Below are 230,686 nucleotides of genomic sequence, written 5' to 3'. Positions count from 1 at the left end.
GCAGCGGCAGAGCCTGCAGACGATCGGGCCGGTGTGGGACGGCAACGAGGTGTGGCTGATCACCGCGGTGGGCGCCATGTTCGCCGCGTTCCCCGCCTGGTACGCGGGCATGTTCAGCGGCTTCTACCTGCCGGTGCTGCTGGTCCTGGTCGGCCTGATCGTGCGCGGCGTCGGCCTGGAGTGGCGCGGCAAGGTCGAGAACCCGGCCTGGTGCGACCTCGGCATCGTGGTCGGCAGCGCGCTGCCCGCGTTCGTGTGGGGCACGGTCTTCGCCGACCTCCTGTACGGGAGCGCGGTGGCGGCGATGCTGGGCGGCGCGTTCTCGCTGACGGTGTGCCTGCTGCACGGCGCGATCTTCCTGGCGCTCAAGACGGACGGCCCGGTGCGCAAGCGGGCCAGGTCGGCGGCGGTCACGCTGAGCGCGGTGACGCTGCCGATCGGCGTGGTGGCGCTGTCGGGCATGGGCACGATCCCGGCGCTCGCGGCGGTGGCCGCGCTGGCCGCCGCGCCGGCGCTGGTGTGGCGGCGCCGCGAGGGCTGGGCGTTCGTGGCCATGGCGGCCACGATCGTGCTGGTGTCGGTCGCGGTCTTCGCCCAGCTGCGCCACGCCCCGCTGCCGGGGCTGACGCTGGCGGAGGCGGCCTCCGGCCCGTACACGCTGACGATGCTCAGCTGGATCGGCCTGATCGCGCTGCCGTTCGTGCTCGGTTACCAGGGCTGGACGTACTGGGTGTTCAGGAAGCGGGTCCGGCCGGCTCTTTGAGAAACTCGCCAAGCCCCGGGTGACCGCGGTCACGATTCTGGGAAAATCCACCGTGAGCCGCACACCGCGTGGAGGTGCTTCTTGGCCATCGAGGTGGTCGCATCCGACGGAAGAAGACTCGCAGTCGAAGACAGCGGAAATCCTGACGGCTACCCGATCGTTCTCCTGCACGGCACCCCGGGCAGCAGGTTCGGCCCCTCACCCAGGGCTGGGGTGCTGTATCGGCTCGGTATCCGGTTGATCAGCTTCGACCGGCCCGGCTACGGGCACTCGGAGCGCAGGCCGGACCGTACGGTGTCCGATGTGGCCTCGGACGTCGAGGCGATCGCGGCGGCGCTGGGCCTGGGCAGGTTCGGGGTGGTCGGCCGCTCAGGCGGCGCACCGCACGCGCTGGCCTGCGCGGCGCTGCTTCCCCACCGGATCACCAGGGCGGCCGCCCTGGTCGGCCTGGCGCCGCCAGGCGCCGAGGGGCTCCACTGGTTCGACGGGATGCACGAGTCCAACATCGTGGAGTACGGCGTGGCCCGGACCGGACGCATCGCGGTGGCCGCCCGGCTGACCGTGGCAGCCGAGCAGATCCGGGCGGACCCGTTCAGCAAGGTTCTCGGGCTCCGCGAGCAGGTGCCCGAATCGGACCGCAAGGTGGTGGCCGACGACGGAATCCGGCGCATGCTCGTACGCAACTTCGCCGAAGGGCTCCGCGAGTCGGCGGATGGCTGGGTGGACGACGTGGTCGCGCTCACCAGCGCGTGGGGATTCGATCCGGCCGACATAACCGTCCCGACACTGCTCTGGCATGGCGAGGACGACGTGTTCTCTCCCGCCGGCCACACCAGCTGGCTCGGCAGCCGGATCCCCGGGGCGCTGGTGCGGATACAGCCCGACGCCGCCCACTTCGGTGCCCTCGACGTGCTGCCCGAGGTGCTGCTGTGGCTCAGGTCGGCTGAGGCTCCAGATCCCGGTTGAGCCTCTCCCACTCGTGTGCGGCGACCACACTGGGATGGCTGCCCCCGAGCGTGACGGCGAGCCTGTCGAGTGCCTTGGCGTGCAGGAGCTCAGCGTCCGCCCGCTGACCCACCTCCCGCAGGGTGATAGCCAGATTGGCCTGGCAGATCAGGCTGTCCGGGTGCTCCGGCCGCAGGCACCGGCGCAGCCCGTCGAGCGCGCGCACCTCCAGAGTCCGGGCCTGTTCCAGGTCTCCCAGGTCGGCGGCGCAATTGGCGAGGTTCACGGTGCACGCCAGCGTGAAGGGGTGGTTCTCGCCAAGCCGATGGCGGAAACTCTCCAGCACCCGCTCGCCTTCCCGGTGGGCCGGCTCCACATCCCCCACGGCACGCCGGAGGACCATCAGGTTGTTGGCCGCCACGAGCGTGTAGGGATGGTCGACGCCGAGCAACTCCGTGTAGTCCTCCACGACCTTGGCCGTCATGTCGCGGGCGCTTTCCTTGTGACCCATGACCGACATGCAGGTGGCGACCTCCAGCGCGGCCGCCTTGGTCTCCGGCGCGGAGGGGTACAGCCGCTGGTAGCGCTGGTAGGTGTCCTGCACGAGACCGAGCGCCTCCTGGTACTGCCCGGCCTTGCGCAGTGAAACCGCCAGGCTTTTGCCCGCGCGCAGCGTGTGCAGGTAGTTCTCGCCGAGCACCTCCCGGTAGAGGGGGAGCGCTCCCTTGAGCAGTTCGATCGAAGCCTGGTACTCACCCGCCTCGCGCATGTCCCGCGCCAGGTTCTGGGTGGTGTTCAAGGTGTCGGGATGGGATGGCCCCATCACGGAACTGGCCTGCATTCTGCGGCGCGTCTCCTGGTCCAGTTCCATGGCGCTGTAGGGGTCGCCTACCAGGCGGTAAGAGACCGCCAAATTGTTGGCCGAGGTGAGCGTGCGCGGATAATCCTCGCCATAGGCGTCCTTCCACCGCTCGTACGTCTCCCTGTCCATCGCCAAGGCCTCGTCGAACCGCCCCAGCGCGCGGAGGTCGGCGGCGAGCGAACCCGACGTCAACATCGTGTAGTAGTGGCTGTCCCCGTACAGGGAGCGCTGCGCGTCGCGCACCTCCTCGTCCAGCTCGCGGGCCTCCTCGAAGCGGCCAAGCGAGCGCAGCGCGTTCGCGATCTGAAACTGCAGGTGCAGCCGCTGCCCGTCCCCAGCGCCGAACTCCGCCTCCCACGTACGCGCCAGCTCCTGTCCGCGGGCGAGGGCGTTCTCGAAGTCGCCGCGCTTGTACAGATAGCGCACGTACTCGGTGAGCAGGAGGCGCACCTGCTCCTCGGTACAGGTGATGGCGCCGGACGGGCCCAGGTGCGGCCAGAGCAGCTCGTACTGCGGCCAGTTCTCGGGATCGTCCACCTCACCCTGCCGGGGGCGGGCGGCGGCCAGGATCCGGTGCACCTCGTGCTCCGCCGTGAGCGCTTCCTCCTCCCTCATCCGGGAACGGATGACCTTCTGCACCAGGCGGTGCACCTGGATCGTGTTGTTGCCCTGGTCCACCTGGGCCAGCGCGTAACGGCCGATGTCCCTGATGATGCGGCCCAGTACGAGTTTGTCGCGCAGCGTCTCGTCGAACGGTCTGAGGACCTCCAGCATCCGATCGCTGTACACCAGCGACTGGGAGATCGACTCGGGCGCGAAGAAGGCGCAGAGCTGGAGCAGGCGTCCGGCGGCCGGTGACCGCACGTTGAGCTGGTTGAAAGAGATCTCCCACGTCGCGGCCACCGAGTGGGGATAGTCATCGGGTTGGTTGAGATCGAGCGTATTGAGCGTCTGCGTCTCCAGTTCGGTGAGGTACATGCCCGCCGACATGGAGGTCTCCTCCAGCCACGCGGCCGCCTGCTCGATCGCCAGCGGCAGGTAACCCAGAGCGTCCGCGATCTGCAGAGCCTCATCGGCTGCCAGTCTCGGGACCCGGCGCAGCAGGTGCTCGACGCCCTCCTCGCGACTGAACACGTCGATCTCCAGCGGGACGGCCACACTGGACCACGCCTGGCTGCGCGAGGTGATCAGGACGTGACCGGGGCCGCCCGGCAGGAACGGCCGCAGCGCCTCGGCGTCCTCGGCGTTGTCGAAGGTGAGCAGCCAGCGAGCGTGCGGCTGCCCGCGCCGTAGCGCCTCCAGCGCCGCCTTGGCTCCATCGGCGATGCTGTCGCCGAACCGGATGCCGAGGCGCACGGCCAGCGCCGCGAGCGATCGGTTGATCTCACCGACATCGTTGCTGGGGACCCACCACACCAGCCCGTAGTCGGCCTTGAACCGGTGGGCGTACTCGAGAGCGATCTGGGTCTTGCCGACGCCGCCCAGGCCGAAGAGGGCCTGCGGCCGCGACCCCAGGTCATCGCCGCCCACGAGCCGGTCGCGCAGCGACTCCAAGATCCTGTTTCGCCCGGTGAAGGAGGCGTTCCTGGTCGGCACGCTCCAGACGTCCGGTGAGTGGAGGGGGAACCGGAATGACGGTGACACGGCCGGTATGTCGTAACCCGACACGTCGTCCGGCCTGCCCACGACCCGCAACAGCGTCTCGGCCGCCTGTTCCGCCCCGAGTGAGGCCAGGTCGACCGCCGGTCGTTCGGTGAAGGGCACGGCTCCGCGGTACTCGCTGACCATGAGCGGGATGACCTGGCGGGAACCGAAAGCGTCGGCACCGAGCGGATGCGGCACCTGGGTAGAGCGGGCGACACGCGCGTACGCCCCGGACAGCAGCACGAGAACGCAGCCCTCCCCTTCGGGAGCGCTCTTGCCGGCGATCCGCGGCACCACCCGGAAGCCCGCGTGGGTGAGCACCGCAACGGCCCAGTCCGCCCACATGCGGTCCTCCGGCACGTAGCTGAGCAGCAGGTCGGCCTGCTGCACCGGCTGCTTCCTCGTGTACGCCTCCAGGAACCTGGTGCGCGTGGCCTCGTCCATGCCCGGGAAGGAGGTGACCCGGCCCTCGGTGATGAACTCCGTGAGCCGTTCGTACGCCGCCAACAGCGAGGTGGGCGACCCCGGCAGATCACCGAAGACCGCCAGCGTCTCCTCGAAGGCGTAGAACCTCTTGTACGGGATCTCCACCCGTCCCCAGTACTGCTGCGCCTCCTCCGGGGACATGCCTCCCGGGAACTTCTCGAACTTGCTGCGGGCCAGCGCCCGGCCCGCGTCGAGCTTCTCCTTCTCGCCGTCGTCGATCCTGGCCGGCACGGGGAGGATGCGGATCTTGCGAGCGGCGTAGCGTTCGTGGATGTAGCGCGCGACCTTCGCGGCACCCTCGATGCTCTGGTCCGCCATGGTGAAACAGTCGACGAGGATGTCGGGCATCTGCATCGTGCAGATGTCGGCGATGTCGCTGAGGCCGGTCCGGCTGTCGATGAGCGCGTAGTCGTACTGGGCCTTCATGTCGGCGCGTAGCGCGTCCAGGAAGGAGCCACCGCCGATCCGCCCGTAGAAGTTGTCCCAGTCGAAAGTGGTCACCAGGGAGGAGTAGTCGCGGTTCTGCTGACCCGCGGAGAGGAAGTAGAGCATCCCGGCGGCGGGGAAGTCCCACTCGACCGGAACGGCGTGCGGCGAGACCTTCGCGTAGTCGCGATACCAGTCGGCGCCTTCGTGCTCGCGGGTGGCCTCCCAGGAGTAGTTGCTGACGATGTCGATGACTCCCTGGCTCGACTCGATGAGCCGGCTGTCGAGGAAGGGGTGGAAGTACTTGTGCAGTCCGGGCGATTCCAGATCCCAGTCGATCGCCAGCACGCGCAGACCGTTGCTCGCCAGCAGCCACGCCGTGTTCGCCAGCGCCATGGTCCTCCCCGCCCCGCCTTTGTAGGAGTAGAACGTCACGACCTGGCCCTCGTGCTCGCTCTCCGTCATTGATCCTCCAAAAGCCGAGGCCGGCGCCCCTTCTGGCCGCTCGGGGGGAACGTTCTGACCGATCTGAAGAAGTGGCTGGCCGCCCGGGCGACGATCTCCGGGAAGGCGTCGCGGAACGCCTCGACCGACACCACGTCCCGCGACTCTGGGCTGTCGTACTTCCTCGGCAGGGCCTCGTGCAAGCGGTTCTCAAGGTCACCCTTGACCTGTTTGGTCTGCGGGTCGGACCGGTTCCACGGCACGACGACGCTGATCCACGGCCGGTCGCTCGCATCAAGGCGGAGCAACTCGTCCCGGGCGCCGGGACGCGTGACCTGCCAGGGGTCCAGCAGCATCAGCTCCGGTCCTTCCGGCTCCCCGGAGCCGAGCATCTGTGCCATGTACTGCTCGAAGCCGACGACCTCCGCCTGGTATCCATGCTCCTCGGCGAGCTCGCAGGCGAGGTCGGCGAGCGGCCTGGCATCGTCCTGGTCGCGGAACGGGCTCCACTGCGCGGGCACGCGGCCGTAGTAGAACGCGTTGCGCCCCTCGGGCAGTGCATCGGCGATCGCCGCGATCACCGTCACCTTGAGCGGGCGGCGAACCCCGTAGTCGCCGAAGACGCTGGTGAGCTGGTCGTAGGGAAGCGGCTCGCAGGGGGCAACGTTGGTGGTCTCGGCGACGGTCACGATCCTTCTGGCGATCTGGTACGTCGCGTCCCGGAGATGGCTCCACAGGCGTGGCAATTCGGTCAGCCCGTGGAATCCGTCGCGCAGGTAGCGCTCGCCGGCGTTCTGTAACGAGTACTGGATCGGCCTGGCCACGACGGGCAACTGCTCGACGGGCACCGGATGCCACACCAAAGGGACGATCGCCTGCGGTTCGCGGCCCTCGGCGTCACGTTGCGCGTGCACGCGGTGCAGGAAAGCGGCCCACTCTTTCCCGCACTCCTCGCTGGTGAAATAGCGGGGAGAATATACCGGAACGAACACCTTACAGGTCGCCAGGGCGTCCGCCAGTCGGTCAGGCCATCGGTCGCCCGAATCCATCCCCTGATCCATGAATCCGGCTTCCGATTCAGAGCAATCCGTCATGTTGAGGATGTTTCTGCAGAGGTTGCCAAAGAGCCTGGTAAGAGGCTTGTTCGGGTTGGCTCTGGGGTTGAAGCGCTGCTGCGGCAACCGTGCGTAGCTGAGGAAGAAGTAAGGCCGAGGCCTCCCGCCACCTGACATCTGCCTCCCTCCGCTGTGGTATTTCCTACACCTTTCTCCGCATCGCATACCAGCGAGTGGCGAAATCGACCGCACCAGGCATGGAGATCAGCCGGCATTCGGCCTGGCCCACCCGGCCAATGGCAACATTTCCGGATCTTTCATATTCCGCCCCGAGCTGAGCCATATCACTGGCGTCCAGTTCGACGTCCTCGTACTCCCACCACTGTGCCCCCTGGCCGAAATCGACCACGCAGCGGTAACGCCGCCGGGGCGGGCTCGCACAGTATCGGTACTCCCCCAGATGGAAGGCGGTGCACCGGTCATAGCCGACGCCCAGCAGCAGGATGTCGGCGTCTGCCTCGTACAGCTTGGCCAGCGGCGAGGACTCCCCCAGGTGGCAGCGCGGATCATGCCCTTCCATGAGCTCCGCGGCACGCGCGCCGACTGCGGCGAACGATGTCTGCGGGTGGGCGCTGCGCACGGCCTCCGGCAGTACGCGCACGGTCTCGGCCAGCCGCCCCATGCCCTGTGATGGCGTGGTGGCCCGGTCGAATGCGGACATCCCCGCTTTATGAGCGGCGATCTCGGCCGTGGTCATACCCTCGACTGCCCGGCGGAAGAGCGCGGAGGTGTCGGAGTTCCCGGCCGTGTGGGTCGGGACCACGAGGGTCCCCTCCGCCCCCAGCAACGACCGCAACGCGGATACCACGGCGCCGGCTTCAAAACCGAGCCCGAGTCCTCGCAGGGACGCGTGGACCACCAGCACCCGTCCCGCCCGTACTCCCAGCTCGCGCAGCTCGCCCTCCAGGACGCTCGTTCCACGCCAGGCTCGGCGATCGTCCAGGGCAAGGCTCCGCACGGGCGGCCGGCGAAGGAGGACGTTCATCCGGCGCCGCCCGGCTCGGCGATCATCCGCGTCACAGCCTCGCGCATGCGGGCGACGAACAGGTCGCCGAGCGGTGTCAGCGATCCGGACCCAGCGAGCGTCTCGACGGCGCTTGCGGTGTGGCGTCCCCAGCGCAGGAAGCGCTCTCCGCGCGGCTCGTGGACGCGCCAGAAGTCGGTGACCGCCAGATGAGCGTAGGTGCCTTGGAGCAGTCCCTCCAGCGGGCGCGGGTCGTCGCGCCAGGGAGCCGGGAAGCGCCGGGGGTCGTTCTCGTCGTACAGGTCGAACAGATCGAGCAACGCGCCCAGCTTGACATGCTGGAACTCGTGCATCAGGAGTAGCGCCAGCGTGGCCGGATCGCGCGGCAGAGCTGCGGCCACCGCGCCGAACGCCTGCCGGGCCGCCGAGCTGGCCTCGCGGCCGGGAGGCGGCGGTGCCAGGACCGTCAGCGTATTCAGCCCGGCACGGATGCCTTCGGCGTAACTGGGGTGCTCCCGCTCGACCAGCCGCCAGGCGGCGTCGAACGCCGCCTGCCAGGCGTCCGCCTGCTCGTCTGACAGCGGCGGTGCGACCGGCCACTGGTGGCAGTCGCGGTAAGGGTCGGAGTCCTCCAGCAGGATCTCGTAGCCGGTCCCCGAGGTGAGCGTGCGGACGGACCGGCTGGCGGTCTCGCGCCCGTCGAGCAGGATGCCGTCCGGCCCGGCGGTCAGCAGGGCGGTCTCACCCCGCACCGGTCCCAAGGTGGCTACGGTCGGCAGGTGGACGAGGCCGTCGTGCGCCTGCACCAGCAGCTCGGCCTCGGCTCCGGCGCGGACGACGGCGGCCGCGGCGATGTTGGCCAGGTAACGGGCCGGACTCGTCCCCTTCACGCACTGTACGGCCCAGGCACGGACGTAGGGGTGGGTGAGCACGCGGCGCGTCTCGTCGGGCGCGCGGGACTCCATGTCCACAAGAACGTCCCAGGCGGCGCGGGCGTCCTCCCGGGTGCGCAGCGTGGTCATCAGGGCTTGCTGAAGGCTGCGCTGCGACGCCGCCAGCCAACGTATGTCCTGCTCGCCGCCCAGTCCGCGGGCCAGAGCGTCGAGCGTGTGAGCCGGCAGGACGTGCCGCTGTATCTTGATTTCCCCCCGGACGTTCGTGATGAGCTTGTAGAGATCTGGACAGAAGACGCTGGGCTCGTCGAACCCGGCGCCGGACCGGTAGCGGTGCGGGTAGAGGCCGCCTCCGCAACTGCTCACCACTGGGCACTCCCGGCAGATCCGGCTGAGCCCCGCGAGACCCGTCCGCCGCGCCACCACTCCCGGATGCGCGGCGACCGCGTCGAGGTCGTGACTGAAGACGTTCATACCGGTGCCTGCTGCGCCCTCATAGGCGACCTTGAGCGAGTCGACCTGCTCGTAGGTGCCGTCGGTCTCGATCACGACCAGGGCGCTGGGCTCCAGCCCTATCGCCTCCGTCAGGCTGGATCTCCCATGGGTGGTGCGGATGATCGAGTTGAAGAGGCGGACGTCAACCGGCCTGCCGCCCTCCTCCCACAGACGGAAGACCGACAGTAGCCAGTCGGCGTAGGGCGCGGGCCGGCCGGCCGGGCGCGGCGGCGGATCGTCCCAGGTGGCGTGCGGAAGCAGGAAGTCCACGTGCGGCGGCTCGAAGCGCAGGAGCGCCCGGTAGACGTTGGCGGGGTCGTTGGCCAGGTCGATGGTGCACAAGATGCCGCCGTAGATGCCGGGCCTGCTCTGGAGCAGCCGTAGGGCTCTGCTGACCTGGTCATAAGAGCCGCGCCCGTCTGCGTAGCGGCGATGGAGGTCGTTGGCCCGCCGATCCCCGTCGAGCGAGACGCCGACGCGGACGCCATGCTCGGCGAACAGATCGCAGAACCCCTCGTCGAGCAGGAGTCCGTTGGTGTGGATCCGGATGTCGACCTCGGGTACGAACGACAGGGCGTCGCGCAGGATGCTCAGGAGCCTGCCCAAGAGGGGGCGTCCGGCGAGTAGCGGCTCCCCGCCATGGAGCACGATGCGGACGTCGTCCAGGCGGTGGAAGCGCGCGTGTTCGGCGATCCGGCCCGCCGTTCGAGCAACGATCTCCTCGGACATGGCTCGCGGACGAGAATTCCAAGATTGATCCGCTTTGGTGTATACGTAGCAATGATCGCAAGCAAGATCACAGCGACTGTGCACCTTGATGATGAATTGCGAGAGAGGGGCGCCTCTGCCGCTCATGACCTGACTCGTCCTGCCCGCTCAGATGGACGAACTGAATGCCGCGACAGGCACCCGCCGGACTTCCTCCACCTTGGGCACGACACGGCTGAGAGCCAGAGCCAGCTCCTCCTCGCCGACCGCCTCCATCTCGGCGAGCCGCAAATCCGCGAATAGCGCAACGTCCGAAATGAGCCCCGTGGGCAGCTGTGCGGCCATCATGGAATCCTGGTTCTTGTTGAGGTGATATGAATGTTTGGAACGTCGATTCGACCTGAGGGGAAACGAGTCAAAGACCGGTACCCAGCGTCTCATAGCTTGGAAGTGCAGGCATGGCTTTTCAGTGACTCCTAATTCACGGATTGTAATAGGAGGTTCACCAGCGGTTGGCGACATAGGTCTATCGCCAGGGGCAAGCAATCGTTACCGTGGGTCAGCGTCTTCCCAGGTCGGGGACATGGCTTAGTGATCCATCGCCTCGATGCTGTGAGATGCGGCCCACAGCATGTGCTCCTTGGAGATCGTCTCCTCGGTCTCGTCCACGAAATGCGCCCAGTCCCGCTCCAGCACCGGCCATCGATCCTCGATGGCGATCACGCCGAGTTCCAGGGCTGTCACCGCGTACGACTGCGCCAGCCAGCGGTACTGCCGGGTTTGCGTCCACGCGATCCCCGCCACGGCCAGCGCCCCCACGATCCCCGGCACGTCCAGTTCGATCACCCGGGCGGCGCCGAGCACCGCCGCGACCAGCCCGACCGCCTCGATCGACGCCAGTGCCACGGACCAGCCCACCGCCCACCGCTCGTTCCGCTGCGCCTTCACCCAGTACCAGCGCCGCTGATCCTTGATGCGCCCGTGCCGGTAGCACTCTTGCCGCTCCTTGAGGGTGAGCGCGCGGATCCTGCGCATGTCCTCTGTGACGGCCTCCCCCTCCTCAGCGGGCGACCGCGTGGGGATGCCCCGGAAACGGGTGGCGATGTGCATCATCCTGCTCAGCAGGAGCGCGTCCGGATCGTCTGGCCCGTCCGCCATGCCGAACGGCTGTCCCCTCACGATGTACCGCCAGACGAGTGACTTGGCGGATTCAGCCGCCGCCCTGGCCTCGTGCCAGTGTCTCTCGGGCCGGGCCGTCAGCAGGTAGACCTCGGTCACGAGGGCGACCGCGAGCGCCGAGCCGGTGATCAGGGCCGCGATGTTGAGCAGCCCGTTCTCGATGCTGAAGGTACCGAAGACGGCCGCTATGGCGAGGGAGACCAGGCGCACCAGCGTGGAAGCGAGAAACCTTCGCTGACCGGCGATCGCGCTCCGGTCCGCCAGGTGGAACAGCTCAGGGAAGTGAGCGAGGTCCATGCACCCGAGCCGATCCTGCCCGGCCTTCGGCGTCAAGGCTCGCGCAGGGCACCCTCGGGCCAGACTATTCGCACTTCTATGCTCAGGCGCCGGGCGTCGCGGACCACGTCGGCGGTCCCGCCCGTGCCCCTCGCCGGCCGGCCGTCCCAGACCGCCACCAGCACGTCGGCGTCTCGCAGCAGCAGCGCGTTGGCCGACGCGTACGCCTCCGGAGAGGGCCGGTCGAACGGCGCCCGGAGCACTCTGGAGGCGAGGCCCAACCGGAGGTCGTACCCGCACCGCACGACCTCCGGCAGCCCTGGGCCGTACTGTCGGGCCGGCACGACGGCCTCCAGCCGCCCGCCGAGTTCGAGGACGACGTCAGCGAAGATTTGGTCGCTCCCCGGTGCTAGGCACGACACGCCGACCATGTCGCCGCCGAAAGGCCGGAGGATCTCCCGTATCGCCGACCGCACCAGGGCCGCCGTTTCAATGCTCAGATCCCGGTGTCCGCTGATCGCGATGCGCACTCGCCCTCCCCTGGCGCGGGCCGTCCCAGATGTTGTCCCTCAAGCGTGGGGCTGGCACACTTCGAGTTCGGTCGCGCCGGGGGCAAGGTCAGTAGCCGGAGCCGGCGTCGTTGCCGGGGGCGGGCGACTGGCTGACGCGGTGGTCGCTCAGGTGCAAGTCGCCGTCGAGCGGGATCTGCAGGGCCTCCAGCACCTCGAGGTCGGCGAGCACGGTCCACCTGGGGCCGACGAGGTGCGGCTTGTACTCGGGCGCCTGGTCCATCCAGGCGTCCTTGCCGTCCTCCGTGGCGAAGGTGCTCACGAAGAACTCGCCGTCGTCCGTCTTGCAGTAGCCGGTGCGGATGTCGGAGGCGTCGACCTGGATGCGCGGGGCGCAGCCCACCTTGTCGGCGAGCTGCTCCACGGTGAGCGCCGGCAGTTGCTCCTGCTTCTGGCCCGCGGCGACGTAGTCGCCGTCGCCGCCGGGGGTGCATGCGACGAGGAGCCCGGCCAGCAGCCCGAACGCGGCCAGACGTGGAAAAGTCGTCATGTGCCGAGATACGCAGGATCCGTGAGGACGGTTCACCCGTTCAGCGTAGGATGACGCAGCCGCGGGCGGCCAGGTCGCGCAGGGCGGGCGGTTCGTCGTCGAGCTTGTTCCAGCGCAGGTCGAGCTTCTCCAGGGCGGGCGGCAGCGCCGGAAGGCGGCGCAGCCGGTTGTTGCGCAGGTCGAGATGGGTGAGCCGGGTGAGCGGCGACAGGTCGGGCAGCTCGCGCAGGACGTTGTCGCGCAGGTCGAGCACGCGCAGCTCGCCCAGCCCGGCGATCGACGGGGGCAGGGCGCCCAGCCGGTTGCCCCTCAGGTGGAGCTCGCGGAGGCGGCGCAGGCCGCCGATGCCCGCCGGGAGCGACTCCAGCCGGTTGCCGTAGAGCCTGAGCTCGACCAGGGAGGCCATCCGGCCGAGGCTCTCGGGCAGGGCGCGCAGCCGGTTGTCGGTGAGGCCGAGGTAGGCGAGCCGGTCCAGGCGGCCGATGGCGGCGGGCACCTCGGTGAGCAGGTTGTCGCTCGCGTACAGGTAGTCGGTGAGCGGCAGGTCGCCGAGCTCCGCGGGGAGGGACGTGAGCCGGTTGTGGCCCACGTCGAGCAGGCGCAGCGACGTGAGGCCGGCGACGGCGGGCGGCAGCTCGGTGAGCGCGTTCTCGGCGACGTTGAGCGTCTCCAGCCGGGTCAGCCGCCACAGCGCCGCGGGCAGCCCGGAGACCCGGTTTCCGCCGACGGACAGGTGGCGCAGCCGGTCGCCTAGGCGGTCCGGCAGCCGCTCGACGACGTTCCCGTACAGGGAGAGGGTCTCCAGGGCGGGCGGGAGGGGTGGGACCTCGGTGAGCCGGTTGCCGTCGGCGTGGAGAGCGCGCAGGGCCTTCAGACGCGACAGGTCGGGCAGCGCGCGCAGCCTGTTGCCGTCGAGGCGCAGTTCCTCCAGCTCGGTCAGCTCCCCGGCCCACGCGGGCAGCTCGGTGAGCTCGTTCCAGGCCAGGTCGACCAGCCGGACGCGGGCCGCCCCTGCCGCGTCGCCCGGGAACCGAGTCAGCCCGGCGCCGGGCACCCGCAGCTCGACCGCCTGTTCTACCGCCTGTCCGGCCCCGTGTCCGGCCGCCTGTTCTACCGCCTGTCCGGCCCCGTGTCCGGCCGCCTGTTCTACCGCGCGTCCGGCCCCGTGACCGGCCGCCTGTCCGGCCGCCTGTCTGGTCGCCTGTCCGGCCGCGTGTCCGGCCGCCTGTTCTGCCGCTGTGGTCTGGGGGCCAGGGGCGGCGCCGGTCCGGTCCGTTCGCATGCCGCAGATCCTGCCATGGGCGGACGATCAGCCGCGCAGGTCGAACAGCTCCGACGGGGAGATCGGCATGCGGTCGATGTCGACGCCCTCCGCGTCCTCGATCGCCGAGGCGATGACCGCCGACACCGGGATCACCCCCGCCTCCCCCGCTCCCTTGATGCCCAGCGGGTTGAGCGGCGACGGGGTCTCCAGGTGGGCCGTCTCGACGTGCGGGATCTCGGTCGCGTACGGCATGAGGAAGTCCATGAAGGAGGCGTTGACGAGCTGCCCGTGCGAGTCGTACACCATCCGCTCGTAGAGCGCGCCGCCGATGCCCTGCGCCACCCCGCCGTGGATCTGGCCCTCGACGATCATCGGGTTGATCAGCTTGCCGCAGTCGTGCACGACCGCGTACCTGAGGACCTTGATCTCGGCCGTGAGCGGGTCGGTCTCGACGACGGCCGCGTGCATGCCGGCGGCGAAGGTGGAGCGGATCGGCGAGTAGTAGTCGCGGCCCTCCAGCCCCGGCTCGTCCCCTTCGGCGACCGGCGGCCGGTCGGGCGAGGCCCCGCCCGACGACTGGCCGGAGAACTGGGTGGCCCTGGCCGCCTCGTCGTCGAACGCGTACCGCAGCGGGTTGGCCAGCACCGCGACCGTGGACAGCGGGACGGCCGCCTTCGGGTCGCCGACCACGTGCACGATGCCTTCGGTGATCTCCAGGTCGGCCGGGTTCGCCTCCAGCGCGTCGGCGGCGATGCGCAGCGCCTTCTCGCGCACCTTGCGGCAGGCGAGCGCGATCGCGTTGCCGCTCATGACCGCGGCCCGGGAGGCGAACGTGCCGACCGCGTACCCGAACCTGCGGGTGTCGCCGGTGACCACGGACACCCGCTCGATCGGCACGCCCAGCTCGGTGGCGGCGATCTGGGCGAACACGGTCTGGTGTCCCTGCCCCTGGGAGGTGAGCCCGGTGGAGACGTGCACCCGCCCGTCCGAGGTGATCTGCACGTGCCCGCCCTCGTACGGGCCGACGCCGGTGCCCTCGACGTAGCAGCCGATGCCGATGCCACGGTTCGGGGCGCGCTCGAAGTCGTCCCAGCCGATCAGCTCCTTCACCAGGCGGAGCATCTCGGGGTAGTCGCCGCTGTCGTAGATGAGCGGCCGGCCGTCCTGGAAGGTCATGCGCTGGTCGTAGGGGAACTCGTCGGGCTGGATGAAGTTGGCGGCGCGCACCTCGGTGCGGTCCCTGCCCAGATGGCGGGCGATCTTGTCCATCGTCCGCTCCATGCAGAACACGCCCTGCGGGCGGCCCGCGCCCCGATACGGGGTGACCTGCACGGTGTTGGTGTAGACGGAGGAGAATTCGACCCGGTAGGCGCCGAGTTTGTACGGCCCGAGCAGCTGGGTGGAGGTGATGATCGGCACGATGATCCCGTACGGGGTGTAGGCGCCGTGGTCGTGCAGGATGCGCACGTCCATGCCGAGCACCCGGCCGTCGTCGTCGAAGCCGACCCGCACGTGCTGCACCTGGCCGCGCTCGTGCGCGGAGGAGATGAAGTGCTCGCGCCGGTCCTCGGTCCACTTGATCTCGCGGCCGAGCAGCATGGCGGCCCACGGCACCAGGATCTCCTCCGGCCACGGGTGCACGATCTTCACCCCGAACCCGCCGCCCACATCGGGCGCGATGACCTCGACGCTGGTCAGCGGCAGGCCGAGCGCGGCCGCGATGGCCATGCGGACGCTGGTGGAGGTCTGGGTGCTGGAGTAGACGCGCAGGTCGGCGCCGTCCCAGCGGGCGTACACGCCGCGGCCTTCGAGCGGGGTGCTGGCGCTGCGCTCGATGTCGAGCCGGAACGACAGGGTGTGCGGGGCGGCGTCGATCGCCTCCCCGGCGCTCAGCCCGGACGCGGAGGGCACCTCCTGCACCAGGTGGGCGCCGATGTTGCCGGGCACGTCCTCGTGCACGAGGTGGCCGCTCTGCACGGCGTCCTCCAGGCCGACGACCGGCTTGAGCGGCTCGTAGTCGACCTCGATGAGCCCGCAGGCGTCCTCGGCGAGGTAGCGGTCGGTGGCCACGACCATGACGACGGGCTCGCCGACGTGCCGCACGGTCTCCTTGGCCAGCGGGTAGGCGGTGCGGCCGTGGGTGAGCGCCGGGTGCGGGATGAGCAGCGGCAGCGGCCGGCCGACCCGCTCGGGCAGGTCCTCCCAGGTGTAGATGGCGATCAGGCCGTCGACGTCGAGCGCGGCGGTGACGTCGACGTCGCGGATGCGGGCGTGCGCGTGCGGGGAGCGCACGAACGCGGCGGCCAGCGCGCCGGAGCCCAGGTCGTCGAGGAACCGGCCCTGCCCGGTGAGCAGCCGGGGGTCCTCGCGGCGCTGCACCGGCTCTCCGAACAGCCTGGTGGTCATGACTCCTCCGCCTTCAGCTCGGCGGCGCGGTGGACGGCCTTGACGATGTTCTGGTATCCGGTGCAGCGGCACAGGTTTCCCGAGATGCCCTCCAGCACCTCCTCGTCGGTGGGCGCGGGGTTCTCCTCCAGCAGCGCCGTCACCGTGCAGAGGAAGCCGGGCGTGCAGAAGCCGCACTGCAGGGCGTGGCTCTCGCCGAACGCCCGCTGCACCGGCGACATCCCGTCCGGCCCGGCCAGCCCCTCCACGGTGGTGATCTCGTGCCCGTCGGCGGTGACGGCCAGCATCAGGCAGGAGCGCACCGGCCGGCCGTCGAGCAGCACCGTGCAGCAGCCGCACACGCCGTGCTCGCAGCCGACGTGGGTGCCGGTCAGGCCGAGGTCGTGGCGCAGGCAGTCGGACAGCAGCCGCCTGCCCGGCACCCGCACGCGGCGGGCGGTGCCGTTCACGCCGAGGGTGATCTCGTGACTCGAATCCGTCCCGGTGCTCATCCAGCCGCCTCCCTGGCCGCGTCCTTGACCGCCTGCTCGGCCAGCACCCCGATCAGGTGGAGCCGGTACGCCGCGGAGGCGTGCACGTCGCCGTCCGGCTCGGCGCGTTCCCGTACGGCCCCGGCGACCCGCGACCAGGGGACGGTCGCGGCGGGCCGGCGTTCGCAGGCCTCGGTCACGTCGACCACGACCGGGACGGGGCCGACGCCGACGCAGCCGACCCGGGCGGCGCTGATGTGCAGGTCCTCGTCGAGCGTCACCACCGCGCACACCCCGGCGAGCGCGTAGTCGCCGTGCCGCCTGGCGATCTCGCGGAAGGCGGTGCCGGTGCGCGGCGGCAGCGCGGGGAAGAACGCGGAGACGGCCAGCTCGCCCGGCTCGGCCGCCGACTCCATGGGGCCGGTGAAGAACGCGCCCGCGGGCACGTCCCTGGTCACCACCCCGTCCGGCAGGCCGGACGCGCCGGGCGCGCGGCGTGCCAGGCGCACCGAGCCGTCGAGTACGGCGAGCACGGCGGGCAGTTCGGCGGCCGGGTCGGCGTGCACGAGGCTGCCCACCACGGTGCCCCGGTTGCGGATCACCGGGTGGGCCACCAGCCGGAGCGCCTGGACCATGAGCGGGTGCGGGGCGGCCCGCTCCACCTCGGCGTGCCGGGCCAGCGCGCCCACGGTGACCCCGCCGGGGGCCGCGTCGATCGAGCTCAGCGCGCCGAGCCGGTTGATGTCGACCAGGTGGTCCGGCGCGGCGATCCGCATGTTGAGCATCGGGATGAGGCTCTGGCCGCCGGCGAGCACCTTGCCGCGCGGCCCCGCCCCGGCCAGGATCTCCAGCGCCTCGCCGAGGTCGCGGGGGGCGTGGTACTCGAACGGCGGCGGCTTCACCCTGCCTCGATCCTGACGGGTTCGGGGGTGCGGCGGGCGATGACCCGGAGCAGGTGCCAGCCGCCCACCACCACGATGGTGCCGAGCGCGATGCCCTCAAGCCTGAAGTCGCTGCTGATCAACTGCTTCACCGGTCCGATGGCCAGGATGATGCCCGCGCCGATCGGGACCATGTTCACCGGATCGGCGAAATCCACCCTGTTCTCGATCCAGATCTTGGCGCCGAGCAGGCCGATCATCCCGTACAGGATGACCGTGATGCCGCCCAGCACGCCGGACGGCGTGGCCGAGACCAGCGCGCCGAACTTGGGCATCAGGCCGAACAGGATCGCGATGACGCCGGCGATGTAGTAGGCGGCGGTCGAGTAGACCTTGGTGGCGGCCATGACGCCGATGTTCTCGGCGTAGGTGGTGGTCGGCGAGCCGCCGACCGAGCTGGCGACCACGGTGGCGACGCCGTCGGCGGCGATCGCCCGGCCCATGTACGGGTCGAGGTCCGTCTTGGTCATCTCGCCGACGGCCTTGACGTGGCCGATGTTCTCCGCGACGAGCGCGATGACGGCGGGCAGGACCAGCAGCACGGCCGAGGTGTGGAAGCTGGGCCAGGTGACGGGCGGCAGACCGAACCAGTCGGCCTCGGCCACCCCGCTGAGGTCGACCCGGAAGTGCGCGGCGACCTGCACGGCGCCGTCGTCGTAGGCGGGCACCATGCCGAAGACCCGGTCGGCGGCCCAGGAGAGCACGTAGCCGGCGACGAGGCCGACGAGGATGGCGACGCGGCCGACGAAGCCCTTGAACGCCACCACGACGACGAACGTGATCAGCATCGTGAGCAGGGCCATCCACTGGTCCTGCGGCCAGTAGACGTCCGCGACCACGAACGCGAGCCCGAACCCGATGAGCATGACCACCGCGCCGGTGACCGGCGGCGGGAAGATCTTGTTGATGACCTGGACGCCGAGGAAGTGGACCGCGAGGCCGATCAGCGCCAGCACGAACCCGGCCACCAGGATCGCGCCCACCACGACGGAGCTGGCCTCGGGCGAGTCGCCGCCGAACAGCGCCCTGATCGCGAGCACGCCGCCCACGAAGGAGGCGCTCGTGCCCAGGTAGCTGGGCACCTTCCCCTTGACGATCAGCAGGAACAGGATCGTGGCGACCCCGGACATCATGATCGCCATGTTCGGGCTGAGCCCCATCACCAGGGGGAAGACGAACGTGGCGCCGAACATCGCCACGACGTGCTGGGCGCCGAACCCCACCATGCGGGGCCAGCTCAGCCGTTCGTCCGGCCTCACGACCTCGCCTGGTGCCAGATGCTTGCCGTCGCCGTGCTTGGTCCACCCGAATGCCATGTGAACCCCTTTTCACCGGGCCGCTGCTTGCGGGCACATTAGGCCAGCAGGCGCGCTGGTACACGGGCATGATCTGCCAAATCTGCCCGGTTGACCAGTGGTCCCGTTGCGCACTTCTGCCCGGCGGGGCCGGTGATCGTCAGTGGACGTGGATGGTGAAGCCCTCACCGGTGACGACCTGGCCGGAGCGGATCTTGGCCGTCTTGCGCAGCTCCACCTCGCCGTCCACCTCCACCATGCCTTCGGCGACGAGCATCTTGGCCAGGCCGCCCGTCTCGGTGACCCCGCAGTACTTCAGCAGGTCGCAGAGCGGGATGTAGTCGGAGCGCAGTTCGAAGTCCACGCCTGCCAACCCTAGATGCCGCGCATCCTCAGCACGTGCAGGGCCAGGGTCAGGTTGAGCCGCAGGTGCGGGTCGTCGGTGAAGTTGCCCAGCAGCCGCTCCAGTTTCCCGATGCGGTAGCGGAGCGTGTTGTAGTGGAAGTGCAGCCGGCGGGCGGTCTCGGCCACGTTGAGGTTGGTCTCCAGCAGGACCTGCAGGGTGCGGCGCAGGTCGGCGTTCTCGGCGTCGTCGTCGGAGGCCAGCGGGCCGAGCGTCTCCCGGACGAACGCGTGCAACTCGTCGGTGTCGTTGACCAGCGACAGCAGCCGGTAGACACCGAGCTGGTCGAAGTGCGCGACGGCGCCGGGCCCGTGCAGCTGGCGGCCCACCCGGGCCGCCTTCAGCGCCTGCGAGTACGCCTCCGGTAACGTCTCGGGGCCGCGGCTGGGGCGGGAGGTGCCGGTGGAAAAGGTCACGGGCGGCGTGTCGGCGAAGGCCGAGGCGGCGTCCTTGGCGATGCGGGAGGCGTCCACCGAGGCGTCCACCACGGCCACCACCTCGTGGGAGAAGCCGGCCACCGCGCCGCGCGGGTCGTGCCGGCGCATCGCGGCCGTCCAGCAGGTCACCAGCCGGTCCTGGGCGGTGCGCTCGTCGCCGTCGGGGTCGAGCTCGGCCACCAGCACGGTCACCGGCCGCTCCAGGTCCCAGCCGAACGCCCGCGCCCTGACCACCACCCGCTCGGCGGAGCCGGCCCGGCCGGTGAGCACGTCGCGCAGGAAGTCGGCGCGGTACTTGCTCTCGACCGCGTTCACCGCCTCCTGCCGGGTGACGGCGAGCGCGGCCACGGTGGCGGCACGTTCCAGGATGCCGACGTCGCTGTCGCGGATGTCGCCGGACGGGCTGTAGGCGACGATCCGGCCGTGGTGGTGCCCGCCCGCGATCACCGGCACCGACACCGCGGTGCGGGCGCCGGGCGACGCGGCCGCGCCGGGCGGCCAGTCGCGGGTGATGGACTCGCGCAGCGCCGCCTCGTGCGGGCCCGCCGACGCCAGCACCCGGCCGCGGCCGTCGACGGCGGCCACCGACACGTCCAGCAGCGCCGCCACCTCCGTGGTGACCTCGTCCAGCCCGCCGCCGGCCAGCACCACCTGCACCAGCGCCCGGTGCGCCTCCTCTGCGCGGACGAGCACGGCCGCCTGCCGGTTGAGGATGTCGGTGAGCACCTGGTTGAGGATGTCGTCGAAACCGACGTCGTTCGGCAGCAGGATGAGCGGGAAGCCGAGCCGGTCCGCCTGCTCGGCCATCGCCGACGGCAGCTCGTCGACGTACCGTCCGAGCTTGATGGCCAGCGCCGCCAGCCCGCGCTCGTCCAGGTCGGCGACCAGGCGGCCGAGCGACTGCGGCGTGTTGCGCAGCGGGTAGCCGGTGGTGAGCAGCAGCTCGTGCGGCTTCACCCAGGCCAGGATGTCGGGCACCTCCATGACGTTGAGGCGTTGCACGATACGGCCCAGACCGCTCTCCCCCGCGATCAGCCGGGCCTCCGCGAGGGTCGACACGCCCAGCAACTCTCCGACGGACACGCCGTGGATGATCGTTCCCGTGCTGGCGAGACGAACTGGGGGCTCCATGTACAGATTGTGGCCCCACATACCGTCTGTCAGGAAGAGCCAGTCTTCCCGCTGACTGTTGGCAAATTTCTCCGTACGGGCGGTTGCCGGGCCCGTTCTACGGTCAGGTCCAGGGTCGGTAGGGAGGTCCGGTGACGGTCGGTACTCACGTGAGGCGGGTACGCGCGCACGTCACGGGCGCCGCGAGCACCGCGGTGCGCCCGGTCCTGGAGGCTTCGAGGCGGCCCGCCCGGGTGCTCGCCGCGTTCCCCGCCGGGATCTACCTGGAGGTCAGGACCGAGCTGGAGCCCGCGGTGATCGCCGTGGTGACGGGACCTGCCACCCGGCTGCCGAACTCGATGCTGCTCGCCGGAGCGCTGCCGCGCGTGACCATGGGTGACGAGGCCTTCGTAGGGGACGGCTCGGTGGACGTCGGCGGGCTGAGTCTGCGCGCCCGCCGCTGGTGGGACCCGTCTCCGCGGCTGGGCGAGGTCGATCCGGCGACGCTGCCGCCGCCGTCGGCGCTGGCCGGGCGGGGCACGCCGGGCCTGGACGGCAACGACGCGGTCGAGCTGCTCGCGGCCAGTTGCGCCTCCGGGTGGCTGCTGGGCGCGGTGACGGCGGCCGAGCGGCTGGTCGGCCTCGGTCCCGGGCTGACGCCGAGCGGCGACGACGTGCTGGCGGGGCTGCTGGTGACGCTGCGCCACCTGGGGGCGGCGACCGGCACCGCGCGGGCGGTCGACCTGGCCGGGTGGCTGGGGGCGACCGTCACGTTCGACGCGCGCACCCGTACCACGCCGATCTCCGCGACGCTGCTGCACTGCGCTGCGCGCGGCGAGGCGTGCCCGGAGGTGCTCGCGGTGCTGCGCGGCCTGACCGGGCGGCAGCCGCTGGGGCCGGCGCTGCGCCGGCTGTGCGGGCTGGGCCACACCTCGGGCGCCGACCTGGCGCAGGGCATCGCGATCGGGCTGGAGACCGTACGCGCGCTGGGGGGACGGGGATGAACGACACGGTCTTCGTACGCGAGGGCGTCTACCACGACTCGGTGGCGCTGATGCGGGTGAGCAGGGCGCTGTCCGAGCTGCCTGGCACGGCGGTGGCGATCGTCGCCATGGCCACGGAGCTCAACCTGGAGCTGGCCCGCGACCTGGGCTTCGAGCTGCCTCCGGCCGGTCCGGGCGACCTGCTGGTCGCGCTGCGCGGGCCGGACACCGCGGCGGCGGCGCACGAGCTGGACCGCCACCTGGCGGAGCTCTCCTCGGCGGGGCCGGCGCGGGAGGCCGAGCAGCCGCCGCTGACCACCCGCTCGGCGGCGCGCGGCGGCGGCGCGGACCTGGCGCTGGTGTCGGTGCCGGGCGAGCACGCCTTCGCCGAGGCGATGGACGCGATCGAGGCCGGGCTGCCCGTCATGGTCTTCAGCGACGGGGTGCCGGTCGCGTCGGAGCGGCTGCTGAAGGAGCGCGCGGACGAGCGCGGCGTGCTCGTCATGGGACCCGACTGCGGCACGGCCGTGGTCGGCGGGGTGGGGCTGGGGTTCGCCAACGTGCTGCGTCCCGGGCCCGTCGGGCTGGTGGCCGCGTCGGGGACCGGCGCCCAGCAGGTGAGCTGCCTGCTGGACCTCGCGGGCGTGGGGGTCAGCCACGTGCTCGGCGTCGGCGGCAGGGACCTGTCGGCGGCGGTCGGCGGGCTCTCGACGGTGCGCGCGCTGCGCATGCTGGACGAGGACCCGGCCACGGAGCTGATCGTGCTGGTCTCCAAGCCGCCGGACCCGGAGGTGGCGGGGACCGTGCGGGAGGTCGTGGAGTCGCTGCGCACGCCGGTCGTGGAGGCGCTGCTCGGCTCCGGCACCGACCTCACCGCCGCCGCCGAGGCCGCGCTGCGCGCCCTCGGCCGCCCGGTGCCCGCCTGGCCCTGCTGGGACGGCTCCGCCCGGAGAGCCGTGACGGTGGCAGGCGAAGATCCCGGGCCGCTGATCGGGATCTACTCCGGTGGGACGCTGTGCGCCGAGGCGGCGCTGATCGCCGGGGCCGGGGAGTTCACCGACTACGGGGACGACGTCTACACCCGGGGCCGGGCGCACCCGATGATCGACCCCACGCTGCGGCTGGAGGCCCTGGGCAAGGTGCCGCCGGGCGGCGTGGTGCTCATGGACGTGGTGCTCGGCCACGCCGCCGACCCCGATCCCGCCGCCCGGCTCGCCCCCGCGATCGCCGCCCTGCCCGCCGCCGTGGTGGTCGCGCTGATCGGCACCGAGGCCGACCCGCAGGACCTGCTCCGGCAGGCCGCGGCGTTCCGCGACGCCGGGGCCGTCGTGTTCACCTCCAACGCGCAAGCCGCCCGGCACGCCAGGGACTCGCTATGACACTGCTCGACGGCCCGCCCCATGTCATCACGGCCGGCGCCGGCCTGCTCGCGGACGCGCTGCGCGAGCAGGCCGCCGCCGTCACCGGCGTCTCCTGGCGCCCGCCCCTGGCGGGCACCGCGGACGCCCTGGCCAGGGTGCTCGCCGACCCGCGCAGGCAGGCGGCCAACGACCTGGCGGTGCGCCGCCTGGTCTCGGCCCGCCCGGAGCTGGCCGGCGTACGGCGGGCGTCGGAGGTGCTGCGGACGGCGGAGCGCACGTTCCTGCACGCGGGCCCGCCGATCACCTGGGAGCGGGCGTCGGGCCCGATGCGCGGCGCGCTGATCGGCGCGATGCTGTTCGAGGGGTACGCGGACGACGAGCGGGAGGCGGCGGCCAGGCTCGCCGCCGGGGAGGTGCGGCTGGAGCCGTGCCATCAGCACGCGGCCGTGGGCCCGATGGCGGGCGTCGTCAGCCCGTCCATGTGGCTGTTCGAGGTGCGCGACACCGAGCACGGCGGCACCGCGTACTGCTCGCTCAACGAGGGCCTGGGCAAGGTGCTGCGCTACGGCGCGTACGGGCCCGAGGTGCTCGACCGGCTGCGCTGGATGGACGGCGTGCTCGGGCCCGCGCTGTCGGCGGCGATCGGGCTGACGGGGCCGCTGGACCTGCGGTCGCTCATCGCGCAGGCGCTGCAGATGGGCGACGAGCTGCACAACCGCAACCGGGCGGCGACCTCGCTGCTGCTGCGCGAGCTGGCCCCGGCGATCTCGGACGCGGCTCCGGGCCACGCGTCGGAGGTGCTGCGCTTCATCGCCGGCAACGACCACTTCTTCCTCAACGCGGGGATGGCCGCGGCCAAGGTGAGCACCGACGCGGCCCGGGACGTGCCGGGTTCGACCCTGGTCGTGGCCATGGCGCGGAACGGCACAGACTTCGGCGTGCAGGTGTCGGGGCTCGGCGGCCGGTGGTTCACCGGGCCGGCCGGGGTGCCGGACGGGCTGTACCTGGGCGCGTACGGGCCCGGCGACGCCAACCCGGACATCGGCGACTCCACCATCACCGAGACGTCCGGGCTGGGCGGGTTCGCGATGGCGGCGGCCCCGGCCATCGTCCGGTTCGTGGGCGGCGAGGTCGCGGACGCGGTGGCCGCCACGCGCTCGATGTACGAGATCACGCTGGCGGAGCATCCCGCCTACCAGATCCCGGGGCTCGGCTTCCGCGGCACGCCCACCGGCATCGACGTCACGCTCGTCGCCAGGACCGGTCTGCTGCCCGTGGTGAACACCGGAATCGCGGGCAGGATCGCGGGCACCGGGCAGGTCGGCGCGGGGCTCGTCAGCCCTCCCGCGGAGGCGTTCACGGCGGCTCTGCGGGCGCTGTCGGACGCGGTGGCTGATCCATTCGAGGTATAGCGAAACCGCACGTCAACCCCCGAAAAGCGACACTATGGTTTCGCCCCGGTTCACGTGCCTATATGGTGACGAATCCCATGATGTGAAACCACGGCGTGACTTGTGTGACCTTTGAGGCTGGAGATGGGGGCGGGACATGGCAGCCGACCGCGTGCTCAGCGGCCCCGGCGCTGAAGGCGGCACTCCACAGAGCCAGGGCAAGCTCGTCGGCAGGCGTTACCGGTTGATGTCGCCCGTCGGCCGGGGCGGCATGGGCATGGTGTGGCACGCCCACGACGTGCTGCTCGACAGGGATGTGGCGGTCAAGGAGCTCATCCTGCCGTTCGGCCTGGACCACGCGGGCAAGCAGGCGGCGCACCGGCGGGTGCTGCGCGAGGCCAGGTCGGCCGCGCGGCTGCAGCACCCGGGCATCGTCACCGTGCACGACGTGGTGGAGGAGGACGGCCGCCCGTGGATCGTCATGGAGCTGGTCCGCGCCTGGTCGCTGGAGCAGGCGGTGCGGCAGAGCGGCCCGCTGCCGGTGATCCAGGCCGCCGAGATCGCCATCCGGGTGCTCGACGCGCTCCGGCACGCGCACGCCTCCGGCATCCTGCACCGCGACGTCAAGCCGGGCAACGTGCTGCTCACCGCCGACCGGGTGGTGCTGACCGACTTCGGCATCGCCGCCGTCGAGGGCGACGTCACGATCACCCAGACCGGGCTGCTCATGGGCTCGCCCGCGTACATCCCGCCGGAGCGCCTGTCGGGGCAGCCGATCTCGGCGGCGGCCGACCTGTGGTCGTTCGGGGCGACGCTGTACGCGGCTGTCGAGGGCCGTCCCCCGTACGAGGGTCCTGACGCGGTCGCGGTGCTGGGCGCGGTGCTCACGCAGGAGCCGTCCAGGCCGCAGCGCGCCGGCGCGCTGCTGCCGGTGATCGAGGGGCTGCTGCAGAAGAACCCGGCCGCGCGGCTCACCGCCGACCAGGTCGCCGACCGGCTGGAGCGGGTGCTGCTCGCGCACGGCTCGGTACGGCCGCGCACCCCGGAGACGCCCGCGCCGCTGCCCACGCTGGGCGACTCGACGCCCGCGGGGCTGCTGCCGCCGCTGGAGCCGCCGTCGGGGCCGCTGCCCTCCCGGATCGTGGAGACGCCCTCGGGCCCGGTGCGCGTCCCGTACGACCCGGAGAACAACCCTTCCGACGGGTACGGCATTTCCTACGACACGACGTCCGGTCACCGGACCGACCAGGTGCGGCAGCCGGGGTTCGACGCTTTCTCCTCGGGCCCGCACTCCCTTCCGGGGCTCGGCGGCTCGGCGGCCCCGAGGTCGCTGTCGGACCCGGCCCCGGGCGGCTACCCGTCACCGGGCAGCACGTCCGGGCCGTACCCGCTGCCCGGACACGACACGTCCGGCCCGTACCCGTTGCCGGGACAGGAGACGTCGGGCCCCTACTCGACGCCGGGAGGCGCGTCCGGACCGTACGCGACGCCGGGCGGGGCGTCCGGCGCCTACCCGGAGCCGGACGGCCTGTCCTTCCCCGGCGGGGGCCGCACGCGGGGGCCGGGTGACTCCGGTGAGCAACCGGCGCCGCCCATCCTGCCGCTGACCAGCGACAGCCGCAGCGTGAGCGCCTCCGGCCGGTGGCCGCTGGCCACTGACGACGACCTGCGCGACCAGTCGCACAGGCTGTCCAAGGACGTCGGCCGCAGCCGCCTGGCCCAGCTGCCCGGCGGTCCCCATCGGACCTCCGCCGGCCGGCCCACCACCAGCCGGCGCAGCCCGGACGAGAACGGCAACGCCTGGGTGCGCGACGGGCGGCCGACGCCGCTGCTGATCGTCGCCGCCGTGGCGGCCGTGGTCGCCGTGGTGGCCGCGCTGATGATCTACGCGTCGAGCGGTTCCGTCGAGCCCGTGACGACCCCGCTCTCGGTCGCCAGCAGCGCCCCGGCGCGGGCCGAGGCCTCCCCGGTGCCCGACGGGTACGTCGAGGAGACCCCGCCGGGGTTCAGCGTGGGCGTGCCCGAGGGCTGGAAGCTGAGCACCTCGGGCGGCCAGACCACGATCACCGGGCCGAAGGACTCGGGCATCGAGGTGATCGTCGCCCAGGTGGCGCCCCAGGCCGACGGCGGCCTGTCGGAGCTGACCCGCGAGGAGGCGGACGGCGGCAGGGACGGCTACATCCAGGTGCAGCTGCAGGAGACCGACTACCGCGGCTGGAAGGCGACCGACTGGGAGTACACCTACGCCGCCGAGAACGAGGTGCCCATGCACGCGCTCACCCGGTTCGTCACCGTCGACGACAAGACGGCCTTCACGATCACCTTCGACATGCCGGAGCTCGTCTGGGACGACCAGTCCGGGGCCCGCAAGGTCTTCTTCGACACCTTCCGCCAGTCCACCTGACCCGGCGTCCTTCCTGGTGGAAGGCCCGGAAGTCAGATCGTGATGTTGTACGGTCTGCACATGAGGCTGGGGAGCATCTTCTTCTATCCCATCAAATCCACCTCTGGGCACGAGGTGGCCGAGGCCGAGGTGCAGCCGTGGGGGCTGGCCGGCGACCGGCGCTACCTCGTCGTGGACGAGCGCGGCGAGCCGATCACCGCCCGCGAGCATCCGATCATGCTGGCCTGCGTGGCCCTGGCCGACGGCGCCGCGATCAAACTCACCGGCCCGCACGCCGACCCGCTGCGCGTCGTCCCCACCTCGCGCAGGTTCACGGCGAACGTCTGGGGGACGCCGGTGGAGGTGACCGACTGCGGGGACGACGCGGCCGCGTGGATGGCCGCGCTGATCGGGCGGCCCGCCAGGCTGGCCTGGCTGGACGACCCCACCCGGCGCCCGGTCGATCCCGCGTACGGCCTGCCCGGCGACCGGGTGAGCCTGGCCGACGGCTACCCGCTGCTGCTCACCACGACGGCCTCGCTGGCCCGGCTCGGCGACTGGGTCGCGGAGACGGCGGCCGAGCTGGGCGAGGAGATCCCGCAGCCGCTGGACATGCGCAGGTTCCGGCCCAGCGTGGTGGTGGAGGGCGCGGACGAGGCGTTCGCCGAGGACGGGTGGCGGCGGCTGCGGATCGGCGAGGTGGAGTTCCGGGCCGCCAAGGGATGCGACCGCTGCGTGCTGACGACCGTCGACCCGGACACCTACGCCAAGGGCAAGGAGCCGATCCGCACCCTGAACCGTCACCGCAGGTGGGACGGCAAGGTGTGGTTCGGCGTCAACCTGATCCCCGACGGCACGGGCGTGATCAGGCGAGGTGACCCCGTCACAGTGCTGTAGTCCCAAAAACAACGTTTTGGGGTGATCTCTGGGGCTATGCGAGACTTCACGGGTGACCAGCACCCCCACGACCGCTGACGCCTCGCCCTCCGCCCATCTCCGGGCCGTCCAGCGCCGCACTCTGATCGTGCTCTCGGCCGCGCAGATCGTGGGCGGCGTCGGAGTCGCCGTCGGCCTGGCGCTCAGCTCGGTGGTGGTCGACCAGCTCTCCGGGTCGACGATGATCAGCGGCTTCGCGGGGACCGCGACGGTGCTGGGGGCGGCCCTGCTCGCTCTGCCGACGGCCAAGGCGTCGAGCAAGGGCGGCAGGCGGTCCGGCCTGGCGCTGGCGTACCTGGCGGCGCTGCTCGGCTGCGCCATCTCGGTCGTCGCCATCAACCTCGGCAACTGGCAGTTGCTGCTGGCCGGGCTGGTGCTGGTCGGCGGCGGCAGCGCGGGCAACCTGGCGGCCCGCTACTCGGCCACCGACCTGTCGCCCAGGAACCACGCCGCCCGGCACCTGTCGCTGGTGGTGTGGGCGGCGACGGTCGGCTCGGTGGCGGGCCCCAACCTGGCCGAGCCCGCCGACCGGATCGGCATGGAGGCCGGGCTGGTGGGGAAGGCCGGGCCGTTCGCGTTCGCCGCGCTGGCGTTCGCGCTGGCGCTGCTGATCGTCTTCGCCGGACTGCGCCCCGACCCGCTCAAGCTGGCCAGGGAGCACGACGGCAGGAAGCCCTCGACGGAGGCGGGCAACCGGACGGTCCGCACCGCGTGGCGGATCCTGCGCACCACGCCGATGGCCCGCCAGGCCCTGGTGATGATCGCCGTCAGCCACACCGCGATGGTGTCGATCATGTCGATGACCCCGGTCAAGCTGCACCACGACGGCGCCGAGCTGGACGTGATCGGCATCGTGATCAGCCTGCACATCGCCGGCATGTACGTGATGTCGCCGGTGGTCGGCTGGCTGGCGGACAAGGCGGGCCGGGTGCCGGTGCTGCTGCTCGGCATGGGCCTGCTGCTGGTCTCCGCCGTGCTGGCGGCCACGGCGGGCCACCAGGTGTGGCAGGTGACGGTGGCGCTGTTCGTGCTCGGCCTGGGCTGGTCGTGCGGGCTGGTGGCCGGCTCCGCGCTGGTCAGCGAGTCGGTCTCGATCGACGGCCGCACGGCCGTCCAAGGGCTGTCGGACCTGCTCATGAACGTGTGCGGGGCGACCGGCACGGTGCTGGCCGGCGTGATCGTGGGCGGTCTGTCGTACGGGGTGCTCGGTTCGGGCGTGGGCGTGATGGTGGCGCTGGCCGGGGTGTGGCTGGCGCTGGCGGCCCGCCGGTCGGGCGCTATTTGGCGTCCGCGTAGCAGCTGACCGCGACCGCCTCCATCGGGAAGCGCACCGGAGTGGCCCCGAACAGCAGCCGGGTCGCCTCGGCCGCCGCGGCGCCCACCGCATTCGCCACCTGCTCGGCCAGGTCGAGCGGGCAGTGCACGATGACCTCGTCGTGCTGGAAGAACACCAGCCTGGCCGGGCCGGGCAGCAGGCCGCGCAGCACCCCCATGAGCGACAGCGCCCATTCGGCGGCCGTGGCCTGGACCACGAAGTTGCGGGTGAACCTGCCCCGGTCGCGCGCCGCCCGGCCGCCCTCGGGGCCGGAGACGAGCTCGCGCCACGACGCGGACGGCGGCGGGCTGGTGCGCCCGAGCCAGGACCGCACGAGCCGGCCCTCCTCCCCGGCCTTGGCGGCGTCCTCGACGAACTGGTAGGCCTTCGGGAAGCGCCGGCGCATGACGGGCAGCAGCCGGGCGGCGTCGCCGCTGGTGCCGCCGTACATCGCCGACAGCATCGCGATCTTGGCGTGGTCGCGCTGGCCGCCGAACGAGCCGGCCAGCGCCGAGTAGAGGTCGATCTCCCCCGCCGCGGCGGCCAGCCCGGCGTCGCCCGCCATCGCGGCGAGCACCCGCGGCTCCAGCTGGGCAGCGTCGGCGACGACGAGGGCCCACCCGTCGTCGGCCACCACCACCCTGCGCAGCACCTTGGGGATCTGCAGGGCGCCGCCGCCGCTGGTCGCCCAGCGGCCGGAGACCACGCCGCCGACCACGTATTCGGGCCGGAAGCGGCCGCCGCGCACCCACTGGTCGGCCCACGCCCAGCCGTGGAAGCTGTGGAGCCTGGCCAGCTCCTTGTAGGCGAGCAGCGGCTCGACCGCCGGATGGCCGACCTGCTTGAGCTCCCAGGACCGGGTGGACTTGATCGCCACCCCGGCCCCCTTGAACGCCTTGACCAGCTGCTGCACCGAGTCGGGGTTGACCGGATGGCCGAACGCCGCCGACACCCGGTCGGCCAGCGCCTGCAGCTTGGCCGGCCGCATGCCGTGGACCGGCCGGGGCCCGAGCATCTCGGCGAGCAGCGCGTCGTGCACGTTTCTGCGCCAGGGCATGCCGTCGTGGCTCATCTCGGCGGCGATGAGCGCGCCGGCGGACTCGGCGGCGGCCAGCAACCGGAACCGGCCGGGATCGGGCAGCGCCGCGATCCGGGCGAGCTGGTCGGCGAGCACCTCGGCCACCGCCTCCGGGGGCAGCGGCTCGGGCGCGAAGAGCGTGCCGGGATCTTCCGGCGCGTCGTCGGGGACGGGCCGGCCGTGCAGCCTGGCGTGCGCGGCCCTGGCCGAGCGCGGCTCCCCGTGACGCCCTTCGTACGCGAGCAGCAGGGCCTCGGTGAGTGCGAGGTCGTGGCAGCGGGAGACCCGCACCCCGGCGGCGAGCAGCGGCGGGTAGGCCTCGCGGGTGTCGGCCCACACCCACCGTGGCCGCGACGCCTCCAGCTCGCTCACCGCGCCGGGCCCGGCGGGGCGGGGCGGCCCGCCCGCGGGAAGGAGCCGCTCTCCGGCCAGCACCACGTACACGACTCCAGGGTGCCAGGCGGCTACGACAAAGAGATGCGCACCTCGTCCTCGACGGGGGGTTCGAGCTCCTGCCGCAGGCATCCGGTGGCGGCGTGGCACCGGATGGTGAGCGCGTCGGGGGTGACCGACAGGCGCAGGAACTGCTTGAAGAACGGCGGGGTGTCCCAGTCGGACAGCTCGGACAGGAAGTGCTGGAACACCCGGTCCACCGGCAGCCGGAACGGCCACGGCCAGGACCCGAGCAGCCGCGCCGCCCACCGCATCCGCCGGGTGATCGTCACGGCGCCGCCGGCCGGCCGCACCGGCGTGTTCTTGATCTGCTCGGCCATGATGCAGGCGGCCTCGTCAGGGGTGAGGCAGAGCCACTTCATCCGCAGCCGCTTGGCGTAGAGCTGGCTGTAGAAGGACAGCGAGTCGCCGCGCAGCGGGTAGCAGCGGTAGTCGTCCTCGTGCACGCCGCCCACGTCGACGCGCCGGATGGTGTGGGTGGCGTGCATGAACGCGCCGCCGCCGCCGGACACGACGTACTGGATGACCCGGTCGCCGACCTGGACCGGGTAGCGCTGGTAGTTGTGCACGTCGCCGCCGATGGCCGCCACGTAGCGGTGGCGCGGGTCGCGCACGATGTCGTCGATGGTGCCGCCGCCCTCCAGCGCGGAGGGCTTGTAGGCGTTGCCGGTGTAGATCGGCTTGCCGGTGACCAGGAGCTTCGGCCGGGGGTCGAGCGACACGCGGCGCAGCCACGCGGTCTGGCCTTTGTCGATGGTGCCCTTGATGCCGGTGTCGACGCCCACGATGAGCAGGCTCGGGGTGTCGATCACCCAGTACGGGCCGGGCTGCGTCGCCTGCTGGGCCGGGCGGCCACGCAGCGCGCGGGCCTCGGCCAGGGCCGGTTCGTCGATCGTCTCGGGCTTGCGCCACAGCAGCCCGCGCAGCCCCCGGTCGGGCCTGGGCTTGAGCGAGGCGTCGCAGAAGACCCGCATGAACCCGCCGAGCCCGTCGTACCAGTCGTGGTTGCCGGGGATCGCGTAGATCGGCGCGTCGTAGTCCTGGTAAGGGCGGAAGAACTTGTCGCGGTAGTCGTTGCCCGACCCGGCCGGGTAGATGATGTCGCTGGCCAGGATCGCGAACGCGGTGCCCTCCCCCGCCTTCAGCATGCCGGGCACCACCGCGTACTGGGACGCGTCGCCCTCACCGGTGTCGCCGACGAGCAGGAAGTCGAAGCTCTCGCCGACCTCGGGCGCGATCCGGAAATCGGGGTCCGTGCCGCGCCCGCGCAGGGCGGCGACCCACTGCTCGCGCACCTCGCCGGACGGGTCGCCGAACAGGCCGGCGAGGATCTCGTTGCGGGACTTCCACAGAGTGACCGGGTTCAGCCAGGTGAAGCCCTCGTCCTTCGGCCGCAGCCGGTCGAACGTGCCGATCTCCTGGCACACCCATCCGGCGCCCTCCTCGGACACCCGCGAGGATGCCCGCTTCCCCCGTTCAGCCGTTGATTCGCCCATGACCCCATCTTTGCCCGTAGATCACGTCGCGCGCATCCGAACAGAGCGTGCCGTTGCCGACACAGCTGGTTCACGATGGTGTAACCTCAGTCGCCCCAAGCAAGCGGTTGTCGTCGCCAAGGGGAGGGCTAGCCATGGCCCGGAACGGTTCCGATGACGCGCTCAGGCGGAACACCACGCAGGTGGATGCCGTCGAGGGCCTGCTCGCGTACGCCGCCACGAGGAGCGCGCGCGAGGCGCTGCGCCAGGTGAGCCGTGCCGTGGCGATGAGCCGCGATCTGGCGGCCGAGCACCCCGAGCACACCTCCCTGCTGGTGCGCGCCCTGATCATGGAGGCGTCCCTGCAGCTGAGACGTAAGTGCCCGGCCGAGGCGCTGCCCCCGGCCGAGGAGTCGGTGGCGCTGGCCAGGAGGGCGGGCGGGGCCCCGCTGGCGCGCTCCCTGCACGCGCTGGCCGCCGCCTACAGGGCGCTCCGCCGCTTCGGCGAGGCCGCCGAGGCGGCGGAGGAGGCGTCCAGGGTCGTCGAGCTCGACTAGACGAGCGCTCCCGGGTTCAGCACCCCCCGCGGGTCCACCCGGTCCTTGACCGCGCGCAGGATCGCCACGCCGAGCGGGCCGATCTCGGCGGCGTAGGCGGCGCGATGGTCGCGGCCGACCCCGTGGTGGTGCGAGATGGTGCCGCCCGCCTCGACGATGGCCGTGTTCGCCGCCTCCTTGGCCCGCTCCCACTGCGCCACCGGGTCGTCCTCCTGCGCGGTGACGACGGTGAAGTAGAGCGACGCGCCGGTCTCGTACACGTGGGAGATGTGGCACATGACCAGCGGCGAGCCGAGCGCGCCGAGCAGCGCGAGCCGGACCGCGTCGTACAGGCGCGGCAGGTCGGCCCAGAAGCCGGCCGTCTCCAGCGTCTCCACGGTGGCGCCCGCGGCGAGCAGCGAGTCGCGCAGGTACGGCGCGGAGAAGCGGCCGTGCGCCCATCCTTGACCGGGCTCCTCGCCGAGAGGGACGCCGCCGTGGCTTGACAGCACCGCGGCGGCGGCCTCGCGGCGGGCGGCCACCGAGGCGCCCTCGTAGCCGGCGATCACCAGGCAGCCGGCCTCGCCGCCGCCGATCCGGTCGGGGCGGGCCAGGCCGATCATGGTCTCGGTCTCGTCGGAGAGCCGCAGGACCGTGGGCAGCGGGCCGTCCTGGGCGAGCGCCCGCAGCGCGGCCGTGCCGGCGGCGAAGCCGGGCAGGCGCCAGCCCTCGTACACCTTCTCGGCCGGGGCGCGGCGCACCCGCAGCCGGAGAGAGGTGATGACGCCGAAGGCGCCCTCGGACCCGAGCAGGAGCTGGCGCAGGTCGGGCCCGGCCGCCGACTTGGGCGCCCGGCCCAGGTCCAGGTCGCCCTCGGGGGTGGCGACGGTCAGCCCGGTCACCATGTCGTCGAAGCGGCCGTATCCCGCCGAGGCCTGGCCGCTGGAGCGGGCCGCGGCGAAGCCGCCCAGCGTGGCGTACTCGAAGGACTGGGGGAAGTGGCCCAGCGTGAGGCCGTGCGCGGCCAGCAGGCGCTCGGCCTCGGGGGCGGGCACGCCGGGCTCGAACACCGCGGTCATCGACTCGGCGTCGACCTCGACCAGCCGGTCCATCCGGCCCAGGTCGAGCGAGATCACCCCGGCGAAGCCGTCGCGGGCTGCGGTGAGCCCGCCGACGACGGAGGTGCCGCCGCCGAACGGCACGACCGCGATCCGCTCGGCCGCGCACAGCCGCAGCACTCGCGCCACCTCGTCGTGGCCGCCGGGCAGCACGACGGCGTCCGGCGCGCCGGCGCCATCCCCGGCGCGCATCCGCAGCAGGTCGGGGGTGGACTTGCCACGGGCGTGCCGGACCCGCGCCTCGTGCGTGGTCAGCACGTGCCCGTCGCCGACCAGGCCGGCGAGCGCGTCGAGCAGCCGGGGCTCCAGCGCGGCGGGCGGCATCCGTACGGACTCCAGTCCGGCGGCGGGGACCGCCGGCGCGCGCACGCCCAGCAGATCGTGGAGCAGCCGGCGGACCTGTTCTGGAAGCTCGCGGGCCTTGGCCGGGTCGCCCCAGCCGGACCAGAGCATCGGTTCCGATCGCACGGTTACACTGTGACATATGACGGCTATTCGTCACAATGACGGCGTGCTGGACGCGGCCCGCGACTGCGTGCTGGCCTACGGGGTGCGCCGCACCACGCTCACGGACGTGGCGCGGCGGGCCGGGGTCTCGCGGATGACGATCTACCGGCACTGGCCGGACATGCGGGCGCTGGTCGCCGACCTGATGACGCGCGAGTGGGTACGGGTGATCAGCGGGCTCGACCTGGCCGATCCGGTGGGCGCGGTGGTGGCCGGGGTGCGCGGGCTGCGCGGGCACCCGCTCTGGCGCAAGATCGTGGAGGCGGATCCCGAGCTGCTCCTCCCCTACCTGCTCGACCGGCGGGGGGCCAGCCAGGAGGCGGTGCTCGCGGTGCTGGAGCCCGCCCTCGGCGACCCGCGCAGGGCCAGGGCGGTGCTGCTGGTCGCCCAGTCGTTCCTGCTGTCGGCGCCCACCATGCTCGATCCGCTCACCCTCGACGACCTCGACGCCGAGCTCGCCGCCCTGCTGGAGTCCTACCTCGCGCGCCCGGCGGGACGGTGAGCGGGGTCGTGCCGGGCAGCTCGCTGAACGCCGCCCGGAGGGCGCGCGAGCTGGCCCGCACCGCCGAGGAGCGGGTGGACGTGCTGGTGGTCGGGCTGGGCGCGACCGGGGCGGGCGCGGCGCTGGACGCGGCCTCGCGAGGGCTGGGCGTCGCCGCGATCGACGCCCAGGACCTCGCCTTCGGCACCTCCAGGTGGAGTTCCAAGCTGATCCACGGCGGCCTGCGCTATCTGGCCAAGGGGCAGGTGGGGGTCGCGTACGAGAGCGCGGTGGAGCGCGGCGTCCTGCTCACCCGCACCGCCCCGCACCTGGTCAGGGCGCACCCGTACGTGCTGCCGCTGACGCCGGGGGTCACCGGGGCGCGGGCCGCGACGGTGATGACCGGTTACCTGCTCGGGGACGGGCTGCGGCGCGCGGCGGGCACCCCGCGGCGGCTGCTGCCGGGCCCGTCGGCGCTGCCGGCGGGCCGGGTCCGCGAGCTGGCCCCGGTGCTGCGCGCGGGCGGGCTGCGCGGCGGGCTGCTGTCGTGGGACGGGCGGGTGCTCGACGACGCCCGGCTCGTGGTCGCCGTGGCCAGGACGGCGGCCGCGCACGGGGCCCGGATCCTGACCCGCTGCCGCGCGCTGGAGCTGCGCCCGGACGGCGCCCGGGTGCGTGACGAGCTGACCGGCGAGGAGTTCGAGATCAGGGCGCGGGCGGTGGTCAACGCGACCGGCGTGTGGGCCGGCGGGCTGGACCCGAGGGTGCGGCTGCGGCCCTCGCGCGGCACCCACCTGGTGCTCGCGGCGGGCGCGCTGCCGGGGCTGCGGGCCGGGCTCCACGTGCCGATCCCGGGTGAGAGCAACCGTTTCGCGCTCGTCCTGCCGCAAGCGGACGGGCGGGTGTACGTGGGGCTCACGGACGTCGCGGTGGACGGGCCGGTGCCCGACGTCCCCGAGGCGCCCGAGGAGGACGTCAGGACGCTCCTGGACGTGCTGAACGGCGTCCTGGAGATCGAAGTGCCGAGGAAGGCCGTGGCGGGCGCGTACGCGGGCCTCAGACCGCTCCTGGCGGGCGGCGGGCACACGAGCGGGCACGGGGACGGGCGCGGGGACGGGCGCGGGGACCCGGGGGCGGGCGGGCGCACGGCGGATCTGTCGCGGCGGCACGCGGTGCTGTCCTCGGGCGGGTTCGTCACGGTCGTCGGCGGCAAGCTGACCACCTACCGGCGGATGGCCCAGGACGCCGTGGACCGGGCGGTCGCGGTCCGCGGGCTGCGCGCGGGCCCGAGCCGGACGGCCGCCATCCCGCTGGTGGGAGCGGGCCGGCCGGCCGCGGGGACGCCGCGCAGGCTCGCCGAGCGCTACGGCGCGGAGGCGGCGGCGGTCCGGCCGCTGGTGGAGTCCTGTCCCGAGCCGGTCGGTCTCGGCCTGACCCGGGGCGACCTGCTCTGGTCCGTGCGGCACGAGGGCGCGCTCGACGCCGGCGACCTGCTCGACCGGCGCACCCGGATCGGCCTGGTGGCGGCGGACCGCGAACGGGCTCTGGAGGCCGCGGAGGGCATGTTCGGCTGATCCTCCCCAACCCGTTAGGTTAGTCTTACCTAACCGTTGGAAGGGGGAAGGTGTGGCGAAGGGCTGCGAACACGCGAGGGGATGTCACACGGGTGGCGTCCCCACTCTCGCGAGCGCCACGGCGGGCGCGCGGCTCTGGCTCCTGGTCGAGTACGCGGGCCCGTGGCCGTCACACCTGGAAAGCTTCGAACTTCCTGAGAACATCGCCGAACTGGTGGCGCGGGCGCTCGCCCGGGGCATCAGGCCGCAGCTCATCCGCCGACCGGGCCGCCGCACCCGGACGCGGGATCAGGGCATCCGCGTGCTAGTCGGGTACGGGATCGGCGACCGGCCGTGGCTCGCCGGCGGCGTCATCGCAGGTCCTGACGATCTTGACCTGGACGCGCTGGTGGCCGGAGTGGTCCCCGAGTCCTGCATACTTGAAGACGAGCCGGTATTTCTGGTGTGCACGCATGCCAAGCGCAACGCGTGCTGCGCCCGCATCGGACTGCCCCTCGCCCGTGCTCTGGCGGAAAAACTGCCAGAAAGGGTGTGGGAAACGTCACACGTTGGCGGCGATCGGTACGCCGCCAACCTCGTGTGCTTGCCACACGGAATTTTCTACGGCAGCATGTCTCAGGCTGCTGCGATCGCAGCGGCTAACGCGTACCGGTCGGGCGAGATCATTCTCGACCGTTTCCGGGGACGCGCGGGTATCCCTGAGCCATTGCAAGCCGTCGAGCACTTCGCCCGAACCCATACGGGAGAGTGCTCCGTCGGCGCGGTGACCGTGGAATCCTCCAAGTCGGACGGCGACGTCACCGAAGCCATCGTGCGCTGCGGCGACGTCCGGTTCAAGGTTGTGGTCCAGCCCTCGGCGCGGCAAGCGCCGTGTGGCTCGGTTTGCGCCGACAAGGCCGCCACCTACCGGCTGGTTTCGCTGGACAGGCTTTCGCCTGTGCGGTACGCCACGCCTGCCTACGCCTGACAAAGGGAACATCACGGTCCTCCATTGCGTTGGAACAGTGACGCCCAAAGCGTCCGATGCGGCTCAATTACCGAAATACCTCTCACGAAGGTGGTTTTCTCATGTCTCAGGTACGTCGGCAGCTCGCCCGCCCGCGCCCCAGCTGGGGTTGGCAGGATGATGCCGCGTGCCGGGGTGAGGACCTCGTGCTCTTCTTCGGCCCCGACGGGGAGCGGCAGCCCGAGCGTGACGTACGTGAGCGGAAGGCCAAGGCGATCTGCGCCCAGTGCCCCGTCCGCACGGAGTGCCTTGACTACGCACTGTCCCGTCCGGAGAAGTACGGCACGTGGGGTGGCCTCAACGAGGACGAGCGCGCCTCCGAGCGTCGCCGTCGCATGCGCCGCGCCGCCAGCGCCGGCATCTCCGCCGCCTGACACACCCGGCAGCGTCTCCGAAGATCGTGTGATCACGCAGTTGTCCCGATGACCGGGGCCCGGTACGCCGGGCTCCGGAGAACCCGGTCGGGACAACTGCCTGATCAGGCGGACCTCGCCCCGCACGAAAGAACCGCGCATGAAAGAAGCCGCCGTCCGATCCGGACGGCGGCTTTCGCGTGCCCGCCGGTCGGCGGGCTAGGGCTGGTCACACCAGCAGGTCGTCGAACTCTCCGTCTTTGGCGCCCAGGACGAACGCGGTGATCTCGGCTCGCGTGTAGACGAGCGCGGGACCGTCGGGAAACCGCGAGTTGCGCATGGCCACCTCCCCTGTGGGCAGGGTCGCCACCTCGACGCAGTTGCCGTTGGGATTGCTCCGCGCGCTCTTGCGCCAGTCGGCGGAGAGTCGACCGGCGGGCGTTCCGTTGCGGAACTCGTGCATGGGTGTTGCTCCTCGGCCCTTACGGATGCACGTGCATCCGTGCTTACGAGCCGAGAATAGAGGGACGAACCGGAGGCCATATACCGGATGGCCAAAAATCCCTATGTGATGGGTCACAGGGACTCAGCTGTTCAGCAGCCGCTCCAGGAACGCCCGGGTCTGGCGGGGCTGCTCCGCCTGCACGCTCAGCCGGTCCATGACCTTCACGTAGTGCTCGGAATCGGCGACCTTGTCCAGGTAGAGCGCGCTCGTCAGCTGCTCCATGTAGACCACGTCGGGCAGCTCACGCTCGGGGAAGCGCAGGATGCTGAACGGGCCGCCGGCGGCGGCGTGCCCGCCCCGGTCGAACGGCATGATCTGCAACGTGACATTGTGGTGGGCGATGAGCTCCAGCAGGTGCTCGATCTGCTCGCGCATGACCTCGGGCCCGCCGAGCACCCGGCGCACCGCCGCCTCGTCGATCACCGCCCAGAGCGTGAGCGGGCTCTCCCCGGTCAGCCGCCGCTGGCGGGCCGTCCGCAACTGGACCCTGCGCTCCAGCTCGCCGGCCGGGGCGTTCTCGTGGGCCAGCTCGATCACCGCCCTGGCGTAGGCGGGCGTCTGCAGCAGGCCGGGCACGAACTGGTTCTCGTAGGTCCGGATGACCGAGGCGGCGCCCTCCAGCCCGATGTAGATCTCGAACCAGCTCGGCAGCAGATCGCTGTACTTGTGCCACCAGCCGGGCTCGTTGGCCTTCCTGGCCAGTTCCAGCAGCGGCGCCCGGTCGCCGGGGTCCGTGACGCCGTAGAGGGTGAGCAGGTCGGCCACGTCGCGCTCCTTGAAGCTGACCTGGCCCAGCTCCAGCCTGCTGATCTTGGCATGGGACGCGCGGATGGAGTAGCCGGCGTCCTCCCGGGAGATCCCCTTGCCGGTGCGGAGTCTGCGGAGCTGCGTGCCCAGCAGGATCCGCAGGACGGTCGGGCTACCCGGAGAATGTCGCAGAATGTCGCTTTCCATCCGCTTCGCCCGCTCCGCGCTCACGCTCACCGCTCCCTATCGCATCTGCACGTGCAGATGCGATTTGCATCCGTAAATCACGAAAGAGTCTTGCATCGCCGACGTCACGCCGTAAAGATGGTCTTGGACACCAGAACGCGCTTCGGGGGCCAGCATGACGACTTTCGACCCGGGACCGCAAACCGCCAGCGGTCTCAGGCCACCAGGATGGCTGACGGCCGTCCTGATCGAAGGTCGGCCCGCCGAGCGCGATCGCCTCTTCGGCTTCCACGAGCTCAGCACGTTCGAGCCCGGGTGCGTCTCGGTGGCAAGACGGTTCGTCGACCAGACGCTCGGCTCGTGGGGGGCCGAGCGGGCCGTGTTCGACGCCCAGCTCATCACCTCCGAGCTGGTCACCAACGCCATGCGCCACGGCGGCGGCGCGATCGACCTGCGGCTGCTGATGGACAGGACCGAACTGGCCTGCGTTGTGAGCGATCACAGCACGGCGCCGCCGGTCACCGGCGGCGCCGACGTTTTCGCCGAGTACGGTCGCGGGCTGCGCCTGGTGGGCGCCCTCTGCCGCGCCTGGGGCTGGCTCACGCCCGGCGGCGCGCGCAAGCTCGTGTGGGCGGTGCTGCCGCTCTAACCCGGCGCCGGGTTCCGGGCCAGCACCTCCAGCACGTCGGCGTCGGAGAGCTGGCCGAAATGCTCGTACCACTGCCCGACCGCGCGGAAGTCGGCCGGCACGCAGAGCACCACCACCTCGTCGGCCTCCTCCCGCATGGCGCTGACCGTGTCCCTGGCGCCCACCGGCACGGCGAGCGTCACCCTGCCGGGCCCGGCCGCGGCCACCGCCCGTAGCGCGGCCCGCGCGGTCACCCCGGTGGCCAGCCCGTCGTCGGCCACCACCACCTCGCGGCCCGCCAGGCGGGGCAGCGGCCGGTCACCCCGGTACACCGCCACCCGGCGGGCCAGCTCCCGCCGCTCGGCGGCCACCTCGCCGGCCAGGTCCTCCGGCGTCAGCCCCAGCCGGTGCAGCAACGGCAGGTCGAACACCGGCTCGCCGCCCTCGGCGATCGCCCCCACGCCGAACTCCGGCGACGGCGGGTAGCCGATCTTGCGGGTGACGAGCACGTCCAGCACTCCGCCGAGCCGGCGCACGATCGGCTCCGCCACCTCCACCCCGCCACGCGGCAGCGCGAGCACCACCGGGCCGGGGATGCCCGCCAGCCGCTCGGCCAGCCGCTCCCCCGCCTGCGCACGGTCGACGAACACGCACTCCATACGCGAACCCGTACCCACGCCGCCGACGGGCAGGCCCGCCGGGGAGAGGCCCGTGCGGGCCCGCTCCCCGGGGGGCGTCACGGCCGGTTGCGGCCCGAGCGGCGCATCTCCTTGTGGATCGACTTCCACTTGCTCTGCAGGTCCTTGCGCAGCCTGGCGTCCGTCCGGGAGGCCATCCACGCCGCCTCCCGCTGGAGCTTGCGCCAGCTCTCCAGCCGCCGCTCCGGCAGCTCGCCGCTCTCCAGCGCCGCCAGCACCGCGCACCCGGGCTCGGTCTCGTGGCCGCAGTCGTGGAAGCGGCACTCCGCCGCCAGCGCCTCCAGGTCGGAGAAGACCCGCTCCACGCCCTCGTTCATGTCGTACAGGCCGACCCGCCTGATGCCAGGCGTGTCGATGACGAGCCCGCCCCCGGGCAGCGGGATGAGCTCCCGGTGGACGGTGGTGTGCCGGCCGCGCCCGTCGGCGGCGCGCACCCGCTGGGTCTCCATCACCTCGCCGCCCGCGAGCGCGTTGACGAGGGTGGACTTGCCGGCCCCCGAGGGGCCGAGCACGACGGCGGTACGGGACCCGTCCAGATAGTCGCGGACGAGCTCGACCCCCTCGCCGCGGATGGAGGAGACCGCGTGCACGTCGACGCCGGGCGCGGCCTGCCGCACGTCGTCGAGCAGATCGCCCAGACCGGGCCCGAACAGGTCGGACTTGGTGACGAGCACCACCGGAGTGCCGCCGGACTCCCAGGCGAGCGCCGTCAGGCGCTCGATGCGGCCCAGGTCGGCCAGGTCGGTGGCGTGCATGGACGGTTCGGCGACGAACACGATGTCGACGTTGGCCGCGAGCACCTGGCCCTGGCCGTCGCCGGACAGCCCGCCGCGGGAGTCGCGGCTGACGCCGCCGCGGACGAACGCGGTCGTCCTGGGCAGGAGCTCGGCGAGCTCGTAGTCGCCCGCGGGCAGCGGCTTGAGCGCGGCCCAGTCGCCCACGCAGGGCAGCGCGACGGGGTCGGCGGCGGACGCCCTGCGGACGCGGGCGCCGTAGCGGGCGTGATGCCGGCCGGCGCTCGTGACGACCTCGGCCGTGCCGCGGTCGACGCGGGAGACGCGGCCGGGCACGGTGTCGCCGGGCAGCTCGGCGGCGCGGGAATCGGTCCAGCCGAGCAGAGAAAGATCGTAAGACAACGGAATTGCACCCTTGAGGTTGAGAAGGAACCCGGGTGGTCTCAGGCGAGCACCCGGAGGGGGACTGACGGCAGGCAGAACAGGACGACCCGCATAGTCCTCACCTCCTCGATCCGTTGCCGGTGACTCTACGCACCGGCCGCGCGGGACCGCAACGGGTTTTCGGCCACCCCGCGGTTGAACCGTCGGGGCGCCGTGGTCCGTACCACCTGCCGACGGACTCGAGAAAGGGGAATGATGCGACTGAGCACGTATCCCCCACCCTCGGCCGAGGGAGCAGCCCCCATGGGCAAGCCGCGGTTACGGCAGTGGTTGAGGCGCGTACGGCCGGACCCGGAGATGGTCGTGTCGGCTCTCTACCGGCAGTACCACCGGCCGTTGCTGGCCTTCGTCGTGCGGCTGACCGCGGGTGACCGGCAGTGGGCCGAGGACGTCGTACAGGAGACCATGATCCGCGCCTGGCGCAGCGCCGAGCAGCTCGATCCCGACGCGGCCTCGCTGATGCCCTGGCTGGCGACCGTCGCCCGACGTATCGTGATCGATGACCGGCGGCGAAGGGACGCCCGCCCCCAGGAGCAGGGCGACGGCCCGCTGGAGCACATGCCCGTGCCGGATGAGATGGAGCAGCTGCTGCACCAGGTGGTCGTGTCCGAAGCGCTCAAGGCCCTGTCGCCCGCGCATCGCGAGATCCTCAACGAGACGATCCTGCGCGATCGTTCCGTCAACGACGCCGCGCGGGCGCTCGGCATCCCCGTGGGCACCGTCAAGTCCCGGGTCTACTACGCGGTGCGCGCGCTGCGCGTGGCACTGGAGGAGAGGGGGGTGACGGCGTGACCTCGCGAGTGGAGCACACCGACGTGGGCGCCTACGCCCTGGGCCTGCTGGACGACGACGACCGGATGGCGTTCGAGACGCACCTCCTCGGCTGCCGTGCCTGCGCCGCCGAGCTGTCCGACCTGGCGGGGGTGGCCCAGGCGCTGCACGGGCTGGGGCCGGTGACCGACGACCCCCCTGAGGAGGAGCCGGCCGAGGTGATCGACCTGCTGCACCGCAAGCAGGCCGCCGACCGGCGCTCGCGCAGGGGGACGTTCCTCGTCGGGATCGCGGCGGGCATCTCGCTGGTGGCGGGCGGGCTGGTGCTCGGCGCCCAGATCGGCGCGCAGAACACCCCGCCGGCCGCCCACACCCAGCTCGGTCCCGCCGAGCAGTTCTACGCGATGGGCACGCCGGTGCCGGGCACCGGCAGGGACGGCGTGACGGGCGGGCTGGTGCTGGAGTCCAAGGGCTGGGGCACCCACGCGGCGCTCAAGCTGTCGGGGGTGAAGGGGCCGCTGGAGTGCGAGCTGGTGGCCGTCGGCAAGAGCGGCGACCGCCGGGTCATGATGGGCTGGTCGGTGCCGCCGGCCGGTTACGGCACCGAGGCCAACCCGGAGCCGCTCTACATGCACGGCGCGGCCGCGCTGACCGTCGACAAGATCGACCGGTTCGAGGTCATCACCGCGACCGGCCGCAACCTGCTCACCGTCGACGTCTGACGCTTCCGCCACGAGCCCTCTCACCTGCGGTGGGAGGGCTTTTCCGAGGGTACGGGAGAATTTTTCGCGAATCGTTGAACCCGGGGCGATCCGGGGGCCGTACTGCTTGCCAGAACAGGGATTCCCTCCAAGGAAGTGACCGGCATGTCAGGGGACATGCCGGTCACCCCGAGTTCGCACCGGCCCGCCGGGACGTTCGGGAACCGTCCGGACGGGTCCGCCGGCCAGTGGCGGTCCTCCCCCTCACCGCCATCCGGCCGTCGCCCCGGGGCCGTCCGGCCCGCCCCGGCCGCGACGACGCCCCGCCGCACCACGGGAGCCCGTGCGGCGGGGCGTCCCCTGCCGGGTCCGAGGCGTTCCGGCCGGCCGTAAAGCGTGCTCTTTCAGAACACCGGGGCGGGAACTCCGGGACCGGCCGGGTTACAGGCCGGGGGCCGGGAACTGGGCGGTGAGCTCGCTGACCTCGCGGTGGACGCGGGTGATGACGTCCTCGGCGTCGCCCTTGGCCAGGGCGGTGACGACCTCGTCCATCCACGCGCCGATCTGCCGCATCTCCGCCTCCTTCATCCCGCGCGAGGTGACGGAGGGCGTGCCGATGCGGATGCCCGACGGGTCGAACGGCTTGCGGGTGTCGAACGGCACCGCGTTGTAGTTGGTCTCCAGGCCCGCCCGGTCGAGCGCCTGGGCGGCCGGCTTGCCGCCGATGCCCTTGGGGGTGAGGTCGAGCAGGATCAGGTGGTTGTCGGTGCCGCCGGAGACCAGGTCGAAGCCGCGCGAGGCGAGCTCTTCGGCCAGGGCCTTGGCGTTGGCGACGACCTGGTGGGCGTAGGCCTTGAAGTCGTCGGTCGCGGCCTCGCGCAGCGCGACGGCGATGGCGGCGGTGGTGTGGTTGTGCGGGCCGCCCTGCAGGCCGGGGAAGACGGCCTTGTTGAGCGCGGTGGCGTGCTCGTCGGTCGTCGCCATGAGCATGGCGCCGCGCGGGCCGCGCAGCGTCTTGTGGGTCGTGGTGGAGATGACGTCGGCGTGGCCGACGGGCGACGGGTGGGCGCCGCCGGCGACGAGGCCCGCGATGTGCGCGATGTCGGCGGCCAGGACGGCGCCGACCTCACGGGCGATGGCGGCGAAGCCCTCGAAGTCGATGGTGCGCGGGATGGCGGTGCCGCCGCAGAAGATCAGCTTGGGCCGGTGTTCGAGGGCGAGTTCGCGCACCTGGTCGAGGTCGATGCGGCCGGTGTCCTGACGGACGCCGTAGCGGACCGGGTTGAACCACTTGCCGGTGGCGGAGACGGACCAGCCGTGGGTGAGGTGGCCGCCGAACGGCAGGCCCATGCCCATCACGGTGTCGCCCGGCTGCAGGAACGCCATGTAGATGGCGAGGTTGGCGGGGGAACCCGAGTAGGGCTGGACGTTGGCGTGGTTGACGCCGAACAGCGCCTTGGCCCGCTCGACGGCGACGGTCTCGACCTGGTCGATGACCTGCTGGCCCTCGTAGTAGCGCTTGCCGACGTAGCCCTCGGAGTACTTGTTGGTGAGGACGGTGCCGGTGGCTTCGAGCACGGCCTTGGAGACGTAGTTCTCCGAGGCGATGAGCTTGACCGTGTCGGCCTGGCGCCGCTCCTCCGCCTTGATCAGCTCGGCGATCTCAGGGTCGACGCTAGCGAGAGAACCCATGACTCTCCTGTCATATTGACGTGTCTTGCGAAGACCCAGGCGCCCGGCCTCCGCTCCTTCCCGCTCCCCGGTGGTCGTTCCCACCTGATGCGCCAGTCGCGACGTCATTGACGATATCGGATGCCGGGGAGCTCACTCCGCCGTGATCTGGGCCTTCTCCGCGGTCATCGGGGGCCCGATCTCATTTCGCGCGGCCGTCGCCGGGCCAGAGCCGGTCGACCTCGGCGTTGAGTATCGCCCCGATGAGCACGGCCAGGGCCGTGATGTAGAGCCACAGCAGCAGGGCTATGGGCGCCGCGAGCGACCCGTACACGGACACGGGCGAGAACCAGGCGGCGAGCACCGCGCGCAGCACCGCGGCGCACACGATCCACAGGAACAGCGCCAGGATGGCCCCGGGCAGCTCGCGGAACCAGCGGGTGCGCACGGGCACGCTGACGTGGTAGAGCACGCACAGGAACAGCACGGAACCGACGACCACCACGGGCCAGTAGAGCAGGTCGACGGCGGCGGCGTAGTCGGCGGGCAGCGCCCCTTTGAGCAGCGTCGGGCCGATGACCAGGATGGGCATCACGACGATGCCGACGACCAGGCCGATCACGTACAGGCCGAAGGACATCAGCCGGGTGCGGATGATGCCGCGCTCCTCCCCCAGCCCGTAGGAGACGGAGATCAGGTCGACGTAGACGTACAGCGCACGCGAACCGGACCAGAGCGACAGCAGGAAGCCCAGCGAGATGATCGACACCTTGCTGGCGTCGTCCCTGAGCACGTCGGCGAGCAGCGGGCGGACCACGGTGTCGATCGTGTCGGCGGTGAACAGCACGCCGGCCTGCTGGATGACCCACGCCTCTATGTCGACCACGGCCTGCTTGCCGATCCAGCCGCCGAGCTTGGCCAGCACGCCGATCAGGCCGAGCACGAACGGCGGCAGCGACAGCAGGGCGAAGAACGCCGCCTCGCCCGCCAGGCCGGTGACGCGGTAGTTGATCCCGGCGTTCGTGGTGGCGCGCACGGTCGCCCACGACCTCGTGTCGCGCACCCAGCTCAGCCTGGCCCGGGCGGCCGAGGCGGCGGGCCTCTTGGACCCGCTTGGCGCTTCCGTGGACGTCATGGCACCCAACGCTCTGTCGCAGTGACTCTCCGGCTCAGCTTACGTCCCGGGTTGTCCTGCCCTAGTCGTTGTCCTCGATGCGCGCTCCCAGCGGCAGCAGCGAGACGGGGATCATCTTGATGTTGGCGATGCCCATCGGGATGCCGATGATCGAGATGAACAGCGGGATCGACGTGAGCACGTGCCCGATGGCCAGCCAGACGCCGGCCACGACGCACCAGATGATGTTGCCGATGAGCGAGAAGACACCGGCCTCGGGGTCGCGCACCACGGTCCGGCCGAACGGCCACAGGGCGTAGGCCGCGATGCGGAACGAGGCGATGCCGAACGGGATCGTGATGATCAGGATGCAGCAGATGATCCCGGCGACGGCGTATCCGATGGCGAGCCAGATCCCGGCGAAGACGAGCCAGATGACGTTCAGGAGCGTGCGCATGCTTCCAGCATGTCACCGGGCGCCCGTCAGCGTGATCCCGGCGGGCGTCCCCGCCCCGGCGGGCCCGCGTACGCCTGCGCGATCGGCATCCACGCGGCCGCAGGCTCGCCGGTGACCTCCAGGGCGGTGTCGGAGAGGTGGGCGCGCTGGGTGACGGCGAGGCAGAAGTCGAGCATCGGCCCGCGCACCACGCCCGCGGCGCCTTCCGGGCCCGCCGTCCACAGCTCTCCGCCGGGCGTCGTCAGCTCCACCCGCACCGGCTCGGCCGGCACGGGCAGGTTGCGTACGGCGAACGAGTAGGGCAGGGCCATGACCCCGATGCGGGCCACGTGGCGCAGCCTGTCGGTGGGCTCGCGGGTGCGGCCGAGGGCGTCGGCGACGTCCTGGCCGTGCGCCCACGTCTCCATCAGCCGGGCGGTGGCGAACGACGCCGCCGACATGTCGACCCCGTACCAGGGCAGCCGGTGCTTGGGCGGCAGCGGGGCGAGCGCCTCGACGAGCCGGGCGCGCGAGGAGGCGAACCACGCGCGCAGCTCGCCGGCGGGCATCTCGCGCGACCGCCCGGCCAGGTCGTCGGGGGTGGTCGTGGCCGAGGCGGCGAGCAGGTCGCGGAAGGCGTCCGGATCGGTGATCGCGGTGCGGGCGGCGTCGTCGAACCAGGCCAGATGGCTCACCTGGTCGCGCACCGCCCATCCGTCGGCGGGCGTGGGCAGCTCCCAGTCGCCGGGACGCAGCGGCTCCAGGAGCGTTTCGAGTGAGGCGGTTTCGGCGCGGAGGTCGTCGAGCAGCTCGGCCATGAGATCCACGACGCCAGCCTAGCCCGGGGCGATAATGCTGTCGTGATCTGCGACAGCTGCAAGGACAGACGCCACGACGACTGCCGGGGCGGCTCGTGGTGCGACTGCCAGCATCTGCCCGCCGAAGAGGCCCAGGAGTCGGAGCTCGACTGGCCGCGTCAGGGATGATCGAGTCCAGACTCTGGACCCGGTATTGGACATCTCGGACGGCCAGAGTATCTTCATAAGCATGCCAGCGGACCCCATGCTTGTCGGCCGACGCCACGTCGACCTTCTGCGTGTCCGCAGTGCCATCTGTTGCGACGCCCGGTAACCACTCGTTTCCCACCGCTGAGCGCGTCGCACTCCTTCTTCCCCTGCACTCGATGACGAGGCAGGAGGACATCCGCGTGCGCGCGCCCATGATCTCTAAGGACGCGCAATGAGCACCCCTGCCAGCCGGCATCACAAGCGCCCGCGCGGCGAAGGTCAGTGGGCTCTCGGTTACCGGGAGCCGCTGAACAAGAACGAAGAGCTGAAGAAGAACGACGACGGGCTGAACGTCCGCCAGCGGATCATCGACGTCTACTCCAAGCGGGGCTTCGACTCGATCGACCCCGCCGACCTGCGCGGGCGCATGCGCTGGTACGGCATCTACACCCAGCGCAGGCCCGGGATCGACGGCGGCAAGACCGCGATCCTGGAGCCGGAGGAGCTCGACGACCGCTACTTCATGATGCGCATCCGCATCGACGGCGGCCAGCTCGACCTGCGCCAGCTCCGGGTGATCGCCGACCTCTCCAACGAGTACGGGCGCGGCACCGCCGACGTGACCGACCGGCAGAACATCCAGCTCCACTGGATCGAGATCGAGTCGGTGCCGGACATCTGGCAGCGGCTGGAGGCCGTGGGCCTGTCGACCACGGAGGCCTGTGGCGACACCCCGCGCACGATCCTGGGCTGCCCGCTGGCCGGGATCGAGGAGGACGAGGTGCTCGACGCCACCGAGCAGATCCGCGAGATCCACGAGCGCTACATCGGCGACCCCGCCTACTCCAACCTGCCGCGCAAGTTCAAGACCGCGCTGAGCGGCTGCCCCTCCCACTGCACGGTGCACGAGATCAACGACGTGGCGTTCGTCGGCGTGGTCAACGAGCGGGGCGAGAAGGGCTACGACCTGTGGGTCGGCGGCGGCCTGTCGACCAACCCGATGCTGGGCAAGCGCCTGGGCGTGTTCGTGGCGCCGGAGCAGGCGGGCGACGTGTTCGGCGGCGTCATCGGCATCTTCCGCGACTACGGCTACCGGCGGCTGCGCCACCGGGCCCGGCTGAAGTTCCTGATGAACGACTGGGGGCCGGAGAAGTTCCGCGAGGTGCTGGAGACCGAGTACCTCAAGGAGCCGCTGCCCGACGGGCCCGCGCCCGAGCAGCCGCGCGCCAACCGCCGCGACCACGTGGGCGTCTTCCGCCAGAAGGACGGCCGGTTCTACGTCGGGTTCGCGCCCAGGGTCGGCCGGCTCAGCGGCGACCAGCTCCACCTGATCGCCGACATCGCCGAGCGTCACGGCTCCGGCCGGGTGCGCACCACGGTCGAGCAGAAGATGGTCATCCTCGACGTCGCCCCCGAGCGGGTCGACTCGCTGGTGGCCGAGCTGGAGGCCAACGACCTGCGGGTGAAGCCGTCCACGTTCCGCCGCCAGACGATGGCCTGCACCGGCATCGAGTTCTGCAAGCTGGCCATCGTCGACACCAAGAACACCGCCGACAACCTGATCGACGAGCTGGAGCGGCGCCTGCCGGAGTTCACCGAGCCGCTCACCATCAACGTCAACGGCTGCCCCAACTCCTGCGCCCGCATCCAGACGGCCGACATCGGGCTCAAGGGCCAGCTCGTCCTGGACGAGAACGGCAAGCAGGTCGAGGGCTTCCAGATCCACCTGGGCGGCTCGCTGGGCGTCAACTCCGGCTTCGGCCGCAAGGTGCGCGGGCTCAAGACCACCGCGGCGGCGCTGCCCGACTACGTGGAGCGGGTCGCGCGCCACTTCGACGAGCAGAAGAAGGAAGGCGAGACCTTCGCCGACTGGGTGCAGCGCGCCGACGAGGCCGATCTCAAATGAGCGGCCGCGCGGTCCCGTTCCACTGCCCGTACTGCGGCGACGAGGATCTGGAGCCCTACCAGGATGACGGGGGCTGGTACTGCCGCTCCTGCGCTCGTGCGTTCAAGCTGAAGTTTCTCGGAATCGGGGTCAACATATGACGCTCGCCGACATCGAAATCGATCTGCGGCAGCAGCGCGGCGTCCTCGACCTGCAGGACATCGTCGAGTCCGCCGCGGTCTTCCTGGAGGACGCCTCCGCCCGCGAGGTCATCCGCTGGGCGGCGGCCACGTTCGGGGACCGGCTGTGCCTGACCTCGTCCATGAGCGACGCGCTGCTGATCGACCTGGTGAGCCGGGTGAAGCCGGGGGTGGACGTGCTGTTCGTCGACACCGGCTACCACTTCGCCGAGACGGTCGGCACCCGCGACGCCGTGGCGCAGGTCTACGACGTCAACGTGATCGACGTGAAGCCGTCGCGCACGGTCGAGGAGCAGGATCGCGACCTCGGCCCGCGGCTGTTCGGCCGCAACCCCGACCTGTGCTGCTTCCTGCGCAAGGTGGAGCCGCTCAACCGGGCGCTGGAGCCGTACCTCGCGTGGATCAGCGGCATCCGCCGCGACGAGTCCCCCTCGCGCACCGGCACGAAGGTCGTGGAGTGGGACGCCAAGCGGCAGATGGTGAAGATCAACCCGATCGCCTCCTGGACCCAGGAGGACGTCGACAACTACATCTCCGACAACGGGGTGCTGATCAACCCGTTGCACTACGACGACTACCCCTCCATCGGGTGCGCGCCGTGCACCCGGCAGGTCCTGGAGGGAGAGGATCCGCGCAGCGGCCGCTGGGCGGGGCTGGGGAAGGTCGAATGCGGCATTCACCTGTGACCCCCGGCCGGCCGGTTCCGTTGGCAGACGGGGCCGGCCCGAACGTCCCACTGGTGGCGGTCGCGCACGGTTCACGAGATCCCCGTGCCGCCGCCACCGTGGAGGCGCTGCTCGACGAGGTGCGGCGGCTGCGCCCCTGGCTTCCGGTGCGCTCCGCCTACCTCGACCACGCCACGCCCACCCTCGGGCAGGCGCTGCACGGCCTGACCGACGCGGTGGTGCTGCCGCTGCTGCTGACCGAGGCGTACCACAGCCGGGTCGACCTGCCCGCGGCGCTGCGTGAGGCGCGCGCCCGCGAGCCTCGGCTGCGCGTCCGCTACGGCACGACCCTGGGTCCGCACCCGCTGCTGACGGCCGCCCTTGAGCGGCGCCTGGAGGAGGCGGGCGTGCCCGCCGGCGACCCGGACACCGCGGTCGTCCTGGTGTCGGCGGGCTCCAGCGACGCGCGCGCCAACGAGGTGATCGCCCGGCTCGCCCGCGCCTGGCGCCGCCCCGCCGCCGCGCCCTCCTTCGCGGCCCGCTCCTTCGCCGCCCGCCCCGGCACCACCCCCTGCGCGGCTGGATCCCCCGAGACGGGATGGGAGCCCGCGCAGTCCCGCGCCACAAGCTCGGGTGCCACGCGATCCCGCACCGCGGGCTCAGGTGCCGCGCAGTCCCGCGCCGCGGGCTCGGGTGCCGCGCGATCCCACGCCGCGGGCTTGGAAGCCGCGCAGTCCCGCGCTGCGGGTTCGGGTGCGGCGTGGTCGGAGGTTGTGCCGTCCCACGCCGGGCGGTTCGACGGCGGCTCTGTATGGGCCGCCACGGGGGCGGGGTGCGGGTGGTGGGCCGTGGAGGCCGCCTACGCCTCGGCGGCGGCGCCGACACCCGCTAAGGCCGTCGCCAGGCTCAAGGAGGCGGGTGCGCCTCGGGTGGCGGTCGCGCCCTATCTGCTGGCGCCGGGCTACTTCGCCGACAAGGTGCGCCGCACCACCCTGGAGGCGGGCGCCGACGTGGTCGCCGACGTGCTCGGGCCCGCGCCGGAGCTGGCCCGGGTGCTGCTGGAACGGTACGAGTCCGCGCTGCGGTCCCCGGCAGGCGACCTCAGGACGGCCTGACCGTACGAGACGCCGATGTGCGAAGCCGTGCCCACGGACGCCGATCGCTCAGGCGCGCCACCGCATACCGTGCGGAACGCGCCCAGGCCCGCCGGTCCCGGCGCGATACCGCAGGTCCGTGGAAACGCGCTCGGGTACGGTCAGGACCGCCTGACCGTACGGGACCCCGATGTGCGGAGCCGTGCCCACGGACGCCGATCACTCAGGCGCGCCACCGCATGCCGTACGGAACGCGCCCGGGCGCGACACCGCAGGGCCATGGGAACGCGCCCGGGCGCGGTCAGGACCGCCTGACCGTACGAGACCCCGATGTGCGGAGCCGTGCCCACGGACGCCGATCACTCAGGCGCGCCACCACATGCCCTACGGAACGCGCCCGGGGCGCCGGTGCCGGGGTGGGGTCAGTAGCCGCGGCCGAGAGAGCGGTCGCCGTGGTCGTCGCCGTGGAGCTGGCGCCAGTGCTCGCGCCAGGCCGACCAGCCGCGCTTGATGGGCTTGGCCCGGGAGTCGCCGAGCACCTTCACGTCGCCCATGATCGCGTAGGCGTGGACCCGCACCATCGGCACGTTCATGCCCCGCGGCGCCTCCTGCACGTCGACCCGTTTGTCGCCCATGATGGCCATGCCGTCGAGGTCGACGTTCACACCGTCGGGGACGATGATCTTCACGTCGCCCATGACGGAGACGGCCATGATCTCCACCACGCCGGTGCGCACCTCGGCCTCGCGCAGGTCGAGCACGACGTCGCCCATCACGGCCACCGCCCCCAGCTCCTGGTCGATGCGCCAGGTGCCGCGCCGTTTGGTGTCGCCCAGGACGCCGACGAACCAGCGTCGTTTCTTGCCCTCGCGCCGCTCCGCGGGCGGCGTGAAGGCCGCGGCGGCGGGCAGGTCCTGCGTGAGCAGGGCGAGCTCGGTCTGGGTGGTGGCGGTGTAGGCGGCCTCGGTGCGGTCGGTGAGCTCGGCAAGGGTGAGCCTGCCTTCGACGGAGGCCTCGCGAAGCAGCTCGACCACGGCCTCGCGCTCGGCGTCGGAGGCGCGTACCTCCCCGGGGTCAGTCATACTCGCAACATATCGCGTTTTGACGGTGTCGCGGTCCTCCCCAAGGAGGAAATGGGGTGAACCACTATCGACACGCACCCCGTACCAGATAGTGACACGGACCCCAGCATGGTCCCGGGGCGCGCCCGGGCCAGGCTAGGGTCCGTTGTCATGCATGAGGAACAGCTCTACCGGGCCGCGCTGGACGGCGACGAGAAGACCGTCGGCGAGCTGCTCGCCGAGGGCGCCGGCCCCGACCGGCCGTACGAGGGCGACGAGGGCGGCCTGCCGCTGTGCGCGGCCGCCGCCCGCGACCGGGTGGAGGTCGCCGGGATGCTGCTGGCCGCCGGCGCCGGCGTGGACACCAGGGAGAGCGGCGGCTGGACCGCCCTGATGTGGGCCGCCACCAACGGCGCGGCGGGCACCGCGCGGGTGCTGATCGAGGCGGGCGCCGACGTCGACGCCGCCAACGAGACGGGTGACACGCCGCTCACGCTCGCCGCCCGCCGCGGCGCGCTCGGCGTGGTCCGTGAGCTGCTCGACGCCGGCGCGGACGCCGCCAAGTACGACGGCGACGGCGACACGCCGCTGGAGATCGCCGCCGACTGGGTGGGCGTGCACCTGGAGAGCGCGCTGCTCGACCAGGTCGAGCAGGAGGGCTGGACGTACGCGGTGCACCGCCAGTGGGCGGGCGACGGCACCGGGCTGGTCACGGTCACCGCCACCTCTCCCGACGGGTCGGAGACCGAGCAGGTGGCGGCGCAGCGCGGCCATGCCGCCATCGCGACCCTGCTGGAGGCGGCGGCGGGCGAGTGGGCGCCGGTCGAGCGGCTGCTGGCGCGCGCGCTCGCGCACCGCGACCTGGACGAGGACGCCGAGACGTGGTGGGCGGCGGCCGACGCGCTGGCCGCGCGGGGCGACGAGGAGACGTACGAGGCGCTGGCGCGGCTGTGCGTGAGCGAGGACGCCAGGGAGCGCGAGTTCGGCGTGGACGCGATCGCCCAGTTCGGCGTGACCGGCGACGACAAGCCCTACCTGGAGCGGACGCTGCCGCTGCTGCGGCGGATGACGGTCACCGAGTCCGGCCCGCAGGTGCTGCGTTCGGTGCTGGCGGCGCTCGGCCACCAGGGCGACCCGCGGGCGCTGCCGCTCGTGCTCGGCCTCATCACCCGCCCCGGTCACCAGCGCACCATGACCGACGCCATCGCCCTGGCCGACGTGCTGACGCCGGACCACGCCGAAGGGGTGGCGCTGCTGGTCGAGATGACCGGCGACGACGACGGCGAGGTGCGCGACTGGGCCACGGCGGGCCTGGCCGGGCTGGAGGCGGACACGCCCGGGATCCGCGACGCGCTGGCGGCCCGGCTGGACGACGAGGTGCTGCGCACGGTGGCGGAGGCGGCGCGCGGCCTGGCCAGGCGCGGCGACCCGCGCGCGGCCCGCGGCGCCGAGCGGGTCCTGGCCGAGTCCGACGACCCCGAGCTGCACGAGCTGGTCGGCGACGTCCGGAACGCCTGAGCGATCCCCGGGGCCGTCAGGGTCCTGACAGGGCCGGGGCCGTGCGCAGCACGTCGCGGGCCAGGCCCACGTCGCCGTCCAGCCGCGCGGGGAAGCGCTCAGGGTCGCCCCGGCCGCCCAGCAGGAAGCAGAACTCGACCACGCCCGCGGTGATCCGCGCGTCCGGGGGACCGGACGCGGGGGCGTCCTCGACGCCCAGCGCCACGTGCCACTCGCCGCCGCCCGCTCCGGTGAGCGTCACCAGCACGCTGCGCCCTGACCCGTCGAGCCCGGACAGCAGCATCGTCCACGGCAGCAGCCGGGCGCACAGGTCGGCCGTCGGGTGGACGTGCTCGGGGACGGGCTCCGGCAGCCGGACGCCGGCCACCCTGGCCGCGTCGTCGGTGTGGATCCAGGTTTCGAGCATCCTGGCGAGCACGTGGTCGCGGACCGGGACCGTCAGGCCGTCGACCGAGGCGGTGGTGCCGGGCGGGACCGTGGCCAGGTGGCGGCAGAGGGCGTCGGCCTGCGCCCGCCAGTCGCGGCGGGTCTGCTCGGGGCTGCGCGCCCGCTCGTACGCCTGCACGTCGGCGGTGCGGCCGAGCGCGTCGGCGGCGGCGAGTTCGGGCCCCAGGACGGGGGCGCCGACGCCGGCCGCGACCAGGCCGTCCTTGGCGGCCAGGTGGGCGACGAGCTCCTGCAGCGTCCAGCCCTCGACGATGACGCGCGACCAGTCGTCGTCCACGGCGGCGGCCAGCAGGGCGTCCATGGCGGCGACCCGGCCCGCGTAGGGCTCCGCCCACGGCGCCGTGGGAGCCGCCGGGCGGCGCCGCGCCCGGGCCCCGGCCAGCAGCTGCGGCCGCAGCGAGCCCTTCGGCTCCGCCGGCTCTTCGAGCAGCGCGTCCAGATACAGACGCTCGAGCGGCTCCATCACACCTCTTCCTCCGCCAGCGCCTCCGCCAGGCGGCGCAGCGCCAGCCGGATACGCGACTTGGCCGTGCCCTCGGGCACGCCCAGCTCCTCCCCCACCTGCCGGTAGGTCCTGCCCCCGAAGTAGGCCAGCTCGACGGCCTGGCGTAACGCGTCCGGCAGGGCCATGACGGCCTGCCGCACCCGATCGGCCTCGTCGCCGGCGAGCACCGTGTCCTCCAGCCTCTCGGGCTCCCGCTGGAAGAGCCTGGGACCGATCACGGACACGCGCCTGCGCTCCTCCGCGCGCACGTGGTCGACGGCGCGGCGGTGCGCGATCGTGGCGAGCCAGGCGCGCAGGGTGCCGCGCTCCGGGTCGTACGCCAGCGGACGCTCCCAGAAGACCAGGAAGACCTCCTGGGTGATGTCCTCGGCGATCACCCGGTCCCTCGTCACGCGCAGGGACAGGCCGAAGATCAGCGAGGCGAGCCGATCGTAGATCTCTCCGAGTGCGGCCTCGTCGCCGCCGACCACCCGCTGGTGCAGCAGGCGGTCGTCGTACGGTGCCTCCACTGGCACCACACTCCCGATGATCCGGACTAGACGGCGGGTGCGCCGCGACCCAGCATTTCATCATTCGCCGCGAAACGGCAGACGGATGTCGGCCACGGCCGCTTTCCCGCCCCGCGATAGGGTCGGAAGGTCGTCCATCAACAAGAGGGAGCACTCGCATGGCCACGACCCGCACCGCCACGACGCAGTGGAAGGGCGCGCTGCTCGACGGTTCCGGCACTGTTTCGCTCGACACCTCAGGGGTCGGGAGCTTCGAGGTGTCCTGGCCGTCCAGGGCCGAGGCCGCCAACGGCAAGACCTCGCCCGAGGAGCTCATCGCCGCGGCCCACTCCGCCTGCTTCTCCATGGCGCTCTCGCACGGGCTGGCCGGCGCGGGCACGCCGCCGGAGTCGGTGCAGACCAGCGCCGACGTCACCTTCCAGCCGGGTGAGGGCATCACCGGCATCGTGCTCACGGTCAAGGCCCACGTGCCGGGCGTCACCGCCGAGCAGTTCCAGCAGGCGGCCGAGACCGCCAAGGTCAACTGCCCGGTCAGCAAGGCCCTGACCGGCACCACGATCACGCTGAACGCCGAACTGCTGTAGCAAGACCCGATCGCATGCGACAATAAGGTCACATGCGCGACGTCTGGCCGGGCGAACCCTATCCACTCGGCGCTACCTGGGATGGCGTGGGCACCGGTTTCGCGGTGTTCTCCGAGGTGGCCGAGCGGGTCGAGCTGTGCCTGTTCCACGATGACGGCTCCGAGGAGCGCGTCGATCTGTCCGAGGTGGATGGGTTCGTCTGGCATGGTTACCTGCCCGGCATCATGCCGGGCCAGCGTTACGGTTACCGCGTGCACGGCCCCTACCAGCCCGCGCACGGCCACCGGTGCAACCCCGCCAAGCTGCTGCTCGACCCATACGCGAAGGCGGTCGACGGTGAGCTGCAGTGGAACGAGGCGGTCTTCTCCTACCACTTCACCGACCCGGCGAAGGTCAACCGGGTCGACAGCGCTCCCTTCATGCCGAAGAACGTGGTGATCAATCCGTTCTTCGAGTGGGGCAACGACCGACCGCCGCGCGTCCCGTACCACCAGACCGTGATCTACGAGACGCACGTGCGGGGGCTCACCATGCGCCATCCGGACGTGCCGGAGGAACTGCGCGGCACGTACGCGGGGGTGGGGCATCCGGCGGTCGTCGACCACCTGCTGTCGCTGGGGGTGACGGCGGTCGAGCTCATGCCGGTCCACCACTTCATGCCGGAGCACTTCCTGGTGGCGCGCGGGCTGACGAACTACTGGGGCTACAACACGATGGCCTACCTCGCCCCGCACGGCGACTACTCCAGCTCCGGCACGCGCGGCGAGCAGGTGCAGGAGTTCAAGGCCATGGTGCGGGCGCTGCACGAGGCGGGCATCGAGGTGATCCTCGACGTGGTCTACAACCACACCGCCGAGGGCGACCACATGGGGCCGACGCTCGGGTTCAGGGGCATCGACAACGCCGCCTACTACCGGCTGCACGACGCCGACCGCCGCTATTACCTGGACTACACGGGCTGCGGCAACTCGCTGAACGTGCGGTCCCCGCACGCGCTGCAGCTGATCATGGACTCGCTGCGCTACTGGGTGCTGGAGATGCACGTCGACGGGTTCCGGTTCGACCTGGCGTCGGCGCTGGCGCGCGAGCTGCACGACGTCGACCGGCTGAGCGCGTTCTTCGACCTGATCCAGCAGGATCCGGTGATCTCGCAGGTCAAGCTGATCGCCGAGCCGTGGGACGTCGGGCCCGGCGGCTACCAGGTGGGCAACTTCCCGCCGCTGTGGACGGAGTGGAACGGCAAGTACCGCGACACGGTCCGCGACTTCTGGCGGGGCACGCACTCGGCGCTGCCGGACTTCGCCTCGCGGCTGACGGGCTCGGCCGACCTCTACGAGACGTCGGGGCGGCGGCCGGTGGCCTCGATCAACTTCGTGACGTGCCACGACGGGTTCACGCTCACCGATCTCGTCTCGTACAACCGCAAGCACAACGAGGCCAACGGCGAGGACAACCGCGACGGCACCGACGACAACCGGTCGTGGAACTGCGGCGCCGAGGGGCCGGTGGAGGATCCGGCGATCGTGCGGCTGCGCCACCGGCAGCGGCGCAACTTCCTGGCCACGCTGTTCCTGTCGCAGGGCGTGCCGATGCTGTCCCACGGCGACGAGCTCGGCCGCACGCAGCGGGGCAACAACAACGCCTACTGCCAGGACAACGAGATCGCCTGGGTCGACTGGTCGGCGCTGCGCACGGAGGCGCAGCTGCTGGAGTTCGTGCGCAAGCTGGCGAAGCTGCGCAGCAGACACCCGGTGTTCCAGCGGCGGCGGTTCTTCCACGGCCGCCACCCTGAGAACGGCGAGCGTGACCTGGTGTGGCTGACGCCCGGGGGCGCCGAGATGACGGCGGCCGACTGGCACGTCGGCTACGCCAAGTCGCTGATGGTCTATCTGAACGGTGACGCGATCACCGAGCCGGGGCCCCGCGGCGAGCGGATCTCCGACGACTCGTTCCTGCTGCTGATCAACGCCCATCACGAGGACATGGCGTTCACGCTGCCCGGCGAGACGTTCGGCGCGGGCTGGCTGCTGGAGCTCGACACCGCCGACGACAGCTCGGAGGGGCTGTTCGGCGACGAGCGGTGGCGGGCGGGCGACGTGGTGGCGGTGACGTCGCGTTCGATGCAGGTGCTGCGCAGGCCGCGAGAGTGACTTGTCGGAGGCGTGTGCCAAGGTAGAGGGGTGCGCCGCATCCATCCCGACATAAAAGACGATCCGGACATCGTGCAGGCCTACGCCTACCCGGAGGGCAGGCCCTGGCTGCGCCTCAACATGGTGGCCAGCGCCGACGGCGCGGCCTGGGACAAGGGGTTGTCCGGAGGGCTGTCCGGCAAGGCCGACAAGCGGGTGTTCGGGGTGCTGCGCGGGCTGGCCGACGTGGTCCTGGTGGGCGCCGCGACCGTGCGGGCCGAGGGCTACGGGCCGGTCAGGCCGCGCGAGTCCTGGCGCGAGCTGCGCGCGGGGCGGCCGGCGGCCGCGCCGCTCGCCGTCGTCAGCCGCGGCCTCGACCTCGACTTCGGCGCGCCGCTGTTCCGCGAGGCGGTGAGCCCGACGCTGGTGATCACCTGCGAGAGCGCGCCCGCCGACCGGCGCGAGGCGGCGGCCGAGGCCGGCGAGGTGATCGTGGCCGGCGGCGAGTCGGTCGACCTGGCCGGCGCGGTGGCCGCGCTGCACGCGCGCGGGCTGACCCGGGTGCTGTGCGAGGGCGGGCCGCGGCTCAACGCCCAGCTCGCCGCCGCCGGGCTGGTCGACGAGCTGTGCCTGTCGGTGAGCCCGCTGCTGCTGGGCGGGGACGCGGCGCGGATCCTCGACGGTGAGCCGTCGCGGGAGCGGCTCCGGCTCGGCCAGGTGCTGGAGGAGGAGGGCGTCCTCTTCTGCCGCTACACGAGGGAGATGTGACCATGAGCGAGCCGACGACGCCCAGGCCGGCGCGGAAGCCCAAGGAGCCGGAGCCGATCCCCGATCTCGACCTGCCGGTCAGGCCGCCGGTGGGGCCGATGCTGGCCAAGCCGGTCAAGGCGATGCCGAAGCAGGACGGCACCCTGTTCTACGAGCCGAAGTGGGACGGGTTCCGGTGCATCGTGTTCCGCGACCGCGACGAGGTCTATCTCGGCAGCCGCAACGAGCGGCCGTTCACCCGCTACTTCCCCGAGCTCGTCGAGGCCGTCAAGGCGGAGCTGCCCGAGCGGTGCGTCGTCGACGGTGAGATCGTGCTGCCGCGCGGCTCGGAGCTCGACTTCGAGGCGCTGCAGCAGCGCATCCACCCCGCGGCCTCGCGGGTCAAGATGCTGTCGGAGCAGACCCCGGCCTCGTTCGTCGCCTTCGACCTGCTGGCCGTCGGCGACGAGGCGCTGATGGACGCGCCGTTCGCCGACCGGCGGGCCCGCCTGGAGGAGCTGTTCCCCCAGAAGGGCCGGTCGGTGCGGCTCACCCCGGTGACCAAGAGCGACGAGCAGGCCGGCGAGTGGTTCGAGATGTTCGAGGGCGCCGGGCTCGACGGCATCATCGTCAAGCCGGGCGACCAGCCCTACACGCCCGACAAGCGGGTGATGTTCAAGGTCAAGCACGAGCGCACCGCCGACGTGGTGATCGCCGGCTACCGCGAGCACAAGACGGGGCCGATCGTGGGCTCCATCCTGCTCGGCCTCTACGGCGACGACGGCAGGCTCCACCACGTGGGGGTGGCGGCCTCGTTCCCGATGGCGCGCCGGGCCGAGCTGGTGGAGGAGCTCAAGCCGTACCTCGCCGAGCTGGGCGAGCATCCGTGGGGCCACTGGGCCGAGCAGGCGCAGGCCAACCTGGGCCGCCCGGCCGCCACGCCCGCCACCGGGGGGCAGCGGGTGCCGGGGGCGATCTCGCGCTGGAACGCCAAGAAGGACCTCTCGTTCATCCCGCTCCGGCCGGAGCTGGTGATCGAGGTCGCCTACGACCAGATGGAGGGCGACCGGTTCCGCCACACCGCGCAGTGGCGGCGCTGGCGGCCCGACCGCACGCCGGAGTCGTGCACGTACGAGCAGCTCGAACGGCCGGTCTCGTACAACCTCGACGACATCCTTGCCCGCTGACCCTGACCATCGTCTATATATCGCTGTATGAGCAGCAGTGAAGAACTGAAGGCGGCCCTCGCCGCCCGCCGTGATCTCGGCCCCGACTTCGAGGAAGCCATCGCGGCGTCGTTCCTCGACAAGGTGGGGCAGGAGGTCGACCGGCGGGTCGACGAACGTCTCCGGGCCGCTCCCGCCAGGCGACGGCCCGGCCCGACCGACGGCCAGCGGCTCGCGCTCGCCATCGTCTCGCTGGCGCTCGGCACGGGGGCCACGATCGCGCTCGCCGCGCTCGGCGCGCTCAACCCCGCGCTCCTGGTGATCTGGCTGGGCATCGTCGCGGTCAACTTCGTCTTCAACCGCCCCGGCGCCTGACCCGGACGGCTCGCCCTGAGGTCGCCCTCGCCCGTTTCCGCTTCCTTCGTCATGTCCGGCGAACGTCCTCATGACGCCCTGGCCCGGTCCATCCAGGCGCATGAGGATGAAGATCGCACCGAGTGACTCCGCTCCGTACAGGGCGGAGAGCAAACCGAAGGGAGCAAGACGATGATGCGCAAGAGGACCGTCACGACCCTGTTCGCGGGCCTCGTGACCGCGGTCGGACTGTGCCTGGCACTCCCCGGGAACGCCGGCGCGGCGTCGCAGGACTGCGAGGCGCCGGCGCAGCTCTCAGGGGTCTCCGCCCCGTTCGTGTGGTGGTGCGAGGGCTATTACATGACCTGGCAGGAGTGCCGCGACACCGGGGTGGCCTACGTCGGCGCCCAGGGCGCGAAGGCGTGGGCGTGCGATGAGGTGGGCCCCGCGAGCTATCCATGGAGACTCCGCATCCTGGACTGAACGCATGCCGGCCCGGCGTCCGGGCTTCCGTCCACGCGTCAACGGATTCGCCAAGGCTGAACCGCTGTGTGACCAGCGATCCCGGCATCCATGGACTGGAGACCAGATCTTCGCGGGGCTAGGCGAGCCAGATGAGTCCCGCGAAGCGGCCGGCGTCCCGGCGGCGGTAGGAGTAGAGTTCGCCGGACTCGATGGTGCAGCGGGCGTCGTGGCGTACGTCGGGCACGCCCGCGTCGCGGAGCTGCGCCTCGATGCCGGCGCGCAGGTCGAGCGCGGGGGTGTCCCAGGAGGTGGTGGAACGGGCGGGCGGCACCTTCGCGGCCACCCGGTCGCGGAGCTCGGCGGGCACCTCGTAGCAGCGCCCGCACGCCCCGGGCCCGACGAACGCCACCATCCGCCCCGGCTCGGCGCCCTTGGCCGCCATGGCCTCGACCAGCGCAGTGGAGATCCCCGCTTCCGTGCCGGGCCGCCCGGAATGCGCGGCACCGGCCATGCGCGCCACCGGATCGGCCACCAGCACCGCCGGGCAGTCGGCGCCCAGGGACGCCAGCGCCAGCCGCGGCTCCGTGGTGAACACCGCGTCGACCGGCGGCGGGTCGTCGCCGAACGGCTCGCTCACGTACGCGACCCCGGCGCCGTGGACCTGCCTCATGAACACGATCGCCCGCACGCCCAGCTCGGCCGCGACGCCGGCGCGGTTGGCGCGCACGGCGGCGGGGTCGTCGCCGGTCAGGCCGCCGAGGTTGCGCGTCGCGTACGGCGGCGCGCTGACGCCGCCATGGCGGTCGGTGACGGCGACGTGCACGCCGGGGGCCAGTTCCATGCCCCGATCCTATGACCGCCCCGGACGGCGGGCTGCGGTGGCGGCGAAAGGGCGTCATGATCGACAAAGGGCCGATAGATTTCCCCCCATGAGCGAGGAGATCAACGAGGGCGCGGCCCGGTCGCGGGCGTCGGTGCTGCGCAGCCGCGCCGAGTCGTACATCGCGCTGGGGCGGCACGACGCGGCGATCGCCGACCTGACCGAGTCGATCGCCCTCGTGCCGGACAACGCGCGCGCCTGGCGGCTGCGCGGCGAGAGCCACCGGCTCATCGAGCGGTACGAGGCCGCGATCTCCGACTTCGACGAGGCGCTGCGGATGGAGCCCGACAGCGCGTACGCGCTGGGCTCGCGCGGCCAGGCGTACGCGGCGCTCGACCGCCACGAGGAGGCCATGGCGGACTTCGAGCACGCGCTGACCCTGTCACCGGACTCGCTGTGGATCCTGGAGGCCAGGGCGGACGCGCTCGCGGACCTGGACCGGCTGGACGAGGCGCTGGCCGAGCATGCCAAGATCATCGAGCTGGACGGCGGCCTGGCGCACTCCTGGGTGTCCAGGGGCGACCTCTACCAGCGGCTGGGCCTCTATACCGAAGCCATCGCCGACTACACCAGCGCGCTGGAGATCGACCCCGACCTCGTGCGCGCCCTGAGCCGGCGCGGGGAGGCGCTGCGCATGATCGACCAGTACGAGGACGCGCTGGCGGACCTGAACCGGGCCGTCGAGCTGGCTCCCGACCACGACCGCGCGCTCGGCAGCCGCGGCGCGGTCCTTAGCGAGCTGGGCGACAACGAGGCCGCGCTGAAGGACCTCGACCGCGCGATCGAGCTGGACGCCGAGTACGTGTGGGCCTACCGGGTGCGCGGCGAGATCTTCCAGGAGGAGGACCGCCACGAGGAGGCGATCGCCGACTTCACCCACGCCCTGCGGCTGGAGTTCGGCGACTGAGGACCCGTGTGCTGTGGCGCCTTCTCAGCGGGACGCGCGCAGGGAAGCGTCCAAGGTGCTCATGAGCTGCGCGACACGGTTCTTGGCGGTCGGCGCGAGGGGATACCGGCACAGAACGGCGATCAGGGTGGGCGTGGCGCGCTGCCGCGCCTGGTCGATCATCATGTCTCCGACCGCGGGATCGCCGCCCGCGTTCAGCTCGGCGACGCGTGCGGCACTCGCGGCGGCGCGCAGGATGTGGCCCACCTGGGTGGCCTTCGCTATCGGGTGCAGGTATGCGGCGGACGCGGCGTCACCGGCGGAGCGCGCGGCGAGACGCGCGGCTTCGGCGCCCGCCTCCCTGGCGGCTCGATGGGCGTCCAGCGAGGTGACGCGCTGCAGCTTGGTCCTTCTCGCGCCGTTGACGAACTCCCATGCGGCGTCGATGGCCGCGCGCGGGCGGAGATCACCCGGCACGGCCTCCTCGAACACCGGGAGGACGTCCTGAGCGCTCTCGGCCACGTAGCGCGCCACGACGCGTAGTTCGTCCATGGTCAGCTCGAAATCGCCCGACACGATCGTCATGAAGCCGATCTTTCCATGGTCCGGGAGCGCCGCGACGCCGTAGTTCTGCCGGGAGCGGGCCGGCTGTTGAGGGCCCCGGGGGTCGCCCGGGGCCCTCGGGTCATAGCGAGAGCAGCGCGCCGACCCGCAGCCGGTCGTCCGACAGCGGTCGCATCGCGATGCGGACCAGGACGAGCGCGTTGTCGTCGCCCGCGATGCGGTTGGCGCTGAGCCCGCCGCACGACTGGCAGTGGTGGATGATCAGCCACTCGCCGTCGTCCCGCACCGTGACGCTGACCGGCGCCATGCGGCCCCGGCACGCCGCCCGGCGGTCACCGGGGACGCGGTGGTCGACATGCCTGCTGGTCAGGCAGTTCGGGCAGTGGTTGCGGTGCGCGGTGCCCGGCGCGGTGACGGGCACGTCGAGGCGGCAGCCGACGCACCGGAACGCGTCGCCCGGCTCGCCGTGCCTGACGTCCTTGCGCCGCTGCGGCCGGCGCTCCGCCGGTTTCCTGCGTGGCATGCGGTCCGCTCCCGTCACAGGTCGCCGAACGTTTCCAGCGGGAACGGCGGCTCGGCGAGCGGGCGGACGGCCATGCGCATGAGGATGAGCTGGTTGTCGTCGCCGCTGATCGGGTTGGACGTCAGCTCTCCGCAGCGGGTGCAGCGATGGATGAGCATCCAGTCGCCGCCGCGCAGCACCGCGATGGAAATCGGCGCCATGCGTGATCCGCACTCGGACGGCCCGCCCTCGGCACGGTCGAGCACGTGCAGCGAGTGCAGGCAGCTCGGGCAGTGGTTGCGGCGGCCGCCTCCGGGGGCGGCTCCGGTCACGGTCAGCCCGCACCGTACGCAGGTGAACGTATCGGTCAGGACCTGACGGGTCTTGTGGGTGGACACCCTGGGGTACTCCTTGCCGGACATGATGGGAAAGGGCAGCAAGGAAGCGCCGTGCGGGCCTCGGGACGGTCAGGGATGACGTGTCATGTACGGGTCCGTATGACGGTACGACGAGGCGCGCGTGGCGCGGTCCCGGGCATAAACCCCCCGCTTTCCAGGGCGTGACCGCCCGTATGACTCGTACATGGACATCGGGAGCGTAACCAGGCCCGGTCCGGGACCGCCACCGATTTTCCCCGCCCCGGCTTCACGTTGGGGGTGGAGAAGGACCGAACAACGTTCTAGGTTCGGTCCATGGGAATCGGGCTGACCACTGACCATCGGGCGCTCGCGGGGTCCGTGCGCGGGCTGGCGGAGCGGGGTGCGGACCATGGTGCGCTGGCCCGGCACGGGGTGCTCGGGCTGCACCTGCCGGAGGAGCGGGGCGGGCAGGGGTACGGGCTGCTGGAGCTGTGCGTGGCACTGGAGGCGCTCGGCGAGCTGCGCGTCCCCGGACCGTACCTGCCGACGGTGCTCGCCGCCGCGGCGGCGGCCCGCTCCCCCGCCGCCAAGGACCTGACCGACGGCCTCGCCAACGGCTCCCTCACCGCCACCGTCGTCCTGCCCGTCACAGGCGGTCCCGCCGCCGCGTCCGGGGCGAGCGACCTCACCGGCGCTCTGCCGTCCAGCGCGGACCGCCCGACCGCCCTGCTCGCGCTCGGGGCGGCGGGGGCCGATCTGTTTTTGGTGCCGGTAGGTGCGGATGGCTGGGCGTTGCTCGATCGCGGGGATGTCGTGGCGGAGCCCGCCGCAGGTGTGGACCTGGACCGTGACCTGTGCACCGTGACCGTCATGGACGTGCCCCGGGAACGCGTGCTCGGCGCGGTGCCGGTACGGGAGCTGGCCGCCGTGCTGCTCGGCGCGGACGCCTGCGGGGTCGCGGCCTGGGCCGTGGCCACGGCATCGGAGTACGCCGAGGTACGTGAGCAGTTCGGCCGGCCCATCGGGCAGTTCCAGGGCGTCAAGCACCGGCTGGCCGCCGCCCTGGTAACCCTGGAGCAGGCCCGCGCCGCCGTATGGGACGCCGCCAGAGCCCTGGACGACCCCGGACAGCACGGAGTCCACGGACAACCTGGGGTCACCTTGCCGCCCGAGGTGCGGCTTGCCGAAGAGGCGACCACCTTGCCGCCGCAGGGACAGCTTGCCGGGGAGGTGGCTGCCTTGGCGCCGGAGGTGCGGCTGGCTGTGGGGGTGGCCGGGGTGCTCGGGGCGGAGGCCGGGGTGCGGTGTGCGGCGGATGCGATCCAGGTGCTCGGCGGCATCGGCTACACGTTCGAGCACGACGCGCACCGCTACTACCGCCGGGCGTTGTCGGATCGGATGGTGGCCGGGGATCCGGGGGTGTGGGCCGATGAGGTGGCGGCGCTGGCTCTCGCGGGGGTGCGGCGGACGATGGAGCCTGATCTGCCCGAGGACGCCGCCCCGGTCAGGGACTCGGTGCGGGCGCACGCCGCGTCGCTGCGGGCCGCCGATCCGTCCGAGCGCCGACGGCGGTTCGCCGAGGAGGGGTGGATCATGCCGCACCTGCCGGAGCCGTGGGGCCGCGGGGCGTCACCGCTCGAACAGGTGATCATCCACGAGGAGTTCCGCGACCTGAGACGCCCGAACCTGGGCATCGGCGCGTGGGCCGTGCCGTCCATCGTCCGGCACGGGACCCGGGAGCAGCGGGAACGCTTCCTGCCCGGGACGTTCGCCGGCGAGATCGTGTGGTGCCAGCTGTTCAGCGAGCCAGGCGCCGGCTCGGACCTGGCGGGGCTGTCGACCAGGGCGGTCCGTGTGGAGGGCGGCTGGACGCTGACCGGGCAGAAGATCTGGACGTCCCTGGCCCAGTACGCCCACTGGGGCATCTGCCTGGCCAGGACCTCCCCCGGCAAGCCCAAGCACGAGGGCATCACGTACTTCCTCGTGGACATGGCCGCGCCCGGCGTCACCGTCAGGCCGCTCAAGGAGATCAACGGCGACGAGTTGTTCAACGAGGTCTTCCTCGACGACGTGTTCGTGCCGGACGAGCAGGTCGTCGGCGAGGTGGACGGCGGCTGGCGGGTGGCCCGCGACACCCTCTCGCACGAACGGGTCGCGCTCGGCGACTCGTGGGGGCCGGGGTCGAGGCACACGGACATGGCCGCGTTCGCCGCCCGGCTGCCGCTACGGGAGGCGCAGCGCGAGCAGGCGGGCCGGCTGTGGGCCGAGGGGCAGGCCATCTCCGCCCTCGGCCTGCGCGTGACCCTCGCCCAGCTCGCCACCGGCACCAGCGGCGGCATGGAGAGCGGGGTCGCCACCAGCAGCAGAGGCGGTAAGGAGAGCAGCGTCGCCACCGGCGCAAGAGGCGGTAAGGAGAGCGGGGTCGCCACCGCGTCCAGCGTCCGTAAGCTGCTCGGCATGCGGCACGCCCAGGCGGTGGCCGAGTTCTGCTGGGCGCTGGCGCCCGCCGACCCCTACTGGAGCCGCATGATCCTCACCACCCGCGCCTTCACGATCGGCGGCGGCACCACCGAAGTGCAGCTCAACATCATCGCCGAGCGCGCGCTGGGGCTCCCGCGCGACCCGTGACCACTCCTCGCCGGGAGCACGGGAGTGGTCAGTCGTCGCGGGCCTTGCTCGGCTGCACGCGCTTCGGCTCGCCGGGCATTTTCGGATAGTTGGGCGGATAGGGCATGTCGCCGCGCTCGTCCTTGTCGTACCGGTCGAGGAGGGTCTCGATCGAGTAGGCCTGGTCGTCGATGGCGGCGTGCACGTCCCCCAGCTCGGCGAACCTCGCGGGGACCGTGCGGATGTCGAAGTCGCGCGGGTCGGCGTCTTCCAGCTCGGACCAGGTGAGCGGGGTCGAGACCGGCGCGTGCGGGCGGGCCCGGACCGAGTAGGCGCTGACCACCGTGCGGTCGCGGGCGTTCTGGTTGAAGTCGATGAACACCCGGTCGCCCCGCTCCTCCTTCCACCAGGCGGTGGTGACCAGCCCGGGGTCGCGCTCCTCGACGGCCCTGGCCAGCGCGATGCCGGCGTGGCGCACCTGCACGAAGTCCCACCTCGGCTCGATGCGCACCGCGATGTGGACGCCGCGGTTGCCCGAGGTCTTGACGAACCCGGGCATGCCGAGCTCCTCCAGCACGTCCCTGGTCAGGAACGCGGCCTTGCGCACCGCGTCGAAGCCCACGCCGGGCTGCGGATCGAGGTCGACGCGCAGCTCGTCGGGGTGTTCGACGTCGGAGGCGCGGACCTGCCAGGGGTGGAAGTCGATGGTGCCCAGGTTGGCGCAGTAGGCGATGGCGGCGACCTCGGTGACCTTCAGCGACTCGGCCGTCCGGCCGCTGGGGAAGGTGACGGTCGCGGTCTCCACCCAGTCGGGGCGCTTGGCGGGCATCCGCTTCTGGTAGATGGCCTCGCTCTGCACCCCGTCGGGGTGGCGCTTGAGGTTGGTGGGCCGGTCTCTCAGCGCCCGGAGCGCGCCCTCGCCCACACTGACGTAGTACTCGACCAGCTCGCGCTTCGTCGCGCCGATCTCCGGAAAGTAGATCTTGCCGGGATTCGTCACCTTGACGGTGCGGTCTCCCACCTCAAGCTCGATGTACGGCGATGCCATGGGAACGAACCTACCCCGCGCCTACGACAAACCACCGGGCGAGAGAAGGGGGCCCGTCCCGGAGCCGCACCGGTGGCGGGACCGGGAGCTCGACGGAACGGGCCCGTCAACGAGACCACTCGCGCCGCCGTTCCGGGCGCTGGCGCGCCACCCGGCCGGCCGTGGCGATCGCCGGCGGCGCCAGCACGGGCGTGGGCTGTGCCGCTCTGGCGATCCGGCGAGTGGTCTCGCCCCTTTGCAGGAGGCGATGACACCCCCTTGCTGACAAAGACGCGAATTCGCCCCAGAAAGGATGCTCCCCCTATGGAGATCTCTTTTTGCCGCATCTCGTACGCTGAACGTATGGACAAGGTGGTCAAGAGCGAGACCGAATGGCGGGTCCAGCTCTCTCCGGAGGAGTTTCATGTGCTGCGGGAGGCGGGCACCGAGCGCCCGTTCACCGGCGAGTACGTCGACACCAAGACCGAGGGCGTCTACGCCTGCCGGGCGTGCGGCGCCGAGCTGTTCAGGTCCGACACCAAGTTCGAGTCCCACTGCGGCTGGCCGAGCTTCTTCCAGCCGTCCGACTCCGACGCGGTGACGCTGATCGAGGACCGCAGCCACGGCATGGTCCGCACCGAGGTGCGGTGCGCGCGCTGCGACTCCCATCTGGGGCACGTCTTCCACGGCGAGGGATACCCGACGCCGACCGACGACCGCTTCTGCATCAACTCGATCTCACTGAGACTCGAACCCGTGGAGTGACAGCTCGTTGACACCGCGTATCGGACAGGGGTGGCGGGTAGACCATCGCCGTGAGCCGGATCCATTTTCGTCACCGGTGGGTGACGATCGAGACGATCGGCCGCGTCGTCACGCAGCGGTGCGAGGTGTGCACGAAGACCCGGGTGCGGGTGCGGTGAGATCAGGGGACGCGCGGGTGCCGCGCGTCCCTAGGCGGTCGCGAAGAAGTCCACCATCAGGGAGTTGACCTCGTCCGGCTGCTCCAGATACCCGTAGTGCCCGCACTTGGCGACCTGCGCGTACCTCGCGCCGGGGATGGCGGTGGCGACCTCTTGGCCGAGGTGCGGTGGCGTGATGAGGTCGTCCTCGAAGCCGACGACCAGGCAGCGGCCGCGGATGGCGCGGTAGTCACCCAGCCGGTCGTCCATGATCTCCAGTTTGCTCTGGGCGCGCATCACCGCCTTGGCCGTCGGGAAGAGCTCGAAGAGGTCCAGCCAGTGCCGGGCCCGGCTCTCGTCGTTGAGCGTGTGCGGCGACAGGCTGAGCACCGCGCGCAGCGCCGCGCCGTAGGCGGCGGGCAGCTCCACCGGACCGAAGTTCAGCTCGGACTCGGCGGCGGCGAGCCTGGCGCGGAAGTGGTCCGGCCGTCCGCGCGTGGCCATCAGCACGGCCTGCTCCACCAGTTCCGGCCGCTGCAGCAGGAGTTCCTGGACGACGTGCGCGCCCATCGACACGCCGACGAGGCGGCAGCGCCCCCCGCACAGGGTCTCGGCCAGCCCGGCGAGGTCGCCGACCAGGTCATCGATCTCGGGCGGCGCCCCGGAGTCCGGCGTCAGGCCGCGGTTGTCGAAGGTGATGACGCGGTAGCCGGCGGCCAGCAGCGCGGGCGCCTGGTGCAGGTGCCAGACGTGCCCGGGGCTGCCGGTGCCCATCACCAGGATCACGGGGTCACCGGTGCCCTGGTCGGTGTAGGTCAGGGTGGTCCCGTTCACTCGCGCCACGGCCATGCCGCTCTCCGTTCTGTTCTGGTGCTCGCTTGAAGGCCGCCCGCAGCAGCGGTGGCGCCAGCAAGGAGGTGGCCACCGCGATCAGGACGACGATCGAGTACGCGGCCGGTGTCAGGATGCCCAGCCGGAGTCCGACGGTGGCGACGATGATCTCGATGAGGCCCCGCGAGTTCAGCCCCGCGCCGATGGCGAACGACTCCCAGGGGGGCATCCCGCTGGTGCGGGCGCCGATGTAGCCGCCGGCCAGCTTGCCCGCCACGGCCAGGGCCAGCAGTCCCGCCGCGGTCAGGGCGACCACCGGCTCGGCCAGTGCCGCGAGGTCCAGGTGCAGCCCGGCGAAGGCCAGGAAGACCGGGGCGAGGACGGCGATGACGGCGGTGCGCAGCCCGGCCAGGTGCCGCGCGCCCGCGCCCTTGGCGGCTCCGGCGACCAGCCCTGCGACGAAGGCGCCGACGACCGGCTCCAGTCCGGCGAGGTGCGCGGCGAGCGCGCCGGTGATGATCACGACGGCTGACATGGTCATGGCGGGCGCCGGATCGGCCACGCTCAGCACGCGCCGGGCGAGCGGCCGCAGCACCAGGGCCGCCAGGAGCATGACCGCCAGCCACAGCAGCGGCATCCCGATCGTTTCCGGCCCCGCGCCGCTGGTGGCCATCGCGCCGACGACCGCGAGCAGTATCCAGGCGACCGAGTCCTGGCAGGCGCCGGAGGCCAGGGTGATCTGGCCGACGCGGTGGCCGAGCAGGCGCAGGTCGCTGAGCGTACGGGAGATGACCGGGATGGCGGTGACCGACAGCGCCACGCCGAGATAGGCGGCGAACGTGACCCGGTCGGCGGCCGGCCCCAGGAGGGCCGCCGGCACCACGAAGCCCGCAGCCGCGCCCAGCACGAGCGGCAGGAGCAGCGCCCAGGCGCTGACCCGGGCCAGCGTGCCCGCCTGCTCGCGCAGCCTGCCCAGGTCGAGCTCGGCGGCGGTGAGTCCGACGAGCAGCAGGAGCCCGAGCTGGGCCACGGCGTCGATGAGCGCGCCCGAGCCGGGCCGCGGCAGCCACTGGGCCCAGCCCGGCGCCAGCTGTCCCAGAACGGCGGGCCCGAGCAGGACCCCGGCCGCCAGCTCGCCCACGATCGCCGGCTGGCCGAGCCGGGAGGCCAGCCGGCCCAGGAGGACGGCCGAGGCCAGGATCACGACGAGCTGCAGGAGGAACAGCGGGACCCCAGTGAGCATGGCCCTCAGCGTAGGAAGCCTCCGTACGGCCCCGGCCGGGGCGGCGAGCGAATGGCGATTTCTCGCCACAACGGCGGCGGACGCTTCTCCGGCCTCCGCCACGGTTCTACGGTCCGAGGCAGCGAGATCCCCTCAGGAGAAGCGAAGGATCCCCGCAGTGAATGCCCGAATTGTGCAGGAGCTGAATCAGCACGTACGCCACGCCGGGTTGTCCGGCGAGGTGGCGGCCGCCCGGCGCGAGTTCGCCGAGCGCGGATTCGCGATGGTGTCGTTCCTGGCGCCCGCGAGTGTCAAGCAGGCCGTGGCCGACGACGTGCTCTCCCTCATCGAGGAATCCGGGGTCCGGCGCGACCTCAGGTTCAAGGAAACCGGCGGCACGCCCCGCCGGATGCGCAACGTGACGCGATCGGAGATCGCCGAGCACAGCGCCCTCATCCCCGCCGTGTACCGGTCGGAGGCCCTCGTCGGCCTGCTCGCCGAGATCGTCGGCGAGCCCGTGCTGGCCTGCCCGTACGAGCCCGAGCAGTATGTGATCACCCGTCTGGAGCACAGCGGTGACACCCACGGCTGGCACTGGGACGACTACAGCTTCGCGCTGGTGTGGCTGGTGCAGTGCCCGCCGCCGGAGCACGGCGGGTTCGTCCAGTGCGTCGCCGGCACCCGCTGGGACAAGAGCGACCCCGCCATCCACCGCGCGCTGCTCGACAACCCCATCTGGTCGTTCGAGGTGGGGGCCGGCGACCTCTACGTGATGCGCACCAACACCACGCTGCACCGCGTCTATCCGATCACCGCGGGCGTGCGGACGATCGTCAACATGGGGTACGCGTCCAAGCCCGACCTGGAGACGGTCATGTCCCACGAGACCATGGACGCGCTGTGGGCGGAGCAGGCGTGAGCACGATGCCGACCGAAATGGAGAACCCGATGCACACGGCTTTCACCCGCGGCCCGGTCGCCGACGTCTTCTCGTCATACCTCGTCGCGGTGTCACTGTCGGCCGCCGGCGAGCTGGGCATCCTCGACGCGCTGAGGCGGGAGGACAGCTACTCGATCGAGACGGCGAACGCAGACGGGCTCGATCCGCGGCTGGTGCGCCAGCTGCTGGTGACGCTCTCCTGGGCGGAGATCGTCGAGGTCGCCGACGACAAAGCGGTCACCGGGCCGCGCTTCGACGACGCCTACCGCGCGCGGGGGTACTTCTACTGGATGGTCCGCGGCTGCGGCGAGCTGTTCTCCGTCCTGCCCGAGGTGAGCAGGACCGCGAACCGCACCGGCGACTTCTACACCAGGGACATGCGGGCGGTGGCGGTCGGCTCCAAGCTGATCGGCGAGACCGAGGTCGAGCCGCACTTCGTCGAGTTGCTCGGCGAGCTGGACTACTCGGCCATCGCCGATCTCGGCTGCGGTTCCGGCCAGCGGCTGATCGACGCGGTCTCCCGCCGGCCCGGCGTGCGCGGGGTGGGCGTCGACATCGCGCCCTCGGCGGTGGAACTGGCGGCGTCCTCGGTGGCGCAGGCCGGTCTCGCCGGCCGGATCGGCGTCGTCACCGGCGACGTGCGCGACCTCGAGCCGCTGCCCGAGTTCGCCGGCGTCGACCTCATCACCTGCGTCTTCCTGGGCCACGACTTCTGGCCCAAGACCACCTGCGTGGCGGGCCTGCGCAAGCTCCGCACGGCCTTCCCCGACGCGCGGCGGCTGCTGCTGTGCGACGTGGTCCGCAGCGAGGAACCGCCCGGGGCGGACACGACGATCTTCACCCTGGGCTTCGAGCTCGTGCACGCCGCGATGGGGGTCTACCTCCCCACCCGCTCGGAGTGGCGTGAGGCGTTCCGCGAGTCCGGCTGGGTGCTGAACGGCGAGCGGGACTTCGCCGCCCCTCCCCGCGGCGTCCTGTTCGACCTGAGCCCGGAGAGCTGACATGAGCAACCCGTTCGACGACGAGAACGGCTCCTTCCTGGTCCTGGTGAACGCCGAGGAGCAGCACTCGCTGTGGCCGTCGGCCTTCCCCGTCCCCAGCGGCTGGAGCGTCGCCTTCGGCCCGGCCTCCCGCGCCGAGAGCCTGGAGTACGTCGAGAGCAACTGGACCGACATCCGGCCCGCCGGCGTGAGGAGCGCACTGGCATGAGCGCCGACACGATCGAATACGTCCTCGACGGCAAAGAGGTGGGCTCGATCACGGCCGTCGGCGAGCGGGTCAGGGCGCTCGGCGAGGATCCCGCCGACCCGGGCTTCTTCGACCGCTGCTGGCACATCCGCGAGGAGCTGCCGGTCGGGCTGCGCCGGTTTCTGGAGGACTTCCGCCGCACGGAGCCGGCCGCGTTGTGCCTGGTGCACGGCTTCCCGATCGACGACGACGCCGTCGGGCCGACGCCCGGCCACTGGTCGGTCCCCTCGCAGTCGGCCGCCGCGGGCGACGCGGAGGTCTATCTCGCCCTGTGCGGGATGGTGCTGGGCGAGCCGTTCGCCTGGTCCACCCTGCAGGGAGGGCGGATGATCCAGAACATCGTGCCGATCCGCGGCGACGAGATGCAGCAGAGCGGTCACGGCAGCCAGTCGTCGCTGGAGTTCCACACCGAGGACGGGTTCCACCCGCTGCGCTGCGACTATCTTCTGCTGTTCGGGCTGCGCAACCACGAGCGCGTGCCCACGGTCGTGGCGTCGGTGCGTGACGTGGAGCTGTCGCCGGAGCAGGCCCGGCTGCTGTCGCGCCCGCGCTTCCACATCATGCCCGACGACGAGCACCTGCGGCAGCTGGAGGCGACCCAGCCGGGCCATCCCGCGCTGGCGCTGATGCGCGAGATGCGCGACAGGCCCGAGGCCGTCCCCGTGCTCGTCGGCGAGCCGGGCAACCCGTACCTGCGGCTCGACCGCCCGTTCATGACCTGCGCGGACGGGGATCCAGAGGCCGAGAGCGCGCTCGACGCGCTGGTGGCCGGGCTGGAGGCCGGGCAGCAGGACGTGGCCGTCGGGCCGGGCAGCCTGCTGATCGTCGACAACTACCTCGCCGTCCACGGGCGCAGGCCGTTCCATCCCCGCTACGACGGCACCGACCGGTGGCTGAAGAAGCTGACGGTCAGCAGGAACCTGCGCAGGTCCATCGGCAACCGGGCGACGACCAGCCCTCGGGTGATCTTCTAAGGGGTGCTGCCATGCGTACCGTGGTCATCTCCGGCGCGTCCAGCGGGATCGGGTTCGCCGCCGCCGAGCACTTCGCGCGCTCCGGTGACACCGTCTTCAACCTCGACGTGCAGCCGCCGATCGCCGCGCCGAGCCCGGGTGTCACCTGGGTCGAGGCCGACGTGACCGACTGGCCGGCGATAGAGGCGGCCGTGGCGGCGGTCTGGACGGACCAGGGCCGGCTGGACGTGGTGATCGCCAACGCGGGCATCAGCGTCAGGCACGGCGTGCTCAACCTCGACGAGGCCACCGCCCGCCGCGTCGTGGACGTCAACCTGCTGGGCGTGCTGGGCCTCTGGCGCTGCGCGGCCGGTTACATGACGAGGCAGGGGCGTGGCGTGCTGCTGGCGACGGCGTCCGTCAACGCCTCACGCGCCTATCCGTACTACGCCGACTACAACGCCACCAAGGCCGGCGTCCTCGCCCTGTGCCGCACCTTCGCGCTGGAGCTCAGCCCGAACATCAGGGTGGCGTGCGTCAGTCCGGGCGCGGTGCTGACGCCCATGCAGGAGGCGGAGTACACCCCGGAGATGCTGGAGGAGGTCAACCGCTCGATCCCGCTCGGCAGGCACGCGCAGCCGGCGGAGATCGGCGCGGCCTTCCACTACCTGGCCTCGCCGGCCGCCGCGTTCCTGACCGGGCAGGAGCTGGTCGTGGACGGCGGCGAGATCGCCGGCGCGACCACGTCCGCCTTCGGCACGGGCGGCACCACGGATGTGCCGGGGCCCGCGGCCTGGCCGCTCTCCTCGACCCTGCGGGCCGGCGACGTTACTTTTTAGCGGGACCCACGTGACAGATCGACACTTCTCCGAGAAAGGACTCCCATGAAGCGCCGCATCACCTTGGTGAGCATCGCGACCGCCTTCCTCACCGCCCTGCTCGTCTCGCCCGCCGTGGCGCAGCCGGATGTCGATCCGTTCAGGAACTTCCACTGGACCGGCGAGCGCGACATCCAGCTGCCCTGGCCAGGCGAGCGCATGATCGGCAAGCTTCCCTGACGTAGCTCAGTGCCCCTCGTCCTCCGCGAGCAGGGCGGCCGCGCGAGCCCACAGCTCGTGGGCGCCCTGGTCGTTGCGGAGCATGGCCTCCGTCGCCGCCAGCGCCTCCAGCGCCCGCGCGTGCCAGATCCTGGCGCCCAGCTCCTCGAAGACCTTCGAGGCGAGCGTCAGGTTGTTGCGGGCCGACGTCGCGTTCCCCGTCCCGAAGTAGAGGTTGCCCAGCGCGAGCGAGGTGCCCCCCACCACGAACTGCTCACCGACCCGCTGGGCGATCTGCCGGGAGGTGAGCAGCGCGCCTTCCGCGGCGTCCGTACGGCCCTGCTGCGCGTAGGTCTCACCCAGGACCCGCAGCACGTAGGACTCGCCCACCACGTCGCGCAGCTCCCGCACCGTCTCCAGCGCCTTCTCCAAGGTCTGGCGGGCGGCGTCGACGCGCTGGGTGAGCAGCAGCACCTCGCCGAACCGGTAGAGCGCCTGGGCCAGGCCCCGCTGGTAGCCGATCTCCTCGAAGGTGCTCACCGCGGCCCTGAGCAGGGGTTCGGCCTCGCCGTACGCGCCCCTTTCCAGGAGCACCTGCGCGGTGCTGGCCATGACGTGCGCCCCGGCGGCGTGGTCGCCGAGCGCGCGCAGCATCTCCCCAGCCCGCGCGTAGCGCTCGAGCGCCAGGTCGAACCGGCCGGCGATGCGATCGAGCAGGGCGAGGTTGCGCAGGGCCAGCGCGTGGCCGTGCTCCTCGCCCTGTTCCTCGAACATGCGCACCGCCTTACGCAGGAGGCTGTCGGCGTCGTCGTAGCGCTGGCGGAACAGTTCCAGGCTGCCCAGGCCGTAGGTCATGGCGGCCTCGCCGCGGACGTCGCCGTCGCGGCGGGCGGCGGCGAGCGCGAGCTCGTGCGCCGAGCGCCAGTCGTCGTAGTAGCCGCGTACCTCGAAGAACGTCGCCGAGGTCATCGTGAGGTCCCAGCAGAGCGCGCTGAAGCCGAGCGCGGCCGCCTGGCCGATCGCCGCCAGCAGGTGCGGGCGCTCGGCCTCGAACCATTCGATCGGGTCGGGCATCATCCGGTCGATCACGGCGAAGGGCAGCCTGCGGCGCTCCGCGGGGCCGTGCAGGACGGCGTAGTCGCCGCCGAGCAGGCGGGCGTGGGCGGCCTCGGCCAGGGCCAGCCAGCAGCCGAGGGCCCGGCGCAGCGCGGCGTTGCGCTCCTGCTCGCTCTCCTCGATCAGGGCGCGCTCGCGCGCGTAGAGGCGCAACAGGTCGTGGAAGCGGTAGCGGGCCTGGCCGCCGGGCCAGGGCTGGCTCAGCTCCAGCAGCTGCGCGTCGACGAGCTGCTCGATCAGGTCCTGGGCCCGCTCCGGATCCATCTCCAGCAGGGCGGCGCCCAGCCACGGGCCGAACTCGGCCACGTCCAGCAGCGCCAGCCGCCTGAACATGATGGCCGCCTGCGGCGACAGGTCGCGGTAGCTGAGGATGAACTTGGTGCGCAGGTCCACCTCGCCCTGGCTGAGCTCGTCGAGCCGGCGGCTCTCGTCGGTGAGCCTGGCGACGAGGTCGGCGCTGGTCCACGACGGCCGCACGGCCAGCCGGGCGGCCGCCACGCGCAGCGCCAGCACCAGCCCGCCGCACAGCTCGCTGAGTTGCCTGGCCCCCTCCGGGTCGGCGTGCACCCGCTGCTCCCCCGCGATGCACGCGAGCACGTCCACGCCCTGGTCGGGCGGCAGCACGTCCAGCCGGAGCGGGGTCGCGCCCTCCAGGGTGATGAGCCCGGCGAGCTGGTCGCGGCTGGTCACGATCACGGCGCAGCCGGGCGCGCCGGGCAGCAGGGGCCTGACCTGGCTGGAGTCGCGCGCGTTGTCGAGCACGAGCAGCAGCCGGCGCCCGGCCAGGACGGTCCGGAACAGGGCGGCCCGTTCCTCCAGCGTGGTCAGGGGATGCTGGCGGGTCACGTTCAGCGCGCGCAGGAGGGTGTCGAGCACGTCGAAGGGTGAGACCGGCGGGCCCGTCTCCGAGTAGCCGTTGAGGTCGACGAAGAGCTGGCCGTCGGGGAAGCGCGGGGCGACGCGATGCGACCAGTGGACGGCCAGTCCGCTCTTGCCGACCCCGCCCATCCCGGTGATGACGGCGATGAACGGCTGGCACGCCTGGGACTTGCGGTCGAGGAGCGCGTCGAGCCGCCCGAGCTCGGCGTCGCGGGCGACGAAGCCGGTCACGTCGGGCGGCAGCTGGGCGGGCACGGCCGGCGCCGCCTCCGGCGCGGCGTGTTCCATGACGAGGCGGCCCTGCCGCCGGCCCGTCTCCCCGCGCAGGATCGCCTCGTTCAGGCCGGCCAGCTCGGCGCCGGGTTCGAGCCCCAGCCGCTCGATGCTGAGCCGGTAGCCCTCCTGGTAGGTGGCCAGCGCCTCGGCGCGGCGCCCGGCCCTGCTCTGGGCCAGCATGAGCAGGCCGCGCAGGCGCTCGCGCAACGGGTACTCGGCGACCAGCGCGGCCAGCTCGCCGACGATCTGGAGATCGTGCGACAGTTCCAGCTCGACCTCGAAGTACTCCTCCAGGATGGCCAGGCGCCACTCGCCGAGCCGCTCGGACTCGGCGCGCACCAGCTCTCCCTCGACGCCGGTCAGCGGGTCGCCCCGCCACACGGCCAGGGCCGAGGAGAGCTGTTCGGAGGCCTTCTCCAGGTCGCCCGCGGTCCGGGCCGTGCGCGCCTGGCGCAGCGCCTCCTCGACCTGTTTGACGTCGAACCTGTCGTCGTCGGCGAGCCGCAGCAGGTAGCCGGAGGAGACGGTGACGATGGGGTCGTGGGCCACTCCCGCGGCGGCGAACTCCCGGCGCAGCCCCGACACGCAGATGGCCACCTGGTTGCGGGCGGTGGCGGGCGGGTTCTGGCCCCAGATCGCGGCGCTGAGCCTGTCGGTCGAGACGACCCGGCCCACGTTGAGCAGGAGGGTCGCCAGCATGATGCGCCGTCGCGGCCCGCCCAGCGGGATCTGCAGGTTGCCCGTGATCACCGTCAGTGGACCGAGGACGCGGAACTCCATGCACACACCCACTGGGTCGTCTCAGCTAGGGCCATGGCGTTCCCGCCGACTCCATACGGGGAGATCGTAAGATATCCACGCATAGGCGATATAACAAGAAATGACAAAAAATGTCCACATCTACTGTGATGACACTTCAGTCAGAGTGACCGATAACGCACCGAAATCGCATGCACATACCTCCCCTCTAGCGTGCGAAGTAGTGATACTTCGACTGGCAACCGGGTTGGTATCGATGTCTCCTAACACCAGCAGAACCCTCCCCTTCAAACCCGCCGACCACTCCGCGGCGCAGCTCGGGCTCCCCCTCCTGGAGCTGGAACTGGCGGAGCAGACCCACGCCGAGTTGCTCGTGCTGTCCGCCGAGCCCGAGCGCATACACCCCGCCCTGCCGCGCCTGTTCGCCCAGCTCGCCCGGCGCCGGGTCGCCGTCCGCATCCTCCACGGGCCCGGCCGGCCCGGCCGCACGTCCCCTCTCGCGCAGGCCTGGCAGGCGGGCGCGACCGTCCGGGCGGTGACCGGCCTGCCCTATCAGGTGCTCGTACGGGATCGCGTGGTCGCCTACGTCGCGCACCCCGGCCCCGCCCACACCGGGCGGCTGGAGAGGATCCCCCATCCTGTGGTCGCGGCCTCCGTGGCGGGTGTCTTCGACACCATCTGCCACATCCTCGACGACCGGCGCAGCGGCGCTCACGAGGACGAGGGGCAGGACGAGGTGCTGCGGGCGCTCGACGACGGGCTCACCGACGACCGCGCCGCCGCCCGGCTGCACCTCAGCAAGCGCACGTTCGCCAGGCGGGTGGCGGGAGTGATGGAGCGCCTCAACGCCACCAGCCGCTTCCAGGCCGGAGCGGAGGCCGTCAGGCGCGGCTGGATCTGACCCAGCGCGCCAGCGGGACCAGCGTCTCCCCGTCGCTGATCGCCCCGTGCTCGTAGGACAGTCCGGGATCGGGGAGCGGGAAGCGCGGTGAGGTGGCGATCGCCATCACCGCGCCGAGCCGCTCCCGCACCGGGCCGGCGAACTCCATCAGGCCCAGCTCGCCGAGCGCGGTCGCGGGCAGCACCATGGCATGGCCGTCGAGGGCCTCGGCGAGACGTTCCGCCACCTCCCGCTCCCTGCCCGGGTGCGGGTAGAGCCAGCGCACCCGGCCGGCCCCGCCGCCCGGCAGCTCGCACAGCTCGGGCGTGTCCACCTCCGCCCAGCGTCGCGCCAGGCCGGGGTCGGAGCCGACGGGCACCAGGCCGTGGTCGGCGTAGGCGAGCACGTGCCACCCCCGGCGAGCCCAGGCGGTCGCGTGCCGCTCCAGCTCGGCCAGCGCCTCTACGGCCCGCTCGTCGTAGCCGTGCCGGTGCAGGTGGTCGTCGAGGTTGACGTAGACCCACAGCAGCAGCGGGCGGGTCCGCCGCGCGCCGATCGCCGCTCCGACGTCCGCCGCCACCCCCGCCACCAGGCGGTACGGGTCGCGGGTCAGCGCCTCCCGCGCCGGCTGCCGCGCGGCGCCGCGGGTGAGCGCGTCCACCCAGGGACCGGACAGCAGGTCGAGCTCGCGGCCCACCACCACCGCCTCGGCGCCCTCCGCCCGCTCGAAGACCGTGGGCAGCGGCCGGACCGGTTCGCGCGGCGCCGCCGCTCCCGCCAGGACGTCCCCCGTGATCGCGTTGACGAGCGGACCGCCGGCCCGCTCTCTATAGGCGGCGCCCACCGTCAGGTGCTCGGTCACCGGCGCGCCGGTGACCGAGGTGAGCCACGCCGTGGCCGAGGTGCTGGGAAAGGTGGAGGCCAGGCAGGAGAGCTCGGCGGACCGCCAGACCCGCCGGGCGACCTGCCAGGAGAGCCCGTCCACGGCCAGGACGAGCACGCCGCGACCGCCCCGGTCCAGTTCCGACAGAACCAGCCCGGGGACGGCACGCAGGTCGAGCCCGGGGCGCGCGAACGTCCCGGCCTCGGTCATGTCAGTAGTTCGGCACGCAGTCGGTGCACGTCGTGCGGAACTTCACGACCTGAACTTCCTGGCGCGCGGCGAGCATCTTCTCGACGAATTCCGGAGTCGTCATGATGGGGGTTTTCACACTGGTCTGGATGCTTTCATGCAACACGGGCGCCTCCTGGAATTGGGCCGGGCCTTTCAGCCCATTTTCTGTGATTCAACGATAAAAATCGTGATTGTTTTGGTCAATCAACTTTCGCCAGGATGGCATCAATCCGCCACCCTCGCCCCACCAGCACTGACGCGGTCACCATGGCGAAAATCACCGCCGCCGCCGCGTAGATCACCCGGAAATCGAGGAACCCCACGACGAGCGCCCCGATCCCCATGGACAACACGAACGGCAGGTCGATGATCGCGTCCATTGCGGTAAGCGCGCGGCCCTGCATACCGCTCGTGGTACGGCGCTGCACGAGCGTCGTCGTGGCCACCATGAAAATCGGGATGGAAAGACCCACCAGAACGCCGCTCGCGCACATCGTCACCTCCGTCGCGGGAATCACCAGGGCCAGGCCCGCCGCGCTGAGCCCGAAGCCCACAGCCGCCGCGCGATGCTCCCCGTACCGCCTGATGAGCACGGCGACGACGAAGCCCCCGGCGACCGAACCCGCGCCCTGGAAAGCGGCGATGACCCCGACGAACGCGGCCGGCCGGCCGAGCCCCTGCTCCACGGCGGCGAACATGGCCGGGTTGACCAGCCCCGCCGCGCACAGCGCCGCGGCCACCGCCAGCACGCCGCCACGCAGCTCCCGGTCGCCCATGATGTGGCGCACCCCCGCCAGCACATCGGCGCGGAACCGGCCGGGCTCCCGCGGCGCCGGAGCGGCCAGGTCGGGCGCCCGCCGCAGCATGAGCAGCACAAGCACCGACACCAGGAACGTCGCCGTGTCCAGGATCGCCACCGCGGACAGCCCCAGCGCCACGTACAGCGCCGCGCCGATCAGCGGGCCGAGCACCCGCAGTCCCTGGCCGAGTGAGCTGAGCAGCCCGTTCGCGTCGCCGAGCAGCCGCTCGGGGACCATGGAGTGGATCAGGCCGCCCCTCGCCGCGTTGAAGACATGGTTGGCGAAGCCGTAGCCGAGCGTGACCGCGAACACGATCCACAGATCGCCCGGATGCCTGACGAGCAGCAGGCAGAGCACCAGCGCCCCGGCCAGCAGGTCGTTGACGATCAGGACCTTCCGCCGCGGGAACCTGTCGACGAGCAGCCCGGTCAGCGGCGCGAAGAACGACGGCACCGCCAGCAGGATGAACACCACCCCGGCCATCGTGTCCGAGCCGGTCAGCTCCTTGACGTAGATGCCCAGCACCACCAGGAGCGCCCGGTCCCCGATCATGTTCACCGTCTGACCGAAGAACAGCAGCAGGAACCGGCGGTCGCGCAGCAACTCGCGCATCAGCCCTCCTTCGCCCAGCCGGCCTCGACGAGCACGGCCAGGAACTCGTGCGCGAACTCCTCCGGCACCGGCAGCTCGGCCGCGCACTCCGCGTAGGCGGCGAGCGCCGCCCGGTCTCTTGCGCCGTCGATGCCGTGGGCGAGGGCCAGCATGAGGGCGTAGGAGCGGGCCCTGGCCCGCGCCGCCTGCCGATCCAGCCACACGCGCCCGGCGGGACTCGCCGCCTCGGCCAGCCCGCGCAGGTTGAACGGCCCATCCCAGGCACGACTGAGCACCGGCCCGGCGAACACCTCGCCGCCTTCACCGACCGGTGAGAGCGCGGCGCCTTCACCGGCCGGGGACAGCACGCCACCCTCACCCGCCGGTGACAGCACGCCACCCTCACCCGCCGGTGACAGCGCGGCGCCCGCTCCGGCCGGTGAGAGCGCGGCCACGTGATTTGCGAGGTCGGCCAGCCAGGCGCGTGCCCGGCCGCCCGCGCGGCCGTGGAGCGCCTCCACCCCGTCCAGGGCGCCCAGCGCGACGGCCGTACGGTGCCGCAGCAGCACCCGTGACCCCTGCCGGCAGCCGAGCAACCGCGCCGCCCCCCAGCCCACCGCGATGTCCTCCAGTTCGGCACGCTCGCCCGCGAGCCCGGCCAGCACCGCCGCGACCGCGCCCGCGACCGTGGCCGTACGGCGCAGCTCCGCCGGGTCGAGCTTGTCGAGCGTGTCGGCGGCGCTGTGGTTGAACCGGTCGGGCCAGTGCCCGAGCGACACCGTCGGGCAGCCGATGGAGGCGTCCACGAGCAGACTGTGGTCGGAGGCCCCGACGAACGGCGTGGCACGCCAGGCCCAGGTGTCGCAGGCCACCGCACCCGAGTAGGAGCGCGCGGCCTGCGGCAGCGCCGCCACGACGTGCTCGGTGAGCGCGTTGACGAAGCCGGGCAGGTGGTCGGGGCTGCGCTCGACGATGAGCGGCCCGCCGCACCGGCGCTGGTCCTGCCCCGCCATGTCCACGTTCACGGCGGCCACCGGCGGGCGGGCGGCGACGTCGTGCAGGTAGGCGGCCATCCCGGTGAACTCGGGACCCCAGACGAACCTGATGCCGCGCCTCCCCCGCCGCCCCGCGAGCATCCCGGCCACGCTCAGCAGCGCGGCGGCCCCCGAGGCGTTGTCGTTGACGCTCGGGCGCGGGTGGCACAGGTGCGCCGAGAGCAGCACCTCCTCCGGCCCCGTCCCGGGCAGCAGCCCGGTGACGACGGGCATGGCCGCCCGCCGGTGCGTCTCGACCTCGACCCGGACCCTGCCCCGCCGCAGCAGCTCGGCCGCCTGCTCAGGGGTCACGCTGAAGGCGGCCAGGCCGCTCCCGGCCGGCAGCTCGACCCTGCCGGGGCCGGGCAGGCGGTCGGTGACCAGGCCGAACGCGCCGGCGCTCGCGGCTCGCGTGATCGCGACGGGCACCGGCGTGCCGGGGTCGTCGTGTACGGCCAGCGAGCCCTCACCGGCGTCCGCCAGAGGCGCCACGGTGACGGTGACGCCGCCGGGCGGGGTCGCCGCCGAACCCGCCGCCAGCGCGAACGGTTGCTCCGGGTAACGCACGACGTCGTCGATCGCGGCCCGCACCGGGGTCCAGGAGAGCGGGGCGCGGAAGCTCCACCAGCGCCTGGCGCCGTCGGCGGGGAACTCCAGGAGCCGCACGTCGCTCAGGCCCGCCCGCTCCGCCCGGCCGGCGACGTACTCGGCGGCCGCGCGGATCCCGTCGGACGCCTGGTATCGGTCGAACGCGGCCAGCTCCGCGACGTCCTCGACCGCCCGCCGTACGTCGCAACGGTCGAACGCATCCTGTACGGCGTCGCCGACGGTCCTCATGCCGCCGCCCGGCGGAGCGCGGCGCGGCGGACGGCCGAGAGCGGCACGCTGACCCGGGTCAGGCCCGGCAGCCGCCGCCCGGCCAGCCACGGCGGCAGCTCGTCCTCGGTCACCACCCAGGGCAGCGCGGGATGCCCCCGTTCCACCCGGCAGCCGAGCCCGCTCAGCATCTCCACCAGCTCCGGCTTGGCCGCCGCGACGGCCTGCCGCAGCGGGGCCAGCACGTCGCCCTGGTCGAGCAGCCGCAGCGCCACCTCCAGCGACAGCGCCGACGTCCCCAGAGGCGGCACCGCCTGGCGGACCGCGCCCGCCACGTCGGGGGAGCACATGGCGAAGCCCGCGCGCAGCCCGCCGCAGCAGTAGCCCTTCGACAGGCTGCGCAGCACGACCAGGCCGGGCACCCGGGTGGTCAGCGGCACCGCGCTGGCCCGCGGGCCGAGGTAGTTGGCGCAGGCCTCGTCGACGACGAGCATCCCGCCCGCGGCGGCGGCGGCCTCGGCCAGCTCCGCCACCTGCTCCAGCGGCAGCACGTCGCCGCGCACGCCGGGCCGTTCCAGCAGGACGGTCGTCGGCCGTTCGCCCGCCACGTCCTGGCCGGGCGTGAACACGCGCAGCTCCGCGCCGCGCTGCGCGGACCAGGCGGGCAGGTCGGGGTGGGCGTGCGCGGTGTGCAGCAGCCTGCCGGGCCCGGCCAGCGCGTGGAGCAGCCCGGTCGTGCCCGCCCCCGTCACCACCTGGCCGGGGTCGAGCGGCACGCCGAAGTGGCGGGCGAGCACCGGGGCGGCGCTCCCCGAGCCGTACGGGTCGTCCAGGGAGTAGGCGCGGGCGGGTTCCCGGGGATCGCCGACGGCGGCCCAGGCGTCGTCGATCGCGTCCCGTACGAAGTCGATCTCGTCGGGCGCCCACCGCAGGTCCACCTCGGCGCCGCGGCCCCGGTGACCGAGCACGGCGGGACGGGGGCGCGGCGCCGCGACGGCGAGGATCTGGACGTAGCGGGTCTCCGGCTGGACGGCGGCGCCGGCGGTGAAGCCGGCGTCGGCCCGTACCAGCTCGAAGCCCGCGGCCCGCACCAGCGACACGACCTCGCTCGGCAGGTAGAGCCTGACGTCGTCGCGCAGCACGGCGACGCGGCCGTCGGCGTGCGCCACGCGCAGCTCGCCGCGGCTCCGGCCGTCCAGCGGGTCGTAGGAACGCAAGAAGTCGAAGGTGTCGCCGGCCGCTTCGAAGCGGTCGCGGGCCCGGTACCGGCTCAGGATGGCCGCGACGTTCGAGTGGTCGAGAACCAGCAGCCCGCCCGGCACCAGGCGCTCACGCACCCGCCGCAGCAGGGCGAGCTGCTCGTCGTCCCGTCCCCAGCCGAAGGCCTGCACGCAGATCGCCGCGTCGGCCTCCGGCAGCTCGACCCGCTCCAGCAGGTCGCCCTCGATCAGGCCGACCCGCACGCCCTCCCGGGCGGCCGCCGACCTGGCCTGCTCCAGAGCCCACGCGCACACGTCGACCCCGGTCACCCGGTAGCCGTGGCGGGCCAGCTCGACGGCGTGCCGGCCGGTGCCGCACCCGAGGTCGAGCAGCCGCCGTCCCGGCGCGTGCTCGCCCAGGACCTGCAGCAGGTAGGCGGTCTCCGCGGCGGTGCGCTCCCGGGTGTACTCGTGCCGGGCGAAGCTCCAGTAGTCGGCGGTGAAGTACTCGGCGTACCAACGGGTCACGCGTACTCCTGGCGCGCGAAGAAGTCGCACACGTCGCAGATGTCGACGGGATTGCGCACGCCCTCCTGAGCCACGTAGACGCCTTCGCAGACCCGGCACTTCTCTTCGACCAGCGGGAACATGTAGCGCTGCATGGTGGAGAACGACTCGAACAGGTAGTAGTCGATGCCGGGCCACAGGCCGTACAGGTGGTCGGCCATGGCGTAGGCCATCGAGCGCTCCTGCGGGCCGGTGGTGAAGCGGCCGGGGGTGCCCTGGCGGTTCAGCTCGGGAGCGACCAGCTCCAGGTAGATCGTCAGCTCCTTCTTCGGGATGCGGTAGAGCGGGAAGACGTAGCGCATCCCGCCGATCTGCCTGACCGGGATGCCGCCCATCCGGAAGCCGCTGGTGAGCCACGTGACCATGCTGGCCACCAGGTCGTCGCCGTTGAACCCGAACGCGACCGTACCGGCGCCGATCCGCTGGGCGTGGTCCTCCAGCATGCGCCGCAGCACCTGGTGGCCCACGACCATGTTCAGGTGGCTCCGGTCGCCGCCGACCACCTCGTTCATCGCCTCCACGAAGGGGCGGCGGAGCTTGAAGACCCGCTCGATGTCGGAGGCGTCGACGATGACCTGGTCGATGCCGAGCCCTTCGGCCGAGGCGCGGGCGGCGGCGAAGGTGGCCGGCTCCTCCCAGTCGGGCAGGCCGGTGATCGTCACCGAGGTCATCGTGAAGGCGGGCAGCCGGTGCCTGGTGCGTTCGAGCAGCTTCAGGAAGGCGACGCTGTCGCGGCCGCCCGACAGGCCGATGACCACGTTGTCGTCCGCCTGGAGCACGCCGTGGCCGAGCACGCTCTGGACGAAGGTCTCCTCGACGTAGCGGACGAAGCTCTCCTCGTCGAACTGCTCCACGCGCCGCTCCAGGCGGCCCATGGTGTCGAACAGGATGGACTTGGTGTAGATCGGGTCGGGCGTGCCGTACACCGTGGTCGCGGGCCGGCGGGTGACGTCGAGGTCGTAGTGGCGCACCTGGCGCAGTTCGATGACGTCGTGCTCGCCGACGATCGTCGTCTCCTCGGGGACGATCTTCCCGTTGCGGGTGGTGATGACCGCGTTGACGGGGATGCCGTGGGCGGTCAGGACCTCCGTGAGCGGCCGGCCGGCGGCGGCCTCCAGAGTTTCGGAACCGCCCACCTTGTTATGGAAGACGACTTGGGCCACGGCTTTCTCCTCGCTGTTCATTGTGCTTAATATCGTTTCTACAGTCGGCGAAAGGGCGATATGAGCGACAGCCTGGAAATTGGCATCTTCACGTCAATCGACGCCCTTGACGGCGCGGAATGGGATGCGATTGTCTCGTCCTGCGGGGCGCCGGTTTTCTATCGGCATCGCTATTTGCGGTCCTACGCCCGTCATCCGCTGGGGGCCGTGAAGTCATTCCGCTATTTGGTGGTGCGCGAGGGCGGGCGTCCGGTCGCGGTGCTTCCCGTCTCGCTGATGGACGGGCTGGACCCCCTCGGCCAGCTGCGTGCCCGCTACCCGGTGACCGGCGCGGAGCGCGGCCTGCTGAGCCACGTCTGGCACTGTTACGACGCCTGGCTGCCCGGCGCGCCGGCGCTGGAGGCCGTGGCCGACGCGATGCGCGGCCTGGCCCTGGAGCTGGAGGCCGACTGGTACGGGTTCGTCAACGTCGCGCACGACTCACCGCTCCGCGCCGGTCTCGTAGAGCTGGGCTTTTCCGCCGAGCACATCGAGGACCGCTTCCGTCTCGACCTGCGCGGACTGCCGCACCCCTTCGTCCACGCCACCCGGAAGGCGCGCGCCAACCTGCGCCGGGGCCGGCGCAGAGCGGAGGAGTCCGGCGTGTGGCAGCGGGTCGGGATCGCGGGCGAGGCGGACCTCATGGAGATCGGGCGGCTGTGCGCCAGGACCGCGGCCCGACACGGCACCGGCGGCTTCTACCCGCCCGAGCTGTTCGCCGGCTTCGTCACCGGGCTGGGCGACCTGGCGCTCGCCATCGAGATCCGCCAGGAGGAGCGGCTCGTCGCCGCGGGGATCGCGCTGCGCGACGGCCGCCGCTTCCACGCCTGGGCGTGCGGGGTGGACTACGACGTGACGGGCGGGTTCAGCCCGTATGCGCTCCTGCACGCCGCGACCGCCGAGCAGGCCGTGCGCGAGGGGTGCGAGGTCCTGGAGGGCGGGCGGGGCAACCCGCGGTTCAAGCTCAGGCACGGGCTGAGCCGCCTGGGGCTCGACGCGTGCCTGGTCAAGGTCTGATGCGGGTGACCGCCGGGCTGCTCCCGGCCGAGGGACCGCTGTTCAGCACCGGCCGCTGGCTGGCCGCCATGGGCGGGCGGGTGCCCGGCTCGCCGTACACCTTCGAGCTGGACGGGGCGATCCTGCACGGGACCGTCGTCGAGCGGCCGCGTCCCGGCGAGGTGTTCGACCTCGGGCACCTGCTGACGGCGGACACCCCGAAGCTGCCGCTGAGCGCGGCCACCAGGGCGGCGCGGGCCCGGCGGGCGGCCTGGCCCGGGTGCACGCCGCACCTGGTGGTCATGCTGCCCGGGTACGAGTGTCACGCGCTCGGCCCGGCCGGGGACGACGCCGCGGCGGTGGAGACCCTGGTGTCCGAGATCGTCGCCTGGGCGCGGGCACGCGGGCTGCGGGCGGTGGCGTTCCTGTACACGCGGGGGCCGGCGCTGGAGCGGGCGCTCGGCGGGCAGGGCTTCACCGGGATGCCGATGTCGTACTCGTGCGAGCTCACCCCGGGCACGCCCTTGCCGGCGCGGCGGGCGAAGGAGGCGCGGCGGGAGACGCGGCGGCTGGCGGAGGCGGGGGTGCGGCTCCGCATGACCGAGATCGGGCGGCCTGTGCCGGGGATGGTCGATCTGAAGTGCGGACATTCCCGGAAATATGGCGGCAGCCCCGATCCGGCGGCCGTGGCCCGCCGCCTGCGGGCGCTCTGCTCGGGCGGCGCGCTGCTGTTCGGCGCGGAGCTCGGCGAACGGCTCGTGGGATACGGGCTCTTCGTCCCCCACCGGGGCACCTGGTACTGCGTGAGCACGGCCATGGCGTACGACGTCCACGAGGCGCGGCACACGTACTTCGCGACCGCCTTCTACGAGCCGGGCCGCCACGCCGCCGAGGCCGGGGTCAGCCGCCTGCACTACGGGCACGGCGCCTGGCGGGCGAAGCTGTCACGGGGATGCCGGGCCGTCGAGCTGCCGATCTGGGTGCTGGCGCTGGACCCGGAGCTCAAGCCGCTGATCGAGTGGAGCGCCAGGACGACCACCCTGTCACCGTGACGGGCTCACTGCCAGCGGCGCAGCGGCGGGAACAGCATCGACGTCTGCAGCACCGCGTGCTCCCATCGGTCCATCGACACCCCGTGGACCGCGAGCTTGGCCGCCGCCCGCCGCAGGTCGAGACGCTCGCCTTCCGGCAGGAACTCGCAGGCCAGGAGCTCGGCCAGCGGATGGCCGGCGGGGAGCAGCGCGGCGAGCTCGGCGCCCGCGCCGTCCCTGGCCGACACGGCCAGCTCGGGGGCCAGCTTGCGCGCCCCGTCGTCGAGCTCGTGCCAGAGCGCGGCCACGACCCGCGAGCGCAACCCGGCGCGCACGTCGTCGAACTCCCTGCTCTCGCGCGGCACACCGGCCTCCAGGAGCGCCACCAGGTCGCGGAGCGGCCCCTGGTCGCCGTGGAGCGCCGTGCCGTGGCCGTCGCCCATGAAGATCCCGGCCTCGTGCCGGGAATCCTCCGGGCTGTCGGAGCTGTGCACCAGGTCCAGCAGCACGTTGACGCCGCGCAGGTCACGCCTGATCGTGCCGGGCTCGGCCGCCGCCGGGTCGCTGGCGCCCTTCAGGGCACGCAGCCGCCGGTGCGGCTCCGGCGCGGACGACCTGTCCTCTACCAGCAGGGCGAGGCTCGGCCCGAGATCGAACACCACGTCGACCTGCCGGTAGAAGTAGGCCTTCCAGACGGAAGTGATCTTGGTTTCCTGGAAGGCGTCCTGCCCGGGCGGCCGGTGCCACAGCACCTCGTAGCGAGTCGGCTCGAACCCGTGCTCCTCCAGCCGTTCCAGGACCGGAGTGACGAGATGCCGCATCAACGCGTCGGGCGGAAACAGGAACAGGATCGTCCTGTCCCACACGATCTCGGCCATCCGTCACTTCCTCAGTTTCTAGCTCTTACGGGATTTCCGGACGCGGGGGCGTTTGATGACAATGTAGATGTGCCGATCCATGGGATCGTCTCACTTTCTCCGGAGCTTGGGACGACGGACGACGAAATGGCGCCGGTCCATGTTTTCCTGCCTCATTTCCTGGTCAGCTTGGGGCGAAGACTGACTCGACGCTGCCGGTCCATTTCTCTCCTTTCCACACGGCGATTTCCTGGGCCCCATGGTCGCTGTTTCCCGCAGCCTTCTCGCGGGCCGCCGCGTTTGTTGGCAGCAAGACGCCATTACGCGCCGCCCGCGGTCGCCACGGCGAGCGGGCCCGGGATCTCGGCCAGGCCGGGCCCGCGCACCGCCTCGATCGCCGCGAGCTCGTCGGCGAGGGTCCAGTGGGGGGTGCCCGCCACCAGGGCGTGCTTGCCGTACAGCAGGACCTCTTCCAGCGACTGCTCCGCTTCCAGCCGCAGCAGCCCGGCAGCGCGCCTGGCGGCCCGCGTCACCTCCGCCTCCGTCCAGCGCGGCTCGGCGAGCAGTTCCGTCGCGCGGCCGACGACCTCGTCCAGATGTTCGGGCGCGGTGGCGAGGAAGACCCGCCAGGTCCCCGCGTCGCGGTAGGGGGCCACCATCGGCCACAGTTCGTAGCAGAGCCCCCGCCGGTTGCGCAGCTCCTCGGTGAGCAGCGCCGAGCTGGCCCCGGCCAGCAGCTCCATCAGCACGGGCCAGCGGTGGCGCAGCGGATCCCGGTACGCGGCCGCCGGGCCGCCCAGCACCACCCCGGTGGTGTCGGCGTTCAGCCGCAGCGCTTCGCGCCCGCCGCCCCAGGCGGGCGGCTCGCCGGGATCGCTCTCCTGCCACGGCGGCAGCGCGGCCAGCGGTCCCTTGTCCAGGACGCGCAGCAGGTCGTCGGGGTCGGCGCCGCCGCACACCACCACGCCGGCCGAGCCGAGGAAGCGCCGGTGATGGTCGCGCAGCGCGTCCAGCTCCAGCCTGCCGACCTCCTCGATCGTCCCGCCGACCGGCCTGCCCAGCGGGTGGCCCGGATAGGCCAGCCCGAAGAAGATGTCGTGGACCACGTCCAGGGGGTCCGCCGCGGCCAGCCGCAGCTCCTCTTGGACGACCTTGCGCTCGGCCTCCAGCACCGGCGCGCTCAGCTCGGGCTCGGCCAGGGCGCGGGCCAGGATGTCCAGCGCCGCGGCCGCCTCCTCGCTCGGCACCCGCGCGTACAGGACCAGATGCTCACGGCTGGTGATCGCGTTCGCCTCGCCGCCGAGATCCTCCAGCAGGTCGATCACCCGCTCCCCGCCGGCCGACGGGACCTGCATCAGGATGTGCTCAAGCAGGTGGGTGCCGCCCTCGACGCCGGGCCGCTCGTGCCGGGAACCGGCGCGCAGCCACACGCTGACCGTGGTCACCGCGGCGCCGGGCCGATGCGCCAGCCAGGCGGGCGCCGCGCCGCGCTCGGCGACGTGGACCGGGCGGCTCACAGCGCGCCCACCGGCTCTGCCCCGGCCAGCAGGTCCTCGTCCACCTCAGTCCCGTGGACCAGGATGAACCGTCCCACCGGCGTGTGCGCCCACATCGCCCCGCCGTACTCACGCAGCGTCAGCACGTCCGCACGCTCGCCGCCCTCGACCGGCAGCGCGAAAAGGATCAGCCCCGCCTCCAGCGCGGCCCGCGGGCTCAGCCGTTCCAGGATCGCCGTTCCCGGCCTGCGCAGCTGCAGCGTCGTGGCCGCCAGGCGGAGCGGCCGGCGCAGCGCCCTCAGCACCCTGGCGCGCCGCCGCGACCGGCTCTGCCTGACCTGTGCCCGGCGCTCGCCCGGCAGGTCCGGCACGTCGAAAGGGCTCTGCCGCAGCAGCCTCGCCAGCTCGGCGTACTCGGGCCAGAGCTCCGCCGCGCCGACCGCCGGCGCGCACCGGGCGAGCGTGGCCTCGTCCGCGCCGCCGAGCAGCAGCGCGGCGTCGATCAGGTCCCTGACCCGGTACGGCTGCTCGAACCGCTCGTACAGCAGTGCCAGGAGGTTCTTGACCACCGGGTCCGCCGGCGCCTCCGTGCGGTGCGGCGCCGCGATCCCGTCGCCGATGTAGGCGAGCGTGCTCAGCTCGATCCCGTAAGGCAGGGCGTACGGATCACCCGGCAGGCGTCGCAGGCTGACGATCACCTGGGTCGCGCCGCCGAGCCTGACGAACGAGGCGGTGTGCATCGACCAGCCCTCGGCGAGCAGCCACCCGGTCAGCGCCCACAGCCGGTCACGGTCGGGTATCCAGAGGTCGAGGTCGTTCATGTACCTGAGCAGGCCGCCCGGATAGCGGTCGGCGAACTCCAGCCCCTTGAGCGAGACGGGCCGGTCGGGCAGGCGCGCCCACTGGTCGCGGTAGAAGGCCATCCGGCCGCGCTGCTGCTCCAGCTCGTGCGCCAGGGCCGGGCTGAGCCGCCGCCCCTCGCTCTCCCAGGCGCTGAGCAGCGTCGCCACCAGAGAGGGCTGCTCGCGCCTGGCGGCGTAGAGCACCTCGCCGGGCGTCTCCAGCTCCTGGCCGCTGATCAGCTCAAGGGTCGCGACCACCTGCTCCGCGCTGACGACGGGCGCGTTCATGCCGGCCTGCGCAGGCACCACACGGCCGTCGAGGAACCGGGCGCGAGCGGCTCGCCGGTGAACCCGGCGTGCGCGCTCTCCACCTCCCAGCCCGTCTCGCCCGCCCACCGCTCGATCTCGGCCATGGTCAGGAAGCACATCCGGATCGGCGGGAAGTAGCGCCGGTCCACCACCCGGCGCTCGTCGAGCGCTTCGAGCAGCCCGATCATCTCCACCTCCAGCCCTTGCTTGTCCAGCATGCGGGTGACCTCCCACACGGCCCGCCGCTCGTCCCAGACCCGCAGCCTGGGCACGCCGTCCCGGGCCTTCTGCCGCTCGGGGCGCGGCTGGACGACCTCGAAGGCGAGCCGCCCGCCCGGCAGGGCGTTGCGGAACGCGCAGGCCAGCGCGTCGCGGACGGCCCCGCGCGGCAGATGGTTGAGGGTGTTCTGGCCGCAGTACTGCAGCGCCACCGGCTCGGGCAGCTCGCAGGCCGCCAGGTCGGCCTGGATCAGCCGGACGCCGTCGCCCAGCCGCTCGCGGGCCGCGCGCAGCATCGCCGCCGAGACGTCCACCCCGACCCGGGGTTTGAGCTCGGCGGCCAGCCGGCCCGCGCCGATGCCGAGATCGGCGACGGACCCGTCCGCACTGCCGGTCAGCCGCTGGTAGTAGGCGATCTCCCGTGGATCGGCGCCGCCCATCGCGGTCCAGGCGAGGTAGAGCTCCGCCCAGTGGTCGAAGTCGTGCATCACGCTCTCCGGTGTCGGGACTTCGATCACATCACCGGGCCCGCAGGCCCGGCGGGCCCGGCCGCGTGACTGGCACAAAGATGCCGTCTAGCCGGTCGTCAGCACGAGCGGCCGGCGGCGGGAGCTGACCAGTGAGCGCCTCGGCCGGGGCATCGGATCGGTCCCGGTCTCGGCCAGCACGAGGCTCATCGCCCGCTCCCCCTCGGTGAAGATCAGACCGCGCTCGCGCAGCTCGCCGAGGTGCCCGGCCTGCTCGGGGGTCAGGCGGTCCACGCGGGTGGGGCGTTCGAGGACGAGCAGCGTGCGCGCCACCGCCTCGTCCAGCGCGTACCGGGACGCCGTCCCCGGGCGGGAGTCGCGCACGAACCACGACCCGGCCTCCTCCTCCAGCCGCAGGACGGGCGGGTCGCCGTCCTCCCAGCCGCGTGACCAGTCGGCCACGGCCGCGGTGAGCGGCCGGATCCACCTGGCCACACCGATCATGTACGGTGCGACGGCCCGGTCGTTGAAGTAGTAGGCCAGCCGGCTCAGCGACTCCTCGGGGAAGGGGTAGGTGAGCCGGTAGTGGTCCACCGGGTGTAGGTCGAGCCCGAAGTCGCCGGCCTGGTTGAAGTAGGGGCTGTAGCGGTCGAACCGTACCGGGAAGACGCCTTCCGGCGGCGGCAGGTGGGCCAGCGACGGCAGGTCGTCGAGATACTTGGCGAAGGTCGACTCCGGCTCGCCGGGGAAGCCGATGAGCAGGTTCCACGCCGGGGCGATGCCGTACCGCACGCAGTTCTTCAGGAGCTGGATGTTCTGGAACGCCGAGGAGCCCTTCTTCATCAGTTTCAGCGTGCCCGTCGACAGCGCCTCGATGCCGGGCTGGATCCGGTCGACGCCCGCCCTGGCCATCTCGCTCATGTCCTGCTGGTCGAGGCCGACCTTGACCTCGTAGAAGATCGACGCGCCGGAGGGCGGCCGCAGCCGGGGCAGGACCTCGGTGAGGTACTCCAGCGGCATGATGTTGTCCGTGCAGGAGTAGACGGTGCACCAGGGCGCGTACTCGAAGAGCCGCTCGAACTGGGCGACGGCCCGGTCCGGCGTCATCGCGCGATAGGCCATGCCCTGCCCGTTGAGCCCGCAGAACGTGCAGTGCGAGCGCTCACCCCACCAGCAGCCGCGCGAGGTCTCGAAGAACAGGATCGGCTCGACCTTGTCCTCGACGGCCGCGGTCAGCTCGTCGAAGGACGAGACGAACGAGGCGTAGTCGGGCTCCAGGCAGTCGTCGATGTCGGTGTCGGCGCCGATGGCCCGCCGGTAGCGATCCTCCTGGCAGTTGCGCCGCGACACGACGCCGGGGATGCGGTGCGGGGTCTCCTCGTCGCCGTCGATCACCGCGCGCAGGAAGCGGGGAAAGCTCCGCAGGGCGGGGCCCGAGAAGGCGTAGTCGAGCTGGCCTGCGTGCTCCACGAGGGCCGCGCCCATCGGCGCCTCGCAGTTGGCGCCGCCCATGACCGTGACGGTGCCGGGAGAGCGCTCCTTGACGACGGCCGCCATGGCCAGGCTGGGCACGGTCTGCATGAACATCGAGCTGAACCCGACCACGTCGGCCTCGGCCAGCCGGTACTTCTCCGCCAGGTGGGCGCAGAACTCGCCCAGCCGCTCGCGGTGCCGCATCAGCCGGGCCCGCAGAGCCGCGTGCGCGGGGCCGGCGAAGTAGCGACTGAAGTACTCCTCGCCGTTGTCGGGCGCGTCCGGAAAGGCGACCTGGCGGAAGAGCCAGTCGCCGATGCCGGCGACGTGGTGCTCCATGCCCTCGGCGACGGCGTCGTACAGCTCGGCGCCGAAGAAGCGCACCACGTCGTGGTTGAGGTAGCAGACCCGTACTCTGGCCTCGTCGCCGAAGTCGCGCTGGACCAGCGAGGAGAGCTGGCTCAGCGCGAACGACGGCCGCCTGCGGTCGGCGAACGGCATGTTGACCAGGGCGATGTCAAGCACGAAGGGTCCTTTCCGCGTCCCGGTGCCACGTGGCGTATTCCCGGAAGCCGTACATGAGCGGGGATTCGGGGTCGCTGGCGATGTCGACCACCCGGCCGAGCACGACCGCGTGGTCGCCGACGGTCAGGACCTGCTCCACCGCGCACTCCGCCCAGCCGTGCAGGTCCTCCTCCAGCCGGGGCAGCCGCCGCGGTCCCGCGGGAGCCCACCGGATGGCGGAGAACCGGTCGGCGGTGAGCGACGAGAACAGCTCGGCGGCCGGCCGCGACCTGGCGGGCAGCAGGTTGACGCCGAATCCGCCGGCGTCGACGGTGGCCGCCAGGGTGCGGCTGTGCACGTTCATGCTGACCAGCAGCGTCGGCGGGGTCAGCGTGACGCTGATCAGCGAGGAGCAGGTGAGCCCGCAGGGTTCGCCGTCCGAGCTCATCGCCGTCACCACCGCCACGCCCGTCGGATAGGCGCTCATGAACGCGCGGCAGGACTCGGCGAGCGGGGTCAACGCAAGCTCGTCAGGTACTCGTGGGCGGCGGGCAGCGCCGCCGCCATCCGCTGGGCCCCGGCGCGCAGGTCGGCGAACTCCGCCCTGGCCCCCGCGGGGTCGAGATGGGCGAGCGCGGGGCGCGGGCCGGGCTTGTAGTGGCCCAGGCCGAGCAGCATCGTGATCCACGAGTAGAGCTCGAACCCGTGGTAGTAGGGGTAGATCGTGCTCTCGTCCGGGAGCCGGGTGGCCGCGACCGGCAGGAACCCGGCCAGCCACTCCGGGATCGGGCGGACCTTCGTCTCCTTCCAGAACGGCGTGTCGGCGCGGGCGGCGGCGCGGTAGTGCAGCACCAGGAACTCCCGCACCCCGTCGATCACCCTGGCGACCCTGTCGTTGTAGCCGTCGATCAGGCGCGGCTCCCACCGCTCGTCGGGGAAGTGCTTGACCAGCTGCTCGATGGCGTGCTGGATGAAGAAGATGCCGGTCGACTCCAGGGGTTCGACGAACCCGCTGGACAGGCCGACCGCGACGCAGTTGCCGACCCAGGAACGCTCGTTGCGGCCGATCCGCATCCGGATGTGGTTGGCCTCCAGGTCGTCGCGGCCGGGTGCGGCGAAGGCGCGCAGCGTGCGCTCGGCCTCCTCCGGGGAGCAGTACTCGTCGGAGTAGACGTAGCCGGTGCCGTTGCGGCCGTAGAGCGGGATGGTCCAGATCCAGCCCGCGTCCATGGCCGTCGCCGTGGTGTACGGGTTGATCAGCTCCTGCTCCTCGCGCGGGACGCGGAGCGCGACGGCACGGTTGTTGGGCAGCACGTCGGTGAAGGAGCGGAAGCGCTCGCCGAGCGTCTGGTTGATCAGCAGGCCGCGGAAGCCGGTGCAGTCGACGAAGAGCTGCCCGGTCACGTCGCCGTGCTCCTTGGTGGAGACGTGGCTGATCCAGCCCCGCTCGTCCCGGCCGACCGCGGTGACGTCGTCGAGCACGTGGCGCACGCCGCCCCGTACGCCGATGCCGGTGAGGTAGGCGGCGAGCTGCGCGGCGTCGAAGTGGTAGGCGTACGGGAACTGGGCCCGCTGCTCGTCCAGGGTGGAGCGGCCCAGCGAGCCGTCCAGCCCGGAGGCGAAGAGGCTTCCGTCGAGGAGCCTCGGCGAGCGCCGGGCCTCGCACAGCCACGGGGTGAGGTAGCAGTGCCGGTCGAACGGCTCGGCCGCGCCGTTCAGTTGCAGGTGCCAGTCGGCGAGGGTGAACCCGTTGCTCACCCGCAGCCGCTCGAACGGGTGGTAGAAGTGGGTGCCGTCGCCGCGCCAGTTCTGGAAGCGGATGGCCAGCTTGTAGGAGGCGGAGCACTGCGGCATCCACTCCCGCTCGTCGAGGCCGAGATAGTCGAAGAAGTGGCGGACGGTGCTGAAGGTCGCCTCGCCCACCCCGATGGTGGGGATTCGGGGCGATTCGACCAGGGTGACGGAGACCCGGTCGCCGAAGGCCCTCTTGAGGTAGGTGGCGGTCATCCAGCCCGCGGTCCCGCCGCCCACGATCACCACGTCGTTGATCATCAGTGCTGTCCTCTCAGGCTGAGCGGCCGCATGTCGGTCCAGATGGCCGAGATGTGCTCCAGACACTCCTCACGGCTGCCGCGGACCCCCTCGTCGGTCCAGCCGGCGGGATTGTCGCGGCCCTCGGGCCAGACGGAGTACTGCTCCTCGTGGTTGACGACGACTTTGAACATCGCTTCATGCCTCCCGGCAGTGTCCGGCCACGATCGACCCGATCAGGGCCATCGCCTCGGCCCTGGCCATGGCGTCGTGGTCGCAGTCGATCTCGTGTACGGCCAGCCGTCCCGCCACGTGCGGCGCCCAGATCCCGGCCGCCGACAGCCCGGCCGGCCAGGTCCGGGTGGCGATGAACAGGTGAGCGTCGCCGTCGTAGCGGCCGGGCCGGTGGGTGTCGAGCAGCTTGGAGTTGCGCAGCACGGTCTCCGTCATCGACGCGACGAGCTCCTCGTCGAGGTCGGCCGCGTAGCCGACGGAGTCCATGAGCAGGGCGCGGGCCTCGGCGGCGTCCTCGATGCCCGGCCGCTCCGCGCCCGAGAAGGCGGGATAGCCGTCGAGCAGGGCCAGCAGCCCGACCTCACCCGGCAGCCGCTCGGCCATGGCGTGCGCCACCAGGCCGCCGAACGACCAGCCGAGCAGGTGGTAGGGCCCTTCCGGCCGCACGCGGCGGATGACCTCCAGGTAGCGCTCGGCCATCTCGGCCACCGAGCCGGGCTGGTCGGGTCCGGTGGCCTGCAGGCCGTAGACCGGCCGGTCCGGTTCGATGTGCGGCAGCAGGCTGCTGTAGCACCAGCTGACGCCGCCGACGGGATGCACGCAGAACAGCGGCGGCAGCGTGCCCGAGGGCCGCAGCGGCAGCAGCACGTCGAACGGGTCGTCGCCGGCGCCGCCGCCGGACAGGCGCTCGGTCAGTTCGGCCACCGTGGGCGCGGCGAACAGGTCGCGGATGCTCAGCGAGGCGCCGAGCGTCGAACGCACCCTGCTGATCAGCCGGGCGGCCAGGATGGAGTGGCCGCCGGCGGCGAAGAAGTTGTCGTCGACCCCCAGTTCCGGCCGCTCCAGGACCTCGGTGAACAGGCCGAGCAGGGTGTGCTCGCGCGGGGTGCGCGGCGGCCGGTGCCCGGTGCGCGGCGGTTCCGGCAGCGCCCGGCGGTCGAGCTTGCCGTTGGCGTTGAGCGGCAGCTCGGGCAGCGGCAGGTAGGCGGCGGGCAGCATGTGGGTCGGCAGGTGGGCCAGGGCGTGGCTGTGCAGCCGCGCCGGGTCCGCGTGCTCGGGGGTCACGTAGGCCACGAGCTGGTCGTCGCGGACGATGACCGCCGCCTGGGCGACGCCGGGCGCCTGCCCGAGCGTGTTCTCGATCTCGGCCAGCTCGATGCGGTGGCCGCGCAGTTTGACCTGGTTGTCGGCCCGGCCGACGAACTCCAGCGCGCCGTCGGCCCGCCGCCTGGCCTGGTCGCCCGTGCGGTACCAGCGCCGCCCGCCGGGGGCGGCCACGAAGCGCTGGGCGGTCAGGCCCGGCCGGCCGAGGTAGCCGCGGCCGACGCCGGGGCCGCCGATGTACAGCTCGCCGCGCACGCCGGGCGGCACCGGCAGCAGGTTGTCGTCGAGCAGCAGCACCTCGGTGTTGGCCAGCGGGTGGCCGATCAGCGGGATGTCGCCGTCGCGCACCCGGTATCCGGTGCTGTCGTTGGTGCACTCGGTCTGGCCGTAGTAGTTGTAGCTGTCGGTGACGGGCGCTTCCCGCATCGACCGCCACAGCCCCGCCGAGACCGCCTCGCCGCCGACCATCAGCGCCTTCGGGTGGTGCCTGCCCGGCGCGAACAGCCCGGCGGCGACCAGTTGCTCCATGAAGACGGGGGTGAGGTCGACGAAGCCGACGCGGTGCACGTCGATGTAGTCGACCAGGTCCTCCGGCGTCCGGCGGGTGACGTCGTCGATGACGTGCAGCTCGTGGCCGTCCATCAGCCACAGCATCGAGTCCCACGAGGTGTCGAAGGTCAGCGGCACCACGAAGCCGATGCGCAGCCGCTCGCCGCGGGCCGCGGTGAACAGCCCGTGCCGGTGCGCGCCGAGCAGGTGCGCCAGGCCGCCGTGTTCCAGCACCACGCCCTTGGGCCGCCCGGTGGAACCGGAGGTGTAGATGACGTAGGCGGCGTGCCCGGGGCGCGGCGGCGTGCCCGGGTCGTGGCCGGGGCCGTCGGGCACCTCCTCCAGCAGCACGGTCCGCTCGTACGGCACCGCGCTCTCCCGTGTGGCCAGCACCAGCAGCGGTCGCGCGTCGTCCAGCGTGTAGGCGATGCGCTCCGCCGGGTGCTCCAGGTCCAGCGGCAGGTAGGCGGCGCCCGCCTTCAGCACGCCCAGCACCGCCGCGATCATCTCGGCGCCGCGGGGCAGGGCCAGCGCGATCAGCTGCTCCGGTCCCGCGCCCCGGGCGCGGAGGTGGTGGGCGATGGCGTTGGCCCGGCGGTTGAGCTCGGCGAAGCTCCACCGGTGGTCACCCGCCACGACCGCGACGGCGTCCGGGGTCCTGGCGGCCTGCCGTGCGAAGCTCTCCGGCACGGTCAGCTCCGGCGGCTCGATCCGGGGACCGCGCGAGCGGGCGAACTCCAGCTCCACCTCGTCGAACGTGAGCACGGGCAGCGCCCCGACGCGGGTGCCCGGGTCCTCGACGGCGGCCTCCAGCAGGCGCAGCAGGCGCTCGGCCATGGACTCGGCCGTCGAGCGGTCGAACAGGTCGACGGCGTACTCCAGGTAGGCGTCCATCCCCTCGGGGCGGCCGCACTCGTCGTAGCGCTCGATGACGTCGAGGGTGAGGTCGTAGTCCGCGGTGCCGTGCCGTACCGGCTCGTGGGCCGAGCGCACGCCGGGGAAGGACATGTCGGCGGCGGCGTTGTTCTGGAAGACCAGCAGCACCTGGAAGAGCGGGAAGCGGGCGAGCGTCCTGGTCGGGTTGACCGCCTCGACGACCCGCTCGAACGGGGTCTCCTGGTGCTCGTAGGCGGCCAGGTTCGCGTGCCGCACCCGGGCGAGCAGCTCGCCGAAGCTCGGGTCGCCCGAGGTGTCGGTGCGCAGCACCAGCGTGTTGATGAAGCAGCCGACCAGGTCGTCGAGACTCTCGTCCGTACGGCCGGCCACCGCGGTGCCGATCGGGATGTCGCTCCCCGCGCCCAGCCGGGTGAGCAGCGCGGCGAGCGCCGCCTGCGTGACCATGAAGAGGCTGACGCCGTGCTCGCGCGCCACCTCGGCCATGCGCCCGTGCACCCCGGCGGGGATGGTGAAGGGCACGGTGTCGCCGCGGTAGCTGGCGATCGCCGGGCGCGGCCGGTCCGTGGGCAGCTCCAGCTGGTCGGGCAGGCCGTCGAGGGTGGTGCGCCAGAAGTCCAGGTGGTCGTCGCCCGGGTCCTGCCAGAGCGCGAAGTCGGCGTAGCGTACCGGCAGCGGCCGCCAGCCGGGAGCCCGGTTCTCCAGCCTGGCGCGGTAGGCCTCGGCCAGGTCGCGCGCGAGCGGCGCCATCGACCAGCCGTCGCAGGCGATGTGGTGCACGACCAGGAGCAGCACGTACTCGTCCGCCGCCGGCTGGAAGAGCCTGGCGCGCAGCGGCGTCTCGCGGGTCAGGTCGAAGCCCTGCGAGGCGACGTCGGTCAGCAGGCCGGGCAGGTCGTCCTCGGTGACCGGCTCGGGGGCCAGGCCGAGGACGGCGGGGGCGAGAATCCGCTGGTACGGCCCGCTGGCGTCCTCGGGGAAGACGGTGCGCAACGGCTCGTGCCTGGCCACCACGTCGGTGAGCGCGGCGGCCAGCGCGGTGGTGGCCAGCGGCCCGCGCAGCCGCAGGCAGGTGAGCGTGTTCTGGGCGTGGTCGCCCGCGTCCTCCAGCCGGTTCAGGAACCACAGGCGGCGCTGGGTGAAGGACAGCGGCAGCCGGTCAGGCCTGGCCATCGGGCGCAGCGCGGGCCTGGCGTCCTCGCGCAGCACCTCCGCCAGCCCCGCCACGGTCGGGTGGTCGAACAGGTCGCGGATGGTCAGCGTCGCGCTCAGCGCGCCGCGGATGCGGCTGATCAGCCGGGTGGCCAGGATGGAGTGGCCGCCGTTGGCGAAGAAGTCGTCGTCGATGCCCAGGTGGGTGGCGTTGAGCGTGTCGTTGAACAGCCGCAGCAGCGTCTCCTCGCGCGGCGTGCGGGGCGGCCGGTGCCGGGTGGCCGGCGGCTCGGGCAGGGCGGCCTTGTCGAGCTTGCCGTTGGGGGTGAGCGGCAGCGCGTCCAGCGGCAGGATCGCCGCGGGCAGCAGGTGGGTGGGCAGCTGGGTGCGGGCGTGCGCCATGACGGCGGCCGGGTTGGCGCGGGCGGGCACGACGTAGGCGATCAGCTGGTCGCCCCGGGAGATCACCGCCGCCGAGGTGACGCCGGGCGCCCGGCCCAGCGCGTGCTCGATCTCGGCCGGTTCGATGCGGTGACCGCGCAGCTTGATCTGGTCGTCGGCGCGGCCGAGGAACTCCAGCGCGCCGCCGGGCAGCCGCCGGGCCAGGTCGCCGGTCCGGTAGAGGCGGGCGCCGCCGTGCCAGGCGACGAAGCGCGCCGCGGTCAGCCCCGGCCTGCCGAGGTAGCCGCGGCCGACGCCGGGGCCGCCGACGTACAGCTCGCCGCGGCTTCCGGGGGGCACCGGCTGGAGGGCGGCGTCCAGCAGGTGCGCCTGGACGCGGGGCAGCGGGTGGCCGATGAGCATGGTGCCCGGCTCGCAGCGCCAGGCGGTCGCGTCGACGGTCACCTCGCTGGGACCGTACGCGTTGATCATCGTGCGGCCGGTGGACCACCACTCCATCAGCCCGGCCGGGCAGCCCTCGCCGCCGACGACGAGCACGCGCAGGTCGGGGAACGGCTCGCGCGGCACGGTGGCCAGGATCGCGGGCGGCACGTGGGCCAGGCTGACCCGCTGCTCCCGCAGGAAGGCGCCGAGCTCCTCGCCGGTGTACGTGGCCGGCGCGACCACCAGGCAGCCGCCGCGCGTGAACGCCGTCGCCAGTTCGGAGACCATCACGTCGAAACCGGGAGAGACGAGCTGCAGCACCCGGTGCGCGGGCCCGCCCGCGGCGTCCAGCCGCTCCCCCAGGTTGGCCGTCAGGTTCGCCAGACCGCGATGCTCCAGCACGACGCCCTTGGGGGTGCCGGTGGAACCCGAGGTGTAGACGACGTAGGCCGCCGTCTCCGGCGTCAGCGGCGTGCCCGGATCGTGGTCGGGCCCGCCGCCCAGTTCCTCCACCAGCAGTCTGCGCTCGTACGGCACGTCCGCCGCGCGGCAGGTGAGCAGGAGCCCGGGCCGGGCGTCGCGCAGCGTCGACGCGACGCGCTCGGCGGGGTGGCTCACGTCGAGCGGCAGGTAGGCGGCGCCGGCCTTGAGCACGCCCAGGATGGCGGCGATCAGCTCGGCCGAGCGCGGCAGGGCGAGCGCGACGACGCTCTCCGGTCCGGCGCCCGCCGCGATCAGGTGGTGGGCGATCCGGTTGGCCTCGCGGTCGAGCTCGGCGTAGGTCCACGTGGCCGTTCCGGCGACGAGCGCCGGGGCGTCCGGCGTACGCGCGACATGGCCGGAGAAGACGTGCGGCAGCGGTTCGGGGTCCGCGTCGCGGCGGGGGCCCTCCGCCCAGCCGCTCTCCTCGGCGCTGAGCAGCGGCAGCCGCGAGACCGGCTCGGCCGGGCCGGCGACGGCCGCGCCGAGCAGCCGCGTCAGCCGGGCCGCCATCGCCTCGGCCGTCGGCCGGTCGAACTGCTCGCACGCGTAGTGCAGCGCGCCGTGCAGCCTGCCGCCGGTCTCGTGCACGGCGAAGGTCAGGTCGAACTGGGCTGTGGGCACCCGGGTGTCCAGCCGCTCCACGTCCAGGCCGGGCAGCGTCCAGACGTCGCGGCGCTCCTCCTTGGAGTAGGTGACCAGCACGTCGAACAGCGGGTTGCGGCCGGGCACGCGCACCGGGTTGAGCCGCTCGACGATGCGCTCGAACGGGGTGTCCTGGTGGGCGAACGCCTCCAGGACGGTCCGCCTGGTGCGCCGCAGCAGCTCGGCGAAGTCCGGGTCGCCCGTGGTGTCGCCGCGCAGCACGAGGGTGTTGACGAAGAAGCCGATCAGCGGCTCGGTGGCGGGGTGGTCGCGGCCGGTGACCGGGGTGCCCACGGCGACGTCGTGCCGGCCGGTCAGCCGCGACAGCAGCGCGTGCACGGCGGCGAGCAGCACCATGTAGACGGTGACGCCGTGCTCGCGGGCGAGCCGGTGCATGCCGTCGGCGGGCAGGTCGAGCGGGACGTGGTCGCCGTGCCCCGCGACCGTGTGCGAGCGCGGCCGGTCGGCGGGCAGGTCGAGTGGTTCCAGGCCGGCCAGCCGGGCCGTCCAGTGCTCCAGGCTTCCCGGCTCGGCCGCGGACCGCTGGTGGACGGCGTGGTCGGCGTACTGGACGTCGAGTCTCGGCAGCTCGCGGCCCTGGTAGAGGGCGGCCAGCTCGTCCCACAGGACGGGCAGCGACCAGCCGTCGCAGGCGATGTGGTGGAAGACCAGCAGCAGCACGTGCGCGCCGTCCGGCTCACGGTGCAGCCTGGCCCGCAGCACGGGTCCGTGCTCCAGGTCGAAGGGCCGCTCCAGGGCGTCGTCGAGCCCGTCGCCCAGCTCGACAGGGGCGGGCGGGTCGATGACCTGGCGGGGCCGGCCGTCGGTCTCGACGTAGCGGGTGCGGAGGATCTCGTGCCTGGCGACGACGCCGCTGAGCGCGCGGGCGAGGGCGGCCCGGTCGAGCGGGCCGCGCAGCCGTACCGAGACCGGCATGTTGTAGGCGGTGCTGCCGGGCGCGAGCTTCCACAGGAACCAGAGCCGTTCCTGCGCGAACGACAGCGGCAGCGCGCTCACGCGCGGTGCCGGCTCGATCGGGGCGGGCGCCGGGCGGGCGGCGGCGACGCGGGCGGCCATGGCGGCCACGGTCGGCGCCTCGAAGACGGTGGTGACCGGGAGGTCGGCGCCGAGCTCCTGCCGCAGCGCGAACCGGAGCCGCGTGGCGAGCATGGAGTGGCCGCCGAGGTCGAAGAAGTCGTCGTGCGCGCCGATCTCGGCGCCGGGAGTGCCGTCGAGGTCGAGCACGCGCCGCCAGATCGCGGCCACGGCCACCTCCAGCTCGGTGCGCGGCGCCTCGTAGGCGGCCCGCCTGCCCTGCGTCCCCGGGCCCGGGTCCGGCAGGCGCGAGCGGTCGACCTTGCCGCTCAGCGTGCGCGGCAGCGCGTCCACCAGGACCACGGACGACAGCCACATCGGCCGCGGCAGCCGCTCGTTGCAGAAGTCGCGCAGCGCGGCGGCGTCCGCTGCGCCGTCCGGCACGGCGTAGCCGACCAGGCGGTGGTCACGTCCGTCCGGCCAGGCCAGCACGTGGCAGTCGGCCACCGCGGGATGCGCGCGCAGGACGGCGCGCACCTCGCCGGGCTCCACCCGGTGTCCGCGGATCTTCACCTGGTCGTCGTCACGGCCGAGGAACTCGATGCCGCCGTCGGGCAGCCGCCGCCCCCTGTCCCCCGTCCGGTACAGGCGTGAGCCGGGCGCCGCGGCGAACGGGTCGGGCACGAAGCTCGCGGCGGTCGCGGCGGGCTGGTTCGCGTAGCCGCGCGCGACGCCGGGGCCGCCGACGTGCAGCTCGCCCACGACGCCGATCGGCACCTGGCGGCCGTGTTCGTCGAGCACGTGGACGGCGGTGTTGGCAGCGGCGAGGCCGACGGGCACGATCCCCGAGACGGTGCGGGCGCCCCGGCGCGCCTCGTGGATGGTGCTGTCGATGGTAGTCTCGGTGGCGCCCCACGCGTTCAGCACCCGCACCCGGGGGCCGAACGTCGCCATGAGGGCGTCGCAGTCGGCCACCGGCAGGGCGTCGCCGCCGGAGACCAGCAGCCGCAGCTCGGGCAGCTCCGGTCCACCGGCCGCCACGTGTCCCGCCAGGCTGTGCAGGACGGCGGGGATGCTGTCGAACGCCTCGATCCGCTCGGCGGCCAGCGCGCCGGCCAGCGCGGCCGGGTCGAGCGCCAGGGCGCGCGGCGCGATCACCAGGCTCCCTCCGAAGGTCAGGCTCCTGGCCACGTCACCGAGGAAGACGTCGAAGGACGGGCTGGCGACCGTCAGCCAGCGGCGGACCGCGAGCTCGCGGGCGGCCCAGTCGGCCCGGAGGTTGGCCAGGCCCCTCCTGGTGCCCATGACGCCCTTGGGCGTGCCGGTCGAACCCGAGGTGTGGATGACGTAGGCCAGCGCGTCGGGGTGCACCCGCCGTCCGGGCCGGTGCGCGGGCCGCCCGGCCGCCCCGGCGACGTCGGCGACGCGCCACGGCCCCGGCGGGACGGCCGCGCCGAAGCCGGGTCCGGTCAGCACGACCGCGGGGGCGACCCCGGCGAACATGGCGGCCAGCCGGTCCGCGGGCTGGTCGGGGTCGACGGGGAAGAAGGCGGCGCCCGCCTTGAGCACGGCCAGCGGGGCGATCACCGAGTCGGGGCCGCGGCCGACACAGACCGCCACCACGTCGTCGATCCCGGCGCCGAGCTCGGCGATCAGGTGGGCGAGCCGGTTGGCCCGCTCCTCCACCTGGCCGTAGGTCAGCCGCTGCTCGCCGCACACCAGGGCCAGGTCGCCGGGCGCGGCGTCGGCGCATGCCTCGAAGCGCGCCTCCAGCCCGGTCTCCGGGTCGAAGGCGAGCCCGGTGGAGTTCCATCCGGCCAGCCGCCGCCGTTCGGCCTCGCTGATCAGGTCGTACGCGGAGACGGGCCGGTCGGGGTCGGCCGCGGCCTGCCGCAGCAGCTCGGCCAGCTGGCCGGCCAGGCGCTCGGCGGTGCCCGGGTCGAACAGCTCCGCGTCGTACTCCAGCGTGCCCGCGAAGGAGTCGTCCAGGCTGAAGGTCAGGTCGAACAGGGCGCCGCCGCCGTCGCACGGGTACGGCTCCACCGCCAGCCCGCCGAGCTCGGGCCGCGCGCCCGCCGCGTCGCTGTCGCCGGTGACCATGACGTCGAACAGCGGGTTGCGCCCGGCCTCGCGCACCGGGTTGAGCCGCTCGACGACGCGCTCGAACGGGATGTGCTGGTGGGCGAAGGCGTTCAGGACGCTTTCCTTGGTCCTGGCCAGCAGCTCGCGGAAGGTGGGGTCGCCGGCCGTGCCGGTCCTGACGACCAGCGTGTTGACGAAGAATCCGATCAGCGGCGCGACGTCCTGCCGATCCCGTCCCGCCGTCGGGGTGCCCACGGCGATGTCGTGCTGACCGGTCACCCGCGACAGCAGTGCCTGGACCGCGGCGAGCAGCACCATGAAGGGGGTCGAGCCGTTCCGCCTGGCCAGCTCGCGCAGCCGCGCGGCGCTGTCGCCGGGCACCCGGACCGGCACGAGCTGCCCCCGGTGGGCGGGTTCCGGGGGGCGCGGCCGGTCCAGCGGCAGGGCCAGTTCCTCCACCCCGGCCAGTTGGCCGCACCAGTGGTCCAGCCCGTCGCCGCCGGACTCGGCACGCTGGCGGTGGGCGTGGTCGGCGTACTGGATGTCCAGCGCGGGCAGGTCCTGGCCGCGGTAGAGCGCGTCCAGCTCCCGCCACAGGATGGGCAGCGACCAGCCGTCGGCGGCGATGTGGTGGATGACCAGGAGCAGCACGTGGTCGTCCGGCGCCAGCCGGAACAGCGTGGCGCGCAGCACCGGACCGTGCTCCAGGTCGAACGGGGCCGCGCACTCGCGGTCGGCCAGCCGGCGCAGCTCGCCCTCCGTCACCGGAACGACCGGCAGCCCTACCGGGGCGGCGGGGTCGACGACCTGGGCGGGCACGCCGCCCTCCGCGACGTAGCGGGTGCGCAGGATCTCGTGCCTGGCCACCACCCCGTCGACCGCCCGGCCCAGCGCCTCGGCGTCGAGCGGGCCGCGCAGCCGTACCGCGGCGGGGGCGTTGTAGGCGGAGCTGTCCGGCGCCATGGACCACAGGAACCACAGCCGTTCCTGCGCGAAGGAGAGGGCCGGCGGCTCCCCGGTGCGCGGCGCGCGCGGCCGCCGCTCGCCTGCCAGCCGCTCCAGCAGGAGCTTGCGCCGCTCCGGCGGCAGCTGCGCGATCCGCGCGGCGAAGGTCTCCGACATGCGTGCGGGTCCTCTCATGACTCGGACGGCAGGAGCCGCGCGAGCTCGTCGTCCGGCAGGGCCAGGACGAGCCGGTCGAGCTCCGCGGCGAGACGTACGGCCAGCGCCGAGATGCGGGGTTCGGCCAGGATCTGCTTGATGCCGAGATCCACGCCGAACGCGGTGCGGATGCGGAAGGCGATCTGGACGGCGTCGAGCGAGTTGCCGCCGAGCTCGAAGAAGTCGTCCTCCACGCCGGGCCGCTCGATCTGCAGCACGTCGCGCCAGATGTCCGCGATCGCCTCCTCGACGGGGTCGCGGGGCGCCACGTAGGGGGTGCGGGCGGCGGGCCGGTCGGCTTCGGGGACCGGGAGCGCGGCGCGGTCGATCTTGCCGTTGGGGTTCAGCGGGAGCCGGTCCATGATCATGACGGTGGTGGGGACCATGTGCTCCGGCAGCCGTTCGGCGAGGTGGCCGAGCAGTTCCTCGGCGCTGACGGCCGCGTTCGGCTGGACGTAGGCGAGAAGCCTGCCCGCGGGCGCGGTCACCACGCAGGTGGCCACCGCCGGGTGCGCGGCCAGGGACGCCTCCACCTCGCCCAGCTCCACCCGGAAGCCCCTGACCTTGACCTGGTGGTCGCGGCGGCCGAGGAACTCCAGCGTGCCGTCGGGCCGCCAGCGGGCCAGGTCGCCGGTGCGGTAGAGCCGGGCCCCCGGCGTGCCGGAGAACGGGTCGGCGACGAAGCGGTCGGCGGTCAGGCCGGGCCGCCGCCAGTAGCCGACGGCCACGCCGGGGCCGCCCAGCCACAGCTCGCCCGGCACGCCGACAGGGGCCGGGGAGAGGGTCGTGCTCACGACCCAGGCCTGGGTGTTGGCGATCGGCGGGCCGATCTGGCCGTTGGTGGCGGGGATGTCCGCCAGCGGCAGGCAGGTGGAGATGCTGGTCACCTCGGTCGGGCCGTAGATGTTGTGCAGCCCGGGGTGACCCGCCTGGCGCAGGCTGGCCAGGTTGACGCGCTCGCCGCCGATGTAGACCTGGCCGACGGTGGAGAACACGGCGGGCTCGGCGCCGACCGCCGAGTTGAACAGCGCGGTGACCAGGGCGAGCGTGGTGACTCCTTCCGCCTTGACCAGCTCGGCCAGGCGAGGCGGCGACAGCACCGTCTCGTTGGGGACGATCACCAGGCGGCCGCCGTTGAGCAGCGCTCCCCACAGCTCGAACAGCAGCGGGTCGAAGGAGGCGTTCGACAGCTGGGCCACCACGCTGTCGGGGCCGAGCCGCACGTAGTCGGTGCCGCACACCAGGCGCACGATGCCGCGGTGCGCCACCGCGACGCCCTTGGGCCGGCCGGTGGAGCCGGAGGTGTAGACGACGGTCGCCACCCGGTCGCCGCCGCCGTGGCCCGTCCCTTCCACCGTGCCGGGCTGCTCGGCGATGTCCTCCAGGGGCATGCCCTGTCCTTCGGAGAGCGGCAGACCGGCCAGCAGGCGGCGGTGCCCGAGCACCACGCCCGCGCCGGTGTCGGCCAGCATGAACGACAGCCGCTCCGGGGGGTACGAAGGGTCGAGCGGAACGTACGACCCGCCGGCCCGCAGGATGCCGACGATCGCCGTGACCAGGTCGGCCGAGCGCTCGGCGCACAGCCCCACCAGGTCGCCGGGCCGCACGCCCGCCTCGCGGAGCCGCCCGGCGACCGCTCCCGCGCGCTCCCACAGCCGCGCGTAGCTCAGTCGTACGTCTCCGTCCACCACGGCCACGCTTCCCGGCCTGAGCCGTACGTGCTCGGCCACCAGCTCTTCCAGCGACCGCTCCAGCGGCGCCGGGCGTCGCGTGGCGTTCCAGCGCTCCACCTGCGCCAGCTCGGCCGGGGCGGCCAGCGACGCGGCGGCGACCGGCGACCGGGGGGCGGCGACGACCTGGTGCAGGGCGGTCAGGTAGGAGTCGCGGATGCGGCGGACCTGCTCGGGCGCGAACTCGCCGGAGTGGAAGTCGAGGCTCATCAGCAGCCCCGTGCCCGAGCGCGGGTTGCGCAGGAAGCCGCAGACGAACGGGTAGTTGGTCGGCTCGACCCGCACCGTGGTGAAGGCGTCCAGCTTGGGGTCGACGAAGGCGACCTCGCCGCCGTCGAGCACGTCCTTCAGCACGTGGAAGTGGTTGTAGACGAAGTGCGTCTCGTACAGCGGGCCGCCGCCCACCAGCTGCTGGATCTGCGACATGGGGAAGCGGCGGTGCGGCAGCAGGGCGTTCTCCTCCTCGAAGACGGCCCTGATGAGCTCCGCCCAGGTGCCGCCGACCCGCGCCCTGATCGGCAGCGAGTTGAGGAACAGGCCGCGCGACTCGGTGCCGTCGGCCTCCTCCAGCCGCCCGTTGAACGCCATGCCGGTGACGACGTCCTCGGTACCCGCCAGGTAGGCGAGCACGCGCAGGTGCACGGCCAGCAGCACGCTCTTCAACGGCACCCCGAGCTGCTCGGCGACCCGCTCCAGCCCCTGGCACAGATCGGCCGGGATCTTGGTCTCGCGCCAGGCGTAGAACTCGCTGCTGCCCTCGGGAAGGGTCCAGTCCTCCACCGTGTACGCCGGGGCGATCTCGTCGGCGGGGCACTCCGCCGGCCAGCGGGGCAGCGTCAGCCGCTCCAGGCCGGCCAGCCGCTCACTCCACCAGGCGCGCTCCTCGCCCGACTCCACCGCCTGCCGTTCCGCCTCGACGTAGTCGCGGTAGGTGGAGGCCGGAGGCGGCTCGGCCGCGGCGGCGGGGTCCTTCAGCAGAGCGAGGTATCGCTCCAGGATCTCGGCGATCGTCGAGTGCAGGCTCCAGCCGTCGAGGATGGCGTGGTGCTCGACCAGCGTCCACTGGAAGGTGTCGTCGCCGCGCCGGTGGACGAAGAAGCGCCACAGCGGAGGCCTGGCCAGGTCGAAGGGGCGCTCGCGCTCCCGGTCGACCAGCTCGCCGATGATCCGCCCCTGCTCCTCGGCGTCCATCCCGCGCAGGTCCGCCACCTCGATCGGCAGCTCGGCGGCGCGGTGGACGAGCTGCAGCATGTCGCTGTAGCCGCTGAGGTGGAACGAGGTCCGCAGGATGTCGTGGCGCCGCACCACCTGCGCGGTCGCCTCGCGGAACGCCTGCTCGTCCCACGGCGCCCGCAGGTGGAAGCTGTCGACGTTCTGGTAGAGCATGCGGTCGTCGGACTCCATGTGGAAGACCATCCCGACCTGCAGCGCGGCCATCGGGTAGGCGTCGACCACGTCCTCGGGCAGCCTGGCCCGGTCCTGCTCCGACACCAGCGCGAACAGCTCCCGCTCCCGCTCCACCGGCGCGGCGGGCGTGATGCCGGTGGCCAGCTGCGCCACGGTCGGCAGCTGGAAGAGCCGCTGCAGCTCGAAGTCGAGCCCGCGCTCGCGGGCCAGCGCCAGCACCTGGACGCTGCGGATGGAGTCGCCGCCCAGGTGGAAGAAGTTGTCGGTGACGCCCACCCGTTCCAGTTCGAGCACCTCGGCCCAGACGGCGGCCAGCACCCGCTCGGTCTCCGTGCGCGGCGCGACGTGGGCCCGGCCCAGCGCGGGCCGCTCCCCGGCGGGGTCGGGCAGCGCGGCCCGGTCGATCTTGCCGTTGCGGCTCTGCGGCAGTTCGTCGAGGATGATCACGACCGAGGGGATGAGGTGCGCGGGCAACCTGGGCTCCAGGAACTCGTGCACCTCCTCGACGCTCAGCTCGCCGCGCGACTCGACGTAGGCGACCAGGCGCCGCTCCGGCGAGCCGTGCGCGACGACGACGCACCGGCCTGCCCGGGGGTGCTCGCAGACGGCGGCCTCGACCTCGCCCGGCTCGATGCGGAAGCCGCGGATCTTGAGCTGGTGGTCGGCGCGGCCGTGGAACTCCAGTGTGCCGTCGGGCCGCCAGCTCGCCAGGTCGCCGCTGCGGTACATGCGCGCCCCCGGCCGGCCCGAGAACGGGTCCGGCAGGAAGCGCTGGGCGGTCAGGTCGGGCCGCTTCCAGTAGCCGCGCGCCACACCGTCGCCGCTGACGTGGATCTCGCCGATCACTCCGGCCGCGACCGGCAGCCCGTCGCGGTCCAGGACGTGGATGCCCAGGTCGGGCAGGGGCACGCCGATCGGGCTCGTCCGCCCGTCCAGCAGGTCACCGGTGAGCGGGGCGTAGGTGCTGTGCACGGTGGTCTCGGTGATGCCGTACATGTTGACCAGCCGCGGGGCGTCCTCGGGGTGGCGCTCCCACCAGCGTCGCACCGAGTCCCGGTCGAGCGCGTCACCCGCGAAGACGACCAGCCGCAGCGCCAGCTCGGCGGCCCGGCGCTCGTCCACGCCGACGAACTGGCGGAAGACGGCCGGGGTGGCGTTCAGCACGGTCACCCGTTCGCGGGCCACGAGGTCGTAGTACGCCTCGGGCTCGCGGCTCTCCCAGTGGCTCACGACGACCAGCCGGCCGCCGGTGGCCAGGCAGTTCCACACCTCCCAGACGGAGACGTCGAAGGAGCTGGAGTGCAGGAGCGTCCAGACGTCATCGGGGCCGAAGCCGTAGGCGGGCCGGGTGCTCTCCAGCAGCCTGACCACGTTGTGGTGGGTGACCATGACGGCCTTGGGCGTGCCGGTGGAGCCGGAGGTGTAGATCAGGTAGGCCAGGTCGCCGGGGTCCGGCCCGCGGCCGTCGTAGTCGGCCTCGGCGGCCGGCGCGTCGGCCAGGACCGTGCGGTGGTCCCCGTCCGGCAGCTCGACGCCGCGCTGCGTGACCACGATCTCCAGCTCGGCGTCGGCCAGCATGAACGCCAGCCGCGCCGCCGGGTAGGCGGGGTCGAGCGGCACGTAGGCCGCGCCGGTGCGCAGGATGGCGAGCATCCCGACGACGAGCTCCGCGCTGCGCCGGCAGGCCAGGCCGACCAGGTCGCCCGGCCCCGAGCCCAGCCGCGCGGCCAGGGCGCCCGACCGCTCCCACAGCTCGGCGTAGGTGAGCCGCAGCGGTCCGTCGGTGATGGCCACGGCATCCGGCCGCGCCCTGACCTGCTCGGCGACCAGACCGGGCAGGGTCGTGCCCGGTTCGATCCGGCGGGCCGGGCCCGACCAGCCTTCGATGAGCCGCTGCTCGGCTTCCGGCAGCGCGCTGATGCGCGAGACGGGCAGGTGGGGCGCGGCCAGCAGACCGGCGAGCAGGGTCTGCCACTGGTCGGCCAGCCGCCGCGCGGTCCCGGCGTCGAAGAGCGCGGTCGCGTACTCCAGCTCGACGCGCAGCTCGCCGTCGCAGTCGACCACGGTGACGGTCAGGTCGAACTTGGCGGTGCCGGTGTCGGCGGGCAGCTGGACCGCCTCGGCGGCGCCCAGCCGCCAGCGGGAGCGCTCCTGCCTGTGCAGGCCGAACTGCACCTGGATCAGTGGCGGGTGTGACAGCTCGCGCTCCGGCTGCAGCGCGTCGACCAGCGCCGCGAACGGCACCTGCTGGTGCGCCTGCGACTGCGCCGACGACTCGCGCACCCGCTCCAGCAGTTCGGCGAAGGTGGGGTCGCCGCTCAGGTCGGCCCGGACGACGAGCGTGTTGACGAAGAAGCCGACGAGCTCCTCCAGCTCGGGAGCCGGCCTCCCGGCGACCGGCGTGCCGATCACCAGGTCGGTGCGCCCGCTCCAGCGTCCGAGCACCAGCGCGAAGGCCGAGAAGAGCACCTCGAACACGGTCGCGCCGGACGCCCTGGCCAGGTCGCGGACCCGTTCGGGGGCGGGAAGACGGAAGTGCTCGGTGGCGCCGCCGTACTCCTGGACCGGCGGGCGGCGGCGGTCGGCGGGCAGTTCGAGCAGCGGCGGCAGGCCCTCCAGGTGCTCACGCCACCAGGCCAGCCCCTCCTCCAGCGGCCTGGCCCGCTCCCACGCCGCGTAGTCGGCGTACTCGACGGGAGGCGCGGCGGGCTCGCCGCCCGCCAGCTCGTCCAGCAGCAGCCCGAGCGACCAGCCGTCGACGGCGATGTGGTGGAAAGAGATCCACAGCAGGTGGTGCTCGGCGGTGCGGCTGATCAGGCCGGCGCGCAGCAGCGGCGCCGCCGCCAGGTCGAAGGGCTCCCTGACCCGCTCGCCGGCGAGCCTCGTGGCGTCCGCCCAGGCGGACGCCTCCTCGTGGCGCCACGGCACGTCGGCCCGCTCGTGGACCCGCGTGCGCGGACGGCCGTCGGCGCCCACGGTGAAGGCGGTGCGCAGCACCGCGTGCCGGTCGGCCAGCCCCTGTACGGCACGGCGCAGCTCTTCCGGGTCGGCGGGACCGTGCAGTTCCAGCAGCACGGGCACGTTGTAGAGGGGGGTGCCGGGCCGCCACTGGTCGAGGAACCAGAGCCGCTCCTGGCCGGACGACAGCGGGTCGTCGCCCGGCCGCCTGCGGGGCACCGCCGGCGAGGCGGCGACCGTGTCGCCGAGGCCTGCCTCGGCGAGCAGCTTGTCGATCAGCAGCTCTTGTGCGCGGTCAGTGTGCATCTGCGATCTCTTCCTCCGCGCCCACGCGGGCGTGCCGTACCTGCAGGACGATGGCGGCTATCCGGTCCAGCCGGTCGGGATCCGCCTCGCGTAACGCGGCGGCCAGACGCCGGACGGTCTTGTGCCGGAACAGGTCGCGGACCGACATCGAGGTGCGCAGGGCGCGCTCGGCCCGAGTGGTGACCTTGACGGCGTGCAGCGAGTGGCCGCCGAGCTCGAAGAAGTCGTCGGTGGCGCCCAGCCGCTCCAGGCCGAGCACCTCGGCCCAGATCTCGGCGAGCAGTTCCTCCACCGGACCCGCGGGGGCGACCGCCTCGGTCTCGGCGCGCCCCTCCTCGGGCACCGGCAGCGAGGACGTCTCGACCTTGCCGTTGGGGCCGAAGGGGATCCGGTCCACCAGGATCACGTGGGCGGGCACCAGATGATCGGGCAGCTCACGTGCCAGGGCCTCGCGCACCGCCCCGGACGTCAGCCCGGCTCCGCCTGCGGGCTGGAGGTAGGCGATCAGCTCCACCGGGGCGTCCTGCGGGTTGCGCGCGACGACGGCGCAGGCCCGCACGCCGGGCAGCGCCGACAGGGCCAGCTCGACCTCGCCGGGCTCGACGCGGAATCCGCGGATCTTCAGCTGCCTGTCGATGCGGCCGAGGTATTCGAGGGTCCCGGCGGGCGTCCAGCGCGCCAGGTCACCGGTGCGGTAGAGCCGTCGCCCCGGCTCGACGGAGAAGGGGTCGGCAACGAAGGCACCGGCGGTGGCGCCGGGCCGCCGCCAATAGCCCCAGGCCACGCCGGGGCCCCCGAGCCACAGCTCGCCCGGCACCCCCTCGGGGGCGAGGTCACCGGTGTCAAGGTCGACCACGTAAGCGGTGGTGCCGGAGATCGGCCGGCCGATGGGGCCCCGGGTGGTGGGCGGCTCGGCGAGCGGCTGGCAGACGGAGAAGGTGGTGACCTCGGTCGGGCCGTAGGCGTCGTACAGGGTGCGCGGACCGCGCCCGCCGCGCAGCACCTCGCCCACCCTGGCCACGTCGAGCGCTTCACCGCCGACGCAGAGGTGGTCGACGGTGGCGAAGGCGCCCGGCTCCTCGGTGGTGACGGCGTTGAACAGGGAGGTGGTCAGGAAGAGCGTGGTGACGTGCTCGGCCCGGAGCAGCTCGGTCAGCGCCGACGGCGCCAGGACCGTCGCGGGCGGGACGACGACCACCCTGCCGCCGTTGGCCAGCGCGCCCCAGACCTCGAAGGTGATGGCGTCGAAGGAGGCGTTGGACACCTGGGCGAGCACGGTCGTGGTGTCCAGCGGGACGTAGTCGGCGCCGTGCACCAGGCGGACGACGCCGCGGTGCGGGACGACGACGCCCTTGGGGCGGCCCGTGGAACCGGAGGTGTAGATGACGTAGGCGGCGTCCTCGGGACGGATCGGCACCTCGGGTCCGGTCGCCGGGCTCAGGTCGCCGTCGATCGCGATCGTCTCGGTTCCCGTACGCGGCAGCGCGGCCAGCAGGTCGCGGTGGCCGACGAGCGTGCCCACGCCGGTGTCCTCCATCATGAAGGACAGCCGGGCCGCCGGGTAGGAAGAGTCGAACGGCACGTAGGCCGCACCGGTGCGCAGGATCGCGAGCATGGCGACGACCAGGTCGGCGCCGCGGTGGCAGGCCAGGCCGACCAGCTCGCCGCGACGCGGCCCGAGCCGTGCGGCCAGCGCTCCGGACCTGGCCCAGAGCTCGGCGTAGGTGAGCTGGACACGTCCCGCCGACACGGCCACCGCGTCACCGCGATCGGCCACCTGCCGGGCGACCAGCTCCGGGATCGTGGCACCGGCGTCCGTGACGCGGTCCCAGCTCGCCTGCTCGTCAGCGGCGCGGGCCCAGCTCGTGAGCCGGCGTCGCTGGCCGGGAGGCAGCACGCCGATCCGCGACACCGGCTCCCCCGGCCCCGCCAGCAGCCCGCGCACCAGCTCCAGCCACTGGTCGGCCAGCCGGTCGGCGGTGGCCGCGTCCAGCAGGTCGGCGGCGTACTCCACCTCCAGCAGCATCTCCCCCGGCGCCTCGTGCAGGGTGAACATGAGGTCGAACTTGGCCGTCCCGGTGTCGGCCTGCCGCAACCGTGCCGCCAGCCCGTCGGCCAGTTCCCAGTCGTGGTGCGAGGGCCGGTAGTGCGCGAAGGCCACCTGCACCACCGGCGCGTGGCTCAGCGCCCGCTCCGGCTGCAGCGCCTCCACCAGCAGGGCGAACGGCAGCTCCTGGTGGCCGAGCGCGGCGGTCGCGCTGTGCCGTACCCTCTCGACGAGCTGCGCGAAGCTCGGGTCGCCGCTCACGTCGGCGCGGACGACCAGGGTGTTGACGAAGAAGCCGACGAGCGGCTCCAGCTCGGGCAGCGGCCTGGCCGCCACCGGGGTGGCGATGGGCAGGTCGCTCCGGCCCGTCCAGCGGCGCAACAGCAGCGCGAAGGCCGACAGCGCCACGTCGAACACGGTCGCCGAGCGCGACCGCGCGAAGTCCGCCAGGGCCGAGGCCAGATCCGGCGGCAGCACCCGGCGTCCGGTGCCGCCGAGGAAGCTCTGCACCGCCGGGCGCGGCCGGTCACCAGGGAGCTCCAGCACCGGCGGCAGCCCCGCCAGGTAGGAACGCCACCACCGCAGGTCGTCGGCGACGGGACGGCCGCGCTGCCAGGCCGCGTAGTCGGCGTAGCCGAACTCGTCCGGCGGCGGCAGCGGCAGCCCGCGGTAGGCCGCGCCCAGGTCGTCGAGCAGGTGACCCAGCGACCAGCCGTCGACGGCCAGGTGGTGGATGCACAGGTACAGCAGGTGCCGGTCCGCCGCGAAGCTGACCAGCCCGCCCCGGATCAGCGGCGGGACGCTCAGGTCGAACGGCTCGGCGACGTGTTCGCGCACCAGCCGCCAGGCGTGCGCCCGGTCGTCGGCCTCCTCCCGCCGCCACGGCACCTCGGCGTCGCGGGTCAGCGGCCTCGGCCGGCCGTCCACGCTCTCGAAGGCGGTGCGCAGCGCCGGATGGCGGTCGGCCACGCGCTGCAGCGCCTCGCCCAGCCGGTCGGGGTCCACCGGCCCGGTCAGCTCCAGCACCAGCGGCACGTTGTAGAGGGCGGTGCCGGGACGCCACTGCTCCAGGAACCACAGGCGCTCCTGCTCCAGCGACGCCACGGCGGGCCCGGACGCGCCGGTCAGCGGGCGGGCCGGGCCGGCCGCGGCGCGTTCGACGACCTTGGCACAGGCGGCCAGCGTCGGGGCGGTGAACAGCTCGTCGAAGTGCACCTCGACGCCGAAGGCCGCGCGGATCCTGCTCAGGGCCATGGCGGCCAGGATGGAGTGGCCACCGACGGCGAAGAAGTCGTCGTCCACGCCGACCCTGGGCACCTCCAGCACCTCGGCCCAGATGGCCGCCAGCGTCCGCTCCGTGGGGGTGCGCGGGGCGACGTAGGGGGTCTCGTCCCAGTCCCGGGGCGCCGCCACCGGTTCGGCGGCGACCACCACATCCGCCAGCGGCGTGTCCGGCTCCTCGGCCAGGAGCAGCAGGAGCGTCTCCAGGCGGTCCAGGTGCCAGCGCATCGCCGGCTCGGTGTAGCGGTCGGCGTCGTAGTCGCACTCCAGCAGCCAGCCGTCCGCGGCGTCGTTCAGCAGGAACACGCAGTCGCAGTCACGCAGCTCCAGTGCCACCCGCTGGGCCTCGGCCCGCCCGATCCCGGCCGCCACCAGCACCCGGGGCTCGTCGTCCCGGTCTCCGCCCAGCCGGGCGCCGTCACGCGAGGCGGAGCTCAACAGGTCGCCCAGCCGGGTGCCGCCGTGCACGGCGGAGCTCAGGGCCACCAGCCCGCCGCCCACCGCGCCCACCGCGCCTGATGTGCCCGCCGCGCCCACCATGACCTCGTCCGAGTCCGGCCCGGCGATCAACGCCATCGCCGCCGCCGCGAGCCAGGCCAGGGGCGTCCCCGGTGCGGCCGGGACGGAGAGGCCGGCCGACAGGTGCCCGCGGACATAGCGGGGCCGTACGGTCGGCGCGACGTCGGCCGGGAGCGTGGTCGCGCGGTTCACGTCGTGCTCCCCGGCAGCACCACGTGGTCGCCGATGACCAGCCGGTCCAGGCCGGCGCGCAGGAAGGTGTCGACCGCCTCGCGCGGCGTGCGCACGATCGGCTGGCCGCGCATGTTGAACGAGGTGTTCAGCAGCACGGGCATCCCGGTGCGCGCACCGAAGGCCTCCAGGAGTCCGTGGAGGAGGGGGTTGGCGTCGGGCCCGACCGCCTGGACCCGGGCGGTGCCGTCGACGTGGGTGACGGCGCCCAGCCGGTCGCGGTGCTCGGGGCGGGTGCGCGTGGTGAACAGCATGTGCGCGTACTGCCGTTCCCGCCCGCGCCCGATCTCGAAGAACGTCGACGCGTCCGCCTCGGTCACCACCGGGGCGAAGGGCCTGAAGTCCTCCCGCTTCTTGATCAGGTTGTTGATGTGGTCGCGCATGCGCGCCTCGCGCGGGTCGGCCAGGATGCTGCGGCAGCCCAGCGCGCGCGGGCCGAACTCCATGCCGCCCTGGAACCAGGCCACCACCTCGCCCCGCTCCAGCGCCTCGGCGACCTCCGCCAGCAGCTCCGCCTCGTCCGTCACCCGCCGGGCCCGCACGTCCTCCCTGGCCGCCAGGTGCTCGGCGATCTCGCCGGACTCGTACGCGGTGCCCCAGTACGGCATCCGCATCGGCTGGATCGGCGTCTCCGGCTTGCGCGTCGCGTGCAGGTAGAGCGCCGAGCCCACCGCCGTCCCGTCGTCGCCCGCGCCCGGCGGCACGAAGACCCGGTCGAACAGGCGGCTGCGCAGGATGAGCCCGTTGGCCGTGCAGTTGAGCGCGACACCGCCCGCGTAGCACAGGTCCCGCAGCCCGGTCTGGCGGCGGAAGTGCCGCAGCACGTGCAGCAGGCAGTTCTCCAGCGCCGCCTGCGCCGCCGCCGCGACGTCCATGTGCCGCCGCTCGATCGGCCCGCCCGGCTCCCTGGCCGGTCCGAACGTCTCTTCCAGTACGGCCAGCACGCCCCGGTGCGTCTCGCGCTGCAGCAGGTCGCCGTCGCGGGCCAGCAGCGGGAGGGCGAACTCGGGGCCGGGGCGCAGGCGCACCAGCTGCCGCATTTCGCGCTCGTAGCGGGTGCGGTCGCCGTACGACGCCAGGCCCATCATCTTGTACTCGTCGAGGGCCATCTCGAAGCCCAGGTACAGGGTGAACACGCCGTAGAGGGTGCCGAGCGAGTGCATGGCCGGGACCGTGTGCAGGACCTCCAGCTTGCCGCCGGTCCCGGCGAGCACGGTCAGGCTGTCGGTCTCGCCCCGGCCGTCGGCCACGAGCACCAGGCAGTCGTCGAACCCGCTCACGTAGTAGGCGCTGGCCGCGTGGGCCAGGTGGTGCGGGACCGGCGTGAAGCGGGAGCGCACCGCCGCGCCGGGGAAGTGCTCGGCGAACCAGCCCACCTGGCGTTCCGGGTCGTACACCTCCGTGAAGCGCCTGGCCAGGTAACCGTCGCCGGACTCCAGCTCGGACCGCTCGTGGGCGAAGCCGTGGCCGATCAGGTCCAGGTCGTCCAGGCCGAGCCCGGCCCTGTCGAGGCAGAACCTGATGGCGTTGACCGGGAAGCGGCCGGTGGACTTGTCGCCGGTGAACCGCTCCTCGGCCGCGGCGGCCACGATCCGGCCGTCCACGACCAGCGCCGCTGCCGAGTCGCGGCCCTGGCTGATGCGGTACTCCCGCTCCGACAGCCCCGGCAGTTCGCGCCGCTTGAACTCCTCGGAGTCGTGCAGGCCACTGATACCCAGGATTCTCATCGCGCCTCCACGAGGGTCTCCGCGTGCGTCTGGAGCGCGGACCTGTCGATCTTCTGGCTGCCCGTCAGGGGAAGGGCGGGCAGGATGGCGACGTGCTGCGGCATCAGCGCGCGCGGGAGCCACTGCTCCAGGTGCTCCCGCAGCTCGGCCCCGCGCAGGCCGTCCGCCTGGGCGTACAGGACCAGCCGCTTGTCGTTGGCGCTGTGCTCCACCACCACCGCCGCCGCCCTGACGACCTGCCGGTGCCGCTCGGCGACGGACTCGATCTCCTCCAGCTCGACGCGCTGGCCGCGCAGCTTCACCTGGTGGTCGACGCGGCCGTGGTAGGCCAGCGTGCCGTCCTGGCGCCACGCGCACAGGTCGCCGGTCCGGTACACCCGGCCCAGGCCGGGATGCTCCTGGAAGACGGCGGCCGTCCGCGCGGGGTCGCCGACGTAGCCGAGCGCGAGCTGCGGGCCGCTCAGCACCAGCTCGCCGATCTGCCCGACGGGGGCCGCGCGGTCCCACTGGTCGAGCACGGCGGCGCGGATGCCGGGCAGCGGCCTGCCGATCGGCACCGGGTCCGCCGGCGGATCGGGCACGTGATGGAGGACCGTGTAGATGGTGGTCTCGGTCGGCCCGTAGCCGTTCCACACGCGGGCTCCGGTGCGCTGCAGCCCGGCGGCCAGGGCGGCGCTGAGCGCCTCGCCGCCCGCGATGACGTCCGCGCCGGCCAGGCTGCCCGGCTCCAGGTACGGCACGGTCATCCGCCAGGTGGTGGGCGTGGCCTGGACCAGGTCCAGGCGTCTGCCGGAGAGCCAGGCCGCCAGTCGTTCCGGGTCCCGCTGCAGGTCCTCGCCGACCAGCAGGAGGCGGCCGCCGGTCGCGAGCGGCAGGAAGATCTCCATGGTCGACATGTCGAACGTCAGCGTGGCCATGCAGGTGACGCGCGGACGGTCGGCGCCGATCAGGTGAGCGATGGCGCCCACGCAGTGCCGCAGCGCGGCGTGCGGGATGGCGACCGCCTTCGGCGTGCCGGTGGAGCCCGACGTGGACAGCGCGTAGGCCACGCCGTCGAGCTCCACCGGAAAGTCCGGCGGTGCGACCGCGGCTTCGGCGCCGGTGTCCAGGCTGAGCTGGACGCAGCCGGGGACGTCGACGCCGGACGGCAGCACCGCGAAGCGCGCTCCGGCCGCCTCAAGCTGGCGGCCCAGCCGGAGCGGCGGGTGCGCCGGGTCGAGCGGCAGGAAGCCGGCGCCCAGCGACCAGGTGGCCAGCAGCGCCGCGATGGTCTCGATCCGGCGCGGCAGGCCGATGCCGACGAGGTCGCCACGGGCGACCCCGGCCCGCGCGAAGCCCGCGGCGACGGCCGCCGTCAGCTCGCCGAGCCGCCGGTACGTGACGACCTCGCCACCCTGCTCGACGGCCACCTCGCCGGGCCGGGAGACCATGTGCTCCCGGATCATCGACGCCACGGTGCGGTCGGTGTCCCAGGCGCGCTCGGTGTGGGCGCCCGCGACGACGCGCTCATCCTCCTCGCCCCACAGCCACGCCCGCCCCGCCGGCTGCTCGGCGTCCGCGGCGAGGACGGCGGCCAGGTGCCCGCGCAGCAGCGGCTCCGCCTCGACGGAGCGGGCGCCGAGGTCGGCCACGAGCGTCCGCCCGCCCGCGCTCACCGGCACCACAGGACCGGCCACACCGGGCACGGCCGCGGCGTGCCCGGCCACCGCGCTCAGGGGCGCCCGCCACGGCAGCCGGACCTCGTGCCCGCAGATCTCGCCGCTCAGCTCATCGGCGCCGGCCCGGCGGGCGAGCACCACCAGCCCGGCCGCCGCGACCACCGCACCGGAAGGGACGTCGAGTTTATCCGCGAGCCGTTCCGCGGCCTCGAATATCTGATTTTCCATGTGGACCACGCCAATTCGCAAGAGTGGGAATTCCACGAAACTCCGCGTGCTGAGCAGGAAGCTATCCCGGGGTCGCGCCCCGCCACGAGCAGGGGGACGGCAAGGTGGCAAGTTCGCGCCAGGTTGGGCCGGGCCGCCTCCGGCCGGTGTTACAGTGACGCCCGATAAGCAGCCGCGATGGGAAGAGAGCCGAAAATGGCGCAACTACTCAAGCGCCCGCAGATGCGCTTCTACATTCTCGGTGACGTGCTTTCCAATCTCGGCGACTACGCGCTTTTCCTGGCAATGGCCATTTGGGTGAAAACGCTCACGGGAAGCACGCCGGCCGCCGGGCTCGTCATGTTCGCCTTCGCCGGCGGCAGCCTGGTGTTACCCCTGTCGGGCCTGCTGGTGGACCGCTTCCGCCGCCGCCCGCTCCTGGCCGCCTCGTACCTGTCCTCGGCGGCCGTCGTCCTCCTGCTCCTGCTGGTCGACGACCGGGACGACGTCTGGCTCGTCTACGTGATCATGTTCCTGTACGGCGCGCTGGGCAGCGTCACCGGACCCGCGCAGAACGCCCTCCTGCCCGCCGTCGTCCCGGAAGACCAGCTCGGCGACGCCAACGGCACGGTGCAGGCGATGCGCGGCCTCCTGCGGGTGTTCGCCCCGATCATCGGCGCCGGGGTGTTCGTCTGGCAGGGCGCCCAGGTCGTCGTGGTGATCGACGCGGTGGTCTTCGTCGTGGCGGCCGTGGCCGTACTCCTCATCCGGGTCTCCGAGCCGCGCCCCACCAGGACCGGCCAGTCGCTGATAGCCGAGACCACGGGCGGGCTGCGCTTCCTGCGCGACGCCGCCAACCTGCGCAGGCTCGTCATCGCCTGCGCGCTCACGATGCTCGTCATCGGCTTCTTCGAGTCCATCGCCATCGCCGTCGTCACCGAGGGGCTGGCGCGCCAGGCCACCTTCCTCGCCGTGCTCGCCGGGGCGCAGGCGGTCGGCACCATCGCCGGCGGCGCGCTCGCGGGCGGGGTGATCCGCCGCGCCGGCGAGCGGGGGCTGGTGGTCGTCGCGCTCGTCATGGTCGGCGCGAGCAGCCTGCTGCTGACCGTGCCGATCGCCCCGGTGGTCATCGCGGGCATGCTGGTGCTGGGCGTGGCGGCGCCGTGGATCGTCATCGGCGCCACCACCTCGCTCCAGCGGCGCACCCCGGAGGACCTGCGCGGACGCGTCTTCGCCGCGTTCGAGTTCGGGGTGACCGTGCCGCAGGTCGCCTCCATCGCCGTGGGCGCCAGCTTGATCGCGGCTCTCGACTACCGGGTGATGCTGGGCGTGGTCTGCGCGGTGGTGCTGCTGGCGGCGCTCGTCCTCGGCACCGGCCGCCCGGACGAACCGCCGGCCGCGGAGTCGCCGGACGCCGAGCAGGACGCGGTCACCCGCTGAGACAGCCGGGAAGGCTCAGGGCAGATCGGCCACCAGCTCGCGGACCGGCTTGCGGGTGCCGGTGTAGAAGGGGATCTCCAGCCGGGTGTGCCGCCGGGCCTCGGCGCCGCGCAGGGTGCGCATCAGGTCGACGATGCGGTGCAGCTCGTCGGCCTCGAACGCCAGCATCCACTCGTAGTCGCTGAGCGCGAAGGAGGAGACGGTGTTGGCCCGCACGTCGGGGTAGTCGCGCGCCATCCGGCCGTGCTCGGCGAGCATCGCCCGGCGCTCGGAGTCCTCCAGGAGGTACCACTCCAGCGAGCGGACGAACGGGTAGACGCACACGTAGGCCCGCGGCTCCTCCTCGGCCAGGAACGCCGGGATGTGCGACTTGTTGAACTCGGCAGGCCGGTGGAGCGCCATCGCCGACCAGACCGGGCGGCTGTGGCGGCCCAGCTCGGTGCGGCGGAAGCGGGAGTAGACCTCCTGCAGGGCCTCCGCCGTCGGGGCGTGCCACCAGAACATGAAGTCGGCGTCGGCGCGGAACCCGCCCACGTCGTAGAGGCCCCGGGTGACGACGTCCTTGCCCGCGGCCTGCTCCAGGAGCTCCTCGACCTCCTCGCCGACCGCGTCGCGGGCGCCGGTGACAGGCGCGCTCGCCTGGAACACCGACCACATGGTGTAGCGGATCACCTGATTGAGATCGCGGGCCTTCGGCCGCGCTGCGTCCTGCGTCATGATGTCGATTCTCCTCGTCGGGACAGGTGGTCCAGGATCCGGGAGGCGGCCGTGCGCGCGGTCGCCAGGCAGGCGGGGATCCCCAGCCCGTCGTAGGCGGCCCCGCACACCGCCAGCGCCGGCTGCCCGGCGACGGCGGCGTGCACGCGCGCCACCCGGTCGATGTGACCCACGTTGTACTGCGGCAGGGCTCCGCCCCACCGGGTGACGCGGGTGTCGAGCGGGAGCCCGCGCGCTCCCATGACCTCGCTCATCTCGGCCATGGCCACCGAGACCAGCTCCGCGTCGTCGCGTTGCAGCAGGTGTTCCTCGCCGATCCGGCCGATCGAGCAGCGCACCAGCACGAGGTCGCGCGAGAGGTGGGGCCACTTGACCGAGCTGAACGTGACCGCCTTGACGGCCCGCCCCTCGACCGGCGGCACCAGGTAGCCGCTGCGCGCGGGACGCTCGGGGAAGGCGCCGGCAGGGTAGGCGAGGGTGACGACGGCCATGCTGGCGTACTCGACGCGCGCCAGCTCGGCGGCCGCCCCCGGCACCTCGGCCTTCAGCATGCGGGCCGCGGCGGGGGCGGGCACGGCGACGATCACCGCGTCGGCCTCGATGGTCTCGGGCCTCGGCACCGGCCCGGCGACGAGCCGCCAGCCGTGCGGGGTGCGGTGCAGTTCGCGTACGGTGACGCCGGTCCTGACGTCGGCCCCGGACGCCTTGGCGACGGCCTCCGGCAGGCTGCCCATGCCGTTGCGGAGCGTGGTGAAGACCGGGCCGGCGTCCTTCGGGGTCTCTGCCACGATGTGGCGGGCGGCGGCGAGCAGGGAGCGCTCGGCCCGGGCCGCGGCGGCGACGCGCGGCATCGTCGCCTCCAGCGAGAGCATGTCGGAGCGGCCCGCGTAGACGCCGCCCAGCAGCGGCTCGACCAGCCGGTCGAGCACCTCGCCGCCCATCCGGGCCCGGATGTAGGCGGCGACGGACACGTCGGTGCGGACCAGGGTCGCGGGCATGATCTGGTCGAGCGGCACCCGCAGCAGGCCGCCCGCCGACAGGATGCCGGACCTGGCCAGCTCGGCCAGGTCGGACGGCACGCCCATGACCTGGCCCTTGGGCAGCGAACGGAGCGCGCCCCTGGTGTAGATGGCCGACGAGGCGGCGCCGGGGGTCATCAGGTCGTCGCCGAGCCCGACCGCCCCGGCGAGGTCCTTGCCCTCCGGCCGCCTGGCGAGCATGGCCTCGGCGCCGGCGTCGAGGCTCACCCCGGCCACCTCCGTGGCGTACAGCTTGCCGCCGATGCGGGGGGCGCCCTCGACCACCGTCACCTTGACCCGCTCGCCCGCGCTCTGCCTGAGGTGCCAGGCGGCGGCCAGGCCGGAGATCCCGCCGCCGATGACGGCCACGTGTGCCCGATTACCTTCCACGCTTTCCGACGCTACCGCCCCGGAGGGCCGGTCAGCTGCTCGGGGGCGTGACCGTAACGTGATCCTTGCCATCAAACCGGCCCAGGCCGGGAGCCGTCTCAGGGGCATGAGGAGAGCACAGATGATCGCCGCGCTGGTGACGGGGTGCGCGGCCCTGCTGGTGACCGGCTGCGCCGGCGGCGGCGGGTCGGCGGCCGACTCCGCGGCCGCCCCGGCCTACGCGACCGGCGAGGCCTCCGTCATGGCCTCGGAGGCTCCGGCCAGGGCCGAAGCCCAGAAGCAGGATTCCGGCGGGCGCAACCCCGCCTCCGGGGTGGAGGTCACCCGGCAGGACCGGCAGGTCATCTACACCGGCCGGATGACGGTGCGGGTCAAGGACGTGACGGCGGCCGCCCAGCAGGCCAAGGACGCCGTCACCGGGGCGGGCGGCCATCTGGCCAAGGAGGAGAGCCGATCGTCCGAGCGGGCGAGCGCGTCGGCGGAGCTGGAGTTCAAGATCCCGCCCGCCCGTTACCCGGACGTGCTGAACCGGCTCGGGCGGGACCTGGGCGAGCGGCTGTCGCTGAACCAGGAGACGGAGGACGTCACGGTCCAGGTGGCCGACGTGGAGAGCAGGGTGAAGTCGGCCGAGCGGGCGCTCGAGTCGCTGCGCACGCTGCTCACCAAGGCGGACACGATCGGCCAGGTGCTGGACGTGGAGCGCGAGATCGCCACCCGCGCGGCCGACCTGGAGTCGCTGCAGGCCCAGCGCAAGAGCCTGGCCGAGCAGACCGCCATGGCCACGCTCACGCTGCGGCTGGTGGGCCCGGCCGCGGCGGTGGCGCTGCCGGCCGACGAGCCCGCGGGGTTCCTCGGCGGCCTGCGCGCGGGCTGGGACTCTCTCGTGGACTTCCTGATGGTGCTGGTCACGGCGCTCGGGGCGGCCCTGCCGTGGCTGGCGGTGATCACCCCGCCGGTCGTGCTCGCGCTGGTGATGGTACGGCGGCGGCGACGTCGCAGGGCACCCGCGCCGGACCCGTCGGCGGCCTGACCCGCTCAGAACTCGTGGACCAGGTCCGTGAGCCGCTTGAGCTGGTCGGGGTCGACGGACGGCAGCACCCCGTGGCCGAGGTTGAACACGTGGCCCTCGGCCGCCGCGCCGCGCCGCAGCACCTCGCGGGCCTTGCGCTCGACGACCTCCCACGGGGCCAGCAGGACGGCCGGGTCGAGGTTGCCCTGCAGCGCCTTGCCCGGCCCGACCCGGCGGGCCGCCTCGTCGAGCGGCACCCTCCAGTCGACGCCGACCACGTCGGCCCCCGCCTCGCCGAGCAGCCCCAGCAGCTCGCCGGTGCCGACGCCGAAGTGGATGCGCGGCACGCCGAGGCCGGCCAGGCCCTCGAAGATGCGGCGGGTGTGGGGCAGCACGAACTCGCGGTAGTCGTCGGCCGCCACCGCGCCCACCCAGGAGTCGAACAGCTGGACGGCGGAGGCGCCGGCCCGGATCTGGATGCGCAGGTGTTCGAGGACGATGCCGGCCAGCCGGTCCATCAGGTCGTGCCACAGCTCGGGCTCGCCGTACATCATGGCCTTGGTGCGGTCGTGGTTCTTGGACGGCCCGCCCTCGATCAGGTAGGAGCCGAGCGTGAACGGGGCGCCGGCGAAGCCGATCAGCGGCGTGCCGCCCAGCTCGCCGGTGAGCGCCTCGATCGCCTCGGTGACGTACGGCACGTCGCCGGGCTCCAGCGGGCGCAGCGCGCCGAGCCCGGCCCGGTCGCGGATCGGGTCGGCGACGACCGGGCCGACGCCCGGCTTGATGTCGAGGTCGATGCCGATGGCCTTGAGCGGCACCACGATGTCGCTGAAGAAGATGGCCGCGTCGACGCCGTAGCGGCGGACCGGCTGCATGGTGATCTCGACGATCAGGTCGGGCGTGGCGCAGGCGGTGAGCATGGGCACGCCCTCGCGCACCTTGAGGTATTCGGGCAGCGAACGCCCGGCCTGGCGCATGTACCAGACAGGGGTGTGCGGGACCTCCTGGCGGCGGCAGGCGCGCAGGAAGGCGGAGTCGTCGAGGTTCACCCTTCAAGGGTGCCATGACGGGGTGGCGGTCCCGCCATCGGCGCGTTGTGCGGAAAATCCCGCCGGTTCACCCCCGATTCATGATCAGATGTGGGGGTGGACGTTTCAACGCCGGCCCGCGGGGTCGAGGTCGCCCCTCGGGACGGCCGGATGCCGGTCTCGGGTGGGCCAATTATCGGCAAAGGCACCGCGCGGCATCGATTCGGCATCCACTTTCGGGACACGCCGAGCGCGTTGCGCGGAAATGTCAGTCGCTCGTGCCACCGTCGGAGCCACGACCCGAAGAAAGGCCCCGGTTCATGACAGCGTTGTGGAGTTCCGCGGAGTGCCGCAGCGAGCACTGCGCGTCCTGTGCCGGCGAGCGGCCGTTCGAGCAGCCGGGCTGCGCCGACGGGCACGAGCCGGGCGAGTGCCCGGAGTGGGCCTGCGTCTCGTGCGGCCACGCGATCCTCCTCGGTTCGGCTCAGACCGCCCGCCCGGTCCGCCTGCTGGCGACGGTGTGACCACGCACGATGAGCACCCCCGTGGTCCCCTTCCGTCCCGCTCCGGCCTACTCTTCGACTATGACCCTCGGTGACGGGCCGTCGGCTCCCGCGGCGTTCCTCCGCGCGGTCGAGAGCCTGCGTCCGGCCGAGGTCAGGCCGGAGATCGAGCTGGAGGAGCTGCCCGCGCCGCAGCGCCTGGCCCCCCACTCGGCGGCCATCGGCGCCTCGGTCTACCGCGACGACGACGAGCTGGCGGTCGGCCGGCTGATCCTGCTCTACGACCCCGACGGCCAGCGCGGCTGGGACGGGCCGTTCCGGCTGGTGGCCTACGTGCGGGCCGACATGGAGCCGGAGATCACCTCCGACCCGATGCTCGGGCCGGTCGCGTGGAGCTGGCTGACCGAAGCGCTCGACGCTCACCACGCCGACTACTCCGCCGCCGGCGGTACCGTGACAAGAGCGGTGTCCGAGGGTTTCGGCAACAAGGCCGACGATCCGGTCACCACCGAGCTCGAGCTGCGGGCGTCCTGGTCCCCCGCGCAGGAGGATCTGTCCGGACATGTCGCCGCCTGGTGCGACCTCATGTGCGTGGCTGCCGGGATCCCGCCGCTTCCCCCTGACGTGGCCGCCATGCCCCGCAGACCCGAAGATCCGGAGAGTGACCGAACGACGTGAGGGCACCAGACAACACAGCACCGGTGTCACGAGGGCGGTGACCTCATGACCGAAGAGAGAACCGTCGTCCCGCTCCTGGAGCCGCGCGACGGCATCCCGCCGATCGTGGCCGACGACGCCGCCTACTCCCGCACCGTCGAGGCGTTCGCCTCCGGCTCCGGGCCGGTGGCCGTCGACGCCGAGCGCGCCTCCGGCTACCGCTACGGCAACCGCGCCTACCTCGTGCAGCTGCGCCGCGAGGGCGCCGGCACCGCGCTGATCGACCCGGTCTCCTGCCCCGACCTGTCGGGGCTCGACGCGGCCGTCGCCGAGACGGAGATCGTGCTGCACGCCGCGTCCCAGGATCTGCCGTGCCTGCTGGAGCTGGGGTTCCGGCCGCGCTACATCTTCGACACCGAGCTGGCGGGCCGGCTGCTCGGCTACGAGCGGGTGGGGCTCGGCACGATGGTGGAGACCGTGCTGGGCCTGCGGCTGGAGAAGGGGCATTCGGCCGCCGACTGGTCGACCAGGCCGCTGCCCGAGGCGTGGCTGCGCTACGCCGCGCTCGACGTGGAGGTGCTGGTGGAGCTCCGTGACGCGCTCCACCGCGAGCTGGCGGAGGCCGGCAAGCTGGAGTGGGCGCGCGAGGAGTTCGAGGCGGTGCTCAACACGCCGCCGCCGATGCCGCGGGCCGACCCGTGGCGGCGTACGTCGGGCATCCACAAGGTGCGCAACGTGCGCGCCCTGGCCATCGTGCGCGAGCTGTGGACCATGCGCGACCGGATCGCCAGCGAGAACGACCTGGCCCCCGGCCGGGTGCTGCCCGACGCCGCGATCGTGACGGCCGCGCTGGAGGTCCCCCGCACCAAGAAGGCGCTCACCGAGATCACCGCCTTCACCGGGCGCAGCGCCCGCCGCCACATGAACGACTGGCTGGCCGCCGTGGCCAGGGCGCGCAACCTGCCCGACAGCCAGCTCCCGCAGCCGAGCACGCCCGGCGACGGACCGCCGCCGGCCAACCGCTGGCCCGACCGCGACCCGGCCGCCGCCAAGCGGCTCGCGGCGGCGCGCGCCGTGGTGGCCGCGCTGGCCGAGGAGCACCGCATGCCCACGGAGAACCTGCTGCAGCCCGACGCGGTGCGCAGGCTCACGTGGGAGCCGCCCGAGGACATCACCGACGAGAGCGTCGCCGCCCGCCTGCGCAAGCTCGGCGCCCGCGAGTGGCAGCTCTCACTCACCGCCCACCCGATCGCGAAGGCGCTGGCCAGGCTGGAGTCCACGAGCGAGGGCTGAGCGGCTCTTGACGCCTCAGGCGGCTCCGCCGTACGGTTCGGGAAAGCGCTTTCCCTGAAAGGATCCCCATGAGCGTGCGCACCATCGGCGTCGTCATGAACGGCGTCACCGGACGGATGGGCTACCGGCAGCATCTGGTCCGCTCCGTTTTGGCGATCAACGAACAGGGCGGTGTGACGCTCTCCGACGGCAGCAGGGTCACCCTCAGGCCGGTGCTCGTCGGCAGGAACGCCGACAAGCTCGCCCGGATCGCGGCCGCCCACGGCATCCCCGACCACACCACCGACCTCGACGCCGCGCTGGCCGACGACGGCAACCTGATCTACTTCGACGCCCAGGTCACCTCGGCCCGCGTCAAGGCCGTGCTCAAGGCTGTGGACGCGGGCAAGCACGTCTACGCCGAGAAGCCCACCGCCGAGTCGGTGCAGGAGGCGGTCGCGCTGGCCCAGGCCGCCGCGGCCAAGGGCGTCAAGAACGGCGTGGTGCAGGACAAGCTGTTCCTGCCGGGCCTGCTGAAGCTCAAGCGGCTGGTGGACGGCGGCTTCTTCGGGCGGATCCTGTCGGTGCGCGGCGAGTTCGGCTACTGGGTGTTCGAGGGCGACTGGCAGGAGGCGCAGCGCCCGTCGTGGAACTACCGGGCCGAGGACGGCGGCGGCATCGTGCTCGACATGTTCCCGCACTGGCACTACGTGATGGAGAACCTGTTCGGCCGGGTCACGTCGGTGTACGCGCACGCCACCACGCACATCCCCGAGCGGGTGGACGAGCGGGGCGAGCGCTACGCGGCCACGGCCGACGACGCCGCCTACGGGATCTTCGAGCTGGAAGGCGGCGTCGTCGCGCAGATCAACTCCTCCTGGACGGTCCGCGTCAACCGGGACGAGCTGGTGGAGTTCCAGGTGGACGGCACGCACGGCAGCGCCGTCGCGGGCCTGCGCGACTGCCGGGCGCAGCATCGCGCCGCCACTCCCAAGCCGGTGTGGAACCCCGACCTGCCGGTGACCGCCCGCTTCCGCGACGACTGGCAGACGGTGCCCGACAACGCCGAGTTCGACAACGGCTTCAAGATCCAGTGGGAGCTGTACGTCCGCCACGTCCTGGAGGACGCGCCGTTCCCGTACGACTTCGCGTCGGGCGCGCGCGGCGTGCAGCTGGCCGAGCTGGGCCTGCGCTCGTCGGCGGAGGGCCGCAGGATCGAGGTGCCGCAGCTGTGAGGATCGACCTGCCCGGCGGCCCGTACACGCTGAGCGAGCCGGTGACCTGGCCGGCCGGCGGCGGCCCCGCCGCCGGCCGCGTGGTGTACGCGGCCGCGCACGTGGTGGCCGACCCGCTCGGCGACAACACCCCCGGCGCGCCCGCCGCCGTCGACTGGGAAGCCACGCTGCGCTTCCGCCGCCATCTGTGGTCGTACGGGCTTCGGGTGGCCGACGCGATGGACACCGCGCAGCGCAACATGGGCCTGGACTGGGCAGCCACCCGTGAGCTGATCAGGCGCAGCGCCGCCGAGGCGGCCACGCTCGGCGACCCGGCGGAGCTGGTCGCGTGCGGCGCCGGGACCGATCACGCGCCCGGCGCGGACGACCTGGACGCCATCGTCGCCGCCTACGCCGAACAGGTGGAGACCGTCCAGGAGACCGGCGCCGGAGTGATCGTCATGGCGTCGCGGCAGCTCGCCCGGGTGGCGGCCGGCCCGAAGGACTACCACCGGGTGTACGGGAAGCTGTTCGGGCTGGCGGACCGGCCGGTGATCCTGCACTGGCTGGGCGAGATGTTCGACCCCCAGCTGCCCGGCTACTGGGGATCGCGCGACGTCGCGGCGGCCACGGAGTCGTTCCTGGAGCTGGTCCACGCGCACGCCGCGATGGTGGACGGCGTGAAGGTGTCGCTGCTGGACGAGGAGCACGAGGTGCGGCTGCGCGCCGCGCTGCCCGCGGGCGTCAGGCTCTACACCGGCGACGACTTCAACTATCCGTCGCTGATCAGGACGGGCTCGCACGCGCTGCTGGGCATCTTCGACGCGATCGCCCCGGCCGCCGCCGCGGCGCTGCGGGCGCTGGACGCCGCCGAGGTCGCGCCCGCCGGGCCGGACAGGGACCGGCTGCTGGCCTCGTACGAGGAGATCCTGGCGCCGACGGTGCCGTTGTCGCGCAAGATCTTCGAGACGCCGACGTTCCACTACAAGACCGGGATCGTGTTCCTGGCGTGGCTGAACGGGCACCAGGACGCGTTCGCGATGGTGAACGGCGCGCAGTCGGCCCGGTCGCTGCCGCATCTGGCGGAGGTGTTCCGGCTGGCCGACCGGGCGGGGCTGCTGGCCGACCAGGAGCTCGCGGTGCGCCGGATGCGGGCGCTGCTGGAGGTGAGCGGGCTGTGAGCCTGTCGCTGAACCAGTGGACGACACGGCGGTGGTCGCTGCCCGAGGCGGTCGACGGCTGCGTCAGGCACGGGCTGGAGGCCGTCGGCCTGTGGCGGGAGAAGGTGGCCGAGACGGGGCTCGCGCGCAGCGCCAAGCTGGTGCGCGAGGCCGGGCTGCGGGTCTCGTCGCTCTGCCGGGGCGGCTTCCTGACGGCGGGCGGGCTGCCCGGCGAGGAGGGCCGGCGGGCGTTCGCGCAGGCGCTGGAGGACAACCGGCGGGCCGTCGACGAGGCCGCCGAGCTGGGCGCGGCCTGCCTGGTGATGGTGGTCGGCGGGCTGCCGGGGGTGCGGCCGGGCGAGCCGCTGCCGGCCGGGTTCTCGCGCGATGTGGCGGGGGCGCGGGAGCGGGTGGCCGAGGCCCTCGCCTCGCTGGCCCCGTACGCGGGAGAGCGCGGGGTGAAGCTGGCCCTGGAGCCGCTGCACCCGGTCTACTGCCCGGACCGGGCCGTGCTCTCCACGCTCGGGCAGGCGCTCGACCTGGCGCTGCCGTACCCGGAGGAGCAGGTCGGCGTGGTGGTCGACACCTTCCACGTGTGGTGGGACCCGGCGCTCCACGAGCAGATCGCCAGGGCGGGCCGGCGGATCGCCTCCTACCAGGTGTGCGACTACCTGCACCCGCTGCCGGCGGACGTGCTGCTGGGCCGGGGCATGATGGGCGACGGGGTGATCGACTTCCCGCCGATCACCCGGGCGGTGGCCGCCGCCGGCTACGCCGGCGACGTCGAGGTGGAGATCTTCAACGCCGACGTCTGGGCGGCGGACCCGGACGAGGTGGTGGCCACGATGAAGGAGCGCTACGCGGGCGTGGTGACCGTGCCGGCGGCGCCGTTCACCGTGACCTGAGCGCCCGACGCGATGCGGTGGGTGGCGTCGGGGACGCCGACGACGGCGGGGATGCCGTACTCCCGCGCCACCACCGCGCCGTGCGACATGGCGCCGCCCATCTCCATGACGAGGCCGCCCGCGGTGAGGAACAGCGGCGTCCAGCCGGGGTCGGTGGACGGGCAGACCAGGATCTCGCCGGGCTCCAGCTGGGCGCCGACCGGGTCGAGCACCACCCGCGCCGTCCCCGTGACGGTGCCCGACGAGGCGGGGGTGCCGGTGATCGCCCCCTCCGGCGCCGCGCCGGCCATCGCCGCCTCGGGCTCGGTGCCGTCCGACAGCATGACCCGCGGCACGTGCCTGCGGCGGCGCTCCCGCTCGTGGACGGCCCGGCGGGCGGCGACGGTCTCCCGCACGTCACCGCCCTTCCCGGCCACCGCCGCCTCCAGCTCGGCGAAGTCCAGGAAGAACACGTCCCGCGCCGAGTCCAGCACGCCCTCGCCCACCAGGTGGCCGCCCACCTCCAGCAGGCTCGCCCGTACGCCCGCGATGGCCTTGACCGCGTAGAACTTGGGCAGCTCGCGGAGCCCGGCGAACTGCCGGGCGCGGCCCAGGGCGAACCGCACGACAGCGGCGCGGAGCCGGCCGCGGCGGCGCGCGGCGGCCACGGCCTCGTCCACCGCCCGCCGGGCGGCCACCTCGCCCCTGGCGAACAGCGCGGCCGGGGCGTGGTCGGCGTCCGCGTCCATGCGCAGGTAGTTGGCCAGCGCGCCGAGGATGTGGCCCGGCTCCTCCGACCAGCGGGGCACGCCGATGTCGATCTCGGCGACGCCGCGGTGCCCGTACAGGCCGAGGAACGCGGTGATCTCGCGCTGGGCGACGGGAGGCAGCGTGCCGGCGCGGTAGCGGCGGACCAGCTCGGCGACCGGCTCGCGCCGGAACACCTCCGGTTCGATGCGCGTGGCGAGCCGCCACAGCTCCAGGTCCATCTCGGTGGTCGGGTTGTTCGGGACGCTGCGCAGCACCTCCTGCATCTCCCCCAGCGGCGTCCCGGACAGCCTGGCGGCCAGCGCGTACAGCCCGTATCCGGTGAGCGCCGTCGGCATGATCGAGACGATCGCGGGGAAGGCGCCGCCGAGCATCCGCTGGGCGTGCCGCAGCCGGTCGGCGGGCGTGGCCGTCTCGGGCAGCCGCAGGTGCCCGTCGAGGTCCTCGCCCAGCTTGCGGGTGTACGCGAGCGCGCGTTCCGGGCGGGTGAGCGCCCGCAGCACCTTGGCGGGGACCCGCAGGCGGCGGCCGAAGTGGGCGGCGGCCCGCAGGAGCGGGCGGCGCGAGGTGTGCGTCACCGGCAGCCGGGGGTCGGCGGCCAGCTCGCGCACCAGCGCCACGGTGCGGGCCTCGCCCACCTGCATGACCCGGGGCAGGATCACCCGTCCCGCGCGGCTGCGCAGCGGGGTGGTGATGTCGATCCAGAGCCGCTCCCCCGCCGAGACCAGGACCGGCGGCCCTTCGCGCGGGTCGGCGGGCGGGCGCCCGAACGCGCCGGCGGCGCCGGAGGCGAGCAGCTTGATCGTCGCCTGCCCCAGCGGCGTGAGGGGGCCCATGACGCCCTGCGCGACGTTGAACGAGAAAAACACCCGCAGGCCGTCCCGGGGCTCGGGCAGTGGGTACAGGGTGGTGATCGGCCTGGCCTGGGTCAGCCACAGCCCGCCGTCGGCGCCGATGGCCCACTCGGTGTCCTGCGGGGCGCCGTAGTGCTCCTCGACCCTGGCGCCCAGCGCGGCCAGCTCCCGCACCTGCTCGTCGGTGAGGCAGAACCCGTCGCGCGGCGGCGTGTCGAGCCGCTCGGTGCCGCCGCCCGGCAGCGCCCGGACGAGCAGCCGCTTGTCGCCCGCGCGGCGCTCGCGGATCTCGCCGGTGCGGGCGTCGGCGACGAACCGGTCGGGGTTGACCGCGCCCGACACGACGGCCTCACCGAGACCGGGGGCGGCGTCGATGACCGCCTCGTGCCGCCTGCCGGTCACCGGGTTGGCGGTGAACATCACGCCGGCCACCCGGGCGTCCACCATCTCCTGCACCACGACGGCCAGGCTGACGCCGGCGTGATCGACGCCGTTGGCCTCGCGGTAGGCGACGGCCCTGTCGGTCCAGAGCGAGGCCCAGCAGCGGCGCACCGCGTCGAGCACCGCCTCGGCGCCCGTCACGTTGAGGTAGGTGTCCTGCTGGCCGGCGAAGCTGGCGTGCGGCAGGTCCTCGGCCGTGGCCGACGACCGCACCGCCACCGCCGCGCCCGCCGGCAGCTTCTCGTACGCGACGGCGACGGCCCGCGCGATGTCCGGCGGGACGGGGGTGGCGAGCAGCCGTTCCCTGGCCTTCTCCGCCAGCCCGTCACCGCCGGCGGCGATCAGCCCGTCCAGGCCCGCCTCGGCGGCGACCCGCCGGTAGGCGTCGGTGGTCACCACCCAGCCCGGCGGCACCGGCAGGCCCGCCCCGATCAGCTCGCCGAGGTTGGCGGCCTTCCCGCCGGCTTCCGCCAGCATCCCGCCGTGCACCTGGGAAAGGTCAAGCACCATCGGGCCTCCCGCCCCTCGTGGTCCCTGAACACGAGTCTTCCCCTAGTGGGCGAGAAATTCAACACTTGATGAACATTCAGATCGGCAGCGGCACTCCGTCCAGGTCCCACGCCGGGTCCACCGGGATGCCGAGCTGGGCCAGCGCCGTCGGGCCCACGTCCACCGGCCGCGGCCCGGCCAGCGGCACGCCGCCCAGGTCGGCGCCCAGCCGGGCGGCGATGACGAACACCGTCCGCTCCTCGTCCGAGGCGCCGCCGTGGCCGCCCTCGTCGACGTGGCCGTGGTCGGTGGTCACCAGAACCGTCCACCGCTCCCCCGCGTACGAGGGCCGGGCGCGGATCGCGTCGAGGAAGCCGCCCAGGGCGGTGTCCTGGGTCATGAGCGCGGCGGTGTACTCGGGGCAGAACGGCCCCAGCTCGTGCGCCACCTCGTCGGTGTCGCCCAGGTAGACGAACGACAGGTCGGGGCCGGCCTCCGCCAGGTGGCGCCCGGCCTCGGCGGTGACCTGCTTGTCGGCGCCGGCGAAGGTGAGCGCGTAGCCGTCGAGGACGAGCCGGTGGCCGATGGTCCGGCCGAAGGCGCCGTGCTCGTCGAGGGCCGCCCAGGAGAAGAACGCCGCCGTCGTCAGGTCGGGGCGCGCGGCCTGTGCCCGCGACAAGAAGTCCGGATATTTCGTGAACTGTGCTCCGGCGAACCCGTTGTCCACCACGCCATGCTTGTCCGGCCACACCCCGCTGGCGATCGACGACCAGCCAGGCCCGGAGTCGGTCCGCGCCCTGATCACGCGTTCCCCGGGCGGAGCCGGCTCCGCCGGCGGCTCGGGGACGACCTCGCCGGGCGACTCGGTCCGCGGCGCGTCCTCCTCCCCGTACGGGAGCAGGCTCGTGCCGTACGCGCCCGCGGACATCAGCGACGTCAGGACCGGCGGGCGCAGCGCGCGCAGCCGGTCGAAGCGCAGGCCGTCCATGCCGACGACGAGCACCTTGTTTCTCAGCTGGGACATTCCCCCATCTAAGCGCCCCCGTCTGGATGATTGATTCCAAGGGGTGTGGGATCAGTCATCCAGCAGCGGTCAGAACCGGCCCGACCGCCGAAGCTCGGCCGGCCGCCCGTCCGGGTCCACCGCGAACCGGTAGAGGGGCATGGCCAGCGCCTTCTGCAGCCTCGACAGGGTGGGCTCCGGGTGCGGGCGCAGCCGGCCCGGCGGGCGCGGCCCTTCCTCGCCGCCCCGGTGCCACTCCTCCAGCCGGGACGCGGCCCGCGCGAACGCCGCGAAGGCGGCGGCCGGATCGCACAGCTTGTCCTGCTCGCCGCCGGGTAGGTCCAGGTGCTCGGCCATGAGGGTCAGCCGCAGGTCGCGGGCGAAGCGCAGCGCGCCGTACGGCGGACGCGGGTCCTCCCGCTCGTCCAGCACCGCGCAGCTCAGCTCCGAGTCGTACGTCCACGAGCGCAGGTTGACGTTGTCGGAGCCGACCGTGGCCCACACGTCGTCCACCACGCAGGCCTTGGCGTGCACGTAGATCGGCGTGCCCCGGTGGTTCTCCAGGTCGTAGACGGCGACCCGGTCGCCGCCGGCGGCGCGCAGCCGGGCCAGGGCGTCCGCGCGGCCGATCAGGCTGGCGGGGCCGGCCAGCAGGCCGTCCTGGTCGGGATGGCGCGGCACGACGACGATCATGCACAGGCCGGGCTCGCGCTCCAGCGCCTCCGCGAACGGCTCGATGACGTCGGTGGACCACAGGTACTGGTCCTCCAGATAGACGATGGAGCGGGCGCGGGCCAGCACCTTGCGGTAGGCGCGGGCGATGCTGCGCTCGCCGTCCGGCGCGAACGGATAGCGGTCGCGCCGCGCCGGATAGGTACGCAATAACTGCACCGCGTGCCGCCCGGCCGGCGGCGGAGGCGGACCCGGCTTCGGCAGCGGCGTGGCGTCGTCCAGCCGGCCGATGTGGTCGCGCAGCCGGCGCAGCGGGTCGCGGGTCTCGGGGGCGGGGTCCTCCCAGCGTTCACAGAAGACCGCCTCCACCTCGGCGACGGCCGGCCCCTGGATGGCGACCTGGACGTCGTGCCAGGGCGGGCGGTGGCCGTACACGGCGGGCATGGGGCAGCTCTGCGGGTCGCCCAGATGGCCCGCGTCGTCGCGGCGGCTGTGGCACAGGTCGATGCCGCCGACGAAGGCGACGTCCCTGGCGGGGTCGCCGTCGTGGCGCAGGATGACGAACTTCTGGTGATGCGCGCCGCCCGGCTTGGTCCGCGTGTCCAGCAGGGCCTGACCGCCGGAGTCCTCGATCTCCCTGCCGAGGCGGCGGTTCTCGGCCGAGCTGAAACGCAGCAGATCCATGTGGGAGCGCCAGATGAGGCCGCGTACGAGGGCGCCGCGCCGCGCGGCCGCGGCCATCGCCTGGCCCACGGTCGGGCCGTCGGGGGTCAGGCGCTCGTCGGGGTCGCCGCGCCAGTCGGCGAAGAGCAGCAGGTCGTCCTCGCCGAGCCGCTCGACGCAGGCCCGCAGCTCGGCGAAATAGGTCGCTCCGTGGACGAGCGGGCGTACGTCGTTGCCGGTCGTCCACGGGCCGAGCCTGGTCGCCCCGTTGCCGCGTTCCTCCTCGGTCAGGAACCAGTCCTCGATCCGCATCCCGTACCGGTTACCCCGTACGGGGGCGGTGATGTGCGTCTGCGCGGCTGTTTCCTTGTCGTCCCTGGTCAACCCGCGTGAACGTCGACCCGCGCGCACTCCTCGACCAGGCGCTCGACTGCCACCCGCGTCCCGGTACGCCAGCCCTGCTGCCCCTTCAGGCAGGTCGGCGAGCACCTTCGCCGGCTCTCAGGCAGGGCTCGCCGGCCCTCAGCGCGGCTGGGGCGACGTTGCCGGTATCAGCCGCGGACGTCGACGGCTCGTGGCACACACAGGTGCCGCGCGAAGAGGCGGTCGACAGCGCCCGCCGCCGCGATGGGGTTACCCACTTCGATGGCATCGATGATCTCCTCGTGCATGCCCGCCATCACCTTCCGCCCGATGACTCGAAGGTCATTCGCGTTGGCGTGGATGTCTTGTTCGAGTATCTGGTGCGTCACGTCGGCGAAGAAGGATATCCCACACCCCTTGGAATCAATCGTCTAGACGCCGAACCGCCGCACCCACGCGGCGGCCCCCGGCAGGATCTCCTCCACCGGCGCGACCTGCGGATACCAGGCGCGCTCCCACTCCAGCGACACCCAGCCGCGGTATCCGGCCGCGCGGAGCAGCTCGCCCGCCTCGTCCAGCGGCACGGAACCGGTCCCCATCGGCACCGGGGTGGTGTCGGCGGCCGACACCGCGTCCTTGACCTGGACGTAGGCCAGGCTCGGGCCGAGCGCGGCGAGCGTGGCGGCCGGGGACTCGCCGTGGCGCCACGGGTGGAGCAGGTCCCAGAGCGCGCCGGCCGTCGCGGGGGTGCCGGCCTCGGCCAGCAGGGCGGCCACCGCGGCCCCGGTGGCCATCTTGTCGTGGGTCTCCACCAGCACCCGCACGCCCAGCGCCGCCGCCATACCGGAGACCGCCTTGAGCCGGCGCGCGCCCAGCGCGGGATCGTCGCCGCGCGGGAACACCCGCACCGCCGGCGCGCCCAGGTCGGCGGCCAGCTCCAGGTCGGCGCGGAGCGCCCCGATCACCGCCTCGTCGTCCGCCGGCTCGCAGACGCCGACGTAGCCGGCGAGCGCGGCGATCTCCAGCCCGGCGTCCTCGACGCGCCGCCGCACCGACAGCCGCTCCGGGCCGCCGAGCCCCGCGTGCACGCCGGTGTCGGGATGCAGCCGCAGCTCCAGCCCCGCGCAGCCGGCCCGCAGGCCGGTCTCGATCGCCTCGTCCAGGCCGGCGCCCGGCATGCCCAGGGTGCTGAAGGCCAGTCGCATCAGGTGGGTTCTCCCGTCACCGCAGGTCTCGGACGCTCTCGCGGAGCACGACCTCGCCGGCCACCCGCTCCACGACCACGCCCTCGTCGGTCGTCAGCGCCAGCTCCAGCGCCCGCGCGCCCATGTCCTTCAGCGGCAGCCGGACCGTCGTCAGCGCGGGCACCTGGTCACGCAGCGTGGCGATGTCGTCGAAACCGGCCACCGACACGTCCTGCGGAACCCGGATGCCGTGCTCCCGGTAGGCGGCGAGCGCGCCCACGGCCATCACGTCGTTGACGGCGAACACGCAGGTCGCGTCGCCGGTGCGCCGGGCCGCCGCGTAACCGCCGTCGCGGTCGAACGGGCCGTGCAGGACGAGCGGCTCCGGCAGCCCCAGCTCCCGCAGGGCCGAGGTGAACCCGGCGCACCGGTCGGCGGCGGTCATGAGGTGGGGCGGCCCGGCGAGCACGGCGAAGCGGGTGTGGCCGAGCCCGGCCAGCGCGCGGGCCAGGGCGGCGGAGCCTTCCCGGTTGGCGGGCGCGACGGTGTTCACGCCCAGCAGGTCCTGGCCGACGCAGGCCACCCGCCCGCCGCTCGCGCGGTAGGCGGCGAGCTCGGCGGCCAAACGGCCGGTGACCTCGGGGTCGGCCATGCGGGACCCGGCCAGCAGCACGGCGCGGACCCGCTGCGCGTGCAGGGTGGACACGTACGCGATCTCCTGCTCGGGGTCGCGGTGGGTGGTGCCGACCATCACCAGCAGGCCCTCACCGGCGGCGGCCCGCATGGCGCCGTCGGCCAGGGCCGCGAAGTACGGGTCGGTCAGGTCATGCACCACGATGCCGATGACGTTGCTCGCGCCGCGGGCGAGCGTCTGGGCGGCGATGTTGGCGCGGTAGCCCAGTTCGTCGGCGGCGCGCTCGACGCGCGCCCGCAGCGTGGCGCCCACCTGGCGGGTGCTGCCGTTGAGCACCCGCGAGGCGGTCGCGAGCGAGACGCCCGCCTGCTTGGCGACGTCTTCCAGCGTGACCAAGAGACCCTCCAGGAAAACGGTTTCCAGTATGCCGGAAAACAAGCGTCCGGAACCGCATCCTTACACGTCTCAGCCCCAGGGGAACAGGATGTCCAGCAGGCCTCGCCTGGTCTCCTCCGGCTGCGGCATGTCGGTGACGGGATCACTGGTCGGCGCGCTCGACTCGGTGTCCTCCGTCCGGTCCGGCTCGGGCCGGGCACTGACCTTGGCCTCGTTCATCTCGTTGACCGGCGCGCGGGTGGCCCTGCTCGACGGCTCCGGGTCCGGCTCGGCGGCACGGGTCCGCGTGCGGGTGGGCTCGGGCTCGGGCTCCGGTTCGGCCGAGGCCGTCCGGGTCGGGCGGACCCTGGTCTGCGTCGTGGGCGCGGTGGTGGGGGTCTCGGAGACCTCGGGCTCGGGAGTGGCCGTATCGGTCGCCTCCTCGATGGGGACGTCCGTCTCCGCCTCCTCGTCGGCGGAGGGCGAGCTGAGGTCGCTGACGGAGGCGCACCGCCCGCCCGCGCAGGGGTCGTCGGAGGAGGTGCTGGTGAGCATCCAGCCGCCGCCCACGCCGAGCACCACCACGGCCGCGGCGGCGGCCAGCAGCAGCCTGGTGCGGCGCCGCACCTCGCCGTCGCCGTTGTCGTAGTCCTTGCCGTAGTCCTTGCCGTGGTCGTCGCCGTCGCCGGAGGAGCCGGTCCAGCCGGAGCCGAGGAACCCGCGCTTGGGCTCCTCCTCGGGCTCCTCGTAGCCCCGGTCGAGGGGCAGGTAACCGGCCCCATCCGGGTCGTCGGCGGGCCTGCGCGGGTCGCTCGGCTCGTCTCCCGCGTACTCGCCGGCCGCGCTCTCGGCGAAGGCGTCGGTGTACACCGGACCCTGGGAGTCGGGGTAGCCGTCGATGTAGGAGGCGCCCTGGTCGTCGGTGTAACCGCCACTCGCGGCGTACGGGCCGCTTTCGGCGTACGAGGTGCCCTCGGCGTACTGGGTGCCCTCGGCATACGGGCCGTTCTCGGCGTACGGGGCGTTGTCGGCGTACGGGGCGTTGTCGGCGTACGAGCCGCTCTCGGCGTACGGGGCGTCGAGGTAGGAGGGCTCGTCCTTGGCCGGGTACGGGTCGCCGGCGGGGGTGTCGTCCGGGGGCAGGATGTACGTCTCGTTGCCCGAGACCTGGATGGCGGGCTGCTCGTCGGTGTCATCCGTGCTCCAGCGCGGAGACAGGACATCGCCGGTCAGGTCCGGGTTCACCGGCCTGCCCTGCCCGTCGTCGTATGGCCTGTCGTTGTCGTCGCGCGCCACGCTGAACCTCTTCTAGTGCGAATACGGAGTGCAACCTTTCATAACAGATTTAACCAACATCTGTCCGGATATTTCACTCGTTTCCTGAAGACTACTCACAGTCACATCGGCCCCTGCCGTGACTCGACGTCTCATCATCGGAGACGCCGGAGGGCCTTCAGCGGATCCCGGCGAGGAGGGCGTCGAGCGCGGACCTGACCCGCTCGGGCGTCACACCTTCGCGCAGCCGGTGCGCCAGCAGCGGCGCGGCGAACGGCGCCAGCAGCGCGTCGGCCAGCGGGGCGGCGTCGGCGCCGGGCGCCGCCTGCGCGACCAACATCGCCAGGTGGGCGTGGTGGGCCTGGTAGGCGCCGCCGAAGCGGGCCAGCGGCGCGGCCGTCTCGGCCATCAGCAGCAGGTCGAGCTGCTCGACCGTACGCTCCAGCAGGGCGTGCAGGAACGCGCGAATGCGCTCGCGCGGCTCCGCCCCCGGCCCGAGCGGCGGCGGCCCTCCGACGAAGGCCGCCTGGAACTCGCGCTCCCGCTCGTCGATGAGCGCGTAGGCGAGCCCGGAGCGGTCGCCGAAGCGGCGGTAGAGCGTGCCGACGCCGACCCCTGCCGCGGCGGCGACCTCCGCCATCGCCAGGCCCTCCACCCCCCGCTCGGCGACGATGCCGGCGGCGGCGGCGAGGATCTTCGCCCGGTTGCGGGCGGCGTCGCTGCGCTCGCTTCTCACGGCGTCCATCCTTCCACCCGAGACAAACGGAATAGATTCCGGTTACTATCTCAAGCGGAATCCATTCCGCTTCATTGGAGGAATCATGGGACGCAAGGTCGCGCTGGTCACCGGAGGCAGCAGGGGGATCGGCGCCGCCATCGCCCGCCGGCTCGCCGCCGACGGGTTCGACGTGGCGATCACGTACGCCGCCGAGGCCGGCCGGGCGGCGGCCGTGGCCGCGGAGGCCGAGGCGCTGGGGCGGCGTGCCCTGGCGATCAGGGCCAGGGCCGAGGACGCGGGCGAGGTGGTGGCGGCGGTCGAGCGCACGGTGGCCACCCTGGGCCGGCTCGACGTGGTGGTCGGCAACGCCGGCATCGCCCCGTACGGGCCACTGGAGGATGTCACGCTTGAGGAGGTGGACCGTGTGCTCGCGGTGCACGCCCGCGCGTCGTTCGTGCTGGCCCAGGCCGCGGCGCGGCACCTGCCTGACGGCGGGCGGATCATCATGATCGGCAGCAGCCTGGCCGAGCGCGTCCCGTACCCGGACTGGACGCTGTACGCGATGAGCAAGTCCGCGCTCGTCGGCCTCACCAAAGGGCTGGCCCGCGACCTCGGCTCCCGCGGCATCACGGCCAACCTGGTCCATCCCGGCTCCACCGACACCGAGATGAACCCGGCCGACGGGCCGAGCGCCGACGAGGAACGCTCGTACACCGCACTGGGCCGCTACTGCTCACCGGAGGACATCGCCGCGACCGTGGCCCACCTGGCCGGCAAGGGCGGCCGCAACATCACCGGCGCCGCCATCCCCGTGGACGCCGGCGTCACAACCTGACGACACCCCCAACGTTCCCAACTCACACAGACGGCCGGTCACGACCCGACGGGACCACCGACGATTCCGCCTCGCTTGGGCGCGGATTCGGGAGTCGGGTGGATCGGTGACTCCAGCTTGCCGAAACCGGGACGTCACGGAGCGTTGTCCCGCATCATGACCACCATGCTCACGAGCGAGATCGCGCCCCCTCCCGGCGCCGTGGCCGTGGCGGCGCTGCGGGCGCGGGTCCGGGACGCGCGGCGCCGCGCCCGTGTGGCGCTGGCCGCCGCACTCCTGTTCCCGGCCGCCACGCAGGTGCTCGCCGAGCGGGCGGACGGCGCGTGGGCGGCGCCGCTCGCCCTGCTCTCGCTGGCGTGCTTCGCCGGCGCGCTGGCCGCCCTGGCCGTCACGCAGGTGGTGTGGGGGTCGCGGGCGCGCGCCGCCCGGCGCCGGGAGCGGGAGCTGTACGCGGTGCCGCCACCCCCACCGCTGCTGCCGGTGGGCAGGCTGGTCATGGCGTGCGGGTGGGCGGTGGTGCTGCTGCTCGGCGGCACGCTGCCGGGCCTGTTCGGGGAGTCCGCGCTCGCCGCCGTCCTGGAGAGCGCGATGACGGCGCTCGGCTGGGCCGGGGCGGGAGCGGCGGTCTGCTTCGCCGCCTGGTGGGCCCGTGACCTGGCAGCGCGCGTCGGCCACCCGGGCACACCTCCCAGCGACCCCTGGGACCCCGCCCGGCTCGCCGGGAACACCCCCGGACCTCCGGCCCCCACGAGCGGGAGGGCGCCCAGGCATCGAGCGGGTCCCCGCCTCGGGCGCGTGCGGGCGGTGACACGGAGAGCAGGGGTGATGGTGGCTGTGACCGGGGTGCTGGGGGTAAGGGGGAGGGTGTGGGACCTCGATCCGGTGGTGATCTGCGCCCTGGTCGCCGCGGGGGTCGCGTGCGCGGTAGTTACTGATGAGTAGCATAAGGGCGGAAGCTGTCCAGCAACGAGGAGCTGATCCGTGCCTTCCTCTCGTGACGTCGTGTTCGTCGACGGCGTGCGCACCCCTTTCGGCAGATCCGGGCCGAAGGGGCTGTATGCGGAGACCCGCGCTGACGACCTGGTCGTGCGCGTCATCCGCGAACTCATGCGGCGCAACCCCGCCCTGCCGCCCGAGCGGGTGGACGAGGTCGCCATCGCCGCCACCACCCAGATCGGCGACCAGGGCCTGACCATCGGCCGTTCGGCGGCGGTGCTGGCCGGGCTGCCGAAGTCCGTGCCCGGCTACGCGATCGACCGGATGTGCGCGGGCGCGATGACCGCGGTGACCACGGTCGCCGGCGGCATCGCCTTCGGCGCCTACGACGTGGCCATCGCGGGCGGCGTCGAGCACATGGGGCGCCACCCGATGGGCGAGGGCGTCGACCCGAACCCGCGGTTCCTGTCGGAGAAGCTGGTCGACCCGAGCGCCCTGGTCATGGGCATGACGGCGGAGAACCTGCACGACCGCCATCCCACGATCACCAAGGAGCGCGCCGACGCGTACGCGGTGCTGTCGCAGGAGAAGGTGGCCAAGGCGTACGCGGACGGCAAGATCCAGCCCGACCTGGTGCCGACCGCGGTGCGCACGGCGGAGAAGGGCTGGGGCCTGGCCACCCAGGACGAGGCGCCCCGTCCCGGCACCACCCTGGAGGCGCTGGGCACGCTGAAGACGCCGTTCCGCCCGCACGGCCACGTGACGGCCGGCAACTCCTCGGGCATCAACGACGGCGCGACCGGCTGCGTCGTGGCGGCCGCCGACGTCGCCGCGGAGCTCGGCCTGACGCCGAAGATGCGGCTCGTCTCGTACGCGTTCGCCGGTGTGGACCCGGAGGTCATGGGCGTCGGCCCGATCCCGTCCACGGAGCGCGCCCTCCGCCTGGCGAATCTCGAAATGTCGGATATTGGGCTGATCGAGATCAACGAGGCGTTCGCCGTCCAGGTCCTCGCCTTCCTGGAACACTTCGGCCTCGCCGACGACGACCCCCGGGTGAACCCGTACGGCGGCGCGATCGCGTTCGGCCACCCGCTGGCCTCCTCCGGCGTACGGCTGATGACGCAGCTCGCCCGCCAGTTCGGCGAGCGCCCCGACGTGCGCTACGGCATCACCACCATGTGCGTCGGCATGGGCATGGGCGGCACCGTGATCTGGGAGAACCTGGCATGAGCACTCTTGACACCTGGCGCGCGCTGCTGACCGAGCGCGTCACGGACGAGGTCGTCACCAAGGCCCTGGTCCGCGACGTGGAGCTGCCCGGCGGCGCGGGCACGATGGCGCTGATCACGCTCGACAACGGCTTCGACCACACCAAGCCCAACACGTTCGGCCCGCACGGCCTCTTCGCGCTCAACGGCGCGCTGTCGGAGATCGCCGAGCGGACCGACCTGGCGGCGGTGGGCGTCACCGGCAAGCCGTTCGTGTTCGGCGTCGGCGCCGACCTGAAGGGCGCGGCGGCGCTGACCACCCGTGAGGAGGCGCTGGCGATCGGCGCCCTGGGCCACCACGTGTTCCGCCGGCTGGGCGAGCTGGACGTCCCGTCGTTCGCGTTCGTCAACGGCGCGGCCATGGGCGGCGGCCTGGAGGTGGCGCTGCACTGCACCTACCGCACGATCTCCTCGGGCGTCCCGGCGGTGGCGCTGCCGGAGTGCTCGCTCGGCCTGGTGCCGGGCTGGGGCGGCACGCAGTTGCTCCCCCGCCTGACAGGCCCGGCGAACGCGATCAAGCTGATCGTGGAGAACCCGCTCGCGCAGAACCGCATGACCAGGGGCCGCGAGGCGTTCGAGCTGGGCGTCGCGGACGCGCTGTTCGAGCCGGCCGACTTCCTGGAGGAGTCGCTGCGCTGGGCGGCCCGCGTGCTCACCGGCGAGGTGACGGTCGAGCGCCCCGACCACACCGCCGCCGACTGGGACAAGGTGGTCGCCGACGCCCGCTTCCTGGTCGACATGAAGCTCCACGGCGCCGCTCCCGCGCCGTACCGGGCGCTCGACCTGGTCGCGCTGGCCCGTACCGCCTCCCGCGACGAGGGCTTCGCCGCCGAGGACGAGGCGCTCGCCGACCTGCTGCTCAGCGACGAGCTGCGGGCCGGTCTCTACTCCTTCGACCTGGTGCAGCGCCGGGCCAGGCGGCCAGCGGGCGCGCCGGACGCGTCGCTGGCGCGCAAGGTCACCAAGGTCGGCGTCGTCGGCGCGGGCCTGATGGCCTCGCAGATGGCGCTGCTGTTCGCCCGCCGGCTGCAGGTCCCGGTCGTGCTGACGGACCTCGACCAGGCCAGGCTCGACAAGGGCGTCTCGTACGTGCACGCCGAGGTCGACAAGCTGGCCGGCAAGGGCCGCGTCTCGCCCGACCAGGCCAACCGGCTCAAGGCGCTGGTGACGGGCTCGCTGACCAAGGACGCCTTCGCCGACGCCGACTTCGTGATCGAGGCGGTCTTCGAGGACCTGGCGGTCAAGAAGCAGGTGTTCGCCGAGGTGGAGGCCGTGGTGCGGGCCGACTGCGTGCTGGCCACCAACACCTCCTCGCTGAGCGTCACCGCGATGGGCGAGGACCTGGCGCACCCGGAGCGGCTGGTCGGCTTCCACTTCTTCAACCCGGTCGCGGTCATGCCGCTGCTGGAGATCGTCAGGGGCGGCGCGACCGACGACGCCACGCTGGCCACCGCGTTCGCCGTCGGCAAGGCGCTGAAGAAGTCGTCGGTGCTGGTCAAGGACGCCCCGGCGTTCGTCGTCAACCGGCTGCTCACCCGGTTCATGGGCGAGGTCATCGGGGCCGTGGACGAGGGCACTCCGCTGGAGACGGCCGAGCACGCGCTGGACCGGCTCGGGCTGCCGATGACGCCGTTCGCGCTGCTGCAGCTCGTCGGCCCGGCGGTGGGCCTGCACGTGGCGGAGACGCTGCACGAGGCGTTCCCCGACCGGTTCGGGGTCTCGGCCAACCTGGCCAAGCTGGTCGCCGCCGGCAAGCCGGGCGTGTACCGGCCGGACTTCTCGCTGGACGAGGAGGCGGTCGCGCTGTTCGCGGGCGGCTCCGGCGTCGCGGACGGGCCGTCCACCGCCGATCAGGTACGCGTGCGCGTGCTGAGGGCGCTGGCCGGGGAGATCCGGATCATGCTGGACGAGGGCGTCGTGGCGGCGCCGCAGGACATCGACCTGTGCATGATCCTGGGCGCCGGCTGGCCGTTCCACCTGGGCGGCATCACGCCGTACCTGGACCGCGCCGGTCACTCGCCGTCACGGTTCCTGCCGCCGGGAGTCGCCTCGCTCCCCGCTTGACCTGCCTTTGGGGAGGCTCGCCCGGCGGGCCTCCCCTCCGGTCGTCACTCTCCGTCGTAGCCTCTGATGCCGTGTGCTACGAAGGGAAAAGATCATGATGAAGGCGTTCGGCGCGATCGCGCTGTGCGGGTCCCTCCTGACGGTCCCGGCCCCGGCGGTCGCGGCAAGCACTCCGGGAGCGGTCCTGCGGATCCTGGTCACGGTGAAGAACGGTCCCACGCGGACGGCCACGCTCACCTGCCGTCCGGCGGGCGGCACCCACCGGTCGGCGAGCGCGGCCTGCAAGCTGCTGGCGCGGGCCGGCGGCGATCCGGCCCGGCTGGTGGGCAGTTCGAAGGCCGCCTGCACGCGCGAGTTCCGGCCCGCCGCCGTGGTCGTGACGGGCCGGTGGCGTGGCGAGCCGATCTCGTTCGGCCGGATGTACTCGAACGCGTGCCTGATGAAGTCGGCAGGCGGGGCGCTCTTCACGCCCTGAGCCGCGGGTCTCGGCGGGGGCGGCTCCGGCCGCCCCTCACGACCGCCGGCCGGGCTCGGCCACCATGCTGTGGCGGTAGCCGTACGCGAAGTAGAGCACCGCGCCGATGACCATCCAGATGAGGAACCGGAGCCAGGTCTCGACCGGCAGGTTCAGCATCAGGTAGAGGCAGGCGAGCACCGACAGGATCGGCAGCAGCGGCACCAGCGGCGCCCTGAAGGCCCGCGGGAGGTCCGGACGGGTGCGCCGCAGGATGATCACACCGGCGGACACCACCACGAACGCGAAGAGCGTGCCGATGTTGACCAGCTCGGCCAGCGCGCTCAGGGAGATGAACCCGGCCAGCAGGGCGGCGACCACGCCGACGATCGCGGTGAGCAGCGCGGGCGTGCCGGTCCTCGGGTGGACCTTGGCCAGCGGGCGCGGCAGCAGCCCGTCGCGGCACATGGCGAACAGCACGCGGGTCTGCCCCAGCATGAGGATCATCACGACCGTGGTCAGGCCGGCGATCGCGCCGATGCTGATGAGCGCCGCCGCCCAGGGCTGCCCGACCGCGGTGAACGCGTCGGCCAGCGGCGCGGCGGTGCTCAGCTCCGTGTAGGGCTGCATGCCCACCACCACCAGCGAGACCGCCACGTACAGCAGCGTGCAGATCACCAGCGAGCCGAGGATGCCGCGCGGCAGGGCGCGCTGCGGCTCGATGGTCTCCTCCGCGGCGGTGGCCACGATGTCGAAGCCGATGAAGGCGAAGAACACAATGGCCGCGGCGGTGAAGATGCCCAGCACCCCGAACGCCACCGGCGTGATGCCGAAGAGCACCTGGATGAGCGGCGCCTGCACACCCTCCACCGTCGGGGTCGGCTGCGGCTCGGGGACGAACGGCGTGTAGTTGGCCATGGAGATGAAGAACAGCCCGGCCAGGATCACCAGCAGGACGACCGTGACCTTGATGATCACGATGACCAGGTTGACCCGGGACGACAGCTTGATGCCGGCGATCAGGACCGCGGTGAGGATGAGCACGACGGCCATCGCGGGCACGTCCACCACGGGGTCCTCGCCCGCGATCGACGGGGGCAGGTGCACGCCGGCCGAGGTGAGCAGCGCGCTGAAATAGCCCGACCAGCCGACGGCGACCACGGCGGCTGCCAGCGCCATCTCCAGCAGCAGGTCCCAGCCGATGATCCAGGCGGGGAACTCGCCCAGCGTGGCGAAGGAGAAGGTGTAGGCCGATCCGGCCACGGGGATCGTGGAGGCGAACTCCGCGTAGCACAGCGCGGCCAGCCCGCACACCACCCCGGCCACCACGAACGAGATCGCCACCGCCGGCCCGGCCATCTCCCTGGCGACCTGACCGGTCAGCACGAAGATGCCGGTGCCGATGATCACACCGATGCCGAAGACCGTCAGGTCGACGGCGGTGAGACGCTTGCGGAGCCGGTGCTCGGGCGCCTCGGTGTCACGGATCGACTGCTCGACACTCTTCGTGCGAAAGATGTCCACGGTCGGTGATCCTTCCCGGGTCCGGGGCGATCATGCGAGGTGCGGAATCTCACGTGAGCGTAACCCGGGAAGGCTCTCCTACGAAGGACTGACGACCTGCGAGCTGCGCTTGGCGACCGCCTCGGTGATCTGGCGGGCGAGGTCCTGGCCGTTGAGTCCGATCCGGCCGAGGATGACGGCCCGCTTGGCGTGGTCGAGGAAGCGCTGCGGGATGCCGAAGTTGCGCACGGGCACGTCGACGTCGGCGTCGCGCAGCAGCCGCGAGACCGCGTCGCCCACGCCGCCGACCCGGCCGTTGTCCTCGACGACGGCGACGAGCCGGCGTCCGGCCGCCGCGCCGATCAGGGCCTCGTCGAGCGGCTTGACCCAGCGCGGGTCGACCACCGTGGCGCTGATGCCCTGCGCGTCGAGCAGGGTGGCGGCCTCCAGGCAGACGTGCGCCATCGGGCCCACGCCGACCAGCAGCACGTCGGGGTCGGAGGTATCGGGGTCGCGCAGGACGTCCATGCCGCCGAGCTTGCGTACGGGCTCGATCGCCTCGGCGACGGGGCCCTTGGGGAAGCGCAGCACGGTCGGCCCGTCGGTGACGGCCACCGCCTCGCGCAGCAGCTCGGTCAGCCGCTCGCCGTCGCGCGGGACGGCGAGCCGCAGGCCGGGCACGACCTGGAGGATGGAGAGGTCCCACATGCCGTTGTGGCTGGCGCCGTCGTCGCCGGTCACGCCGGCCCGGTCGAGCGCCACGGTGACGGGCAGCCGGTGCAGGGCGACGTCCATGAGGAGCTGGTCGAAGGCGCGGTTGAGGAAGGTGGCGTAGACGGCCACGACCGGGTGGAGTCCGCCCATGGCCAGGCCGGCGGCGCTGGTCAGGGCGTGCTGCTCGGCGATGCCGACGTCGTAGGTGCGGTCGGGGAAGGCGTCGGCGAAGCGCGCCAGGCCGGTCGGGTGGAGCATCGCGGCGGTGATCGCGACCACGTCCTCGCGCTCCTTGCCGAGCCGGACCAGCTCGTCGCTGAACACGTCGGTCCAGATGCGGCCCTTGGGCTTCTCGGCGCCGGTGGCGCGGTCGAAGGCGCCCGGCGAGTGGAACTGGTCCTCGTCGTGGTTCTCCGCCGGGCTGTAGCCGCGGCCCTTCTGGGTGAGCGCGTGCACGATGACCGGGCCGCGGAAGCCGCGGGCTCTGCGCAGCGCCGCCTCCATGGCCTGCTCGTCGTGGCCGTCGATGGGGCCGACGTACTTGAGGCCGAGGTCCTCGAACATGACCTGCGGGGCGATGGCGTCCTTGACGCCCTTCTTGAGGCCGTGGAGGGCGTCGTAGAGCACGGGAACGTTCCCGAGCTTCTCCTTCACGAACTCCAGCGCGTCCTCGTAGCGGCGGTCGACGCGCAGCGACGACAGGTGGGAGGCGAGGCCGCCGATGGTCGGCGAGTAGGAGCGCCCGTTGTCGTTGACCACGATGACGACCGGCAGGTCCTTGACGGCGGCGATGTTGTTGAGCGCCTCCCAGGCCATGCCCCCGGTGAGCGCGCCGTCGCCGATCACCGCGACGGCGGTGCGGTCGCGCTCGCCGCGCAGCTTGAACGCCTTGGCCAGGCCGTCGGCGTAGGACAGGGCGGTGGAGGCGTGGGAGTTCTCCACGAAGTCGTGCTCGGACTCGGCCTGGCTGGGGTAGCCCGACAGGCCGCCCTCCTGCTTGAGCGCGCCGAAGCCGGCCACCCGGCCGGTGAGCAGCTTGTGCACGTACGCCTGATGACCGGTGTCCCAGATGACCGGGTCGCGCGGCGAGTCGAAGACGCGGTGGATCGCGATGGTGAGTTCCACCACACCGAGGTTGGGGCCGAGGTGGCCGCCGAAGCGCGCGCACGAGTCGACGAGCAGGTCGCGAATCTCACCCGCCAGCAGCGGCAGGTCTCCCGCCGCGAGCCGTTTGACGTCGTGCGGTCCCTTGATCGAGCCCAGCAACCCGCTCACGGATTCGGCTCCCCTCTGCTCTTGTTCGCCGACTGGGACGAGTCTAGTTCGCCGATGCCGCACTAGACCCATCGACTTAAATCCACCCACATTTGTCAGCTCTTGACCTAGTCTTTGGCACATTATGAACACTCTCCCCATGAAGAAACTGGCGTCACTCACGGCGGCCGGCGTGGTCATCACGCTGGCCGGCACGGGGACGGCGGTCGCACAGACGCACAGCGCCCAGCCCGGGGTCCAGCAGGTCACGAGCCGGCCCGCGGCGGCGCAGCAGGTCGCGGCCCTGCAGGCCGCCCCCAAGTCCGCGGCGACGAACAGCCGGCTCTACCGGACCGGCCGCCTGGCCGCCACCAACTGCTCGCCGGGCGAGATCCAGCGGGGCAGCACGGCCGCGTACAAGCGCTTCCTCCAGCGGATGACGAACTGCCTGAACAAGGCGTGGGCCACCCAGTTCCGCAAGGCGAACCTGCGCTTCAGCAAGCCGAGGCTGCGCATCGTCACCAGGAAGGTCAACAACGCCTGCGGGCGCTGGGTCTCGGGCGCCGCCGGCGTGTACTGCAGCGCCGACCGCACCATGTACATGCTGATCACCAAGCGCGAGCTGCGCGACCCGTTCGCGGTCGGCATCGCCCGGCTGATGGCCCACGAGTACGGCCACCACGTCCAGCAGCTGGCCGGCATCTCGAACTACTACTTCCAGGCCAGGCAGCGGGCCAGCCGTTCGGCCCAGCTGCAGCTGTCGCGCCGCCACGAGCTCCAGGCCGAGTGCTTCTCCGCGGTCTTCATGCGGACGATCGCCCACTCGCTGCCGGTTCCCCAGGAGCACTGGGACCACACCGTGAACTGGTTCCGCGAGAACGGCCACAAGGGCTGGGCGCAGAACGACCACGGCAAGGGCCGGAGCCAGGCTGCCTGGATGGAGCGGGGCTACAACTCCGCGCAGCCGGGCTCCTGCAACACCTGGAAGGCGTCCTCCAGGGCGGTCGCCTGACGTCGTGACACACGGCCGCGTCACCGGCGCGGCCGTGCCTTCCACGGCCGAATGCCAAGGTTGCGTAAACAAAACACCATGAACTGGTCTAAGATCCGCGATCGTGCGTATTCCCCTTATCGCAGTGGCGTCCTGCATGATCGCGGGTCTGGGCCTCACGGGTACGGCGAGCAGCGCGGCGGCCGCGAGCACCACCGCGACCGCCGCGCTGCCGGCCGTCCTCACCAAGAACAAGATCTACCGGTCGGGCACCGCGGCCCCCATGTCCTGCGCGACCTCCGAGGTCAGGCCGGGCAGCGCCGCCTCGGTGAAGAGGTTCCAGCAGGAGCTGGCCCGGTGCGCCAACCGCTTCTGGGCCGCCCGGTTCAAGGCCGCGGGCCTGCGCTACAGCCCGCCCAAGCTGCAGATCACGACCGGAAGCCGCTCGGTCTGCGGGAAGATCACCACCAACGGCGCGCAGTACTGCCCGCAGCAGCGCACCGTCGCGATCCGGATCATGAAGCGTGACCTGCGCGACCAGATCAAGCTGAACCTCGCGCACTCGGTCGCGCACGAGTGGGGCCACCACGTACAGGAGCTCACCGGCATCCTGGACGCGCAGAACACGCTCTACTGGCGCTCCGGCAAGACCCGGCGCGCGGCGCTGAGCCGCCGGCTGGAGATGCAGGCCGAGTGCTTCGCCGGCGTGTTCTACCGGTCCACGCTCGACACGCTCAACTCCGACATCACCTGGGCGCAGTGGATCGACGGGGTGAAGCGGAGCCGCGAGAGCGAGATCCACGGCAAGCCGCGCAACCTCGCCTACTGGCAGGACCGCGGCTACGACGCCGGCTCGGCCGGCGCCTGCAACACCTGGACGGCGCCGAACGCGCGGGTCGCCTAGCCGCCCGCCCTGGCCAGCACCTCCAGCGGGTCCGCGAGGACGTGGGCGAAGGCCAGCTCGGCCGCGCCCACCAGCGTCGCGTCGTCGGCCAGTGCCGAGGTGCGCAGCCGCAGCCGCTCGCGCTGGGGGGTCATGGCGTGCAGCGTGAGCTGGCTGCGCACCCGCGCCGCCGAGCCGAGGTAGATCTCCCTCAGCATGCCGCCGAAGATGACCATCTCCGGGTTGAAGATGTTGATCAGGTTGGCGACGCCCAGGCCGAGCCAGTCGCCGACCCGCTTGAGCGCCTCCTGGGCCACGATGTCGCCCCGGTCGGCGGCATCGACGACGGCGCGCACCGCCTCCCGGCCGTGCTTGCCCTGCTGGGCGTCCCCGTTCTGGTCCGTCTTGGCCCGGCCCGCCGCCTCCAGCAGCGCCCGCTCCCCCACCTCGGCCTCCAGGCAGCCGTGCGAGCCGCAGCCGCACGCCCTGCCGCCGGGGTTGACGACCATGTGGCCGACCTCGCCGCCGTAGCCGTCGTGGCCGCCCAGCAGGTGGCCGCCCGCGATGATGCCGCCGCCGATGCCGACGTCGCCGTGCAGGTAGATGAGGTCCTTGACGGACACGCCCAGGCCGCGGCTGTGCTCGGCCAGCGCGCCCAGGTTGGCGTCGTTGCCCACGCTCACCGGCAGGCCGAGGCCGAGCCTGCGGCCCAGTTCCTCACCGAACGGCACCTCCTGATGGGGTTTCATCAGGTTGGGGCCGAAGGTGATGACGCCGTCGCCCTTGCGCACCCCGCCGGCCACGGCCGCGGCGGCGCCCACGCACACGGTGTCGGGCCTGGTCTTGCGTCGCATCTGCCGGGCGAACCCGGCCAGCGCGCCGACCAGCTCCGGCAGCTCGAACGGGCCGCGCCGGCGTGGCAGCTCCCGCCGGTCGAGGATCACCCCGCCCAGCCCGACACGGGCGGCCACCAGCCGGTCGGGCCCCACGTCGAACGCGAACACGTACACCCGCGACGACTCGGGACGGACCACCAGGGAGGGCCGCCCGGCGCGGCCGGTCTCGCGCGGCAGCTCCTCGCGCACCAGCCCGGCCGCCGTCAGGTCGGAGGTGAGCGCCATGATGGTGCTGCGATTGAGCCCCATCCTGGAGGTGAGCTCGGCGCGCGAGATCGGCCCGCCCAGATGGACATGACGCAGCAGCGCGCCGAGGTTGTGGCGCCTGATGTCCTCCTGGGACGGACCGGCACGCATAGGCTGTGGTTCCTTCAACGGGTGGAAGTCGCTGATCACCTTAGACCAGCGGCGGAGGCCCGTTTGCGCGCGATGGCGTCCACGCCCGCGGCGAGCAGCAGCACCGATCCGGTGACCAGATACTTCACACTCGCTCCGTACCCCATCAGGCCCATCCCGTTCTCGATGACCGCCACCACGGCGCCGCCGAGTATGGCGTCGAGCACCCTGCCCTTGCCGCCGAACAGGCTGGTCCCGCCGATGACGGCGGCGCCCACCGCGTAGAGCAGCACCGAGCTGCCGCCGGTGTTCGGGTCAACGGAGCTGGCCCGCGAGGCGGCGATGATGCCGCCGACCGCGGCCATCGAGGAGCAGATGACGAACGCGGCGACCTTGATCCGGTCCACCGGGATGCCGGCCCTGCGGGCCGCCTCCGGGTTCCCGCCGACCGCGTAGATGTGCCGGCCGAAGGCGGTACGGTGCAGCACGAACGTCCACAGCACCAGCAGCGCCAGGATGATCGGCACCACGATCGGCACACCGGTCAGCGAGGTGAGCAGCGGGTTGCGGCTGCGCTCCAGGTTGAGCACGTACACCGCGAGGCCGCCGATGACCACGAGCGCCCCCACCCGGGCGGCGATCAGCGACATCGGGTCGGCCACCAGGCCGCGCGCGGTGCGCTTCCTGGCCCGGAGGAGCTGGATGCCCGCGTAGACCGCCACGCAGACCGCGAACAGGGCCCAGCCGAGCCACGGCGGCAGGTTCCTGGTGGCGATCGCGACGATCACGTCGTCCCTGATCGAGATGTTCGTGCCTTCCCTGACCAGCACCAGCACCAGGCCCTGGAAGGCGAGGAACGCGGCCAGCGTGACCACGAACGACGGGATGCCCACCTTGGCCACCAGGCCGCCGAGCATGACGCCGATGACCACGCCGGTGACGATCGCGGCCAGCACGCAGACGTACCAGGGCAGGCCCAGGCTGGTGAGCGTCACCGCGAGCACCGCCGCGCAGACGCCGCTGGCGAACCCGGCCGACAGGTCGATCTCGCCGACGAGCAGCACGAACACCAGGCCCATCGCGATGACCGTGATCGCGGCGCCCTGGGTGAACAGGTTGGCGAAGTTGATCGCCGTGAGGAAGGCCGGCCGGGCGACGGCGAACACCGTGCAGAGCACGATCAGCCCGAGCACCGCGGGCAGCGCGCCCATGTCCCCGCCGCGCACCCGCTCGGCGTAGGCGCGGACGCTGAGGCCGATCGACGGCGACGTCTTCGCGGCGGCGATCGCGTCGCCGGGCAGTTCTTTGACCTTGTTCATTGCGTGATCCCCAGGTCTCCGCTGCGGCCGGATGTGATCAGTTCGACGACCTGCGCGTGAGTCACGTCGGCGGTGCGGACCTGGGCGGCCATCCTGCCGAGGTAGAGGGCCGCGATCCTGTCGGACACCGCGAACACGTCGTTCATGTTGTGCGAGATGAGCACGACGGCCAGGCCCTTGTCGGCCAGCCTCCGCACCAGTTCGAGCACCTGCGCGGTCTGGGCGACGCCCAGCGCGGCGGTGGGCTCGTCGAGGATGACGACCTTGCTGTTCCACAGCACGGCCTTGGCGATGGCGACGGTCTGGCGCTGGCCGCCGGACAGGCTGGAGACCTGCTGCCTGATCGACTTGACCGTGCGGACCGACAGGCCGGTGAGCGTCTCCTGGGCCTGTTCCTCCATCGCGGCCTCGTCCAGCATGATGCCGCGGCGGCGTTCGCGGCCGAGGAACATGTTCTGGACGATGTCGAGGTTGTCGCAGAGCGCCAGGTCCTGGTAGACGATCTCGATGCCGAGCGCCGCCGCGTCGCGCGGGCCGTGCACGTGCACCGGCTTGCCGTCGAACAGGATCTCGCCCGAGTCGATCGGGTAGATGCCGCCTATGCACTTGACCAGCGTCGACTTGCCGGCGCCGTTGTCGCCGACCAGTGCGGTCACCTCTCCGGCGTTGGCCGAGAACGCCACGTCGTGCAGGACTTGCACGGGACCGAAGCTTTTGTCGATCCCGCGGACTTCGAGCAGGGGGGTCATGGGGCTCCCTCACGAGGGGCACGGCCCGCGCCCTGAGCGCGAGCCGTGCCTTCTACCGGTTCTACGAGGTGCCTGGTTGTTACTGGATTCCCGCCTCGGTGCACTTGTCGGCGAAGTCGCCGGTGCACAGCTCTTCCTTGGTCACGTAACCGTCGGCCACCACGTCCTTGACGTTCTCGGCGTAGATGGCCTGCGGGTCCAGCAGCTCGGCGGGGACGTCCTGGCCCGTCTCCGGATCCTTGACGCTGCCGCTCGCGGCCGGCTTCTCGCCCTTGGCCAGCGCGACCGCGAGCTTGGCGGCGGCGTCGGCCTCCTTCTTGACGGCCTTATAGACGGTCATGCACTGGTCGCCCGCGAGGATGTTCTGCAGGCCCTGCACGGTGGCGTCCTGGCCGGTGACCGGCACCTTGCCGTTGAGCTTGTTCTTCTTCAGCACGGTGATGGCCGCGTTGCCGAGGCCGTCGTTGGCGGAGAGCACGCCGGCGATCTTCGGCTCGCTGGTGAGCATCTGCTCGAAGAGGGTGCCGGCCTGCGTGTTGTCCCAGTCGGGCACGGACTGCTCGGGACCCTTGACGTACTCGCCGGAGTCGAACTTCGGCTTGAGCACGCCGTCGTAGCCCTGCTTGAACAGCGTCGCGTTGTTGTCGGTCGGCGAGCCGTTCAGGTAGGCCACGATGGGCTTCTCCGCGCCCTTGTCGGCCAGGCACTTCGACAGGCCCTCGCCCTGGAGCTGGCCCACCTTCTCGTTGTCGAAGCTGACGTAGTAGGCGGCGTTGCCGCCCAGCGTCAGGCGGTCGTAGTCGATGGTGGCCACGCCCTGCGACCTGGCCTTGTCGATCACGGTCTTGCCGGTGCCGCTGTCCAGGTTGACGATCATCAGGACGGTGGCGCCGTTCGTGATCATCTGGTCGGCGATGGTCTGGAACGCGGTCTTGTCGTTCTGCGCGTTCTGGATGTCGTACTCGACGCCGGCGGCCTCGAAGGCCTCCTGCAGGTACTTCCGGTCGGCCGTCTCCCAGCGTGCGGACGACTTGCTGTCGGGCAGGATGACGCCGATCTTGCCTGCGGCCGGCTGTGAAGCCTCCGCCGAAGCCTCTGCCGAGGTCGTCGTGGAGGTCTGACCGCCGTCGCCCCCGCAGGCGGTGAGACCGAGAGTTAGTGCGGCCGCCGCGGCGGTCAGACTGAGGATCCCCTTGCGCATGGGTGCAGGGTCCTTTCTTCCGGAGGGGCCCGGATGAATGTTGTTTGCGGCAACGTATTCCGGTACGGCCTGCTTTGGAAGACCTCTCGGAGGGGGAGTTTGTTGTTTCCGGTAACAATCCAGAAACGCCAGGGACGCCGGATCGACACCTCGGCCCAGGTCGCCACCTGGTCGTGGGGGCACGGGCTCGGCGTCGGTCCAGCCCGAGGCGAGGACCACCTCCGTCCTGCCGCCATATCTGCCGATCCGGAGATTTCTTTCCCGCCTGCCCGATGTTTGGGTGGACCCTCTGGGGCACTGCGGCAGGTATGGCTACGATCGCATCCGAACTGCTCATCGAACGCCTGGCCGAATGGGGCGTCGACACGGTCTTCGGGATACCGGGCGACGGCATCAACGGCATCATGGAGGGCCTGCGGCGCCACTCCGACCGGGTCCGGTTCGTGCTCGTCCACCACGAGGAGGCCGCCGCGTTCATGGCGGCCGGGCACGCCAAGGCCACCGGCCGGATCGGCGTCTGCCTGGCCACCAGCGGCCCCGGCGGCATCCACCTGCTCAACGGCCTGTACGACGCCAAGCTGGACCACCAGCCGGTCCTGGCGATCACCGGGATGCAGGAGACGAGCGTGCTGGGCACGGGCTACCAGCAGGAGGTCCACCTGCAGCACCTGTTCGCCGACGTCGCCGAGTACAACCTCGTCGTCGACAACCCGGCCCAGCTGCCCGGCGTCGTGGACATCGCGATCAGGACCGCCTACGCCCGGCGCGGGGTCGCGCACCTGACTCTGCCGAACGACGTGCAGATCGCCGAGGCGGGCGCCGACCCCTACCCGCAGGTCGCGCCCGCGCGGCCGCCGGCCACCGCCCCGGTCTACCTGAGCCCGCCGGGCGTGCCCCGCGCCGAGGACCTGCAGGCCGCCGCCGACGTGCTCAACCGGGCCGAACGCCCGGCGATCCTGGCCGGGGCCGGAGCCCTGCACGCCCGCGCCGAGGTGCTGGCCGTGGCCGAGACCCTCGGCGCACCGGTGATCAAGACGCTGCCCGGCAAGGCCGTCATCCCCGACGACTCGCCGTACGCGGTGGGCGGGATCGGCCTGCTCGGCACCCGTCCCGGCGAGGAGCTCGTCGAGGACTGCGACACCCTGTTCATGATCGGCACCAACTTCCCCTACACCAGGCACCTGCCGGAGCCGGGGGCGGCGCGGGTGGTCCAGCTGGAGGCGGACCCGGTCAGGGCGGGCGTGCGGCTGCCCACCGAGGTGCCGATGATCGGCGACGCCAAGGAGGGCCTGCGCGCCCTGCTGCCGCTGCTCAAGCACGCCGGCGACCGCGCTCACCTGGCCAGGTACACCGAGCTGATGAACGCCTGGCGCGCCGACATGCGGGCGCTGGAGTCGCCGCGGCGCTCGCCGATCGCGCCGCAGTACCTGATCAGTTGCGTCGACCGGGCCGCGACCGGCGACGCGATCCTCACCTGTGACTCCGGCACCATCGCCACCTGGGCCGCCAGGCACTGGACCATCCGCGGCGACCGCGGCTTCTACCTCTCGGGCAACCTGGCCACGATGGCTCCGGGGCTGCCGTACGCGATCGCGATGCAGCACGCGTTCCCCGGCCGGCAGGTGATCGCGTTCGTCGGCGACGGCGGCTTCGCGATGCTGATGGCCGAGTTCCTGACGGCGGTCCGGCACCGGCTGCCGATCAAGGTGGTCATCAACAACAACGCGCTCGGCCAGATCCTGTGGGAGCAGATGGTGCTCGGCTACCCCGAGCACGGCGTCCGCTTCGCCGAGCCGGTCGCCGACTTCTCGGCCTGGGCGCGCTCCTGCGGCGGGTTCGGCAGGAAGGTCACCGAGGCGGGCGAACTGGACGAGACCGTCCGCGCGGCGCTCGCGCACGACGGACCGGCCCTGGTGGACGTCGACGTGGATCCCGACGAGCCGCCGATGCCGGGCAAGGTCTCCTACGAGCAGGCCAAGAAGTTCGCGGAGGCGTTCCTGCGCGGCCAGCCCCGCAAGGCGTCCATCGCCTCCACCCTGTTCAAGGACAAGATCTCGCAGCTGCGTTCCGGCTGAGCCGCGATCAGCCGGACGACGGCAGGTCGATCAGGCAGAGGCCGGTCTCGGGGTCGTGGCGCTTGCGCAGCCAGACCGGCGACTCCCGCACGATGACCTCCAGCGTGGGCCAGACCGTGGCCTCCAGGAGGTGGCCGCCCCGGGTGGCGCCGTCGCGCAGGCCGACGACCGCGTGCGCGTGGATCTGCGGGCGCCCGTCGGCGACCGCGATGTCGCCGGTCAGGCTCAGGACCTCGACCTGCTCCCTGACGGGGATGCGGAGGTAGCCGCCGCGCTCCGGGTCGAAATAGCCGAGCGTGGCTCCGCTGAACGCGCCGATCGCGGTGAGCGAGGCCGCCGTGACCTCGTGCTCCTCCGCCCAGCGCTGCAGCTCGGCCATGGCCTCGTCGCCCTTGTCCATGATGATCGCGTGCACGCTCACGCCGTCGGAACTCGTCAGAACTCGTGACTTCATGCGGGAGCGCCTGCCCGGGCCCGGCGGGCCTACGCATGCGCCGGAAGAGCGCCGGGAGCGCCCGTCGAGGCACTCCCGGCGATCAGCGCTGGAGAAACGTTCACCAGTACGGGTTCTGGTACTTCACGCTCTCGCCCCACCTGATCTGACCGGTGGGCGGATAACGCAGGCCCACCGCGACTTTGATGGTGTAGAGGCGGGTCTTGTTGATGGTCTCGTCGACGAACTTCTTCGTCAGGTAACCGCAGGTCTCCCTGCGGAAGGTGCCGGCACCGGGGAACCCGTCGTTGACGGTTACCGACACCATCGCGCACCAGCCGTCGACCTGCGTGTCGTGAACATGTCCTCTGAGGAACACCTCCCTCTGGGAGTGGAAGATGAGCCACGCGGAAAGGTGAGGCTCCGGCCCGGCGAAGTTCCCGGCGTAGTCGACCCCGTTGTGCGCGACCAGGTTGAAGTGGCGATGCTCCTCCGCACTGGACGGGGTCGCCGTGAAGAGCACGAGAGTGAGGGCGCCGAGCGCGGCTCCCGCGGTTGAACGGATCCGTCGCGACCAGGTCATCTGGCTTCGTCCTCCCGATTTCGTCCAGTGGTCCGCCCGGAGGCCTCCGGCTGGACCAGTGTGCGACGCGGGGGTTATCGCGACGCTTATGCGCGGGCTTTGCACGCTCGTGCCCGGCGGGTGCCGGGGAGCGCGGCTCAGTCGCCGGTATGGAGCTTCGCGCGGACTCGTCCGGCGCCGGGGTGGCCGAGCTCGTCCAGGATGGCCAGCGCGTCGCGCCAGGCCTGTCGCGCCTGCTCGTCGCCGCGCAGGGCCGCGTACGCGTCACCGAGGTGAACGAGCGTCTCCGCCTCCGTCACGGGGTCCAGCCCCGTCCGCAGGAGAGCGAGGGCCCGGCGGTAACAGGTGACGGCCTCGTCGTGGCGGCCGAGACGGTGGTGGGCGTACCCGAGACTGTCCCAGGCCCCGCCCTGCGCCCGGGGGTCGCCGATCCGCTCGAACAGGGCGAGCGCCTGCCGGCAGCATCGCACGGCCCGGTCGCCTTCGCCGAGCTCGGCGTACAGCCGGCCCAGCCCGTCGAGCGCCTCGGCCTGCCCGAACAGCACGTCAGCGGCGCGGTACAGGTCGAGGGCGAGTCGCGTGTGACGGACGGCCTCGCCGAACTCGCCGCGCTGCCCGTGGATCCAGGCGAGCGTGTGGTGCGCCTCCGCCTGCCCCCGCTCGTCCGCGCGGTCCGCCGCGAGTTCCATGGCCCGCCCCGCATGGGTCCGGGCCTCGTCGTACCGGCCGAGGCTGCAGAGCGCGCACCCCAGGGCCAGGTGCGACAGAACCTGCTGGAGAACATCGCCCAGTCGCTCCGCCGCGGCGAGAGCGACGCGCTGCGTCCCGGCGAGGTCGCCCCACTGAGCCTGCCAGTCAAGGTGGTTCTCAAGAGTCCAGGCGATCCGCCACGCCGCGGTGTCGAACCGCTCGGCCGCCGCCCGCCCGACGGCCGCGAGCAGAACGGGACGCTCGCACAGGAACCAGGTCCGCGCCTGCCGGTCGTCGGTGAGCTCGTCAACCGTGACCCCGTGGGCGGGATCGCCGAACTCGATCGCGCTGCGCGCCGGGTTGATCAGCAGCGCCGCCCGATGGCCCGTGTGCGCGTAGTGGTCGAGCACCCGGCGCAGCGCCTCGCGCGATCCGGCGCCGGTCTCCTGGTCCCGGACGAGTTCGCCGGCGTAGGCGCGGAGCAGGTCGTGGAAGCTGAAGCGGCCCGGACGGTGCTCGACGAGCAGCTGGGCGGCGGTGAGGGTGTTCAGCAGGGGCCGGACCTCGGCGACCGGCACGCCGGCGAGCCCGGCGGCCGCGGCGACGGAGACGTCCGGGCCCGGGTGCAGTGCCAGAAGCCGGAAGAGCCGGGCCGCGCCCGCCGGGAGCCTGGTGTAGGAGAGCGAGAAGACCGCTCTGAGGTCGGTGGCGGGATCGGTGCCCGCGAAGGCGTCGAGGGCGGCCGGGGCGTCGCACAGCTGCCCGGCCAGCGCCCGCAAGGGGAAGCCGGGCTGGACGGCGGCGCGGGCGGCCATCACCGCCAGCGCGAGAGGGAGCCGCGCGCAGCGGGAGACGATGGTGTCGACGGCCTGCGGCTCGGCGGCGACCCGATCGTGGCCGAGCCGGCGCGCGAGCAGCTCGCGCGCCTCGGCACCGGTGAGCAGGCCGAGATCGACCGGCCGGGCGGCCTCGGTCGCGACGAGGCCGGCAAGACGGTCGCGGCTGGTGATCAGGGCGAGGCAACCCGGTGAGGCCGGGAGCAGGGGCCGTACCTGTTCCTCGTCCCGGGCATTGTCCAGCAGGACGAGCACGCGTTTGCCGGACAGCAGGCTGCGGTAGAGCCCTGCCTGGGCGTCGACGTCGGCGGGGATCCGCCGCGGTGATACCCCGAGGGCGTCGAGACATCGGCGCAGCGATTCGGCCGGCGTCAGCGCGTGACCGGCCGGGTCGAAGCCCCTCAGGTTCACGTACAGCTGACCGTCGGGAAAACGGCCGGCGACCCGGTGCGCCCAGTGCACCGCCAGCGCGGTCTTGCCGATGCCGGCCGTACCGGACACGGCCGAGATCACCACGGCCCGCGGGGCGGGGCTCTCGGCGTCGGGGAGCAGGCCGTCGAGCAGCTTGACCTGCTCGTCCCGGCCGACGAAGTCACCGGTGCCCGCCGGAAGCTGGCGCGGGACGACCGGCGTCTCCCTGAGCCCGTGCCCGCCGGACGGATCCGGTGGTGCCGGTGGGCTCGAAGCCGGCGGGACGTCCAGATCGGGTGCGCCGGCGAGCATCCGCCGGTGCAGCCGTCGCACGCTCGGGCATGGCTGGACCCCCAGCTCCTCGTCGAGAAGGCGGTACAGCCGCTGGTACTCCTCCAGAGCCTCGGCCTGGCGGCCGGACCTGTACAGCGCGAGCATGAGCCGTTCGCGTAACGACTCGCGCAGCGGATGTCCGGCCACCAGCGCCGTCAGCTCGCCGGCCAGCTCGGCGTGGCGGCCGAGCGCGAGATCGGCGTCGATCCTGTCGTGCAGGACGGCCAGTCGTCGCTCCTCAAGCCGTGGCCGCTCGAGGATGACCAGCGGGCCGGTCGTGTCGCCGCACGCCGGACCTCGCCACAGATCGAGCGCGGCGCCGAGGTCACGAGCGGCGTCGGACGGCCTGCCCTCGACGAGCGCGGCGCGGCCACGCTCGGCGAGGCGCTCGAAGGCCGCGACATCGCTCGCCGCCTCGTCCAGCCACAGGACGTAACCCGCCGAGCGGCGCACGAGCGGGGACGCTCCGGTGGCGTCCTCTCCCAGCACCCGGCGCAGCTTGGACACCGCCTGCTGGACCTGGTTGGCGACCGTCGCGGGCACGGCGTCGCCCCACAGCGCCGCGATCAGCCGGTCGAGGGGTACGACGCGGTTGGCGTTGAGCGTCAGGAGCGCGAGCAGCGCACGGTGCTTCGCACCGCCGAGCGGCACCGTCGCCCCGTCCCTGCGGACCTCGACGGGTCCGAGAATGCGGATCTCCATGCTCCTGTTGTCCCCAACGTCGTCATACGTACCGAGCCGGTCGGCGGTTCCCGGTCAGGCGATGGCGAAGGAGATCCACCGATCTGGGGACGACGACGGTCGATCAGGATGAGGCCGGTCCGAGGCCGCGCCTACCTGCTCTCATGATGTTCCCGATATCGACGGGGTACCGATATCACTATTGGACAGCTTGCCGGAACCTCTGGTCTGCTCGTTCCCGTACGAGATCGAGATCTGAATCAGGGGGCTTTGACATGCCGCGTTACTTCCGGAGGACCCGAGCCAAGCTCGCATTCTCCTTCCTGACGTTGTCCGCAGTGCTCGCCGGAGGCGCCTGGGGACCGCAGGCCGCCGTCGCCGCGCCGGCCGGCCGCGAGGACGGCGTCCGCGCGGAGCTGCGCCGGCTCGAAGCCTCCTACCAGGGACGCATCGGCGCCTTCGCCATCGACACGGGCACCGGCAAGACCTTCGGCCACCGGGCCGGCGAGCGGTTCCCGAGCAACTCCACGTTCAAGGCCGTCCTGTGCGGCGCGATCCTGGACAAGGCCCGCACCAAGGACCCCGGCCTGATGAAGCGCGTCCTCCGCTGGACGAAGAAGGACGTCGTCGACCACTCCCCCGTATCCGGCCTTCCGGAGAACATCAGAAACGGGATGACCCCGGATCGGCTGTGCCACGCCACCATCACCCAGAGCGACAACACCGCCGCCAATGTGCTGCTCAAGCAGATCGGCGGGCCGGCGGGCATGACCCGCTACTACCGCTCGCTCGGCGACCGGGCCGGACGGCTCGACCGATGGGAGACCGAGCTGAACGACTGGAAGCCGGGCGAGAAGCGCGACACGATCACGCCCGCGTCGATGGCCCGCGACCTGAAGAAGATCACTGTCGGGGACGCCCTGGTGGCGGCCGACAGGAAGCGGCTGACCGACTGGATGCGGGCCACCGAGACGGGGAAGGAGCGCATCTTCGCCGGTCTGCCCAAGGGCTGGACGGCAGGCGACAAGACGGGCACGGGCGGCGTGTACGGGACCGCCAGTGACATCGCGATCGCCTGGCCGCCGTCGGGCGCCCCGGTGATCATCGCCGTCTACATCCAGCGCCCCTCCGCCGACGCCGAGGTGGACAACGGCGTCATCGCCAGGACCGCCTCTCTCCTGGTACGAGGGCTCGGCAAGGCCTCCTGACCCGCGTCCGGCGGGCTCACGCGCCCGCCAGGCTCTGGCCGACCAGGACGACGGCCGACACCGCCGCCACCACGAGGACGGCGATGCGGACCTTGCCGCCGTCGAGATAGCGGCGCAGCGGGCCCGAGACGAGGAAGCCGGCGATCATCGGCAGGACGAGCACCGCGCCCGCGCCCAGCGCGCGGGCGGGCAGGTGGCCGACCAGGGCCAGGATGACCAGAGACTGGGCGGCGCTCAGGAAGAAGAACATCGCCAGCGTCGCCCGGATCTCCGGCCCCTTGGCGGTCTGGTAGACGAGGGCGATGGGCGGCCCGCCGATGCCGGTGGCGGTGCCCGTGATGCCGGAGACGAAGCCCGCGGAGGTGATCGTGAACCCGTTCCGCGGCAGGCTCACCGCCCGCGCCGTGAGGATCACCGCGACGAGCACCATGGCGCCCACGAAGATGCCCAAGTGGTGGATGGAGATGTAGACCACGATGGCGGCGCCGATGACGCTGCCCGGCAACCGGCCGAGTACCGCGAAACCCAGCCCCCGCCAGTCCACGCGCCGCCACTCCACCGCCAGCGTGAACAGCGGCAACGTCATGTTCGTCACCTGGATCGCGCCCGGCATCAGCGAAGGGTCCAGCAGCGTCAGCACGGGAGCCGCCACCAGGCCCATCCCGAAGCCCACGCTCCCCTGGACCACCGCCCCCACGAAAACCGCCAAACTGCCGACTAGCAGCACTAACGTCAGATCATCCATGCGGACTACTCCATCATGCTCACCCTCCGTCGCCCCACCTGGCGGCGATCGGCGACCGGGTCATCCGGGAGAGCCGGCGACGGCCTTCAGCAGGTCCCCGGTGTACGCGGCCAGCCGGTCGGCGTCGTCCGGATCCAGCGTACGCAGCGACAGCGGGACCGGTTTTCCGCGGTCGACGGCGGTGAGCGGGGCCGGCGGCGGGGCGTCGATCCACGCCACGACGGGGGCCACGGCGTCGGCCACCGGCCGGGCGAAGAGCCGGCCGAGCGTCTTGAGCCCGGCGCGGACCAGCGGGTTCGGGTGCCCGTCCAGGCCGCTGCGGGTGAACCCGGGGTGATAGAGCACGTACCTGGCGCGGCTTTCCGCGTGCCGGGCGAACGCGACGCCGAGCAGGTCGTTGGCCCGGCCGGCCTGGAGCTGGGCGCGTACCTGACCGTAGCCGCGGGTGAGCTGCGGGTCGTCCCAGAAGATCCGGCCCGTCGTGACGCCGACGCCGGCCACGTTCACCACGACCGGATCGGGCGCGGCGTCGAGCAGCGGGCGCAGGCCGTGGCTCAGCAGGTAACGGCTCAGGTAGTACAGGGCGAACGTGGACTCCAGGCCGTCGGCGGTCTCCAGACGGCGGGCGTTCACCCGGTTGGCGAACAGCGCCAGCGCGTCCACCGTCCCGTGCCGCTCGGCGATCTCCGCGATCGCCCGGCGCGCTTCGGCGATCGACGACAGGTCCGCCCGCAGGAACCGCAGGCGATCGCTGTCCGCCTCGGCCAGCAGGGCGCGGCCCTTGGCGGCGCTGCTGCCGATCACGGTGACCTGGTCGCCCCGCGCCAGCCGGGCCAGCGCGGTCGCGCGGCCCATCCCGTCCGTGCCCCCGCTGATGATCACATTCTTCGGCATCGTACGCCTCCCCCGTAAGGTCAGATCATGGCCCGCCCATCCTGGGCGGAACCGGGCAGAGGGCGAAAGAAGGCAGTTTCATGTCCGATACGCACACCGGTGTTCCCTCCGCGCTCGAGTACGAGCTGCCGCGCCCCGTGCCGGCGGACGAACTGGCGGCCTGTCCTGCCGGTGAGGTGTTCCGGCGCGTCGGGGACAAGTGGAGCGTGCTCCTGGTGGTCCTGCTCGGCGGGCGGCCGCACCGGTACAACGAGCTGCACCGCGCCGTCGAGGGCATCAGCCAGCGCATGCTCACCCGTACGCTGCGCGGCCTGGAGATCGACGGGCTGGTACGGCGGGAGGTGCTTCCGACGGTGCCGCCGAGCGTCGAGTACAGCCTGACCCCGCTCGGCCGGTCCCTGCTGGTCCCCCTCTCGGCGCTGGCGGACTGGGCGGTACGGCACGAGGGTGACATCAGGCGGGCCAGGAGCGACTCGACAGGCCGATGAGGGCCCGGACCGGCGGGGGCCGCGGATCCTCTAGGCTGCGTGATCGTGCGAGTCCGATCTGCGTTCCTGGGGCTGTGCGTGGTCGCCGCGACAGCCGTGCCCGCCTTGCCCGCGCACGCGGCCCCGTACAAGGACCCGTTCGACGGGAGCGGGAAGCTGGCGCGGGTGGTGTGCCCCGAGCCGGCGATCACGTACGGGGGGATCCCGCGGACGCGCGAGTATCTAGCCACAGTCGTGAAATGTCTGGATAAGTCATGGAAGGCGCACTTCGCCGCCGACCGGCGCCCCTTCCGCAAGCCCGCGGTGCGCTTCTACGACGAGCCCGAGCGGCGCGTGTGCGGCGTGCCGTGGCCCGAGAGCGCCGCCGCCTTCTACTGCACCAACCGCCGCGTCCTGGTGTTCCCGCTCACCGGCGACTGGATCGAGAACCGCACGGACCTCTACCCGCTGAAGGTCGCCGCCCACGAGTACGGCCACCACCTGCAGTCGCTGACCGGCGCCCGGCGCCACTACGAGGCCGGGGTCAAGGCGAGCCCCGGTCGCCAGGCCGAGCTGGGCCGCCGCTACGAGTTGCAGGCCGACTGCCTGTCGGGGGTGTTCCTGGGCGCCGTGTGGGGGTCGCTGGAGCGTACCGGCGACGACTGGGCGGCGCTGCTCGACGCCACCCGCGCCAGCGGCGACGACGAGCACCGGCGCAGCCACGGCGCGGGCGCCACCCGGGTGCGCTGGCTCAAGCGCGGCCATCACGCCGTCTCCCCCTCCGCCTGCGACACCTGGTCCGCCCCGCCCTCGGCAGTGTCCTGACGTGGAGAGCCGCCCGGCGACGGGTGTGTCGCCGGGCGGCGTCTCGTGGGCACGGGTGATCCCCCGATTCGGGCGTGAAAGGATCTCGCCCTGGCCCGCGCCTCCGGCCGGCTGGTGGCCGGGCGGAGGCGCGGAAGGCTCACTTGGCGAGCAGGCCGCGCAGAACGTACTGCATGATGCCGCCGTGCCGGTAGTAGTCGGCCTCGCCCGGCGTGTCGATGCGCACGACCGCGTCGAACTCGACGTCACCGGCCTTGACATGGACGGTCCCGGGGACGGAGCCGTCGTTGAGCGCCTCGACGCCGGTGATGTCGAACGTCTCCTCGCCCGTCAGGCCGAGCGAGTCGGCCGTCTGGCCGTCGGGGTACTGCAGCGGCAGCACGCCCATGCCGATCAGGTTGGAGCGGTGGATGCGCTCGTAGGACTCGGCGATGACGGCGCGGACGCCCAGCAGCGCGGTGCCCTTGGCGGCCCAGTCGCGCGAGGAGCCGGAGCCGTACTCCTTGCCCGCGAGCACGACGAGCGGGGTGCCCTGGGCGGCGTAGTTGACCGAGGCGTCGTAGATGAACGACACCGGCGCCTCCGGCCGGGTGAAGTCGCGGGTGTAGCCGCCCTCGGTGCCGGGCGCGATCTGGTTGCGCAGCCGGATGTTGGCGAACGTGCCGCGGATCATCACCTCGTGGTTGCCGCGCCGCGACCCGTACGAGTTGAAGTCCCTGACCTTGACCCCGTGCTCGCGCAGGTACTCGGCGGCGGGCGTGCCCACCTTGATGGAGCCGGCCGGGGAGATGTGGTCGGTGGTGGTCGAGTCGCCGACCTTGACCAGCACGCGGGCGCCGGCGATGTCGGCGACGGGCTCCGGCTCGCGCGGCATGCCCTCGAAGTAGGGGGCCTTGCGGACGTAGGTGGAATCGGGGTCCCACTCGAAGGTGTCGCCGGTCGGGATCGACAGCGACTTCCAGTGGTCGTCGCCCTCGAACACGTCGGCGTAGTCGCGCTCGAACATCTCGCGGCCGATGGAGGAGTTGACCACGTCGGTGATCTCGTCGGGCGCCGGCCAGATGTCGCGCAGGTAGACGGGCTCGCCGTCGTTGCCGGTGCCGAGCGGCTCGTTGTCGAGGTCGATGTCCATGGTCCCGGCCAGCGCGTAGGCGACCACGAGCGGCGGCGAGGCCAGGTAGTTCATCTTGACGTCGGGGTTGATGCGACCCTCGAAGTTGCGGTTGCCGGACAGCACGGCGGTGACCGCGAGGTCGTTGTCGTGCACCGCCCTGGAGATCTCCTCCGGCAGCGGGCCCGAGTTGCCGATGCAGGTCGTGCAGCCGTAGCCGACCAGGTTGAAGCCGAGCTTGTCGAGGTAGGGCTGGAGGCCCGAGCGCTCGAAGTAGCCCGTGACGACCTGCGAGCCGGGCGCCAGCGAGGTCTTGACCCACGGCTTGCGGGTCAGGCCCTTGTCGACGGCGTTGCGGGCCAGCAGGGCCGCGCCGAGCATCACGTACGGGTTGGAGGTGTTGGTGCAGGAGGTGATGGCGGCGATGGCCACGATGCCGTGGTCGATCTCGAACGAGGTGCCGTCGGCGAGCGTGACCGGCACCTTGTTGTGCGGCCGCTCGCGTTCGAGGTGGGCGGAGTGCGGCTTGTCGCCGTTGCTGTCGTGGCTGACCGCCGGGGAGTCGGAGGCGGGGAACGACTCGGCGGACGCCTCGTCGCCCGGGCTCAGCGTGTTGGCGGCGTAGTCGTTGACGGCGGCCCGCCAGGCCTTCTTGGCGTCCGAGAGCGCGATGCGGTCCTGCGGGCGCTTGGGGCCGGCGATGGACGGCACGACGGTGGCGAGGTCGAGCTCCAGGTATTCGGAGAACTGGGGCTCGGGCGCCGACGGGTCGTGCCAGAGGCCCTGGGCCTTGGCGTAGGCCTCGACGAGCTCGATCTGCTCCTCGGAGCGGCCGGTGAGCCGGAGGTAGTCGACGGTCTGGCCGTCGATCGGGAAGATGGCGCAGGTGGAGCCGAACTCGGGGCTCATGTTGCCGATCGTGGACCGGTCGGCCACCGGCACGGACGACACGCCCTCGCCGTAGAACTCCACGAACTTGCCGACCACGCCGTGCGCGCGCAGCATCTCGGTGATGGTGAGCACCAGGTCGGTGGCGGTGGCGCCGGCGGGCAGCTCGCCGTTGAGCTTGAAGCCGACCACGCGCGGGATGAGCATGGAGATCGGCTGGCCGAGCATCGCGGCCTCGGCCTCGATGCCGCCGACGCCCCAGCCGAGCACGCCGATGCCGTTCTCCATGGTGGTGTGGGAGTCGGTGCCGACGCAGGTGTCGGGGTAGGCCTTGCCGTCGCGCGTCATGACCACGCGGGCGAGGTGCTCGATGTTGACCTGGTGGACGATGCCGGTGCCGGGCGGGACGACCTTGAACTCGTCGAAGGCCGTCTGGCCCCAGCGCAGGAACTGGTAGCGCTCGCCGTTGCGTTCGTACTCGCGCTCGACGTTGCGCCGGAAGGCGTCGGGGTGGCCGAAGTAGTCGACGATGACCGAGTGGTCGATGACCATCTCGGCGGGGGCCAGCGGGTTGATGCGGGCCGGGTCGCCGCCGAGGTCGCGCACCGCCTCGCGCATGGTGGCGAGGTCGACCACGCAGGGCACGCCGGTGAAGTCCTGCATGATGACGCGGCCCGGGGTGAACTGGATCTCCACGCTCGGCTTCGCGTTCGGGTCCCAGCCGCCGAGCGCGCGGATGTGGTCGGCGGTGATGTTGGCGCCGTCCTCGGTGCGGAGGAGGTTCTCCAGCAAGATCTTCAGGCTGTACGGGAGGCGTGCAGCACCTTCGACGGCGTCCACCCGGAAAATCTCATAAGACGCGTCGCCGACGCGCAGCGTGTCACGGCTGCCGAAGCTGTTCGCGGACACGGTGATTCGCCTCCTCCATTGACGGTTAGCTCACTAAGAATCCTGCCGCACCGGGGAAGCGTTCTTCACGTTAGGTGAACCTAAGTCACGCCGGCCGCAGATTGTCTCGACATCAAGATATCTCTAAAGTATCTCGACATCAAGTTAAAGCGGCCCGAGCCGCCAGAAGAGCAGGCCGACGATGGCGACGGAGAGCACGGGAGCCAGGATCTTCTGCTCGAACTTCCTGCCCGTCTTGATGCCGATCTTCCACGGCAGCAGGAACTTGACCGACAGCGGCCAGAGCACCGGGCAGCCCCGCTCGGTCATGCAGTCGCCCACCACGTGGATGAAGGAGCCGATTCCCACGGCCAGCCCCAGCCAGGCGTACCCGACGTCCATGGACAGGAAGACGGCGTAGAGCCCGGCCGTCATGCCGATGTTGACCATGGCCGAGGCGAGCTTCTTGCCCGGGATGCCGATGCCGATCGCGCGCAGGGCCAGCCCGATGAGCAGCACCACCATGATGTCGCGCCCGATCGGGTAGGCGGCGGCCAGCCAGTGGGCGCCCAGCCCGATCGCGATCGCGAACGCCAGCGAGTGGGTGGCGCCCCGGTGTCCGCCGCTCAGCCACGAGACCGCCTTGCTGAGCAGCCAGGTGACGGGACCGAAGGTCTGGGCGATGGTGGCGCTCGGGTGGTCGAGGTCAGGGAGCATGGCGGCGCCCGAGCAGATGATCGCGCCGGCGATCAGCTCGGCCGGGCTCAGCGCGGTGGCCATGATGCCGGTCTCGATGAACCGGGACGACTCGTTCAGCAGCGGCAGTGCGGCGAGCGGGGGCGCGAGCCCCAGCCAGGCGATGGCCCCCGTCAGCGCGTGCGTGTGCCCCATCATGATCGGGATGCTAGCGCCCCGCGCCCGCTTCCGCCTGTCGCCCGGAAGTCCCTAGAACGTTCCGAAAATGCAGACGAGGCCGTCTCCAGCGGCGACAGCACCCCCCAGCCCTGCCGACGCGGAACGACCTCGTCTGATGGGAACAACGTAGTACCCCTGGATCCTGTTCCCGGCCCTCTCGAAGTTTTTGGTGATCTGAGTCACTTGTCGGAATTGGTTGCTATCGACACACTGTCGATATATCTTTGAAGCATCGTAGAACGGTCGAGAGGAGTACGACATGACATCCGCCCACGCCATGGGAGGCCAGTGGCCCGAGGCGCACGAGGTGAAGAAGGCTCTGCGCGACACGGTCAAGGCCGTGGCCGAGGCGTTCGAGCAGGGTCACCATCACCACCACGAACACCGGCACGAACACCGCCACCGCGGGCGCAGAGGCCCTGGCCCGTTCCCGTTCGACCTCGGGCGCGGCCCGTGGGGTCCCGGCGGCCCGTTCGGCGGCCACCGCGGCTGGGGCGGCAGGCCCCGCAAGGCCAAGCGCGGTGACGTACGAGCCGCGATCCTCGCGCTGCTGGCCGAGGAGCCGCGCAACGGCTACCAGATCATCCAGGAGATCGCCGAGCGCAGCGAGGGCGGCTGGAAGCCCAGCCCCGGCGCCGTCTACCCGGCGTTGCAGCAGCTCACGGACGAAGGGCTGATCATCGCGGAGGAGAACGAGGGCCGCAAGACCTTCCGCCTCACCGACGAGGGCCGCGCCTACATCGAGGCGCACGCCGACGAGATCCGCGCCCCGTGGGACGAGATGCGGCCCGACATCGACGACAACACGGCCGATCTGTGGGACACCGCCCGGCAGTCCGCTTTCGCGATGATGCAGATTCTCCAGTCCGGGAGCGACGCACAGATCCGCGAAGCGCGTAAGACTCTGGTTGAGACCCGGCGCAAGCTCTACCAGATCCTGGCCGACGGCGACCCGGGCGAGGAGTGAGGCGATGAGCCGGCCCGGCGAGAGCGAGGCATCCGTGATGGACCATGACGACCTCCGCATCGGCGACGCGGAGCGCGAGCAGACCATGACCGCCCTGCGCGAGCACTTCGCCCAGGGCCGTCTGACCCACGAGGAGCTCGACGAGCGCCTCGACCAGGCGCTGGCCGCCCGCACCGGCCGCGACCTGGCCCGCATCACGGCCGACCTGCCCGGCCACGGGCCCGCCCGGCCCAGGCCCGCCCCCGTCGCCGACCTGGGGCCCTGGCCGGACGCCGCCTCCTGGCAGGAGGCGATGCGGGCGCACCGCAAGCAGATGAAGGCGTTCCGGCACCAGATGGGACACCACCATCGCGGGCCGATGCACCCCCGGCACCACGGCCACCGGGGGCCGGGGCCGATCGTGCCGATCCTGTTCGTGTTCCTGATGGTGGGGCTCTTCGCGGGCGGCTTCGGCGTGCTGAAGTTCCTCTTCTTCATCTGGATCGGCGCCATGGTCTTCATGTTCGTCCGCCGCCGCTTCGGCTCCCGGCGGTGAGAGCGCCCAGGGCCGGCGGCTAGCCCATCTCCTCCAGCCTCCGGCCCTTCGTCTCCTTGATCCACCTGGTGACGAAGAGGAACGACAGCACGGCGAAGGCCGCGTACATCGCGTACGTGAGCGACAGGTTCCACTCCGACATCGCCGGGAACGTGACGGTGATCACCCAGTTGGCGAGCCACTGGGCGGCGGCGGCCACGCCCAGCGCGGCGGCGCGGATGCGGTTGGGGAACATCTCACCCAGCAGCACCCAGACCACGACACCCCAGGACAGGGCGAAGAACAGCACGAACAGGTTCGCCGCGATCAGCGCGATCGCGCCCTGCGGGTTGGGCAGCGCCATCGTGCCCTCGATCGGCCGGGCGAAGCTGAACGCCCAGGCGGCGGTGGCCAGCGAGACGGCCATGCCGGCCGAGCCCAGGAGCAGCAGCGGCTTGCGGCCGATCCTGTCCACCAGGGCGATGGCGATGAACGTGCCGACGATGTTGATGATCGAGCTGGAAAAGCTGATCAGCAGCGAGTCGGCCTGATTGATGCCCACCGACTGCCACAGCACCGACGAGTAGTAGAAGATCACGTTGATGCCGACGAACTGCTGGAAGACCGACAGGATGATGCCGATCCAGACGATCGGCAGCAGGCCCAGCGCCCGGCCGCGCAGGTCCTTGATCGTCGGCCGGTGCTCGGTCCTGAGCACGTGCTGGATCTCCCGTACGCGCTCGTCCAGGTCGCCTTCGTCGCCCTCGACCTGGGCCAGCACCTCCTTGGCCCGCCGGGGCTCCCCCGCCATGACGAGGTAGCGCGGCGACTCGGGGATGACGGAGGCGAGCCACAGGTAGGCCAGCGCGGGCACGACACAGGCGCCGAGCATCCACTGCCACGCCTGCAGGCCCCACAGATGGTTGTTCACGTCGCCGCCCGCGAGCCGGGCGATCACGTAGTTCACCAGCTGCGACATGGCGATGCCGAGCACGATGGCGAGCTGCTGGAACGATCCCAGCCTGCCGCGGTAGGCGGGCGGGGCCACCTCGGCGATGTAGGCGGGGCCGAGCACCGACGCCATCCCGATCCCGACCCCCGCCAGGGCGCGCCACATCGTCAGGTCCCAGACGGCGAACGGCAGCATCTGGCCGATGGAGCTCACGGCGAAGACGATCGCCGCGATCTGCATGGTCCTGGTGCGCCCCCACCGGTCGGCGAACCCGCCGCCGAACCAGGCGCCGACGACGGAGCCGAGCAGCGCGACGGCGACCACGAAGCCGATCTCGACGCTGCCCACCTGGAAGTGGTTCTGGATGCCCACGACGGCGCCGTTGATGACCGAGCTGTCGTACCCGAACAGGAAGCCCCCGACGGCCGCCGAAGCGGCGATGAAGATGACGCGCCCGAGTTTCTCCTGACCGGTGTGCCGGCTTACCATGCGAGCCCTCCCCTGGATGGGGAGGCAACTACCCGCGATCGCCTTTTCTAGCGCCTTGATTGTTCTTTCTTCGGAAAACCCGATCTGTCCCGGCGCCGCCTCCCCGCCGAGGTCACAGCCTCGGGTCCACGGGCTCCGACTCCAGGGCGAGCACGGCGAACACCGGCTCGTGCACCCGCCAGCCCGGCTCGCCGTCCGCCAGCCGCGCCAGCGCCTCCAGGCCGAGCGCGTGTTCGCGCAGCGCGAGCGAGCGCTTCTTGCCGAGGAAACGCCTGCGCAGCACGTCCAGCGACTCGGTGTAGTCGGGGCCGTAGATGATCCGCAGGTACTCGCGGCCCCTGACCTTGACGCCCGGCTGCACCCGCCCCGCCACGTGCGCGGCCGGCTTGACCACCATGCCCTCGCCGCCGGCGGCGGTCAGCGACTCCCACCAGGCGACGGCCGCGGCCCTGGATCCGGCCGAGCCGAGCGTGACGAACACGTGCCGGGTCGGGGCGATGATCGGCGCGGTGAGCGTGGCCAGCGTCTCCAGGTGCCAGGCGTGCGGCTCCAGCGCCGTGGCCCTCCCCTGGCACGCCAGGATCTGGAAGGGCGCGACCCGTACCCCCTCCAGGCCGTCGACCGGCCAGCAGTAGCGCGCGTACGCGTCGCGGAACAGCGCGGCGTTGCCCGCGCGGCGGCGGGTGCGGTCGAGCAGCCCGGCCACGTCCAGCCCGCGCCCGGCCGCCGCCTCCAGCGCGGCGACGGCGTCGGGCAGCGCGGCGCGGGCGGCGGCGCCGACCGAGGCGTACTGGCGCCTGATCAGCTCACCGGCCTTGGCGGACCAGGGCAGCAGCTCGCAGTCGAGCGCGACCCAGTCCGAGCCGAGCGCGTCCCACAGCGGTTCGCAGGCCGCGCGCAGCCGTTCCACCAGCGGCCCGGTGTCGGCGAAGAACGGCCGGCCGGTGCGGGTGTAGACGGCGCCGGAGCTGCCGTCGGTGACGCCGAACCGCTCGGCGGCCGCCTCCGGTGTCCTGGCGAGCACGGCCACGGCGCGCGAGCCCATGTGCTTCTCCTCGCACACGACCTCCGCCACCCCGGCGGCGGCGAACTCCTCGAACGCCTCGTGCGGGTGCTCCAGGTAGCCGTCGAGCGCGGACGTCTCGGGCGGCGCCATGGTCGGCGGCAGGTAGACCAGCCAGCGCGGGTCCACCGCGAACCGGCTCATCACCTCCAGCGCCGCGGCGGCGTTCTCCTCGTTCACCTTGACCCGGCCGCCGAACCTGGTCTCGACGTGACGGGTGCCGCGGACGTCGTCGACGGCGAGCAGGTCCGGGTCGCGCTCGGGGGCGGCGAGCGGCTTGACCGGCTCGTACCAGACCTGCTGGGCGGGCACCTGGACCAGCTCCCGCTCCGGGTAGCGCAGCGCGGTCAGGCTGCCGCCGAAGACGCAGCCGGTGTCGAGGCAGATCGTGTTGTTGACCCACTCGGGCCGCACGGTCGGCGTGTGGCCGTAGACGACCATGGCCGTGCCCCGGTACTCCCGCGCCCACGGGTAGCGGACCGGCAGGCCGTACTCGTCGGTCTCGCCGGTGGTGTCGCCGTACAGCGCGAAGGCCCGCACGCGGCCGGAGGCCCGCCCGTGGTACGCCTCCTTGAGCCCGGCGTGCGCCACCACCAGCCGCCCGCCGTCGAGCACGTAGTGGCTGATCAGCCCGTCCATGAAGGCCCGCGCCCGGTCGGCGAACTCCGGCGGCTCGGCGGCGAGCTGGTCGAGCGACTCGCGCAGGCCGTGCGCGAGCGTGACCTTGCGTCCGCCCAGCGCGCGGGCCAGCTTGGCCTCGTGGTTGCCGGCCACGCAGATCGCGGTGCCGGCCTCGACCATGTCCATGACCAGGCGGAGCACGCCCGGCGTGTCGGGCCCGCGGTCGACCAGGTCGCCGACGAACACGGCGGTGCGGCCCTCGGGATGGCTCACGCCCTGGGGGCCGTGCCGCCAGCCGAGCTTCTCCAGCAGCGCCTCCAGCTCCGCCCGGCAGCCGTGCACGTCGCCGATCACGTCGAACGGGCCGGTCAGCTCGCGCCGGTCGGTCCAGGCCTTCTCGTACGAGACCGCGGCGCTCTCGATCTGCTCCACGCCCCGCAGGACGTGCACCTTCCTGAACCCGTCGCGGGAGATCCTGCCCAGCGAGCGGCGCAGCTCCTTGCGCTGGCGGATGACGACCCGCGCGCCGAAGTCGCGGTCGGGCCTGGCCGCGTTGCGCGCGACCGCCACCTCCTCCGGCACGTCCAGCACGATCGCGTCGCACAGCACGTCGTGCCGCCTGGCCAGGTCGACGAGGCTCTTGCGGGCGGCGTACTGCACGTTGGTGGCGTCCACGACGGTGAGCAGCCCGCGCGACAGGCGCACGCCGACGATGTGGTGCAGCAGGTCGAACGCGTCCGGGGTGGCGCTCTGGTCGTTCTCGTCGTCGGAGACGAGGCCGCGGCAGAAGTCGGACGAGATGACCTGCGTCGGCCTGAAGTGGCGGGCGGCGAAGGTGGACTTGCCGCTGCCGGAGACGCCGACGAGCACCACCAGGGAGAGCTCAGGAACGCTGATCACGGGTGAACACTCCCATCTGGGTGGGCGGGCCGAGCTCCGGGTCCTCCTCGCCGACCGGCCGCAGCTCGGCACGGTAGCCGTAGCGCTCGCCCACTCTCGCGGTCCAGGCGGCGAACTCGGCGCGGGTCCATTCGAAGCGGTGGTCGGGGTGGCGCAGGCCGGTGAGGAAGGGGTAGCGCGGGTTGTACTCGACGTTGGGCGTGGTGACGACGACGTGGCCGGGCTTGGCGTGGCCGAACACGACCTGTTCGAGCGCGGCCAGGCGGGGCGGGTCGACGTGCTCGACCACTTCCATGAGCACGGCGGCGTCGTAACCGGCCAGGCGCCCGTCGGTGTACGTGAGCGCGCCCTGGAAGAGGGTGAGCCTGGCGCGCTTGCTGTCGGGCATGCGCTCCAGCCTGAGCTTGCGCGCGGCGATGGTCAGCGCCGTCGCCGAGACGTCCATCCCCGCCACGCGGGCGAAGCGCGGCCTGGCCAGCAGCGCGCCGACCAGCTCGCCCTGGCCGCACCCGAGGTCGATGACACTGGTCGCCCCGAGCTCCTCCAGCACCTCCAGCACGGCGGCCCGCCGCCGCGTGTGCAACGGCACCCGCTTCCCCTCAGGCACTTCAGCACCGGCGCCCGCCGCATCAGGGGCGTCCTCTCCGGCCGCGCCACGCACCTCCGCACCAGCGTCAGGGGCGTCCTCTCCCGCCGCGCCACGCACCTCCGCACCAGCGCCGGGGTCGTCGCCTCCGGCCCCACCGCGCACCTCCGCACCAGCGTCAGGGGCGTCGCCTCCGGTCGCGCCGCGCGCCTCGGCCTCGGCGGCGGCGGCCTCGTCGGCGGCCGTCTCGCCCTCCGGCGCCTCCTCGGCGAGCGCGGGCGCCAGCCGCTCCTCGGGCTCGTCGCCCAGCTCGGCGAGCCGGGCCAGCGCGGTGCGGGCCAGCGCCCAGCGCCGTCCCAGGTAGCGGCGGGTGATCAGGGCCCGCTCCGGATGCCCGTACAGCCAGCCCTCTCCGGCCCGGACCAGCTTGTCGATCTCGTCGGACGCGATCCAGTAGTGCTTGCCGTCGTCGAGCACCGGAAGCAGCACGTACAGGTGGTTGAGCGCGTCGGCCAGCCGCACCGTGCCGGACAGCTCCAGCCGCACGTACCGCGAGTCCCCCCACTCGGGGAAGCCCTCGTCGAGCGGCACCGGCCGGGCGCTCACCCGCCAGCCGAGCGGCGCGAAGAGCCGCTCGGCCAGTTCGGGGCCGCCCCTGCAGGGCAGCGCCGGCAGCCGGATCTCCAGCGGCAGCGGCGCCGCCGCCAGCTCGGGCCGGGCATGGCAGCGCCCGGCCCGCGCGGTGCGGAACACGTCGGCCAGCGCCACCGCCAGCAGCGAGGACGCGGCGTAGGGCCGGTCGTTGACGTACTGGGCCAGGCTGAAGTCCGGCGCGTTCTTGCCCCGCGACCTGGCCAGCGTGACCGAGTCGACGTCGAGCAGCAGCGCGGCGGTGCACCGCTCCTCCCCCGCCTCCGGATAGAACACGGTCGCCTCGCCGAACGACTGACCGAACCGCTGCACCCGGTCGGGATGCTTGTGCAGCAGGAAGCCGAGGTCGGTGGCGGGCCGCGCCGTCGTGGAGATCGTCAGGAGCACGCGGACAAGTGTGCACCAGCCCGGCGAAACGCCGCCATCGAGTTACACGTGCGGCAGCACCTCGGCGGCGATGAGCTCCAGGTGCTCCAGATCCCCCAGATCCATGACCTGCAGGTAGATCCGCTCGGCGCCGAGCGAGCCGAACGCGCCGATCTTCTCCAGCACCTCGGCCGGGGTCCCGGCCAGCCCTCCTTCGCCTAGTTCGTCCAGCGGCGTGCCGATGGCAGCGGCCCGGCGTTCCAGCTCTGCCTGGTCACGGCCCACGCACACGGTCTGCGCCGCCGACATCAGGACGTCCCTGCCCGTCTCCTGGGCCGCCCGGCGCACCCGCTCGAACGCGGTCGCGGTCTCCTCCACGGTGTGGAAGGGCACGTTGTACTCGTCGGCGTACGTCGCGGCCAGGCGCGGGGTGCGCTTGGCGCCGAAGCCGCCGACGATGATCGGCGGACCCGGCCGCTGCGCCGGCTTGGGCAGCGCGGGCGAGTCGACGACCCGGTAGTAGGTGCCGTCGTGGGAGTACGACTTCTCCGCCGCCCACAGCCCCTTGATGATCTCCAACTGCTCCTCGAAACGGCCGAACCGCTCGGCCGTGGGCGGGAACGGGATGCCGTACGCGGCGTGCTCGCCGTCATACCAGCCGGTGCCCAGCCCCAGCTCGACCCGGCCGCCGCTCATCTGGTCGACCTGGGCCACGCTGATCGCCAGCGGCCCGGGGAGCCGGAACGTGGTCGGCGTCACCAGGGTGCCCAGCCTGATCGTGGAGGTCTCGCGGGCCAGCCCCGCCAGCGTGATCCAGGCGTCGGTCGAGCCGGGGCCCGGGTCGCCGTCCCCGATGCGCTGATAGTGGTCAGACCGGAAGAACGCGTCGAAGCCAAGCCGCTCGGCGGTCCTGGCCACGGTGAGCAGTTCGTCATAGGTGGCGCCCTGCTGGGGCTCGGTGAAGATCCTCAACTTCATGACGCCATTATCGATCCAAAGCGGACGTCATCCGGAGATTGACCGCGCGCCACCCCGAACGCTTGCTAACGTCCACCCTCGACCGCGTTCCGTAGTCATGTGATCACTCGGAGTGGCTCATGTCGGCCTCACGGCGCAGAAGACCCGCAGGTACGCTCCCGCGTCCGCTCGCTTTCCTGGCCGCGGGCGTCCTGGCGGTGGCCACCGGGGCGGCGCTCTCGCTGCTGCCCGCCCGGGCCACGCTCCACCAGACGACGCCCCGGCCCTCTCCCCCGCCTGCCCGCGCCACCCCCGCGCCGCCGCCGGTCCCGCCGGGGCCGTCCGGATTCGTGACGTTCGTCGACACCGCGGCCGACCCGGGCTTCGACCTTCCCACCGACGCGCGCCGCACCGGCACCCGCTGGTACGCGCTCGGCCACCTGACGGCCGCGCCCGACGGCTGCGCGCAGCGGTGGGCCGGGCGGCTGGCGTTCGGCCACGACCCGGTGGCCAACCGGATCGCCGGGCTGCGCGCCCTCGGCGGCGACGCCGGGCTGGTCTTCGGCGGCCCGGCCGGCGAGGCCGCCGCCACCTGCACCAGGCCGGGCGCGCTGGCCGCCGCCTACCGGCGGGCCGTCGGCGCCTTCGACGCCCGCTACGTCGACTTCGACCTGCCGCGCCCCGGCGACCAGGCGACGGTGCTGCGCCGCGCCCGCGCGATCAGGGCCGTGCAGCGGGAGCGTCGGCTGAGCGTCAGCTTCACGCTGCCGCTCCACCCCGACGGGCTGTCGGCGCGCGACGCGCTGATGCTGCGCCTCACCCGCGAGGCGGGCGCCCGCCTCGCCACCGTGAACGTGCTGGCCGAGATCGCGCCGCAGAACGCCCCCGAAGGCCGCCTGCTACGACTCGCCAAGGCCGTACGAGCCGCCCAGACCCAGCTCACGAGCCCGTACGGACCGACAGTCGCGAACAAGACCACCACCCGCCAACCGTCCCGGCCGACGGGCACGGCCGCAGCCGCCATCGGCGAACGGCCCCGGTCGGCGGCCACGGCCCAAGCCGCCACCGGCGAGCCGTCCAGGCTGACCGGCACGGCAGCAGCCGCCACCGGCGAGCCGTCCGGGCTGACGGGCGCGGACAGGGCCGCCGCCGGCGCGCTGGCCCGGGCGGCGGGCTCGGACGGGATCAGTGGCGGGCCGCCTCGGCTGGCGTTGACGTGCGTGCTGGCCGATCCCGGAGATCTGAGTGTGACGGACGCGCGGAAGCTGGCCGCGTTCGCCGCCCGGCACGGGCTGGCGTGGCTGTCGCTGAGGGGCGCCGCCCCCGACCCGGAGGTGGCCAGGGCCTTGCGGAGCTGACCATTACAGCCACCCTTGCCGGAACTATAGGCTTTCGCTGCGGGACGCGGCCTATGAGCGGTTAGGGGAGTCAGGGTGGCCACCAGGCCGGAAACGGCGAAGAAGATCCTCATCTACTGGATGGACGGCATGGTCCTCCTGATGGGCATCGCCTTCGTCGCCACGATCGCCGTCGCGGCCCAGATGAGCATGATCGGCTGGGTTGGCGCGGCGGCCTCCATCACGTGCCTGACCGTGGTCCTCGTCATGTTCTCCCTCATCCTCAGGGACGCCTTCGACAACCGGCCCCGGCCCACGGTCAAGCTGCTCGTGTCCGGGGTGGCGGTGGTGGCGGTCCTCCTGCTGCCGATGCCGCGGGACGGCTCGTTCATGACCTGGGAGGTCGTGGCGTACCTCTGGCTCAGCGTCGTCCTGCTCCACCTGCCGTTCTGGGCGACCGCCCTGATGGGCACGGCGCTGGTCACGGCCATCACCGTCATGCAGACGGGGCACGGCGGTCCGTGGCAGGCGGTGCTGCTGATCCAGCTGTCCGGCGCCGTGCTGATGCCGCTGGCCATGTGGTCGTGGCGCTGGCTCTGGTGGACGATCAGGGACGCGCACGACAGCCAGGCGGCCAAGTCCAGGCTCGCCGTCGCCGAGGAGCGGCTGCGCTTCGCCCGCGACCTGCACGACCTGCTCGGCCACAGCCTGTCCGTCATCACGCTCAAGAGCGAGCTGGCCGCCAAGCTCGCGACCAAGGACGCCGCCAAGGCCGCGGCCGAGATGGCCGACGTGCGGCGGCTGACCGGCGAGTCACTGACGGAGGTCCAGCTCGCCGTGGACGGCTACCGGTCGCTGGACCTGGACGAGGAGCTGGCCAGGGCGCGCGCCGTGCTGGAGGCCGCCGGCACCCGGTGCGTCGTCGAGGCGGGCACCGGCGAGCTGCCGCCCGCCGCCCGCGCGCTGCTCGCCTGGGTGGTGCGCGAGGGCGCCACGAACGTGCTCAAGCACAGCTCCGCCTCCCGCTGCTCGATCACCTTCGCCGACGGCGTGCTGGAGATGCGCAACGACGGCGTGCACGGCACGAACATCAGCGCCGTGAACGGCACGCCGAACGGCGCCGGGAGCGGACTGCGCGGCCTGGCCGAGCGGATGACCGCCGCGGGCGGCGCCTTCTCCGCCGGGCCGGTGCGCGACGGGGAGTTCGTGCTGCGGGCGCGGGTGCCGGCATGAGGCGCGCCACCAAGCTCGACAAGGTCCGCTGGCTCATCGTCTACTCGACGGACTTCGTCCTCGCGCTGGGCCTGATCGGGCTCATGATGGTGTACGCGGCGTGGGACGGCGGCATGCCGGGTCCGCTGGCCGCCGCCGGGGCCGTGCTCGTCGTCTCGGTCGTGGTGCTCGGGATGCGGGTCTTCCGGCTGGCGGTCAGGGGCGCGGCCCGGCCGACCAGGCTGCTGGCCGCCGGCGGGGTGATGGCGCTGCTGCTGACGCCGTTCGCGGCCGTGCCGACGATCGCGCTGTGGCCGGCGATGGTGTCGCCGTGGGTCCGCGGGCGCACCACCCTCCTGCTGTCGGCCGCGTCCATGGTGCCGGTGACCGTCCTCTTCCTCGTGCTCGGCGCGTTCGAGCCGGCGCTGCTGCTCATGCAGGTCCTGTTCACCGGCCTGCTCGCCGGCGGCATCCCGGTGAACCTGTGGCTGTGGAGCATCACCAGGGAGGCGCACGAGGGCCAGGAGGCCAGGGCCCTGCTGGCCGTGTCGGAGGAGCGGCTGCGCTTCGCCCGCGACCTCAACGACCTGCTCGGCCAGAGCCTCACCGGCATCGCCGCCAGGACGGCGGGGGCCGAGGACCTGCTGCGCGCCGACCCCGAGGCGGCCTCCCGCGAGATGTTCGAGGTACGCGACGTCGCCCGGCGGTCGCTGCGCGAGGTGCGCGCGGCCGTGCAGAACTACCGGGCGCTCGACTTCGACGAGGTGCTGGCCAGCGTCCGCGCGGTGCTGGAGGCGGCCGACGTGCGCTGCACCGTGGAGTGCGACGCCGGCACGCTGTCGCCCGAGACCCGCACCCTGCTGGCCACCGTGGTCCGCGAGGGCGCCACCAACGTGCTCAAGCACAGCAAGGCCGAGCACTGCACGATCACCATCAAGGAGGGGATCCTGGAGATGACCAACGACGGCGTCATCGGCCCGCCGGGCGAGCACGCGCCGAACGGCCTCGGCGGGCTCGCCCAGCGCGTGCGCGGCGCCGGGGGCACGCTCTCGGCCGCGCCCACGCCCGGCGGCTCGTACGTGCTCAGGGTGGTGGTGCCGGCATGACCACGCGCGTGCTGCTGGCCGACGACGAGCACCTCATCCGGGGCGCGCTGGCGGCGCTGCTCGACCTGGAGGACGGCATCGAGGTCGTGGCCCAGGTGGGCAGGGGCGACGAGGTGGTGGACGCGGTCGCGGAGCACCGGCCGGACGTGGCGGTGCTGGACATCGAGATGCCCGGCATGGACGGGCTGAGCGCCGCCGAGCGGATCAGCTCCACGTGCAAGATCGTGATCCTGACCAGCCTGGGCCGGCCCGGCTACCTGCGCAGGGCCATGGCCGCCGGGGTGAGCGGGTTCCTCGGCAAGGACGCCTCCGCCGAGGAGCTGGCCATGGCGATCCGCAAGGTCCAGTCGGGCGGGCGCTATCTCGACGCCGAGCTGGCCGCCGCCGCGATGGCGGCCGGCGACAGCCCGCTCACCGACCGGGAACGCGACGCGCTGCGGCTGGCCGCCGACGGCCACCCGATCGCGCGGATCGCGGGCGAGCTGCACCTGACCGAGGGCACGGTGCGCAACTACCTGTCGAGCGCCATGACCAAGCTGAACGCGCAGAACCGGCTGGAGGCGATCAGGACGGCGCAGCGCATGGGCTGGCTCTAAGGCTGTCCGGCTCTGACCAGGAGGGCGACGCACTCCACGTGGTGGGTCATCGGGAAGGCGTCGAAGGCCCGCAGGTCGGCCAGCGGATAGCCGCGCTCGGCCAGCCAGGCGAGGTCTCGGGCCAGTGTCGCGGGGTCGCAGGACACGTACACGACGCGTGACGGCTCCAGGGCGGCGACGCGGGAGACCACGTCGCGGCCCAGGCCCGCGCGGGGCGGGTCGACGACCACGAGGTCCGCGCGCTCGATCTGGTAGCGGTCGAGGGCGTCCTCGACGCGGCCGCGCTCGATCCTGGCCTGGGGCAGGTCGCGCAGGTTGGCGCGGGCGTCGCGCACGGCGGCGGCCTCCGACTCCAGGCCGAACACGGCGCCCTCGGGGCCGACCGCCTCGGCCAGGCCGGCCGCGAACAGGCCGGCGCCGCAGTAGAGGTCGAGCGCCCACTCCCCCGGCTCGGGGGCGGCGTAGGCGAGGACGGCGTCGAGGAGGGTCTCGGCGGCGCCCGGGTGGACCTGCCAGAAACCGCTGCCCGCGACCCGGAACTCGCGCTCGCCCACCCGCTCGTGCAGCACGCCGGAACCGCGCCGCGCGGCGGTGCGGCCCTTGCCCTCGTCGAGCAGGACGGCGGCGGGCGCGTCGAGGTCGGGCACGGCGACGGGGCGGCGGTGGCGCGGGGTGACGACGACGGCCCGGTCGCCGCCGGACGAGGCGATCACCTCGACCGCGCGGGCGCCCGGCCAGTCGTGCGACTCGGCGCCGACGGCCTCCACCTCGGGGTGGGCGATCAGGCAGGCGTCGATCGGCTGGATCTCGTGGGAGCGGTGCCTGCGCAGGCCGAGCCGGCCGTCGGAAAGGGCGGCGAACTGGACGCGGGTGCGCCAGCCGAGCCCGTCCTTGGCGCCGGGCACCTCCTCGACGACGACCTCGCGCTCGATGCCGGCGAGGCGGCGCAGTTGCTCGGCCACCACGTCGGCCTTGAGCCGGCGCTGCGCCTCCAGGGTGGCGTGCTGCCAGTCGCAGCCGCCGCACAGGCCGGGGCCGGCGTACGGGCAGGGCGGCACGACCCGGTCGGGCGACGCCTCGATGACGCGCACCGCGTCGGCCCGCAGGAAGCGGCTCGTCTCCTCGGTGACCTCGGCCACGACCCGCTCCCCTGGCAGCGCGTGGCGGACGAAGACCACACGGCCCTCATGGCGTGCCACGCACCAGCCGCCGTGGGCGACCGGACCTACCGTCAGCTCGAGCGATGCCTGTTCCACACCCGACAGCCTATGCCCGGAGGGATCCCGCCCGGCCCGCTCGACTACGGTTGACGATCGTGACGGAGTCGGGGCGGGTGGTGCGCAGGAGGCTCGGCTTCGCCGGGACGCTCCTCGCCACGCTGTTCTTCTGCGCCTCGCTGACGCCCTCGCTGCTGCCGCGTACGTGGGAGTACCAGGGGGTGATGGGGGCCGTCACGGCCATACTCGGCTACGGCGTGGGCGCGTCCGTCGGGGCCGGGTGCCGGGCGGTGATCCGCTACCGGCCGCCCGCGCGGTGGGTGCGGCGGGCCTGGGAGGTCATGCTCGGGGTGTGCGCGGCGCTGACGGTGGCGGCGCTGTCCTACAGCTACGGCTGGCAGCGCGACCTGCGGGCGCTCATGGGCATGGACACCGTGATCCCCTGGTATCCGCCGGTCATCATCGGGCTGGCCACCGTGCTGTTCTGCGTGTTCCTGGCGCTGGCCCGGCTGGTGCGGCTGGGCGGGCGCAAGCTGATCGGGTGGCTCGACCGCTACGTCCCGCACGTCGTGGGACACGCGATCGGGGGGATCCTGGTGGCCTTCCTGATCGCGGTGTTCTTCAACGACGTGCTGTTCTCCGGGTTCGTGGCCGCGATGAACAACGTCTCGTCGGTGGCCAACGAGAGCACGCAGGCGGGCGTGCGCCGCCCGGCCTCGCCGGAGCTGTCGGGCGGTCCGCGGTCGCTGGTGGGCTGGCAGGAACTCGGCAAGGAGGGGCGCACGTTCACCGGCGCCGCGCTGACCCCGCGCGAGCTGGAGACGTTCTCCGGCAAGCCCGCCGAGCAGCCGATCAGGGTGTACGTGGGCCTGTTGTCCGCGCCCACGCCGCGCGCACGGGCCGACCTGGCGGTGCGGGAGCTGGAGCGCACCGGCGCGTTCGAGCGGCCGGTGCTGGCCGTGCTGGGCACCACCGGCACGGGCTGGGTCGATCCCGGCCTCTGCGAGGCGCTGGAGTACATGTACAACGGCGACACGGCCACGGTCGCCGTGCAGTACTCGTACCTGCCGAGCTGGGTGTCGTTCCTCGTCGACAGGGACCGGGCGGCGGTGGCCGGCCGGACGCTGTTCGACGCGGTCCGGGAGCGCTGGGAGCGGCTGCCCGCGGACGACCGGCCGCTGCTCCTGGTGGGCGGCGAGAGCCTCGGCTCCTACTCGATGGAGAGCGCGTTCAGCGGGCTGGACGACATGGTGGCCCGTACGGACGGTGCGCTGTTCATCGGCTCACCGTACGCCAACCCCATCTGGTACGAGCTCACGACGGAGCGGGACCCCGGCAGCCCGGTCTGGCGGCCCGTCTACGGGTCGGGCGAGATCGTACGGTTCGCGCAGCGGCCCGCCGACCTGGCGGGCGAGCCGCGCCCGCAGGTCGTCTACCTGCAGAACGCCTCCGACCCGGTGGTGTGGTGGACACCCCGGCTCATCTTCGACCGGCCGGCCTGGCTGGAGGAGCCGCGCGCGCCGGCGATCAACCCGCAGATGAACTGGTTCCCCCTGGTGACCTTCTGGCAGGTGCTGGGCGACATGACGGCCGGGCTGGGCACCCCGCCCGGCTACGGTCACCGCTACGGGTCGCTCATCGTGTACGGGTGGGCGGCCGTCGCCCCGCCCCCCGGCTGGACCGCCGCCGACTCCGCGCGCCTGGGCGTCCGCATCAGCGGCGGTTGACGTCCTTCTCGCCGGACGAGCGCTGCAGCGGGCGGCGCACCCCGCCGGGGGCGAGCGGCTCGGGACGGCCGGACAGCCGGGTGGACGAGTGGAGCTGCCACGGCACGCTGGTCACCATCACGCCCGGCTTGAACAGCAGCCGCGCCTTCAGCCGGAACGCGCTCTGGTTGTGCAGCAGGTGCTCCCACCAGTGGCCGACCACGTACTCGGGGATGAAGACGGTCACCACGTCGCGCGGGGAGCGGCGGCGTACGGACTTGACGTAGTCGAGGATCGGCTGGGTGATCTCGCGGTAGGGCGAGTCGAGCATCTTCAGCGGCACCTGGATGCCCCGGCGCTCCCAGTCCTCCCGCAGGCGGCGCGCGTCCTCGCCCTCGACGCCGACCGTGATCGCCTCCAGCGTGGAGGGCCGGGTGGCGCGGGCGTAGGCGAGCGCCCGCATGGTCGGCTTGTGCACCTTGGACACCAGCACGATCGCGTGGTTGCGGGCGGGCAGCGTGGTCATGTCGACGTCCTCGGTGAGCTCCAGCTCGGCCGCGACGTTGTCGTAGTGGCGCCTGATGCCCTTCATCATGAGGAACAGCAGCGGCATCGCGATGCACACGATCCACGCGCCCACCGCGAACTTGGTCACCAGCACGACCACGAGCACCAGCCCGGTCATCACGGCGCCGAAGAAGTTGATCGTCCGCGACCGGTGCATCTGGTGGCGGGCCTTCAGGTCGTCCTCGGTACGCAGCCGGCGCGTCCAGTGGATGACCATGCCGGTCTGGCTGAGCGTGAAGGAGACGAAGACCCCGACGATATAGAGGTTGAGCAGGCGGCTGACGTCGGCCCGGAAGCCCCACAGCAGCAGGCACGCCGCCAGGGCCAGGATGATGATGCCGTTGGAGAAGGCCAGCCGGTCGCCGCGGGTGTGGAGCTGGCGCGGCAGGAAGCGGTCCTGGGCCAGGATCGAGGCGAGCACGGGGAAGCCGTTGAAGGCGGTGTTGGCGGCCAGGAACAACACCAGCGCGGTCACGCCCGAGATGACGTAGAACGGGGCCGAGCCGCCGCCGAAGACCGCGTCGGCCACCTGCGAGATGATCGGCTGCTGGTGGTAGCCGGGGCCGACGGGAGTGCCGTCGGGCCGCAGCAGGTCGGTCGCGGCGACCGACGGATCCGCCACCTTGACGCCGGACGCCAGGCCGAGCGCGGTGATGCCGCCGAACATGGCGACCGCGATCAGGCCCATCATGAGCAGCGTCTTCGCGGCGTTGCGGCTCCTGGGCTTGCGGAAGGCCGGCACGCCGTTGCTGATGGCCTCGACGCCGGTGAGCGCCGCGCAGCCGGTGGAGAAGGCGCGCAGGATCAGGAACGCCGCGGCGAAGGCGGTCAGGTCGCTCTGCTCGGCCACGATGCCGAAGTCGGCGGTGGGGGCGCGCAGCTCGATGCCGAGGAAGACCAGCTCGTACGAGCCGATCGCGATCATGCCGAGCACGGCGAACATGAACGCGTACACCGGCACCGCGAACGCCAGCCCCGACTCGCGCAGCCCGCGCAGGTTGACCAGTGTGAGCAGGATCACGATGCCGATCGCGACCCCGGGCTTGTGCTGGGCGACGAACGGGATCGTGGCGCCCACGTAGTCGACGCCGTTGGCCACCGACACCGCGACGGTGAGCACGTAGTCGACCATGAGCGCGCCGGCCACCGTGAGCCCGGCGTTCTGCCCCAGGTTGGTGGAGGCCACCTCGTAGTCGCCGCCGCCGCTGGGGTAGGCGTGCACGTTCTGCTGGTACGACGCCACCACTGTCATCATGACGACGATGACGGCGATGGCGATCCACGGGCTGTAGGAGTAGAACGCCACACCCGCCAGGGACAGGATGACGAGGATCTCCTGCGGCGCGTACGCCACGGAGGAGAGGGCGTCGCTGGCGAAGACCGGCAGCGCGAGGCGCTTCGGCAGGAGCTGCTCGTGGAGCTGACCGCTGCGCAGGGCTCGTCCCACGAGCAGGCGTTTGACGAGATCCGATGCTTTCGCCACGTTACGGAATGTTAGCCCGCTCCCGGATCCAGGCAGACGGCGCGCGCCCGGCGCGGTCCATACTGGTGTCGAGCGTCCAGATGACCGCGAAGTGCGGGGGAGTATGCATATTGTGATCATGGGATGTGGCCGGGTCGGCTCGACCCTCGCCCACATCCTCGAGGACAACGGCCACTCGATCGCGATCATCGACCGCGATCCACAGGCGTTCCGCCGCCTGCGGGCCGGTTTCCGCGGCCGCCGGGTGACCGGCATCGGCTTCGACCGCGACGTGCTCACCGAGGCCGGCATCGAGTCCGCCTCCGCCTACGTGGCCGTCTCCAGCGGCGACAACTCCAACATCATCTCCGCCCGGGTGGCCCGGGAGACGTTCGGCATCGACAACGTGGTGGCCCGCATCTACGACCCGCGCCGGGCCGAGGTCTACCAGCGGCTCGGCATCCCCACCGTGGCCACCGTGCGGTGGACCGCCGACCAGATCCTGCGCCGCCTCCTGCCGGAGGGCACCGAGCCGCTCTGGCGCGACCCGACCGGCACGGTCGTGCTGGCCGAGGTGACCGTCAACCCGGCGTGGATCGGCACCCGCGTGGTCGACCTGGAGGACCGGGCGCGCGCCCGGGCGGCGTTCATCAACCGGATGGGCGAGGCCGTGGTGATCACCGGATCGACGGTGGTGCAGGAGGGCGACGTCCTCCACATGATCGCCGCCGAGCGCGACATGGACCGGGTCAACAAGCTGCTGGCCGCGTCGCCGGAGGAGGAAGACTGATGCGGGTCGCCATCGCCGGAGCGGGGGCCGTCGGCCGCTCCATCGCCGCCGAGCTCCTGGAGAACGGCCACGAGGTGCTGCTCATCGACAACAACCCCAGAGCGATCAAGATCGACAGTGTGCCGCGGGCCGAGTGGCTGCTCGCCGACGCGTGCGAGATCGCCTCGCTCGACGAGGCCGGGCTCAACAACTGCCATGTGGTCGTCGCCTCCTCCGGCGACGACAAGGTCAACCTCGTCGTGTCGCTGCTGGCCAAGACCGAGTACGGCGTGCCGCGCGTGGTGGCGCGGATCAACCACCCCAACAACGAGTGGTTGTTCAACGAGTCGTGGGGGGTCGACGTGGCCGTCTCGACGCCGCGTCTGCTGAGCGCGCTGGTCGAGGAGGCGGTGAGCGTCGGCGACCTGGTGCGGCTGATGACGTTCCGCCAGGGTCAGGCCAACCTGGTCGAGCTCACGCTGGCCGAGGACGCGCCGGTGGTGGGCCAGCGGGCGGGCTCGGTGCCGTGGCCGACCGACGCGGCGCTGGTGGCGATCCTGCGCGAGGGCAGGGTGCTGGTGCCCACCGCCGACGATCCGCTGGAGGCGGGCGACGAGCTGCTCTTCGTGGCCAACCAGGAGGTGGAGCAGGAGCTCGCCCGCCTGCTCTCCCAGCACTGACCCGTCTCCCGGCGCGGGACCCCGCCATGGAGCGCGGGGTCCCGGCGGGGCGGGGTCAGGTGGCCGGTGGGGTGATCGGGGTGCGGCCGCGGCCGAGCACCCAGACCATCGCCGTCAGGGCCGCCACCTGGAGCGGCCACCCCATGACGATCTTCGCGAAGCCCAGCGCCGCCACCGCCTGGTCGCCGCCGCCGAACAGGTAGACCGGCAGCTGCACCGCCACCCGCACCACACACGGGAGCATGAGCAGCCAGGTGAGCCGGGTGCAGAGCTTGACGATGCCCGGGTCCTTGCGCCACCCGACCGGGTCGTTGGTCACCGACCCGATGAGGAATCCGACGACCGGCCACCGGGTGACGATCGAGACCAGCATCGCGACCGCGTAGGCGCCGTTCCACAGGATGCCGGGCAGGAAGTAGTCCTTGGCCTCACCCGTACGGCTGGCGAAGAACGCGCCGATGGCGATGCCGATCAGGCTGTTGATGACGAACTGCGGCGTCGACCGCTGCACCAGCCTGACGACCAGGAGCAGCACCGCCAGCGCGATGCTGATCATCAGCGACAGGCGGAGCTCTTCGGTGATGATCCAGGTCAGGGTGAAGGCGATCGTCGGGACGGCAGCCTCGGCGATGCCCCGGACGCCGCCGAACGCCTTGGCGAGCTGGGCTCGGACCGCCGCCTCGACGGTCTGGTGGGCGGCCTCTTCGGCCTCGGCACTCACCTGATCAACTCCCTGGGCGCAGCTCGTATCGCGGATTGAACATCACCTTGCGTCCGTCCTGGATGCTCACCAGGCCCTCGGCCTTGACCGGGCGGCCCGGCTCGATGCCGGCGATCTTGCGGCGGCCGAGCCAGACCAGGTCGATCACGTCGGAGCCGTCGTAGAGCTCGGCTTCGAGCGCGGGCGCCCCGCCTCTCGGGCGCAGGGTGACAGTACGTAGCGTACCGGCGACGCAGAAGCGGCGGCGGCCGCCACACGCGGCGATGGGGGTGGCGCCGGCCTCGTCGGCGTCGTCGCGCAGCTCCTGGGCCTCGATCTCGGACTGGCTGGAGGTCAGCCGGCTCAGGAGACCGCGCAATCCCCCACGTTTGGGAGGCTCTGCCGTACTCATGATGAATCAGCCTATGTGATGAGGGCTGATCAGCGAATCTCGCTGATCTCCGGCCCTCTCCTGAAGGGGTTCTCACGCACCTCGGGCTGCTCGGCGGCGGCCTGGTCGTTCGGACGGCGCAGCGGGATCGACTCCTCGCGGGCCATCGGCTCGTCGCCGCGCACCACCACGATGTCCTTGATGAAGTCGACGAACGCGGCGGCCAGCTCGTCGTCGACCGCCGCCCGGCCGTTGACCACGGCCAGCAGGAACCAGCGCGACCCGTCGACGCCCATATAGCGGGCGGCCCTGTCGGAGCCCTCCACGGTCACCTTGCCCACCAGCTCGGCCCCGAACGGCCCCTCGCGCTCCTCCAGCGTCTTGGCGGCGTTCTTGATCTTGGCTCTGACCTCCTCCCACAGCCCGGACGACTTGGGCGCGGCCAGCGCCTGGAGCTGCAGCGAGCTCTCCTCCCACAGCACGACGACGCCGACGTGCTGGTCGCCCACCGAAGCCAGGCGGACGTCGAAGGCCGGGTTGTGGGGCAGCCGCAGGCCGCCCAGGTCGATCCGCTCGGTGTCGGGGTGGGGCTCGTCGGCGTCCCACGGGCCGGACTCGCGGGTGGGCGCCTGAGCGGTCGCCTCGGCCACCTGCTCCTGCTGCTCACGACGGCGACGACGGAACACTGTGTCTCACTCTCCCTGTATCAACGTCCTGTGGAACCGTGGCCGCCCGTGCCCCGCGCCGACCCGGGCAGCTCGCCGACCTCCCGGAAGGCCGCCGTCTCCACCCGCTGGAAGACGAGCTGGGCCATCCGGTCGCCGCGGCGCAGCCTGAAGGGCTCCTTCGCGTCGGTGTTGATCAAGGTGACCTTGATCTCGCCGCGGTAGCCGGCGTCGACCGTGCCGGGGGCGTTCACCAGCGTGACGCCGTGGCGCGCGGCCAGCCCCGAGCGGGGATGCACGAACGCGGCGTAGCCGTCGGGCAGCGCGATCGCCACGCCGGTCCGGATGACGGCCCGCTCGCCCGGCAGCAGCTCGGCGTCCTCGGCGGCGTAGAGGTCGGCGCCCGCGTCGCCGGGATGGGCGTAGGAGGGCAGCGGCAGGCCGGGGTCGAGCCGCTGGATGAGAACCTCCGGCTCGCTCACGGGTTCACCTCGTAGTCCTGGTGTTCGGCCTGCAGGGCCGCGAGGTCGCCGTGTTCGGCGAAGTGCGTCATGTCCACCTCGATGAACAGCGCCGCCGCCCGGACGGCGACCGGGCCGCCCGGGGCGCCCACGCGCCCCTCAGCCTCAAGGTACGCCTTCCTGCCCGCTATCCCGGTGCACCAGGCGCGCAGGTGGAGTGTCGTGCCGACGGGAACGGGGAGAAGGTAGTCGGTCTCCAGCCGTGCCGTGACATAGGGCTTACGGAGCAGCCAGATGGACATTCCGATGACCTCGTCCATGGCGCTGGCGAGCACGCCGCCGTGCGCCAGCCCGGGCGCGCCCTGGTGCGACTCCCCCACGGTGAACGCGGCCTCGACGCTCGCGCCGTCGGGGGTGACGGCGGCGATGTGAAGACCGGTGGGGTGGTCGTCGCCGCAGCCGAAGCAGCGGCTGAAGTGGGAGCCGAGCGGGCCGCCCGCGGACGGCCCGTCAGGGTGCGTCTTCGGGGGCTCGGCGCCGGGTGGCGGGGTGGTCAGGGTGGAGCGGGTCACGGGTGATGAGATTACTCGCTGTCAGCACCGGATCGTCCCGCCGCACCGGATTTCCCGTCGTCGGCGGGCCCTTGGGAGCCGGCCGGGCCGCCGGGCAGCTCCGGGCCGGCGGCGACCGGCGGGGCGACCGCCACCATGGAGGGTGGTGGAAGCGCCGGCAGGTCGGTCATCAGCTCGGGGAGCGCCCGGTAGATGACCGCGGCCACCGGCACGGCCACCACGGCCCCGGCGATGCCCGCCAGGATGCCGCCCACCGACAGCGCCAGGATGATCGCCAGCGGGTGGAACTTCAGCGCCCGCCCCACGATGAGGGGCTGCAGCACGTGGTTCTCCAGCTGCTGCTCGACCACCAGGATGCCGACGAAGATCAGCGCGTACACGATGCCCTTGGCGCCGAGCGTGACCAGGGTGGCGACGGTGCCGGCGAAGAAGATGCCGACGATCGGGATGAAGCTGGCCAGGAAGATCAGCACGGCCAGCGGCGCCCAGAGCGGCACCCCCATGCCGGCCAGCACGATGCCCATGACCACGCCGTGCACGGCCGCGACGAGCACGCTGCCCTGCACGTAGTGGGAGAGCGTGCTCCACGCGGCCCGGCCCGCCCTGTCGACCCGCGGCGACATCCGCCCGAAGCCCTTGAGGAACCAGCCCCAGATCCGGTCGCCGTCCTTGAGCAGGAAGAACGTGACGAACAGCAGCAGCACGATGGAGGCGAGCACCTCGACGGCCACGGCCCCGGCGGTCAGCACCGTGCCGGTGATGGCCGTGCGCTGGGCCTCGATGAGGGCGACCACCTCGTTGAAGTACTGGGTGATCTGCGTCTGCTGCAGGTGGAGCGGCCCGGTCACGAGCCATTCCTGCACGTCGCCCACCGTGGCCTGGACCTGCTTGACCAGGTTGGGGAACTCGTCGGTGGCGCGGGCCCCGACGAGCCAGCCGGTGCCGGCCAGGACCGCCAGGGCCGCGATCATGGTGAGCCAGGTGGCGTAGATGGGCCGCATGCCCGCCTGGCGCAGGCTCCTGGTCATCGGGTAGAGCAGCGCGGTCAGCAGCAGGGCGATGGCCACGGGCAGCACCACGAAGCTGAGCCGGGCGATGACCTGGACGAAGTAGAAGACGACCACGCCGGTGAGGATCAGGCACAGGCTCCAGGCCGCCATCTTGGCCAGCACGGGCGGCACGAGTTTGGTGGGGCGGTCGCTCAGCACACTCCAAGACTGGCACGTCCGAGCCCTGGACGCGCGCCTCTCGACCGCCCCGTATTCCTCCCGCGGCGACCCCGCCCGCGGGGAAACTCCCGCGTCAGCCCAGCTCCACCTCGATCGAGGTCTCCTCGCCGTGCTCCAGCACGAACTCCTCGACGTGCCCGGCGCCGCACAGGTCGTCCTGGGCGAGCCGGACCAGCCCGGCCCTGGGCGAGGTCACCGTGAGCCTGGACACCTCCGCCCGCATCGACTGCTTGGCCTCGGACTTGGCCTTGCGAACCTGGCGGAGCACCTCGGAGGCGGCCTCCAGCACCGCAGGGTCGCCCGCGACGGCCCCGGGCTCCGGCCAGGCGGCGCCGTGCACCGAGCCCTCGCGCCACCAGGACCACACCTCTTCGGTGACGAACGGCAGGAACGGCGCGAACAGCCGCAGCTGCACGTCGAGCGCGCGGCGCAGCGCCTCGTGGGCCGACGCCGCCGCCGCGTCGCTCCCGTACGCCCTGGCCTTGACCAGCTCCAGGTAGTCGTCGCAGAAGGTCCAGAAGAACCGCTCGGCGACCTCCAGCGCCCGCGTGTGGTCGTAGCCGCCGAAGGCCTCGGTGGCCTCGCGCACCGCGCCGGACAGCGCCGCGAGCATCGACAGGTCGACCGGCTCGGTGACCTCGCCGCCGCCCTCGCCGAGCCCGAGCACGAACTTCGACGCGTTGAGGATCTTGATGGCCAGCCGGCGCCCGATCTTGAGCTGTCCGGCGTCGAAGGCCGTGTCGACGCCGTAGCGCCCGTTGGCCGCCCAGTAGCGGACCGCGTCGGAGCCGTGCTGCTCCAGCAGGTCCATCGGGGTGACCACGTTGCCCTTGGACTTGGACATCTTCTTGCGGTCGGGGTCGAGGATCCACCCGGAGATGGCCACGTCGCTCCAGGGCAGGCCGCCGAACTCCAGGTGGGACCTGACGACGGTGGCGAACAGCCAGGTGCGGATGATCTCGTGGGACTGCGGGCGCAGGTCGGCCGGGAACACCCGGCGGAACAGGTCGTCGTCGGTCTCCCAGCGCCCGGCGATCTGCGGCGTGAGCGACGAGGTCGCCCAGGTGTCCATGACGTCGGGGTCGGCCATGAAGCCGCCGGGCATGCCCCGCAGCTCCTCGGCGTAGCCGGGCGGGGCGTCGGACGACGGGTCGACCGGCAGCGCCTCCTCCGGCGGCAGGATCGGCTCGTCGTAGACCGGCTGCCCGTCCTGGTCGAGTGGATACCAGACGGGGAACGGCACGCCGAAGAACCGCTGACGGGAGATCAGCCAGTCACCGGCCAGGCCGCCCACCCAGTTGTCGTAGCGGGCCCGCATGTGCGGAGGGTGCCAGGCCAGCTCGCGACCCCGCTCCAGCAGCCGCTCGCGCAGCGCCTCGTCGCGCCCGCCGTTGCGGATGTACCACTGGCGGGTGGTGACGATCTCGAGCGGCTTGTCGCCGCGCTCGTAGAACTTGACCGGCCGCCGCACCGGCCGCGGGTCGCCCTCCAGATCGCCGGACTCGCGCAGCAGCTCCACGATCCGCTCGCGGGCGCTGTGGACGGTCTTGCCGGCCAGCTCCTTGTAGGGGTCGGTCTCGACGCCCTCGGGCGGCTCGGGCAGCAGCCGGCCGTCCCAGCCGATGACCGGGCGGGTCGGCAGGTCGAGCTCGCGCCACCAGGTCACGTCGGTGACGTCGCCGAACGTGCAGATCATCGCGATGCCGGTGCCCTTGTCGGGCTCGGCCAGGTGGTGGGCCAGCACCGGCACCTCGGCGCCGAACAGCGGGGTGAGCACGGACGTGCCGACCAGCGACCGGTAGCGCTCGTCGTCGGGGTGGGCGACCAGCGCCACGCAGGCCGGGATCAGCTCAGGCCGGGTCGTCTCGATCCAGACCGGCCCCTTCTCGCCGTAGAACGAGATCTTGTGGAAGGCGCCGGGCCACTCGCGGTCCTCCAGCTCGGCCTGGGCGACGGCGGTGCGGAAGGTGACGTCCCACAGCGTCGGCGCCTCGGCGAGGTAGGCCTCGCCGCGCCGCAGGTTGCGCAGGAACGCCCGCTGCGACACCCGGCGCGACTCGTCGCTGATCGTGGTGTAGAGCAGCGACCAGTCGACCGAAAGGCCGACCCGCCGCCACACCTCCTCGAACGCCCGCTCGTCGATCTCCGTCAGCTTGTGGCAGAGCTCCACGAAGTTGCGCCGGGAAATGGAGACCTCACGTTTGCCGGGCTTCTCCGGTGGCACGAAGTCGGGGTCGTACGGCAACGACGGATCGCAGCGCACGCCGTAGACGTTCTGGACGCGGCGCTCGGTGGGCAGGCCGTTGTCGTCCCAGCCGATCGGGTAGAACACCGACTTGCCGATCATGCGCTGGTAGCGGGCCATGATGTCGGTGTGGGTGAAGGAGAAGACGTGACCGACGTGCAGGGAGCCGGAGACGGTGGGCGGCGGCGTGTCGATCGAGTAGACCTGCTCGCGCGGCCTCGACCGGTCGAACCGGTAGGTGCCCTGCTCTTCCCAGCGGGCTACCCATACCTGCTCCAGGCCGTCGAGAGAGGGTTTCTCGGGCATGGACGCATGGCGTAGTCGCTGCTGAGTCATGCCTCCTTATGGTACGGCTTGCCGGGGCCTCGAAGCGGCACAGACTAGGGTTCGTTACAAAGGGGAAGGAGAGATCGCATGGCGGATGACAAGCCCGACATCGCCTGGCGAGTCGTCGGGGGCCTGGTGGGGCTGGTGACAGCCTGGGCCGCCAGGAAGCTGCTCGGGTTCGCCTGGGTGAAGGCGACCGGCAAGGAGCCGCCTATCGACCCAGACTCCCCCGAGGTCAGCATGGGTGAGGCGATCGGCTACGCCGTCGTGATGGGCGTCGGCATGTCCGTCGCGCAGATCGTGGTCAACCGGACGGCCAAGAAGCGCTACGACTCATGGCGGGCTCTGAAGCGGACGGTGACTCCAGAGAGCTGAGAAACTCGCTGGCCCAGCGGTCCACGTCGTAGGTGGCGACCCGGCGGCGCATCGTACGCATCCGCCGGGCCAGCTCGTGCGGCGTGGCCCGCATGGCGGCGAGCATCTGGCGCTTGAGGTCCTCCACGTCGTACGGGTTGACCAGGAACGCCTGGCGCAGCTCGTCGGCCGCCCCGGCGAACTCGCTGAGCACCAGCGCGCCGTTCAGGTCGTGGTGGCAGGCGACGTACTCCTTGGCGACCAGGTTCATCCCGTCGCGCAGCGGCGTGACCACCATGACGTCGGCCGCCAGATAGAGCGCGGCCAGCTCGTCCTTCGGGTATGACTGGTGGAAGTACTGGATCGGCTGGCTGCCGAACTCCGAGGTCTCGCCGTTGATCCGCCCCACCTGCAGCTCGATGTCGTCGCGCAGGCGCCTGTATTCCTCCACCCGCTCCCGGCTGGGCGTGGCGATCTGCACGAACACCGCCTCGCCGGGGGTGATCCGGCCGTCCTTGAGCAGCTCGCCGAACGCCTCCAGGCGCTGCCCGATGCCCTTGGTGTAGTCGAGCCGGTCCACGCCGAGCAGCACGTGCTCGGGGTCGCCCAGCTCCATCCTGATCTCCTTGGCGCGCGAGACCACCTCCGGCCGGCGCACCATCTCGTCCAGCTCGCCGAAGTCCACGCTGATCGGGAACGCCTGCGTGCGGACGATCCGGTCCTCCAGGAAGATCTCACTGCCCTTGTACGGGACGCCGAGCAGCCTGCGGCACAACCGGCGGAAGTTCGCGGCCCCGCCGGGCAGCTGGAATCCGACCAGGTCGGCGCCGAGCAGACCCTGGACCAGCTCGCGCCGCCACGGCAGCTGCCAGAACAGCTCGACGGGCGGGAACGGGATGTGCAGGAAGAAGCCGATGCGCAGGTCGGGCCTGAGCTCGCGCAGCATGGCGGGCACGAGCTGCAGCTGGTAGTCCTGCACCCACACGACCGCGCCTTGCTCGGCGTGCGCGGCCGCCGCGCGGGCGAAGCGCTCGTTGACCGCCCGGTACGCCTCCCACATCGACCGCTCGAACACCGGCGGCGCCACCACGTCGTGGTAGAGCGGCCAGAGCGTCGCGTTGGAGAAACCCTCGTAGTAGAGCTCGATCTCCTCGGCCGTCAGCGGGATCGAGATGAGGTTCATCCCGTCCTGCTCGAACGGCTCCAGCTCCTCGTCCGGCGCCCCGGGCCAGCCCAGCCAGGCGCCGTGGCGACGCTGCATGACCGGCGCGATGGCGGTGACGAGACCACCAGGGCTCCGGCGCCACGAGGCCGTTCCGTCTTGCTCGACGACCCGGTCGACGGGCAACCGGTTCGCGACGATCAGAAACGAACTACGGCCAACCACCCAATTCCTCCTTGACTCACTGTCACGGAAGGCGCGAAGCGCGCCTCACAGCGGCCACCACCGAGTCCGGCCCCGCATGGGGGACGATCGCGGCGATATGGGCATCGGGCCTGATCAGCCACGCCTCATCGGGTCTGGCGCCGAGCCTCTCAGCGAGCACGCCCGACCCATCCACCTCCGCGAGCTCGCGGACGACGAGCGGCGCCGTACAGACCTTGCCCAGGACCTGCGCAAACAAACCCGAATCACACATTTCGCCCAGGAGTACCAGGAAACCGTCGCGGCAGAACTCGCGCAGCCGCCCCCCGGGCACCGGCACGTCGGGCACGATCACGCCGGGGCAGGGATCGCACAGCGCGCCCTTGGGCGGCCTGCCCGCGAACGGCCGGCCGGGGTCGGGGGTCGTGAGCGGCGAGTCCACGTACCAGAAGGGCTCGGCGAACCGCCCGGAGTCGACGCCGTCGGCCCGCCCGGTGGCCAGCGCGGTCTCCAGCGCCGCGCGCCTGCGCGCCCGCTCCTCGTCCGTACGGGGCGCGAGGAAGCGCATGGTGGCCGCCGTGACCTCCAGGTTCTCGCGGGCGGCGGCGTGCCGCTCGTCGTGGTACGTCTCCAGCAGCTCCTCCGGCGCCCACCCGTTGAGCACGAACGCGAGTTTCCACGCGGCGTTCTCGGCGTCGGGCACCCCGGAGTTCAGGCCGCGCGCCCCGAACGGCGCGACCAGGTGGGCGCAGTCGCCCGCCAGCAGCACCCGCCCGGCCCGCATCCGCGAGGCGATGCGCGAGTGGAAGCGGTAGGTCGTCTGCCACAGCAGCTCGTAGTCGCGGTCGCCGACGATCGCCCGGATCTTCCGCGCCACCTCCTCACCGGTGGGCACGGCGTGCGGCGGGATCTGCCAGTCGACGCGGTAGGTGGAGCCGGGGCAGGGGTGGACGAGCACCTGGCGGCCGGGGTTCCACACCGGGTCGAAGTGGAAGCGCCGCTCGTGCTCCCAGCCGGGCAGGTCGGCGCGGACGTCGCAGATGAGGAACTGGTCGTCGAACGTCTCGCCGTCGAACGTCACCCCGAGCGCCTGCCGCAGCGCCTGGCCGCGGGCGCCCGCGCAGACCACCGCGTACGGGGCGCGCAGCACGCGGTCGCCGCAGCGCACGGTGACGCCGCCGTCGTCCTGTTCGAGACCGGTGACCCGGTGGTCCCACCGCACCTCGGCCAGCGGCTGGGCGGCGAGCGCCGCGTCGAGGATCTGCTCGGTGCGGGTCTGCGAGATGTTCACGCACGCGGGCAGCCCCGGCCCGCCGTCGAAGGTCCAGGAGAACAGCTCCTCGCCCCGGTAGTACGTGCGGGCCGTGGTCCAGGCCAGGCCCTCCTCCGCGATCCGGCCGGCGCCGCAGGCCGCCCAGATGTCGAGCACGTCGCGCTGCTGGCAGATCGACTTCGACCCGGCCGGCTCGCGCCCCGGCCGCCCGTCGAGGACGAGCACCCGCACCCCCCAGCGGGCCAGCAGCAGCGCCGCGGTCTGCCCCACCGGCCCGGCGCCGACCACGATGACCTGCGCGTCCTGCATCGGCCCTCCTCAGCTCTGGAGCCGCGCCCACACCTCGCGGTCGCGCTCCGCCGTCCAGACGCGCGGCCGCTCGACCCCGTCCAGCTCGTCCCACAGCCGGGAGACGTTGAACGGCATGCAGTGCTCGAAGATCGGCCAGGCGCCGTAGCGGGGTTCGAGCGCCCGGTGCGCGGCCTGGAACGCCTCCTTGAGCGTGCCGCCGCGCTCGTGGGCCGCGCCGACCTCACGCAGCATGACCCGCAGGAACTCGCGGGTCTGGGCGATGGCCGCGTCGACCTCCGACCGGCCGCGCGCCACCTCTCCCCTGCCGCCGACCAGCGTCCGCGCGCCGAACGAGGCCACCCGGTCCAGCGTCGCCGACGCCCATGCGCGGTGGAAGGCGTCGCCGGTGTAGAGGGCGGCCCGCGACTCGACCAGGTCGCCGGCGAACATCACGCGCTGCTCCGGCAGCCACGCCACCAGGTCGCCCTCGGTGTGGCCGCGCCCGCAGTGGTGCAGCTCCAGCCGGCCGCGCCCGCCGCCGAGGTCGATGGTGAGCCGGTCTCCGAAGGTGAGCGTCGGCCAGGTCAGGCCGGGGATCGACGCGGGCTCCTTGAACAGCCGGGGCATGCGGGCGTACTCGCTGGCCCAGTCCTCCGCGCCGCGCTCGGCGATCAGTTCGCGGGTCTTCTCGTGCGCGACGATCACGTCCGCGCCGAACGCCGACGCGCCCAGCACCCGCACCGCGTGGTAGTGGGACAGGACCAGGTAGCGGACCGGTTTGCCGGTGTGCTCGCGCAGCAGCGCCAGCCATTCGCGGGCGGCCACGGGGGTGGCCATGGCCTCGAAGCAGACGAGGAAGTCCTCGCCCTCGACGGCGCCGACGTTGGGGTCGCCCTCGGCGGTCAGCGCGTACACGCCTTCGGCCAGTTCCTCGAAGGAGCGCGTCTTGTCGGCGAGGTCCGCCGACGAGGCGAACGGCTTGGCCATGGTCCCTCCCGGTCAGGCGACGGCAGCTAGGACATACCCGGCCATCATCCGCTTCTTCCCGCCGATCCTCTTCGAAGTCGACGGGTGACGGCCCGCGTGCTTGACAGGGGCCGTCAGGCGTGAAGTGATTACCGAACAGTCGGTCGGTAATCGGGAGGGTCCATTGGAGACCGCGCGTCGCATGATGGACGACGACACCGCCTCCGCCGCGCTCGGCATCGAGCTGGTCGAGCTGGATCCCGGCCGGGCCGTGTGCCGGATGAAGGTCACCGGTCAGATGATCAACGGGCACGCGCTCTGTCACGGCGGCTACGTGTTCCTGCTGGCCGACACGGCGTTCGCGTGCGCGTGCAACACCTACGGCGCCGTCACGGTCGCGGGCGGAGCCGACATCACCTTCGTCTCGCCCGTCCGTGAGGGCGACGTGCTGGTGGCCGAGGCCGCCGAGCGCACCCGCTACGGGCGCAGCGGCGTCTACGACGTCACGGTGCGCAGGGCGGACGGCAAGGTGGTGGCGGAGTTCAGGGGGCGGAGCAGGGAGCTGAGATGAGCGGGGGCGGGCTACAGGGGGACGTGCGGAGGTTCGGCGGGCTACGGGCCTAAGCGCCCGCGCTCCTGGCCGGGCGGCAGCGTCTTGACCCGCAGGTCGTCGCGGATGGCGGCGGCGAGCTTCTTGGTGGCCATGCGGTTGAGCGTGCCGCCGGCCACGGCGCCGGTGAGGAACGGGCCGAACGTGGTCAGGTGGCGCCCGAGGACCCTCAGCAGGCGGTTGCGCAGCGCGGTCTTGGTCGCGGCGCCGAGCGCCAGCGTCACCGAGGAGGGGGCCAGCGGGTCGATCCCGCGCTGCTTGGCCCAGGCGGCGGTGAAGGCGATCGCGCGCTGGGCGCCGGTGCCGTCGACGTGCACCCCGTACACCTCGTGCAGCTCGGCGAGGAGCTTGACCTCGATGGCGGCCACCACGATGGTCTCGGCGACGAGCTGGGCGGGGGCGGAGAGGAGGAGAGGAGGAGCGGCGAACTCGGCCGCCGCGACCGCGCCGCCGATGGCGCCGACCGTCATCGTGCCCTTCATGGCGGTGCGTACCAGGTCGTCGGCGAGCTCCTCGCCGGTCAGGCCCTGGTGGTGCTGGGAGAGCGTGTGCAGGTCCCTGATCGGGATGCGGGGCGCGATGTTGAGGAAGACGTCGGCCAGCCATCGGCCGCGGCCGGCGCCGGACTTCCTGGCTCTCGCCGCGCCCACGGAAAGCGCGCGTGTGAGTCGGCCGAGCAGTTTGCGCCGCTCGGCCGGTTCGAGCTCACCCGGCTGGGTGAGCCTGCCCACGAGTTCGCCGACCTCTTGACCGGGGTCGGCGGCCTCGTCTTCTGAGTGTCGATCAGGTGATGCCACGCGTATGCCTCCTTATCAGGCGGCGCACTCCCGGCAGATCTGCTGGCCGTTCTTCTCCGAGGCCAGCTGGCTGCGGTGGTGCACCAGGAAGCAGCGCGCGCAGGTGAACTCGTCAGCCTGACGCGGGATCACGCGCAGGCTGAGCTCTTCGTTCGACAGATCCGCACCGGGCAGCTCCAGCGACTCGGCCAGGTCGGTCTCGTCGATGTCGATGCTGCCAGACGACTTGTCAGTGCGCCGCGCCTGGAGTTCCTGGAGGCTGTCTTCGCCCAGGTCGTCGTCGGTCTTGCGCGGGCTGTCGTAGTCGGTAGCCATCGTGCTTACTCCATCCCCCTCATCAATATGTGTTCGCGCTCATCGCGCGTGTTCTAACGTCCGGGAAGCTCATCTTGTGCCCGTTCCGCCGGGGAGATTTCCTCTCGGTACCCCGAGGAAACGGACGACGAACCTCCCAACACGTCAGGGCCTGCTGCCGACGGCAGTGGTTAGCCAAATATGGCGAAACCCACAGCCTTGGCGTCATGCGCCACCGTGTTCGACGGCACATCCAACCACATGTGCGACGCGAACGAGACGCCCCCCGTGGGGCAACACGCCGGATCAACGTCGCGGCAGCCGGATCGTCACCACTAGTCCGCCACCCTCCCGCGGCACCGCGTTGACGTTGCCGCCGTGAGCCTGCACCACAGCACGGACGATGGACAGCCCGAGACCCGCTCCCTTGGCCGAATCCACCCGGTCGGCGTTGAGCCTCCTGAACGGTTCGAACAGGCTGTTCACCTCGTACGCCGGGACATGCTGCCCCGTGTTGGCCACCTGAACAACCAAGGCCCCGTCCACCATTCCCGTACGGATCCAGACTTTTCCGTTTTCGGGAAGGTTGTACTTGACGGCGTTCTCCAGCAGATTGCTCACCGAGCGTTCCAGGAGCACCGGATCGCCGATGGTAGGGGTGCTCACCAGTTCGGTGGTGAGCGTGACGCCGTGCTCCGCGGCGAACGGCGTCACCTGGTCCACGGCCGTCTGCGCGACCTCCTTGACGTCCACCGGCTTGCGCACCGCGAGCTCGCGCTCGCTCCTGGCCAGCAGCAGCAGGCCCTCGATGAGCTTCTCGTTGCGCGCGTTGACCTCCAGGAGGGTACGGCCGAGCGCCTTGAGGTCCTCGGACGCCTCCGGATCGGACAGCGCGATCTCCAGCACCGTCCTGTTGATGGTCAGCGGCGTGCGCAGTTCGTGGGAGGCGTTGGCGACGAACCGGCGCTGGGTGTCGAAGGCGACGTTGAGCCGGGTGAGCATGTCGTCGAAGGTGTCGGCGAGCTCCTTCAGCTCGTCGTCCGGGCCTTCCAGGCCGATGCGCTGGTGGGCCAGCGTGCTCTCGGAGAGCTTGCGGGCGGTCGCGGTCATCTGGGTGACGGGCCGCAGCGCCCGGTCGGCCACGAAGTAGCCGAGGATGACCGCCAGGATGCCGACGCCGAGCAGCACCAGGATCGACTGCCTGACGAGGGTGTCCAGCACCTCACTGATCTGGTTCACCCGCAGCAGCTGGACCTGCTGCTGCAGGTCGGCCGCGAACTCCGGGGAGATGTAGCCGGGCACCTGGAGCTGGAACTCGAACCCGGTGTAGAGCGTCGAGCGGATGATGAAGTACATGACCACGAGCAGCATCGCGCCGGCCGTGAAGAACATCGCGCTGTAGGTGAGCGTGAGCCGCCAGCGGATGCTGACCTTCCCGGTCAGCCCCTTGATGCCCGCCGCCGGGTCGTGCTTCACCGGGCCGTACTCGGGCGGCGGCGGGCCGTCCCAGGCAGGCGGCCCGCTCGGCGGGGGCGGCGGCCCCTGCCTGGCGGCCCGCGCCGAGTGCGGGCTGATCATCGGATGCGTCGGCACCGACTCACGGCCCGGCTCCCGATCCGACGGTTCTGTCACAACTTGTACCCCACGCCGGGGACGGTCTCGATCACCTGAGGCTCGCCCAGCTTCTTCCGCAGCGTCATCATGGTCACCCGCACCACGTTGGTGAACGGGTCGATGTTCTCGTCCCATGCCTTGTCGAGCAGGTCCTCCTGGCTGACCACCGCGCCCTCGGCGCGCAGCAGCTCCTCCAGGACGGCGAACTCCTTCTTGGTCAGCACGATCTCCCGGCCGTCACGCTCCACGAGCCGCTTGCCCGGGTCGAGCCGGATGCCGGAGCGCTCCAGCACGGGCGGCAGGGCCGGCGCCGACCGGCGGCCGAGCGCCCGCACCCGGGCCACCAGCTCGACGAACACGAACGGCTTGGCGAGGTAGTCGTCGGCGCCCAGGCCGAGCCCCTCCACCTTGTCGTCCACGTCGCCCGACGCGGTCAGCATCAGGATCCGCGACGCGGTGCGCTGCCCGACCAGGCGGCGGCAGACCTCGTCGCCGTGCACGACCGGCAGGTCACGGTCGAGCACGATCACGTCGTAGTCGATGTAGGAGGTGCGTTCGAGCGCCCCGCCGCCGTCGTAGGCGACGTCCACGGCCATGGCCTCGCGCCGCAGCCCGGTCGCGATAGCGTCGGCGAGAACCTTCTCATCCTCGACCACCAGTACGCGCACGCTGCCACACCTTCCTCTGGTTCTGATGACTCATTGTGCCCCTCGCTTCGATAAGCGCACGGTAAGGCATGTCCAGGGACAGGTGACGCAGCCCACAGAGAATTCCATGTTTCGGACGGCGAGCGGTCTGGGTATGCCTGCGAGACACCCATGCGCCCGTGTCCCCCTTCGGGCTCCGCACGGGCGGGTGGGCCTTCGCCCCGTACGAATCGAACCCCTGAGAGAGTAGGTGAGATGGGCGAGTTCACGACCACGATCGAAAGCCGCCTCGACCAGGCTTACAAGGGTCTTCGGGAAGCCAGGAGCGCCGGTGACGACTACCTCGCCGACACCCTCACCGCCGAGATCGAGGATCTGCGCCGCCTAGCGGACGATCACGGTATCCCGTTGCGCTGACATGGTTTTCACGCCGACGGCCGGAGCCCCGAAGGAGTGGCTCCGGCCGTCGGCGTCCTCACCTCAGGAGTCGCGTGCCGGGTCGAGCGCCGCGAGCAGGTCATGCAGCTCCTCGAACAGCCCCGGCGGCGCGCAGAGCGCCATCTCGGCGCCGCACGGCCCGCCGTGCAGGCCGCCGACCCTGGCCCCGGCCTCGGCGGCGACCAGCCCGCCCGCCGCGTAGTCCCAGTAGTTGACGCCCCGCTCGTAGTAGGCGTCGACCCGGCCGAGCGCCACCGAGCACAGGTCGACGGCGCACGATCCGCCGCGCCTGATGTCGCGTACCCGCGGCAGCACCCCGGTCAGCACCTCGGCCTGGACGGCCCGCCGCGCCGCGCCGTAGGCGAACCCGGTGGCGACCAGCGCCTGCCCGAGCGGCGGCGCCGGGTCGCACCGCAGCCGCTCGCCGCCGAGCCAGGCGCCCTCGTCCAGGGCGGCGGTGAACACCTCGCCGCGCGGCGCCACGTTCACCACGCCCGCCACCACCCGGCCGCGCACCTCGACCGCGATGGACACGGCCCAGTCGGGCAGCCCGTACAGGAAGTTGACCGTGCCGTCGATCGGGTCGACGACCCAGCGCACGTCGGTCTCGCCTGGCCGGTCGCCCTCCTCCTCGCCGAGGATCCGGTCGCCCGGCCTGACCGCCAGGATGCGCTCGCGGATGAGCTGCTCGGAGGCCCGGTCCAGGACGGTGACGACGTCGGTGGGGCTGGACTTGGTCTCGATGTCGGCCGAGCGGGTGGACATCGAGGGCCGCTTGGCCAGCAGCATGTCGCCGGCCTCGCGGGCGATGTCCTCGGCCAGCCGCAGGAAACCGGCGGGTGTGGTGGTGCCGGGCATCAGGCCACCGACTCCGGGCGCTTCCACTCCTCGCCGAGCACGTGGTGGGCGAGGAAGGCCAGGACGGACTCGTACCAGGCGACGACGTTGCCCGGCTTGAGTATCCAGTGGTTCTCGTCGGGGAAGTACAGGAACTTCGACTCCACGCCGCTGCGCCGCAGGTCCCACCACAGGCGCAGGCCCTCGCCGATGGGCACGCGGTAGTCCTTGTCGCCGTGGATGACGAGCATCGGAGTGGTGATCTTGTCCAGGGCGAGGTGCGGCGAGAGCTCGCTGTAACGTTCCGAACCCGCGGGGCCGAACTCGCGCTGCCAGTACATGGCCGCGTCGGTGGTGCCGGCGAACTGGTCGAGGTGCCAGAGCGAGGCGTGGGTGACGATCGCCCGGTAGCGGTCGGTGTGGCCGGCGACCCAGTTGGCCATGTAGCCGCCGAACGAGCCGCCCATCGCGGCCGTGCGCCCGGCGTCGAGGTCGTCCCTGGTCAGCGCGGCGTCCACGATGGCCTCAAGGTCGGCCATGGTGCGCGGGCCCCAGTCGCCCCAGCCGCGGTCGATCATGCCCTGACCGTAGCCGGTGGACAGGGCGGGGTCCGGCATCAACACGGCGTAGCCGTGGCTGGCCATGATCCACGCCTGCCAGCGCCACTGCCAGTCGTTCCAGGAGGCCACCGGGCCGCCGTGGATCCACAGCAGCAGCGGCGCGGGGTCGGCGGCGGAGGCGCCTTCCGGCAGCACGAGCCAGCCGCGGATGGTGACGCCGTCGTCGGCGGTGGCGGTGACCTCGGTGAGGGTGCCGGGGGTCTCGGGGCGCGGCGCGGGCGAGGGCAGGTCGGCGATGGCGCCGTCGAGGCCGATCCTGGCGGGGCCTGGGGCCAGCGCGACCCCGCTGCGCAGCGCGTACAGGGACCCGCCGTCGGCCGAGACGTTGAGCGCGAGGTACGAGGCGTCGTCCGCGGTGAGCCTGGTCACCTCGCCGTCCTCCAGCGTGACGCGGAAGACCGGGCGGCGGCCCTGGTGGTCGGCGGCGATGTGCACGGCGGCGGAGTCCGGCGCCCACACGACGTCCGAGGGGAACAGGTCCGGCGCGTACGTCCGCCCCTCGCCGGTGGCCAGGTCGCCGATCCACAGCTCGATGCGGACGGACCGGTCCAGGGCGGCGTGCCGCTCGCGGACGCAGGCGATCTTGGTGCCGTCCGGCGAGACGGCGAGCGGGCCGCCGAAGTCGTGGCCCTCCTCACTGGCGAGCGTGCGCCGCTCCCCGGACTCCACGTCGATCGCGACCAGCTCGACGCGCTGCTCGGCGTGGGACAGCGGGATCCGCCAGGTGGAGATCACCGTGCGGCCGTCGGGGGTGAGCGTGAAGGCGGCGTCGCGCAGCGCCTCGCCCGGGTCGGGGGTCAGGTCGCGGACGTCCTCCAGGCCGTCGGGGCCGAGCCTGCCGGCGAACAGGCGGGTGCGGCCGGGGCCGAGGTCGTGGTCCCAGTAGCGGACCGGGTAGCCCTCGTGCAGGATCGCGCTGATCCCGGCGTCCTTGCGAGCCTTGCGCCGCTCGGCCTCGTCCGCCTCCTCGCCGTCCAGCACGTCGGAGGCGAACACGACCGTGTCGCCCGCGGTCCTGAAGGCGCCGACGCCGCCGGGGCGGGCGGCGATCCGGCGGGCCTCGCCGCCGCCCGCGGGCAGCAGCCAGAGCGCCGCCACCTCCTCGTCCGCGTCCTTCACGGTGGGGTCGGGGCGGGAGCTGGTGAACAGCAGGTCGCCCGTGCCGGTGAACTCGGCCGCCGTCTCGCCCTTGGCCGACCGGGTCAGGCGGTACGGCTCGCCGCCGAGGGGGATCGCCCAGAGCGCGGTGCCGTACGACTTGCCGTCCGGGTTGAGCGTCTGGACCACGGAGACGAGCCGGGAGTCGTCGGGGGAGAGCTTCAGCGAGTGGACACGTGGGATGGCCACATAGTCACGGATATCGTCAAAGGGGCTCACTTGTCCGAACCTACCTCCTGGCGGGACCACCGGCACGTCGCCATAGGCTTGTTCACGTGGCACATTACGACGCGTTGCTGGTGCTGTCGTTCGGCGGTCCCGAGGGTCCCGACGACGTCATGCCCTTCCTGGAGAACGTGGTGCGCGGCCGGGGGGTCCCGCGCGAGCGGCTGCTGGAGGTCGCCGAGCACTATCAGAGCTTCGGCGGCGTGAGCCCGATCAACGGCCAGAACCGCGACCTGGTCGAGGCGCTGCGCCCGGTGGCGGGCGTGCCGGTCTACTGGGGCAACCGCAACTGGCACCCGTTCGGCGAGGAGACCGTGCGCCGGATGGCCGACGACGGGGTGCGCAGGGCCGCGGTGTTCGCCACCTCCGCCTACGCGGGTTACTCCAGCTGCCGTCAGTACTACGAGGACATCGCCAGGATCTCCTTCGACGGCGGCCCCGAGCTGGTGAAGCTGCGCCACTACGGCGACCACCCCGGGTTCGTCGCGGCGATGGCCGACCACACCCGGCAGGCGCTCGACCGGCTCAAGGACAGGGCCGGCCACGACCACGCCCGGCTGGTCTTCACCGCCCACAGCATCCCCGTCTCCATGGCCGAGACCGCGGGGCCGTCGGGCGGCCTGTACGAGGCGCAGCTGCGCCGCACGGCCGAGCTGGTCAACCGGGCGCTGGGCCGCACCGCGCCGTGGGACCTGGTGTGGCAGTCGCGCAGCGGCCCGCCGCAGGTGCCGTGGCTGGAGCCGGACGTCTGCGACCACCTGCGTGGGCTCGACGCCGAGGCCGCGGTGCTGGTGCCGATCGGGTTCGTCTCCGACCACATGGAGGTCGTCTACGACCTCGACACCGAGGCCAGGCAGGTGGCCGAGGAGCGCGGGCTGCCGATGGAGCGGGCGTCGACGGCCGGCACCCACCCCGCGTTCGTGCGGATGGTGCGCGAGCTGATGGACGAGCCGGAGCCGGTGCCCTGCGCGCTCACCTGCTGCCCGGCGCCGAAGCGCAGGCCCGCTCAGGTGCCGGATCAGGTGTAGGAGCGGGCGTAGGCGTCGGCGATGCCGAGCACCTTGTTCACGTAGTCCCATGAGTGGTTGTAGTGCCAGACGGCCTTGCGCAGCTTCTCACCGCCCTGGCCGGCGCCGACGGCGCACAGGTAGTTCGCCGCTCCCGGGACCGCGTCGTACGGGCTCCAGATGTCCTTCTTGCCGTCGCCGTCGCCGTCCACGCCGTAGGCCTTCCAGGTGGCGGGCATGAACTGCATCGGCCCGAGCGCGCCCGCGCTGGAGGGGCCGTTGTTGCGGCCGTGGCCGCTCTCCACCTGGCCGATGGCGGCCAGCACGGTCCATGACAGGCCGGGGCAGCGGGTGGCCGCCTGCTGGTACAACTCCAGGTAGCTGCCCGGCCTGCCGGTGGTGACGGCGGCCCGCTGCGGCTGCTCGCGTTCCCGGTGAGCCTTGTCGAGCATGACGACCTGGGCGCCCTGGCCGAGCGCCTTGCGCACGCCCGCCTCGCTGATCTTGCCTTCCTTGCCGTGCAGCAGCACCGCCACGCCGGGGGCCAGCCCGAGCGCGCGGCCGAGCTCGGTGCCGACCAGCGCGTCGACCCCGGTCAGGCCGAGCGGCGCGGAGGCGGCCAGCCGCAGCCGGGGCCCGCCGTCCACCTGGTAGTACGCGCCGAGTTTGAGGTCGTACTTGCGCACGGCCGCCGCGTCGGCCACGAACTCTCCCCTGGCCAGCGCGCTCCACACGCCGGGGTGCCCGGCGACCGCCTCGGGTGTCCAGGAGCGGAACTCGGCCTGGTCCACCGCGAGCAGGTTGAGCCCGGTGCCGGCCACCTTGACCGAGCCCGCGTCCACCACGATGGCCTTCTGCACGTGATTGAGCGCCGACAGCGCGAAGCGGGTCTCCTTGGGCACCTCGCCCGGCGCGATGGCGAGCACGCGCGGCGGGGTGGGGGTGACGCCGGCGCCGCCCTCGCCGAACTCCTTCACCGGAGCGGCGGTCGGGGGCGTGGTGGGGACGAGCTTGTCCAGGCCCGCGGTCTGCCTCTCGGGCCGTTTCTCCGTCTCCCGCGCCGGCGGGCCGGCGGACGGATCCTCCCCCATGACCAGCACCACGCCGCCTGCCGCGATCGTGACCGCGAGCACGGCGGTGACCATGAGCAGCACCGCGCGCAAGGAGGGAAGACCGGACACCCGGGACACGTTAACCCACTCGCCAAGAAATCTGTTGCCATCCGGACAGACGATGCGCGAAGTTATGCCTGCACAGTAAGGAGACAGTGAGATGGTCGGGCCTTACCGGGGGTTGTTCACAGGGCCCGGCGTCAAGGGATTCGTGCTGGCCGGCTTCTTCGGCCGGATGCCGATGTCCATGCTCGGCATCGGCGTGGTGCTGCTGGTCCAGGGCCTCACCGGGTCGTTCGCGATGGCCGGGGCGGTGTCCGCGGTGCTGAGCATCGCCTTCGCCGTCGCCGCTCCTCTGTCCGGGCGGCTCGCCGACCGGTTCGGGCAGGGCCGGGTCATCCTGCCGTTCGCCGTGGTCAACGCGCTCGCGCTGGTCGCGCTCATGCTCAGCGCAGGGCTCGGGCTGCCCGACTGGACGCTGTACGCCGCCGCGCTGGTGACCGGCGCCACGTCGCTGTCGCTCGGGTCGATGGTCCGGGCGCGCTGGTCCCACCTGCACCCCGGGTCGGCGAAGCTGCACACCGCCTTCGCCTTCGAGTCCGTCGCCGACGAGGTGATCTTCGTGACCGGGCCGGCGCTGGTGACCGTCCTGGCCACGGCCGTGAACCCGTACGCGGGCCTGACCGTGGCGCTGGTGGCGATGCTCACCGGGTCGGTCGCGCTGGCCCTGCAGCGGCGCACCCAGCCGCCGGTGCGGCCGGTCCGCTCGGCGGGCGGCACCCCCATCCTCATCCCCGGCGTCGCCCTGCTGTCCTGCGTCTATCTGGGGCTCGGCGCGGTCTTCGGCTCGGTCGACCTGATCACGGTGGCGTACGCCGACGAGCACGGGGTCAAGGGCGCCTCCGGGTTCCTGCTGGCCGCGTTCGCGGGCGGGTCGATGGTGTCGGGGCTCTGGTTCGGCTCACGGCGCTGGCGGATCTCGCTGCGCGGCCGGTTCGTCCGGGCGCTCGGCGTGTTCGTGGTCGGGCTGCTGCCGATCATGTTCGTCGGTGACGTGCGGGTCATGGCGGTCACGCTCTTCGTGGCCGGGCTGGCCATCTCGCCGACGCTCATCACCGGCTTCTCGCTGACCGAGCGGCTGGTGCCGCCGTCGCTGCTCACCGAGGGCATGGCGTGGATCTCGACCTCGATCGGGTTCGGCGTGGCGATCGGCGCGTGGGCGGGCGGCCGGCTCACCGAGATGGTCGGGGCGTCCGGGGCGTACGGGTTCTCGGTGGCGTGCGCGGCGCTGGCCGTGGTGGTGGGGATCGGAGGTTCGGGTTTGCTGAGACTTCCCGGAGCGCCTTCACCGGCGGAGAGCTGATCCGCTACCGTCGGGACATCCCTCGCATCACCCTTCACATTGGAAACTACAGTTATGTCCCGACATTTGACTTCACTCCTGGCTATCGCGGCGGTTGCCGTGATGGCGGCGCCCGCGCCGGCGGTCGCCGACCCCAAGGCGAAGGAGGTCGACTGCACGCGGATGAAGTGCGTGGCGCTGACCTTCGACGACGGGCCCGGCAAGTACGCGGGCAAGCTGCTGGACATCCTGAAAGAGCACGACGCCAAGGCCACGTTCTTCCTCGAAGGCCAGTACGTGAAGAGCCGCCCGGCCTACGTCAAGCGCATGGTGAAGGAGGGGCACGCGGTCGGCAACCACAGCTACGCGCACCCCGACTTCACCAAGTCCACCCCGGCCACGATCCGCAACGAGATCAAGAAGACCAACGACGCGATCAAGAAGGCGGCCGGGGTCGAGCCCAAGCTGCTGCGTCCCCCGTACGGGATGTCGGACCTGCAGGTCCAGGACATCGCGGTCGAGTTCGGCATGCCGATCATCCTGTGGACCGGCGGCTCCCGTGACTGGGAGTCGAAGAACGAAGAGAAGATCAAGAAGCAGACCCTGTCGGTCGCCAAGGGCAACAGCATCGTCCTCATGCACGACTGGGTGAAGCAGACGGTCGACGCGATGCCGTCGATCATCAAGACCCTCCAGCGCAACGGCTACCACCTGGTCACGGTCGACGACGTCATCAAGCACGAGGAACTCAAGCCGGGCGACGTCTTCCCGCTTCCCGAAGGCTGGGAACAGTGAGTATCGTTCACGTTTGACCGGAACGAAGCCCCAGCCAGGAGAACCCGCGCGCATGGCGTTCACCAACTGGGCAGGCAACCAGGCCTGCTCCCCCGCCGAGGTGCGCACGCCGGCCTCCGCCGACGACGTGGCGCGGGCCGTGCGGGACGCCGCGGCGGGCGGACGGCGGGTGCGCATGGCCGGGACGGGCCACTCCTTCACCGGGGTGGCCCTCACCGACGGCATCCTGCTGCGCCCCGAAGAGCTGACCGGCGTCCGCTCCTGGGCGGACGGCCAGGTCACGGTCCTGGCCGGCACCCCGCTCAAGACGCTGAACACGCTGCTCGACGGGCGCGGCCTGGCGCTGGCCAACATGGGCGACATCACCGAGCAGACGGTCGCGGGCGCCATCCAGACGGGCACGCACGGCACCGGACGCGACAGCGGCGGCCTGGCCGACCAGGTGACCGGCCTGGAACTGGTGCTGGCCGACGGCTCGCTCGTCACTGCCGCGCCCGGCGAGGACCTGTTCGACGCCGCCAGGGTCGGGCTGGGCGCGCTCGGCGTGCTGACGGCGGTGACGTTCCGGGTGGAGCCCGCGTTCCTGCTGCACCACCGGCGCAGGCGGCTGCCGCTCAGCCGCATCCTCGACTCGCTCGACGCCCTCACCGCCGAGAACGAGCACCTGGACTTCTTCTGGCTGCCGCACACCGACGCGTGCCTGGTCAAGACCAACAACCGGCATCCCGGCCCGCCCGCCCCGCCGAACGCGTTCCGGCACTGGCTGGACGCCGTGTTCCTGGAGAACACCCTGTTCGGCGCCGCCTGCGCCGTCGGCGCCCGCCTCCCCGGCCTGATCCCCCGGATCAACGCCGTCAGCGCCGCAGCCCTGAGCGACTCCGAAGCCGTCGACACCTCGTACAAGATCTTCACCGCGCGGCGGGAGGTGCGCTTCCTGGAGACGGAGTACGCGATCCCGCGCGAGCGGCTCGGGCAGGCGCTGCGCGAGACGCGCGACCTGATCGACCGGATGGGCTGGCAGATCAGCTTCCCCGTCGAGGTGCGGGTGACGCCGCCGAGCGACGCCTGGCTGTCGACCGCGTACGGCAGGCCAAGTGCGTACGTGGCCTGCCACATCTACCGTGAGACCCCGAACCCGGCCTACTTCGAGGGCGTCGAGGAGATCATGACCAGGCTGGGCGGCCGCCCGCACTGGGGCAAGCTGCACACCAAGGACGCCGCGTACCTTTCGGGCGTCTACCCGCGCTTCGCCGACTTCACCGCCCTGCGCGACCGCCTCGACCCGGACCGCCTTTTCGGCAACGCCTATTTGGACCGGGTGCTCGGGCAGGTCTCCCCCAGGTAAAGAATGCGCGCGGACGCGTGTCCCGCCGTGCCTCCGCCCGTCGGGGGCGGCAACCTCGTCGATCGTGCCCCGACGTTCCGGCCTGCCCTCCCCGTACGCGACCGCGGCCCTCACCGCGCCGGCCGCCTCCGGCCCGCAGTGCGAACCGATTCGCCAGAATCCGACGAGGACGTCTAACCTCCTCCTGCGCACGGGCGGGCTCTGAGAGGATGGACTCGTCAAATGTGACTGGCGTCACAACGCCCCGCGGCTATCCCAGCAAGGCGATGTTCGGACATGCCGGGTACGGTGCTGGCAGGCAACCGGCACACGCGAGAGACTCAAGGGTCCGGGGGAAGAATGGCGACGCTGACGAAGGGACTCGCATGCAGGAGCTCCGACTCGTCGCGGTGAGTGAGGACGGCACCTATCTCGTGCTGGCTACTGCCGGGCGGGGCACGCGCTTCACTCTTCCTGTGGACGACCGGCTCCGTGCTGCCGTCCGTGGCAACTTCTCCCGTCTCGGCCAGTACGAGATCGAAGTGGAGAGTCCGTTGCGCCCCAAGGAGATCCAGGCCCGCATCCGTGCCGGGGAGACCGCGGAAGAGATCGCCGCCACGGCCGGGATCCCGGTCGAGCGGGTCCGCTGGTTCGAGGGGCCGGTGCTCCAGGAGCGCGAGTACGTCGCGCAGCAGGCGCAGCGCGTCACCGTCCGCATGCCCGGCGAGACCGCGGCCGGCCCGACCCTGGGCGAGCTGGTGGCCGAGCGGCTCACCCGGCGCGGCGTGCCCGCCGACGAGATCGACTGGGACTCCGCCAAGCGCGACGACGGCCTGTGGCGGGTCAAGCTCGGCTACGTGTGGAACGGTCACACGCGCCACGCCGAGTGGCTCTTCGACCCGCGCCGCCGCCACGTCAGCCCGCACGACGACGAGGCCCACCGCCTGTCCTCGGCCGACTTCGACCCTGATCCCGTGGTGGAGGACACCACGGTCACGCCGTTCGCGCCCCGGATGGCCAAGCTGCAGCCGGTGCCGCCGCTGACGTCCGACCCGCTGCCGTTCCCGTCCGTCATCAGGCCGGGCTCCCAGCCCGAGGAGCCTGCGGTCGGCTACGACCCGCCGGCCCGCGAGCTCCCCGTGGACCTTCCGCCGGCCGCCTTCGACCGCGACCCCGACCCGGCGCCGCCCGCCCGCGACGACACCCGCCGCGGCGGCCCTTCCCCATGGCTCCCGGACCTCGGCCCGTCCCGCCCCCAGCCCTTCTACGCCCCCGCCGACGACCGCGTCTCCCCCGACCGCACAGCCGGTCCCGGCCACCGCCCCACCGGCCCACACCCGGACCGGGGTGCGGTGCCGGGCGCAGACTCACACCCCGACCGGAGCGTGGCACCGGGCGCAGACCCGGGCCCGACCCGTCAAACCGGCTCATACTCCGACCGGAGCCCCATTCCGGGGACAGACCCCGGCACGACTCGTCCGACCGGTTCACACCCGGACCGGAGCGCGGCGTCGCGGCCGGAGCGTCCGACGGCGGCTCAGCCGCCTACGGACCGGTTCGTCCCGCAGGCGCGCACCGACGCCGCTCCGGCGGGGCCGTCCTCCTCCGGCGCGCCCACTGGCTCCTTCCGGGAGACCACGCCCGAGAGCACCGTGCCCGTGGAGTCGGCTCCGACCGCCGCGTCCTCGGAGACCGTCGGGCAGCCTTCCGCTCCTGAGGCGACTCAGGCGCCGACCAACGACTCCCCCGCTGCCCAGACTCCGGCGGCACCGGCCGCGCCCGTACAGGATCAGGGCTCCGCCGCGTCCACTCAGACGCCCTTCGCCGAGACCTCCGCCTCCGCCGAGCCGGGCGGAGCGGCCCAGCGTCCGGAAGCCGCCATCGCCCAGTCCGCCACACCGGCCCGGCAGCAGGAAACGCCGGACACGGCACCGGCCGCGCAGTCCGCACAATCGTCTGAGCAGACCGCGGCGCGGGCCGCCCAGACGGGATCACCGGCCGAGCAGTCTGGGACGTCACCCACACAGCAGCCGGAATCCGCACCCGCCCAGGCGCAGACACCCACCGCTGCCGACGCCGCCACCCGGCCCACCGATGCCCCGGCACGTATCACCGACGGCACCGACGACCACGCGGACGTCTCGGCAGACGCCGTGACCACCGGCCCTCCGGCAAGCGACCACCAGCCGGAAGCGGCTCCAATCAGCGCGGACGCTCCTGCTCAGCAGCAGGAAACACCGGCCACCCAGACGCCGCCGTCGTCCACTCAGACCCCGGCACCCGCCGCACAGTCGGCGCCGTCGCCCGCACAGGACACCACACCACCTGCGCAGACGGCACCGTCGCCCGCACAAAGCACCACACCTGGCGCGCAAGCGGCATCGTCGCCTGCGCAGGGCGCCATACCTGCCGCGCAGGCAACGCCAACCACTGAGCAGGGCACCACACCGACCGCGCAGTCGGCGCCCGCGGCTGAGCAGGGCACCACATCCGCCACACAGGCGACGCCAGCCGCTGACCAGGGCACCGCACCCGCCGCGCAGGCGGCGCCTACGGCTGAGCAGCCTGGTACGTCACCCACGCGGGAGCCGGAATCCGCGCCCGCCCAGGCGCAGACATCCACCACACCCGCCGCCGACACGACGACCCAGACTGCCGAGGCCCCGGTGTCCGACGCCACCGATGCCGAGACCCATGCTGCCGCCGACGGCGGGACCGCTGCATCGGCTGCCGCCGCCGAGCCTCCCGCTGCCGCGGAAACGCAGAGCCCGGGATCGACCGGCGACGCCTCCGGGCCCGCCACGGAGGGCCCCGTGACGGCCGGCGCTCCCGCCGCGCGAAAGGCTCCCGAAAGCGACCCCTCGCCCGTACGGGAGACCGAGGCGGCGGAGAAGAAGGCTCCCGAGGTCCAGGCCGAAACGGAGACCGGTGGCGGCCGCAAGCATCAGCCCAAGGGCGCCAAGCCGGGGGCGAAGGCGGTGCCCGCGGCCCGGCCGAGCAAGGACGACCAGGCCGAGCAGGAGCCTCCGGCCAAGGAGGAGCCTCCCGCGCCGACGCCCGCGCCCAAGCCGGCCCGCCAGTCCCGCAAGGGCTCGCGCGGACGCCGCGCCTCGGTGCCGACCTGGGACGAGATCATGTTCGGCGCCCGCCGCCAGGACTGACAGCGACGGATGCACGTGAGCGCACCCGCCTGAACTCGCAGGGCCCGCCAGGTCTGTACTGCCCCAGCCCACAGGGCCCGCGAGAGTCCGTGCGCGCCGCGACCTCAGCTCACATGGCACGCCAGGGTCCGTACCCACCGCGACATCAGCTCACAGGGCCTGCCGGGGTCTGTGCGTGCTGCGGCCCCAGCCCAGAGGCCCCGCCAGGGTCCGTGCGCACCGCGGCCTTAGCTCACAGGGCGCACCAGGGTCCCTGCGTGCTGCGGCCCCAACACACAGGGCCCGCCAAGGTCTGTGCATGCTGCGGCCTCAGCCCAGAGGCCCCGCCAGGGTTCGTGCGCGCTGCGGCCTCAGCTCACAGGGCCCGCCAGGGTCCGTGCGCGCTGCGGCGTCAGCTCACAGGGCCCGCCAGGGTCTGTACTGACTGCGGCCTCACCCGCCCGGCCCAGGCAAGCGGCAGACGCCTGGCCGGGCGTTTCACCGTACGCGTGACCCGGCAGTCCTGACCGCTGACAAGAAGTGCCTCTGAAGGGCTGCCCGTGCCCTGTCACACCCGGGGCAAGGGTCAGCCGGTGGACGGAGGATCGGAGGGGGTGTGCGGGTTGAGGAACGGGGCCAGCCACTCGGGTGTCACCTCGGCGGGGAAATCCCTGCCCTGGGCTTCGGAGACGTCGATGGCCGAGTATCCGCCCTTGCCGGCGCCGGCCCCCACCGTCAGGGTGAGGACGCCCGCCCGCCGCTGGAACCACGTCTGGTGGAGCCGCCAGCCCACCACGGCGCGGCGTTCCACCACGGCCGTCGACCGTCTGAGCGAGCCCGAGCGGACCGCCACGCGATCGCCGTCGTAGCCGTGACCGAGCGAGCGGTAGCGGTCGAGGCCCAGGGGAACGCCCAGGGCGGCCATGACGAGGGAGACCACGAGCAGCACCCACCACACGGTCAGCCCTGTCAGCAGGAGCAGCAGACCGGCCAGCGCCGCCGGGACGAGCCACGGGAAGACGGCCCTGAACAGGCGGCGGTTGCCGGCGACCGGCGGGTGGGGCCGCAGCTCGGCCTGGTAGGGGCCGATGGCGTCGCCGGTGACCGCCGTGGCGTCCGCGCGGGGGACCACCGGCAGGAGCTGCCCGCGGGTCCCTGAGTCGCCGAGCCCGGTCACGATGGCCCAGGCGCGGACGACACCGGCCCAGCGTTCGGCGAGGCCGTCGACGATCTCGTAGCCGCGCACCCGCCGGGACTCCAGCGACACGCTGCGCCGGTTGATCAGCCCGCGTTCGGCCACCAGGTAGCCGTCGCGCCGCTTGAGCCGGAAGTCCCAGTTGAAGACCGCGTACATGACGCCGCCCGCGATCGGCATCGCCACGATCAGCAGCACCATGGCCGCCACCAGCAGCGAGGGGCGCTGCCACAGCCATTCTCCGACGCTCCATGCGGCGTTGCGGCCGAAGCCGAGGTCGTCGCCCCACTGGAAGGCCAGGCCGACGGCGCCGCCCGCGAGCGCGAACGGGGTCAGCAGGTAAGCGCCGGACAGCGGCCCGTACAGCAGCCACCTGCGCGGGACGGCGAAGATGACCCGCTCCGCCGGCACCCCCTCCGCGTGCCTCTCCTCCTCGGGCCTGACGGTGGTGGTGGCCTCGGCGCGGGCGCGGCGCAGCAGGAGGGGTTTGAGCCGTTCGGCCTCTCCGACGGTGACGCCGTCGAGGGTGGCCTCGCCGTCACCCCCGCTCGCGCCGGTGTCGATCTTCAGGACGGCCAGGCCGAGAAGGCGGTGCATGGGCGGGGTGGACACGTCGACGCCGCGCACCCGTTCCAGCGGGATGGTGCGGATCGAGCGGCTGATGAGCGAGCGCTTGATCTCCACCCGGTCGCCGGCGATCTCGTACGTGAACGTCGCCCATCGGATGAGGGCGAACACCACGGTCCCGACCAGGCCGAACGCCGCCCAGAGGTAGGACCTGGGCGAGAACCCGCCCACCACCAGCACACCCACCAGGGGCACCAGCAGCGAGGGCAGCATCCGTACGGGATCGATCAGCAGCACCTTGGGGCTCAACCGCAGCGGCACCGAGAACGGCCCCGGCGGTCCTCCCACATACGACCCTCCAGCAGACGCGTACGGCCCACCAGAAGACCCACCACCCCCGTACGGCCCACCAGGAGACGCATACGGCCCCTCAGGGGATCCACCCCCGTAAGGCGCCCCACCCGCACCGGACCCGGCCTCCCCATGCGGACCCACCTCAGAGAGGCTGCCCTCACGAGGCGGGGTGTCATCGCAGGGTGGAGTGCCCTCCCGAGGCGCGGCGTCCTCCCCAGGCGCGACGCCCTCACGGAGTGGGGTGTCCTGGTGGAGGCGGACGTTCTCGCGAAGCGCGGTGTCCTCGCGAGGCGCGGCGTCCTTGCTGGGTGCTTCGTCCTCGCGGGGTGGAGTGCCCTCCCGAGGCGCGGCGCCCTCTCGGGGTGCACCCTCGCGAGGCGCGGCGTCGCGAGGCGCGGTGTTCTCGCGGACCGCAGCGTCCTCGCGGGGTGCGATGTTCTCGCGGGGTGGAGTGCCCTCCCGAGGCGGGGTGCCCTCGCGGGTTGCGGCGTCGCGAGGCGCGGCGTCCTCGCGGGTTGCGGCGTCCTCGCGGGGTGCGGTGTCCTCGCGGGGTGCGGCGTCCTCGCGGGGTGCGGCGTCCTCGCGGGGTGCAGGGTTCTTATCAGGGTTCTTATGAGGTGTCTGCTCTGTGGGGTCGGCGCTCGGGGCCGGGATGTCCTCGCCGGGAGTCCTCTCGGGCGGGGGGTCGGCGGGCGGCTGCGGGTGGCCGGTGGGGCCGGTCATGTCGCGTCGTCCCTGAGCTGCTCGGCGCGGTGCGCCAGCGCCTCCGCGAGCTCCGCCGCCACCCGGAAGTCCAGCCCTTTGATCGTCGACGACCCGGCGTGGGAGGCGGTGCGGATCTCCAGCGTCGCCAGCCCCAGCATCCTTTCCATCCATCCCTGCCCCTTGTCGACGGTCTGGATGCGGCTGACCGGTACGAACACCCATTCCCTGGACAGGAACCCCTGCCGGGCGTAGACGACGTCACCGGAGAGTTCCCACCGGTGCACCGCGTACCGCACGAACGGCTCGGCCAGCAGGAACGGCGTGGTCAGGACCGCCACCGTGACCGGCAGCAGCCACGGCCGCGCGGCGAACCACTGCGGCACCCACGGCCAGCCGCTGCCACCGACCCAGCCGGCGACCAGCACCGACCCGCCGACCAGCAGCACGAACCCGATCAGCGCCTCCAGCAGCCAGAGCCCGCGGGCCCGGGGCGAGACGCGGTTGGCGGGATCGCGCAAAGGACCTGATGACGTCACAAGGCCAGCTTAGGGCTCGTGGCATATCGCTGATCTGTCACCGGTGTCCGGATCCGGATCCGAAGAATGTCGGTGGGCTCAGGCAGAGTGTCCCCATGACGGGGAACCACTACGCGATCGAGGCCGAAGGCCTGGTCAAACGTTACGGGGAGACCAGGGCGCTCGACGGCGTCGACCTGGCCGTGCCGCCCGGCAGGCTGCTGGGCGTGCTGGGCCCCAACGGCGCGGGCAAGACCACCGCCGTGCGCGTCCTGGCGACGCTGCTGACGCCCGACGCCGGCCGGGCGTCAGTGCTCGGGTTCGACGTGACGAGTCAGGCCCACCAGGTGCGCTCGCTGATCGGGCTGACGGGCCAGTACGCGGCGGTCGACGAGATGCTGACCGGCGTCGAGAACCTCGTGATGATCGGCCGGCTGCTGGGCCTGTCCAGGCGTGAGGCGCGCGGGCGAGCCACGGCCCTGCTGGAGCGGTTCGACCTGTCCGACGCGGGCGGGCGGGCCGCGAAGACCTACTCGGGAGGCATGCGCCGACGGCTCGACCTGGCGGCGAGCCTGGTGGGCAGCCCTCAGGTGCTGTTCCTGGACGAGCCGACGACCGGCCTCGACCCGCGCAGCCGCACCGAGCTGTGGGGCGTCGTGCGAGGGCTCATGGCCGACGGCGTGACCGTCCTGCTGACCACCCAGTATCTGGAGGAGGCCGACCAGCTCGCCGACGACATCGTGGTGTTCGACCACGGCAAGGTGATCGCCTCCGGCACGTCCGACGAGCTCAAGGCCACCACGGGCGCGCAGGTGCTGGAGGTGCGGCCGATGGCCGGACACCAGGTGCCGGTGGTGTCGGAGGTGGTCGAGGAGATCGTGGGCGAGGTTCCGGAGGTGTCGGGCGGGCGGCTGACCGTGGCCGTGCGCGACCCCGCCGTAGTGCCGGCCGTGGTCCGCCGCCTCGACGACCTGGGGATCGTCGCCTCTGAGCTGACGCTGCGCAAGTCCAGCCTCGACGAGGTGTTCCTGGCGCTGACCGGGCACCGCGCGGAGGAGCCGGCCAAGGACGACGAGTAGGCCTACGCGTGACCGCGACCACGTTGCCGGCGCCGCCCAGGCGGGTGAGCCCCGGCGCCACCGTGAGCCAGACCCTGACGCTGGCCTGGCGCAGCCTGGTGCAGATCAAGCACAACCCGTGGGAGCTGCTCGATCTCAGCATCCAGCCGATCATGTTCCTGCTGCTGTTCACGTACGTGTTCGGCGGCGCGATCTCCGGATCGACCGGTGACTACCTGCAGTTCGCGCTGCCCGGGCTGCTGGTGCAGAACGCCCTGTTCTACACGCTGTCCACGGCCATCGGCCTCAACACCGACATCGCCAAGGGCGTCTTCGATCGGCTGCGCAGCCTGCCGATCGCGCGGTCGGCGCCGCTCGCGGGGCGGATCATCGCCGACACGTTCAAGCAGGTGTGGGCGTTCGCGTTGCTCATCGGCTTCGGCATGGTGCTGGGGTTCCGGGTGACGACCGGGGTGACCGGCCTGCTGGGGGCGCTGGCGCTGCTCGTGGTGGTGGCGCTGGCCATGTCGTGGATGTCGGTGCTGATCGGGCTGACGGCGTCCAATCCGGAGAAGGTGCAGATGTTCTCCTTCTCGGTGATGATGCCGCTGACGTTCACCAGCAGCGCGCTGGTCAACCCCGACACGTTCCCCTCCTGGCTGGCGGCGTGGGCGGGGGTCAACCCGGTGACACATCTCTCCGACGCGATCCGGGGCCTGCTGATCGGCGGCGAGGTGGCCCGGCCGGCGCTGATCTCTTTGCTGTGGGCGGCCGGGTTCATGGTGGTGTTCGCGCCGCTGGCGATCAGGGTCTTCCGGCGGCGGGCGTGAATGATCTTATTCACGCCCGGCGATCCGAGGCTGACCATCCGGTTCTCCGGCGGCGGGCGGGCGTTGGCATGAACCCTTCCCTCAACCGACGAAGCCGGGCATTCAGACTGCCGTTCGGGCATCGCTCGGGAGGCACTGACCGCCCGGTTCTGAAGAAGGGACGACCTTCCGAGCCATCCTCTCGGACGCCCGGCGTCCCACCGGAAACCATCCTCAAGGCGGGTAGCTCCCAAGCGCCCCCGGAGGCGACGCGGCGCGCGTCCGTCACGCCGCTCGACCCGTGGCCGGATCGAGCAGTATCGAATCAGCCGGCCGGATCGCGTACGGATCGGTCAGTGGTTGTCGTCGTTGATCGGCGAGGGCTTCGGGGGCGTTTTTTCGGAGGGTGGTTCGCGGGCGCGGAGGCGGTGCCCGCGGCGTTTTTCGCGCCGCGGGCGGCATCCGGTCGTCCCAGAAACGGGCGATCAGCCGGTCCGGCGGCGCGGGGTGGCCCGCGTCGAGAAGCGGCAGGCCAGACACGGCGCGGAGGCGGTGGTAAGTGATCTTGGCAGGCGGGACGTCTCGCCCCCGCTTCCCCTGATCGAGGACGGCGGAGCTCGCGACCGCGCCCGCCGTCACCCCTCTGCCGCTCCGGCCGGTGGCGGATTTGCCGGGCTTTACCGGCCACCGACCCTTCCGAAACGGTCGGCGCATGCCCGAGACGCGCGTAGCATCGTGCGGCATGGGGCTGTGTAACAGGACGAGGCGAGTGCGACGTGCCGCCGTCATGGTGACGGCGGTGGCGTCTGTGCTCACCGTGTCCGGTTGCGGCACCATCATCGGCACGTCCGAGGCGCAGGAGATCGCGCGGATCAACGTCTCGAGCCCCGATCTGCGCGAGGGCAGGCCGCTGCCGCGGCAGTTCTCGTGCCAGGGCAGCCAGGGCAGCCCGCCGCTGCGCTGGTCGAGCCGGCCTCTTGAGGAGGCCGAGACCGTCGCGATCGTCGTCGACTCCAACTCCGCCGAGTCGTCAGGTGTCTACTGGGTGCTCTACAACATCCCGGCCACCACGACCGAGCTGGGGCCCAACGCCGCCGAGAGCCCCCCGGAGGGGTCCGGTCAGGCCAAGGTCACCAGCGGCAAGGCGGGCTACGAGCCCCCTTGCGTGGGCAAGGGCACCTACCGTTTCAGCGTCTACACGTTGAGCGGGAAGGTCGACGTGGAGGAGGGCGCGTCCCTTTCCACGGTCCTGAAGAGGATCGCGGATCGCACCATCGCCCGTGGCCGGCTCACGGCGGTGAACATCGAGTGAGACGGACGACACGGAGCGTAGTTCTGGTTACCAATTCTTCACTTAGGGTGTGACAACGCTCGTCGTGGTCCGACAGAATCAGATCCAATTGTTAGGTGCTGGTGATCAAAGGGGGCAGGTCGCGTCGATGGCCGCGCGATCTCACCGGTGCCGAAGGCAGGCCATGGCTTTGAGGGTGGTGCAATGACTGCGGTCGTAGTGAGCTTGGTCGCTGTTGTGCTCCTCGTGCTTGTCGTCGTGGCACTGGGCATGCGTTCGATGAATCGCAGGGAGAGCTCGCTTCCTCCTGAACGTCTGAAGGAGATGGCCGAGAAGGAGGAGCGGACGGTCACCCGCTCCACTGATCAGTTCGCGGCCGCCGAGCCGAAGATGACCAAGTTCAGCCCCGACTTCAGCCCCATCGACGAACCGAAGCCCAAGCCGGTCCGCACCGGCCAGCGGGGCAAGCGGGGCGTCGACGAATGGGGCAACCCTCGCTCGGACGACGACGACGAGGAGTTCTGGGCCAACATCCGCAGCGACGCCGAGGAGGGCGGGTTCGGCGCCGGCGGCACGGTCGCGGCCCGCAAGGCGGCGTCCAGGCCGGCCGAGCGCGAGAGTGAGCCGGCTGCCAGGGACCGTTCCACCGAGACCCAGCGCCCCGCTCCCCGTCGCACCAGGCCCACCCCGGTCGACGCCACCGCCGTCGACCCCAACGCGGCCACCGTCCAGGCTCCGCTGCCCCAGCGGCCGGCGAAGGCCCCGAGCCCCGCCGCCGCCGGTCTGGCCGACCTGGTGGAGCCGGTGCAGCATCCCGCGCCGTCCGCCTCCGACCTGGCCGACCAGCGCACGGTCACGTTCTCGGCGCAGACGTCGGACGTGATGAGCATCCTCGGCGCGGGCGCCCAGCCGGTGCCGTCGCCGCGCCCCGACGCCCGGCAGACCGGCGGCTCCCGCGCGGCCCAGGGCCGCGGCCAGAGCCGCGCCCAGAGCGCCCCCCAGCAGTCCACCGGCGGATACGCCGCCGCGCCCGGCGCGGGCAGCGGCTCCTTCCCCGCGGTCGACCCCGCCTCCAGCGGCTCCTTCCCTGCCGTGCCCGCCTCGCCGATCAACGCCGCGCCGACCAGCGACCCGTTCCCCGCCTACAACGGGGGCTCCCCCGCCGCCGGTCCGGGCGGCTCCTGGCCCGCGCAGCCCGCCGCCACCGCGTCCGGAGGCTGGCCCGCCACCCCGTCGCCCGACATCCTCGACGACCCGGCGCCCGGCGCCACGAGCGGCTCCTGGCCCGCTTTCCAGGAGCCGCAGCAGCCGTACCGCTCCTCCTACGAGGTGCGCGCGGGCTGGGCGGTGGCCGACGACTCCGACGCCCTGTCCGGGCCCTCCCCCGCGAGCGCCGCCCCGGCCGCGCCCGCCAGGCCCGTCCCGGCCTACGACGACGTGCTCGCCGCGCCGACGTCCACGCCGATGCCCGCTCCGTCGCCGCAGTCGTTCGCGTACGAGACCGGCGACTTCGCCAACCCGGCCACCTCCCAGGCGGCCTGGCCCGCCCCTCCGGCGAACGCCGGTTACGGCGCGGACACGTACGGCGCGGCCGAGACCGGTCGCGACGGCGGCGGTCACCGGCGCACCACGCCCGAGCAGGAGTTCCCCGACTACTACCGCTGATCGGCGTCGCGGGAGCGAGACAGGAATCCGTAAAACCCCTAGCGGGCCACTCAAATGAGGGTCGGCCCCGCTAGGGTTTGCGCATGGTCCGCCTTACGCAGAGTAGCCTGCTGAGCACACTCCGCCATGATGTGCCCGCTTCGATCGTGGTCTTCCTCGTCGCGGTGCCCCTCTCGCTGGGCGTCGCGATGGCCTCGGGCGCCCCGCTCGCCTCAGGGCTGATCGCCGCCGTGGTGGGCGGCGTGGTCGCGGGCGCGCTGGGCGGCTCCGCCGTCCAGGTGAGCGGCCCGGCGGCCGGCCTGTCGCTGGTGGTGGCCGACCTGGTGCAGACCTACGGCTGGCGGGCCACCTGCATGATCACCTTGCTGGCGGGGGCGGTGCAGCTCCTGCTGGGGGTGTTCAGGGCGGCCAGGGCGGCGCTGGCGGTCTCCCCCGCGGTCGTGCACGGCATGCTGGCCGGGGTGGGCGTGGTGATCGCGCTGTCGCAGCTGCACGTGGTGCTCGGCGGCAGCCCGCAGCGTTCGGCGCTGGCCAACATCATCGAGCTGCCCGGCCAGCTCGTCGACCCGCACGGCCACAAGATCGCGGTCGGGATGCTGACGATCGGGGTGCTCGCGCTCTGGCTGCGGCTGCCCAAGCAGGTCAAGGTGGTGCCGGCGCCGCTGGCGGCGCTGCTGGTCGCGGCGGTCACGGCCTGGGCGTTCGGCTGGGACGTCACCCGCATCGACCTGTCCGGCGCGTTCACCGAGTGGACGTTCCCGGTGCTGCCGCAGGGCGACTGGCACATGGTCGTGGCGGCGGTGCTGCTGGTGGCGCTGCTGGCCGGGGTGGAGTCGCTGCTGTGCTCGGTCGCGGTCGACAGCATGCACACCGGGCCGCGCGCCGACCTCGACCAGGAGCTGACCGGGCAGGGCGTGGCCAACATGGTGTCAGGGGCGCTGGGCGGGCTGCCGCTGGCGGGCGTGATCGTGCGGAGCACCACGAACGCGCGGGCGGGCGCCCGCAGCCGGGCCTCGACGATTCTGCACGGGGTGTGGGTGCTGGTGTTCGCGATCGGATTCGGGTGGTCGATCCAGCTGATCCCGGTCGAGGCGCTGGCGGCGCTGCTGGTGTTCATCGGCGTGCAGATGGTCAATCTGGGCCACATCCGCAAGGTCCACGGCCATGGCGAGGTGCCGGTCTACATCGTGACCATGGCGGCGGTGATCCTGCTCGGACTGGCCGAGGGCGTGCTGTTCGGGCTGGCGCTGGCGGCGCTGATGGCGCTGCGCAGGCTGACGGGGGTGACGGTGCGGACGCGGCAGCAACCCGACGGCCGCTACCACGCGACGATCTCCGGTTCGCTCACGTTCCTCGGCGTGCCGAGGCTGACGCAGGAGCTGCGCGCCATCCCCGCCGGGGCGCCCGTGGACCTGGACCTCAACATCGACTTCATGGACAACGCCGCCTTCGAGGCGATCCACGCGTGGCGGCTGGACCACGAACGGCTCGGCGGCACGGTCGACATCGACGAGCTGCACGACGAGTGGTACGCGATGGCGGCCAGCGGGGTGCGCATGTATCCGGCGAAGACCCTGTCGAGCGGCCCCGACCGGTCGTGGCTGCCGTGGGCGCACCGCCGCTCCCGCGCCTCGCAGCGGGTGGAGCCGCCGCACGGCACGCCCGGCCAGGCCGACTGCCGCCTCACCGAGGGCGCGCGGGAGTTCCACCGGCGCACGGCTCCGCTGGTGCGGCCCATCTTCACCGAGCTGGCGCGCAAGCAGCAGCCCACGCACTTGTTCATCACGTGCGCGGACTCGCGGATCATGCCGAGCCTGATCACCGCGAGCGGCCCCGGAGACCTGTTCACCGTGCGCAACATCGGCAACCTGGTGCCGCGCCGCGGGACCGAGCCGCACGACGACTCGATGGGGGCGGCGATCGAGTACGCCACGCAGGTGCTGGGCGTGCACACGATCACGGTGTGCGGCCACTCGGGCTGCGGGGCGATGGCCGGGCTGCTGAGCGGCGGGGTGAAGGCGGGCAGCCTGCCGGCGATGCGACGCTGGCTGCGTCACGGCAACCACAGCCTGGCGAGGTTCATCGAGACCGCGGGCGACCGGCTCGACGCCGACGCGCTCGACCTGCTCTGCAAGGTCAACGTGCAGCAGCAGCTGGACAACCTGCGCACCTACCGGAAGGTCGACGACCAGGTCCGCGCGGGCCGGCTGAAGCTGGTGGGACTCTACTTCGACATCGGCTCGGCGCGGGTGCACATGCTGCCGCCGGTGTCGTCCTCGCTCTCCGTGAAGGCGTGAGCCTGGGGCGTCCGTTCTGCGTATTCCTGCACAGACTCGACCGGCCGGCCGGGGTTAGCGTGCGGGGTACGCGAGGTGGCGCTTCGCGGAGGTCCTGACTCCCAGGGGCCGGGAGGGCGGAGGCGCCCGCCGCCGAGCCGCGTCCCCTGACGAGGGCCGCCGGCGGCGGGACCACCGCCTCCGCCCTTCACCGCGTAAGTCCCCGGGTCTCAGGCGTCGGCCCGCACGGCCGCCGGATAGTACGCGGCCCATGCCGCGTCTCCCATGCGCAGGATCTTCAGCCCTGTCCAGCCGAGGCCGATGACGGGCAGGGCCCAGAAGACCGCTGTCAGCGGTCCGTACGGCACCGGGAAGGACAGCACGTACCCGCCGGCGACCAGCGCGGGAACCCACCAACCGACGAAACCGGCCCGCCACACCGCCGCCGTCAGCAGGGGCAGCCCGAGGGTCCCGAAGAGCAACCATGGCAGCTGGAAGCCCCAGATGACGCCGGGCAGGCCGAGCATCTCCTCCATGATCCGCTGTGACTCCTCCGGCTGGTACCGCTGTCCCAGCCACCACTCGACGGGGTCGCTCATCAGCAGGGCCGAGGCCGAGATGTAGCCGACGACCGTGAGGGCGCCGGTCACATGGCCGAAGGCGGTGGCCTTGCGCCGGGTGAGATGGACGAGCCCGAGGGCGGCCAAGGCCATGAGGATCCAGCTCCAGTGGTAGAGCACCGACTGGAGCTGGGCCAGCGCCGGGTTGTCGCCGAAGCTGACGGCTTCCCTGTCGTCGCCCCAGGTGCCGGGGTCGACGACGACGGCGACGGCCTGGAGCAGCGGGGCCAGGACGAGCAGGATGCCCGCCGCGGTGCGGCGGAAGGTCACGGGGTTGCCTAACATTCCGCCCAAGCTAGGGCGCGGACGCGCCGGTGGTCGTCCTCCTGACGGCTGACCGGCGGTCGCCTTCCCGGCGGACGCTCAGGCTTCCGCCGGCAGGCGCTCCTCGGGTTCGGCGAGGCCGGCGCGGCGGCGTACGAGATAGCCGAAGACCAGTGTGGTGCCGAACATCAGCACCCCGTAGACGGCGGGCGGCACCGCCATCGTCGAGTTGGCCAGCAGCGAGGGGCTCAGCGCGATCGTGATGGCCAGCGTGCTGTTGTGGATGCCGATCTCCATCCCGGACGCGATGGCCTGCCGCCGCTCCACCTTGAACAGGCGGGGCAGCCAATAGCCCACGGTCAGGCTGATCACGCTGAACAGCAGCGCCACCAGCCCGACGGCGGCGATGTAACCGCCCAGCCGCTCCCGCTCCTGCACGATCGCCCCGACGATGACCGCCGCCAGCACCAGCGCCGACAGGATCCTGACCGGCTTGTCCATCCGGTCGGCGAACCGCACGCTGAGCCGCCGTACGAGCATGCCGATCACGACCGGCACCAGGACGATCGCGAAGACCTGCACCACCTTGTCCGCCTGCAGCCCGATGTCCTGGCCGTCGCCGAGGAAGTGGTTCAGCGACAGGTTGACGACCACGGGGAGCGTGAAGGCGGCCAGCACCGAGTTGACGGCGGTGAGGGTGATGTTGAGCGCCACGTCGCCGCCGAACAGGTGGCTGTAGAGGTTGGCCGTCGTCCCGCCGGGTGAGGCGGCGAGCAGCATCATCCCGACGGCGAGCAGCGGGTCCAGGCCGAACAGCACGACCAGGCCGAAGCAGGCGGCGGGCAGCACGAGCACCTGGGCGACCAGGGCCACGATCACGGCCTTGGGCCGGGTCGCCACGCGGGCGAAGTCTCCGAGGGTGAGGGACAGCCCGAGCCCGAACATGATCAGTGCGAGCGCGGCGGGGAGCATGACTGTGGTGAGAACGGACTGCTGCATGGGGGGACCACCGTTTCTCGGGCCTGAGCAACCGCTGCCCCTGTCTAACAGCCCGGTGTCGGGCCGATCAAGACATCGATCTCATTCGTGACCTTCCGTGTTGTCAGGGCTCCTCCACGAGCACCGTCAGGCCGTCGAGGAGGGTGCGCAGGCCGAGCTCGAACAGCCGGTCGAGGTCGAGGTCGTAGCCGTCGCGGCCGAACGCGGCCATGAGCCGCGAGAAGGCCGGATAGGCGCCGGTCGCGGCGATCGACCCGAGGGCGGGCCCCTGGCTCTCCATCCACTGCTCCTCAGACAGGCCGGTGGCGGCCTCGGCCAGGACCTCGCGTTCGAGGTGGACGGCCAGGCCCTGGACGTGGCTGTAGATCACCACCTGGAGGTCCATCCTGGTCGTCTCGTCCAGGCCGAGGCTCTCCAGCCCGGCGAGCAGTTGCTCGCCGTGGGCCAGCAGGTTGGACAGCGGCAGCGGCCGGAAAAGCGAGTTGAGCTGGGCGAGCCACGGATGACGGCGATGCACCGCCCACAGGGTGCGCGCCGCGCGCTCGACCTGGGCCCGCCACCCGGCTCGCGGCTCGCCCGGATAGCCCAGCTCGCCGAACGCGGCGTCAGCCATGAGGAGGACCAGCTCCTCCTTGCCCGCGACGTAGCGGTAGATGGTCATGGTCGCCACGCCGAGCCGTGCGGCGACGCCGCGCATGGACAGCGCGTCCAGCCCTTCGGCGTCGGCCAGCTCGATCGCGGCGCGCACGACGCGGTCCCGGCTCAGCTCGCCGTCGGGCTGCCCGGACGGCCGCGGCCCACGCCGCCGCGGCTGGTCCCCGGGCTCGCGCGCCCGCGCCGGGGCACGCGCAGAGGCGGCGGTGTGATCACCCGCCTCTGCGGGATCGCGGGGCTGAGCAGGGTCGGGCGGCTCGGCGGGTCCGCGCGGCTCGGCGGGGGCGGCGACCACCGTGCCGGCGCGGGGTCTGGAGTGCACGAGCCCTTCGTCGCGCAGGCGGTTGAGGACCTTGGTGGCCGTGGCGAGCGCCACCCCGTGCTCCCTGGCGATCTGGCGGGTGGACGGCACCCGATCCCCCGGCCTGAGCCGGCCGTCGGCGATGCTCCGGCGGATCTCCGCGGCGATGCGCAGATAGGGCGGCCCGGTGGGATCGGTCACGACCTGCTCCTTCGTCCATCTGTACTAGCACAGAAACTAGCACAGCTCTCGCTGTCCTAGTACATAAACGCAGTTCAGAGCGTTGCACTCGAAATTAGTACGCTGTACATTCAGGTCCGCGAAGACCGCAACACAAGGAGCGAGACATGACCACCGTCCTCATCTCCGGCGCGAGCGTCGCCGGCCCCGCCCTCGCCTACTGGCTGCGCCGCCACGGCATCACCCCCACCATCGTCGAGCGGGCGCCCGCGCCGCGCGCCGGCGGTCAGGCCATCGACATCCGCGGCGTGGCCCTCGACGTGGTCGACCGGATGGGCCTGCTGGCCCCACTGCGCGAGGTACGCACCCGGATGCGTGGCATGTCCATGCTGGACGGCGACGGCAACGAGATCATGCGGTCCACCGAGCACGCCATCAGCAGCGGCCGCCTCGACAACGACGACATCGAGCTGCTGCGCGAGGACCTGACCACCCTCCTGTACGACCGGACCAGGCAGGACGTCGAGTACGTCTTCGACGACTCGATCACCGCGCTGGAGCAGGACGAGCACGGCGTGCGCGCGACGTTCGAGAAGGGCGGGCCGCGGACCTTCGACCTGGTCGTGGGCGCCGACGGGCTGCACTCCACGGTGCGGCGGCTGGCGTTCGGCCCCGAGGAGGAGTTCGTCCACCACCTCGGCACCTACCTGTCGATCTTCACCGCCGACAACTTCCTCGGCCTGGACGACTGGCAGGTCTGGATCCGCGAGGGCCAGGCCGGCGGCGGCATCTACCCCGTGCGCGACAACACCGAACTGCGAGTCAACCTGGGCTTCGAGTCCGATCCCGTACCGTACGACCACCGCGACCTCGACGCCCAGCGCCGGCTCGTCGCCGAGCGGTGCGGCGGGCTGCGCTGGGAGGTGCCCAAGCTGCTCGCGGCCATGGAGACGGCGCCGGACTTCTACTTCGACGCCATGGCGCAGGTGCGGATGGACTCCTGGTCGCGTGGCCGGGTGACGCTCCTCGGCGACGCCGGCTACTGCGCCTCGCCGCTGTCGGGCCAGGGCACCAGCCTCGCCCTCGTCGGCGCGTACGTGCTAGCCGCCGAACTCGCCGCCGCCGACCACACGACGGCGTTTTCCCGGTACGAGGTGCGCATGCGTCCCTTCGTCGAGCTCAACCAGGCGCTGGCGACCGAGAACCCGGGCGGGCCGGCCTCGGAGGAGTCACTCGACCGCGCCAAGAACGCGATCACCCTGTAGACGTCAGCCGCGTCAGCTGACCTCTGATATCTGCGCGCGTTCCTGATACTTCGGCCATGACCGCACGAGAGCGAGTGACACCACAGAAAGTTTCCCATCAGGCGGGGGATGAATCGGTCAGCCTGCCACCTTCGCGTGAATGGACTGGTGCCATTCCAGTGCTTCGGGAGTATCTCGG

General features: G+C 72.4%; 191 protein-coding genes and 1 riboswitch (2 of these 192 cut by a window edge). Of the genes, 83 read left to right on the top strand and 108 right to left on the bottom strand.

Annotated features, from left to right (window positions below):
* Positions 1-763 carry the 3' portion of a cytochrome d ubiquinol oxidase subunit II gene (cydB, locus tag ABD999_RS01730; protein ID WP_271274939.1) on the top strand. Its footprint begins 116 nt before the window's first position, so the window shows 763 of its 879 coding nt (coding positions 117-879); its start codon lies beyond the left edge, outside the window; its stop codon occupies positions 761-763.
* Between the two features lie 81 nt (positions 764-844).
* A complete protein-coding gene (locus ABD999_RS01725; protein WP_271274940.1) occupies positions 845-1,729 on the top strand; it encodes an alpha/beta fold hydrolase in 885 nt (294 codons plus the stop codon).
* Here ABD999_RS01725 and fxsT read toward each other — a convergent pair.
* The 15 genes from fxsT to ABD999_RS01650 form a co-directional block, all read right to left on the bottom strand.
* Positions 1,698-5,591 carry an FxSxx-COOH system tetratricopeptide repeat protein gene (gene fxsT, locus ABD999_RS01720; RefSeq protein WP_271274941.1) on the bottom strand — a complete coding sequence of 1,298 codons (3,894 nt, stop codon included), beginning with the start codon at positions 5,589-5,591 and terminating at the stop codon, positions 1,698-1,700. The two genes, ABD999_RS01725 and fxsT, sit on opposite strands and share 32 nt — an antisense overlap.
* On the bottom strand, positions 5,588-6,802 hold the full coding sequence (locus ABD999_RS01715; RefSeq protein ID WP_271274942.1) for a TIR-like protein FxsC: 1,215 nt from the start codon (positions 6,800-6,802) through the stop codon (positions 5,588-5,590). The genes fxsT and ABD999_RS01715 overlap by 4 nt, the downstream gene beginning before the upstream one ends.
* A gap of 25 nt (positions 6,803-6,827) precedes the next feature.
* Entirely contained in the window at positions 6,828-7,670 is an 843-nt protein-coding gene (locus ABD999_RS01710) for an AAC(3) family N-acetyltransferase (protein WP_271274943.1), read from the bottom strand.
* Complete coding sequence (locus tag ABD999_RS01705; protein WP_271274944.1) at positions 7,667-9,892, bottom strand: FxsB family cyclophane-forming radical SAM/SPASM peptide maturase; 2,226 nt, start codon at positions 9,890-9,892, stop codon at positions 7,667-7,669. The genes ABD999_RS01710 and ABD999_RS01705 overlap by 4 nt, the downstream gene beginning before the upstream one ends.
* A gap of 21 nt (positions 9,893-9,913) precedes the next feature.
* Positions 9,914-10,093: an FxSxx-COOH cyclophane-containing RiPP peptide gene (fxsA, locus tag ABD999_RS01700; RefSeq protein WP_271274945.1), complete on the bottom strand. Its 180-nt coding sequence runs from the start codon at positions 10,091-10,093 to the stop codon at positions 9,914-9,916.
* Positions 10,094-10,333: 240 nt separating this feature from the next.
* Entirely contained in the window at positions 10,334-11,221 is an 888-nt protein-coding gene (locus ABD999_RS01695; RefSeq protein WP_271274946.1) for a DUF4231 domain-containing protein, read from the bottom strand.
* Positions 11,222-11,253: 32 nt separating this feature from the next.
* Entirely contained in the window at positions 11,254-11,730 is a 477-nt protein-coding gene (locus ABD999_RS01690) for a hypothetical protein (RefSeq protein WP_271274947.1), read from the bottom strand.
* A gap of 88 nt (positions 11,731-11,818) precedes the next feature.
* Positions 11,819-12,259 (bottom strand): hypothetical protein, encoded by a 441-nt coding sequence (locus ABD999_RS01685; RefSeq protein WP_271274948.1) that lies wholly within the window; start codon positions 12,257-12,259, stop codon positions 11,819-11,821.
* 40 nt (positions 12,260-12,299) lie between these two features.
* Complete coding sequence (locus ABD999_RS01680; protein WP_271274949.1) at positions 12,300-13,541, bottom strand: leucine-rich repeat domain-containing protein; 1,242 nt, start codon at positions 13,539-13,541, stop codon at positions 12,300-12,302.
* Between the two features lie 27 nt (positions 13,542-13,568).
* Positions 13,569-15,929 carry an aerobic carbon-monoxide dehydrogenase large subunit gene (cutA, locus tag ABD999_RS01675; RefSeq protein WP_271274950.1) on the bottom strand — a complete coding sequence of 787 codons (2,361 nt, stop codon included), beginning with the start codon at positions 15,927-15,929 and terminating at the stop codon, positions 13,569-13,571.
* Complete coding sequence (locus ABD999_RS01670) at positions 15,926-16,420, bottom strand: (2Fe-2S)-binding protein (protein WP_271274951.1); 495 nt, start codon at positions 16,418-16,420, stop codon at positions 15,926-15,928. The genes cutA and ABD999_RS01670 overlap by 4 nt, the downstream gene beginning before the upstream one ends.
* The gene (locus tag ABD999_RS01665) at positions 16,417-17,301 is read right to left on the bottom strand and encodes an FAD binding domain-containing protein (protein WP_271274952.1); all 885 of its coding nucleotides are present in this window, start codon (positions 17,299-17,301) and stop codon (positions 16,417-16,419) included. Before ABD999_RS01665 ends, ABD999_RS01670 begins: the two co-directional genes overlap by 4 nt.
* Positions 17,298-18,656: a uracil-xanthine permease family protein gene (locus tag ABD999_RS01660; protein WP_219543228.1), complete on the bottom strand. Its 1,359-nt coding sequence runs from the start codon at positions 18,654-18,656 to the stop codon at positions 17,298-17,300. The genes ABD999_RS01665 and ABD999_RS01660 overlap by 4 nt, the downstream gene beginning before the upstream one ends.
* Positions 18,657-18,795: 139 nt before the next feature.
* Positions 18,796-18,999, bottom strand: a complete 204-nt coding sequence (locus ABD999_RS01655; protein WP_148030437.1) for an RNA-binding S4 domain-containing protein — start codon at positions 18,997-18,999, stop codon at positions 18,796-18,798.
* An 11-nt stretch (positions 19,000-19,010) separates the two neighbouring features.
* Positions 19,011-20,606 carry a PucR family transcriptional regulator gene (locus ABD999_RS01650; RefSeq protein WP_148030436.1) on the bottom strand — a complete coding sequence of 532 codons (1,596 nt, stop codon included), beginning with the start codon at positions 20,604-20,606 and terminating at the stop codon, positions 19,011-19,013.
* A 131-nt stretch (positions 20,607-20,737) separates the two neighbouring features.
* On the opposite strand from ABD999_RS01650, the gene ABD999_RS01645 reads away from it, so the two are divergent.
* The 6 genes from ABD999_RS01645 (at position 20,738) to ABD999_RS01620 (ending at position 28,942) form a co-directional block, all read left to right on the top strand.
* A complete protein-coding gene (locus ABD999_RS01645) occupies positions 20,738-21,589 on the top strand; it encodes an oxamate carbamoyltransferase subunit AllH family protein (protein WP_219543227.1) in 852 nt (283 codons plus the stop codon).
* Positions 21,586-22,947 carry an AllF/FdrA family protein gene (locus ABD999_RS01640; protein ID WP_345482521.1) on the top strand — a complete coding sequence of 454 codons (1,362 nt, stop codon included), beginning with the start codon at positions 21,586-21,588 and terminating at the stop codon, positions 22,945-22,947. Before ABD999_RS01645 ends, ABD999_RS01640 begins: the two co-directional genes overlap by 4 nt.
* Positions 22,944-24,341 (top strand): YlbE family protein, encoded by a 1,398-nt coding sequence (locus ABD999_RS01635; protein ID WP_219543225.1) that lies wholly within the window; start codon positions 22,944-22,946, stop codon positions 24,339-24,341. Before ABD999_RS01640 ends, ABD999_RS01635 begins: the two co-directional genes overlap by 4 nt.
* A 136-nt stretch (positions 24,342-24,477) precedes the next feature.
* Positions 24,478-26,724 (top strand): serine/threonine-protein kinase, encoded by a 2,247-nt coding sequence (locus ABD999_RS01630; RefSeq protein ID WP_271279951.1) that lies wholly within the window; start codon positions 24,478-24,480, stop codon positions 26,722-26,724.
* A gap of 60 nt (positions 26,725-26,784) precedes the next feature.
* Positions 26,785-27,600: an MOSC domain-containing protein gene (locus tag ABD999_RS01625; protein WP_271279950.1), complete on the top strand. Its 816-nt coding sequence runs from the start codon at positions 26,785-26,787 to the stop codon at positions 27,598-27,600.
* Positions 27,601-27,652: 52 nt separating this feature from the next.
* The gene (locus tag ABD999_RS01620) at positions 27,653-28,942 is read left to right on the top strand and encodes an MFS transporter (RefSeq protein WP_271279949.1); all 1,290 of its coding nucleotides are present in this window, start codon (positions 27,653-27,655) and stop codon (positions 28,940-28,942) included.
* Here the strand turns inward: ABD999_RS01620 and ABD999_RS01615 are convergent.
* A complete protein-coding gene (locus ABD999_RS01615; protein ID WP_378525137.1) occupies positions 28,917-30,476 on the bottom strand; it encodes a bifunctional 3'-5' exonuclease/DNA polymerase in 1,560 nt (519 codons plus the stop codon). The two genes, ABD999_RS01620 and ABD999_RS01615, sit on opposite strands and share 26 nt — an antisense overlap.
* Before the next feature lie 20 nt (positions 30,477-30,496).
* Positions 30,497-31,981, bottom strand: coding sequence for a metallophosphoesterase family protein (locus ABD999_RS01610; RefSeq protein WP_271279948.1), 1,485 nt, complete (start codon positions 31,979-31,981; stop codon positions 30,497-30,499).
* Positions 31,982-32,115: 134 nt separating this feature from the next.
* Here ABD999_RS01610 and ABD999_RS01605 point away from each other — a divergent pair, with 134 nt between their 5' ends.
* Complete coding sequence (locus ABD999_RS01605; protein ID WP_148030427.1) at positions 32,116-32,517, top strand: hypothetical protein; 402 nt, start codon at positions 32,116-32,118, stop codon at positions 32,515-32,517.
* Here ABD999_RS01605 and ABD999_RS01600 read toward each other — a convergent pair.
* Positions 32,514-34,067: an FAD-binding oxidoreductase gene (locus ABD999_RS01600; RefSeq protein ID WP_271279953.1), complete on the bottom strand. Its 1,554-nt coding sequence runs from the start codon at positions 34,065-34,067 to the stop codon at positions 32,514-32,516. The two genes, ABD999_RS01605 and ABD999_RS01600, sit on opposite strands and share 4 nt — an antisense overlap.
* A gap of 31 nt (positions 34,068-34,098) precedes the next feature.
* Between ABD999_RS01600 and ABD999_RS01595 the strand changes: the two genes are divergently transcribed.
* The 4 genes from ABD999_RS01595 (at position 34,099) to ABD999_RS01580 (ending at position 37,556) form a co-directional block, all read left to right on the top strand.
* On the top strand, positions 34,099-34,623 hold the full coding sequence (locus ABD999_RS01595; RefSeq protein WP_148030426.1) for a TetR/AcrR family transcriptional regulator: 525 nt from the start codon (positions 34,099-34,101) through the stop codon (positions 34,621-34,623).
* Positions 34,620-36,176 carry a glycerol-3-phosphate dehydrogenase/oxidase gene (locus ABD999_RS01590; protein ID WP_345482519.1) on the top strand — a complete coding sequence of 519 codons (1,557 nt, stop codon included), beginning with the start codon at positions 34,620-34,622 and terminating at the stop codon, positions 36,174-36,176. The genes ABD999_RS01595 and ABD999_RS01590 overlap by 4 nt, the downstream gene beginning before the upstream one ends.
* A 52-nt stretch (positions 36,177-36,228) precedes the next feature.
* A complete protein-coding gene (locus ABD999_RS01585; RefSeq protein ID WP_148030424.1) occupies positions 36,229-37,143 on the top strand; it encodes a sucrase ferredoxin in 915 nt (304 codons plus the stop codon).
* Between the two features lie 101 nt (positions 37,144-37,244).
* On the top strand, positions 37,245-37,556 hold the full coding sequence (locus ABD999_RS01580; RefSeq protein WP_101784355.1) for a WhiB family transcriptional regulator: 312 nt from the start codon (positions 37,245-37,247) through the stop codon (positions 37,554-37,556).
* A 208-nt stretch (positions 37,557-37,764) separates the two neighbouring features.
* On the opposite strand, the gene ABD999_RS01575 is transcribed toward ABD999_RS01580, so the two are convergent.
* Positions 37,765-37,998: a DUF397 domain-containing protein gene (locus ABD999_RS01575; RefSeq protein WP_148030423.1), complete on the bottom strand. Its 234-nt coding sequence runs from the start codon at positions 37,996-37,998 to the stop codon at positions 37,765-37,767.
* A gap of 123 nt (positions 37,999-38,121) precedes the next feature.
* On the bottom strand, positions 38,122-38,994 hold the full coding sequence (locus ABD999_RS01570) for a helix-turn-helix domain-containing protein (protein WP_271280337.1): 873 nt from the start codon (positions 38,992-38,994) through the stop codon (positions 38,122-38,124).
* 154 nt (positions 38,995-39,148) lie between these two features.
* Between ABD999_RS01570 and ABD999_RS01565 the strand changes: the two genes are divergently transcribed.
* On the top strand, positions 39,149-39,622 hold the full coding sequence (locus ABD999_RS01565) for an ATP-binding protein (protein WP_148030422.1): 474 nt from the start codon (positions 39,149-39,151) through the stop codon (positions 39,620-39,622).
* On the opposite strand, the gene ABD999_RS01560 is transcribed toward ABD999_RS01565, so the two are convergent.
* A complete protein-coding gene (locus ABD999_RS01560) occupies positions 39,619-40,260 on the bottom strand; it encodes a phosphoribosyltransferase (protein ID WP_271280336.1) in 642 nt (213 codons plus the stop codon). The two genes, ABD999_RS01565 and ABD999_RS01560, sit on opposite strands and share 4 nt — an antisense overlap.
* 77 nt (positions 40,261-40,337) lie before the next feature.
* On the bottom strand, positions 40,338-41,435 hold the full coding sequence (gene rsgA / locus ABD999_RS01555; protein WP_271280335.1) for a ribosome small subunit-dependent GTPase A: 1,098 nt from the start codon (positions 41,433-41,435) through the stop codon (positions 40,338-40,340).
* A gap of 285 nt (positions 41,436-41,720) precedes the next feature.
* Between rsgA and ABD999_RS01550 the strand changes: the two genes are divergently transcribed.
* Positions 41,721-42,269 (top strand): sigma-70 family RNA polymerase sigma factor, encoded by a 549-nt coding sequence (locus ABD999_RS01550; protein WP_246639158.1) that lies wholly within the window; start codon positions 41,721-41,723, stop codon positions 42,267-42,269.
* On the top strand, positions 42,266-42,970 hold the full coding sequence (locus ABD999_RS01545) for an anti-sigma factor family protein (protein ID WP_271280334.1): 705 nt from the start codon (positions 42,266-42,268) through the stop codon (positions 42,968-42,970). The genes ABD999_RS01550 and ABD999_RS01545 overlap by 4 nt, the downstream gene beginning before the upstream one ends.
* Positions 42,971-43,390: 420 nt before the next feature.
* Here ABD999_RS01545 and glyA read toward each other — a convergent pair whose 3' ends face one another.
* From glyA to ABD999_RS01525, 4 genes are all read right to left on the bottom strand, one after another.
* Complete coding sequence (gene glyA / locus ABD999_RS01540; RefSeq protein ID WP_219543215.1) at positions 43,391-44,641, bottom strand: serine hydroxymethyltransferase; 1,251 nt, start codon at positions 44,639-44,641, stop codon at positions 43,391-43,393.
* Positions 44,642-44,667: 26 nt separating this feature from the next.
* A riboswitch (ZMP/ZTP riboswitch) is annotated at positions 44,668-44,751 on the bottom strand.
* Between the two features lie 71 nt (positions 44,752-44,822).
* On the bottom strand, positions 44,823-45,755 hold the full coding sequence (locus tag ABD999_RS01535; RefSeq protein ID WP_271280050.1) for a YihY/virulence factor BrkB family protein: 933 nt from the start codon (positions 45,753-45,755) through the stop codon (positions 44,823-44,825).
* Between the two features lie 61 nt (positions 45,756-45,816).
* Complete coding sequence (locus ABD999_RS01530) at positions 45,817-46,191, bottom strand: YccF domain-containing protein (RefSeq protein ID WP_271280049.1); 375 nt, start codon at positions 46,189-46,191, stop codon at positions 45,817-45,819.
* A gap of 26 nt (positions 46,192-46,217) precedes the next feature.
* On the bottom strand, positions 46,218-46,988 hold the full coding sequence (locus tag ABD999_RS01525; RefSeq protein ID WP_271280051.1) for a TIGR03084 family metal-binding protein: 771 nt from the start codon (positions 46,986-46,988) through the stop codon (positions 46,218-46,220).
* A 42-nt stretch (positions 46,989-47,030) separates the two neighbouring features.
* Here ABD999_RS01525 and ABD999_RS01520 point away from each other — a divergent pair, with 42 nt between their 5' ends.
* The 6 genes from ABD999_RS01520 (at position 47,031) to ABD999_RS01500 (ending at position 51,042) form a co-directional block, all read left to right on the top strand.
* Positions 47,031-47,156, top strand: coding sequence for a hypothetical protein (locus tag ABD999_RS01520; protein WP_261808413.1), 126 nt, complete (start codon positions 47,031-47,033; stop codon positions 47,154-47,156).
* Positions 47,157-47,217: 61 nt separating this feature from the next.
* A complete protein-coding gene (locus tag ABD999_RS43830; protein WP_354532976.1) occupies positions 47,218-47,301 on the top strand; it encodes a putative leader peptide in 84 nt (27 codons plus the stop codon).
* 108 nt (positions 47,302-47,409) lie between these two features.
* The gene (locus ABD999_RS01515; protein ID WP_271280048.1) at positions 47,410-49,083 is read left to right on the top strand and encodes a nitrite/sulfite reductase; all 1,674 of its coding nucleotides are present in this window, start codon (positions 47,410-47,412) and stop codon (positions 49,081-49,083) included.
* The gene (locus ABD999_RS01510; RefSeq protein WP_148030414.1) at positions 49,080-49,223 is read left to right on the top strand and encodes an Insertion element protein; all 144 of its coding nucleotides are present in this window, start codon (positions 49,080-49,082) and stop codon (positions 49,221-49,223) included. The genes ABD999_RS01515 and ABD999_RS01510 overlap by 4 nt, the downstream gene beginning before the upstream one ends.
* Positions 49,220-49,948, top strand: a complete 729-nt coding sequence (locus ABD999_RS01505; protein ID WP_219543213.1) for a phosphoadenylyl-sulfate reductase — start codon at positions 49,220-49,222, stop codon at positions 49,946-49,948. Before ABD999_RS01510 ends, ABD999_RS01505 begins: the two co-directional genes overlap by 4 nt.
* A 53-nt stretch (positions 49,949-50,001) precedes the next feature.
* Positions 50,002-51,042: a sirohydrochlorin chelatase gene (locus ABD999_RS01500; protein WP_271280047.1), complete on the top strand. Its 1,041-nt coding sequence runs from the start codon at positions 50,002-50,004 to the stop codon at positions 51,040-51,042.
* Between the two features lie 401 nt (positions 51,043-51,443).
* Here the strand turns inward: ABD999_RS01500 and ABD999_RS01495 are convergent, their stop codons facing one another.
* On the bottom strand, positions 51,444-52,103 hold the full coding sequence (locus ABD999_RS01495) for a DUF1707 SHOCT-like domain-containing protein (protein WP_271280046.1): 660 nt from the start codon (positions 52,101-52,103) through the stop codon (positions 51,444-51,446).
* Between the two features lie 150 nt (positions 52,104-52,253).
* On the opposite strand from ABD999_RS01495, the gene ABD999_RS01490 reads away from it, so the two are divergent.
* A complete protein-coding gene (locus ABD999_RS01490) occupies positions 52,254-53,600 on the top strand; it encodes an ankyrin repeat domain-containing protein (RefSeq protein WP_271280045.1) in 1,347 nt (448 codons plus the stop codon).
* A gap of 16 nt (positions 53,601-53,616) precedes the next feature.
* On the opposite strand, the gene ABD999_RS01485 is transcribed toward ABD999_RS01490, so the two are convergent.
* Positions 53,617-54,510 (bottom strand): maleylpyruvate isomerase family mycothiol-dependent enzyme, encoded by an 894-nt coding sequence (locus ABD999_RS01485; protein ID WP_148030411.1) that lies wholly within the window; start codon positions 54,508-54,510, stop codon positions 53,617-53,619.
* A complete protein-coding gene (locus ABD999_RS01480) occupies positions 54,510-55,070 on the bottom strand; it encodes a sigma-70 family RNA polymerase sigma factor (protein ID WP_219543210.1) in 561 nt (186 codons plus the stop codon). Before ABD999_RS01480 ends, ABD999_RS01485 begins: the two co-directional genes overlap by 1 nt.
* Positions 55,071-55,219: 149 nt before the next feature.
* Between ABD999_RS01480 and ABD999_RS01475 the strand changes: the two genes are divergently transcribed.
* From ABD999_RS01475 to ABD999_RS01450, 6 genes are all read left to right on the top strand, one after another.
* Positions 55,220-55,645, top strand: a complete 426-nt coding sequence (locus ABD999_RS01475) for an OsmC family peroxiredoxin (protein WP_148030409.1) — start codon at positions 55,220-55,222, stop codon at positions 55,643-55,645.
* A 32-nt stretch (positions 55,646-55,677) separates the two neighbouring features.
* Entirely contained in the window at positions 55,678-57,795 is a 2,118-nt protein-coding gene (gene glgX, locus ABD999_RS01470) for a glycogen debranching protein GlgX (protein ID WP_271276789.1), read from the top strand.
* Positions 57,796-57,825: 30 nt separating this feature from the next.
* Positions 57,826-58,542, top strand: coding sequence for a pyrimidine reductase family protein (locus tag ABD999_RS01465; RefSeq protein ID WP_271276788.1), 717 nt, complete (start codon positions 57,826-57,828; stop codon positions 58,540-58,542).
* A gap of 2 nt (positions 58,543-58,544) precedes the next feature.
* A complete protein-coding gene (locus tag ABD999_RS01460; RefSeq protein ID WP_271276787.1) occupies positions 58,545-59,708 on the top strand; it encodes an ATP-dependent DNA ligase in 1,164 nt (387 codons plus the stop codon).
* A 27-nt stretch (positions 59,709-59,735) separates the two neighbouring features.
* A complete protein-coding gene (locus tag ABD999_RS01455) occupies positions 59,736-60,062 on the top strand; it encodes a hypothetical protein (RefSeq protein ID WP_148030405.1) in 327 nt (108 codons plus the stop codon).
* 171 nt (positions 60,063-60,233) lie between these two features.
* Positions 60,234-60,524 (top strand): hypothetical protein, encoded by a 291-nt coding sequence (locus tag ABD999_RS01450; RefSeq protein ID WP_271276786.1) that lies wholly within the window; start codon positions 60,234-60,236, stop codon positions 60,522-60,524.
* 118 nt (positions 60,525-60,642) lie between these two features.
* On the opposite strand, the gene pgeF is transcribed toward ABD999_RS01450, so the two are convergent.
* Positions 60,643-61,347: a peptidoglycan editing factor PgeF gene (gene pgeF / locus ABD999_RS01445; RefSeq protein ID WP_271276785.1), complete on the bottom strand. Its 705-nt coding sequence runs from the start codon at positions 61,345-61,347 to the stop codon at positions 60,643-60,645.
* Positions 61,348-61,435: 88 nt separating this feature from the next.
* Between pgeF and ABD999_RS01440 the strand changes: the two genes are divergently transcribed.
* Entirely contained in the window at positions 61,436-62,293 is an 858-nt protein-coding gene (locus ABD999_RS01440) for a tetratricopeptide repeat protein (protein ID WP_271276784.1), read from the top strand.
* Between the two features lie 24 nt (positions 62,294-62,317).
* Here the strand turns inward: ABD999_RS01440 and ABD999_RS01435 are convergent, their stop codons facing one another.
* The 3 genes from ABD999_RS01435 to ABD999_RS01425 all read right to left on the bottom strand — a co-directional run bounded on the left by ABD999_RS01435 (position 62,318) and on the right by ABD999_RS01425 (position 63,760).
* Complete coding sequence (locus ABD999_RS01435; protein ID WP_271276783.1) at positions 62,318-62,857, bottom strand: putative immunity protein; 540 nt, start codon at positions 62,855-62,857, stop codon at positions 62,318-62,320.
* Between the two features lie 100 nt (positions 62,858-62,957).
* A complete protein-coding gene (locus tag ABD999_RS01430; RefSeq protein WP_271276782.1) occupies positions 62,958-63,359 on the bottom strand; it encodes an RNHCP domain-containing protein in 402 nt (133 codons plus the stop codon).
* A 14-nt stretch (positions 63,360-63,373) separates the two neighbouring features.
* Positions 63,374-63,760, bottom strand: coding sequence for an RNHCP domain-containing protein (locus ABD999_RS01425; protein ID WP_148030400.1), 387 nt, complete (start codon positions 63,758-63,760; stop codon positions 63,374-63,376).
* A gap of 270 nt (positions 63,761-64,030) precedes the next feature.
* On the opposite strand from ABD999_RS01425, the gene ABD999_RS01420 reads away from it, so the two are divergent.
* The gene (locus ABD999_RS01420; protein WP_271276781.1) at positions 64,031-66,325 is read left to right on the top strand and encodes an acyl-CoA dehydrogenase family protein; all 2,295 of its coding nucleotides are present in this window, start codon (positions 64,031-64,033) and stop codon (positions 66,323-66,325) included.
* A 28-nt stretch (positions 66,326-66,353) separates the two neighbouring features.
* Here the strand turns inward: ABD999_RS01420 and ligD are convergent, their stop codons facing one another.
* On the bottom strand, positions 66,354-67,352 hold the full coding sequence (gene ligD, locus ABD999_RS01415; RefSeq protein ID WP_271276780.1) for a non-homologous end-joining DNA ligase: 999 nt from the start codon (positions 67,350-67,352) through the stop codon (positions 66,354-66,356).
* Between the two features lie 342 nt (positions 67,353-67,694).
* On the opposite strand from ligD, the gene msrB reads away from it, so the two are divergent.
* Complete coding sequence (gene msrB / locus ABD999_RS01410; RefSeq protein WP_148030397.1) at positions 67,695-68,096, top strand: peptide-methionine (R)-S-oxide reductase MsrB; 402 nt, start codon at positions 67,695-67,697, stop codon at positions 68,094-68,096.
* Positions 68,097-68,284: 188 nt separating this feature from the next.
* Here the strand turns inward: msrB and ABD999_RS01405 are convergent, their stop codons facing one another.
* A complete protein-coding gene (locus ABD999_RS01405; RefSeq protein WP_271276779.1) occupies positions 68,285-69,082 on the bottom strand; it encodes an alpha/beta fold hydrolase in 798 nt (265 codons plus the stop codon).
* On the bottom strand, positions 69,024-70,307 hold the full coding sequence (locus ABD999_RS01400) for a cation:proton antiporter (protein ID WP_271276778.1): 1,284 nt from the start codon (positions 70,305-70,307) through the stop codon (positions 69,024-69,026). The genes ABD999_RS01405 and ABD999_RS01400 overlap by 59 nt, the downstream gene beginning before the upstream one ends.
* A 157-nt stretch (positions 70,308-70,464) precedes the next feature.
* Between ABD999_RS01400 and ABD999_RS01395 the strand changes: the two genes are divergently transcribed.
* The 6 genes from ABD999_RS01395 to ABD999_RS01370 are packed head-to-tail and all read left to right on the top strand — an operon-like array spanning position 70,465 to position 74,485.
* Entirely contained in the window at positions 70,465-71,205 is a 741-nt protein-coding gene (locus ABD999_RS01395; protein WP_271276777.1) for a HalD/BesD family halogenase, read from the top strand.
* Between the two features lie 29 nt (positions 71,206-71,234).
* Positions 71,235-72,227, top strand: coding sequence for a methyltransferase domain-containing protein (locus tag ABD999_RS01390; protein WP_271276776.1), 993 nt, complete (start codon positions 71,235-71,237; stop codon positions 72,225-72,227).
* 1 nt (position 72,228) lies between these two features.
* Complete coding sequence (locus ABD999_RS01385) at positions 72,229-72,435, top strand: MbtH family protein (protein ID WP_148030392.1); 207 nt, start codon at positions 72,229-72,231, stop codon at positions 72,433-72,435.
* Positions 72,432-73,448 carry a guanitoxin biosynthesis L-enduracididine beta-hydroxylase GntD gene (gene gntD, locus ABD999_RS01380; protein WP_271276775.1) on the top strand — a complete coding sequence of 339 codons (1,017 nt, stop codon included), beginning with the start codon at positions 72,432-72,434 and terminating at the stop codon, positions 73,446-73,448. Before ABD999_RS01385 ends, gntD begins: the two co-directional genes overlap by 4 nt.
* A gap of 11 nt (positions 73,449-73,459) precedes the next feature.
* On the top strand, positions 73,460-74,266 hold the full coding sequence (locus ABD999_RS01375; protein ID WP_148030390.1) for an SDR family NAD(P)-dependent oxidoreductase: 807 nt from the start codon (positions 73,460-73,462) through the stop codon (positions 74,264-74,266).
* Between the two features lie 45 nt (positions 74,267-74,311).
* Positions 74,312-74,485 carry a hypothetical protein gene (locus ABD999_RS01370; protein WP_187281045.1) on the top strand — a complete coding sequence of 58 codons (174 nt, stop codon included), beginning with the start codon at positions 74,312-74,314 and terminating at the stop codon, positions 74,483-74,485.
* A 6-nt stretch (positions 74,486-74,491) separates the two neighbouring features.
* Here the strand turns inward: ABD999_RS01370 and ABD999_RS01365 are convergent, their stop codons facing one another.
* The gene (locus ABD999_RS01365) at positions 74,492-77,515 is read right to left on the bottom strand and encodes an AfsR/SARP family transcriptional regulator (protein ID WP_148030389.1); all 3,024 of its coding nucleotides are present in this window, start codon (positions 77,513-77,515) and stop codon (positions 74,492-74,494) included.
* 235 nt (positions 77,516-77,750) lie between these two features.
* Between ABD999_RS01365 and ABD999_RS01360 the strand changes: the two genes are divergently transcribed.
* Positions 77,751-78,395 (top strand): helix-turn-helix transcriptional regulator, encoded by a 645-nt coding sequence (locus ABD999_RS01360; RefSeq protein WP_148030388.1) that lies wholly within the window; start codon positions 77,751-77,753, stop codon positions 78,393-78,395.
* On the opposite strand, the gene ABD999_RS01355 is transcribed toward ABD999_RS01360, so the two are convergent.
* From ABD999_RS01355 to ABD999_RS01335, 5 genes are all read right to left on the bottom strand, one after another.
* Positions 78,376-79,467 (bottom strand): alkaline phosphatase family protein, encoded by a 1,092-nt coding sequence (locus ABD999_RS01355; RefSeq protein WP_271276774.1) that lies wholly within the window; start codon positions 79,465-79,467, stop codon positions 78,376-78,378. The two genes, ABD999_RS01360 and ABD999_RS01355, sit on opposite strands and share 20 nt — an antisense overlap.
* Before the next feature lie 221 nt (positions 79,468-79,688).
* Positions 79,689-80,900, bottom strand: coding sequence for an MFS transporter (locus ABD999_RS01350; RefSeq protein WP_271276773.1), 1,212 nt, complete (start codon positions 80,898-80,900; stop codon positions 79,689-79,691).
* The gene (locus tag ABD999_RS01345) at positions 80,900-82,750 is read right to left on the bottom strand and encodes a DUF4910 domain-containing protein (RefSeq protein ID WP_271276772.1); all 1,851 of its coding nucleotides are present in this window, start codon (positions 82,748-82,750) and stop codon (positions 80,900-80,902) included. Before ABD999_RS01345 ends, ABD999_RS01350 begins: the two co-directional genes overlap by 1 nt.
* Positions 82,747-84,456, bottom strand: coding sequence for an aminotransferase class I/II-fold pyridoxal phosphate-dependent enzyme (locus ABD999_RS01340; RefSeq protein ID WP_271276771.1), 1,710 nt, complete (start codon positions 84,454-84,456; stop codon positions 82,747-82,749). The genes ABD999_RS01345 and ABD999_RS01340 overlap by 4 nt, the downstream gene beginning before the upstream one ends.
* Positions 84,453-85,658 carry a tRNA lysidine(34) synthetase gene (locus ABD999_RS01335; protein ID WP_246639155.1) on the bottom strand — a complete coding sequence of 402 codons (1,206 nt, stop codon included), beginning with the start codon at positions 85,656-85,658 and terminating at the stop codon, positions 84,453-84,455. Before ABD999_RS01335 ends, ABD999_RS01340 begins: the two co-directional genes overlap by 4 nt.
* A gap of 207 nt (positions 85,659-85,865) precedes the next feature.
* Between ABD999_RS01335 and ABD999_RS01330 the strand changes: the two genes are divergently transcribed.
* Complete coding sequence (locus ABD999_RS01330) at positions 85,866-86,714, top strand: GNAT family N-acetyltransferase (protein ID WP_271276770.1); 849 nt, start codon at positions 85,866-85,868, stop codon at positions 86,712-86,714.
* The gene (locus ABD999_RS01325; RefSeq protein WP_271276769.1) at positions 86,714-87,745 is read left to right on the top strand and encodes a GNAT family N-acetyltransferase; all 1,032 of its coding nucleotides are present in this window, start codon (positions 86,714-86,716) and stop codon (positions 87,743-87,745) included. The genes ABD999_RS01330 and ABD999_RS01325 overlap by 1 nt, the downstream gene beginning before the upstream one ends.
* Positions 87,746-87,750: 5 nt before the next feature.
* On the opposite strand, the gene ABD999_RS01320 is transcribed toward ABD999_RS01325, so the two are convergent.
* From ABD999_RS01320 to ABD999_RS01260, 13 genes are all read right to left on the bottom strand, one after another.
* Entirely contained in the window at positions 87,751-88,602 is an 852-nt protein-coding gene (locus tag ABD999_RS01320) for a nucleoside-diphosphate kinase (RefSeq protein WP_271276768.1), read from the bottom strand.
* A 299-nt stretch (positions 88,603-88,901) separates the two neighbouring features.
* Positions 88,902-90,098 (bottom strand): M16 family metallopeptidase, encoded by a 1,197-nt coding sequence (locus tag ABD999_RS01315; RefSeq protein ID WP_271276767.1) that lies wholly within the window; start codon positions 90,096-90,098, stop codon positions 88,902-88,904.
* Entirely contained in the window at positions 90,095-91,207 is a 1,113-nt protein-coding gene (locus ABD999_RS01310; RefSeq protein WP_271276766.1) for a hypothetical protein, read from the bottom strand. The genes ABD999_RS01315 and ABD999_RS01310 overlap by 4 nt, the downstream gene beginning before the upstream one ends.
* Positions 91,204-91,935, bottom strand: coding sequence for a class I SAM-dependent DNA methyltransferase (locus ABD999_RS01305; protein WP_148030377.1), 732 nt, complete (start codon positions 91,933-91,935; stop codon positions 91,204-91,206). Before ABD999_RS01305 ends, ABD999_RS01310 begins: the two co-directional genes overlap by 4 nt.
* Before the next feature lie 87 nt (positions 91,936-92,022).
* Positions 92,023-93,912, bottom strand: a complete 1,890-nt coding sequence (locus ABD999_RS01300; RefSeq protein WP_271276765.1) for a RiPP maturation radical SAM C-methyltransferase — start codon at positions 93,910-93,912, stop codon at positions 92,023-92,025.
* On the bottom strand, positions 93,905-94,411 hold the full coding sequence (locus tag ABD999_RS01295; protein ID WP_148030375.1) for a flavin reductase family protein: 507 nt from the start codon (positions 94,409-94,411) through the stop codon (positions 93,905-93,907). Before ABD999_RS01295 ends, ABD999_RS01300 begins: the two co-directional genes overlap by 8 nt.
* On the bottom strand, positions 94,408-95,943 hold the full coding sequence (locus ABD999_RS01290) for a tryptophan halogenase family protein (RefSeq protein ID WP_148030374.1): 1,536 nt from the start codon (positions 95,941-95,943) through the stop codon (positions 94,408-94,410). The genes ABD999_RS01295 and ABD999_RS01290 overlap by 4 nt, the downstream gene beginning before the upstream one ends.
* Positions 95,943-96,116 (bottom strand): MbtH family protein, encoded by a 174-nt coding sequence (locus ABD999_RS01285; protein WP_148030373.1) that lies wholly within the window; start codon positions 96,114-96,116, stop codon positions 95,943-95,945. The genes ABD999_RS01290 and ABD999_RS01285 overlap by 1 nt, the downstream gene beginning before the upstream one ends.
* Positions 96,117-96,120: 4 nt before the next feature.
* Entirely contained in the window at positions 96,121-106,044 is a 9,924-nt protein-coding gene (locus ABD999_RS01280) for a non-ribosomal peptide synthetase (RefSeq protein ID WP_271276764.1), read from the bottom strand.
* Between the two features lie 14 nt (positions 106,045-106,058).
* Positions 106,059-112,484 carry an amino acid adenylation domain-containing protein gene (locus ABD999_RS01275; protein WP_345482517.1) on the bottom strand — a complete coding sequence of 2,142 codons (6,426 nt, stop codon included), beginning with the start codon at positions 112,482-112,484 and terminating at the stop codon, positions 106,059-106,061.
* The gene (locus tag ABD999_RS01270) at positions 112,474-116,523 is read right to left on the bottom strand and encodes an amino acid adenylation domain-containing protein (RefSeq protein ID WP_271279334.1); all 4,050 of its coding nucleotides are present in this window, start codon (positions 116,521-116,523) and stop codon (positions 112,474-112,476) included. The genes ABD999_RS01275 and ABD999_RS01270 overlap by 11 nt, the downstream gene beginning before the upstream one ends.
* A complete protein-coding gene (locus tag ABD999_RS01265) occupies positions 116,520-118,289 on the bottom strand; it encodes a carbamoyltransferase family protein (protein ID WP_271279333.1) in 1,770 nt (589 codons plus the stop codon). The genes ABD999_RS01270 and ABD999_RS01265 overlap by 4 nt, the downstream gene beginning before the upstream one ends.
* Entirely contained in the window at positions 118,286-120,175 is a 1,890-nt protein-coding gene (locus ABD999_RS01260) for an amino acid adenylation domain-containing protein (RefSeq protein WP_271279332.1), read from the bottom strand. The genes ABD999_RS01265 and ABD999_RS01260 overlap by 4 nt, the downstream gene beginning before the upstream one ends.
* Before the next feature lie 195 nt (positions 120,176-120,370).
* On the opposite strand from ABD999_RS01260, the gene ABD999_RS01255 reads away from it, so the two are divergent.
* Positions 120,371-121,594 carry an MFS transporter gene (locus tag ABD999_RS01255; protein WP_187281040.1) on the top strand — a complete coding sequence of 408 codons (1,224 nt, stop codon included), beginning with the start codon at positions 120,371-120,373 and terminating at the stop codon, positions 121,592-121,594.
* 15 nt (positions 121,595-121,609) lie between these two features.
* Here ABD999_RS01255 and hemQ read toward each other — a convergent pair whose 3' ends face one another.
* Both hemQ and hemG read right to left on the bottom strand, forming a co-directional pair.
* Positions 121,610-122,311 (bottom strand): hydrogen peroxide-dependent heme synthase, encoded by a 702-nt coding sequence (gene hemQ, locus ABD999_RS01250; protein WP_148030366.1) that lies wholly within the window; start codon positions 122,309-122,311, stop codon positions 121,610-121,612.
* A complete protein-coding gene (gene hemG, locus ABD999_RS01245; protein WP_271279331.1) occupies positions 122,308-123,720 on the bottom strand; it encodes a protoporphyrinogen oxidase in 1,413 nt (470 codons plus the stop codon). The genes hemQ and hemG overlap by 4 nt, the downstream gene beginning before the upstream one ends.
* 121 nt (positions 123,721-123,841) lie before the next feature.
* On the opposite strand from hemG, the gene ABD999_RS01240 reads away from it, so the two are divergent.
* Complete coding sequence (locus tag ABD999_RS01240) at positions 123,842-124,750, top strand: DUF4349 domain-containing protein (protein ID WP_271279330.1); 909 nt, start codon at positions 123,842-123,844, stop codon at positions 124,748-124,750.
* Between the two features lie 5 nt (positions 124,751-124,755).
* Here ABD999_RS01240 and hemE read toward each other — a convergent pair whose 3' ends face one another.
* A complete protein-coding gene (gene hemE / locus ABD999_RS01235) occupies positions 124,756-125,754 on the bottom strand; it encodes a uroporphyrinogen decarboxylase (protein ID WP_271279336.1) in 999 nt (332 codons plus the stop codon).
* A 323-nt stretch (positions 125,755-126,077) separates the two neighbouring features.
* On the opposite strand from hemE, the gene ABD999_RS01230 reads away from it, so the two are divergent.
* The 6 genes from ABD999_RS01230 to ABD999_RS01205 all read left to right on the top strand — a co-directional run bounded on the left by ABD999_RS01230 (position 126,078) and on the right by ABD999_RS01205 (position 131,468).
* On the top strand, positions 126,078-126,281 hold the full coding sequence (locus tag ABD999_RS01230) for a hypothetical protein (RefSeq protein WP_148030362.1): 204 nt from the start codon (positions 126,078-126,080) through the stop codon (positions 126,279-126,281).
* 60 nt (positions 126,282-126,341) lie between these two features.
* Positions 126,342-126,938, top strand: coding sequence for a DUF3000 domain-containing protein (locus ABD999_RS01225; protein ID WP_148030361.1), 597 nt, complete (start codon positions 126,342-126,344; stop codon positions 126,936-126,938).
* Between the two features lie 45 nt (positions 126,939-126,983).
* The gene (locus ABD999_RS01220) at positions 126,984-128,210 is read left to right on the top strand and encodes a ribonuclease D (protein WP_271279329.1); all 1,227 of its coding nucleotides are present in this window, start codon (positions 126,984-126,986) and stop codon (positions 128,208-128,210) included.
* Between the two features lie 68 nt (positions 128,211-128,278).
* Complete coding sequence (locus tag ABD999_RS01215) at positions 128,279-129,424, top strand: Gfo/Idh/MocA family protein (RefSeq protein WP_271279328.1); 1,146 nt, start codon at positions 128,279-128,281, stop codon at positions 129,422-129,424.
* Complete coding sequence (locus ABD999_RS01210; RefSeq protein WP_271279327.1) at positions 129,421-130,584, top strand: dihydrodipicolinate synthase family protein; 1,164 nt, start codon at positions 129,421-129,423, stop codon at positions 130,582-130,584. Before ABD999_RS01215 ends, ABD999_RS01210 begins: the two co-directional genes overlap by 4 nt.
* Entirely contained in the window at positions 130,581-131,468 is an 888-nt protein-coding gene (locus ABD999_RS01205; RefSeq protein ID WP_271279326.1) for a sugar phosphate isomerase/epimerase family protein, read from the top strand. Before ABD999_RS01210 ends, ABD999_RS01205 begins: the two co-directional genes overlap by 4 nt.
* Here the strand turns inward: ABD999_RS01205 and ABD999_RS01200 are convergent.
* From ABD999_RS01200 to ABD999_RS01165, 8 genes are all read right to left on the bottom strand, one after another.
* Positions 131,420-134,020, bottom strand: coding sequence for a PEP/pyruvate-binding domain-containing protein (locus ABD999_RS01200; protein WP_345482516.1), 2,601 nt, complete (start codon positions 134,018-134,020; stop codon positions 131,420-131,422). The genes ABD999_RS01205 and ABD999_RS01200 overlap by 49 nt on opposite strands.
* 76 nt (positions 134,021-134,096) lie before the next feature.
* Positions 134,097-135,023 carry an alkaline phosphatase family protein gene (locus ABD999_RS01195; RefSeq protein WP_271277592.1) on the bottom strand — a complete coding sequence of 309 codons (927 nt, stop codon included), beginning with the start codon at positions 135,021-135,023 and terminating at the stop codon, positions 134,097-134,099.
* 69 nt (positions 135,024-135,092) lie between these two features.
* Positions 135,093-136,721 (bottom strand): phospholipase D family protein, encoded by a 1,629-nt coding sequence (locus ABD999_RS01190; RefSeq protein WP_271277591.1) that lies wholly within the window; start codon positions 136,719-136,721, stop codon positions 135,093-135,095.
* A gap of 167 nt (positions 136,722-136,888) precedes the next feature.
* Positions 136,889-137,089 (bottom strand): hypothetical protein, encoded by a 201-nt coding sequence (locus tag ABD999_RS01185; protein WP_271277590.1) that lies wholly within the window; start codon positions 137,087-137,089, stop codon positions 136,889-136,891.
* Between the two features lie 42 nt (positions 137,090-137,131).
* Positions 137,132-137,905 (bottom strand): sugar phosphate isomerase/epimerase family protein, encoded by a 774-nt coding sequence (locus ABD999_RS01180; protein ID WP_271277589.1) that lies wholly within the window; start codon positions 137,903-137,905, stop codon positions 137,132-137,134.
* 16 nt (positions 137,906-137,921) lie between these two features.
* Positions 137,922-138,914: a LacI family DNA-binding transcriptional regulator gene (locus ABD999_RS01175; protein ID WP_148030353.1), complete on the bottom strand. Its 993-nt coding sequence runs from the start codon at positions 138,912-138,914 to the stop codon at positions 137,922-137,924.
* Positions 138,915-138,983: 69 nt separating this feature from the next.
* Entirely contained in the window at positions 138,984-140,189 is a 1,206-nt protein-coding gene (locus tag ABD999_RS01170; RefSeq protein WP_271277588.1) for a hypothetical protein, read from the bottom strand.
* 157 nt (positions 140,190-140,346) lie between these two features.
* On the bottom strand, positions 140,347-140,913 hold the full coding sequence (locus ABD999_RS01165; RefSeq protein WP_219543170.1) for a TetR family transcriptional regulator: 567 nt from the start codon (positions 140,911-140,913) through the stop codon (positions 140,347-140,349).
* A 76-nt stretch (positions 140,914-140,989) separates the two neighbouring features.
* On the opposite strand from ABD999_RS01165, the gene ABD999_RS01160 reads away from it, so the two are divergent.
* The 5 genes from ABD999_RS01160 (at position 140,990) to ABD999_RS01140 (ending at position 146,464) form a co-directional block, all read left to right on the top strand.
* Positions 140,990-141,721 carry an SDR family NAD(P)-dependent oxidoreductase gene (locus tag ABD999_RS01160; RefSeq protein ID WP_271277587.1) on the top strand — a complete coding sequence of 244 codons (732 nt, stop codon included), beginning with the start codon at positions 140,990-140,992 and terminating at the stop codon, positions 141,719-141,721.
* Between the two features lie 156 nt (positions 141,722-141,877).
* Positions 141,878-142,663: a hypothetical protein gene (locus ABD999_RS01155; RefSeq protein ID WP_271277586.1), complete on the top strand. Its 786-nt coding sequence runs from the start codon at positions 141,878-141,880 to the stop codon at positions 142,661-142,663.
* Positions 142,664-142,702: 39 nt separating this feature from the next.
* Positions 142,703-143,887, top strand: a complete 1,185-nt coding sequence (locus ABD999_RS01150) for a thiolase family protein (protein ID WP_219543167.1) — start codon at positions 142,703-142,705, stop codon at positions 143,885-143,887.
* Positions 143,884-145,989, top strand: coding sequence for a 3-hydroxyacyl-CoA dehydrogenase NAD-binding domain-containing protein (locus tag ABD999_RS01145; protein ID WP_271277585.1), 2,106 nt, complete (start codon positions 143,884-143,886; stop codon positions 145,987-145,989). Before ABD999_RS01150 ends, ABD999_RS01145 begins: the two co-directional genes overlap by 4 nt.
* Before the next feature lie 94 nt (positions 145,990-146,083).
* Positions 146,084-146,464 (top strand): SSI family serine proteinase inhibitor, encoded by a 381-nt coding sequence (locus ABD999_RS01140; protein ID WP_148030347.1) that lies wholly within the window; start codon positions 146,084-146,086, stop codon positions 146,462-146,464.
* 36 nt (positions 146,465-146,500) lie between these two features.
* Here the strand turns inward: ABD999_RS01140 and ABD999_RS01135 are convergent, their stop codons facing one another.
* Both ABD999_RS01135 and dxs read right to left on the bottom strand, forming a co-directional pair.
* Positions 146,501-147,967, bottom strand: a complete 1,467-nt coding sequence (locus ABD999_RS01135) for an amino acid permease (protein ID WP_271277584.1) — start codon at positions 147,965-147,967, stop codon at positions 146,501-146,503.
* A 78-nt stretch (positions 147,968-148,045) separates the two neighbouring features.
* Positions 148,046-149,926 carry a 1-deoxy-D-xylulose-5-phosphate synthase gene (gene dxs, locus ABD999_RS01130; RefSeq protein ID WP_246639193.1) on the bottom strand — a complete coding sequence of 627 codons (1,881 nt, stop codon included), beginning with the start codon at positions 149,924-149,926 and terminating at the stop codon, positions 148,046-148,048.
* A 148-nt stretch (positions 149,927-150,074) separates the two neighbouring features.
* Between dxs and ABD999_RS01125 the strand changes: the two genes are divergently transcribed.
* The gene (locus tag ABD999_RS01125) at positions 150,075-150,926 is read left to right on the top strand and encodes a neutral zinc metallopeptidase (protein ID WP_271277583.1); all 852 of its coding nucleotides are present in this window, start codon (positions 150,075-150,077) and stop codon (positions 150,924-150,926) included.
* A gap of 103 nt (positions 150,927-151,029) precedes the next feature.
* Positions 151,030-151,809: a neutral zinc metallopeptidase gene (locus ABD999_RS01120; RefSeq protein WP_219543162.1), complete on the top strand. Its 780-nt coding sequence runs from the start codon at positions 151,030-151,032 to the stop codon at positions 151,807-151,809.
* Here the strand turns inward: ABD999_RS01120 and ABD999_RS01115 are convergent.
* The 4 genes from ABD999_RS01115 to ABD999_RS01100 form a co-directional block, all read right to left on the bottom strand.
* Entirely contained in the window at positions 151,806-153,041 is a 1,236-nt protein-coding gene (locus ABD999_RS01115) for an ROK family transcriptional regulator (protein ID WP_271277582.1), read from the bottom strand. The two genes, ABD999_RS01120 and ABD999_RS01115, sit on opposite strands and share 4 nt — an antisense overlap.
* 35 nt (positions 153,042-153,076) lie before the next feature.
* Entirely contained in the window at positions 153,077-154,339 is a 1,263-nt protein-coding gene (locus ABD999_RS01110; RefSeq protein ID WP_271277581.1) for a sugar ABC transporter permease, read from the bottom strand.
* Positions 154,336-155,088 (bottom strand): ATP-binding cassette domain-containing protein, encoded by a 753-nt coding sequence (locus ABD999_RS01105; protein WP_148030340.1) that lies wholly within the window; start codon positions 155,086-155,088, stop codon positions 154,336-154,338. The genes ABD999_RS01110 and ABD999_RS01105 overlap by 4 nt, the downstream gene beginning before the upstream one ends.
* Before the next feature lie 79 nt (positions 155,089-155,167).
* Positions 155,168-156,289 (bottom strand): sugar ABC transporter substrate-binding protein, encoded by a 1,122-nt coding sequence (locus tag ABD999_RS01100; RefSeq protein WP_148030339.1) that lies wholly within the window; start codon positions 156,287-156,289, stop codon positions 155,168-155,170.
* Positions 156,290-156,597: 308 nt separating this feature from the next.
* On the opposite strand from ABD999_RS01100, the gene ABD999_RS01095 reads away from it, so the two are divergent.
* Complete coding sequence (locus ABD999_RS01095) at positions 156,598-158,364, top strand: thiamine pyrophosphate-dependent enzyme (RefSeq protein WP_271277580.1); 1,767 nt, start codon at positions 156,598-156,600, stop codon at positions 158,362-158,364.
* Between the two features lie 7 nt (positions 158,365-158,371).
* On the opposite strand, the gene ABD999_RS01090 is transcribed toward ABD999_RS01095, so the two are convergent.
* The 3 genes from ABD999_RS01090 to ABD999_RS01080 all read right to left on the bottom strand — a co-directional run bounded on the left by ABD999_RS01090 (position 158,372) and on the right by ABD999_RS01080 (position 162,352).
* Positions 158,372-158,818, bottom strand: coding sequence for a PPC domain-containing DNA-binding protein (locus ABD999_RS01090; protein WP_148030337.1), 447 nt, complete (start codon positions 158,816-158,818; stop codon positions 158,372-158,374).
* A 100-nt stretch (positions 158,819-158,918) separates the two neighbouring features.
* On the bottom strand, positions 158,919-159,380 hold the full coding sequence (locus ABD999_RS01085; RefSeq protein ID WP_148030336.1) for a hypothetical protein: 462 nt from the start codon (positions 159,378-159,380) through the stop codon (positions 158,919-158,921).
* A gap of 137 nt (positions 159,381-159,517) precedes the next feature.
* Positions 159,518-162,352 (bottom strand): AfsR/SARP family transcriptional regulator, encoded by a 2,835-nt coding sequence (locus ABD999_RS01080; protein WP_271277579.1) that lies wholly within the window; start codon positions 162,350-162,352, stop codon positions 159,518-159,520.
* Positions 162,353-162,669: 317 nt separating this feature from the next.
* Between ABD999_RS01080 and bla the strand changes: the two genes are divergently transcribed.
* Positions 162,670-163,539, top strand: coding sequence for a class A beta-lactamase (bla, locus tag ABD999_RS01075; RefSeq protein WP_271277595.1), 870 nt, complete (start codon positions 162,670-162,672; stop codon positions 163,537-163,539).
* 16 nt (positions 163,540-163,555) lie between these two features.
* Here bla and ABD999_RS01070 read toward each other — a convergent pair whose 3' ends face one another.
* Both ABD999_RS01070 and ABD999_RS01065 read right to left on the bottom strand, forming a co-directional pair.
* A complete protein-coding gene (locus ABD999_RS01070) occupies positions 163,556-164,248 on the bottom strand; it encodes a sulfite exporter TauE/SafE family protein (protein WP_308248761.1) in 693 nt (230 codons plus the stop codon).
* A gap of 96 nt (positions 164,249-164,344) precedes the next feature.
* Positions 164,345-165,178, bottom strand: a complete 834-nt coding sequence (locus ABD999_RS01065) for an SDR family NAD(P)-dependent oxidoreductase (protein ID WP_271277578.1) — start codon at positions 165,176-165,178, stop codon at positions 164,345-164,347.
* A gap of 80 nt (positions 165,179-165,258) precedes the next feature.
* Here ABD999_RS01065 and ABD999_RS01060 point away from each other — a divergent pair, with 80 nt between their 5' ends.
* Positions 165,259-165,666 carry a winged helix-turn-helix transcriptional regulator gene (locus tag ABD999_RS01060; RefSeq protein WP_271277577.1) on the top strand — a complete coding sequence of 136 codons (408 nt, stop codon included), beginning with the start codon at positions 165,259-165,261 and terminating at the stop codon, positions 165,664-165,666.
* A gap of 45 nt (positions 165,667-165,711) precedes the next feature.
* A complete protein-coding gene (locus ABD999_RS01055) occupies positions 165,712-166,470 on the top strand; it encodes a neutral zinc metallopeptidase (protein ID WP_271277576.1) in 759 nt (252 codons plus the stop codon).
* 139 nt (positions 166,471-166,609) lie between these two features.
* Here ABD999_RS01055 and acnA read toward each other — a convergent pair whose 3' ends face one another.
* Both acnA and ABD999_RS01045 read right to left on the bottom strand, forming a co-directional pair.
* Positions 166,610-169,384: an aconitate hydratase AcnA gene (acnA, locus tag ABD999_RS01050; RefSeq protein ID WP_378525149.1), complete on the bottom strand. Its 2,775-nt coding sequence runs from the start codon at positions 169,382-169,384 to the stop codon at positions 166,610-166,612.
* 138 nt (positions 169,385-169,522) lie between these two features.
* Positions 169,523-170,251, bottom strand: coding sequence for a metal-dependent hydrolase (locus ABD999_RS01045; RefSeq protein WP_271277574.1), 729 nt, complete (start codon positions 170,249-170,251; stop codon positions 169,523-169,525).
* A gap of 280 nt (positions 170,252-170,531) precedes the next feature.
* Here ABD999_RS01045 and ABD999_RS01040 point away from each other — a divergent pair, with 280 nt between their 5' ends.
* Both ABD999_RS01040 and ABD999_RS01035 read left to right on the top strand, forming a co-directional pair.
* Positions 170,532-171,239 carry a PadR family transcriptional regulator gene (locus ABD999_RS01040; RefSeq protein ID WP_148030327.1) on the top strand — a complete coding sequence of 236 codons (708 nt, stop codon included), beginning with the start codon at positions 170,532-170,534 and terminating at the stop codon, positions 171,237-171,239.
* 4 nt (positions 171,240-171,243) lie between these two features.
* Entirely contained in the window at positions 171,244-171,774 is a 531-nt protein-coding gene (locus ABD999_RS01035) for a DUF1707 SHOCT-like domain-containing protein (protein WP_271277573.1), read from the top strand.
* 19 nt (positions 171,775-171,793) lie between these two features.
* Here ABD999_RS01035 and ABD999_RS01030 read toward each other — a convergent pair whose 3' ends face one another.
* The 4 genes from ABD999_RS01030 to ABD999_RS01015 all read right to left on the bottom strand — a co-directional run bounded on the left by ABD999_RS01030 (position 171,794) and on the right by ABD999_RS01015 (position 178,359).
* Complete coding sequence (locus ABD999_RS01030; protein ID WP_345482515.1) at positions 171,794-173,194, bottom strand: sugar porter family MFS transporter; 1,401 nt, start codon at positions 173,192-173,194, stop codon at positions 171,794-171,796.
* Between the two features lie 112 nt (positions 173,195-173,306).
* Positions 173,307-175,778: a polynucleotide kinase-phosphatase gene (locus ABD999_RS01025; protein ID WP_345482514.1), complete on the bottom strand. Its 2,472-nt coding sequence runs from the start codon at positions 175,776-175,778 to the stop codon at positions 173,307-173,309.
* On the bottom strand, positions 175,762-177,402 hold the full coding sequence (locus ABD999_RS01020; protein WP_345482513.1) for a 3' terminal RNA ribose 2'-O-methyltransferase Hen1: 1,641 nt from the start codon (positions 177,400-177,402) through the stop codon (positions 175,762-175,764). Before ABD999_RS01020 ends, ABD999_RS01025 begins: the two co-directional genes overlap by 17 nt.
* Before the next feature lie 42 nt (positions 177,403-177,444).
* On the bottom strand, positions 177,445-178,359 hold the full coding sequence (locus tag ABD999_RS01015; protein ID WP_345482512.1) for an LLM class F420-dependent oxidoreductase: 915 nt from the start codon (positions 178,357-178,359) through the stop codon (positions 177,445-177,447).
* A 119-nt stretch (positions 178,360-178,478) separates the two neighbouring features.
* On the opposite strand from ABD999_RS01015, the gene ABD999_RS01010 reads away from it, so the two are divergent.
* The 4 genes from ABD999_RS01010 (at position 178,479) to ABD999_RS00995 (ending at position 182,589) form a co-directional block, all read left to right on the top strand.
* On the top strand, positions 178,479-179,696 hold the full coding sequence (locus ABD999_RS01010) for a glycoside hydrolase family 18 protein (RefSeq protein WP_345482511.1): 1,218 nt from the start codon (positions 178,479-178,481) through the stop codon (positions 179,694-179,696).
* Between the two features lie 75 nt (positions 179,697-179,771).
* A complete protein-coding gene (locus tag ABD999_RS01005) occupies positions 179,772-180,908 on the top strand; it encodes a sensor histidine kinase (protein WP_271275898.1) in 1,137 nt (378 codons plus the stop codon).
* Positions 180,905-181,993: a sensor histidine kinase gene (locus ABD999_RS01000; RefSeq protein WP_271275899.1), complete on the top strand. Its 1,089-nt coding sequence runs from the start codon at positions 180,905-180,907 to the stop codon at positions 181,991-181,993. Before ABD999_RS01005 ends, ABD999_RS01000 begins: the two co-directional genes overlap by 4 nt.
* Positions 181,990-182,589, top strand: a complete 600-nt coding sequence (locus ABD999_RS00995) for a response regulator transcription factor (RefSeq protein ID WP_219543137.1) — start codon at positions 181,990-181,992, stop codon at positions 182,587-182,589. The genes ABD999_RS01000 and ABD999_RS00995 overlap by 4 nt, the downstream gene beginning before the upstream one ends.
* Here ABD999_RS00995 and ABD999_RS00990 read toward each other — a convergent pair.
* On the bottom strand, positions 182,586-183,845 hold the full coding sequence (locus tag ABD999_RS00990) for a class I SAM-dependent RNA methyltransferase (RefSeq protein ID WP_271275900.1): 1,260 nt from the start codon (positions 183,843-183,845) through the stop codon (positions 182,586-182,588). The two genes, ABD999_RS00995 and ABD999_RS00990, sit on opposite strands and share 4 nt — an antisense overlap.
* A 59-nt stretch (positions 183,846-183,904) precedes the next feature.
* Here ABD999_RS00990 and ABD999_RS00985 point away from each other — a divergent pair, with 59 nt between their 5' ends.
* Positions 183,905-185,533, top strand: coding sequence for an alpha/beta hydrolase (locus ABD999_RS00985; RefSeq protein ID WP_271275901.1), 1,629 nt, complete (start codon positions 183,905-183,907; stop codon positions 185,531-185,533).
* Here the strand turns inward: ABD999_RS00985 and ABD999_RS00980 are convergent.
* Complete coding sequence (locus ABD999_RS00980; protein ID WP_271275902.1) at positions 185,520-187,562, bottom strand: APC family permease; 2,043 nt, start codon at positions 187,560-187,562, stop codon at positions 185,520-185,522. The two genes, ABD999_RS00985 and ABD999_RS00980, sit on opposite strands and share 14 nt — an antisense overlap.
* A gap of 103 nt (positions 187,563-187,665) precedes the next feature.
* Between ABD999_RS00980 and ABD999_RS00975 the strand changes: the two genes are divergently transcribed.
* Positions 187,666-188,331, top strand: a complete 666-nt coding sequence (locus ABD999_RS00975; RefSeq protein ID WP_271275903.1) for a potassium channel family protein — start codon at positions 187,666-187,668, stop codon at positions 188,329-188,331.
* Positions 188,331-188,990, top strand: coding sequence for a potassium channel family protein (locus ABD999_RS00970; RefSeq protein WP_219543133.1), 660 nt, complete (start codon positions 188,331-188,333; stop codon positions 188,988-188,990). The genes ABD999_RS00975 and ABD999_RS00970 overlap by 1 nt, the downstream gene beginning before the upstream one ends.
* A gap of 55 nt (positions 188,991-189,045) precedes the next feature.
* On the opposite strand, the gene ABD999_RS00965 is transcribed toward ABD999_RS00970, so the two are convergent.
* The 7 genes from ABD999_RS00965 to valS all read right to left on the bottom strand — a co-directional run bounded on the left by ABD999_RS00965 (position 189,046) and on the right by valS (position 195,559).
* The gene (locus ABD999_RS00965) at positions 189,046-189,711 is read right to left on the bottom strand and encodes a DUF3159 domain-containing protein (protein WP_148030312.1); all 666 of its coding nucleotides are present in this window, start codon (positions 189,709-189,711) and stop codon (positions 189,046-189,048) included.
* A 4-nt stretch (positions 189,712-189,715) separates the two neighbouring features.
* Positions 189,716-190,102 carry an OB-fold nucleic acid binding domain-containing protein gene (locus tag ABD999_RS00960; RefSeq protein ID WP_271275904.1) on the bottom strand — a complete coding sequence of 129 codons (387 nt, stop codon included), beginning with the start codon at positions 190,100-190,102 and terminating at the stop codon, positions 189,716-189,718.
* Positions 190,103-190,131: 29 nt separating this feature from the next.
* Positions 190,132-190,767, bottom strand: coding sequence for a DUF3710 domain-containing protein (locus tag ABD999_RS00955; protein WP_271275905.1), 636 nt, complete (start codon positions 190,765-190,767; stop codon positions 190,132-190,134).
* A gap of 20 nt (positions 190,768-190,787) precedes the next feature.
* The gene (dut, locus tag ABD999_RS00950; protein ID WP_219543132.1) at positions 190,788-191,228 is read right to left on the bottom strand and encodes a dUTP diphosphatase; all 441 of its coding nucleotides are present in this window, start codon (positions 191,226-191,228) and stop codon (positions 190,788-190,790) included.
* On the bottom strand, positions 191,225-191,779 hold the full coding sequence (locus ABD999_RS00945; protein WP_271275906.1) for a PaaI family thioesterase: 555 nt from the start codon (positions 191,777-191,779) through the stop codon (positions 191,225-191,227). Before ABD999_RS00945 ends, dut begins: the two co-directional genes overlap by 4 nt.
* A gap of 11 nt (positions 191,780-191,790) precedes the next feature.
* Positions 191,791-192,987, bottom strand: coding sequence for an AI-2E family transporter (locus ABD999_RS00940; RefSeq protein ID WP_271275907.1), 1,197 nt, complete (start codon positions 192,985-192,987; stop codon positions 191,791-191,793).
* A 94-nt stretch (positions 192,988-193,081) separates the two neighbouring features.
* Positions 193,082-195,559, bottom strand: a complete 2,478-nt coding sequence (valS, locus tag ABD999_RS00935) for a valine--tRNA ligase (RefSeq protein WP_271275908.1) — start codon at positions 195,557-195,559, stop codon at positions 193,082-193,084.
* 108 nt (positions 195,560-195,667) lie between these two features.
* On the opposite strand from valS, the gene ABD999_RS00930 reads away from it, so the two are divergent.
* On the top strand, positions 195,668-195,955 hold the full coding sequence (locus ABD999_RS00930) for a DUF4235 domain-containing protein (RefSeq protein WP_148030306.1): 288 nt from the start codon (positions 195,668-195,670) through the stop codon (positions 195,953-195,955).
* Here ABD999_RS00930 and ABD999_RS00925 read toward each other — a convergent pair.
* From ABD999_RS00925 to ABD999_RS00915, 3 genes are read right to left on the bottom strand one after another with little or no spacing between them, the layout of a single operon-like run.
* On the bottom strand, positions 195,885-197,321 hold the full coding sequence (locus tag ABD999_RS00925) for an alpha,alpha-trehalose-phosphate synthase (UDP-forming) (protein ID WP_148030305.1): 1,437 nt from the start codon (positions 197,319-197,321) through the stop codon (positions 195,885-195,887). The genes ABD999_RS00930 and ABD999_RS00925 overlap by 71 nt on opposite strands.
* Positions 197,322-197,343: 22 nt before the next feature.
* Positions 197,344-198,882: an FAD-dependent monooxygenase gene (locus ABD999_RS00920; protein ID WP_271275909.1), complete on the bottom strand. Its 1,539-nt coding sequence runs from the start codon at positions 198,880-198,882 to the stop codon at positions 197,344-197,346.
* A gap of 9 nt (positions 198,883-198,891) precedes the next feature.
* On the bottom strand, positions 198,892-199,851 hold the full coding sequence (locus ABD999_RS00915) for an MBL fold metallo-hydrolase (RefSeq protein ID WP_271275910.1): 960 nt from the start codon (positions 199,849-199,851) through the stop codon (positions 198,892-198,894).
* 181 nt (positions 199,852-200,032) lie between these two features.
* Here ABD999_RS00915 and paaI point away from each other — a divergent pair, with 181 nt between their 5' ends.
* Positions 200,033-200,401 (top strand): hydroxyphenylacetyl-CoA thioesterase PaaI, encoded by a 369-nt coding sequence (paaI, locus tag ABD999_RS00910; protein ID WP_148034405.1) that lies wholly within the window; start codon positions 200,033-200,035, stop codon positions 200,399-200,401.
* Positions 200,402-200,442: 41 nt separating this feature from the next.
* Here the strand turns inward: paaI and ABD999_RS00905 are convergent, their stop codons facing one another.
* From ABD999_RS00905 to ABD999_RS00890, 4 genes are all read right to left on the bottom strand, one after another.
* Positions 200,443-201,237 carry a hypothetical protein gene (locus ABD999_RS00905; RefSeq protein WP_271275911.1) on the bottom strand — a complete coding sequence of 265 codons (795 nt, stop codon included), beginning with the start codon at positions 201,235-201,237 and terminating at the stop codon, positions 200,443-200,445.
* 15 nt (positions 201,238-201,252) lie between these two features.
* Positions 201,253-201,552, bottom strand: coding sequence for a DUF4193 domain-containing protein (locus tag ABD999_RS00900; RefSeq protein ID WP_148030302.1), 300 nt, complete (start codon positions 201,550-201,552; stop codon positions 201,253-201,255).
* Positions 201,553-201,837: 285 nt separating this feature from the next.
* The gene (locus ABD999_RS00895; RefSeq protein WP_271275948.1) at positions 201,838-203,109 is read right to left on the bottom strand and encodes a sensor histidine kinase; all 1,272 of its coding nucleotides are present in this window, start codon (positions 203,107-203,109) and stop codon (positions 201,838-201,840) included.
* Between the two features lie 50 nt (positions 203,110-203,159).
* The gene (locus tag ABD999_RS00890) at positions 203,160-203,813 is read right to left on the bottom strand and encodes a response regulator transcription factor (protein ID WP_219543126.1); all 654 of its coding nucleotides are present in this window, start codon (positions 203,811-203,813) and stop codon (positions 203,160-203,162) included.
* Between the two features lie 234 nt (positions 203,814-204,047).
* Between ABD999_RS00890 and ABD999_RS00885 the strand changes: the two genes are divergently transcribed.
* Positions 204,048-204,209, top strand: a complete 162-nt coding sequence (locus ABD999_RS00885) for a hypothetical protein (RefSeq protein WP_187281037.1) — start codon at positions 204,048-204,050, stop codon at positions 204,207-204,209.
* A gap of 63 nt (positions 204,210-204,272) precedes the next feature.
* Here the strand turns inward: ABD999_RS00885 and ABD999_RS00880 are convergent, their stop codons facing one another.
* Together ABD999_RS00880 and ABD999_RS00875 are read right to left on the bottom strand one after the other, a co-directional pair.
* Positions 204,273-205,088 (bottom strand): inositol monophosphatase family protein, encoded by an 816-nt coding sequence (locus tag ABD999_RS00880; RefSeq protein WP_271275912.1) that lies wholly within the window; start codon positions 205,086-205,088, stop codon positions 204,273-204,275.
* Positions 205,088-207,034 (bottom strand): S9 family peptidase, encoded by a 1,947-nt coding sequence (locus tag ABD999_RS00875; RefSeq protein WP_271275913.1) that lies wholly within the window; start codon positions 207,032-207,034, stop codon positions 205,088-205,090. The genes ABD999_RS00880 and ABD999_RS00875 overlap by 1 nt, the downstream gene beginning before the upstream one ends.
* Positions 207,035-207,120: 86 nt before the next feature.
* On the opposite strand from ABD999_RS00875, the gene ABD999_RS00870 reads away from it, so the two are divergent.
* Positions 207,121-208,098 carry a ferrochelatase gene (locus ABD999_RS00870; protein ID WP_271275914.1) on the top strand — a complete coding sequence of 326 codons (978 nt, stop codon included), beginning with the start codon at positions 207,121-207,123 and terminating at the stop codon, positions 208,096-208,098.
* Here ABD999_RS00870 and ABD999_RS00865 read toward each other — a convergent pair.
* Entirely contained in the window at positions 208,089-209,258 is a 1,170-nt protein-coding gene (locus ABD999_RS00865; protein ID WP_271275915.1) for a lytic transglycosylase domain-containing protein, read from the bottom strand. The two genes, ABD999_RS00870 and ABD999_RS00865, sit on opposite strands and share 10 nt — an antisense overlap.
* A gap of 91 nt (positions 209,259-209,349) precedes the next feature.
* Between ABD999_RS00865 and ABD999_RS00860 the strand changes: the two genes are divergently transcribed.
* The 4 genes from ABD999_RS00860 to sepH all read left to right on the top strand — a co-directional run bounded on the left by ABD999_RS00860 (position 209,350) and on the right by sepH (position 215,811).
* Complete coding sequence (locus tag ABD999_RS00860) at positions 209,350-210,552, top strand: MFS transporter (protein ID WP_271275916.1); 1,203 nt, start codon at positions 209,350-209,352, stop codon at positions 210,550-210,552.
* Between the two features lie 102 nt (positions 210,553-210,654).
* The gene (locus ABD999_RS00855; RefSeq protein WP_271275917.1) at positions 210,655-211,326 is read left to right on the top strand and encodes a polysaccharide deacetylase family protein; all 672 of its coding nucleotides are present in this window, start codon (positions 210,655-210,657) and stop codon (positions 211,324-211,326) included.
* A gap of 52 nt (positions 211,327-211,378) precedes the next feature.
* Entirely contained in the window at positions 211,379-212,671 is a 1,293-nt protein-coding gene (locus tag ABD999_RS00850) for a D-arabinono-1,4-lactone oxidase (protein WP_271275918.1), read from the top strand.
* A gap of 365 nt (positions 212,672-213,036) precedes the next feature.
* Complete coding sequence (sepH, locus tag ABD999_RS00845; RefSeq protein ID WP_271275919.1) at positions 213,037-215,811, top strand: septation protein SepH; 2,775 nt, start codon at positions 213,037-213,039, stop codon at positions 215,809-215,811.
* Positions 215,812-216,376: 565 nt separating this feature from the next.
* Here sepH and ABD999_RS00840 read toward each other — a convergent pair.
* Positions 216,377-217,900, bottom strand: coding sequence for a PH domain-containing protein (locus tag ABD999_RS00840; RefSeq protein WP_271275920.1), 1,524 nt, complete (start codon positions 217,898-217,900; stop codon positions 216,377-216,379).
* Positions 217,901-218,625: 725 nt separating this feature from the next.
* On the bottom strand, positions 218,626-219,147 hold the full coding sequence (locus ABD999_RS00835; protein WP_261808402.1) for a PH domain-containing protein: 522 nt from the start codon (positions 219,145-219,147) through the stop codon (positions 218,626-218,628).
* A gap of 95 nt (positions 219,148-219,242) precedes the next feature.
* Between ABD999_RS00835 and ABD999_RS00830 the strand changes: the two genes are divergently transcribed.
* From ABD999_RS00830 to ABD999_RS00810, 5 genes are all read left to right on the top strand, one after another.
* Positions 219,243-220,205, top strand: a complete 963-nt coding sequence (locus ABD999_RS00830) for an ATP-binding cassette domain-containing protein (protein WP_271275921.1) — start codon at positions 219,243-219,245, stop codon at positions 220,203-220,205.
* Positions 220,206-220,213: 8 nt separating this feature from the next.
* Positions 220,214-221,014 carry an ABC transporter permease gene (locus ABD999_RS00825; RefSeq protein ID WP_148030291.1) on the top strand — a complete coding sequence of 267 codons (801 nt, stop codon included), beginning with the start codon at positions 220,214-220,216 and terminating at the stop codon, positions 221,012-221,014.
* 748 nt (positions 221,015-221,762) lie between these two features.
* Positions 221,763-222,305 carry a YbhB/YbcL family Raf kinase inhibitor-like protein gene (locus tag ABD999_RS00820; protein ID WP_345482509.1) on the top strand — a complete coding sequence of 181 codons (543 nt, stop codon included), beginning with the start codon at positions 221,763-221,765 and terminating at the stop codon, positions 222,303-222,305.
* A gap of 303 nt (positions 222,306-222,608) precedes the next feature.
* A complete protein-coding gene (locus tag ABD999_RS00815; RefSeq protein WP_271275922.1) occupies positions 222,609-223,949 on the top strand; it encodes a hypothetical protein in 1,341 nt (446 codons plus the stop codon).
* An 83-nt stretch (positions 223,950-224,032) separates the two neighbouring features.
* Entirely contained in the window at positions 224,033-226,246 is a 2,214-nt protein-coding gene (locus ABD999_RS00810) for a SulP family inorganic anion transporter (RefSeq protein ID WP_416276703.1), read from the top strand.
* A 209-nt stretch (positions 226,247-226,455) separates the two neighbouring features.
* On the opposite strand, the gene ABD999_RS00805 is transcribed toward ABD999_RS00810, so the two are convergent.
* The 3 genes from ABD999_RS00805 to ABD999_RS00795 all read right to left on the bottom strand — a co-directional run bounded on the left by ABD999_RS00805 (position 226,456) and on the right by ABD999_RS00795 (position 229,264).
* The gene (locus tag ABD999_RS00805) at positions 226,456-227,130 is read right to left on the bottom strand and encodes a hypothetical protein (RefSeq protein ID WP_271275924.1); all 675 of its coding nucleotides are present in this window, start codon (positions 227,128-227,130) and stop codon (positions 226,456-226,458) included.
* A 78-nt stretch (positions 227,131-227,208) separates the two neighbouring features.
* Positions 227,209-228,108 carry a bile acid:sodium symporter family protein gene (locus ABD999_RS00800; protein ID WP_219543114.1) on the bottom strand — a complete coding sequence of 300 codons (900 nt, stop codon included), beginning with the start codon at positions 228,106-228,108 and terminating at the stop codon, positions 227,209-227,211.
* A gap of 103 nt (positions 228,109-228,211) precedes the next feature.
* Positions 228,212-229,264 carry a TetR/AcrR family transcriptional regulator C-terminal domain-containing protein gene (locus tag ABD999_RS00795; protein ID WP_271275925.1) on the bottom strand — a complete coding sequence of 351 codons (1,053 nt, stop codon included), beginning with the start codon at positions 229,262-229,264 and terminating at the stop codon, positions 228,212-228,214.
* 146 nt (positions 229,265-229,410) lie between these two features.
* Here ABD999_RS00795 and ABD999_RS00790 point away from each other — a divergent pair, with 146 nt between their 5' ends.
* The gene (locus ABD999_RS00790; protein WP_271275926.1) at positions 229,411-230,508 is read left to right on the top strand and encodes an FAD-dependent monooxygenase; all 1,098 of its coding nucleotides are present in this window, start codon (positions 229,411-229,413) and stop codon (positions 230,506-230,508) included.
* Positions 230,509-230,625: 117 nt separating this feature from the next.
* Here the strand turns inward: ABD999_RS00790 and ABD999_RS00785 are convergent, their stop codons facing one another.
* Positions 230,626-230,686 carry the 3' end of an SNIPE associated domain-containing protein gene (locus ABD999_RS00785; RefSeq protein ID WP_271275927.1) on the bottom strand. The gene runs 1,178 nt beyond the window's last position, so the window shows 61 of its 1,239 coding nt (coding positions 1,179-1,239); its start codon lies off the right edge, out of view; it ends in the stop codon at positions 230,626-230,628.

The organism is Nonomuraea ferruginea (assembly GCF_039540635.1).
GTDB lineage: Bacteria > Actinomycetota > Actinomycetes > Streptosporangiales > Streptosporangiaceae > Nonomuraea > Nonomuraea ferruginea.
The sequence above is the reverse complement of the archived record's forward strand: the minus strand, read 5'-3'. Positions and strand labels throughout refer to the sequence as shown.

What these genes read in the sequence shown, in the direction of transcription:
- ABD999_RS01385 (WP_148030392.1), top strand. Translation starts at nt 72,229, where the DNA reads ATGAGCAACCCGTTCGACGACGAGAACGGCTCCTTCCTGGTCCTGGTG.
- ABD999_RS01550 (WP_246639158.1), top strand. Translation starts at nt 41,721, where the DNA reads ATGGGCAAGCCGCGGTTACGGCAGTGGTTGAGGCGCGTACGGCCGGAC.
- fxsT (WP_271274941.1), bottom strand. Translation starts at nt 5,591, where the DNA reads ATGACGGAGAGCGAGCACGAGGGCCAGGTCGTGACGTTCTACTCCTAC.
- ABD999_RS01040 (WP_148030327.1), top strand. Translation starts at nt 170,532, where the DNA reads ATGACATCCGCCCACGCCATGGGAGGCCAGTGGCCCGAGGCGCACGAG.
- ABD999_RS00975 (WP_271275903.1), top strand. Translation starts at nt 187,666, where the DNA reads ATGCATATTGTGATCATGGGATGTGGCCGGGTCGGCTCGACCCTCGCC.
- ABD999_RS01035 (WP_271277573.1), top strand. Translation starts at nt 171,244, where the DNA reads ATGAGCCGGCCCGGCGAGAGCGAGGCATCCGTGATGGACCATGACGAC.
- ABD999_RS00850 (WP_271275918.1), top strand. Translation starts at nt 211,379, where the DNA reads ATGGCGTTCACCAACTGGGCAGGCAACCAGGCCTGCTCCCCCGCCGAG.
- ABD999_RS01600 (WP_271279953.1), bottom strand. Translation starts at nt 34,067, where the DNA reads ATGCTCTGGTCCGGCTGGGGCGACCCGGCCAAGGCCCGCGAGCTTCCA.
- ABD999_RS00800 (WP_219543114.1), bottom strand. Translation starts at nt 228,108, where the DNA reads ATGCAGCAGTCCGTTCTCACCACAGTCATGCTCCCCGCCGCGCTCGCA.
- ABD999_RS01200 (WP_345482516.1), bottom strand. Translation starts at nt 134,020, where the DNA reads ATGGTGCTTGACCTTTCCCAGGTGCACGGCGGGATGCTGGCGGAAGCC.
- ABD999_RS01275 (WP_345482517.1), bottom strand. Translation starts at nt 112,484, where the DNA reads ATGCACACTGACCGCGCACAAGAGCTGCTGATCGACAAGCTGCTCGCC.
- hemQ (WP_148030366.1), bottom strand. Translation starts at nt 122,311, where the DNA reads ATGACGCAGGACGCAGCGCGGCCGAAGGCCCGCGATCTCAATCAGGTG.
- ABD999_RS01715 (WP_271274942.1), bottom strand. Translation starts at nt 6,802, where the DNA reads ATGTCAGGTGGCGGGAGGCCTCGGCCTTACTTCTTCCTCAGCTACGCA.
- ABD999_RS01580 (WP_101784355.1), top strand. Translation starts at nt 37,245, where the DNA reads ATGTCTCAGGTACGTCGGCAGCTCGCCCGCCCGCGCCCCAGCTGGGGT.
- ABD999_RS01375 (WP_148030390.1), top strand. Translation starts at nt 73,460, where the DNA reads ATGCGTACCGTGGTCATCTCCGGCGCGTCCAGCGGGATCGGGTTCGCC.
- ABD999_RS01290 (WP_148030374.1), bottom strand. Translation starts at nt 95,943, where the DNA reads ATGATCAACGACGTGGTGATCGTGGGCGGCGGGACCGCGGGCTGGATG.
- ABD999_RS01565 (WP_148030422.1), top strand. Translation starts at nt 39,149, where the DNA reads ATGACGACTTTCGACCCGGGACCGCAAACCGCCAGCGGTCTCAGGCCA.
- ABD999_RS01360 (WP_148030388.1), top strand. Translation starts at nt 77,751, where the DNA reads ATGTCTCCTAACACCAGCAGAACCCTCCCCTTCAAACCCGCCGACCAC.
- ABD999_RS01505 (WP_219543213.1), top strand. Translation starts at nt 49,220, where the DNA reads ATGACGCTCGCCGACATCGAAATCGATCTGCGGCAGCAGCGCGGCGTC.
- ABD999_RS01015 (WP_345482512.1), bottom strand. Translation starts at nt 178,359, where the DNA reads ATGAAGTTGAGGATCTTCACCGAGCCCCAGCAGGGCGCCACCTATGAC.
- ABD999_RS01535 (WP_271280050.1), bottom strand. Translation starts at nt 45,755, where the DNA reads ATGACGTCCACGGAAGCGCCAAGCGGGTCCAAGAGGCCCGCCGCCTCG.
- ABD999_RS01685 (WP_271274948.1), bottom strand. Translation starts at nt 12,259, where the DNA reads ATGACGACTTTTCCACGTCTGGCCGCGTTCGGGCTGCTGGCCGGGCTC.
- ABD999_RS01110 (WP_271277581.1), bottom strand. Translation starts at nt 154,339, where the DNA reads ATGAACAAGGTCAAAGAACTGCCCGGCGACGCGATCGCCGCCGCGAAG.
- ABD999_RS01100 (WP_148030339.1), bottom strand. Translation starts at nt 156,289, where the DNA reads ATGCGCAAGGGGATCCTCAGTCTGACCGCCGCGGCGGCCGCACTAACT.
- ABD999_RS00790 (WP_271275926.1), top strand. Translation starts at nt 229,411, where the DNA reads ATGACCACCGTCCTCATCTCCGGCGCGAGCGTCGCCGGCCCCGCCCTC.
- ABD999_RS01165 (WP_219543170.1), bottom strand. Translation starts at nt 140,913, where the DNA reads ATGGACGCCGTGAGAAGCGAGCGCAGCGACGCCGCCCGCAACCGGGCG.
- ABD999_RS01115 (WP_271277582.1), bottom strand. Translation starts at nt 153,041, where the DNA reads ATGCGTGCCGGTCCGTCCCAGGAGGACATCAGGCGCCACAACCTCGGC.
- ligD (WP_271276780.1), bottom strand. Translation starts at nt 67,352, where the DNA reads ATGGCATCGCCGTACATCGAGCTTGAGGTGGGAGACCGCACCGTCAAG.
- ABD999_RS01285 (WP_148030373.1), bottom strand. Translation starts at nt 96,116, where the DNA reads ATGTTCAAAGTCGTCGTCAACCACGAGGAGCAGTACTCCGTCTGGCCC.
- ABD999_RS01390 (WP_271276776.1), top strand. Translation starts at nt 71,235, where the DNA reads ATGCACACGGCTTTCACCCGCGGCCCGGTCGCCGACGTCTTCTCGTCA.
- ABD999_RS00880 (WP_271275912.1), bottom strand. Translation starts at nt 205,088, where the DNA reads ATGCCCGGCACCACCACACCCGCCGGTTTCCTGCGGCTGGCCGAGGAC.
- ABD999_RS01710 (WP_271274943.1), bottom strand. Translation starts at nt 7,670, where the DNA reads ATGAACGTCCTCCTTCGCCGGCCGCCCGTGCGGAGCCTTGCCCTGGAC.
- pgeF (WP_271276785.1), bottom strand. Translation starts at nt 61,347, where the DNA reads ATGGAACTGGCCCCCGGCGTGCACGTCGCCGTCACCGACCGCCATGGC.
- ABD999_RS00930 (WP_148030306.1), top strand. Translation starts at nt 195,668, where the DNA reads ATGGCGGATGACAAGCCCGACATCGCCTGGCGAGTCGTCGGGGGCCTG.
- ABD999_RS01085 (WP_148030336.1), bottom strand. Translation starts at nt 159,380, where the DNA reads ATGACCTGGTCGCGACGGATCCGTTCAACCGCGGGAGCCGCGCTCGGC.
- ABD999_RS01435 (WP_271276783.1), bottom strand. Translation starts at nt 62,857, where the DNA reads ATGACGATCGTGTCGGGCGATTTCGAGCTGACCATGGACGAACTACGC.
- ABD999_RS01370 (WP_187281045.1), top strand. Translation starts at nt 74,312, where the DNA reads ATGAAGCGCCGCATCACCTTGGTGAGCATCGCGACCGCCTTCCTCACC.
- ABD999_RS00855 (WP_271275917.1), top strand. Translation starts at nt 210,655, where the DNA reads ATGGCGGCGCCCGCGCCGGCGGTCGCCGACCCCAAGGCGAAGGAGGTC.
- ABD999_RS01325 (WP_271276769.1), top strand. Translation starts at nt 86,714, where the DNA reads ATGCGGGTGACCGCCGGGCTGCTCCCGGCCGAGGGACCGCTGTTCAGC.
- ABD999_RS01080 (WP_271277579.1), bottom strand. Translation starts at nt 162,352, where the DNA reads ATGGAGATCCGCATTCTCGGACCCGTCGAGGTCCGCAGGGACGGGGCG.
- ABD999_RS01430 (WP_271276782.1), bottom strand. Translation starts at nt 63,359, where the DNA reads ATGCCACGCAGGAAACCGGCGGAGCGCCGGCCGCAGCGGCGCAAGGAC.
- ABD999_RS01125 (WP_271277583.1), top strand. Translation starts at nt 150,075, where the DNA reads ATGAAGAAACTGGCGTCACTCACGGCGGCCGGCGTGGTCATCACGCTG.
- ABD999_RS01595 (WP_148030426.1), top strand. Translation starts at nt 34,099, where the DNA reads ATGACGGCTATTCGTCACAATGACGGCGTGCTGGACGCGGCCCGCGAC.
- ABD999_RS01495 (WP_271280046.1), bottom strand. Translation starts at nt 52,103, where the DNA reads ATGACTGACCCCGGGGAGGTACGCGCCTCCGACGCCGAGCGCGAGGCC.
- msrB (WP_148030397.1), top strand. Translation starts at nt 67,695, where the DNA reads ATGGACAAGGTGGTCAAGAGCGAGACCGAATGGCGGGTCCAGCTCTCT.
- ABD999_RS01650 (WP_148030436.1), bottom strand. Translation starts at nt 20,606, where the DNA reads ATGGAGCCCCCAGTTCGTCTCGCCAGCACGGGAACGATCATCCACGGC.
- ABD999_RS01065 (WP_271277578.1), bottom strand. Translation starts at nt 165,178, where the DNA reads ATGCCGAAGAATGTGATCATCAGCGGGGGCACGGACGGGATGGGCCGC.
- ABD999_RS00895 (WP_271275948.1), bottom strand. Translation starts at nt 203,109, where the DNA reads ATGATCAGCCCGCACTCGGCGCGGGCCGCCAGGCAGGGGCCGCCGCCC.
- ABD999_RS01680 (WP_271274949.1), bottom strand. Translation starts at nt 13,541, where the DNA reads ATGCGAACGGACCGGACCGGCGCCGCCCCTGGCCCCCAGACCACAGCG.
- ABD999_RS00815 (WP_271275922.1), top strand. Translation starts at nt 222,609, where the DNA reads ATGGCCGAGAAGGAGGAGCGGACGGTCACCCGCTCCACTGATCAGTTC.
- ABD999_RS01705 (WP_271274944.1), bottom strand. Translation starts at nt 9,892, where the DNA reads ATGAGCGGCAGAGGCGCCCCTCTCTCGCAATTCATCATCAAGGTGCAC.
- ABD999_RS01215 (WP_271279328.1), top strand. Translation starts at nt 128,279, where the DNA reads ATGAGCGTGCGCACCATCGGCGTCGTCATGAACGGCGTCACCGGACGG.
- ABD999_RS00960 (WP_271275904.1), bottom strand. Translation starts at nt 190,102, where the DNA reads ATGAGTACGGCAGAGCCTCCCAAACGTGGGGGATTGCGCGGTCTCCTG.
- ABD999_RS01660 (WP_219543228.1), bottom strand. Translation starts at nt 18,656, where the DNA reads ATGGCATTCGGGTGGACCAAGCACGGCGACGGCAAGCATCTGGCACCA.
- ABD999_RS01625 (WP_271279950.1), top strand. Translation starts at nt 26,785, where the DNA reads ATGAGGCTGGGGAGCATCTTCTTCTATCCCATCAAATCCACCTCTGGG.
- ABD999_RS01180 (WP_271277589.1), bottom strand. Translation starts at nt 137,905, where the DNA reads ATGCGACTGGCCTTCAGCACCCTGGGCATGCCGGGCGCCGGCCTGGAC.
- ABD999_RS00920 (WP_271275909.1), bottom strand. Translation starts at nt 198,882, where the DNA reads ATGCAGGACGCGCAGGTCATCGTGGTCGGCGCCGGGCCGGTGGGGCAG.
- ABD999_RS01440 (WP_271276784.1), top strand. Translation starts at nt 61,436, where the DNA reads ATGAGCGAGGAGATCAACGAGGGCGCGGCCCGGTCGCGGGCGTCGGTG.
- ABD999_RS00830 (WP_271275921.1), top strand. Translation starts at nt 219,243, where the DNA reads ATGACGGGGAACCACTACGCGATCGAGGCCGAAGGCCTGGTCAAACGT.
- ABD999_RS00995 (WP_219543137.1), top strand. Translation starts at nt 181,990, where the DNA reads ATGACCACGCGCGTGCTGCTGGCCGACGACGAGCACCTCATCCGGGGC.
- ABD999_RS01230 (WP_148030362.1), top strand. Translation starts at nt 126,078, where the DNA reads ATGACAGCGTTGTGGAGTTCCGCGGAGTGCCGCAGCGAGCACTGCGCG.
- ABD999_RS01525 (WP_271280051.1), bottom strand. Translation starts at nt 46,988, where the DNA reads ATGGCCGAGCTGCTCGACGACCTCCGCGCCGAAACCGCCTCACTCGAA.
- ABD999_RS01605 (WP_148030427.1), top strand. Translation starts at nt 32,116, where the DNA reads ATGGCCCGGAACGGTTCCGATGACGCGCTCAGGCGGAACACCACGCAG.
- ABD999_RS01105 (WP_148030340.1), bottom strand. Translation starts at nt 155,088, where the DNA reads ATGACCCCCCTGCTCGAAGTCCGCGGGATCGACAAAAGCTTCGGTCCC.
- ABD999_RS01140 (WP_148030347.1), top strand. Translation starts at nt 146,084, where the DNA reads ATGATGAAGGCGTTCGGCGCGATCGCGCTGTGCGGGTCCCTCCTGACG.
- ABD999_RS01350 (WP_271276773.1), bottom strand. Translation starts at nt 80,900, where the DNA reads ATGCGCGAGTTGCTGCGCGACCGCCGGTTCCTGCTGCTGTTCTTCGGT.
- ABD999_RS01485 (WP_148030411.1), bottom strand. Translation starts at nt 54,510, where the DNA reads ATGGAGCCGCTCGAGCGTCTGTATCTGGACGCGCTGCTCGAAGAGCCG.
- glgX (WP_271276789.1), top strand. Translation starts at nt 55,678, where the DNA reads ATGCGCGACGTCTGGCCGGGCGAACCCTATCCACTCGGCGCTACCTGG.
- glyA (WP_219543215.1), bottom strand. Translation starts at nt 44,641, where the DNA reads ATGGGTTCTCTCGCTAGCGTCGACCCTGAGATCGCCGAGCTGATCAAG.
- ABD999_RS01420 (WP_271276781.1), top strand. Translation starts at nt 64,031, where the DNA reads ATGGGAATCGGGCTGACCACTGACCATCGGGCGCTCGCGGGGTCCGTG.
- ABD999_RS01400 (WP_271276778.1), bottom strand. Translation starts at nt 70,307, where the DNA reads ATGCTCACTGGGGTCCCGCTGTTCCTCCTGCAGCTCGTCGTGATCCTG.
- ABD999_RS01455 (WP_148030405.1), top strand. Translation starts at nt 59,736, where the DNA reads ATGAGCAGCAGTGAAGAACTGAAGGCGGCCCTCGCCGCCCGCCGTGAT.
- ABD999_RS01260 (WP_271279332.1), bottom strand. Translation starts at nt 120,175, where the DNA reads ATGGAAAATCAGATATTCGAGGCCGCGGAACGGCTCGCGGATAAACTC.
- ABD999_RS01060 (WP_271277577.1), top strand. Translation starts at nt 165,259, where the DNA reads ATGTCCGATACGCACACCGGTGTTCCCTCCGCGCTCGAGTACGAGCTG.
- ABD999_RS01405 (WP_271276779.1), bottom strand. Translation starts at nt 69,082, where the DNA reads ATGGCCGTGGCGCGAGTGAACGGGACCACCCTGACCTACACCGACCAG.
- ABD999_RS01450 (WP_271276786.1), top strand. Translation starts at nt 60,234, where the DNA reads ATGATGCGCAAGAGGACCGTCACGACCCTGTTCGCGGGCCTCGTGACC.
- ABD999_RS01610 (WP_271279948.1), bottom strand. Translation starts at nt 31,981, where the DNA reads ATGGGCGAATCAACGGCTGAACGGGGGAAGCGGGCATCCTCGCGGGTG.
- ABD999_RS01345 (WP_271276772.1), bottom strand. Translation starts at nt 82,750, where the DNA reads ATGAGGACCGTCGGCGACGCCGTACAGGATGCGTTCGACCGTTGCGAC.
- ABD999_RS01010 (WP_345482511.1), top strand. Translation starts at nt 178,479, where the DNA reads ATGTCGGCCTCACGGCGCAGAAGACCCGCAGGTACGCTCCCGCGTCCG.
- ABD999_RS01225 (WP_148030361.1), top strand. Translation starts at nt 126,342, where the DNA reads ATGACCCTCGGTGACGGGCCGTCGGCTCCCGCGGCGTTCCTCCGCGCG.
- ABD999_RS01630 (WP_271279951.1), top strand. Translation starts at nt 24,478, where the DNA reads ATGGCAGCCGACCGCGTGCTCAGCGGCCCCGGCGCTGAAGGCGGCACT.
- ABD999_RS01640 (WP_345482521.1), top strand. Translation starts at nt 21,586, where the DNA reads ATGAACGACACGGTCTTCGTACGCGAGGGCGTCTACCACGACTCGGTG.
- ABD999_RS01365 (WP_148030389.1), bottom strand. Translation starts at nt 77,515, where the DNA reads ATGGAGTTCCGCGTCCTCGGTCCACTGACGGTGATCACGGGCAACCTG.
- ABD999_RS01320 (WP_271276768.1), bottom strand. Translation starts at nt 88,602, where the DNA reads ATGGCCGAGATCGTGTGGGACAGGACGATCCTGTTCCTGTTTCCGCCC.
- ABD999_RS01695 (WP_271274946.1), bottom strand. Translation starts at nt 11,221, where the DNA reads ATGGACCTCGCTCACTTCCCTGAGCTGTTCCACCTGGCGGACCGGAGC.
- ABD999_RS01045 (WP_271277574.1), bottom strand. Translation starts at nt 170,251, where the DNA reads ATGATGGGGCACACGCACGCGCTGACGGGGGCCATCGCCTGGCTGGGG.
- ABD999_RS01160 (WP_271277587.1), top strand. Translation starts at nt 140,990, where the DNA reads ATGGGACGCAAGGTCGCGCTGGTCACCGGAGGCAGCAGGGGGATCGGC.
- ABD999_RS01090 (WP_148030337.1), bottom strand. Translation starts at nt 158,818, where the DNA reads ATGAAGTCACGAGTTCTGACGAGTTCCGACGGCGTGAGCGTGCACGCG.
- ABD999_RS01425 (WP_148030400.1), bottom strand. Translation starts at nt 63,760, where the DNA reads ATGTCCGGCAAGGAGTACCCCAGGGTGTCCACCCACAAGACCCGTCAG.
- ABD999_RS00805 (WP_271275924.1), bottom strand. Translation starts at nt 227,130, where the DNA reads ATGTTAGGCAACCCCGTGACCTTCCGCCGCACCGCGGCGGGCATCCTG.
- ABD999_RS01310 (WP_271276766.1), bottom strand. Translation starts at nt 91,207, where the DNA reads ATGAACGCGCCCGTCGTCAGCGCGGAGCAGGTGGTCGCGACCCTTGAG.
- ABD999_RS01145 (WP_271277585.1), top strand. Translation starts at nt 143,884, where the DNA reads ATGAGCACTCTTGACACCTGGCGCGCGCTGCTGACCGAGCGCGTCACG.
- ABD999_RS01155 (WP_271277586.1), top strand. Translation starts at nt 141,878, where the DNA reads ATGACCACCATGCTCACGAGCGAGATCGCGCCCCCTCCCGGCGCCGTG.
- ABD999_RS01510 (WP_148030414.1), top strand. Translation starts at nt 49,080, where the DNA reads ATGAGCGGCCGCGCGGTCCCGTTCCACTGCCCGTACTGCGGCGACGAG.
- cutA (WP_271274950.1), bottom strand. Translation starts at nt 15,929, where the DNA reads ATGACCACCAGGCTGTTCGGAGAGCCGGTGCAGCGCCGCGAGGACCCC.
- ABD999_RS00810 (WP_416276703.1), top strand. Translation starts at nt 224,033, where the DNA reads ATGGTCCGCCTTACGCAGAGTAGCCTGCTGAGCACACTCCGCCATGAT.
- ABD999_RS01475 (WP_148030409.1), top strand. Translation starts at nt 55,220, where the DNA reads ATGGCCACGACCCGCACCGCCACGACGCAGTGGAAGGGCGCGCTGCTC.
- ABD999_RS01030 (WP_345482515.1), bottom strand. Translation starts at nt 173,194, where the DNA reads ATGGTAAGCCGGCACACCGGTCAGGAGAAACTCGGGCGCGTCATCTTC.
- ABD999_RS01000 (WP_271275899.1), top strand. Translation starts at nt 180,905, where the DNA reads ATGAGGCGCGCCACCAAGCTCGACAAGGTCCGCTGGCTCATCGTCTAC.
- ABD999_RS01670 (WP_271274951.1), bottom strand. Translation starts at nt 16,420, where the DNA reads ATGAGCACCGGGACGGATTCGAGTCACGAGATCACCCTCGGCGTGAAC.
- ABD999_RS00900 (WP_148030302.1), bottom strand. Translation starts at nt 201,552, where the DNA reads ATGGCTACCGACTACGACAGCCCGCGCAAGACCGACGACGACCTGGGC.
- valS (WP_271275908.1), bottom strand. Translation starts at nt 195,559, where the DNA reads ATGCCCGAGAAACCCTCTCTCGACGGCCTGGAGCAGGTATGGGTAGCC.
- ABD999_RS43830 (WP_354532976.1), top strand. Translation starts at nt 47,218, where the DNA reads ATGCCAGCGGACCCCATGCTTGTCGGCCGACGCCACGTCGACCTTCTG.
- ABD999_RS01560 (WP_271280336.1), bottom strand. Translation starts at nt 40,260, where the DNA reads ATGGAGTGCGTGTTCGTCGACCGTGCGCAGGCGGGGGAGCGGCTGGCC.
- ABD999_RS01635 (WP_219543225.1), top strand. Translation starts at nt 22,944, where the DNA reads ATGACACTGCTCGACGGCCCGCCCCATGTCATCACGGCCGGCGCCGGC.
- gntD (WP_271276775.1), top strand. Translation starts at nt 72,432, where the DNA reads ATGAGCGCCGACACGATCGAATACGTCCTCGACGGCAAAGAGGTGGGC.
- paaI (WP_148034405.1), top strand. Translation starts at nt 200,033, where the DNA reads ATGATGGACGACGACACCGCCTCCGCCGCGCTCGGCATCGAGCTGGTC.
- fxsA (WP_271274945.1), bottom strand. Translation starts at nt 10,093, where the DNA reads ATGATGGCCGCACAGCTGCCCACGGGGCTCATTTCGGACGTTGCGCTA.
- ABD999_RS01575 (WP_148030423.1), bottom strand. Translation starts at nt 37,998, where the DNA reads ATGCACGAGTTCCGCAACGGAACGCCCGCCGGTCGACTCTCCGCCGAC.
- ABD999_RS01280 (WP_271276764.1), bottom strand. Translation starts at nt 106,044, where the DNA reads ATGTCGGAGACCTTCGCCGCGCGGATCGCGCAGCTGCCGCCGGAGCGG.
- ABD999_RS01305 (WP_148030377.1), bottom strand. Translation starts at nt 91,935, where the DNA reads ATGCACGACTTCGACCACTGGGCGGAGCTCTACCTCGCCTGGACCGCG.
- ABD999_RS01240 (WP_271279330.1), top strand. Translation starts at nt 123,842, where the DNA reads ATGATCGCCGCGCTGGTGACGGGGTGCGCGGCCCTGCTGGTGACCGGC.
- ABD999_RS01355 (WP_271276774.1), bottom strand. Translation starts at nt 79,467, where the DNA reads ATGACCGAGGCCGGGACGTTCGCGCGCCCCGGGCTCGACCTGCGTGCC.
- ABD999_RS00885 (WP_187281037.1), top strand. Translation starts at nt 204,048, where the DNA reads ATGGGCGAGTTCACGACCACGATCGAAAGCCGCCTCGACCAGGCTTAC.
- ABD999_RS01265 (WP_271279333.1), bottom strand. Translation starts at nt 118,289, where the DNA reads ATGAGAATCCTGGGTATCAGTGGCCTGCACGACTCCGAGGAGTTCAAG.
- ABD999_RS01530 (WP_271280049.1), bottom strand. Translation starts at nt 46,191, where the DNA reads ATGCGCACGCTCCTGAACGTCATCTGGCTCGTCTTCGCCGGGATCTGG.
- ABD999_RS01460 (WP_271276787.1), top strand. Translation starts at nt 58,545, where the DNA reads ATGAGCGAGCCGACGACGCCCAGGCCGGCGCGGAAGCCCAAGGAGCCG.
- ABD999_RS00970 (WP_219543133.1), top strand. Translation starts at nt 188,331, where the DNA reads ATGCGGGTCGCCATCGCCGGAGCGGGGGCCGTCGGCCGCTCCATCGCC.
- sepH (WP_271275919.1), top strand. Translation starts at nt 213,037, where the DNA reads ATGCAGGAGCTCCGACTCGTCGCGGTGAGTGAGGACGGCACCTATCTC.
- ABD999_RS00915 (WP_271275910.1), bottom strand. Translation starts at nt 199,851, where the DNA reads ATGGCCAAGCCGTTCGCCTCGTCGGCGGACCTCGCCGACAAGACGCGC.
- ABD999_RS00860 (WP_271275916.1), top strand. Translation starts at nt 209,350, where the DNA reads ATGGTCGGGCCTTACCGGGGGTTGTTCACAGGGCCCGGCGTCAAGGGA.
- ABD999_RS01570 (WP_271280337.1), bottom strand. Translation starts at nt 38,994, where the DNA reads ATGGAAAGCGACATTCTGCGACATTCTCCGGGTAGCCCGACCGTCCTG.
- ABD999_RS01515 (WP_271280048.1), top strand. Translation starts at nt 47,410, where the DNA reads ATGAGCACCCCTGCCAGCCGGCATCACAAGCGCCCGCGCGGCGAAGGT.
- ABD999_RS01220 (WP_271279329.1), top strand. Translation starts at nt 126,984, where the DNA reads ATGACCGAAGAGAGAACCGTCGTCCCGCTCCTGGAGCCGCGCGACGGC.
- ABD999_RS01490 (WP_271280045.1), top strand. Translation starts at nt 52,254, where the DNA reads ATGCATGAGGAACAGCTCTACCGGGCCGCGCTGGACGGCGACGAGAAG.
- ABD999_RS01095 (WP_271277580.1), top strand. Translation starts at nt 156,598, where the DNA reads ATGGCTACGATCGCATCCGAACTGCTCATCGAACGCCTGGCCGAATGG.
- ABD999_RS01195 (WP_271277592.1), bottom strand. Translation starts at nt 135,023, where the DNA reads ATGTCCCAGCTGAGAAACAAGGTGCTCGTCGTCGGCATGGACGGCCTG.
- ABD999_RS01255 (WP_187281040.1), top strand. Translation starts at nt 120,371, where the DNA reads ATGGCGCAACTACTCAAGCGCCCGCAGATGCGCTTCTACATTCTCGGT.